The 226,151-nt window shown below is 58.5% G+C and carries 211 protein-coding genes, 4 tRNA genes, 1 other RNA gene, 4 pseudogenes and 4 riboswitches (2 of these 224 only partly in view); of the genes and pseudogenes, 138 read left to right on the plus strand and 82 right to left on the minus strand.

What is annotated here, in order from left to right:
* The 10 genes from RAE19_RS15365 to RAE19_RS15410 all read left to right on the plus strand — a co-directional run.
* Window positions 1-680: the 3' portion of a hypothetical protein gene (locus RAE19_RS15365; RefSeq protein ID WP_313875710.1), read on the plus strand. It extends 148 nt beyond the left edge of the window; 680 of the gene's 828 nt are visible here — the last part of the coding sequence; its start codon lies beyond the left edge, outside the window; the stop codon is at window positions 678-680.
* Between the two features lie 75 nt (window positions 681-755).
* Window positions 756-1,898 (plus strand): N-acetyl sugar amidotransferase, encoded by a 1,143-nt coding sequence (locus RAE19_RS15370; protein WP_313875711.1) that lies wholly within the window; start codon window positions 756-758, stop codon window positions 1,896-1,898.
* The gene (gene hisH / locus RAE19_RS15375) at window positions 1,895-2,512 is read left to right on the plus strand and encodes an imidazole glycerol phosphate synthase subunit HisH (protein WP_313875712.1); all 618 of its coding nucleotides are present in this window, start codon (window positions 1,895-1,897) and stop codon (window positions 2,510-2,512) included. The genes RAE19_RS15370 and hisH overlap by 4 nt, the downstream gene beginning before the upstream one ends.
* A 3-nt stretch (window positions 2,513-2,515) precedes the next feature.
* Window positions 2,516-3,301: an AglZ/HisF2 family acetamidino modification protein gene (locus RAE19_RS15380; RefSeq protein ID WP_313875713.1), complete on the plus strand. Its 786-nt coding sequence runs from the start codon at window positions 2,516-2,518 to the stop codon at window positions 3,299-3,301.
* A 19-nt stretch (window positions 3,302-3,320) separates the two neighbouring features.
* Entirely contained in the window at window positions 3,321-4,349 is a 1,029-nt protein-coding gene (locus tag RAE19_RS15385; RefSeq protein ID WP_313875714.1) for a polysaccharide biosynthesis protein, read from the plus strand.
* Window positions 4,350-4,354: 5 nt separating this feature from the next.
* On the plus strand, window positions 4,355-5,488 hold the full coding sequence (gene wbjC, locus RAE19_RS15390) for a UDP-2-acetamido-2,6-beta-L-arabino-hexul-4-ose reductase (protein ID WP_313875715.1): 1,134 nt from the start codon (window positions 4,355-4,357) through the stop codon (window positions 5,486-5,488).
* Window positions 5,489-5,490: 2 nt separating this feature from the next.
* Window positions 5,491-6,627: a non-hydrolyzing UDP-N-acetylglucosamine 2-epimerase gene (gene wecB / locus RAE19_RS15395; protein ID WP_313875716.1), complete on the plus strand. Its 1,137-nt coding sequence runs from the start codon at window positions 5,491-5,493 to the stop codon at window positions 6,625-6,627.
* Between the two features lie 10 nt (window positions 6,628-6,637).
* Complete coding sequence (locus RAE19_RS15400) at window positions 6,638-7,843, plus strand: glycosyltransferase family 4 protein (protein ID WP_313875717.1); 1,206 nt, start codon at window positions 6,638-6,640, stop codon at window positions 7,841-7,843.
* Window positions 7,843-8,379 carry a WbuC family cupin fold metalloprotein gene (locus RAE19_RS15405; RefSeq protein ID WP_313875718.1) on the plus strand — a complete coding sequence of 179 codons (537 nt, stop codon included), beginning with the start codon at window positions 7,843-7,845 and terminating at the stop codon, window positions 8,377-8,379. Before RAE19_RS15400 ends, RAE19_RS15405 begins: the two co-directional genes overlap by 1 nt.
* 139 nt (window positions 8,380-8,518) lie before the next feature.
* Window positions 8,519-8,806, plus strand: coding sequence for a hypothetical protein (locus RAE19_RS15410; protein ID WP_313875719.1), 288 nt, complete (start codon window positions 8,519-8,521; stop codon window positions 8,804-8,806).
* On the opposite strand, the gene RAE19_RS15415 is transcribed toward RAE19_RS15410, so the two are convergent.
* Window positions 8,772-9,859, minus strand: a protein-coding gene (locus RAE19_RS15415) for an IS3 family transposase (RefSeq protein WP_313873731.1) whose coding sequence is annotated in 2 segments (ribosomal slippage) — window positions 8,772-9,598 and window positions 9,598-9,859 — 1,089 coding nt in all. Because the reading frame shifts where the segments join, the coding sequence is not laid out codon by codon here. The genes RAE19_RS15410 and RAE19_RS15415 overlap by 35 nt on opposite strands.
* A 69-nt stretch (window positions 9,860-9,928) precedes the next feature.
* Between RAE19_RS15415 and RAE19_RS15420 the strand changes: the two genes are divergently transcribed.
* The 6 genes and pseudogenes from RAE19_RS15420 to tnpC (RAE19_RS15445) form a co-directional block, all read left to right on the plus strand.
* Window positions 9,929-10,051 (plus strand): hypothetical protein, encoded by a 123-nt coding sequence (locus RAE19_RS15420; RefSeq protein ID WP_313875720.1) that lies wholly within the window; start codon window positions 9,929-9,931, stop codon window positions 10,049-10,051.
* Complete coding sequence (gene tnpB / locus RAE19_RS15425; RefSeq protein ID WP_313873004.1) at window positions 10,051-10,398, plus strand: IS66 family insertion sequence element accessory protein TnpB; 348 nt, start codon at window positions 10,051-10,053, stop codon at window positions 10,396-10,398. The genes RAE19_RS15420 and tnpB (RAE19_RS15425) overlap by 1 nt, the downstream gene beginning before the upstream one ends.
* 75 nt (window positions 10,399-10,473) lie before the next feature.
* Window positions 10,474-11,337: pseudogene (locus RAE19_RS15430) on the plus strand (IS66 family transposase); the annotation flags it as partial.
* Between the two features lie 97 nt (window positions 11,338-11,434).
* Window positions 11,435-12,508, plus strand: a complete 1,074-nt coding sequence (gene istA, locus RAE19_RS15435) for an IS21 family transposase (RefSeq protein WP_430962508.1) — start codon at window positions 11,435-11,437, stop codon at window positions 12,506-12,508.
* Window positions 12,505-13,332, plus strand: a complete 828-nt coding sequence (gene istB, locus RAE19_RS15440) for an IS21-like element helper ATPase IstB (RefSeq protein WP_313873548.1) — start codon at window positions 12,505-12,507, stop codon at window positions 13,330-13,332. The genes istA and istB overlap by 4 nt, the downstream gene beginning before the upstream one ends.
* Before the next feature lie 108 nt (window positions 13,333-13,440).
* A pseudogene (tnpC, locus tag RAE19_RS15445) lies at window positions 13,441-14,175 on the plus strand (IS66 family transposase); the annotation flags it as partial.
* 463 nt (window positions 14,176-14,638) lie between these two features.
* Here the strand turns inward: tnpC (RAE19_RS15445) and tnpC (RAE19_RS15450) are convergent.
* The 4 genes and pseudogenes from tnpC (RAE19_RS15450) to arfB all read right to left on the minus strand — a co-directional run.
* Window positions 14,639-16,240 carry an IS66 family transposase gene (gene tnpC / locus RAE19_RS15450; RefSeq protein WP_313872998.1) on the minus strand — a complete coding sequence of 534 codons (1,602 nt, stop codon included), beginning with the start codon at window positions 16,238-16,240 and terminating at the stop codon, window positions 14,639-14,641.
* Window positions 16,241-16,309: 69 nt separating this feature from the next.
* The gene (gene tnpB, locus RAE19_RS15455) at window positions 16,310-16,657 is read right to left on the minus strand and encodes an IS66 family insertion sequence element accessory protein TnpB (RefSeq protein WP_313873004.1); all 348 of its coding nucleotides are present in this window, start codon (window positions 16,655-16,657) and stop codon (window positions 16,310-16,312) included.
* Window positions 16,657-16,995 carry a hypothetical protein gene (locus tag RAE19_RS15460; RefSeq protein WP_313873005.1) on the minus strand — a complete coding sequence of 113 codons (339 nt, stop codon included), beginning with the start codon at window positions 16,993-16,995 and terminating at the stop codon, window positions 16,657-16,659. The genes tnpB (RAE19_RS15455) and RAE19_RS15460 overlap by 1 nt, the downstream gene beginning before the upstream one ends.
* A gap of 88 nt (window positions 16,996-17,083) precedes the next feature.
* Window positions 17,084-17,371, minus strand: a pseudogene (gene arfB / locus RAE19_RS15465) (alternative ribosome rescue aminoacyl-tRNA hydrolase ArfB); the annotation flags it as partial.
* Between the two features lie 63 nt (window positions 17,372-17,434).
* Between arfB and RAE19_RS15470 the strand changes: the two are divergent.
* A complete protein-coding gene (locus RAE19_RS15470) occupies window positions 17,435-17,587 on the plus strand; it encodes a hypothetical protein (protein WP_313875721.1) in 153 nt (50 codons plus the stop codon).
* Window positions 17,588-17,608: 21 nt separating this feature from the next.
* Here the strand turns inward: RAE19_RS15470 and RAE19_RS15475 are convergent, their stop codons facing one another.
* The 3 genes from RAE19_RS15475 to RAE19_RS15485 all read right to left on the minus strand — a co-directional run bounded on the left by RAE19_RS15475 (window position 17,609) and on the right by RAE19_RS15485 (window position 20,510).
* The gene (locus RAE19_RS15475; RefSeq protein WP_313875722.1) at window positions 17,609-18,526 is read right to left on the minus strand and encodes a PfkB family carbohydrate kinase; all 918 of its coding nucleotides are present in this window, start codon (window positions 18,524-18,526) and stop codon (window positions 17,609-17,611) included.
* The gene (locus tag RAE19_RS15480) at window positions 18,523-19,467 is read right to left on the minus strand and encodes an ABC transporter permease (protein WP_313875723.1); all 945 of its coding nucleotides are present in this window, start codon (window positions 19,465-19,467) and stop codon (window positions 18,523-18,525) included. The genes RAE19_RS15475 and RAE19_RS15480 overlap by 4 nt, the downstream gene beginning before the upstream one ends.
* An 86-nt stretch (window positions 19,468-19,553) precedes the next feature.
* Window positions 19,554-20,510, minus strand: coding sequence for a sugar ABC transporter substrate-binding protein (locus RAE19_RS15485; RefSeq protein ID WP_313875724.1), 957 nt, complete (start codon window positions 20,508-20,510; stop codon window positions 19,554-19,556).
* Between the two features lie 165 nt (window positions 20,511-20,675).
* On the opposite strand from RAE19_RS15485, the gene RAE19_RS15490 reads away from it, so the two are divergent.
* From RAE19_RS15490 to RAE19_RS15520, 7 genes are all read left to right on the plus strand, one after another.
* Window positions 20,676-21,464 (plus strand): ATP-binding cassette domain-containing protein, encoded by a 789-nt coding sequence (locus tag RAE19_RS15490; RefSeq protein ID WP_313875725.1) that lies wholly within the window; start codon window positions 20,676-20,678, stop codon window positions 21,462-21,464.
* The gene (locus RAE19_RS15495) at window positions 21,458-21,895 is read left to right on the plus strand and encodes an RbsD/FucU family protein (RefSeq protein WP_313875726.1); all 438 of its coding nucleotides are present in this window, start codon (window positions 21,458-21,460) and stop codon (window positions 21,893-21,895) included. The genes RAE19_RS15490 and RAE19_RS15495 overlap by 7 nt, the downstream gene beginning before the upstream one ends.
* 39 nt (window positions 21,896-21,934) lie before the next feature.
* Window positions 21,935-22,612: a transaldolase family protein gene (locus RAE19_RS15500; protein WP_313875727.1), complete on the plus strand. Its 678-nt coding sequence runs from the start codon at window positions 21,935-21,937 to the stop codon at window positions 22,610-22,612.
* A 97-nt stretch (window positions 22,613-22,709) separates the two neighbouring features.
* Window positions 22,710-24,254, plus strand: coding sequence for a cryptochrome/deoxyribodipyrimidine photo-lyase family protein (locus RAE19_RS15505; protein ID WP_313875728.1), 1,545 nt, complete (start codon window positions 22,710-22,712; stop codon window positions 24,252-24,254).
* Between the two features lie 2 nt (window positions 24,255-24,256).
* Window positions 24,257-24,391, plus strand: a complete 135-nt coding sequence (locus RAE19_RS15510) for a DUF2256 domain-containing protein (RefSeq protein ID WP_430962580.1) — start codon at window positions 24,257-24,259, stop codon at window positions 24,389-24,391.
* Between the two features lie 14 nt (window positions 24,392-24,405).
* Window positions 24,406-25,743: a DASH family cryptochrome gene (locus RAE19_RS15515; RefSeq protein WP_313875730.1), complete on the plus strand. Its 1,338-nt coding sequence runs from the start codon at window positions 24,406-24,408 to the stop codon at window positions 25,741-25,743.
* The gene (locus tag RAE19_RS15520; protein WP_313875731.1) at window positions 25,740-27,302 is read left to right on the plus strand and encodes a cryptochrome/photolyase family protein; all 1,563 of its coding nucleotides are present in this window, start codon (window positions 25,740-25,742) and stop codon (window positions 27,300-27,302) included. Before RAE19_RS15515 ends, RAE19_RS15520 begins: the two co-directional genes overlap by 4 nt.
* 14 nt (window positions 27,303-27,316) lie before the next feature.
* Here the strand turns inward: RAE19_RS15520 and RAE19_RS15525 are convergent, their stop codons facing one another.
* Window positions 27,317-27,892 carry a hypothetical protein gene (locus tag RAE19_RS15525; protein ID WP_313875732.1) on the minus strand — a complete coding sequence of 192 codons (576 nt, stop codon included), beginning with the start codon at window positions 27,890-27,892 and terminating at the stop codon, window positions 27,317-27,319.
* Window positions 27,893-28,140: 248 nt separating this feature from the next.
* Window positions 28,141-29,676, minus strand: coding sequence for a DUF3369 domain-containing protein (locus RAE19_RS15530; RefSeq protein ID WP_313875733.1), 1,536 nt, complete (start codon window positions 29,674-29,676; stop codon window positions 28,141-28,143).
* 64 nt (window positions 29,677-29,740) lie between these two features.
* Between RAE19_RS15530 and RAE19_RS15535 the strand changes: the two genes are divergently transcribed.
* From RAE19_RS15535 to ntrC, 7 genes are all read left to right on the plus strand, one after another.
* Complete coding sequence (locus RAE19_RS15535; protein WP_313875734.1) at window positions 29,741-30,490, plus strand: 16S rRNA pseudouridine(516) synthase; 750 nt, start codon at window positions 29,741-29,743, stop codon at window positions 30,488-30,490.
* Between the two features lie 4 nt (window positions 30,491-30,494).
* Complete coding sequence (locus RAE19_RS15540) at window positions 30,495-31,349, plus strand: EI24 domain-containing protein (RefSeq protein ID WP_313875735.1); 855 nt, start codon at window positions 30,495-30,497, stop codon at window positions 31,347-31,349.
* Window positions 31,346-32,152, plus strand: a complete 807-nt coding sequence (locus RAE19_RS15545; RefSeq protein WP_313875736.1) for a competence/damage-inducible protein A — start codon at window positions 31,346-31,348, stop codon at window positions 32,150-32,152. Before RAE19_RS15540 ends, RAE19_RS15545 begins: the two co-directional genes overlap by 4 nt.
* Window positions 32,153-32,377: 225 nt before the next feature.
* Window positions 32,378-33,793, plus strand: coding sequence for a type I glutamate--ammonia ligase (gene glnA, locus RAE19_RS15550; RefSeq protein WP_313875737.1), 1,416 nt, complete (start codon window positions 32,378-32,380; stop codon window positions 33,791-33,793).
* 185 nt (window positions 33,794-33,978) lie between these two features.
* Entirely contained in the window at window positions 33,979-34,482 is a 504-nt protein-coding gene (locus RAE19_RS15555; RefSeq protein WP_313875738.1) for a hypothetical protein, read from the plus strand.
* 78 nt (window positions 34,483-34,560) lie between these two features.
* Window positions 34,561-35,610: a nitrogen regulation protein NR(II) gene (gene glnL / locus RAE19_RS15560; protein WP_313875739.1), complete on the plus strand. Its 1,050-nt coding sequence runs from the start codon at window positions 34,561-34,563 to the stop codon at window positions 35,608-35,610.
* Window positions 35,611-35,642: 32 nt separating this feature from the next.
* A complete protein-coding gene (gene ntrC / locus RAE19_RS15565; protein WP_313875740.1) occupies window positions 35,643-37,190 on the plus strand; it encodes a nitrogen regulation protein NR(I) in 1,548 nt (515 codons plus the stop codon).
* Here ntrC and RAE19_RS15570 read toward each other — a convergent pair.
* The 4 genes from RAE19_RS15570 to RAE19_RS15585 form a co-directional block, all read right to left on the minus strand.
* Window positions 37,156-37,947, minus strand: coding sequence for an exodeoxyribonuclease III (locus RAE19_RS15570; protein ID WP_313875741.1), 792 nt, complete (start codon window positions 37,945-37,947; stop codon window positions 37,156-37,158). The genes ntrC and RAE19_RS15570 overlap by 35 nt on opposite strands.
* Before the next feature lie 159 nt (window positions 37,948-38,106).
* Window positions 38,107-38,421 (minus strand): BON domain-containing protein, encoded by a 315-nt coding sequence (locus RAE19_RS15575; RefSeq protein ID WP_313875742.1) that lies wholly within the window; start codon window positions 38,419-38,421, stop codon window positions 38,107-38,109.
* 49 nt (window positions 38,422-38,470) lie between these two features.
* Window positions 38,471-38,635 (minus strand): DUF1328 domain-containing protein, encoded by a 165-nt coding sequence (locus RAE19_RS15580; protein WP_313875743.1) that lies wholly within the window; start codon window positions 38,633-38,635, stop codon window positions 38,471-38,473.
* Window positions 38,636-38,753: 118 nt separating this feature from the next.
* Window positions 38,754-40,109 (minus strand): CHASE3 domain-containing protein, encoded by a 1,356-nt coding sequence (locus tag RAE19_RS15585; protein WP_313875744.1) that lies wholly within the window; start codon window positions 40,107-40,109, stop codon window positions 38,754-38,756.
* Window positions 40,110-40,165: 56 nt separating this feature from the next.
* On the opposite strand from RAE19_RS15585, the gene RAE19_RS15590 reads away from it, so the two are divergent.
* Window positions 40,166-40,798, plus strand: coding sequence for a response regulator transcription factor (locus tag RAE19_RS15590; RefSeq protein ID WP_313876250.1), 633 nt, complete (start codon window positions 40,166-40,168; stop codon window positions 40,796-40,798).
* A gap of 5 nt (window positions 40,799-40,803) precedes the next feature.
* Here the strand turns inward: RAE19_RS15590 and RAE19_RS15595 are convergent, their stop codons facing one another.
* Window positions 40,804-41,205: a response regulator gene (locus RAE19_RS15595; RefSeq protein WP_313875745.1), complete on the minus strand. Its 402-nt coding sequence runs from the start codon at window positions 41,203-41,205 to the stop codon at window positions 40,804-40,806.
* Window positions 41,206-41,276: 71 nt separating this feature from the next.
* Here RAE19_RS15595 and RAE19_RS15600 point away from each other — a divergent pair.
* Window positions 41,277-42,364, plus strand: a protein-coding gene (locus RAE19_RS15600) for an IS3 family transposase (RefSeq protein ID WP_313873731.1) whose coding sequence is annotated in 2 segments (ribosomal slippage) — window positions 41,277-41,538 and window positions 41,538-42,364 — 1,089 coding nt in all. Because the reading frame shifts where the segments join, the coding sequence is not laid out codon by codon here.
* 217 nt (window positions 42,365-42,581) lie between these two features.
* The gene (locus RAE19_RS15605) at window positions 42,582-42,797 is read left to right on the plus strand and encodes a glycine zipper 2TM domain-containing protein (protein ID WP_313875746.1); all 216 of its coding nucleotides are present in this window, start codon (window positions 42,582-42,584) and stop codon (window positions 42,795-42,797) included.
* Window positions 42,798-42,809: 12 nt separating this feature from the next.
* Here RAE19_RS15605 and RAE19_RS15610 read toward each other — a convergent pair whose 3' ends face one another.
* The 4 genes from RAE19_RS15610 to RAE19_RS15625 form a co-directional block, all read right to left on the minus strand.
* Window positions 42,810-43,298: a dihydrofolate reductase gene (locus RAE19_RS15610; protein ID WP_313875747.1), complete on the minus strand. Its 489-nt coding sequence runs from the start codon at window positions 43,296-43,298 to the stop codon at window positions 42,810-42,812.
* Window positions 43,299-43,427: 129 nt separating this feature from the next.
* Window positions 43,428-46,202: a ParA family protein gene (locus RAE19_RS15615; RefSeq protein WP_313875748.1), complete on the minus strand. Its 2,775-nt coding sequence runs from the start codon at window positions 46,200-46,202 to the stop codon at window positions 43,428-43,430.
* A complete protein-coding gene (locus RAE19_RS15620; RefSeq protein ID WP_313875749.1) occupies window positions 46,199-46,615 on the minus strand; it encodes a hypothetical protein in 417 nt (138 codons plus the stop codon). The genes RAE19_RS15615 and RAE19_RS15620 overlap by 4 nt, the downstream gene beginning before the upstream one ends.
* Window positions 46,616-46,818: 203 nt before the next feature.
* Window positions 46,819-47,667, minus strand: coding sequence for a thymidylate synthase (locus tag RAE19_RS15625; RefSeq protein WP_313875750.1), 849 nt, complete (start codon window positions 47,665-47,667; stop codon window positions 46,819-46,821).
* 164 nt (window positions 47,668-47,831) lie between these two features.
* Here RAE19_RS15625 and RAE19_RS15630 point away from each other — a divergent pair, with 164 nt between their 5' ends.
* Entirely contained in the window at window positions 47,832-49,172 is a 1,341-nt protein-coding gene (locus RAE19_RS15630) for a malic enzyme-like NAD(P)-binding protein (protein WP_430962545.1), read from the plus strand.
* Window positions 49,173-49,187: 15 nt separating this feature from the next.
* Here RAE19_RS15630 and RAE19_RS15635 read toward each other — a convergent pair whose 3' ends face one another.
* The 3 genes from RAE19_RS15635 to RAE19_RS15645 are packed head-to-tail and all read right to left on the minus strand — an operon-like array spanning window position 49,188 to window position 52,195.
* Complete coding sequence (locus RAE19_RS15635; RefSeq protein ID WP_313875751.1) at window positions 49,188-50,345, minus strand: MFS transporter; 1,158 nt, start codon at window positions 50,343-50,345, stop codon at window positions 49,188-49,190.
* 3 nt (window positions 50,346-50,348) lie between these two features.
* Window positions 50,349-51,785: an FAD-binding oxidoreductase gene (locus tag RAE19_RS15640; RefSeq protein WP_313875752.1), complete on the minus strand. Its 1,437-nt coding sequence runs from the start codon at window positions 51,783-51,785 to the stop codon at window positions 50,349-50,351.
* Window positions 51,782-52,195, minus strand: a complete 414-nt coding sequence (locus RAE19_RS15645) for a DUF2069 domain-containing protein (protein ID WP_430962546.1) — start codon at window positions 52,193-52,195, stop codon at window positions 51,782-51,784. The genes RAE19_RS15640 and RAE19_RS15645 overlap by 4 nt, the downstream gene beginning before the upstream one ends.
* A gap of 157 nt (window positions 52,196-52,352) precedes the next feature.
* Here RAE19_RS15645 and RAE19_RS15650 point away from each other — a divergent pair, with 157 nt between their 5' ends.
* The 3 genes from RAE19_RS15650 (at window position 52,353) to RAE19_RS15660 (ending at window position 55,663) form a co-directional block, all read left to right on the plus strand.
* Window positions 52,353-53,147 carry a substrate-binding periplasmic protein gene (locus tag RAE19_RS15650; protein WP_313875754.1) on the plus strand — a complete coding sequence of 265 codons (795 nt, stop codon included), beginning with the start codon at window positions 52,353-52,355 and terminating at the stop codon, window positions 53,145-53,147.
* A 28-nt stretch (window positions 53,148-53,175) separates the two neighbouring features.
* Window positions 53,176-54,402, plus strand: a complete 1,227-nt coding sequence (locus RAE19_RS15655) for a YihY family inner membrane protein (protein ID WP_313875755.1) — start codon at window positions 53,176-53,178, stop codon at window positions 54,400-54,402.
* A 199-nt stretch (window positions 54,403-54,601) separates the two neighbouring features.
* Entirely contained in the window at window positions 54,602-55,663 is a 1,062-nt protein-coding gene (locus tag RAE19_RS15660; protein ID WP_313875756.1) for a DUF4365 domain-containing protein, read from the plus strand.
* A gap of 302 nt (window positions 55,664-55,965) precedes the next feature.
* Here RAE19_RS15660 and RAE19_RS15665 read toward each other — a convergent pair whose 3' ends face one another.
* Both RAE19_RS15665 and RAE19_RS15670 read right to left on the minus strand, forming a co-directional pair.
* The gene (locus RAE19_RS15665; RefSeq protein WP_313875757.1) at window positions 55,966-56,292 is read right to left on the minus strand and encodes a DUF962 domain-containing protein; all 327 of its coding nucleotides are present in this window, start codon (window positions 56,290-56,292) and stop codon (window positions 55,966-55,968) included.
* 75 nt (window positions 56,293-56,367) lie between these two features.
* A complete protein-coding gene (locus tag RAE19_RS15670; protein WP_313875758.1) occupies window positions 56,368-56,736 on the minus strand; it encodes a nuclear transport factor 2 family protein in 369 nt (122 codons plus the stop codon).
* 118 nt (window positions 56,737-56,854) lie between these two features.
* Between RAE19_RS15670 and RAE19_RS15675 the strand changes: the two genes are divergently transcribed.
* Complete coding sequence (locus RAE19_RS15675) at window positions 56,855-57,772, plus strand: LysR substrate-binding domain-containing protein (RefSeq protein ID WP_313875759.1); 918 nt, start codon at window positions 56,855-56,857, stop codon at window positions 57,770-57,772.
* A gap of 78 nt (window positions 57,773-57,850) precedes the next feature.
* Here RAE19_RS15675 and RAE19_RS15680 read toward each other — a convergent pair whose 3' ends face one another.
* A complete protein-coding gene (locus tag RAE19_RS15680; RefSeq protein ID WP_313875760.1) occupies window positions 57,851-58,672 on the minus strand; it encodes an alpha/beta fold hydrolase in 822 nt (273 codons plus the stop codon).
* Window positions 58,672-59,985, minus strand: coding sequence for an O-acetylhomoserine aminocarboxypropyltransferase (locus RAE19_RS15685; RefSeq protein WP_313875761.1), 1,314 nt, complete (start codon window positions 59,983-59,985; stop codon window positions 58,672-58,674). Before RAE19_RS15685 ends, RAE19_RS15680 begins: the two co-directional genes overlap by 1 nt.
* 104 nt (window positions 59,986-60,089) lie before the next feature.
* On the opposite strand from RAE19_RS15685, the gene RAE19_RS15690 reads away from it, so the two are divergent.
* The gene (locus RAE19_RS15690) at window positions 60,090-60,557 is read left to right on the plus strand and encodes a CBS domain-containing protein (protein ID WP_313875762.1); all 468 of its coding nucleotides are present in this window, start codon (window positions 60,090-60,092) and stop codon (window positions 60,555-60,557) included.
* Here the strand turns inward: RAE19_RS15690 and RAE19_RS15695 are convergent.
* A complete protein-coding gene (locus RAE19_RS15695; protein ID WP_313875763.1) occupies window positions 60,554-61,771 on the minus strand; it encodes a polyhydroxyalkanoate depolymerase in 1,218 nt (405 codons plus the stop codon). The two genes, RAE19_RS15690 and RAE19_RS15695, sit on opposite strands and share 4 nt — an antisense overlap.
* A gap of 144 nt (window positions 61,772-61,915) precedes the next feature.
* Here RAE19_RS15695 and RAE19_RS15700 point away from each other — a divergent pair, with 144 nt between their 5' ends.
* Window positions 61,916-62,572, plus strand: a complete 657-nt coding sequence (locus tag RAE19_RS15700) for a glutathione S-transferase (RefSeq protein ID WP_313876251.1) — start codon at window positions 61,916-61,918, stop codon at window positions 62,570-62,572.
* 21 nt (window positions 62,573-62,593) lie between these two features.
* On the opposite strand, the gene RAE19_RS15705 is transcribed toward RAE19_RS15700, so the two are convergent.
* Window positions 62,594-63,016, minus strand: a complete 423-nt coding sequence (locus RAE19_RS15705; protein ID WP_313875764.1) for a cupin domain-containing protein — start codon at window positions 63,014-63,016, stop codon at window positions 62,594-62,596.
* 120 nt (window positions 63,017-63,136) lie between these two features.
* Here RAE19_RS15705 and aroC point away from each other — a divergent pair, with 120 nt between their 5' ends.
* The gene (gene aroC / locus RAE19_RS15710; RefSeq protein ID WP_313875765.1) at window positions 63,137-64,231 is read left to right on the plus strand and encodes a chorismate synthase; all 1,095 of its coding nucleotides are present in this window, start codon (window positions 63,137-63,139) and stop codon (window positions 64,229-64,231) included.
* On the opposite strand, the gene RAE19_RS15715 is transcribed toward aroC, so the two are convergent.
* The 4 genes and pseudogenes from RAE19_RS15715 to RAE19_RS15730 all read right to left on the minus strand — a co-directional run bounded on the left by RAE19_RS15715 (window position 64,228) and on the right by RAE19_RS15730 (window position 69,551).
* The gene (locus RAE19_RS15715; RefSeq protein ID WP_313875766.1) at window positions 64,228-66,702 is read right to left on the minus strand and encodes an EAL domain-containing protein; all 2,475 of its coding nucleotides are present in this window, start codon (window positions 66,700-66,702) and stop codon (window positions 64,228-64,230) included. The two genes, aroC and RAE19_RS15715, sit on opposite strands and share 4 nt — an antisense overlap.
* The gene (locus tag RAE19_RS15720; RefSeq protein ID WP_313875767.1) at window positions 66,702-67,592 is read right to left on the minus strand and encodes a phosphate/phosphite/phosphonate ABC transporter substrate-binding protein; all 891 of its coding nucleotides are present in this window, start codon (window positions 67,590-67,592) and stop codon (window positions 66,702-66,704) included. Before RAE19_RS15720 ends, RAE19_RS15715 begins: the two co-directional genes overlap by 1 nt.
* A 103-nt stretch (window positions 67,593-67,695) precedes the next feature.
* Window positions 67,696-68,777 (minus strand): annotated as a pseudogene (locus RAE19_RS15725) (calcium:proton antiporter).
* Between the two features lie 177 nt (window positions 68,778-68,954).
* Window positions 68,955-69,551 carry an outer membrane beta-barrel protein gene (locus RAE19_RS15730; protein ID WP_313875768.1) on the minus strand — a complete coding sequence of 199 codons (597 nt, stop codon included), beginning with the start codon at window positions 69,549-69,551 and terminating at the stop codon, window positions 68,955-68,957.
* 259 nt (window positions 69,552-69,810) lie between these two features.
* Between RAE19_RS15730 and RAE19_RS15735 the strand changes: the two genes are divergently transcribed.
* Window positions 69,811-70,494, plus strand: coding sequence for a hypothetical protein (locus RAE19_RS15735; protein WP_313875769.1), 684 nt, complete (start codon window positions 69,811-69,813; stop codon window positions 70,492-70,494).
* 9 nt (window positions 70,495-70,503) lie between these two features.
* Here the strand turns inward: RAE19_RS15735 and RAE19_RS15740 are convergent, their stop codons facing one another.
* The 6 genes from RAE19_RS15740 to gcvT form a co-directional block, all read right to left on the minus strand.
* Window positions 70,504-71,064: a hypothetical protein gene (locus tag RAE19_RS15740; protein WP_313875770.1), complete on the minus strand. Its 561-nt coding sequence runs from the start codon at window positions 71,062-71,064 to the stop codon at window positions 70,504-70,506.
* Between the two features lie 62 nt (window positions 71,065-71,126).
* Window positions 71,127-72,515 carry an L-serine ammonia-lyase gene (locus RAE19_RS15745; protein ID WP_313875771.1) on the minus strand — a complete coding sequence of 463 codons (1,389 nt, stop codon included), beginning with the start codon at window positions 72,513-72,515 and terminating at the stop codon, window positions 71,127-71,129.
* A 33-nt stretch (window positions 72,516-72,548) separates the two neighbouring features.
* Window positions 72,549-73,772, minus strand: coding sequence for a D-amino acid dehydrogenase (locus RAE19_RS15750; protein WP_313875772.1), 1,224 nt, complete (start codon window positions 73,770-73,772; stop codon window positions 72,549-72,551).
* A gap of 60 nt (window positions 73,773-73,832) precedes the next feature.
* Window positions 73,833-73,942, minus strand: a riboswitch (glycine riboswitch).
* A riboswitch (glycine riboswitch) is annotated at window positions 73,943-74,039 on the minus strand.
* A gap of 78 nt (window positions 74,040-74,117) precedes the next feature.
* Window positions 74,118-77,018: an aminomethyl-transferring glycine dehydrogenase gene (gene gcvP, locus RAE19_RS15755; RefSeq protein WP_313875773.1), complete on the minus strand. Its 2,901-nt coding sequence runs from the start codon at window positions 77,016-77,018 to the stop codon at window positions 74,118-74,120.
* Between the two features lie 101 nt (window positions 77,019-77,119).
* Complete coding sequence (gene gcvH / locus RAE19_RS15760) at window positions 77,120-77,491, minus strand: glycine cleavage system protein GcvH (RefSeq protein ID WP_313875774.1); 372 nt, start codon at window positions 77,489-77,491, stop codon at window positions 77,120-77,122.
* Between the two features lie 121 nt (window positions 77,492-77,612).
* Entirely contained in the window at window positions 77,613-78,785 is a 1,173-nt protein-coding gene (gene gcvT / locus RAE19_RS15765; protein ID WP_313875775.1) for a glycine cleavage system aminomethyltransferase GcvT, read from the minus strand.
* A gap of 82 nt (window positions 78,786-78,867) precedes the next feature.
* A riboswitch (glycine riboswitch) is annotated at window positions 78,868-79,002 on the minus strand.
* Between the two features lie 19 nt (window positions 79,003-79,021).
* Window positions 79,022-79,122: riboswitch (glycine riboswitch) on the minus strand.
* Between the two features lie 77 nt (window positions 79,123-79,199).
* On the opposite strand from gcvT, the gene RAE19_RS15770 reads away from it, so the two are divergent.
* Window positions 79,200-79,922 carry a 1-acylglycerol-3-phosphate O-acyltransferase gene (locus RAE19_RS15770; RefSeq protein WP_313875776.1) on the plus strand — a complete coding sequence of 241 codons (723 nt, stop codon included), beginning with the start codon at window positions 79,200-79,202 and terminating at the stop codon, window positions 79,920-79,922.
* Window positions 79,923-79,924: 2 nt separating this feature from the next.
* Here RAE19_RS15770 and RAE19_RS15775 read toward each other — a convergent pair whose 3' ends face one another.
* Both RAE19_RS15775 and RAE19_RS15780 read right to left on the minus strand, forming a co-directional pair.
* Window positions 79,925-80,788, minus strand: a complete 864-nt coding sequence (locus tag RAE19_RS15775) for an alpha/beta hydrolase family protein (protein WP_313875777.1) — start codon at window positions 80,786-80,788, stop codon at window positions 79,925-79,927.
* A gap of 62 nt (window positions 80,789-80,850) precedes the next feature.
* Window positions 80,851-82,542 (minus strand): electron transfer flavoprotein-ubiquinone oxidoreductase, encoded by a 1,692-nt coding sequence (locus tag RAE19_RS15780; protein ID WP_313875778.1) that lies wholly within the window; start codon window positions 82,540-82,542, stop codon window positions 80,851-80,853.
* Window positions 82,543-82,679: 137 nt separating this feature from the next.
* Between RAE19_RS15780 and RAE19_RS15785 the strand changes: the two genes are divergently transcribed.
* Both RAE19_RS15785 and RAE19_RS15790 read left to right on the plus strand, forming a co-directional pair.
* The gene (locus RAE19_RS15785) at window positions 82,680-83,462 is read left to right on the plus strand and encodes an SDR family oxidoreductase (protein ID WP_313875779.1); all 783 of its coding nucleotides are present in this window, start codon (window positions 82,680-82,682) and stop codon (window positions 83,460-83,462) included.
* A 60-nt stretch (window positions 83,463-83,522) separates the two neighbouring features.
* Entirely contained in the window at window positions 83,523-84,413 is an 891-nt protein-coding gene (locus tag RAE19_RS15790) for a DMT family transporter (RefSeq protein ID WP_313875780.1), read from the plus strand.
* 48 nt (window positions 84,414-84,461) lie between these two features.
* Here the strand turns inward: RAE19_RS15790 and RAE19_RS15795 are convergent, their stop codons facing one another.
* A complete protein-coding gene (locus RAE19_RS15795) occupies window positions 84,462-85,220 on the minus strand; it encodes a 3-hydroxyacyl-CoA dehydrogenase (RefSeq protein WP_313875781.1) in 759 nt (252 codons plus the stop codon).
* A 148-nt stretch (window positions 85,221-85,368) separates the two neighbouring features.
* Here RAE19_RS15795 and RAE19_RS15800 point away from each other — a divergent pair.
* From RAE19_RS15800 to rimO, 3 genes are all read left to right on the plus strand, one after another.
* Window positions 85,369-85,445 (plus strand) — tRNA-Val (locus RAE19_RS15800).
* A 119-nt stretch (window positions 85,446-85,564) separates the two neighbouring features.
* Window positions 85,565-86,014, plus strand: coding sequence for a polyhydroxyalkanoate synthesis repressor PhaR (gene phaR / locus RAE19_RS15805; protein ID WP_313875782.1), 450 nt, complete (start codon window positions 85,565-85,567; stop codon window positions 86,012-86,014).
* Between the two features lie 45 nt (window positions 86,015-86,059).
* Window positions 86,060-87,463, plus strand: coding sequence for a 30S ribosomal protein S12 methylthiotransferase RimO (rimO, locus tag RAE19_RS15810; RefSeq protein ID WP_313875783.1), 1,404 nt, complete (start codon window positions 86,060-86,062; stop codon window positions 87,461-87,463).
* Window positions 87,464-87,569: 106 nt separating this feature from the next.
* On the opposite strand, the gene RAE19_RS15815 is transcribed toward rimO, so the two are convergent.
* Window positions 87,570-87,654: transfer RNA gene (locus RAE19_RS15815), tRNA-Leu, on the minus strand.
* Window positions 87,655-87,703: 49 nt separating this feature from the next.
* Between RAE19_RS15815 and rnr the strand changes: the two genes are divergently transcribed.
* Window positions 87,704-89,971 carry a ribonuclease R gene (gene rnr, locus RAE19_RS15820; RefSeq protein WP_430962547.1) on the plus strand — a complete coding sequence of 756 codons (2,268 nt, stop codon included), beginning with the start codon at window positions 87,704-87,706 and terminating at the stop codon, window positions 89,969-89,971.
* A 70-nt stretch (window positions 89,972-90,041) separates the two neighbouring features.
* Here rnr and RAE19_RS15825 read toward each other — a convergent pair whose 3' ends face one another.
* The 4 genes from RAE19_RS15825 to RAE19_RS15840 form a co-directional block, all read right to left on the minus strand.
* Window positions 90,042-91,496, minus strand: a complete 1,455-nt coding sequence (locus RAE19_RS15825) for an NAD(P)H-hydrate dehydratase (protein WP_313875784.1) — start codon at window positions 91,494-91,496, stop codon at window positions 90,042-90,044.
* Window positions 91,486-92,373 carry an MBL fold metallo-hydrolase gene (locus RAE19_RS15830; RefSeq protein WP_313875785.1) on the minus strand — a complete coding sequence of 296 codons (888 nt, stop codon included), beginning with the start codon at window positions 92,371-92,373 and terminating at the stop codon, window positions 91,486-91,488. The genes RAE19_RS15825 and RAE19_RS15830 overlap by 11 nt, the downstream gene beginning before the upstream one ends.
* Window positions 92,374-92,385: 12 nt before the next feature.
* Complete coding sequence (locus RAE19_RS15835) at window positions 92,386-93,183, minus strand: HDOD domain-containing protein (RefSeq protein ID WP_313876253.1); 798 nt, start codon at window positions 93,181-93,183, stop codon at window positions 92,386-92,388.
* A gap of 93 nt (window positions 93,184-93,276) precedes the next feature.
* Window positions 93,277-94,530 (minus strand): FAD-dependent oxidoreductase, encoded by a 1,254-nt coding sequence (locus RAE19_RS15840; protein WP_313875786.1) that lies wholly within the window; start codon window positions 94,528-94,530, stop codon window positions 93,277-93,279.
* A gap of 273 nt (window positions 94,531-94,803) precedes the next feature.
* On the opposite strand from RAE19_RS15840, the gene rpsB reads away from it, so the two are divergent.
* From rpsB to RAE19_RS15945, 21 genes are all read left to right on the plus strand, one after another.
* Window positions 94,804-95,556 carry a 30S ribosomal protein S2 gene (gene rpsB, locus RAE19_RS15845; protein WP_313875787.1) on the plus strand — a complete coding sequence of 251 codons (753 nt, stop codon included), beginning with the start codon at window positions 94,804-94,806 and terminating at the stop codon, window positions 95,554-95,556.
* 82 nt (window positions 95,557-95,638) lie between these two features.
* Window positions 95,639-96,562: a translation elongation factor Ts gene (gene tsf, locus RAE19_RS15850; protein WP_313875788.1), complete on the plus strand. Its 924-nt coding sequence runs from the start codon at window positions 95,639-95,641 to the stop codon at window positions 96,560-96,562.
* Window positions 96,563-96,600: 38 nt separating this feature from the next.
* Window positions 96,601-97,323: a UMP kinase gene (gene pyrH, locus RAE19_RS15855; protein WP_313875789.1), complete on the plus strand. Its 723-nt coding sequence runs from the start codon at window positions 96,601-96,603 to the stop codon at window positions 97,321-97,323.
* Between the two features lie 37 nt (window positions 97,324-97,360).
* Window positions 97,361-97,921, plus strand: coding sequence for a ribosome recycling factor (gene frr, locus RAE19_RS15860; RefSeq protein WP_313875790.1), 561 nt, complete (start codon window positions 97,361-97,363; stop codon window positions 97,919-97,921).
* Window positions 97,922-97,931: 10 nt separating this feature from the next.
* Window positions 97,932-98,639: a polyprenyl diphosphate synthase gene (uppS, locus tag RAE19_RS15865; RefSeq protein ID WP_313875791.1), complete on the plus strand. Its 708-nt coding sequence runs from the start codon at window positions 97,932-97,934 to the stop codon at window positions 98,637-98,639.
* A gap of 28 nt (window positions 98,640-98,667) precedes the next feature.
* Complete coding sequence (locus RAE19_RS15870; RefSeq protein WP_313875792.1) at window positions 98,668-99,513, plus strand: phosphatidate cytidylyltransferase; 846 nt, start codon at window positions 98,668-98,670, stop codon at window positions 99,511-99,513.
* A gap of 12 nt (window positions 99,514-99,525) precedes the next feature.
* Window positions 99,526-100,713: a 1-deoxy-D-xylulose-5-phosphate reductoisomerase gene (gene ispC / locus RAE19_RS15875; RefSeq protein WP_313875793.1), complete on the plus strand. Its 1,188-nt coding sequence runs from the start codon at window positions 99,526-99,528 to the stop codon at window positions 100,711-100,713.
* 15 nt (window positions 100,714-100,728) lie between these two features.
* Window positions 100,729-102,087 carry an RIP metalloprotease RseP gene (rseP, locus tag RAE19_RS15880; protein WP_313875794.1) on the plus strand — a complete coding sequence of 453 codons (1,359 nt, stop codon included), beginning with the start codon at window positions 100,729-100,731 and terminating at the stop codon, window positions 102,085-102,087.
* 47 nt (window positions 102,088-102,134) lie between these two features.
* The gene (gene bamA / locus RAE19_RS15885) at window positions 102,135-104,432 is read left to right on the plus strand and encodes an outer membrane protein assembly factor BamA (protein WP_313876254.1); all 2,298 of its coding nucleotides are present in this window, start codon (window positions 102,135-102,137) and stop codon (window positions 104,430-104,432) included.
* Window positions 104,432-104,941 (plus strand): OmpH family outer membrane protein, encoded by a 510-nt coding sequence (locus RAE19_RS15890; protein WP_430962548.1) that lies wholly within the window; start codon window positions 104,432-104,434, stop codon window positions 104,939-104,941. Before bamA ends, RAE19_RS15890 begins: the two co-directional genes overlap by 1 nt.
* A 24-nt stretch (window positions 104,942-104,965) precedes the next feature.
* Window positions 104,966-105,949 carry a UDP-3-O-(3-hydroxymyristoyl)glucosamine N-acyltransferase gene (gene lpxD / locus RAE19_RS15895; RefSeq protein WP_430962549.1) on the plus strand — a complete coding sequence of 328 codons (984 nt, stop codon included), beginning with the start codon at window positions 104,966-104,968 and terminating at the stop codon, window positions 105,947-105,949.
* Complete coding sequence (gene fabZ, locus RAE19_RS15900) at window positions 105,946-106,386, plus strand: 3-hydroxyacyl-ACP dehydratase FabZ (protein ID WP_313875795.1); 441 nt, start codon at window positions 105,946-105,948, stop codon at window positions 106,384-106,386. Before lpxD ends, fabZ begins: the two co-directional genes overlap by 4 nt.
* A 9-nt stretch (window positions 106,387-106,395) precedes the next feature.
* Complete coding sequence (gene lpxA / locus RAE19_RS15905; protein WP_313875796.1) at window positions 106,396-107,190, plus strand: acyl-ACP--UDP-N-acetylglucosamine O-acyltransferase; 795 nt, start codon at window positions 106,396-106,398, stop codon at window positions 107,188-107,190.
* A gap of 22 nt (window positions 107,191-107,212) precedes the next feature.
* Window positions 107,213-108,388: a lipid-A-disaccharide synthase gene (lpxB, locus tag RAE19_RS15910; RefSeq protein ID WP_313875797.1), complete on the plus strand. Its 1,176-nt coding sequence runs from the start codon at window positions 107,213-107,215 to the stop codon at window positions 108,386-108,388.
* A 55-nt stretch (window positions 108,389-108,443) separates the two neighbouring features.
* Window positions 108,444-108,995 carry a ribonuclease HII gene (gene rnhB / locus RAE19_RS15915; RefSeq protein ID WP_313876257.1) on the plus strand — a complete coding sequence of 184 codons (552 nt, stop codon included), beginning with the start codon at window positions 108,444-108,446 and terminating at the stop codon, window positions 108,993-108,995.
* Window positions 108,996-109,001: 6 nt separating this feature from the next.
* The gene (locus RAE19_RS15920; protein WP_313875798.1) at window positions 109,002-109,772 is read left to right on the plus strand and encodes a TrmH family RNA methyltransferase; all 771 of its coding nucleotides are present in this window, start codon (window positions 109,002-109,004) and stop codon (window positions 109,770-109,772) included.
* Between the two features lie 181 nt (window positions 109,773-109,953).
* Complete coding sequence (carA, locus tag RAE19_RS15925) at window positions 109,954-111,123, plus strand: glutamine-hydrolyzing carbamoyl-phosphate synthase small subunit (RefSeq protein ID WP_313875799.1); 1,170 nt, start codon at window positions 109,954-109,956, stop codon at window positions 111,121-111,123.
* A 5-nt stretch (window positions 111,124-111,128) separates the two neighbouring features.
* A complete protein-coding gene (gene leuE, locus RAE19_RS15930; RefSeq protein ID WP_313875800.1) occupies window positions 111,129-111,797 on the plus strand; it encodes a leucine efflux protein LeuE in 669 nt (222 codons plus the stop codon).
* A gap of 51 nt (window positions 111,798-111,848) precedes the next feature.
* Window positions 111,849-115,103, plus strand: a complete 3,255-nt coding sequence (gene carB, locus RAE19_RS15935; RefSeq protein WP_313875801.1) for a carbamoyl-phosphate synthase large subunit — start codon at window positions 111,849-111,851, stop codon at window positions 115,101-115,103.
* Window positions 115,104-115,298: 195 nt separating this feature from the next.
* A complete protein-coding gene (gene greA / locus RAE19_RS15940) occupies window positions 115,299-115,775 on the plus strand; it encodes a transcription elongation factor GreA (protein ID WP_313875802.1) in 477 nt (158 codons plus the stop codon).
* Window positions 115,775-116,215, plus strand: coding sequence for a DUF4149 domain-containing protein (locus RAE19_RS15945; protein ID WP_313875803.1), 441 nt, complete (start codon window positions 115,775-115,777; stop codon window positions 116,213-116,215). The genes greA and RAE19_RS15945 overlap by 1 nt, the downstream gene beginning before the upstream one ends.
* A 45-nt stretch (window positions 116,216-116,260) precedes the next feature.
* Here RAE19_RS15945 and RAE19_RS15950 read toward each other — a convergent pair whose 3' ends face one another.
* Window positions 116,261-116,734: a YhbY family RNA-binding protein gene (locus RAE19_RS15950; protein WP_313875804.1), complete on the minus strand. Its 474-nt coding sequence runs from the start codon at window positions 116,732-116,734 to the stop codon at window positions 116,261-116,263.
* 18 nt (window positions 116,735-116,752) lie between these two features.
* On the opposite strand from RAE19_RS15950, the gene RAE19_RS15955 reads away from it, so the two are divergent.
* The 8 genes from RAE19_RS15955 (at window position 116,753) to RAE19_RS15990 (ending at window position 123,538) form a co-directional block, all read left to right on the plus strand.
* The gene (locus RAE19_RS15955) at window positions 116,753-117,439 is read left to right on the plus strand and encodes an RlmE family RNA methyltransferase (protein WP_313876258.1); all 687 of its coding nucleotides are present in this window, start codon (window positions 116,753-116,755) and stop codon (window positions 117,437-117,439) included.
* A gap of 132 nt (window positions 117,440-117,571) precedes the next feature.
* The gene (gene ftsH, locus RAE19_RS15960; protein ID WP_313875805.1) at window positions 117,572-119,482 is read left to right on the plus strand and encodes an ATP-dependent zinc metalloprotease FtsH; all 1,911 of its coding nucleotides are present in this window, start codon (window positions 117,572-117,574) and stop codon (window positions 119,480-119,482) included.
* A gap of 66 nt (window positions 119,483-119,548) precedes the next feature.
* Complete coding sequence (folP, locus tag RAE19_RS15965) at window positions 119,549-120,454, plus strand: dihydropteroate synthase (RefSeq protein ID WP_313875806.1); 906 nt, start codon at window positions 119,549-119,551, stop codon at window positions 120,452-120,454.
* Between the two features lie 81 nt (window positions 120,455-120,535).
* Window positions 120,536-121,867 carry a phosphoglucosamine mutase gene (gene glmM / locus RAE19_RS15970; protein WP_313875807.1) on the plus strand — a complete coding sequence of 444 codons (1,332 nt, stop codon included), beginning with the start codon at window positions 120,536-120,538 and terminating at the stop codon, window positions 121,865-121,867.
* 4 nt (window positions 121,868-121,871) lie between these two features.
* Window positions 121,872-122,372: a GNAT family N-acetyltransferase gene (locus RAE19_RS15975; protein ID WP_313875808.1), complete on the plus strand. Its 501-nt coding sequence runs from the start codon at window positions 121,872-121,874 to the stop codon at window positions 122,370-122,372.
* A gap of 32 nt (window positions 122,373-122,404) precedes the next feature.
* Entirely contained in the window at window positions 122,405-122,680 is a 276-nt protein-coding gene (locus tag RAE19_RS15980) for a hypothetical protein (RefSeq protein WP_313875809.1), read from the plus strand.
* Between the two features lie 163 nt (window positions 122,681-122,843).
* Window positions 122,844-123,146, plus strand: a complete 303-nt coding sequence (locus RAE19_RS15985) for a hypothetical protein (RefSeq protein WP_313875810.1) — start codon at window positions 122,844-122,846, stop codon at window positions 123,144-123,146.
* A complete protein-coding gene (locus RAE19_RS15990; protein WP_313875811.1) occupies window positions 123,143-123,538 on the plus strand; it encodes a hypothetical protein in 396 nt (131 codons plus the stop codon). The genes RAE19_RS15985 and RAE19_RS15990 overlap by 4 nt, the downstream gene beginning before the upstream one ends.
* A 50-nt stretch (window positions 123,539-123,588) precedes the next feature.
* Here the strand turns inward: RAE19_RS15990 and arsA are convergent, their stop codons facing one another.
* The 6 genes from arsA to RAE19_RS16020 form a co-directional block, all read right to left on the minus strand.
* Window positions 123,589-125,352, minus strand: coding sequence for an arsenical pump-driving ATPase (arsA, locus tag RAE19_RS15995; protein ID WP_313875812.1), 1,764 nt, complete (start codon window positions 125,350-125,352; stop codon window positions 123,589-123,591).
* A 3-nt stretch (window positions 125,353-125,355) separates the two neighbouring features.
* Window positions 125,356-126,090: an arsenical resistance protein ArsH gene (gene arsH, locus RAE19_RS16000; RefSeq protein ID WP_313875813.1), complete on the minus strand. Its 735-nt coding sequence runs from the start codon at window positions 126,088-126,090 to the stop codon at window positions 125,356-125,358.
* Window positions 126,068-126,487: an arsenate reductase (glutaredoxin) gene (gene arsC, locus RAE19_RS16005; protein ID WP_313875814.1), complete on the minus strand. Its 420-nt coding sequence runs from the start codon at window positions 126,485-126,487 to the stop codon at window positions 126,068-126,070. Before arsC ends, arsH begins: the two co-directional genes overlap by 23 nt.
* Window positions 126,484-127,191 (minus strand): MIP/aquaporin family protein, encoded by a 708-nt coding sequence (locus RAE19_RS16010; RefSeq protein ID WP_313875815.1) that lies wholly within the window; start codon window positions 127,189-127,191, stop codon window positions 126,484-126,486. Before RAE19_RS16010 ends, arsC begins: the two co-directional genes overlap by 4 nt.
* A complete protein-coding gene (locus RAE19_RS16015; RefSeq protein ID WP_313875816.1) occupies window positions 127,188-127,688 on the minus strand; it encodes an arsenate reductase ArsC in 501 nt (166 codons plus the stop codon). The genes RAE19_RS16010 and RAE19_RS16015 overlap by 4 nt, the downstream gene beginning before the upstream one ends.
* 107 nt (window positions 127,689-127,795) lie before the next feature.
* Window positions 127,796-128,149: an ArsR/SmtB family transcription factor gene (locus RAE19_RS16020; protein ID WP_313875817.1), complete on the minus strand. Its 354-nt coding sequence runs from the start codon at window positions 128,147-128,149 to the stop codon at window positions 127,796-127,798.
* 220 nt (window positions 128,150-128,369) lie between these two features.
* Here RAE19_RS16020 and RAE19_RS16025 point away from each other — a divergent pair, with 220 nt between their 5' ends.
* Genes RAE19_RS16025 through RAE19_RS16045 form a run of 5 tightly spaced genes read left to right on the plus strand, consistent with a single transcriptional unit; the run spans window position 128,370 to window position 133,702 of the window.
* Window positions 128,370-129,152: a GNAT family N-acetyltransferase gene (locus RAE19_RS16025; RefSeq protein ID WP_313876259.1), complete on the plus strand. Its 783-nt coding sequence runs from the start codon at window positions 128,370-128,372 to the stop codon at window positions 129,150-129,152.
* The gene (locus RAE19_RS16030) at window positions 129,152-130,027 is read left to right on the plus strand and encodes a UDP-2,3-diacylglucosamine diphosphatase (protein ID WP_313876260.1); all 876 of its coding nucleotides are present in this window, start codon (window positions 129,152-129,154) and stop codon (window positions 130,025-130,027) included. Before RAE19_RS16025 ends, RAE19_RS16030 begins: the two co-directional genes overlap by 1 nt.
* Window positions 130,024-131,115 (plus strand): glycosyltransferase family 4 protein, encoded by a 1,092-nt coding sequence (locus tag RAE19_RS16035; RefSeq protein WP_313875818.1) that lies wholly within the window; start codon window positions 130,024-130,026, stop codon window positions 131,113-131,115. Before RAE19_RS16030 ends, RAE19_RS16035 begins: the two co-directional genes overlap by 4 nt.
* A gap of 26 nt (window positions 131,116-131,141) precedes the next feature.
* Window positions 131,142-133,250, plus strand: a complete 2,109-nt coding sequence (gene ppk1, locus RAE19_RS16040) for a polyphosphate kinase 1 (RefSeq protein ID WP_313875819.1) — start codon at window positions 131,142-131,144, stop codon at window positions 133,248-133,250.
* Complete coding sequence (locus RAE19_RS16045) at window positions 133,241-133,702, plus strand: SixA phosphatase family protein (protein ID WP_313875820.1); 462 nt, start codon at window positions 133,241-133,243, stop codon at window positions 133,700-133,702. Before ppk1 ends, RAE19_RS16045 begins: the two co-directional genes overlap by 10 nt.
* A gap of 23 nt (window positions 133,703-133,725) precedes the next feature.
* On the opposite strand, the gene RAE19_RS16050 is transcribed toward RAE19_RS16045, so the two are convergent.
* A complete protein-coding gene (locus RAE19_RS16050) occupies window positions 133,726-134,418 on the minus strand; it encodes a hypothetical protein (RefSeq protein WP_313875821.1) in 693 nt (230 codons plus the stop codon).
* A gap of 128 nt (window positions 134,419-134,546) precedes the next feature.
* Between RAE19_RS16050 and RAE19_RS16055 the strand changes: the two genes are divergently transcribed.
* Window positions 134,547-136,349: a phosphodiesterase gene (locus RAE19_RS16055; protein ID WP_313875822.1), complete on the plus strand. Its 1,803-nt coding sequence runs from the start codon at window positions 134,547-134,549 to the stop codon at window positions 136,347-136,349.
* Here the strand turns inward: RAE19_RS16055 and RAE19_RS16060 are convergent.
* From RAE19_RS16060 to RAE19_RS16070, 3 genes are all read right to left on the minus strand, one after another.
* Window positions 136,346-137,845 (minus strand): Ppx/GppA phosphatase family protein, encoded by a 1,500-nt coding sequence (locus RAE19_RS16060; protein ID WP_313875823.1) that lies wholly within the window; start codon window positions 137,843-137,845, stop codon window positions 136,346-136,348. The two genes, RAE19_RS16055 and RAE19_RS16060, sit on opposite strands and share 4 nt — an antisense overlap.
* Before the next feature lie 69 nt (window positions 137,846-137,914).
* Window positions 137,915-139,063 carry an ABC transporter substrate-binding protein gene (locus RAE19_RS16065; RefSeq protein ID WP_313875824.1) on the minus strand — a complete coding sequence of 383 codons (1,149 nt, stop codon included), beginning with the start codon at window positions 139,061-139,063 and terminating at the stop codon, window positions 137,915-137,917.
* A gap of 88 nt (window positions 139,064-139,151) precedes the next feature.
* The gene (locus RAE19_RS16070) at window positions 139,152-139,652 is read right to left on the minus strand and encodes a fasciclin domain-containing protein (RefSeq protein ID WP_313875825.1); all 501 of its coding nucleotides are present in this window, start codon (window positions 139,650-139,652) and stop codon (window positions 139,152-139,154) included.
* A gap of 189 nt (window positions 139,653-139,841) precedes the next feature.
* Between RAE19_RS16070 and pstS the strand changes: the two genes are divergently transcribed.
* The 7 genes from pstS (at window position 139,842) to phoR (ending at window position 146,418) form a co-directional block, all read left to right on the plus strand.
* Entirely contained in the window at window positions 139,842-140,885 is a 1,044-nt protein-coding gene (gene pstS, locus RAE19_RS16075) for a phosphate ABC transporter substrate-binding protein PstS (RefSeq protein ID WP_430962550.1), read from the plus strand.
* A gap of 102 nt (window positions 140,886-140,987) precedes the next feature.
* Window positions 140,988-141,953: a phosphate ABC transporter permease subunit PstC gene (gene pstC / locus RAE19_RS16080; RefSeq protein ID WP_313876262.1), complete on the plus strand. Its 966-nt coding sequence runs from the start codon at window positions 140,988-140,990 to the stop codon at window positions 141,951-141,953.
* On the plus strand, window positions 141,950-142,810 hold the full coding sequence (pstA, locus tag RAE19_RS16085) for a phosphate ABC transporter permease PstA (RefSeq protein WP_313875826.1): 861 nt from the start codon (window positions 141,950-141,952) through the stop codon (window positions 142,808-142,810). Before pstC ends, pstA begins: the two co-directional genes overlap by 4 nt.
* Window positions 142,811-142,846: 36 nt before the next feature.
* Complete coding sequence (gene pstB / locus RAE19_RS16090; protein ID WP_313875827.1) at window positions 142,847-143,626, plus strand: phosphate ABC transporter ATP-binding protein PstB; 780 nt, start codon at window positions 142,847-142,849, stop codon at window positions 143,624-143,626.
* Window positions 143,627-143,642: 16 nt separating this feature from the next.
* Window positions 143,643-144,344 carry a phosphate signaling complex protein PhoU gene (gene phoU / locus RAE19_RS16095; protein WP_087497078.1) on the plus strand — a complete coding sequence of 234 codons (702 nt, stop codon included), beginning with the start codon at window positions 143,643-143,645 and terminating at the stop codon, window positions 144,342-144,344.
* Window positions 144,341-145,078: a phosphate regulon transcriptional regulator PhoB gene (phoB, locus tag RAE19_RS16100; protein ID WP_313875828.1), complete on the plus strand. Its 738-nt coding sequence runs from the start codon at window positions 144,341-144,343 to the stop codon at window positions 145,076-145,078. The genes phoU and phoB overlap by 4 nt, the downstream gene beginning before the upstream one ends.
* Window positions 145,079-145,095: 17 nt before the next feature.
* Window positions 145,096-146,418: a phosphate regulon sensor histidine kinase PhoR gene (gene phoR, locus RAE19_RS16105; protein ID WP_313875829.1), complete on the plus strand. Its 1,323-nt coding sequence runs from the start codon at window positions 145,096-145,098 to the stop codon at window positions 146,416-146,418.
* A 20-nt stretch (window positions 146,419-146,438) separates the two neighbouring features.
* On the opposite strand, the gene RAE19_RS16110 is transcribed toward phoR, so the two are convergent.
* The 4 genes from RAE19_RS16110 to trxA all read right to left on the minus strand — a co-directional run bounded on the left by RAE19_RS16110 (window position 146,439) and on the right by trxA (window position 150,420).
* Window positions 146,439-148,142: a hypothetical protein gene (locus tag RAE19_RS16110; RefSeq protein ID WP_313875830.1), complete on the minus strand. Its 1,704-nt coding sequence runs from the start codon at window positions 148,140-148,142 to the stop codon at window positions 146,439-146,441.
* A 95-nt stretch (window positions 148,143-148,237) separates the two neighbouring features.
* Window positions 148,238-148,495 (minus strand): type B 50S ribosomal protein L31, encoded by a 258-nt coding sequence (locus RAE19_RS16115; RefSeq protein WP_066705893.1) that lies wholly within the window; start codon window positions 148,493-148,495, stop codon window positions 148,238-148,240.
* Window positions 148,496-148,603: 108 nt separating this feature from the next.
* Complete coding sequence (gene rho / locus RAE19_RS16120; protein WP_313875831.1) at window positions 148,604-149,869, minus strand: transcription termination factor Rho; 1,266 nt, start codon at window positions 149,867-149,869, stop codon at window positions 148,604-148,606.
* A 218-nt stretch (window positions 149,870-150,087) separates the two neighbouring features.
* Window positions 150,088-150,420, minus strand: coding sequence for a thioredoxin TrxA (gene trxA, locus RAE19_RS16125; protein WP_313875832.1), 333 nt, complete (start codon window positions 150,418-150,420; stop codon window positions 150,088-150,090).
* A 157-nt stretch (window positions 150,421-150,577) separates the two neighbouring features.
* Here trxA and RAE19_RS16130 point away from each other — a divergent pair, with 157 nt between their 5' ends.
* The 3 genes from RAE19_RS16130 to RAE19_RS16140 are packed head-to-tail and all read left to right on the plus strand — an operon-like array spanning window position 150,578 to window position 157,817.
* Window positions 150,578-153,142, plus strand: a complete 2,565-nt coding sequence (locus tag RAE19_RS16130) for a PD-(D/E)XK nuclease family protein (RefSeq protein ID WP_313875833.1) — start codon at window positions 150,578-150,580, stop codon at window positions 153,140-153,142.
* A complete protein-coding gene (locus RAE19_RS16135; RefSeq protein WP_313875834.1) occupies window positions 153,139-156,504 on the plus strand; it encodes a UvrD-helicase domain-containing protein in 3,366 nt (1,121 codons plus the stop codon). The genes RAE19_RS16130 and RAE19_RS16135 overlap by 4 nt, the downstream gene beginning before the upstream one ends.
* 5 nt (window positions 156,505-156,509) lie before the next feature.
* Window positions 156,510-157,817, plus strand: coding sequence for a TIGR03862 family flavoprotein (locus tag RAE19_RS16140; protein WP_430962551.1), 1,308 nt, complete (start codon window positions 156,510-156,512; stop codon window positions 157,815-157,817).
* Window positions 157,818-157,897: 80 nt separating this feature from the next.
* Here RAE19_RS16140 and RAE19_RS16145 read toward each other — a convergent pair whose 3' ends face one another.
* Entirely contained in the window at window positions 157,898-159,820 is a 1,923-nt protein-coding gene (locus tag RAE19_RS16145; RefSeq protein ID WP_313875835.1) for a diguanylate cyclase, read from the minus strand.
* A 33-nt stretch (window positions 159,821-159,853) separates the two neighbouring features.
* Window positions 159,854-159,949: signal recognition particle sRNA small type (gene ffs, locus RAE19_RS16150), an RNA gene on the minus strand.
* A 40-nt stretch (window positions 159,950-159,989) separates the two neighbouring features.
* On the opposite strand from ffs, the gene dnaX reads away from it, so the two are divergent.
* Genes dnaX through RAE19_RS16170 form a run of 4 tightly spaced genes read left to right on the plus strand, consistent with a single transcriptional unit; the run spans window position 159,990 to window position 163,468 of the window.
* Window positions 159,990-162,035: a DNA polymerase III subunit gamma/tau gene (dnaX, locus tag RAE19_RS16155; RefSeq protein WP_313875836.1), complete on the plus strand. Its 2,046-nt coding sequence runs from the start codon at window positions 159,990-159,992 to the stop codon at window positions 162,033-162,035.
* A 42-nt stretch (window positions 162,036-162,077) separates the two neighbouring features.
* Entirely contained in the window at window positions 162,078-162,410 is a 333-nt protein-coding gene (locus RAE19_RS16160; RefSeq protein ID WP_313875837.1) for a YbaB/EbfC family nucleoid-associated protein, read from the plus strand.
* 18 nt (window positions 162,411-162,428) lie between these two features.
* Window positions 162,429-163,019: a recombination mediator RecR gene (gene recR / locus RAE19_RS16165; protein WP_313875838.1), complete on the plus strand. Its 591-nt coding sequence runs from the start codon at window positions 162,429-162,431 to the stop codon at window positions 163,017-163,019.
* A gap of 35 nt (window positions 163,020-163,054) precedes the next feature.
* On the plus strand, window positions 163,055-163,468 hold the full coding sequence (locus RAE19_RS16170; RefSeq protein WP_313875839.1) for an MAPEG family protein: 414 nt from the start codon (window positions 163,055-163,057) through the stop codon (window positions 163,466-163,468).
* Window positions 163,469-163,472: 4 nt separating this feature from the next.
* Here RAE19_RS16170 and RAE19_RS16175 read toward each other — a convergent pair whose 3' ends face one another.
* A complete protein-coding gene (locus RAE19_RS16175; RefSeq protein ID WP_313875840.1) occupies window positions 163,473-165,122 on the minus strand; it encodes a transglycosylase SLT domain-containing protein in 1,650 nt (549 codons plus the stop codon).
* Window positions 165,122-165,889 (minus strand): hydroxyacylglutathione hydrolase, encoded by a 768-nt coding sequence (gene gloB / locus RAE19_RS16180; RefSeq protein ID WP_313875841.1) that lies wholly within the window; start codon window positions 165,887-165,889, stop codon window positions 165,122-165,124. The genes RAE19_RS16175 and gloB overlap by 1 nt, the downstream gene beginning before the upstream one ends.
* Between gloB and RAE19_RS16185 the strand changes: the two genes are divergently transcribed.
* On the plus strand, window positions 165,888-166,676 hold the full coding sequence (locus tag RAE19_RS16185; RefSeq protein ID WP_313875842.1) for a class I SAM-dependent methyltransferase: 789 nt from the start codon (window positions 165,888-165,890) through the stop codon (window positions 166,674-166,676). The genes gloB and RAE19_RS16185 overlap by 2 nt on opposite strands.
* Window positions 166,677-166,684: 8 nt before the next feature.
* On the plus strand, window positions 166,685-167,140 hold the full coding sequence (rnhA, locus tag RAE19_RS16190) for a ribonuclease HI (RefSeq protein WP_313876264.1): 456 nt from the start codon (window positions 166,685-166,687) through the stop codon (window positions 167,138-167,140).
* Here the strand turns inward: rnhA and moaA are convergent.
* Complete coding sequence (gene moaA, locus RAE19_RS16195; protein WP_313875843.1) at window positions 167,137-168,231, minus strand: GTP 3',8-cyclase MoaA; 1,095 nt, start codon at window positions 168,229-168,231, stop codon at window positions 167,137-167,139. The genes rnhA and moaA overlap by 4 nt on opposite strands.
* 148 nt (window positions 168,232-168,379) lie before the next feature.
* On the opposite strand from moaA, the gene RAE19_RS16200 reads away from it, so the two are divergent.
* The 3 genes from RAE19_RS16200 to RAE19_RS16210 are packed head-to-tail and all read left to right on the plus strand — an operon-like array spanning window position 168,380 to window position 173,233.
* Window positions 168,380-170,335, plus strand: a complete 1,956-nt coding sequence (locus tag RAE19_RS16200) for a TonB-dependent receptor plug domain-containing protein (RefSeq protein WP_313875844.1) — start codon at window positions 168,380-168,382, stop codon at window positions 170,333-170,335.
* 4 nt (window positions 170,336-170,339) lie between these two features.
* Window positions 170,340-171,278: an ABC transporter substrate-binding protein gene (locus RAE19_RS16205; RefSeq protein ID WP_313875845.1), complete on the plus strand. Its 939-nt coding sequence runs from the start codon at window positions 170,340-170,342 to the stop codon at window positions 171,276-171,278.
* Window positions 171,275-173,233 (plus strand): hybrid sensor histidine kinase/response regulator, encoded by a 1,959-nt coding sequence (locus RAE19_RS16210; RefSeq protein ID WP_313875846.1) that lies wholly within the window; start codon window positions 171,275-171,277, stop codon window positions 173,231-173,233. The genes RAE19_RS16205 and RAE19_RS16210 overlap by 4 nt, the downstream gene beginning before the upstream one ends.
* Here the strand turns inward: RAE19_RS16210 and RAE19_RS16215 are convergent.
* Complete coding sequence (locus tag RAE19_RS16215; RefSeq protein WP_313875847.1) at window positions 173,209-173,847, minus strand: response regulator transcription factor; 639 nt, start codon at window positions 173,845-173,847, stop codon at window positions 173,209-173,211. The genes RAE19_RS16210 and RAE19_RS16215 overlap by 25 nt on opposite strands.
* Before the next feature lie 112 nt (window positions 173,848-173,959).
* Complete coding sequence (locus RAE19_RS16220; RefSeq protein ID WP_313875848.1) at window positions 173,960-176,014, minus strand: sodium-translocating pyrophosphatase; 2,055 nt, start codon at window positions 176,012-176,014, stop codon at window positions 173,960-173,962.
* 229 nt (window positions 176,015-176,243) lie between these two features.
* Here RAE19_RS16220 and ppa point away from each other — a divergent pair, with 229 nt between their 5' ends.
* Window positions 176,244-176,774, plus strand: a complete 531-nt coding sequence (ppa, locus tag RAE19_RS16225) for an inorganic diphosphatase (protein ID WP_313875849.1) — start codon at window positions 176,244-176,246, stop codon at window positions 176,772-176,774.
* A 129-nt stretch (window positions 176,775-176,903) separates the two neighbouring features.
* Here ppa and RAE19_RS16230 read toward each other — a convergent pair whose 3' ends face one another.
* Window positions 176,904-177,458 carry a hypothetical protein gene (locus RAE19_RS16230; protein ID WP_313875850.1) on the minus strand — a complete coding sequence of 185 codons (555 nt, stop codon included), beginning with the start codon at window positions 177,456-177,458 and terminating at the stop codon, window positions 176,904-176,906.
* A gap of 178 nt (window positions 177,459-177,636) precedes the next feature.
* Here RAE19_RS16230 and RAE19_RS16235 point away from each other — a divergent pair, with 178 nt between their 5' ends.
* From RAE19_RS16235 to RAE19_RS16250, 4 genes are all read left to right on the plus strand, one after another.
* Window positions 177,637-179,265 (plus strand): sensor histidine kinase, encoded by a 1,629-nt coding sequence (locus RAE19_RS16235; RefSeq protein WP_313875851.1) that lies wholly within the window; start codon window positions 177,637-177,639, stop codon window positions 179,263-179,265.
* The gene (locus RAE19_RS16240; protein ID WP_313875852.1) at window positions 179,262-179,999 is read left to right on the plus strand and encodes a response regulator transcription factor; all 738 of its coding nucleotides are present in this window, start codon (window positions 179,262-179,264) and stop codon (window positions 179,997-179,999) included. Before RAE19_RS16235 ends, RAE19_RS16240 begins: the two co-directional genes overlap by 4 nt.
* Window positions 180,000-180,186: 187 nt before the next feature.
* Window positions 180,187-180,684 carry a chemotaxis protein CheW gene (locus RAE19_RS16245; protein ID WP_313875853.1) on the plus strand — a complete coding sequence of 166 codons (498 nt, stop codon included), beginning with the start codon at window positions 180,187-180,189 and terminating at the stop codon, window positions 180,682-180,684.
* A gap of 62 nt (window positions 180,685-180,746) precedes the next feature.
* Window positions 180,747-182,846, plus strand: a complete 2,100-nt coding sequence (locus RAE19_RS16250; RefSeq protein WP_313875854.1) for a methyl-accepting chemotaxis protein — start codon at window positions 180,747-180,749, stop codon at window positions 182,844-182,846.
* Here the strand turns inward: RAE19_RS16250 and RAE19_RS16255 are convergent.
* A complete protein-coding gene (locus RAE19_RS16255) occupies window positions 182,843-184,036 on the minus strand; it encodes a GNAT family N-acetyltransferase (protein WP_313875855.1) in 1,194 nt (397 codons plus the stop codon). The two genes, RAE19_RS16250 and RAE19_RS16255, sit on opposite strands and share 4 nt — an antisense overlap.
* Window positions 184,037-184,107: 71 nt before the next feature.
* Between RAE19_RS16255 and RAE19_RS16260 the strand changes: the two genes are divergently transcribed.
* On the plus strand, window positions 184,108-185,784 hold the full coding sequence (locus tag RAE19_RS16260) for an NAD+ synthase (RefSeq protein WP_313875856.1): 1,677 nt from the start codon (window positions 184,108-184,110) through the stop codon (window positions 185,782-185,784).
* A gap of 20 nt (window positions 185,785-185,804) precedes the next feature.
* Complete coding sequence (locus RAE19_RS16265) at window positions 185,805-186,143, plus strand: P-II family nitrogen regulator (protein WP_296508564.1); 339 nt, start codon at window positions 185,805-185,807, stop codon at window positions 186,141-186,143.
* A gap of 4 nt (window positions 186,144-186,147) precedes the next feature.
* On the opposite strand, the gene RAE19_RS16270 is transcribed toward RAE19_RS16265, so the two are convergent.
* The 5 genes from RAE19_RS16270 to RAE19_RS16290 form a co-directional block, all read right to left on the minus strand.
* Window positions 186,148-186,567, minus strand: coding sequence for a diacylglycerol kinase (locus RAE19_RS16270; RefSeq protein ID WP_313875857.1), 420 nt, complete (start codon window positions 186,565-186,567; stop codon window positions 186,148-186,150).
* 18 nt (window positions 186,568-186,585) lie between these two features.
* Window positions 186,586-187,080: an RDD family protein gene (locus tag RAE19_RS16275; protein ID WP_313875858.1), complete on the minus strand. Its 495-nt coding sequence runs from the start codon at window positions 187,078-187,080 to the stop codon at window positions 186,586-186,588.
* A 79-nt stretch (window positions 187,081-187,159) separates the two neighbouring features.
* Entirely contained in the window at window positions 187,160-187,726 is a 567-nt protein-coding gene (locus tag RAE19_RS16280; protein WP_313875859.1) for a DUF3106 domain-containing protein, read from the minus strand.
* Window positions 187,727-187,820: 94 nt separating this feature from the next.
* Window positions 187,821-188,261: a DUF3619 family protein gene (locus RAE19_RS16285; RefSeq protein ID WP_313875860.1), complete on the minus strand. Its 441-nt coding sequence runs from the start codon at window positions 188,259-188,261 to the stop codon at window positions 187,821-187,823.
* Window positions 188,258-188,824, minus strand: a complete 567-nt coding sequence (locus RAE19_RS16290) for an RNA polymerase sigma factor (RefSeq protein WP_313875861.1) — start codon at window positions 188,822-188,824, stop codon at window positions 188,258-188,260. The genes RAE19_RS16285 and RAE19_RS16290 overlap by 4 nt, the downstream gene beginning before the upstream one ends.
* A gap of 292 nt (window positions 188,825-189,116) precedes the next feature.
* On the opposite strand from RAE19_RS16290, the gene RAE19_RS16295 reads away from it, so the two are divergent.
* The 6 genes from RAE19_RS16295 (at window position 189,117) to RAE19_RS16320 (ending at window position 196,434) form a co-directional block, all read left to right on the plus strand.
* Window positions 189,117-190,895, plus strand: coding sequence for an acetolactate synthase 3 catalytic subunit (locus tag RAE19_RS16295; RefSeq protein ID WP_313875862.1), 1,779 nt, complete (start codon window positions 189,117-189,119; stop codon window positions 190,893-190,895).
* Window positions 190,896-191,031: 136 nt separating this feature from the next.
* Window positions 191,032-191,523 (plus strand): acetolactate synthase small subunit, encoded by a 492-nt coding sequence (gene ilvN / locus RAE19_RS16300; RefSeq protein WP_296508555.1) that lies wholly within the window; start codon window positions 191,032-191,034, stop codon window positions 191,521-191,523.
* Between the two features lie 135 nt (window positions 191,524-191,658).
* Window positions 191,659-192,675, plus strand: a complete 1,017-nt coding sequence (gene ilvC / locus RAE19_RS16305) for a ketol-acid reductoisomerase (protein ID WP_313875863.1) — start codon at window positions 191,659-191,661, stop codon at window positions 192,673-192,675.
* 154 nt (window positions 192,676-192,829) lie between these two features.
* Window positions 192,830-193,645: a CDP-diacylglycerol--serine O-phosphatidyltransferase gene (gene pssA / locus RAE19_RS16310; RefSeq protein ID WP_313875864.1), complete on the plus strand. Its 816-nt coding sequence runs from the start codon at window positions 192,830-192,832 to the stop codon at window positions 193,643-193,645.
* Between the two features lie 16 nt (window positions 193,646-193,661).
* Entirely contained in the window at window positions 193,662-195,200 is a 1,539-nt protein-coding gene (locus RAE19_RS16315; protein WP_313875865.1) for a 2-isopropylmalate synthase, read from the plus strand.
* Window positions 195,201-195,333: 133 nt separating this feature from the next.
* Window positions 195,334-196,434: a serine hydrolase gene (locus RAE19_RS16320; RefSeq protein WP_430962552.1), complete on the plus strand. Its 1,101-nt coding sequence runs from the start codon at window positions 195,334-195,336 to the stop codon at window positions 196,432-196,434.
* A gap of 28 nt (window positions 196,435-196,462) precedes the next feature.
* On the opposite strand, the gene RAE19_RS16325 is transcribed toward RAE19_RS16320, so the two are convergent.
* Genes RAE19_RS16325 through aat form a run of 3 tightly spaced genes read right to left on the minus strand, consistent with a single transcriptional unit; the run spans window position 196,463 to window position 198,803 of the window.
* Window positions 196,463-197,248: an IclR family transcriptional regulator gene (locus tag RAE19_RS16325; RefSeq protein ID WP_313875866.1), complete on the minus strand. Its 786-nt coding sequence runs from the start codon at window positions 197,246-197,248 to the stop codon at window positions 196,463-196,465.
* 35 nt (window positions 197,249-197,283) lie between these two features.
* Window positions 197,284-198,042, minus strand: coding sequence for an arginyltransferase (locus RAE19_RS16330; RefSeq protein WP_313875867.1), 759 nt, complete (start codon window positions 198,040-198,042; stop codon window positions 197,284-197,286).
* Between the two features lie 20 nt (window positions 198,043-198,062).
* Window positions 198,063-198,803, minus strand: a complete 741-nt coding sequence (gene aat, locus RAE19_RS16335; protein ID WP_313875868.1) for a leucyl/phenylalanyl-tRNA--protein transferase — start codon at window positions 198,801-198,803, stop codon at window positions 198,063-198,065.
* A 70-nt stretch (window positions 198,804-198,873) separates the two neighbouring features.
* Between aat and RAE19_RS16340 the strand changes: the two genes are divergently transcribed.
* Window positions 198,874-198,950: transfer RNA gene (locus tag RAE19_RS16340), tRNA-Pro, on the plus strand.
* Between the two features lie 54 nt (window positions 198,951-199,004).
* A tRNA-Arg gene (locus tag RAE19_RS16345) sits at window positions 199,005-199,081 on the plus strand.
* 15 nt (window positions 199,082-199,096) lie between these two features.
* On the opposite strand, the gene murI is transcribed toward RAE19_RS16345, so the two are convergent.
* Together murI and RAE19_RS16355 are read right to left on the minus strand one after the other, a co-directional pair.
* Window positions 199,097-199,903 (minus strand): glutamate racemase, encoded by an 807-nt coding sequence (gene murI, locus RAE19_RS16350; RefSeq protein WP_313875869.1) that lies wholly within the window; start codon window positions 199,901-199,903, stop codon window positions 199,097-199,099.
* Window positions 199,904-199,922: 19 nt separating this feature from the next.
* Window positions 199,923-201,476, minus strand: coding sequence for a fumarate hydratase (locus RAE19_RS16355; protein ID WP_313875870.1), 1,554 nt, complete (start codon window positions 201,474-201,476; stop codon window positions 199,923-199,925).
* 168 nt (window positions 201,477-201,644) lie between these two features.
* Here RAE19_RS16355 and acs point away from each other — a divergent pair, with 168 nt between their 5' ends.
* On the plus strand, window positions 201,645-203,642 hold the full coding sequence (gene acs, locus RAE19_RS16360; RefSeq protein ID WP_313875871.1) for an acetate--CoA ligase: 1,998 nt from the start codon (window positions 201,645-201,647) through the stop codon (window positions 203,640-203,642).
* 96 nt (window positions 203,643-203,738) lie between these two features.
* On the opposite strand, the gene RAE19_RS16365 is transcribed toward acs, so the two are convergent.
* Entirely contained in the window at window positions 203,739-204,050 is a 312-nt protein-coding gene (locus tag RAE19_RS16365; protein ID WP_313875872.1) for a c-type cytochrome, read from the minus strand.
* A gap of 101 nt (window positions 204,051-204,151) precedes the next feature.
* Between RAE19_RS16365 and RAE19_RS16370 the strand changes: the two genes are divergently transcribed.
* From RAE19_RS16370 to RAE19_RS16420, 11 genes are all read left to right on the plus strand, one after another.
* On the plus strand, window positions 204,152-204,397 hold the full coding sequence (locus RAE19_RS16370; protein WP_313875873.1) for a TIGR04438 family Trp-rich protein: 246 nt from the start codon (window positions 204,152-204,154) through the stop codon (window positions 204,395-204,397).
* Window positions 204,398-204,458: 61 nt separating this feature from the next.
* Window positions 204,459-206,315: a dihydroxy-acid dehydratase gene (gene ilvD / locus RAE19_RS16375; RefSeq protein ID WP_313875874.1), complete on the plus strand. Its 1,857-nt coding sequence runs from the start codon at window positions 204,459-204,461 to the stop codon at window positions 206,313-206,315.
* A 52-nt stretch (window positions 206,316-206,367) separates the two neighbouring features.
* Window positions 206,368-207,168: a prolipoprotein diacylglyceryl transferase gene (gene lgt, locus RAE19_RS16380; protein WP_313875875.1), complete on the plus strand. Its 801-nt coding sequence runs from the start codon at window positions 206,368-206,370 to the stop codon at window positions 207,166-207,168.
* Window positions 207,169-207,335: 167 nt separating this feature from the next.
* Window positions 207,336-208,004, plus strand: a complete 669-nt coding sequence (locus RAE19_RS16385; RefSeq protein WP_313875876.1) for a GntR family transcriptional regulator — start codon at window positions 207,336-207,338, stop codon at window positions 208,002-208,004.
* Complete coding sequence (locus RAE19_RS16390) at window positions 208,001-209,497, plus strand: malonyl-CoA decarboxylase domain-containing protein (RefSeq protein ID WP_313875877.1); 1,497 nt, start codon at window positions 208,001-208,003, stop codon at window positions 209,495-209,497. The genes RAE19_RS16385 and RAE19_RS16390 overlap by 4 nt, the downstream gene beginning before the upstream one ends.
* Before the next feature lie 42 nt (window positions 209,498-209,539).
* Entirely contained in the window at window positions 209,540-210,565 is a 1,026-nt protein-coding gene (locus RAE19_RS16395) for a Bug family tripartite tricarboxylate transporter substrate binding protein (protein WP_313875878.1), read from the plus strand.
* An 8-nt stretch (window positions 210,566-210,573) separates the two neighbouring features.
* On the plus strand, window positions 210,574-211,386 hold the full coding sequence (locus RAE19_RS16400; RefSeq protein WP_313875879.1) for an enoyl-CoA hydratase/isomerase family protein: 813 nt from the start codon (window positions 210,574-210,576) through the stop codon (window positions 211,384-211,386).
* A gap of 35 nt (window positions 211,387-211,421) precedes the next feature.
* The gene (locus tag RAE19_RS16405) at window positions 211,422-212,966 is read left to right on the plus strand and encodes a malonate--CoA ligase (RefSeq protein ID WP_313875880.1); all 1,545 of its coding nucleotides are present in this window, start codon (window positions 211,422-211,424) and stop codon (window positions 212,964-212,966) included.
* A 108-nt stretch (window positions 212,967-213,074) separates the two neighbouring features.
* Window positions 213,075-214,205, plus strand: a complete 1,131-nt coding sequence (locus RAE19_RS16410; RefSeq protein WP_313875881.1) for an FIST signal transduction protein — start codon at window positions 213,075-213,077, stop codon at window positions 214,203-214,205.
* Complete coding sequence (locus RAE19_RS16415) at window positions 214,202-217,804, plus strand: response regulator (RefSeq protein WP_313875882.1); 3,603 nt, start codon at window positions 214,202-214,204, stop codon at window positions 217,802-217,804. Before RAE19_RS16410 ends, RAE19_RS16415 begins: the two co-directional genes overlap by 4 nt.
* A gap of 15 nt (window positions 217,805-217,819) precedes the next feature.
* Entirely contained in the window at window positions 217,820-218,881 is a 1,062-nt protein-coding gene (locus tag RAE19_RS16420; RefSeq protein ID WP_313875883.1) for an HD domain-containing phosphohydrolase, read from the plus strand.
* Between the two features lie 62 nt (window positions 218,882-218,943).
* On the opposite strand, the gene RAE19_RS16425 is transcribed toward RAE19_RS16420, so the two are convergent.
* Window positions 218,944-219,387 (minus strand): universal stress protein, encoded by a 444-nt coding sequence (locus RAE19_RS16425; RefSeq protein ID WP_313875884.1) that lies wholly within the window; start codon window positions 219,385-219,387, stop codon window positions 218,944-218,946.
* Window positions 219,388-219,493: 106 nt separating this feature from the next.
* On the opposite strand from RAE19_RS16425, the gene RAE19_RS16430 reads away from it, so the two are divergent.
* The 7 genes from RAE19_RS16430 to ccoG all read left to right on the plus strand — a co-directional run.
* On the plus strand, window positions 219,494-221,869 hold the full coding sequence (locus RAE19_RS16430) for a heavy metal translocating P-type ATPase (protein WP_313875885.1): 2,376 nt from the start codon (window positions 219,494-219,496) through the stop codon (window positions 221,867-221,869).
* Window positions 221,869-222,006: a cbb3-type cytochrome oxidase assembly protein CcoS gene (gene ccoS / locus RAE19_RS16435; protein WP_087493533.1), complete on the plus strand. Its 138-nt coding sequence runs from the start codon at window positions 221,869-221,871 to the stop codon at window positions 222,004-222,006. Before RAE19_RS16430 ends, ccoS begins: the two co-directional genes overlap by 1 nt.
* 100 nt (window positions 222,007-222,106) lie before the next feature.
* Window positions 222,107-223,540 carry a cytochrome-c oxidase, cbb3-type subunit I gene (gene ccoN / locus RAE19_RS16440; RefSeq protein WP_313875886.1) on the plus strand — a complete coding sequence of 478 codons (1,434 nt, stop codon included), beginning with the start codon at window positions 222,107-222,109 and terminating at the stop codon, window positions 223,538-223,540.
* A gap of 12 nt (window positions 223,541-223,552) precedes the next feature.
* Window positions 223,553-224,179 (plus strand): cytochrome-c oxidase, cbb3-type subunit II, encoded by a 627-nt coding sequence (gene ccoO, locus RAE19_RS16445; protein ID WP_313875887.1) that lies wholly within the window; start codon window positions 223,553-223,555, stop codon window positions 224,177-224,179.
* 10 nt (window positions 224,180-224,189) lie between these two features.
* On the plus strand, window positions 224,190-224,333 hold the full coding sequence (locus RAE19_RS16450) for a cbb3-type cytochrome oxidase subunit 3 (protein ID WP_313875888.1): 144 nt from the start codon (window positions 224,190-224,192) through the stop codon (window positions 224,331-224,333).
* Window positions 224,334-224,351: 18 nt separating this feature from the next.
* Window positions 224,352-225,263 carry a cytochrome-c oxidase, cbb3-type subunit III gene (gene ccoP, locus RAE19_RS16455; protein WP_313875889.1) on the plus strand — a complete coding sequence of 304 codons (912 nt, stop codon included), beginning with the start codon at window positions 224,352-224,354 and terminating at the stop codon, window positions 225,261-225,263.
* 27 nt (window positions 225,264-225,290) lie between these two features.
* A protein-coding gene (gene ccoG, locus RAE19_RS16460) for a cytochrome c oxidase accessory protein CcoG (RefSeq protein ID WP_430962553.1) crosses the window boundary here: on the plus strand, window positions 225,291-226,151 show its 5' portion. The gene runs 609 nt beyond the window's last position; the window shows 861 of its 1,470 coding nt (coding positions 1-861); it begins with the start codon at window positions 225,291-225,293; the stop codon falls past the right edge of the window.

Here is a 226,151-nt window from a genome sequence, read left to right on the forward strand (position 1 = left end):
CTGACCGGCTGACAGGCAAGTTGGTAACAACAGAGCACTTTGATCGATGGGCCGTACTAGCTGATCGCTCCGTAAGGGAGAAACGTCGAGTTACTAACTGTAATGACCGCTTGGTTCTCGTTCAGCATGGCGCAATGGGTGCATTGAATCCAGAAAAGAACGGCGATATACCATCAATAAATCTACCGACCCGTTTGAATCAGATAGATGAACTTCACGTTTATAACAACGATGAAGCTGCAATCTTTAAATCTTCTGTGCTTGCGGGGAGAAAAGCCACTCGGGTCCTCGATCTCTACTTCTTTAAACCTGTCATTGAACTTGCAGGAGAGAGAGCCTCTAGCAAGATTAATCTCTTGTTCGTCGGACATCCTCTCTGCGAGTCTTTTCAGGCGGAAGTATTTCGACAATTGACGAATAAAGATGTCTTCGAGATTTTCTATAAACCTCACCCTAAGGCTCCGATGTCATCTGCTGTGACTGCCGTCGGATGGACACTAGTTGCAGATGAAAAAACTTTTCCAAGAGTTGATTTATTGATTTCTTATCCCTCTACTCTGGTAGTGGAGTATGAAGGGGCTGGTGTCCCAGCGTCTATTCATCCAATTGATGCTGGGGTTGATGCCCTATCTCCATTTATGGATAAGACAAGATCCTTAATTAAAAAAATTAATGCTTAAATTGGAAAGAAATCTAAGGGTGGATGCATTAGATATGAACACAAATTTATTGGTAAATCAGATGGAAGTGGCGCTATGAATCAAGTATATAAAATATGTAGTCATTGCATCATGGATACGTCGGATCCGAGCATTCATTTCGATGCTAAAGGACAATGTGATTACTGCAACAACTTCAATGCCACCATCAGACCGAACTGGCATATTGATGCTGGAGGTGATCGGCGTCTGGCTCGAATGGTCAGTTCGATACGAGATGCAGGAGCTGGAAAGGACTTCGACTGCATCATTGGCCTAAGTGGCGGGTTGGATAGTTCCTACGTGGCATATGTAGCTAAAGAAAAAATGGGCTTGCGACCTCTCTTGTTTCATGTGGATGCAGGTTGGAATACCGATCAAGCCGTAGGGAACATTGAAAAACTGGTCGATGGCTTGGGACTGGATTTATACACAGACGTTGTGAACTGGGAAGCTGTCAAACGCATGCAAGTGGCTTTTCTAAAAGCGGGCATTCCAGACCAAGACTTAGTACAAGATGCAGCTTTCTTTTCGGGTCTCTACCGGTTTGCGCGTAAGTACAATATAAAGCATATTCTCACAGGTTCTAATTTCTCGACCGAATGCTGCCGTGAGCCTGAGGAGTGGGGGGGCTACCTGGGTATCGACAAGACATTGTTTGGTGACATATGGAAGCAATGTGGCGATGGCAAACCCAATGATGAGTTCCCACTAGTTGACATATTGGTTTACAAAATTTGGTACCAAAAGATATTGGGAATGAAAGTGCATCATCCACTTAACCTGGTGCCTTATGTCAAGAAAGATGCGGAAGATGAGCTAGAGCGCCGATTTGGCTGGCAGCGCTTCAAGCATAAACATCACGAGTCTCGGTTCACTCGCTTTTATGAAGATTATTGGTTGCCGCGCCGCTTTGGTTTTGAAAAGCGCCGGGCTCACTTCTCCAGCCTGATCATGACGGGACAGATAACGCGCGACCAAGCCCTGGATCGCATCTCGCGCCCAGAAATGGACGAACATTTTCTGAAGCAGGAGTTTGAATATGTCGCGCACAAGTTAGGTCTTACGGTAGATGAATTGCAAGCTTTGTTTGTTTTGCCGAAGAAAACATTCCGTGACTACAAAAACAAACGTGATCTGATTGGAATGGGTGCAAATCTGATGCGTAAGCTGGGTCTGGAAAAAAGGTTTTTCCGATGATCTGCATCGTTGATTATGGTGTAGGCAATATACAAGCTTTCTTGAATCTGTTTAAACGGCTTGGCATAGAGGCCAGGAGAGCAAATACACCAGATGCGTTGTCTGACGCAGTTCGCTTAGTGTTGCCTGGTGTGGGCCACTTCGACCATGCAATGCAGCGCCTCAACGACTCGGGCATGCGACCTAAGCTCGAACAGATGGTTATTGGCGCAAAAGTGCCTGTGGTGGGCATTTGTGTGGGTATGCAAATGTTGGCACATGGTTCAGACGAAGGCAACTTGCCTGGACTGAATTGGGTGCCCGGCCGCGTCCGGGCCTTTGCAACACAGCCGAAAAGCGCTGCCTTGCCGATGCCGCATATGGGGTGGAATGAATTGCAGCCGCGGGCTCAGAGCAAACTTTTTACAAAAGGGTTTGAAGAGGCGCCACAGTTTTATTTTTTGCACTCCTACTTCTTTGATGCGGAAGACAAGAACGATGTCGCTGCCACTGCCACTTATGGGTTGGACTTTGATGCTGTAGTGTCGCGTGGTCATATTCACGGCGTGCAGTGTCACCCGGAGAAAAGCCATCATTGGGGTGAGCAACTTCTGAAAAATTTTGTGGAGCTTTGACAGATGTTGCGTCCTCGAATTATTCCCTGTTTGTTGTTGCACCGGGGTGGTCTGGTTAAAACTCAGGGTTTTAAGGACCCTAAATATGTAGGTGATCCAATTAACGCGGTCAGGATCTTCAACGAAAAAGAAGCCGATGAATTGATGGTGTTGGACATCGATGCAACGGTAAATAGAGTTGCACCAGACTTTGCCCTCATTGCCAAGTTGGCTGCTGAATGCCGCATGCCTCTTTGTTATGGCGGTGGAGTGACCACTGCAGAGCAGGCTGCACGCATAGTGGATATGGGTGTGGAAAAGGTGGCCGTAAGTGCCGCTGCCATCGCTAAGCCATATTTACTTACGGAAATGGCAGCTGCTGTCGGGCGACAGTCAGTCGTCGCGGTTTTAGACGTACGCAAGCGGACAGGGCTGTTTGCCAAGGGGTATGAGCTATGTACCCATAATGGCAAAACAGTACACAAGCTCGACCCAGTTGCGTTTTCCAAGCAACTGCAAGATGCCGGTGCGGGCGAAATCGTGCTCAATTCCGTGGATAGAGACGGGCTCATGCAGGGGTATGACCTTGATCTGGCGATGCAGTTCAAACAGGCGCTTAAAGTGCCTGTCACCTTTTTGGGAGGTGCTGGCTCTTTAGAGCATATGGGTGAACTCATTTCAAATTTAGGAGTAGTGGGAGCTTCGGCTGGAAGTCTTTTTGTTTTCAAAGGAAAATACCGCGCGGTTCTGATCAATTACCCGACGCCTGACCAAAAAATTAAGCTGTGCCGCGACGCATTGAAACAATAATTCAATTTAAGGAACTCCTATGTTTAATGACAAGATTCTTCTTATCACGGGTGGTACGGGCTCATTTGGTAACGCAGTGCTTCGCCGGTTTCTTGATTCAGATTTGCGCGAAATTCGTATTTTCAGTCGCGATGAGAAAAAGCAAGACGACATGCGCAAGAAGTACAACAACCCTAAGCTTAAGTTTTATATTGGGGATGTGCGTGATCATCAATCCGTATTAAATGTGGTTCGGGGTGTTGATTTCATCTACCACGCGGCTGCACTCAAGCAAGTTCCATCGTGTGAATTTCATCCGCTTGAGGCAGTAAAGACCAACGTTCTGGGTACTGAAAACGTGCTCGAAGCTGCCATCACCTGCGGTGTCAAGCGAGTGGTGGTGCTCAGCACAGATAAAGCGGTCTACCCCATTAATGCCATGGGCATCAGTAAAGCCATGATGGAAAAGGTGGCGGTGGCCAAGTCCCGTAACAGCAACAGCACGGTGATAAATGTCACTCGTTACGGCAACGTAATGTGCTCACGTGGTTCGGTGATTCCGCTATTTACGCAGCAGATCCGCGCCGGTCAACCCATCACCATCACTGATCCAGAAATGACCCGGTTCATGATGACGCTGGAAGATGCTGTGGACTTGGTGTTGTATGCATTTGAGCACGGGAAGCCAGGCGAAATTTTTGTGCAAAAAGCGCCGGCCGCAACCATTGAAACGCTGGCTTACGCTTTGACCGAGTTGCTGGGCAAGCCTAAGCACGAGGTACGCGTCATCGGCACGCGTCACGGTGAAAAGCTATACGAAGCCTTGTTGAGTCGCGAGGAAATGGTTGCTGCTGAAGATTTAAGCGGTTATTACTGCGTGCCTCCAGATCTGCGCGATCTCAACTACGGCAAATTTGTGGAACAAGGGGAAGTGAGGATCTCTGAAGCTACAGATTACAACTCGCACAACACAACTCGGCTGGACGTCCCCGGCATGCAGGCTTTGTTGATGAAACTGCGCTTCATGCAGGCAACTGTGCGCGGAGAGGTGGTAGAGGCTGAAGAATGAGTAGTATGAGTATCGCGAATTCCCGTGTTTTGGTGACCGGTGCCAATGGCTTCATTGGCAAGAATCTGATTGTCCGTTTGAGTGAACTTACCAATGTGAGTGTGGTCACTTTCACGCGCGGCGATGATGTTGCCGTCTTGCCGGAGCTGGTATCGCGAGTTGATGCTGTAGTGCACTTGGCCGGTGAGAACCGGCCTGCGGATGAGGCAGCATTTGCACAGGTCAACACCGGCCTTACTGCTGAGCTTTGCAAATCCATTAAGAAGGTATTTCAATCAACTGGGCGAAATGTACCTTTGGTTTTGGCATCTTCTACCCAAGCGGAGCGGGATAATCCTTACGGGCGCAGCAAGCTTGCCGCTGAGTCAGAAGTCCATAGGTTGTCACAGGAAACGGGCAATCCTTGCGTGATTTTCCGTCTCCCAGGGGTTTTCGGTAAATGGTGTAAGCCCAACTACAACTCGGTGGTCGGCACTTTTTGCCACAACATCGCGCGAGATTTGCCTATCCAGATCAGTGACCCAACAGCCACATTGCGACTGACGTATGTGGACGATGTTATCAGTGCTCTCTTGGTTGCACTTGAATCCCCGGAAGCAGGATGCGTTCAGGCTCAGGTTGAGCCGGAGTACAGCACCACATTGGGTGAACTGGCGACAAAAATCCGGTCCTTTGGTGATTGCCGCACAACGCTCCTCACGGAACGAGTAGGCAGTGGCTTGGTGCGTGCGTTGTACGCCACATACGTAAGTTACTTGCCTACCGAAAAATTTTCATATGAGGTAACACAGCACGCGGACGCGCGTGGTGTGTTTGTGGAAATGCTCAAAACTCCCGACTGTGGTCAGTTCAGCTATTTCACAGCGCACCCGGGGATTACCCGTGGTGGGCATTACCACCACACCAAAACTGAAAAATTCCTTGTCATTAAGGGTGATGCGCTCTTTCGGTTCCGCCATTTGATAACCAACGAGCTGATTGAACTCCGAACCAATAGCGGCACCGCTCAAGTGGTAGATACGATACCCGGCTGGACGCACGACATCACCAATGTTGGCAACGACGAGCTGGTTGTAATGCTTTGGGCCAATGAAAATTTTGACCGTGAAAAGCCGGACACCATAACCCATAGAGTTTGAACATGAAGAAACTAAAAGTGATGTCGGTCGTGGGTACCCGCCCGGAAATCATCCGTTTGTCGCGCGTGTTCGCGGCCCTAGATATTCATTGTGAACATGTATTGGTACACACGGGTCAGAACTATGATTACGAGTTGAACCAAGTTTTTTTTGATGATTTGGGTGTTCGTAAGCCTGACTATTTCTTGAACAGCGCGGAGGGAAGTACCAGCGCTGCTCACACAATAGGCAACCTCATCACGGCGGTTGATGGGGTTTTGGCGAAAGAAAAGCCTGAGGCAATGTTGGTCCTCGGAGACACAAACAGTTGCTTGTCAGTGATCCCCGCGAAGCGTCGTAAGGTGCCAATTTTCCACATGGAGGCTGGTAACCGTTGTTTTGATCAACGCGTCCCTGAGGAGACGAACCGACGAATTGTCGACCACACTGCCGACATCAACCTCACCTACAGCACTATCGCCCGTGACTACCTGCTCCGTGAAGGCCTTCCACCTGATCAAGTTGTCAAGACCGGAAGCCCCATGTTTGAGGTGCTAAACCATTATTTGCCACAAATCAAAGCCTCAAATGCGCTGACCCGATTAGAACTGCGAGCTGGACAGTACTTCGTCGTTAGCGCTCACCGAGAAGAGAACATCGAGTCAGAGAGGTCGTTCAACAAACTGGTGGGCGTGCTCAATTCTGTTGCAGAGGATCATGGACTGCCTGTGGTTGTGTCTACGCATCCTCGCACTCAAAAGCGGGTGGATGCAACTGGGGCAAAGTTCCATCCGCTTGTGCGGCTGATGAAGCCATTGGGTTTCCATGATTATGTTAATCTCCAAATGCAAGCCAAGGCCGTGTTGTCAGACAGTGGGACAATTAATGAGGAGTCATCTATCCTTAACTTCCCAGCGCTTAACCTGCGCGAGGCGCACGAACGTCCCGAAGGTATGGAAGAAGCTAGCGTGATGATGGTTGGCTTGGAGGTGGAGCGCGTACGCCAAGGACTGGCCATTCTGGACACACAGCAGAGAGGCGCAAACCGAAGCCTCCGCTTGGTGACTGACTACAGCATGCCCAACGTTAGTGACAAGGTGGTGCGCATCATTCATAGCTACACCGACTACGTGAACCGCGTGGTGTGGAAGAACTATTGAGTGCGGGTTGATGCGTATTGCTCTGATTGCGGACACATTTCCGCCACTAAGAACTTCCGGTGCGGTTCAGTTGCGGGACCTGTCCCGTGAATTTGCACGACAGGGCCATTCTTTGTGTGTGCTGCTCCCTTCTCCTGATCAGCGAGAGCCTTGGAAGCTTGAGGAATTCGATGGTGCCCAAGTACTGCGCCTGAAAGCCCCGCGAACCAAAGACATTGCCTACGCACGGCGCACCTTGGCAGAGTTTGCTATGCCGTTCGCCATGCTGCGAAACCTGCGCAAGAGCCCGCTTGCTAAGGAACAATGGGATGGCGTTGTGTGGTACGCCCCATCGATCTTTCATGGTCCCCTAGTTAATGCGCTCAAGAAATCGAGTCGTTGTAAGGGCTACTTGATCATCCGCGACATTTTCCCTGAATGGGCGGTCGACATGGGGTTGATGGGGCGGGGCATGCCCTATCGCTTTTTTGATGCAGTGGCGCGCTACCAGTACTCTGTCGCCGACGTGGTCGGCGTGCAAACGCCTGGCAACCGACGCTATTTCGCCTCTTGGCTGGAGCGGCCGGACCGGCAGTTGGAAGTTCTGCAAAACTGGCTAGACAAACCTGCGCAGTCCCAATGTTCGATTCGAGTGGATGAAACCGCTTTGGCAGGCCGTAAGGTATTCGTCTACGCCGGCAATATGGGTGTTGCCCAGGGCATGGACATCTTGCTAGATTTGGCCGAAAAGATGCGCAGTCGACCAGACGTCGGTTTCTTGTTTGTGGGGCGTGGCAGCGATTCGGCAAGACTCATGGCGACAGCTCAGTTAAGGCAGCTGGACAACGTAGTCTTCTTTGACGAAATAAATCCTGACGAAATTCCTAGTCTTTATGCCCAGTGCGACGTGGGGATTGTGGCCCTTGACCCACGGCATAAATCGCACAACATACCTGGTAAGTTCCTGACTTATATGCAAAGCGGCCTGCCTGTATTGGCCAACATCAACGCTGGCAATGACTTGGCTCAGTTGATCAGAGATGAACGCGTTGGTCAGGTGTGCGAGGCCAATCAGGTGGGTGAGTTGTTATCCCTAGCAGAAAAATTGCTGGATCAAGTTAAGACGGATTCAGGATTGTCGACCCGCTGCACATCTTTGTTTGAACGCGAATTCGCAGTTGAAAATACTGTCAAGCAAATCGTGGAAGCGCTTTCGGTAAATGTCGAGGCACGGTAATGAAAGTCTTTGGCGTCGATTATTTGAACAAGCTGACTGCACAAGCACAAGGAAACCCACGCAAGCGGCAGCATCGCAACATCCATGACAGCTACACAGATCCCTGTCAGCGATTATTCAACGCCATTGAGATGGGCAGCTACATCCGTCCTCATAGGCATGCGACTTATCCGAGACAGGAACTGCTTATTGCTGTTCGTGGGTCGATGGCTTTGGTGACGTTCGATGAGCACGGCAAGGTCGCTGGCGCTGTCCGCTTTGGTTCAGGTACCAAAAGTGAGGATTTGGCCGCTGGTGCTGAAGTACAAGCCAACACGTGGCATACCGTGATTGCCTTAGAGCCTGGCTGCGTTTTACTTGAGGTCAAGGCGGGTCCATTTGACCCTAGCCAGCCTAAGGATCTGGCGCCATGGGCGCCTGATGAAGGTTCAACAGACGCATTGATCTATCTGAACCTGTTGGTTGGTTTGGTTAAGATAAATCCCAATCTGCAGATGTCTGACGTTGGAAGCCCTTTCGACTCCAAGGACAGTTAACTTTTCCCCAGCCGTTCTTGACTGTCAGCACCATCTTCTTGGACAGTTGGTTCGTAACCGGTCACTGTCCGGCGTTCTTGCGAACTGATTGCAGGTACCAAAGAATGCGCCCTGATCAACAAACAGGACGGGGTCGGATATGGAAGAGACGCAGAGCGTGCTCAGGCGTGCAGTGTTGAGTGAACAGACTTGGGCTGAGGTACTGGATCGTTTTGACCGCGCTGGATTGACGATAGATGAATTTTGCAGCCGCGAAGGCATCAGTCGCAGCAGCCTTGCTCGCCGACGCACGCTTAGGAATAAACAGAGGGGAATCGCGTCCCCGCTGCGAACGAACAAGGTAGCCCCCACGGTAATCCCCCCAATTTCCACCGGACCTAAAAGTAGAACGGTTATGCAGCCATGGCCAAGTGCTGCATTGGGGTGAAACCGCCCAGGGCCATATTCGGGCGGTCGTGATTGTAGGACCACATCCACTGCGTGGCGAAGTCCTGAACTTCTTCAATACTGGACCAGTAATACTGGGATAGCCATTCGTATCGAACAGTCCTGTTAAACCGTTCGACATAGGCATTCTGCTGTGGCTTGCCCGGCTGGATATATTCAAACCGGATGCCCCATTCCTCGGCCCAGTTCTGGATGGTGCCACTGATGTTCTCGGGCCCGTTGTCACATCGAATCACTTGCGGCTTGCCACGCCAGGAAATGATCTGCTTCAATGCTCGGATCACCCGCTCCGACGGCAGCGAGAAGTCCACCTCAATGCCCAGCGCCTCACGGTTGAAGTCGTCGATGACATTGAACAAGCGCAGGTTACGGCCGTCCTCCAGCTTGTCGTGCATGAAGTCCATCGACCAGACCTGATTGATGGCCTCTGGCACAGCCAAAGGCTCGGGCTTCTCACGCACCAAGCGCTTCCTAGGCTTGATACGTAGGTTCAACTCCAGCTCACGATAGATGCGGTACACGCGTTTATGGTTCCACCCGAAACTCTTCACATTGCGCAGATACAGGTAGCACAGGCCAAAGCCCCAGTTGCGGTGGTTGTCCGTCAGCCGCATCAACCAATCAGCGATGAGTTCATTCTCAGCGTTTTGCTTGGACTCGTAGCGGTAGCAGGATTCGCTGATTGAGAACACGGAACAGGCGACCCGTATGGCAAGCCCACGCTGCTGCACGACTTCTTTGGCCATCTCGCGCCGGCGAGACGGCCGGCTTACTTTTTTGCGAGGTACTCGTTGGCGATCTCGGCCTTGAGTTTCTCTTCCAGATACATCTTCTTAAGCCGCCGGTTCTCGTCTTCGAGTTCCTTCATGCGGGCCATCATGGATGTGTCCATGCCACCAAACTTGGCACGCCACTTGTAGAACGTGGCGGTGCTGATCCCCAACTCACGACAGATATCAGGAACCGGCAAACCGGCTTCAACACGCTTCAATGCAGCCATGATCTGGCTATCCGTAAATCTCGACTTCTTCACGTAGAACTTCCTTCTTAGAAAATTCTACTTCTCGGTCCTTTGGTTTATCGGGGGGATTACCCCACCACCGTGCCGAAGGCGGCGTTCGTTGATCTGGGCGACCTTGCTGGAGTGCACGGCAGCGGCAATGGAGCCATGGAGTTACGCATCGAACTCGGCTCGGGCATGAGTTTGCATCTGGTACGCCGGTAATGTTCTTTCCCGAGGGCCGCATTCGCGTGTTCCTGTATGGCCAAGCTGCCGATATGCGCCAGTCCTACGACGGCTTGTACGCTCTGGCACGCCAGGGGTTTGAAGTGGATGTGCTGGCCGGACACATGTTTGTTTTCATCAACCGGCGGCAAACACAGATGAAGGTGCTGTACTTTGACCGCAGCGGCTGGTGCCTGTGGTGCAAGCGTTTGGAGAGCGGCAAGTTCTCCCGTAAAGGCGTTCAAGGCGGCAGTGGCGAGATCGACTGCACGGCGCTCAAACTGATGCTCGAAGGCATCGAAGTGCGCCGACGCCACAAACGCTACCAACACCCTGCGCGGAGGTGACGATGTGCCCATTTTCAATCCGGAGAAGCACTCTTTTGCTTTGTCCCTAAAGGCCGCAAGATAAGGCCCATGTCGATGCCCAATACCAGCACTCCCACATTTACCGTCGAAACGGTCATGGGGCTGTCGCCGCAGAGCATCGCGCAGACACTGCAAGCACAGGCCGCCAGCATCAGCGCGCTGGAGCAGCAGCTCGAATGGTTCAAACGCCAACTCTTTGGCAAGAAGAGCGAGCGCTTTGCACCCTTGCCCGATGCGCAGCAAATGCACCTGGGGCAACTCCTGGGCGACCTCCCTGCCACTGATGCGCCCGAAGCCGACTCCGACTCCAACACCATCCCTGCACACCAGCGACGCAAACCCCGCAGCAACTTTGCCGACGAGGGCACGCCCGCATCGTTCTTTGACGAAACCAAGGTGCCCGTGCACACCATCGAGCTGGCCAACCCCGAGACCAAAGACCTCTCGCCCGATCAGTACGAGGTTGTCAGCCAGAAGGTCAGCCACCGCTTGGCACAGCGCCCCGGTGCCTATGTGGTGCTGAAGTATGTGCGCTCTGTCATCAAGCGCCACGACACGCAAACCCTGCACTGTGCGGGCGCGCCAACAGGCATCATTGAGGGCAGCCGCGCTGACGTGAGCTTGCTCGCAGGCGTTGTTGTTGACAAGTTTGCCTGGCACATTCCGCTGTACCGGCAGCACCAGCGCCTGAGCCAAGCGGGCTTCAAACTCAGCCGGGCGTGGCTGACGCAACTGGCGCAAAAGACCATTTCCCTGCTGGAGCCGATTTACGACACGCAGCTCGAGTCGATCCGCAACAGCCGGGTCAAGGCAATGGACGAGACCCCCATCAAGGCCGGGCGCAGTGGGCCCGGCAAGATGAAGGCGGCCTACTTCTGGCCTGTGTACGGCGAACTCGATGAGGTGTGCTTTGCCTATTGTCACGCGCAGTATGAAAATGACACGAGAACGCGGTGAGGAATTGATACACCTCGACTAACGTGCCAAGCCATCCGAACCATGGATGGGACTGGCAATGATTACGAACGAGGAGTACATGGAACTCAAGGTATTAAGGAAACACAGGCTGAGCTTGCGCGAGATATCGGTGCAAACTGGTATGGCAGTCAACACGGTGCGTAAGTATTTGGAGGGTGGTCCGCCGGCCATGAAGAAACTGCCGGCATGTAAGAGCAAGCTCGATCCATTCAAGGACTACCTGGCTGGACGTATTCAGGCGGCCAAGCCTGATTGGATTCCAGCAACGGTGCTGCAGCGTGAGATTGCCGCACAGGGGTATACGGGCTCCGTGCGCATCCTGCAGGAGTACCTCAAGGAGTTGCGTCCACAGGCGCGCCCGGATCCGGTTGTGCGGTTCGAGACCCAGCCCGGTGAGCAAATGCAGATGGACTGGATCGAGTTCCGCAAGGCTGGGCATAAAGACGGCATGTTGGCGGCGTTTGTGGCAACGCTGGGCCACAGCCGGGCGACCTTCGCGGAGTTCGTCACAGACATGAAGCTGGAGACACTACTGGCGTGCCATGTCAGGGCGTTCGAGAGCTTTGGTGGAGTCACCCGTGAAGTGCTGTACGACAACATGAAGACCGTCATCCTCAAGCGTGACGCCTACGGCAAGAACCTGCACCAGTTCCAGGGTGCCTTTGCTGACTTTGCGCACCACCATGGCTTTGTGCCGCGGGTGTGCAAGCCCTATCGGGCCAAGACCAAGGGCAAAGTCGAACGCATGAATGGCTACATCCGGCGCAGCTTCTGGGTGCCATTGGTGGCGAGTATGAAGCAGCAAGGCTTGGTGGTGGACGCGGACACAGCCAATCGGGAAATGCGCACCTGGCTGCGTGACGTTGCCAATGTGCGGATCCACGGAACCACTGGGTGTGTGCCGGCACTGGCTTTGCAAACTGAGCGCGCACATCTGCTGGCCATCCCCAGCGCCTACAGTGGGCGAACAGTGCGTCAATTACAAAAAGTCACCGGTAGCGGCGCAGCAGTCCGGCCAATTCCAGCCGCGGCATGGCGAGGCCTGCAGCATCCTCTGGCGATGTATGACACGCTGGTGCACAACCAAGCCTCAGCAGGAGGACGACCATGAGCCTGCAAATGGAAAGACTGCGTGAACTGTGTGATCAGCTGCGCCTGCTCAACTTACCCGATCAGCTTGCCCACTTGGGGCAAATGGCGGCCAAGAAAGAGCTGGGGTACCTGGAGTTCCTGGAGCAAGCCTTGCGTGGCGAGGCTCTGGCCAGGGTGGAGAGAACGCGCGCCATGCTCACGCGCATAGCGGGCTTCCCCGCCATCAAGACGCTCGATGAGTTTGACTTCCAGTTTGCCAGCGGTGTGCCCAAAACTCTGGTGCAGGAGCTTGGCAGTCTGGCCTTCGTGGAGCGCAGCGAGAACGTGGTCTTGCTGGGCGCCAGTGGGGTGGGCAAAACCCACTTGGCCATCGCCTTGGGCTACAGGGCAACCCAGGCTGGAATCAAGACGCGTTTCATCACGGCGGCAGATCTGCTGATGACACTGAGCACGGCACTACGGCAGAACACCCTGGAAGAGGCTATCAAACGCATCGTGCGTCCCTACCGGCTGTTGATCATTGACGAAGTCGGGTACCTACCCATGAATCGGGAACAGGCGAATCTTCTGTTCCAAGTCATTGCCAAACGCTATGAAGTGGGAAGTCTCATCCTGACCTCCAATCTGCCGTTTGGGCAATGGGACCAGACATTTGCAGACGATGCAACGCTGACAGCGGCGCTACTTGACCGACTGCTCCACCACGCCCATGTGGTCCCGATCTCAGGAGACTCCTATCGCCTGAAAGATAAGCGGCGTGCCGGTGTGATTGCCGCCAGCAGCAATGCCCTACTCAAACGAAAACGCAGTCACCTTGATACACAGGAGGAGCAAGCAGCCTAGAGGCGCCAAGCAAAGACAAAACAACCAATCACCCCACATAACGGTGTATCAAATCCACGCCGCGTTTGCGTTCCACAGTTGTATCAAATCGAGACTGCGTTTGACACCTATTTCGAGTCGCGCCGCCACGAGCACGTACAGCAGGCATTGGGGCTGCCAGGGGCCACAGATGCCGTGTTGCTCACTGACGGCTATGAGGCCTATGCACGTTACGCTGCCAAGACCGGCATTACGCATGCCCAATGCTGGGCGCACTGCAGGCGTGGCTTCTTTGAAGCTCTAGGGGCCGAGCCACAGGCCGCTGGCCAGGCGCTGCAGCAAATTGGCGAGATTTACGCCCAGGAAGAAGCCATTCGTGAACGTGACCTCTACGGGGATGCCAAACGAGAGCACCGTCTAAGCCACAGCAAACCGCTGGTGCAGAACTTCTTTGAATGGGTGGATTTGCAGTTCGAGCGGCAAGGCTTCCTGCCCAGCAATCCGTTGACCAAGGCATTGGCCTATGCACGCGAGCGCCGCGCGCAACTGCAGGTGTTTCTGGGCGATGCGGATGTGGCCATGGATACGAACCATCTGGAACGCGCCTTGCGCGCGATACCAATGGGCAGGCGCAATTGGTTATTCTGCTGGACGGAGGTGGGCGCCAAGCGCGCGGGCATCATGCAGAGCCTGATCGTGACATGCCGTTTACATGACATTGACCCCTACACCTACCTGGTTGATGTCTTGCAACGCGTAGGCCACCACCCCGCCTCCAGAGTTTCAGAACTGACGCCTCGTCAATGGAAGCAGCACTTCGCCGAGAATCCATTGCGTTCACCATTACACGGTTTGGTAACGTAGGCAATAACGCCGGACAGTGACCGGTTACGTTGGTTCGTGCTGCGGTCAATGAAATTCAATGATCCCTTTGCACAGGGACCGCGCTTATCAGCATCTCGTTTGTAAGTTATGCCCTCGGTCAGCGTCATCATCACGGCTCGCTCTTTCAACACCGGTGTTTCACGGAGCACCCAGTCGACAAAATCGGACTCCCTCGGTGTCTATCCACAAGCAGCAGATGCGAGATACTCCGCGGCCCTTCTAGGCCAGGCGGGAGTAGGTCAGATCGGCCTGTGCTCTTTACTAGCAGCTGAAGTCTCTCCCTTACTCTTGTTATTCCAGTCGATTCCCTCGCGACTGCTTTAACCTGCTGTGTATCGACTTCGATTCCAACCGCCGTTCGCGTGAGGCGTAAGTTGGCTTGGTTGCTTTGCGTTGCAATGGTTCAATCGCTGCGTAACCGGTCACTGTCCGGCGTTATTGCCTACGTTACCAAACCGTGTAATGGTGAACGCAATGGATTCTCGGCGAAGTGCTGCTTCCATTGACGAGGCGTCAGTTCTGAAACTCTGGAGGCGGGGTGGTGGCCTACGCGTTGCAAGACATCAACCAGGTAGGTGTAGGGGTCAATGTCATGTAAACGGCATGTCACGATCAGGCTCTGCATGATGCCCGCGCGCTTGGCGCCCACCTCCGTCCAGCAGAATAACCAATTGCGCCTGCCCATTGGTATCGCGCGCAAGGCGCGTTCCAGATGGTTCGTATCCATGGCCACATCCGCATCGCCCAGAAACACCTGCAGTTGCGCGCGGCGCTCGCGTGCATAGGCCAATGCCTTGGTCAACGGATTGCTGGGCAGGAAGCCTTGCCGCTCGAACTGCAAATCCACCCATTCAAAGAAGTTCTGCACCAGCGGTTTGCTGTGGCTTAGACGGTGCTCTCGTTTGGCATCCCCGTAGAGGTCACGTTCACGAATGGCTTCTTCCTGGGCGTAAATCTCGCCAATTTGCTGCAGCGCCTGGCCAGCGGCCTGTGGCTCGGCCCCTAGAGCTTCAAAGAAGCCACGCCTGCAGTGCGCCCAGCATTGGGCATGCGTAATGCCGGTCTTGGCAGCGTAACGTGCATAGGCCTCATAGCCGTCAGTGAGCAACACGGCATCTGTGGCCCCTGGCAGCCCCAATGCCTGCTGTACGTGCTCGTGGCGGCGCGACTCGAAATAGGCAAAGCACACCTCATCGAGTTCGCCGTACACAGGCCAGAAGTAGGCCGCCTTCATCTTGCCGGGCCCACTGCGCCCGGCCTTGATGGGGGTCTCGTCCATTGCCTTGACCCGGCTGTTGCGGATCGACTCGAGCTGCGTGTCGTAAATCGGCTCCAGCAGGGAAATGGTCTTTTGCGCCAGTTGCGTCAGCCACGCCCGGCTGAGTTTGAAGCCCGCTTGGCTCAGGCGCTGGTGCTGCCGGTACAGCGGAATGTGCCAGGCAAACTTGTCAACAACAACGCCTGCGAGCAAGCTCACGTCAGCGCGGCTGCCCTCAATGATGCCTGTTGGCGCGCCCGCACAGTGCAGGGTTTGCGTGTCGTGGCGCTTGATGACAGAGCGCACATACTTCAGCACCACATAGGCACCGGGGCGCTGTGCCAAGCGGTGGCTGACCTTCTGGCTGACAACCTCGTACTGATCGGGCGAGAGGTCTTTGGTCTCGGGGTTGGCCAGCTCGATGGTGTGCACGGGCACCTTGGTTTCGTCAAAGAACGATGCGGGCGTGCCCTCGTCGGCAAAGTTGCTGCGGGGTTTGCGTCGCTGGTGTGCAGGGATGGTGTTGGAGTCGGAGTCGGCTTCGGGCGCATCAGTGGCAGGGAGGTCGCCCAGGAGTTGCCCCAGGTGCATTTGCTGCGCATCGGGCAAGGGTGCAAAGCGCTCGCTCTTCTTGCCAAAGAGTTGGCGTTTGAACCATTCGAGCTGCTGCTCCAGCGCGCTGATGCTGGCGGCCTGTGCTTGCAGTGTCTGCGCGATGCTCTGCGGCGACAGCCCCATGACCGTTTCGACGGTAAATGTGGGAGTGCTGGTATTGGGCATCGACATGGGCCTTATCTTGCGGCCTTTAGGGACAAAGCAAAAGAGTGCTTCTCCGGATTGAAAATGGGCACATCGTCACCTCCGCGCAGGGTGTTGGTAGCGTTTGTGGCGTCGGCGCACTTCGATGCCTTCGAGCATCAGTTTGAGCGCCGTGCAGTCGATCTCGCCACTGCCGCCTTGAACGCCTTTACGGGAGAACTTGCCGCTCTCCAAACGCTTGCACCACAGGCACCAGCCGCTGCGGTCAAAGTACAGCACCTTCATCTGTGTTTGCCGCCGGTTGATGAAAACAAACATGTGTCCGGCCAGCACATCCACTTCAAACCCCTGGCGTGCCAGAGCGTACAAGCCGTCGTAGGACTGGCGCATATCGGCAGCTTGGCCATACAGGAACACGCGAATGCGGCCCTCGGGAAAGAACATTACCGGCGTACCAGATGCAAACTCATGCCCGAGCCGAGTTCGATGCGTAACTCCATGGCTCCATTGCCGCTGCCGTGCACTCCAGCAAGGTCGCCCAGATCAACGAACGCCGCCTTCGGCACGGTGGTGGGGGCTACCTTGTTCGTTCGCAGCGGGGACGCGATTCCCCTCTGTTTATTCCTAAGCGTGCGTCGGCGAGCAAGGCTGCTGCGACTGATGCCTTCGCGGCTGCAAAATTCATCTATCGTCAATCCAGCGCGGTCAAAACGATCCAGTACCTCAGCCCAAGTCTGTTCACTCAACACTGCACGCCTGAGCACGCTCTGCGTCTCTTCCATATCCGACCCCGTCCTGTTTGTTGATCAGGGCGCATTCTTTGGTACCTGCAATCAGTTCGCAAGAACGCCGGACAGTGACCGGTTACATCGCTGCTGCATCGATGATCCCGCGCAAGCGGGCATACGCATCCAGCCGGTTGAGTTCACGGGTCCTGTGTTGCTGTGCTTTGAGGACCAATACGCCGTCACGGCTGATACGGTTATCGGGGCTCGCCAACAGCCGTTCTTTGATAGCTTCAGGCAGAGACGATGCATAAATATCAAATCGCAAATGAATAGCGCTGGATACCTTATTGACATTTTGTCCGCCGGCACCTTGAGCACGGATAGAGATCAACTGTGCTTCTGCGGCAATGTTATCGAAAAGAAATGCCACGAAGTGTGCGTGTGAAGGTTAGACTGCCTCCAACCATACCACTCTCGTACAAGGACTCTCCCCATGGCCAAAGGTCAACAGAAATCAAACAAAGAGTCTAAAAAACCCAAAAAAGACAACGCAGCTACCAAACCCTTGTCGGGGGGAGGGGAGCCTGTGCGCCCAATGGTAACGACTGCAGTGATGCCGCGCGGCAAATTGAAAAACAAGGCCTGATATTCAAGCCTTGGTGGGGTGCTAAAGCAGCGCCTGGGTTTCTGCGTAGGTTGGAGGTTGGCAACCTGCCCGGGCGCAATTGATAGCTGCGGCCTGCATGGCCTCAACCAAGGTCTGCTGCACTCTATGTTGTCCGTTTGCGTTAAGGACCCAATCCCCGAGGCAGTTACCCCAGAACGTGTCTCCGGCGCCCACCGTATCGACCACCCGGGTCAACGGCACATCTGCCTCAGAACATGCGCCATCGACTTCTAGCCAAGCACCGTCGCCGCCGAAAGTGAGAGCGATTCGGCTTGCACCGTGGTCTCGGAACATGGCGGCAATATCTCTGCCTTTGCCACGGCTTGGCGCTTGAACACCCAGCAACTCCAAATCCTCATCGCTGGCCTTGATCCAGTCAGCCAACTTGGCCACTTCCCTGACCGCCTCAACGTAGGCGCCCAAATCGGCTGCAAGCTTGGGGCGTAGGTTCACATCCACGCTGATAGTCCAACCCTCGTCTTTAGCACTCTGCAAGATCGACATGACCTTGGTGTGCTCCGGGGGCACCAGCAGCAATGACCCGGTATGTAGCACCCCTGGTGGATGGGCTTTAAGCATGGTCAGCACGCTGTCGGCTGTGTAATCCCGGTCCGCGATACCTTCGCGGTAAAAGCCGTAACTGGGTTGCCCATCTGTGATCTGCACCACCGCCAAAGAGGTGGGCAAGCGGCTCTCGCCAGCCAGAACCCGTACACCGTCTTTCAGCAATTGCTGGCCCAGTTGCTCTCCGAAGCGGTCGGTAGAGAGCGGGTTTACATAGCCCACAGGTGCTCCGCGCAACGCCGCTGCGCGAGCCATGTTGTAGGGGCTGCCTCCCATGAATGGGCGCAGTGTTCCATCGGGCTGCGAGAGGCAGTCCATCAGCGCTTCGCCGAGTACCCAAATAGATGTGGTCATTTTTTCAAGAGTCGTTGACGACGGATCACATCAATCCAAACAGCCAAAATAACCACCGCGCCGATGGCCATCATCTGCTTGAACTGCGAAATTTCCATCAGGTTCATGCCATTGCGGATCATGGTGATCAGTACGGCACCCAAAAGGCTGCCCCAAATACTTCCACGTCCGCCAAAAAGTGAGGTGCCGCCCAAGATGACAGCCGCAATGGCATCCAACTCAAACATTTGGGCCATCTTGCCGCTGGAGGAGTCCATGCGTGCCATCAGTACCAATGCGCCCAGAGCGCAGCTTAAACCCGACACTACATACACGCCTAACTTGTACCAGCGGATGTTGATACCCACTTGACGTGCACCCATTTCATTGGAGCCCATCGCATACACATAGCGGCCTAGTTTGGTGCTCGACAAAATGAAAGCCATGACGACAAAGAAGACACCGGTGATCCAAATGGGCATCGGAACGCCGAGAAACTGGCCGTAGCCGATAAAGGGCAGGGGGTCAGGCATGCCGGAGTTGTCAAAGCCACCAGTGGATTCGAAAGCAAGACCCCGCCACAGAGTCAAGCCACCCAAAGTCACAATGAAAGAAGGGATGCCCACAAAAGCAACCAGGTAGCCGTTGAACAGTCCAACAGCTGCACCGATGGCAAAAGCGGCTGCGATACAGAGGTAGGGGTCAACGCCCAATTTGACCATCATGTGGCCGGCAACAGCACCTGCTAGCGCAGTCAATGCACCCACTGCCAAGTCGACACCGCCAGTCAAAATCACAAATGTTTGGCCGCCCGCCAGCAGGGCAATTACAGAGGCCTGCACCAGAATGTTGGACAAATTGCCAGTGGTCAGAAAGTAGGGTGATGCTGCACTCAGCAAGGCCCCCAAAACCAAAACGGCCACTAAGGCTCCATACCATTCTTGGCGGGTGATGGACTTCATGAAATCAATTCCTCAAATAAAAAAATGACGACCGCTCTGCAGCGGTCGTCCGGGCCCAGTGGTTACCCCCTGGGCGGTGCAAAAAATTACTTCACTTTCATGAACTGCGCGACGCCAGAGTCTTTGGCGAACTGGTCCACGTTGGAAGGCAGCACCAGGAATGAGCCGGTATCGATGCGGGCGTCTACCTTTTTGCCTTCAGCTGCAGCGATAGCGGTTTCCACGCCGACCTGACCGATCTTGGCCAACATTTGCGCAGCGTTGGCAGACTGCCAGCCTTGCTTCATCATGTCCAGACCGCCGGGGGAGCCGTCAAAACCTGCGATCTTGACGTCGCCGGCCTTCTTGCCTGCAGCCATCAGGGCTGCTTTGGCACCGAGCGCGCCGCCGTCCCAAGCACAGGCAATCACCTTGACGCCGGGGTTGGCGCGCATCGCAGTTTCAACGCCGTTTTGCGCCATAGTTTGATCCCATGTTGTGGAGACCTCTACCACTTTGACGTTCTTCCGCTTGGCATTCAGGCCGTCGAGAAAGCCCTTTTTGCGCTCTTGACCTGTCGATTGACCCAAATCGCCTGTGATGTAGATCACGGTGTCGCCGTCTTTGACCTGCTCTGCAGTCCAGTCACCTTGCACCATCGCGGCCTTGATGTTGTCGGTCGCCACATAGGAAGTGATTTTGGCGCCGGAGATGCCAGTGTCTACCGCCACCACTTTGATGCCGGCCGCCAGTGCTTTATTAATGGCCGGTGCAATGCCTGCGCTGTCCACCGGAGCAATCGCAATCGCATTCACTTTGCGGGTGATCATGTCCTCAACAATGGCCAACTGCTTGGAGAGCTCGCCTTTTTCTGCTGCCAATTCAATGAATTTCACGCCGGCCTTTTGACCAGCTTTCTTAGCGCCACCGTTGATCAAGGTCCAACCTTCGTTGGTATTGCCATTGGTGATGTAGGCAATAGTGGTTTCTGCGGCAGCGGCAGACATCAGGCCGGCGGTGGCCATCGCGATGGCCAAGCGGCCCAGCATGCGTTTGGTGATCATTCGTTATCTCCGTTGTGGTTTGAATTAGCAGCTGTGGTGGATTCCATGGCTTGCTGGAGCCAAATTACAGCAGAGTTTTATTTAATTAAATCTAGTAGTTTTACTAATATGATTCCGTGTCGGGTTCTGGCATGCTTGCACCCAATTTCCTGAAACAAGTCCACCATGACATCCAAACAACCAGTTCTGCAGATTACCAATCTGACCAAGCATTACGGTGGCGTGAAGGCCCTGACCGATGCCAGTTTCCGCCTGCTACCCGGCGAGCACGCCGCGATCGTCGGTGACAACGGTGCTGGCAAAAGCACTTTTGTTCGCTTGATCACCGGCGTAGAGCAGCCCAACTCGGGCGACATCAATCTGGACGGCCAAAGCGTCCACTTCAGCTCTCCCTTGGATGCACGTGACCAGGGTATTGAAACGGTGTACCAGACACTGGCCCTCGCCGAAGACCTTGACGTTCCCGCCAATATCTTCTTGGGCCGTGAAATCACGCGCTTGGCACTCGGGCCCTTGTCGGTTTTGAATCACAAGGCTATGCGGGAACAGTCCGCCTCGATGTTGTCAACAACCGGCGTCAAGATTCAAGACATGTCGGAGAGCCTTCGGGGCATGTCGGGCGGCCAGCGGCAATGTGTCGCTATTGCCCGTGCCGCCGGTTTTGCGAAGAAGCTCATCATTCTTGATGAGCCCACTGCCGCATTGGGGGTCGCGGAGACTGCGCGGGTCGAACAGATCATCAAGGGCCTGAAGCAACAAGGCATACCGCTGATCATCATCAGCCACAATTTGCGCCAGGTGTTCGATTTGGTGGACCGGATATGGGTGTTCCGCCAAGGGCGCATCATCTGCAGCCGCTTGACCAGAGAGACCAATCCGGAAGAAATTGTGGGCCTCATCACAGGCGCCATTGATCCGGCCACACTGCAATCCGCGGAGGCCGTAGCATGCTGAAAGGTCTGGATTCCTTGTTAACCCCCGAGTTGCTGATGCACCTGTCTGCAATGGGGCATGGCGAGTGGGTTGCGGTGGTGGACGCCAATTTCACCGCAGATTTCCTGGGCAAAGGCAAAGCGCTAGTCCGCTTGCCCGGGCATAGTTTGGAGAGGGTGAGCAAAGCCGTTCTCTCGGTGTTCCCCTTGGCCGAAGACGTCGCGTGTCCCGCCGCCTATATGCAGGTTTGCCACAGCCCGGAAGGTCACCAGACCGCTGCACAGGCCTCTGTGGTGGCTTTGTTATCGCACGAAGGGCTGCCCGCCGGTAGGGTGGAAGCCGTAGAGCGGTTTGCGTTTTACGAGAAGATCAAAGGCGCCAGCGTCATCGTCCAAAGCGGCGAAGCCACGGCGTATGGAAATGCCATGTTCTGCAAGGGCGTTATCCTTTGAGTGCGAGCTGGCACCGCCAGCGCTCAGGGGAACAATCGTATGACTAAAATTTTTCTCGACTCCGCGCGCGTAGAGTCATGGGCTCTCCCGGCGGGCTGTCCACCGGTGCAAGGGGTCACTACCAACCCCAGCTTGGTGTTTCAAGCGGGGCTTCCTGTCACTCTCGCTACCTATGTAGGTTTGATTTCAGCTGTCGCAGACCACGGTTTTGCGGAACTGATGGTTCAGTTGCCCTACTGCCAACCGGAGCAAGCAAGAGAATGGCTCAAAGTGCTACAGCCGGCGGCGCAAGCCCGGGGCATTCAATTGACGATCAAGCTGCCCTGCGCACCGGATTGGGAGGCATGTATCGACGCAGTTCGGGCTGAGCAGCAAGACGTGTTGCTCACAGGGCTCTCCAATGCAGTGCAGCTCTTGTGGGCAAAACACAAAGGTGTGCAATATGTGGCGCCCTATGTGGGCCGCCTTGCGAACGATGGCCGCAATGTGTGGGCGCTGATGGAGGCATGCGTAGCAGTGCAAGCCAAGGGCCCGCAGCTTCTGGCGGCGAGTATCAAAACGCCCGAAGTGTTGGGTCAGCTGGTAGCCGTAGGCGCAGCCGCAGTGACTTTACCTCCAGCGAGTCTCGTTGCCTGGAGTACCGACGCACTGACTCAGAGCGCCATAAAGCAGTTTGATCTTGATATCCAATCCAGCATCAAAATCGGACAACACTGATTGCTTTAGTGGGGCATAGCCCCTCAGCCTGCTCAAGCGCGGGCGATTCGCGATACTCGCCACCCAGCTATGTTGCTGGGTCGCAGCATCCGCGTTTATGTCGTACAGCGTAGTTTGGTTCAAAAAAGATCTCCGACTGCATGACCACGCTGCTTTGCAGCAGGCCCTGGCGACTGGCCCGGTCTTATGCGTCTTCTGCGTAGAGCCCCATCTGTGGCGCCAAGCGGATGCCTCAACCCAGCATTACCGGTTTGTGATCGAGTGTTTGCGCGATCTCTGGTCCGAACTTCGATCGGTGGGCCTGAAACTCCATGTGGTGACCGCAGATGCGCCAGATTTTCTGGCGCGACTTTTCGCGGCGTCGCCTTTCATAAGACTTTACTCCCACCAAGAAACAGGCAACGGCGCGAGTTTCCAGCGGGATATCGCCGTCGCTCGTTGGTGCCGCGCAAATGGAGTGGCGTGGCACGAGGTACCACAGTTCGGAGTTCAACGCGGTAGCGCCAACCGCGACGCTTGGAGTCGCCACTGGCATGGCCATATGAGCCTGCCGCAGTCGACTTTGCCCACTGCATCTGCGCACGCCACTGTGCCACTACCGTGGGTAGAGCCACCTCCGCCAGATGCTCTCACCCTGAACTTGCAGCAACCCGATAAGCCCCGTCGTCAAGCGGGCGGCCGTGCCATCGGGCTGCAGGTGCTGCGTAGTTTCATTGCGGACAGGAGCCGGCAATACCGCGGTGGAATCTCTTCGCCGCTCAGGGCTGTGGATGCTTGCTCCCGCTTGTCGCCCTACCTGACTTGGGGTTGCCTCAGTGTGCGCGAGGTGTGGCAAGCGGTGCAGTACCGCCGCGCCAGTGAAGCGCCACCAGCGCCCAAGCACCTTGCGGGGCTGAATGCGTTTGGCAGCCGTCTGCATTGGCATTGCCACTTCATTCAAAAGCTCGAGTCTGAGCCCGGCATCGAGTTTCACAACATGCACCGTGGGTACGACGGGCTGCGCGAGAGTGAACACAAGCCCGAGCATTTTGCGGCGCTTGTCTCCGGGCGCACTGGCTGGCCATTGGTGGATGCCTGTGTTGCGATGCTTCGCGAGACCGGCTGGGTCAATTTCCGGATGCGCGCGATGCTGGTGTCCGTCGCAGCGTATCCGCTGTGGTTGCATTGGCGTCCGGTGGGCGAGTGGTTGGCTACCGAGTTTTTGGACTACGAGCCGGGTATCCACTGGAGCCAAATGCAAATGCAGTCGGGCACCACGGGGATCAACACTGCGCGCATCTACAACCCAATTAAACAAGCACGCGACCAGGATCCTGAAGGCCGTTTCGTCCGTGAGTGGTTGCCGGCGATGCGCAAGGTGCCCGACACCTGGTTGTTTGAGCCCTGGCGGATGCCTGCGGAGATGCAACTGCGTTGCGGGCTCCGTGTGGGCGGTCCGGATGCGGACATTCCGACCCCATTGGTCGACTTGGAGCGCGCTACCCGGTTGGCAAAAATCCGCTTGTTTGCGCTGCGTGCGCAGCCGGAGGTTAAAGCTGCAAAAGCCGCCATTGTTCGACAGCACGGATCGAGGACGTTTGTTCGCAAACGGGCAGGAAAAGCGCCGCCGGTTGCGGTCCCTGCTCAATTGGAGTTGCTATGAAAATGCGAAAGAAAAGTGATCTGCCATCCAAGCAGTGTGCGACCTGTGGCCTGCCGTTTCAATGGAGAAAAAAATGGGAAAAGGTCTGGGCGGAAGTGAAGTACTGCTCTGAGCGCTGCAAGCGCGGCGGGCGGTGAGCACGGTGCAGCATATGACTCCTTCTGTGCCTCTTGTTTATTGGTTTCGCAGCGATTTGCGGCTGCGCGATAACCCTGCATGGGTCCAAGCCTGTGCCTTGAATCAGCAGCTGTTGGCTGTCGTGTTCGAGCCGCACATAGCCTCGACGGAGCAACGTTGGGGTTGCTTGCAACCTGGGGCCCACCGGCTCGCGTGGTGGCACGCCAATGTGCGGGCTTTGCAGCTGGAGCTTGCGCAGCACGGCGTAACGCTGTTGGTGTTGCGGGGCAAGGCTGTCGAGGTTTTACAAACTGTCGCCAACAAGGTCGGGGCAGTGGCCATCCACTGCGAAGAGATTGCCGCGCCCTATGAGCGCGCAGAGGTGCAAGCGTTACAACACGCCGGCTTTGAAGTACACCCCCATTGGGGTAGTACCTTGTTTGAAGAGCAGCAACTCCCTTTTGCCGTGGACGAGTTGCCTGCTGTTTTCAGCCAATTCCGCAATTTGGTGGAGCGTGCCCGCACGCCGGTGCCTGTGCCTGTGCCTTTGGCAGCCCCGCAGCATGTCCATGGTTTCTCCATAGCTTCAGAAACAGCGGCGTCATTTGCGCCATGGGCTGCAAGACCCCCTGCGGAGCAGCTCTGTATGGACGCCCGTTCTGCATTTATTTGGGGCGGGGAGACTGGCTCAGCCGTACGAGCCGGGAATGCGGGTGCGCACGCCTATCTCGATGCGTATTTTTCCTCAGATCGGGTGGCGCAATACAAGGCCACACGCAATGGCTTGATCGGGATGGCGTACTCCAGCAAGTGGTCTCCCTGGCTGGCTGTAGGCGCGGTGTCGGCTCGAGAGATTTGGGAGGCTTTGCGAACCTATGAGCAGCGCCAAGGCGCAAACGACGGCAGCTATTGGCTCTGGTTTGAGTTGCTATGGCGTGAGTATTTCCGGTGGTTGCACAAGCAGTACGGCGACGCGCTGTACCGACGCCGCGGCTTGTCGGAAATAGCCCGGCCGGTGGTCGCTACCAAGCATCAGCGCACTTTTGCGCATTGGACCCAAGGCCGCACCGGCTGCGAACTGGTCGATGCTGGAATGCGGGAATTGGCAGAGAGCGGCTATAGCTCCAACCGGATGCGTCAGATTCTGGCGAGCTATTGGATTTACGACCTTAGCGGAGACTGGCGTGCCGGCGCAGCCTGGTTCGAGGCGAACCTGTTGGACTATGACGTGTACTCCAACCAAGGGAATTGGCTCTACATCGCTGGCTTGGGTACCGACCCTCGAGGCGGGCGCAGGTTCAATGTGGCCAAGCAGACTGCAGACCATGACGCTGACGGGCAGTACCGGAATTTATGGAGTGCCTCGCCATGATGCAAAACACTGAAGTGACACATACCGTCCGGCTGATTTTGGGCGACCAGCTCAACCCCTTGCACAGTTGGTTTTCTGACACCGACCCCCAAACCCTCTATCTGATGATGGAGATGCGCCAAGAGACCGACTATGTGCGCCACCATGCGCAAAAGGTGATTGCTATTTTTGCGGCCATGCGGGCGTTCGCAACTGCATTGCGGGAGCGCGGTCACCGTGTGCACTACCTTCAGATTAATGAGGCCGACAGTCAGTTGCCAATGGTAGAGAGTCTCGATGCCGTAATGGCCCGCACAGGCGCATCTGTGCTCGAGTACCAGGAGCCGGATGAGTGGCGATTAGATGCTCTGCTCAAGGAGCACTTGGCGCAAGCCGAGGCGTCGGGCAGCTATTCCGGGCGCATGGTCGGCAGCGAGCATTTTTATACCGAGCGTCATCAAGCGCAGTCCATGTTCAAGCCAGGCAGCCGTTGGCTGATGGAGACTTTTTATCGGCAAATGCGCAAACGCCATGCGGTCTTGTTGGACGCTAAACGGGAGCCCGAAGGTGGGCAGTGGAACTTTGACAGCGAAAACCGAAAGGCTTGGAAAGGCTTTCCCCCTGAGCCTGAAGACTTCCGGCCAAGGCACGATCACACCTTGCTTTGGGAGCAAATTCAACGAGCGGGGGTGCAAACCTTTGGCACCCCGTCGGCCCAGAGTTTCCGCTGGCCGCTAGACCGCGCAGAAGCGCTGGCGCAGTTAGAAACTTTTGCCACAGATGTGCTCCCGTACTTTGGCGATTTTCAGGATGCACTCAGCGGCAAAGCGCGGCGGCTGTTTCATTCGCTGCTCTCATTCGCGTTGAATACCAAAATGCTGTCACCACAAGAGGTCGTCGAGCGCGCTGCTCGCGCCTGGCAGGGGGGCGGGGTTCCCTTGCCTGCTGCAGAGGGTTTCATACGCCAGATCCTGGGCTGGCGTGAGTATGTCCGGGCGGTGTATTGGGCAGCGATGCCCGGCTATGAAGCGCACAACTTCTTTGACCATCAAGCGGAATTGCCTGACTGGTTCTGGACAGGCAAGACCCATATGGCGTGTGTGTCTTCGGCCATCACCCAATCCTTGGACATGGCGCACGCCCACCATATTCAGCGTTTGATGGTGATTGGTAACTTCGCGTTGCTGGCCGGTCTCAACCCCAATGCATTGCACCAGTGGTACCTGGGCATTTATATCGATGCCTTTGAATGGGTAGAACTACCCAACACGGTAGGCATGAGCCAGTTTGCGGATGGCGGCGGACTGGCCACCAAACCTTATGTGTCTAGTGCGGCGTATCTCGACCGCATGGGCGATCATTGCGCCGGTTGTCGCTACGACAAAAAGCAAAAAACCACGGCTGACGCGTGTCCGTTCAATGCCCTTTACTGGGAGTTCTACGATCGGCACACCCGACTGCTGAGCCATAACCCACGCATCGGGATGGCCTATCGGCAGCTCGAAAAGATGCAACCCGAGGAGAAAGAGGCGCTCTTCGAAAAAGCCCGGAGTCTGCGCGCCAACTTGAATGCGTTGTAGCCCTCAGGCTTGCATCAGAGCTTGTCCATCCGGCTATCAAGCGGCGTGACAAAAGAGTTGAGTTCCCAGCCGGAAGCGAGCCGGCTTTCCGGATGGCTTGCTAGGGGGCTGCTTGCGGTATCAGTCAGGTCCGGGCCCTTGCTCATCCGGCGGCGGTGAACGGCGGCATGCAAATGCTCCCGCATATTCCGGAAGCGGGTGTCGAGGGGCTTGTCTGCCGCCAGCATGGCCGCGTGTTCGCCGAGAAAAGCAGTCCTTATTTGCGTCAGGTGCGGCAGGTTGTCGGGGTCTACCACCCAGTAACGCACATCACATTGCTCCAGCAGCGAGTGTTTCAGTGTTTGATTGCTCAGCGAAAGCCCGGATGCCCCGGGTACATCGACACACCCGATCACTGTTCCATCCGGGCTACACACGGTAAACGTGCAATAAACACCGTTCAACAAGCGGTACCAGTGCGCGGCTTCTGATTGCTCGGACGGAATCGTGAAGCGGGTCACCGGCAGCTTGATCAGCACCTGTTGGTCAAACATGACTTTGGTAAGCCACAACCACACTTTGCGCTCTCTGCTGTTGACGAGGCGGCGCACTTGAAGCGGCCAGACGGACGGGATCCTGCGACGTTGTTTGGCCCGGTAGTTTTGGAGCCCGTAAACGAAGCAAACCCCTAGTAAAAGTCCGCCAAGAAAATGAAGAAACATTGCTGCGCCCTGAATGTGTGGTCTCTGGATGGACCCTTTTTCACAAAGTTTATCGGGCTTTTGCAACGGGCGCTATGGCCCACACAGACCAACGGAGGGTCTGGTCAGACTATTGACCCGCGCTTATTCGCCCGTTTTCAGGGCTGCTGGTAAAGCGCTTTGACGGCTTCCACCTGGTCTTGGAGCCGCTGCACCAATTCCGGATCGAAGTGTTTGCCTTGTTCGTGGAACACATAGTCCAAAGCCTGATGGAGATCCCAGGCCGGTTTGTAGGGGCTGGCAGATACGAGCGAGTCCAACACATCAGCCAGGGCTGCAATCCGGCCCACCAGGCTGATCTCGTTTCCTTTCAAGCCGGCCGGGTAGCCGCTTCCGTCCCACCGCTCGTGGTGTTCTTGGGCGATTTGGGCCCCCATGGCATGCAAGCGCGAGCTCGATCGGGAGAGCAAGGTGTGCCCTAGGGTCGGATGTGTTCGCATCACCGCCCATTCCTCCGCCGAAAGCGGACCGGGCTTGCCCAAAATCTGATCAGGGATACCCGCTTTGCCCACGTCATGCAGTGTCGAGGCGACCCGGATCATCTCGATCTCCGCATCGCTGCAACCACTGGCGCGGGCGAGCAGGGCCGCCAGCTCCCCCACGCGCTCTATGTGGCGGGCGCTCTCTGTGCCCCGGCGCTCAATGGCGCCACCCAAGGTGGCGATCGTGTCCCGTTGGGTGCTTTGGGTTTCTTCCCGCAGCAGCAGGCTGTCGTAAGTGCTGGCTACATTGCGTGAAAAGAGTTCGAGCAGTTCGCGCGCCTGACTAGTGATCGGCTCCGGAAACTCCATGTAAATCAAGCTCTCGCTGCCTGCCTTGGTTCGAAAGTAGCCTGCGTAATAGCGCTCACCATGGCGGCTCACTTTTTCGCCCAGCGACTGCAATATGGCTGTTTTTACGACTTCTGGCAGGTTTTCTACTTCATCTTCCAGCATCAGCTCTGAAAATGCATCTGTTGCTGCGAGTACCTTCAGCTTGCCATGCCCTGCGTTGGCGGTGTAGGCCGACAAGCGACTGGCGCACAAGCCTTCGCCCTGCAGATCCAAAAGGTGGTTTAACTGCGAAAGAACGGCAGATGCGAAGCTGCGCAAATTGTGGGAGTCGCCCACCTCGCTGATGGCTTCTATCGACCGCACCAAGCCCCTTCGTGCATTTTCAAGTCGCATCAAGTCCCGATAAGCCCTTAAACCCGCGTAAAAGACAGTAATCAACTTGCGACGGGTTAGGTCGGTTTTTTCTTTGTAGTCGTTGATGTCGTAATCGCGGATGACCTGTTCTTCGGGGGCCTGGCCGGGTTGACCGGTGCGCAGCACGATGCGCACATTCAGGTTGCCCAAGTCCTCGCGAATGTATTTGGCGAGGTCCAGGCCTGCGTGCTCAGACTCCATCACCACATCCAGCAAGATCAGGGCAATATCGTTGCGCTGGCCCAGCAAGGTGCGGGCTTCGGCGGCGCTGTAGCAATGGGTGAATTCCAGCCGTCGTCCATCCATTTCGAAATCGGACATGACCAGCTTGGTGACCTCGTGAACCGCAGGTTCATCGTCCACCACCAGAACCTGCCAAGGCTTGGCTGTGTGGCTGTGCGTCTGCTCTGCCTCTTGTTCATCGCTGAAAACCAAATCATCTGTCATGACACAGGTCCCGGTTGGAATCGAATCACAGCAGTCTACTGGAAGTGACTGCGATACTACGTCTATGCAGTTACAGGAAATACTCTATACCCAAGGGTTTGGCACCCGCCGTGTGTGTGCTGGTTTGGTCCAACAAGGCTTTGTGCAGGTTTATATGCCGGAACAAGGCCTGGCTCCCGTCACCATTACGCAAGCAGCTATGGAATTTGTAGCGGAAGGGTTGCGCTTCCGGGTGCAGGGCGTCGACTGGCCCTACGCTGAACGCGCCTATTTGATACTCGACAAGCCGGCCGGCACCGAGTGCTCGCAAAAGCCCTCGACCTACCCCAGCATTTACACCTTGCTCCCCAGTCCGCTGCGCTTGCGGCCGCAAAAGGCAGCGGTGCAGGGCGTTCAGGCCGTGGGTCGGCTGGATCAAGACACTACCGGCATGCTTTTATTGACCGACGATGGCAAATTCATTCACCGGATGAGTTCACCCAAGCACCATGTCCCCAAGGTGTATGAAGTGACGGTCAAGCATCCGCTCGATGAAAAGCAGGTCAGCAAGCTTTTGAGTGGTGTGGTGCTGGATGACGACCCCAAGCCCGTCCGAGCTGCCGCTTGCGAAGCGGTTAGTGAATTCCATCTGCGCATGACCCTCACCGAGGGCAAATACCACCAAGTGAAGCGCATGGTGGCCGCTGTCAGCAATCGGGTGGAGGGCTTGCATCGCTCCAGCATCGGCAGCGTGTCGCTGCCTGCGGACTTGCCCCCCGGCGGCTGGCGTTGGCTCAATGCCGACGAAATCGTGGCAGTGCAAACCAAGGTGTGATGCGATGAACGCCGTCCTTGATGCTTTCTGGCGTTCCGTGGCTTATTGCCTGCACCCCAAAGTCATCTTGTGGTCGTTTCTGCCACTGGTCTTGATGGTGGGGGTGACGGCCGGGCTGGGGTATTTTTACCTTGACAGCCTGCTCAGCCAAGTGAACCTGCTGTTGGAGTCGATGGACTGGCTGCAAATGCTGTGGTCGTGGCTCGAATCCATGGGCGCCGGAAAGCTCAAGACCGTGTTGGTTCCGCTGCTGGTGATTCTGGTGCTTACGCCGCTCGTCGTGGTCGCCTGCTTATTGGTGGTGGCCACCTTGATGACCCCCATGCTGGTGCGCCTGGTCGCTCAGCGCCGCTTCCCCTTGCTCGACAAGCAAGGCTCCGGCTCTTTTCTGTTAAGCGCCGGATGGGCACTGGGCTCGACAGTGGCTGCATTGTTCGCCTTGGTGGTGTCGCTGCCACTGTGGTTGATTCCGCCGCTTGTGCTGATCATTCCACCCTTGATTTGGGGTTGGTTAACTTACAGGGTCATGGCTTTTGATGCGTTGTCCGACTTTGCCTCTCGTGCTGAGCGGCAAGAGCTATTCAAACGCTATCGCTGGCCTTTGCTGGCGATGGGCGTATTCGCAGGCTATCTCGGTGCGGCCCCTAGTCTGGTCTGGTCATTCGGGTTTGTCGCGGTCGCTTTGGCCCCTATTTTGGTTCCGGTGTCGATTTGGCTCTACACCCTGCTGTTCGCCTTTTCGTCGCTGTGGTTCACCCATTTCGGTCTGAAGGCCTTGCAATATTTGCGTGCAGAGCAAGCGGCTGCAACCAAGGTGCCAGACATGCCGCTGAATGTGGTTGACGTGGAGATCTTATGAAGTTTGGCGCGATCATCATTGGGGATGAAATTCTTTCCGGCAAACGTGCTGACAAGCACTTGGCCAAAATCATTGAATTGCTGGGTGCCCGTGGCATCCGATTGGCTTACGCGCATTACGTTGGCGATGATCCGCAGCGTATTACAGCGACGCTGCGTGAGGCCTTCGCTTCGGGCGATACCGTCTTTTCCTTCGGTGGCATTGGCGCCACGCCCGACGATCACACCCGGCAATGCGCTGCATTGGCGTCCGGCAAAGCCTTGGTGCTCAGTGACGCCGCACGGGATTTGATCCAAGAGCGCATCTTGGACGTTGCCCGCGAGCAAGGCCTGCCCTATGAGCCCGAGCGCCCAGACAATGTGCACCGCTTGCAGATGGGCATGTTCCCGGAGGGCGCCGCTTTGATACCCAATCCGTACAACAAAATTCCGGGTTTCAGTTATCCCGGCGTTGGGCAAGGGCGGGTCCACTTTGTGCCGGGCTTCCCCGTGATGGCCTGGCCGATGGTGGAGTGGGTTCTCGATAGCCAATGCGCTCAATGGTTTCAGCAGGATGTGTGGCGCGAGCAATCGGTGATTGTCTTTGGTGCCATGGAGTCGATGCTGACCCCGCTCATGGAGCAGCTGGAGCGGAGTCATCCGGTCAAGGTCTTCAGCCTACCGAGCGTGGACCATCCGCAATACGGCCGGCACATCGAATTGGGCGTGAAAGGGGATCCCACTGTGATGGCAGCCGCATATGCCGATTTGCTGGCAGGCCTCAAGGCGCTGGACATGTCATTAGGCCCTGAATTGGTGCGATAGCAAATTGCACCAATAAAGTGCGCTATAGCTTGTTGCACCTTGGTGGTGCATTTTGGTGCGCTCATTGGGCTCTCACCCGTGACTTTCCGTATTTCGTGCTCGAATTGCCCGTTTAACGATGCAAAATAGAGCGGTTTGCCGAAATGCCTTTGGTGCGTGCTTTGGCACAAAAGCTGCATTAACTGCAGCGCAAATCTTTTTACAACCGTGCAACAGGAGTATTTGATGGCCAAGACCGTCGCAGATGTGATGAAGATGGTGAAAGAAAACGAAGTCAAGTTTGTTGACTTCCGTTTCACCGATACCCGTGGTAAGCAGCAGCACACCACCGTGCCTGTCTCGCATTTTGATGAAGACAAGTTCACCTCCGGCCACGCGTTTGACGGCTCTTCTATTGCCGGCTGGAAGGGAATCGAAGCTTCCGACATGTTGTTGATGCCCGATCCAGGTACTGCCAACATTGATCCCTTCTTCGAAGAAACCACTCTGATCATGAACTGCGACGTGGTGGAGCCTGCTGACGGCAAGTCCTACGACCGCGATCCACGTTCCATCGCCAAGCGCGCTGAAGCCTACTTGAAGGCCTCCGGCATGGGCGACACCGCTTACTTCGGCCCTGAGCCAGAATTCTTCATCTTTGACGGCGTACGTTGGTCTACAGAACCCAACAACACCTTCTACGAAATCGAAGAGTACGAAGCGCCCTGGAACACCGGTTCCAAGCTCGAAGGCGGCAACCGCGGCCACCGTCCCACTGTCAAGGGCGGCTACTTCCCAGTGCCCCCAGTGGACAGCACGCAAGACATGCGCGCTGAAATGTCCCTGATCCTTGAATCCTTGGGCATTCCAGTTGAAGTGTTCCACCACGAAGTGGCGGGCGCTGGCCAGAACGAAATCGGCACTAAGTTCTCCACCCTGGTTGAGCGCGCTGACTGGACCATGTTGCAGAAGTACGTGATCCACAACGTGGCCAATGCCTACGGCAAGACCGCGACTTTCATGCCCAAGCCTTACCACGGCGACAACGGTTCCGGCATGCACGTGCACCAGTCCGTGTGGAAAGACGGCAAGAACCTGTTTGCTGGCGACGGCTATGCAGGTCTGTCTGACTTCGCGCTTTACTACATTGGCGGCATCATCAAGCACGCACGTGCCCTGAACGCCATCACCAACCCTGGCACCAACAGCTACAAGCGTCTGGTTCCTCACTTTGAAGCTCCGGTCAAGTTGGCATACTCCGCCAAGAACCGTTCCGCTTCGATCCGCATTCCTTTCGTGGCGAACCCCAAGGGCCGTCGCGTGGAAGCACGTTTCCCCGATCCATTGATGAACCCTTACCTCGGCTTCGCAGCCTTGTTGATGGCAGGTCTGGACGGCGTGGAAAACAAGATCCATCCTGGCGAAGCCGCCACCAAGGACCTCTACCATCTGCCTCCCGAGGAAGATGCAAAGGTACCAACCGTGTGCCACAGCTTGGATCAAGCCTTGGAGCACTTGGACAAGGACCGCGCGTTCTTGACCAAGGGTGGTGTGTTCACTGACTCCATGATCGATGCCTACATCGACCTGAAAATGCAGGAAGTGACCCGCTACCGTATGTCGGTACACCCTGTCGAATACGATATGTACTTCAGCCTGTAATCCCGGCGCTGCAAAGCACTGTGATGAACAAAGAAGGACGGCGCGAGCCGTCCTTTTTTTATGGAACACTTGGACACATATCGCCACCCGAACCTCGGGGATACTCAGGGCCTTTGTCCCGGGGCACTTTTTGACGGATACTGAATCACAGCGCTTACCAAACCGAGCGTAGTTACTGACACAGCATGAAACCCACACTCCTGATTCTTTGCTTGACCGCCGGCACGACGCTAGGAGCCTCGGCGCAGGAGCGTATCTACCGGTGTGGTAATGAGTACACCAACACCGTGACCGAAGCGCAGGCCAAGACCTGCAAGCTTGTCTCGGGCGGCAATGTCACGGTGGTGCAGGGGCAGAAGCCCGCAGCAGCAGCACCAGGGGTGAAGGTGGCATCGGCGCCGCCCGCAAGCAGCGCGCCGCGTATCGATAGCGCGGATCAAAAAGCCAAAGACTCTGATGCCCGTTTGATTCTCGAGACCGAGCTCAAAAAGGCCGAGGCCCGTCAGATCGAGCTGAACAAAGAGTACAACAACGGGGAGCCTGAAAAGCTGGGCCCCGAGACTCGCAATCATCAAAAATACCTGGATCGGGTTTCCGAGCTCAAAGCAGCGCTGTCCCGCAACGAAAGTGACATAGCGGGCATCCGGCGGGAGCTTGGTCGTTTGCCGGGCAGTAGCTCCAAGCAATAAGGTCCGGGCAAGTGCCCGCCTTGCCGGGCGGAGCCATGGATCCGGTTATTTAATTTCCTTTTTCCGCGGACAAGCCTCATGGAGCGATTCCATTCTTTTGACCTGCTAGCGACCTTGGTGGCAGTGGTCACGGCCGACGCGTCTGTGCAGTTCTCCAATGCGGCACTGGAAGATGCCTTGGGCATTTCGCGCCGGACCATCATCGGCTCCAACTTTGCCGACGTATTCACCGAACCTGCACAGCTGCACAGCGCCCTCGAAGGTGCGTTGGACAATGCGTTTGCAGCACTGCGCTACGACGCGTGGCTCAAGCGTGCCGGGCTGGAGTCCATGCCGGTGCACGTCATCGTGACCCGCACGGAGGCATCCAACGACATCATTGTGGAAATGGTGCCCCAAGAGCAGCAAACCCGCCAAGACCGCGAAGAGCGCCTCGCCGAGCAGGCCCAGACCAACAAAGAGCTAATCCGTAACCTCGCCCACGAAATCAAGAACCCTTTGGGTGGCATTCGTGGCGCGGCGCAACTGCTCGAGATGGAGATGGAGTCTCCTGAGCTCACCGAATACACGCAGGTCATCATTCATGAGGCGGATCGCCTGCAGAGCCTGGTAGACCGCCTGCTGGCGCCGCACCGCCGGCCCCACTTGGTGGGCGATGTGAATATTCACGAGGTGTGTGAGCGGGTGCGCTCGCTCATCCTTGCTGAGTTTCCCAAGGGCTTGCGGGTAGTGCGGGACTATGACATCTCCATTCCCGAATTCCGGGGTGACCGCGAGCAGCTCATTCAAACCGTGCTGAACATAGCCCACAACGCTTGCCAGGCGCTGGCAGAGCGCATTGCGGCGGGTGACGGTTGTGTGACATTCAAGACCCGAGTGACACGGCAGATCACCTTTGGCAAACAGCGTTACCGGTTGGCATTGGAATTGCATGTCATTGACAACGGACCTGGCGTGCCAGATTCGATCAGAGACCGCATTTTTTACCCGTTGGTATCGGGCAGGGAAGGTGGTTCCGGACTGGGGCTCACACTGGCGCAAACCTTTGTTCAGCAACATCACGGACTGATTGAAGTGGACAGCGTGCCGGGCCGTACGGACTTCAAAATATTGATTCCGTTACCGTAACAGACCGACAAAAACATAGGGTGCCACACAACATGAAGCCGATTTGGATCGTAGATGATGACCAGTCCATCCGCTTCGTGCTGGAGAAGGCACTGCTGCGTGAGCATTTGCCCACACGCAGCTTTTCCAATCCACGCGATGTACTGACTGCGCTGAGCACCGCAGCAGACGATGAAGGTCCGCAGATTCTGGTGAGCGACATCCGCATGCCCGGAGGCTCCGGCCTCGACCTGCTCGAAAAAGTCAAAGCCAAACACCCCGGCCTGCCCGTCATCATCATGACGGCTTTCTCGGATCTGGACAGCGCGGTCAGCGCCTTTCAAGGCGGCGCTTTTGAATACCTGCCCAAGCCCTTCGACCTGCCCAAAGCGGTGGAGCTGATCCGCCGTGCCGTAGAAGAAAGCCAGCGCGAAGAAGTGGCCGAAGAGCGCATGGCCGAGTCCCCTGAAATGCTAGGGCAGGCGCCCGCCATGCAGGACGTGTTCCGTGCCATTGGCCGCTTGAGCCAGAGTAATGTCACGGTGATGATCACTGGCGAATCCGGCTCCGGCAAAGAGCTGGTGGCCCGTGCGTTGCACAAGCATTCTCCGCGCGCCGATGGCCCGTTTGTGGCTATCAACACCGCTGCGATTCCCAAAGACCTGTTGGAGAGTGAACTCTTCGGCCATGAGCGCGGCGCTTTCACTGGCGCGCAAACCATGCGCCGTGGCCGCTTTGAGCAGGCCGATGGCGGCACGCTGTTTCTGGACGAAATCGGCGACATGCCGTTTGAGCTGCAGACCCGTTTGCTGCGCGTCTTGAGCGACGGTCACTTCTACCGCGTGGGCGGGCACAGTGCCGTTAAATCCAACGTGCGCGTGATTGCGGCCACTCACCAGAACCTGGAGCAGCGCGTCAAAGACGGTGTGTTCCGTGAAGACTTGTTCCACCGCCTGAACGTGATCCGCCTGCGCCTGCCCGCGCTGCGCGAGCGCAAGGAAGACGTGTCCATGCTGACCCGCCACTTTTTGCAGCAAAGCGCCAAGCAACTGGGGGTGGAGCCCAAGCGTATTTCTGATTCCGCATTGGCCTGGCTGGAGGGCTTTGGCTTTCCGGGCAACGTGCGTCAGCTGGAAAACATCTGCCACTGGCTGACCGTGATGGCGCCAGCCCAGGTGATTGAGCGCAAAGACTTGCCGCCCGAGGTCAATCAAGGGCGCGCTGAAGCTGGCGATTCACTGCTGGCCAAGCCGGTGTTTGCCCCCACGCCCGAGGCGCACCTCAAAGAGTTGCCCCTGGATTCGCACGCCTCGGCGTCTTTGTCGCATGAGGGCGGTGAAGACCTGTCGCATGTATTGGCCCGTGCCGCAGCCGCCCAAGGCCCTTTGGAAGGCTGGGAGGCCGAGCTCGAAACCGAAGCGATTGCGCTACTCGGCTCCGGCAAAGCGGATGTGTGGGACACACTCACCCGGCGTTTTGAGTCCCGCTTGATTCTGGCGGCCTTGGCGAACACCAAAGGCCGTCGTATTGAAGCGGCTCAAAAACTGGGTATCGGCCGCAACACGATTACGCGGAAGATCCAGGAGCTGGGGCTGGGATGATCTCGACCACCACCGGCGCGTGATCGCTGGGGCGCTCGTTTTTGCGAGGCGTCTTGTCAATCACGCAGCCGGTCACCCGCGGTTTGAGCGCCTGGCTCACCAGAATGTGGTCAATGCGCATACCCCGGTTACGGCGGAAGCCCGCATCCCGGTAGTCCCACCAACTGAAGCTTTTGGGCGGGTAGGGGAACAACCGGTAGCTGTCGCACAGGCCCAATGCCACCAAAGCGCGTAGGTGGTATCGCTCTTCCTCGGTGCAGTGGATGGTGCCTTCCAGGTTCACCGGGTCCCACACATCGTCCTCGTCAAAAGTGATGTTGTAGTCGCCCATCAGCACCAGGTTCGGGTGCGCGGCCAGCTCGTCTTTCACCCAGCGGCGCAGGGCGGTGAGCCACTCCATCTTGTACTCAAACTTGTCGCTGCCCGGCTCTTGCCCGTTGGGGAAGTAAGCGCCGATCACGCGTATTCCCTCCACCGTGCCGGTGATCACGCGGGACATGTCGTCGTCAAAGCCGGGGATGTTTTTGACTACGGCATCCGCCGGAGTCCGCGTTAGCAGGGCCACGCCGTTATAGGTCTTTTGGCCAAACCATTGCGCGTGGTAGCCGATGGCTTCAAACGCGTCGGCAGGAAATTTGTCGTCAGTCAGCTTGAGCTCTTGCAGGGCAAGCACATCGACCGGGTTGGCGGCCAGCCACTCCAGCACTTGCGGCAGGCGCACGCCCAAAGAGTTGACGTTCCAGGTGGCGAGTTTCATAGGTGATTCAGAAAAAATAGATGCTGCGGTGCAGAGACCCTGGATTTTCTCACCGCTCCCCGCCATTTGCGGGCCTTGCGAGGATGCCCCGAACGCAAAAAAGCCCTGCACTCCGGGAGAAGTGCAGGGCCCCTGTCTGACCGAGTCAGACGACGTAGCTTACGGGCGCACGGTGATCTCGTTCTTCACGGCCTTGACGCCCATGACGCTCCAAGCCAGCGTCGCTGCGGTGGATTTTTCATCCGGGCTTTTGGCAAATCCGGACAGCATTACGGTCCCGTTGAGGGTTTCCACGCTGATGGCGGCGGCGTCCACGATTTTGTTTTCGACAAAGCGGCTCTTGATGCTGGTGGTGATGGCAGTGTCATCAACATAAGCCCCCACCGTGGATTGGCCGCGCTGTACGGCGCAGCCGGTAGCAGTCAAAGCGAGCAGGGCGGCAAAAGCCAAGGCGAAGAGGGTGCGAATGTTCATGGTGAGTTTCCAGTAGTGAAGTGAATGGGAATGGGAAGGGGGGCGCTGTTTATTTCTTCCGGAGGAATCCGAACAGGTAGCTCAGCACCGCGAGCACCAGGAAGACGAAAAACAAAATCTTGCCTATCTCTACGGCGCTGGCGGCAATGCCACCAAAACCGAAAAGCGCCGCGATCAGGGCAATGACAAAAAAAACAACGGCGTAATGCAACATCAGGGTTCCTTCAACAGATGCCCTAGTGTGCGTTTTCGCACACAGTGCGGCCATCAGTCACCTTGCTGTGTGGCCGTGGGTTAAAGGCGCGCCCGCTTGTAGGACGCCTCCGACACCCTCACCCCGCGTCTGTGGAGAGTGGTGGAAACTTGGCCAGAATTTGGGTGCCCTGCCCGGGGCGGGACTGCAGCTGCAAGCTTCCGCCCTCTGCGCCGACACGAAAGCGCATACCCACCAGCCCGTAGGCGGAAGTGGGCTTGGTGCTGGTGTCAAAGCCCACACCATCGTCGCGCACCGAGACCTCCACCTGACCAGCCCGGGTGCAGAGTTCAATCCAAATGGTGCGTGCCTGCGCATATTTGGCGATGTTGGTGATGGCCTCTTGCACAAGCCGGTACACCACCAGTTCTGCGGAGGGCCGCAATGCCACCGGTTCCAGTTGGCAGTGAACGGCTACCCCGGACGGTGCCGCGTACTCGCGCGCCAGAATTTCAAGCGCAGCAACCAAGCCTAGGTTGCTGAGCGAAGAGGGGCGCAGATCTTCAATAATGCGGCGGCCCAGCGCAATACCGGTATTCAGGGTGCCGACCAGATGGGCCAGCAAATCCAGCGCCTCGGGTGCCGCCACCGTGATGCGTGATTTGATGCGAGCCGCATCCAGCTTGGCGGAGGTCAGCAAGGAGCCCAGATCGTCATGCAGGTTGCGTGCAAGGCGTTGGCGCTCGTCCTCGCGTGCGGTTTGCAAGTGCTGGGCTAGTTCGATCAACTCCGCAGTTCGATTGGCAACTTCGACCTCCAGGCGGTCGCGTTCCAGCTGCACCACGCGTTGCAGCTCCATTTGCTGGAGCTTGAGCGCCTGCGACTGGCGCAGGTATAAAAACAAAGCCAACAGGCTCACGAGACTGAGCACCGCAACACCCAACCGGTCCAGCACCAAGGTGCTGATCAGCGCAGAGCGGCTATCGCTGACCGCCCGGGTTTGGTAGGCCAGCAGCTCGGCACTGGTCGCACGAATGGCGTCCATCTTTTCGCGGCCGATATCGGTCATCAAAATCTCGCGCCCGGCTTTGCCTCGGCCTTCGTCAAACAGCTGCAGCGTCAAGGCCAGCTCGGAGAGCTTGGTCTCTGTCAACGTGTGCAAGCGTTGCAGCAGCGCTTGTGACTCCGGATCACTGCCGTAATACGCATCCAACACCTTATAGGCATCTTCGATGCGAAGCAGCGCAGTGGCATAGGGTTCGAGGTACTCTTTGCGTTGGGTGAGCAGGTAGCCGCGCTGGCCTGTTTCGGCATCCAGCATGCTGCGCTCCAGCGTCTGGATTTGGGTGCGCGCCATGCCCATCTCGGTCAATTCTTGCAGTGTGGTGGTAGACCGCCAGTAAGAAGCCTCACTCACAAACAGCACGGCTCCTGCGGCTGCGAGAGCGCAGGCAATGACCAGAGGATGGCGCTGGAGGGCTGTGATTTTTTTCATGGGAAGGACCTGCAGAGAACTGTGGGATCATGGCGCATGACTATCTTTATGCGCCCATGATCAGGATTGCCATTGTTGATGACCACGCGATGGTGCGCGCCGGGCTGCGCCAGTTTTTTGCCGACCAGCCCGACTTTCAGGTCGTGGCCGAGGCGGTGAATGGCCGAGATGCTTTGGACATCGTGCGCCAGGGCGAGGTGGATGTGATGGTGATGGACATTTCCATGCCCGACCACAGCGGCGTCGACGCGCTGGTGGCCATCAAGGCGCGCGCACCTGACCTGCCGGTGTTGATTTTGAGTGGGTTTGCCGAAGTCCATTACGCCACGACCCTGCTGCGCCAAGGGGCCAGTGGGTACCTGAACAAAGATTGCGATCCCGAAGACATCGTCAAAGCCATTCGCACCGTGCACCGTGGACGCAAATACATCACCCCCGGCGTGGCAGAGTTGTTGGCAGACGGGTTAGGCGATGATGCGGACAAGCCTTTGCACACCCAGCTCTCTGAGCGCGAGTTGCAGGTTTTCTTGCGGCTGGCCCGTGGTGAGACGGTGGGGCATATTGCTACCAGCATGTCACTCAGTGTGAAAACCGTCAGCACCTACCGCACCCGGGTGATGGAGAAAATGCGCCTCGAATCGAACAGCGATTTGACCTATTACGGCCTCAAAAACGGCCTGATCCAGTAGCCGTATCAAGCGGCTGGAGCAGGCTGCATGCCGCTTGCTGCCAGCGTTTGGCAGTAGAGAATCAGCGCGTCTATTTCGGTCGATTTATCAAATACTTGCTGTGCCCCCAGTGCCATACAGGTGGCGCGCACGTCAGGGGTGGCGTAGTTGCTCAACACCACCATATGCCGTGGGGGCTTGTTTTGTTGTGCTCCCCGCAGCACGCCGACGCCGGAGCCGCTGCGCAAAAAAATATCCACGATGACCAGCTCCGCCTCGTGCGCAGGGTCCGCCAGCCATTGCAGCGCAGCTTGCTCGTCCGCTGCCATGCCAACGACGGCCACAGGGGTGAGTTCTTGCAGCGTGGCAATCAGGCTTTGCTGAATGACCGGGCTGTCTTCGACGAGATAGGTGGTGAGCACGGTCATATTGTGGGTGGGTAATCCCCCCGATAAACCAAAGGACCGAGAAGTAGAATTTTCTAAGAAGGAAGTTCTACGTGAAGAAGTCGAGATTTACGGATAGCCAGATCATGGCTGCATTGAAGCGTGTTGAAGCCGGTTTGCCGGTTCCTGATATCTGTCGTGAGTTGGGGATCAGCACCGCCACGTTCTACAAGTGGCGTGCCAAGTTTGGTGGCATGGACACATCCATGATGGCCCGCATGAAGGAACTCGAAGACGAGAACCGGCGGCTTAAGAAGATGTATCTGGAAGAGAAACTCAAGGCCGAGATCGCCAACGAGTACCTCGCAAAAAAGTAAGCCGGCCGTCTCGCCGGCGCGAGATGGCCAAAGAAGTCGTGCAGCAGCGTGGGCTTGCCATACGGGTCGCCTGTTCCGTGTTCTCAATCAGCGAATCCTGCTACCGCTACGAGTCCAAGCAAAACGCTGAGAATGAACTCATCGCTGATTGGTTGATGCGGCTGACGGACAACCACCGCAACTGGGGCTTTGGCCTGTGCTACCTGTATCTGCGCAATGTGAAGAGTTTCGGGTGGAACCATAAACGCGTGTACCGCATCTATCGTGAGCTGGAGTTGAACCTACGTATCAAGCCTAGGAAGCGCTTGGTGCGTGAGAAGCCCGAGCCTTTGGCTGTGCCAGAGGCCATCAATCAGGTCTGGTCGATGGACTTCATGCACGACAAGCTGGAGGACGGCCGTAACCTGCGCTTGTTCAATGTCATCGACGACTTCAACCGTGAGGCGCTGGGCATTGAGGTGGACTTCTCGCTGCCGTCGGAGCGGGTGATCCGAGCATTGAAGCAGATCATTTCCTGGCGTGGCAAGCCGCAAGTGATTCGATGTGACAACGGGCCCGAGAACATCAGTGGCACCATCCAGAACTGGGCCGAGGAATGGGGCATCCGGTTTGAATATATCCAGCCGGGCAAGCCACAGCAGAATGCCTATGTCGAACGGTTTAACAGGACTGTTCGATACGAATGGCTATCCCAGTATTACTGGTCCAGTATTGAAGAAGTTCAGGACTTCGCCACGCAGTGGATGTGGTCCTACAATCACGACCGCCCGAATATGGCCCTGGGCGGTTTCACCCCAATGCAGCACTTGGCCATGGCTGCATAACCGTTCTACTTTTAGGTCCGGTGGAAATTGGGGGGATTACCGGTGGTGGGGTTGGGTTGTAGTGTGCCTGCGAACATACGCGTTCGCCATGGGCCATCCACCCGAATGTATGTAGGACTGTACCTACACGCCTTTGCGGCGCTGTCTGCTACCCAGCGCACACAAGCCTGCAGACACTTCGACCATCACATTTTGTTGATCAAAAAAAGGTCGTTCCATGAAAAATACATCCACTTCCCTCCGTAGCACCGCAGTCGTGTTGGCCCTCATGGTTTTGAGCGGCTGCGCCGGTATGACTACCCGTGAGAAGAACACCGCCGTTGGCGCGGTGATTGGTGGCGTCGCAGGCAACGTAATCGGTGGCGGTGTGCTGGGTACCGCAGCAGGTGCAGCCGCAGGTGGCGTGATCGGCCACCAATCCAGCAAGAAATAAGCGCTTGCCCGCTTAGCGGCGGGTGTAGGTCACTAGGCTGAACCCCAGCCCGCTAGCTGCCGTATGGCGCTCGCGGGCGGTTTCCAGCCACGCCTCACCCAAGTGGGGTGCGTAAGCGTCCCCCACAAAGTCTTGCTCAATCTCAGTCACCACTGCGGTGGTGGCCAGTGGCTCGGCCAAGGTATAGAGCTGTGCACCGCCAATCACCCAAACGTCTGCAGATTGCTCACAAATTTGTAGCGCCTCGCGCATGTCAGACGCGCGCTGGGCACCAGTTTCATTCCAATCCGGCTGGCGGGTGACAACGATGTTGGCACGGCCGGGCAGTGGGCGGAACTTCGGGGGCAGCGAGTCCCAGGTCTTGCGCCCCATGATCACCGGGCAGCCCAGCGTGGTCCGCTTGAAGTGGGCCAAGTCCTCGGGCAAATGCCAGGGCAGGGTGCCGTTTGCGCCGATCACGCCGTTGGCAGCACGCGCGTAAATCAAGTGAAGGCGGGGCATGATTGGGAGATTTTTGGTTGGCAATTGATATTCATTGTTCGATTAGTGAGTGTCTGCTTTACATGAGATCAATGGCTTTACGTCACAAAAAATGCTCGACATTTGGTGTCCGCCACTTGTTTTAGCTTCCTAAAGAGGTATCACTCCTATGTTCTTTTTAAGCAGTGCTTGCATGCGTGGACGGCCTGCCGCAGATGTTTCAAATCCGAGTCCATACCTATAGATTTCTGGCAGGAACAATCGCTCATCTCCCAGTTTTCCATCGAGGTCCTCGTAAATCACGCCGATTTCTTGCAACGTGCTTAATGTGCCGGCATCCAGACCAGCTAGGGATGCGCTAAAAGGTACTTTCAAATTACGGATGTTTTTTTCCGTCATCAGCTCTGACCATCTTCTGAGTGAAGCGATCTCCGCTTTAGCTTCGGTCACCTTTTCTTCACTGCAACGAGGTACAGCCTTACGCATGGATTCAGGTGCTAAAACTCGTTTTGGCGCAGTTGGTCCTGTACGTTTCACTTCTTCGTCTGCTGCGAACTTTAAGAAGCGGACTAAATCTCGCGCCTGAACATTTCCCTTTAGGTCGCAGAGCGCTGCATATACCCATCTCGCGGAATGTGCTTCTTTAGACTTCTCGTTACCCAGTTTCTTACCCCACAGTAGCTCCAACTCGAGTTTTAACTCTTCTAGATGCAGGGATTCGGGGGAGCGCGTCGATGAGTGAAGACCTGCTTGACTACTCAGCATGTATGCAAGGCGCAAAAAGCTTTCAGCATTCCAATGCAGTCTAAATGGTTGAAACCGTTGTAACCACTGTCCGGTGTTTTGCCGAATAGTTGACTGCACATAGTCAATTCGCACAAAGACCAAAGCACCTAAATGTGGATTGGCTAGCTCATCAATGCGGTTGGGTAATCTGAGTAACGCCTGTATGGCGTCACCTGCGGGGTATACATCTGCATCACTGAACACGTCTTCGATACCATCAAAAACCAAAACTGTACGTACAGATTTACTAATGAAGGCTTCGTTAACATCTTTCAAACTCCCATGGGGAAACCCAAATTGGGCAGCGATAAGCTCATCCCAAAAATCATCCCAATACTTGGGTGGATCCTGAAGTGCTGCTTCAATATGTTTGCGTAGTTCGTTTCCACTAAGCAAACTTTTTTTGTCGCCTCCAATAGATTCAACTGCTCGGCTTTGTGCTGTCTTGATTTCTCCACTGGGTTTGTCTGTGATGTTGTCTGACCACAGTGCCGGAAAAATGGATGCATCACCTGTATTCGTTGGATCAAAGCCAAGTTTCCCCAAAAAATTTCGCCATGATCCTGCAAGCACTACTTGGCGGAAAGTGAAGGTCTTCCCGGCACCTTTAGCGCCGATCATTAGTACGTTCGGAAGCGCGTGAGCGAAATGTTTTCCTAAGTTAAGCAAGGGCTCCGTTGAGAGAATTGAACTAGCTTGGTTTCCCTCGGCAAATTCAGCAGCCTTGCAGACTTCAAATAGCTGCTCTGCAGACTTCTGGCGAGCTAATACTTCGCTGGTATCAGTTGCAGAGAGTTGTGAGCCTTCGAGTGGATTCTGGGCATACAGGGCGTGCGCCCAATCAGTAGCACTGGAAAAGAGACGTTGAGACTGAGGTAGGTTCTCTATTGCCTCGCGAAGTGAGCCAATTGACATTAATGTGCTCAGAAATTCAGCCTCAAGCCATTGCACTGATGGCGTTAGCGGATCCTCAGTCGGATACGCCGCCCCCAGCGTTTTCAGTGCTTTTTCGTAGAGTCCCGCATCGCGTAATTCTTTTGTCAAGAGACTAAGTACCACCGTAGGGCGCGCTGCATCCTGCCAGTCATCAGGCAACAGCTGATTGTTGGCGTATAGGCGCCGCAGTACCTCCGCCATTCCTAGTACCGACTGAGGTGCCACTGTTGTGACGAAAAAATGATCAATGCGTGGATCGAACAGAATAGGGCTCGCCAACTCACTCAGTCCAGCTCGAAGGTCTATGAAAACAACATCAGCTCCTAGTCGTTTGCCAAGTGCGTGTAAGTGATCGCTAAGCTTCCATGGATTGATCGGATCCCGAGCTAAATGCTCCGGAACTACGGGCATGTCTTGGATTTCGGCTAGGTCTAACGCAGCGGGCAGCACAAACAACTCTCGCTGCAAACTACCTAAACTCAGTGAGGTTTTACGTAACTCTTCCGCAAAGAAATCTAGACTGGCCTCCAGTCCTGCCGGTGGGTAATGCAAAGCTTCGAGAAACTGCACGAAAGACACATTCGGCTGGTTCGCTTCATCAAGCCAAAAACTGACACCCGGAGCCTCCAAGTCAGCGTCAACTACTAAAATTTTCTTGGCACCCGGGCTTTTGTTACCCAAACAGGCTGATACATAGGTCATTAACGCCGTAGTACGTCCCACACCGCCTTTAAACGAGTGAAATGAAACCAAGTCGGGGCCCCCAGTAAACCGAGTCGGTTTTAATGCGGCGCTGCTTAATGTTAGTGGAGTAGCCGATATGGCATCTTCGCCGCTATTTGATTCATCATTTTTATCAACGGCAATATACGTCACATCGCGCCAAAGCGGATAGCTTCTGCCCAATTCCAGTACTTCAGATTCTGCTTCCACATGTAATTCGATAGGGTAGCTTGCGTTCCCAATACGTAGCTGTATGGACTTTGACTCTGGCGAATATGCGCGCCCAAAAATACTCTCTAGCCATAGGTCTATTTTTTGACTTGCTTCTGATGTAAGCCGGATTTCCATTCCTGTGAAAAAGCAATCCACGCTGAGAATGCCAGTGGGCAATCTGGACCATAGTGCTGTGCGTTGTTTTAACAACCGTTCTATATCCAGCCAAGTCAGCAATCGATCGGTCAATGTGTTGTGCTCTTTCATTTGAGTTCTCCTTCGATCCAATCCAATACCTGCTGCATCTGTTGCTCACAATCTTGATCTGCAGGAGATATGGTCCGTCCACCATATCTCCAAGCTTGATGAATTTCACCGAACTGACCTCGCCGCATGGGCTTCTCCAATTGAAAGTCATTTGGTAAAGATAAGTCGCTTCCGACATTTAACTCTTTGAGCAAATCTCGTAAGTTATGACCAGTTCTCTTAATGTCAGCTTCATCGAATAAGTCTCGATTTCTACGTTTGAGCCAGACCGCCTTTAGGCCGCATTCCACTGCGTAAAACATTAGCAGTCGATGAGGGTTTTTGCGCGATTGGTTATTGGCTGGCGTGACTTCAGCCTTCAGTTCGCGCCAAGCGCGGACCAATTCGCGGTTGGTAAAACGTAAGGCGCTCATCTCGCGACGTAAAAAGTATTCAATATGCTGTTTAGAGGCATGTGTAAGGCTAATAAATCGCTGAAATCCAACGGCTTCCTGAACAAAGTGAGCAGGGAAAGATGTTTGTCAGTGGGAGCGAGGCAAATTGAGAGCTTAGGATGGCAAAGATTGTGGGGTTCTTTGAATCAAGTTCAGAGGAGGGCAATACATCAGACCGGCCATCACACCGCAACCGGTGCCTTGATGGCGGGGTGGCACTCGTAGCCCTCGACCTCAAAGTCTTCAAACTGGTAGTCGAAGATGCTCTCAGGCTTGCGCTTGATATGCAGGGTGGGGTAAGCCATCGGCGCGCGGCTCAGCTGCAGTTCCACCTGCTCGCGGTGGTTGCTGTAGATGTGGCAGTCGCCACCCGTCCAGATAAAGTCGCCCACCTCCAGATCGCACTGCTGCGCCACCATGTGCGTGAGCAGGGCGTAGCTGGCAATGTTGAAGGGCACGCCCAAAAATATGTCGGCACTGCGCTGGTACAGCTGGCAGCTGAGGCGGCCTTTTCCGCTTTCAGTTTCGGCCGGCGCCACATAAAACTGGAAGAACGCGTGGCAGGGCATCAGCGCCATTTTGTTGAGCTCGGCCACGTTCCAGGCGCTCACGATGATGCGGCGGCTGTCAGGGTTGCTCTTGAGGGTTTTGATGACGTCGGCAATCTGGTCAATGTGGCCACCATCCGGCGTGGGCCAGCTGCGCCACTGGACGCCGTAGACCGGGCCCAGGTCACCGGTTTCGGGGTTGGCCCATTCGTCCCAGATGGTGACGCCGCGCTCTTTGAGCCAGTTGTTGTTGCTCGACCCGGTCAGAAACCACAGCAGCTCTTGGATGATGCTGCGCAGGTGCACTTTTTTGGTGGTGACCAGGGGAAAGCCTTCGTTCAGGTCAAACCGCATCTGGTGCCCGAACACGCTGGTGGTGCCTGTGCCGGTGCGGTCTGGTTTGAACACACCCGTCGTGTGCACATGGCGCATGAAGTCTTCGTACTGGCTGCGCACAGGGCGCTGGGGAGTAGGGCTGGTCATGGTTGAAATTGTAGGGTGGGCGGGGTATGTCTGCCCTGCATACGGTGAAGACATTTCCGCATGGAATTTGCCCACATTTTGCTGGCCGCGCGCGGGCAACACGCGCAGAATCTGGCGCTCCGCCGCCTTTGGCCTATTTTCACCGCGCTCACCGCGCCGCTTGCATGTCCCTCATCGAAACCCAGATGGCCGCTCCCACCGCAGCGGGCGCCGAGCAACCACCACAAGGCCAGGCTGCTGAAGCTGCCTTTAATCTGCACGAAGCCGCGCTGGCCTACCACCGCGCCCGTGATTCAGACGACATCGGCGGCAAGATCGAGATCCATGTCACCAAGCCCGTGGGCAGCCAGGACGACCTGTCCTTGGCCTACTCGCCCGGTGTGGCCGTGCCCTGCCTCGAGATTGAGCGCGACCCCGAGCTTGCGTACCAATACACCGCCAAAGGCAACCTGGTGGCTGTGATCACCAACGGCACCGCGGTGCTGGGTCTGGGCAACATTGGTGCGCTGGCCGGCAAGCCGGTGATGGAAGGCAAGGCCGTGCTGTTCAAACGCTTTGCCGGCATCGATGCGTTTGACATCGAGATCGACGAGACCGACCCGCAAAAACTCATTAACACCATTGCCAGCCTGCACCCCACGTTTGGCGGCATCAACCTCGAAGACATCAAGGCGCCCGAGTGCTTTGAGATCGAGCGCGCGCTGCGGGCCCGCTTGTCGATCCCTGTGTTTCATGACGACCAACACGGCACCGCCATCGTGGTGGCCGCCGGCTTGATCAATGCGCTGCGCCTGCAAGGCAAAACCCTGGAAGCTGCGACCCTGGTGTGCAACGGCGCGGGTGCCGCTGCCAACGCCTGCCTGGAGTTGCTGGTCAGCCTGGGTGCCAAAAAATCCAACATCGTGGTGTGCGACTCCAAGGGCGTAATTTACGTAGGCCGTGGCGCCAAGGGCGATGACGGCGAAAAAGCCGCTTGGGCCCGCGACACTGCCGCCCGCACCCTAGCCGATGCGCTGCAAGGCGCCGATGTGTTTCTGGGCCTGTCCGGCCCCGGTGTGGTCAGCCAAGACATGGTGCGCAGCATGGCCGCCAAGCCGGTGGTGTTTGCGTTGGCCAACCCTGAGCCTGAAATCCGCCCTGAACTGGTCATGGCTGCCGCGGCAGACGCCATCACCGCCACCGGCCGGTCAGACTACCCCAACCAGGTCAATAACGCACTGTGCTTCCCGTACCTGTTCCGCGCTGCGCTGGACGTGGGCGCGCCGCAAATCAATGAAGACATGAAGAAGGCCGCGGTGTTGGCGCTGGCCGATCTGGCCCGTGAAGACGCTGCCTTCAGCAAAGACAAGCTTCTGCCCACTTTGCTGGACAAGCGCTTGTTGCAAAGCGTGTCCTTGCGGGTGGCTCAAGCCGCAGTGAACAGCGGCAGCGCCCGCCGCCCGTTTGATGCAGTGAGCTACCAAGCCCGCTTGGAGCAACTGGCCCGCAAACTGGCCCGGACCTGATTGCTACAGGCCGGGTCAGGTCATCCGGTCGAGCGCTGCGGCCAGTGCCAGCAGCGCCAGCAGGATGACCACTACTACTGGCATCACCGCGCCCAAGCCGGCCCAGGTAGCTAGCAGCCCGAAACCTGCGGGAATGACCGAGCCACCGGCGTAGGAAAAGGTCATTTGCCGGCCAATGACGGTGCGGGCCACGTCTTCCGGAAAGCGGCGTGCGGTCTCGTGCATGAGCGACGGGAATATCGGCGCACAGCCCAAGCCCATGAGCACCAGCCCGAAGCTGGCCGCGCCGCCAAACACGCCGGGCAGTGCAAACATCAGCGCACCCGCCGCAGCCACCCAAATGCCCAGCCGCACCAGCCGGCGGTTGCCCAGCCGGTTGGCGATCAGCCCCACCGCAAAACGCCCGGCGGTGATAGAGCCGAAATACACCGACACCCAGATGCCGGCCTGCGCCTGCGTAAGGCTACGGTCGGTCACCAGAATACTGGCCGCCCACAGGCCAGTGCCCATCTCGGCCGCTACATAAAACAAAAACAAGGTGGGCGCCAACCAAGTAGCCAGCGGGCGCACGGGTTTGAAAGCCGCCTCGCCATGCGTGTCTTCACTGGCTGGCGGCTTGGCGTGTTCTTTAGCCCAGAGCGCCAGCGTGCCAAACAGTGCCACGGCGAGCGTCAATTGCATCAGCCCGATGCTGCGCACCCCGAGCGCCCAGCCGCCACTGCTGGCGAGTGCCATGCCCATGATCAGTGGGCCGGTGGTAGCCCCCACGCCCCAGAAGCCATGCAGCCAGTTCATGTGGCGGGACGAATAGTGGGCCGCTACAAAGTGGTTCAAGCTGGCATCCACCGCGCCAGCACCCAAGCCCAGCGGCACCGCAAGTGCTACCAGCCAGCCGAAAGAGGGCGCGACCGAAAAGCCTAGCAAGGCCAGTGCTGTCATCAGGCAACTGGTAGCCACCACGGCACCGGTGCCCATGCGCTTGGCAATCGCCCCCGCAAAAAAGCTTGCGGTAGCCGAGCAAATGGTCATGGTGATGGTGATAGCACCCACCGCCGCCAAGGGCTGGCCCATGTCGGTGCGAATGGCAGGCCACGCTACACCCAGAATGCCGTCCGGCAGCCCCAAACTGATGAAGGACACATACACAATGCCCAGAAGAATCAAATGCGCCACAAGCTAGTCAACAGCGAGCACTCGGCCCGGGTTCAACAGGTTGTGGGGGTCCAGCGCGCCCTTGATGGCGCGCATGGCGCCCAAGGCCACGGGTGATTTGTGGTGGGCCAGCTTTTCGCGTTTCAAGCTGCCGATGCCGTGCTCTGCCGAAATCGAGCCGTTGTAGCGGTCCACCACTTCGTAGACCAGCGCATTGATCGGACCTTCCTGATCACGCAAAAACGCTTCGGCATCTGCGCTGTCAGGGGCCTGTACGTTGTAGTGCAGGTTGCCGTCGCCCAAGTGGCCGTAGTTGACCAGCCGCGCGCCGGGAAAGTGTTGTTCCAGCAGTGCATCGGTTTCTGCCACAAAGGCCGGGATGCGTGACACTGCAATCGAGATATCGTGCTTGATGTTCAGGCCCTCTTGGGCCTGGGCCAGCGGAATGCTCTCGCGGATGTGCCACAGCGCGCGGGCCTGGGCAATGTTTTCTGCCACCACGGCGTCGAGCACACAGCCTTGCTCGAGTGCGGCTTCCAGCAGGCGCTCGAACTGCTCACGCGCATGGCTTTCAGACTCGTGATCTGAGTTCTCGAGCACCACGCAGTAAGGACTCATTCCACCAAACGGCACGTTTTGCTGCGGAAAGTGTTTGCGCACCAGGCCCAGCGCAAAGTCGCCCATCACCTCAAAGCCGGTGAGGCCGGCGTTCAGGTGTTTGTGGGCCAGGCCCAGCAACTCCACCGCAGCATCGAGCGAGGGCACGGCCGCAAACGCGGTGAGCTGCGAAGCCGGCATCGGGTACATGCGCAAGGTGGCCGCGGTGATCACGCCCAGCGTGCCTTCGGAGCCAATAAACAGGTGGCGCAGGTCGTAGCCGGTGTTGTCTTTGCGCAGGCCGGTCAAGCCGCTCCAGACTTCGCCTTGCGCAGTCACCACCTCCAGGCCAAGGCACAGTTCGCGGGTGTTGCCGTAGCGCACCACTTGGGTACCGCCGGCATTGGTGGCCAGGTTGCCGCCAATGGTGCAGCTGCCCTCGGCAGCCAAGCTCAGGGGGAATAAAAAGCCTTCTTTCTCGCAGGCCTCTTGCAGGGTTTGCAGCACGCAGCCGGCCTCTACCGTCACGGTCAGGTTGGCCGCGTCGATGGTGCGGATACGGTTCAGGCGCTGCAGGCTCAGCAGCACTTGGGTGCCGCTGGCATCGGGAATCGAGCCCACCACCATGCCGGTGTTGCCGCCCTGCGGCACCAAGCTCACACCGGCTGCCGCGCAGGCTTTGACCACTGCGGCAACTTCTTCAGTCGTGCCCGGGCGCACCACCGCCAAGGCGCGTCCGCGCTCGCGTTTGCGCCAGTCTTGCTCGTAAGCGGTGAGGTCGCCCTCGGTCAGTACATGCGCATCGCCCACGAGGGTGCGCAGGGTGGCGCGCAAGGTATCGCGCAAAGTGTCAGTGGCAGTCATACAGAGGGGGAGGGGGGGTGGGTCGTGTTGTCAGGATTAGGCTGCAAGGCTTTGCCCGCCTTCAGCCGCAAACGGATATGGAAAGTGCAGGCCACAAACAGCACGATGCACAGTGCTACCTCGATCAAGGCCAGCCAATTGCCCGGCGCCTTGTCGCTCCAAGCGCGCACCACGCCTTCGGTGAAATACAGCCACACCATCAGGCTCAGCCACCGGTAGGTGTACATGCGGCTTTTGAGCAAGCCCGCCAGCGGAATACACAGGGGTAGCACCTTCAGCGCCAGCGTGCCGCGGCCGGTAGGGGCCAGCCACAGCTCCCAGACAAGGCCCAGCACGATCAGGCCGATCAGGCTAGCAACAGCAGCCCAGCGGGCAGCAACAACATAGGGGGCAGGGGTAGCAGCAGTCACGGGGCGCACCGATTCGTGTGGAGGCGCGTAGCTTAAGCCAAATGGCGGCGCCGCTTAGCGCAAGTGGGCTTGTTTGCCGTTGGTGGGACGCCCTATTGCCAGAGCTCCTGCACTGGTTTACGGTACGGGCAGCCCGATAGTCGGGCCTAGGGGTTTCATGGGGTTTGCCAAATGCATTTTTTACGCGGTGTTGGCCTGTGGGGGGCTGACCATGGGGGCTGCCGCGCACGCACAGTGCACCCGCATGGTGGTGGCGGCTGACCCGACCTACCCGCCATTGCATTGGTATGACGGCGAAACCCTGCAAGGCGCCAGCATCGAGATTGCCAAGCGGGTACTCACCGATTTAAAAATCGACTTTGAAATCCGCAGCCCGGGCCCTTTCCCACGGGTGATGGCGTTGGCAGAGCGCGGCGAGGTCGACATGGTGGCCACGCTCAAGAAAACCCCTGAGCGCGAAGCCTTTTTGCTGTACCCCAAAACGGTGGTGCTGCAAAACCCAGTCGCGGCTTTTACGATGCGCAACCTGCCGTGGGTCTACCGCGACCGCGCGGATCTGATTGGCCGGCGCGGCGCCATTGCACGCGGCAACGTATTTGGCGGGGGGCTGGATGAATACATCCACGAAAAACTCAGCGTGCAAGAAGTCAGCCGGCCCGAGGCCAGCTTCGGGCTCATGGAGCTCGGGCGCGTGGAGTACTTTATTACCGGCTACTACACCGGCATGGCCCTGCTCTGGAAGCGGGGCGACAACACCGGCTTTGTGGCCGTGGAACCCTTTTTGGTAGATACCCCCAACTACCTGGCCCTGACTCGCAAAGGCAACTGCGCCGACAAGCTCGAGCAGATTGACGCGCGCCTGGCCGTGCTCAAAAAGGCCGGTGTGTTGGATGAGATTTTGCGCGCCAGCATCCAGCGCTGGAAGGCCCGCCCGGTGATGGTGGAGCGATAGCCTGCCAGCCGGTGGCATGATTCGGCCCATGCAAGCCAAACCCCTGTTTACCTCTTGGTTGAAAGACATCGCCAGCATTCCGTGGCGAGACGCGGCCGTCATGCTGCGCGAGCGTTTCCGTGAGGACCGGCTCGGCCTCACCGCCAGCAGCCTGACCTTTACCACCACGATTGCGCTGGTGCCCCTGATCACGGTGGCGCTGGCAGTGTTTACCGCCTTCCCGATGTTTGCCAAGTTTCAGGATGTGCTGCAGCGCTGGCTGATCGAGAGCCTGGTGCCCGACAACATTGCCCGCCAAGTGCTGGGCTACCTGAACCAGTTTGCCGGCAAGGCCAGCCGACTGGGGGTGGCCGGGCTCGCAATATTGCTGGGCACTGCGTTGGCGTTGATATTCACCATCGACCGCACACTCAACAGCATCTGGCGCGTGAAAAAGCCCCGACCGTTTGGCCAGCGTGTGTTGGTCTACTGGGCTGCTGTGACCCTGGGGCCCCTGTTGCTGGGGGCCAGCCTGTCGATTACCTCGTATGCCATCACGGCCTCCAAGGGGGTGGTGGGTGGCTTGCCGGGGGGCATCACGTTTTTGCTCGATAGCCTGCAGTTCGGGCTGGTGGCGGCTGGCACCGCGGCCATGTTTCATTACGTGCCCAACACCTATGTGCGCTGGGGCCATGCGTGGATGGGTGGGCTGTTTGTGTCTGCAGGCATGGAGCTGGCGCGCAAGGGGCTGGCCATGTACCTTGCCAAGGTGCCAACGTATTCGGTGGTGTACGGTGCGTTTGCCACCGTGCCGATTTTGCTGATCTGGATCTATGTGGCCTGGGTCATCGTGCTGCTAGGTGCCGCACTCACGGCCTATTTGCCCAGCCTATTGGCTGGTGTGCCACGCCGCAAGCTGGGTCACGGCTGGCAGTTTCAGCTGGCGCTCGAGGTGCTGCAGATGCTGGACACGGCCAAAGGCGCCGAAGACCGCGGGCTGACCTTGTCGACCCTGCGCCTGGCTCTGCGGGTGGACTCGCAACGCCTAGAGCCGGTGCTGCAAACCCTGCAAGAGCTGGACTGGGTAGGCCAGCTGCAAGAGTCCACCGACCGAGATGGCCAAGCACGCTATGTATTGCTAGCCGATCTGGGCCAAACCGTGCTGGAGCCCCTGATGCAGCGCCTGCTGCTGACGCCCGAGCCGTTTACTGAGAATTTATGGAAATTAGGCCGCTGGCGCACGACCAGTGTGCGTGAGGCGCTACAGAAAGAGTAGCAAAGGGGTTGGTTGTTTGACCGTGTTTGCTGCCAATTACCGCTAGCTGGGCGCCTTTCGAAACTAGAACTCTTGGCCGTTTGGGTCACTTCAGCTATGCAGCGGGAGCTGTCCTCCACGTACCGTATTTGTTCATCGCGGTCTTACGCACTAGCGCCACTGAATACTTCCAAAGTGCAAATCAGGCTACAGTCTCGACATGGCGGACAGAGATTCAAGTCAGAAGACCGGTTCACGGGGGCAGAAGTGGCTCCTTGCCCACGTCGAGGAGCATCCACATTGGTTATCGAGAGAGCTTAGCGAAGACTTTGGCATCGACGCTGAGTTTGAGACAACTGACCCCAGTATTTCCGGCCACATACTGAAGGTCCAAGTTAAATCATCTGAGCAGGTAGAACGGCGGGATGGGGCGATCAAGTTCATCATCGAGCGCAAGTACCTTGAGTATGCAGATGCGTGTCGATATCCGCTCATCTTGGTTCGTGTTGACACCACTTCCAAAGAGGCTTGGTATCTCTGGCTACAAGACTGGTTGCTTGCCCAACGCATGACCGGCAGTCCCTTGCTGACAGAACAAATGTCCTGGACGGTATGGGTGCCAGAGTCCCACACTGTCTCGGCTGGACTTGACTGTGAACTGAAGAAGATTGCTCGCTGGGAGGGAAGCGCGCAACTAGCGCTTAGCTTGCGTGATGCCATGCATGCCGCATTCGCAATCGGGGACAGTCACATGGTGCTTGTTCTCGCCGATGCTTTGGCGTCATGCGCGGATGGTCTTGGACAAGCGGGTCTCAACGCCGTAATCGACGAGGCTATCAAGCTTGGTGATCGCATGCGCATGACCTACGAGGGAAACGTAGTTGCCGATAAGCTATTCACTATGGTCCGCCGACGCGGAGCAGTTATAGATGCTGAGACCATAGATCGACTTGTCTTGCGGGGCGATTCCTACTCTCGTGCAGGCCTCACGTCGCTTGCAATTTTGTACGACGACTATTTTCAGCACATCCGTTCGCTCGGTCTTCCACATCGCTACTCTAGTATGGAACGTCGTCTTGCCTACTACTGTGCCTTTCGCGAGGCACATCCCGAGCACCATTCCGGAGACGTATCAGTGGATCCGTCTGCATTCACGTTCGCTGGACTTCGGTATTGTCAGCCAGACATGTTCTGGGATAAGTACGCAAACCGCGGCCCGTCGGCGTTACTGGACTGTCTGGAGTTAATCGAGACTGTTAGTGACAGGCCAAACGTGGCCTGATTGCTTGCGAGCGCGTACATGTGGAGGACCTCTGTGCTTAGGTAAGCACAGAAGTGATCGTGTAGTCGATAGGGGGCGAGCCGTGCAGTTGTGCAACCGGCTGTTAGTGTGAAGTCGCCGTTCACGACCGTTGGTGTTGAAAGATAGATTTGGACGGTTATGGACTGGGCCGTGAACGTCTAAATTCAGCCTAGAGCTGTCTTGGTAATCAAGAAGAAAACCACCCCTAGCGCTCATAGAATATGCGCAAGTAGCTATAAAAAATATAGCAAATTACTCTCGCGAGTCGAACCAAAGTTAGTTCAGAACATAATCTTCCCAGTCCAGATATCCGCATACATGCGCCAGTCGCCCATCAGGCTGTAGAGCGGGCGCTTGAAGCTGGCGGGTTTGTTTTTCTCAAAGCCAAAGTGGCCTAGCCACGCAAAGCCGTAGCCGCACAGTAGCGCGTAAACAAAATATTGGGGCTTGCCCGTGATGAGCAGCATTACTAGGCAGGCCAGGCTCAGCGTGGAGCCCACAAAGTGCAGGCGGCGGCAAGTGGTGTTGCTGTGCTCGCGCAGGTAAAACGGATAAAACTCGGCAAAGCTCTGAAAACTGCGGGGGTCCACGGATGTATCGGTTGGCATGGGGGCTCCGGTGTCAATGTGGTCCCCATGTTCCCCTGCCCGGGCATGCCGGGCAAGAGGGTGTGCCCTAGGGGTTCAGACGCTGCCGACCCGGTAAAAGTGCTTGGCATAAATCATCCAGCGGCCTTCGTGCTTCATAACGTTCAGGTGGTCTTCCATGATGTTGTTAAAGAGGCGCAGGCGCACTTTCAGCACCGCCATGGTGGGCGACAAAAAGTCCACCAACAACAATTCTTCCTGGCGCGGGAAGTTGCCCTTCGCTGGTGCTTCTCGCCCTTGCACCATGTCGCGGTAAGCGGCGAAGGGGCGGGTGACTTGCACGCCGTCTTGTTGGGAGAACAGTACGCAGTCCTTGTGGAAAACGCGCTCAAAAAGCGCCATATCTTGGGTTTGCAGCACTTCAAAATAGTCGTTCAGGAATGCGCGGATTTCATCGATGGGCATGTAATGCTTTCTGGTTTGTTTGAGGGAAGTAAGCGTCTTGTGGACGTGTTTGCAGTCTAGAAAAACAGGCCCTACCCATGTGCTAACCTTTTTCGTAGCTACAGCGAAATAAATTCACATGACAAGTCGCACACCTCCATTGCCCAGCTTGCGCGCGTTTGCTGCGTTGGTGCGACTGGGCTCGGTCAGTGCGGTGGCAGAAGAGTTGAGCCTGACGCCCGGTGCTGTGTCTCATCAGATCAGGGCACTAGAGAGTTTTTTGGAGGTTGCGTTGGTGGAGCGGACCGGGCGCCGCCTGGTGCTCACCGAGCAGGGGCGCATTTATGGCTATCAGGTGCGCCAGGCGCTGGACGATATTTCAGACGCCACCGAAAACACTCGCCGCCGCAGCCGGCAACGCAAGGGCGAAAAGCTGTTGCGTGTATCGGTGCTGCCATCGTTTGCACATGGTTGGTTGCTCCCCCGACTGCAAGACTTTTGCCGGCTCTACCCCGACATTCGTGTGGTGATACACGGCTCCATGGAGTATGTGGACTTGAATGCTGGCACGGTGGATTGCGCCATCCGCTTTGGACATGGCAATTGGGCTGATGCGCTTATCCAGCCCTTGATGCCAGACTCTTTGTTGCTGGTGGCTTCCCCAGCGCTGCTGGGCAAACGCGAGTCTCATACGCTGGCGCAACTCATGCAGCTGCCACTGTTGCACTCCATAGAAAACTGGGCGGCTTGGGTGTCTTCCATGCCTGACGCTGAGCCGCAGTTTCAGCGGCCACCCACCCGCATGGAGTTCACCGATTCAACGCATTTGCTGGAGGCCGCTAGGCAAGGCTTGGGCGTGGCTTTGACCCGCCGCTCGATTGCCGACAATTTGCTGCAACGTGGCGAGCTGGTGCAGGCGTTTGCCCATGTCTGCCCGCATGCATCTCACTACTACGCGCTTCAGCCCTTGGCGGTGGAGGCCAGTGAGTCGGTTGCGCAATTCTTGGGCTGGTTGCAGGTAGAGTGCGCCCGCTTTGCTCACAGCCTCAAGACCTGAGATTTATAAGAAATAGGCCACTAGCGCAGGTGGGATATGCGCAAGGCGCTACGAAATGTGTAGCGCCTTACTTGTTTATCAGGGCTTGCCCAAAAACTGTCGCAAGGCCGACAGGGTTTCCTCTGGCGCCTCGGTCATCTGGTGGTGGCCTACCGCGATCCGTACGGTCTCTGTGCGCACGCCTGCGGCATTGGCTGCCTGCACCAGCGTCTGCGCGGCTTTGGGCGATGTCATCTGGTCTTGATCGCCCAGTACAAACAGCACCGGGCATTGCACCTGTGCCATGGCCGCTTCGCCCCCTGAGTAGCTGTCGCAAGCCTTGAAGCCGCGGTGGAACACGTTGACCGCCGTGTTACTGGCCAGCACCCGCCGGCCCAGTGCCATGCTGGCGCCATACACCCAGGTGCCCGGGCCCAGCGCTGAGGGCGGTGCAGCCAGCGTGCTGCGCGAAAACACGTTGATCATGGTGAGCGCCTTCATCGGCTCATGGAGTGAAGTCTCCAGCAGGGCAGGGGACACTTTCATCGGGTAGGCCGTGCCCACCATCACCAGGTGGGTGGCGCGTGCGCCGAGTCGGCTGGCGGCCTCCAACGCAATCAGCGAGCCCCAGCTGTGGCCTACCAAAGCGGCTTTTTCGACACCAGCCGCATCCAGCAGGGCCACGATGAAGGCGGCGGCTTGTTCCACGGTTTCCGGCGCCTCGCCGCCGCTGCGGCAGTGGCCGGGCAGGTCTACCGCCAGCACGTTGTAGCCGTGGTGAGCAAGGTAGCGGCTTTGCAAAATCCAGACACTGTGGTCATTGAGCACACCGTGGATGAAGACCACCGTGGGCTTTGCAGCATCGAAGGGTTTGCCTCCGGTGTAGCAGTAGTTGTTGGCGCCGTTGACTTGGATTTCCATCACGCACCTGCCTTTTCTGCGGCTTTGAGCGCGCGTTTGAGGTCGTCAATCAAATCGTCCGGGTCTTCCAGCCCGATGGACAGGCGGATGGTGCCCTGCGTGATGCCACCCGCCGCAAGCGCCTCATCGCCCATGCGGAAGTGGGTGGTGCTGGCCGGGTGGATGACCAAGCTGCGGCAGTCGCCTACATTGGCCAGGTGACTGAACACTTTGAGGGTTTCAATGAACTTTTTACCCTGCTCGCGGTTGCCCTTGAGGTCGAAGCTGAACACCGAGCCTGCGCCTTTGGGCAGCAGCTTTTGGGCCAGTTGGTGGCTGGGATGGCTCTCTAGCAGCGGGTGGCCCACGCGCCTCACAAAGGGCTGGCTGGCCAGGAACTGCACCACCTTTTCGGTATTGCTGATGTGGCGGGCCATGCGCAGGCTCAGGGTCTCTATGCCTTGCAGAATGAGCCAGGCGCTGTGCGGGCTCATGCAAGCGCCGAAGTCGCGCAGGCCTTCGCGCCGGGCGCGCAGCAAAAAGGCGCCCACGGTGCTTTCTTCGCTGAAGTTCATGTTGTGAAAGCCCTCGTAGGGCGCGGCGAGCTCGGCGAATTTGCCGCTCGCGTCGAACGCGCGCGCCCAGTCAAAGCTGCCACCGTCCACCACCACGCCGCCAATCACGGTGCCATGCCCGCTCAAGAATTTGGTGGCCGAGTGGTAGACCAGATCCGCGCCTTGCGCGAAGGGCTGCACCAGCCAGGGTGAGGTGAGGGTGGAGTCCACCAGCAGCGGCACCCCGGCTTCATGCGCGATTTGCGAAATAGTGGGGGTGTCAAGCACATCCAGGCCGGGGTTGCCCACGGTTTCCCCGAAAAACAGGCGGGTGTTGGGCCGCACCGCAGCGCGCCAGGCATCCACATCGCCGGGCTTCACAAAGGTGGTTTCAATGCCGAAGCGGGACAAGGTGTAGTGCAGCAGGTTGTGCGAGCCACCATACAAGGCGCTGGACGACACAATGTGCCCGCCCGCACCCATGAGGGTGGCAATGGCCAAGTGCAGAGCGGCTTGGCCGCTGGCGGTGGTGATGGCGCCTATGCCGCCCTCCAGCGCGGCGACCCGCTGCTCCAGCACCGCGTTGGTGGGGTTGCTGATGCGGCTATACACATGGCCTGCGCGCTCCAGGTTAAAGAGGGACTGCGCATGTTCGCTGGACTCAAACACAAACGAGGTGCTTAGGTGGATGGGTACCGCGCGCGCGCCGGTGGTGGGGTCGGGGGCGGCGCCTGCATGGAGTGCAAGGGTGTCAAAGCCCGGGTCAGCGTAACCAGCCATAGATGTCTCCAGTGATGAAACCTTGATGAAACCGCAATGAAACCCGCGCATTGTGGGCTATATTTGCTATACAAATTCAACCCCAGTGTCACGAGGAAGTCCCCATGAAAGTCAGCGATATCCTGCGCGTAAAAGGCGGAACGCTTTACACGACCACGCCGGAGGACTCTCTGGCCGATGCGGCCCAGCTGATGGCGGAGAAAGACATCGGCTCACTGGTGGTCATCTCGCACGGCCTGGTAGTGGGCATGCTGACCTTCCGCGAAGTGATTCAGGCGGTGGTCAAAAACGGTGGCACCTTCGGCACTACCAGCGTGTACCGCGCGATGGACCCAGGCCCGCTGACCTGCACCTTGGAAACCGAGATGGATGAAGTGCGCCGCATGATGCTGGAGCGCCATGCCCGTTACATGCCGGTGATCGACAACCGCATGTTGCAAGGCGTGATCAGCTTCTACGACGTGGCCCGCGCCGTCGTGGACAGCCAGAACTTCGAAAACAAGATGCTCAAGGCCTACATCCGCGACTGGCCCGAGGGCGAGGCTGAAAAGCCGGAAGCAGAGAACACCTAGCCTTCGCTGGCGTGAATCATCTCCCGCACCCGCGGGTAGATTTGCTGGTTCCACTTGCGACCACTGAACACACCATAGTGCCCCACACCGGTCTGCACATGGTGTGTTTTTTTATAGGGGCGGATGCTGCTGCACAGGTCTTGCGCAGCCACGGTTTGGCCCACTGCACAGATGTCATCCCGTTCTCCTTCTACCGTCATCAAGGCGGTGCGGCGGATGGCCGCCGGGTTGACTAGCCTGCCGCGGAAGGTCAGCTTGCCCAGTGGTAGGTCGTAGGTCTGGAAGACTTTCTCCACGGTCTCGAGGTAGAACTCGGCGGGCAGGTCATTCACTGCCAGGTATTCGTCGTAAAACACGCGGATCACATTGGCCTTTTCCACATCGCCGTTCACCAGGTGCTGGTACAGGTCTTTGAACGACTGCTTGTGCCGCTCGGGGTTCATGCTCATGAAAGCGCTGAGCTGCACAAAGCCCGGGTACACGCGGCGCATATAGCCCTTGTGGGGCAAGGGCACATGGCTGATCAGGTTCTTCTCAAACCACTCGATTGGCTTGCTAACCGCCAACTTGTTTACTTCCGTGGGGTTCACCCGGCAGTCCACCGGGCCGGCCATCAGCGTGAGGCTGCGGGGCTGGGCGGGGTCGTCGTCCTCGGCCATCAGGGCGGTGGCAGCTAGTGCCGCCACGCAGGGTTGGCACACGGCCACAAGGTGAGCACCGGGCCCTATGGTCTGGGTGAAGCGGATCATGTGGTCGATGTAGTCGTCCAGCCCGAAAGGGCCGTGGCGCAGCGAAACATCGCGGGCGTTGTGCCAGTCGGTGATGTAGACATCGTGGTGCTGCAGCAGGGTGCGGGCGGTCTCCCGCAGCAAGGTCGCAAAGTGGCCCGAGAGCGGGGCTACCAGCAGCACTTTGGGCTGGGGTTCCGCCAGAGCCGCGGTTTTGCGGAAGTGCAGCAGGCTGCCGAAGGGCAGGCTCAACACCGTTTCTTCTTCAATCGGGTAGACCTCGTCGTCCACCGTCACCGAGTCAATGCCGTAGTCGGGCCGTGAATGCGTAAGGCGCATGCGGGAGATCACCTCTATGCCGGCGGACATTTTGCGCAGCCAGCTGCCCTCGGTCTGGTTCATCCAGAGCATGGCACTCATGCCCTGGGCCATGAGGCGCAAGGGGGAGCTCAGGTCGGTTTGGTTTTGGTAGGCCTGGTACAGCATGGGAGTCCTGTCTTGGTGCGGCAAAAGCCTGGTGATGTTCTCTAGGCAATTTGCGCGCCAAGACCTCTGATCTAACTATGGCTGCCCAGCTTGGCATAACCCTTGCACGGTATGGGGCACACCGACAACCCCGAAAGCAGCACCATGGCCAAAGCGATTCTTACCATTAGCAGCAAAAACTACGGTGCCTGGGCCCTGCGCGGGTGGCTGATGGCCAAGCTGGCGGGGCTGGATTTCTCGGAAAAAGTGATTTCCCCGGACGACCCGGCCATGCGCGCCGAAATGCTGCTGCTGTCCAGCAGTATGCTGGTGCCGTTTTTGCAGCACGACGGCGTGACAGTGTGGGACACACTGGCCATCGGCGAATACCTGAACGAAATCAAACCCAAAGCCGGCCTGTTGCCTGCCGACATCAAAGCGCGTGCCCATTGCCGCGCTGTCAGCGGCGAAATGCATTCGGGCTTTGCGTCGATGCGTGGTGCATTGCCCATGAACATCAAGGCGCATTTCCCCGACTTCAAGGTCTGGTCCCGAGCGCAGGCCGATATCGACCGAGTGCTGGCCATCTGGAAAGATTGCCTGGAAAACTACGGCGGGCCCTACCTCTTCGGCAAGCAGCCCTGCATTGCCGACGCCATGTATGCGCCGGTGGTGACCCGCTTCATGACCTATGACGTCAAGCTGGACAAGCAGGCCACTGCGTACTGCAAGCTCATGATGGCCTTGCCGGCCATGCAAGAGTGGGTGGAAGCCGCCCGGGCGGAGCCGGACGAGATTGACGAGTTGGACGCCGAGTTCTAAACCCCTGCGCGGAATTGCCGCTTACTTCCACGGGGTTGGCGCAGGGACCTCGCAAACCGGCTCCACATCAATGGACTTGAAGTCCGCTGGCGACACGATTTCCAGGTATTCCATGTCGGGGGAGTAGTCAAACAGGTAGTGGCGGATACCGGGGCGCTGGTGGACCACATCGCCCGCCTGAACCAACGTTTCCTTGTCTTCGTACATGAAGCGGGCCCAGCCTTTGGTCATGATGACGATTTGAAAGTCCGCCTCATGCCGGTGCCAGCCGGTGCCTGTTTCTGGTGCCATATTGGCTTTGACCAGGTGCGCAATCACCTTTCCGTGCGTGGCCTCGGCGATGCCCAGATCCCGGTACAGGAAAAAATCACGCAGGCCCCCGGACACAAATTGCGTGTCTTCAGGTTTGACATGGGAGAACTTGGTTGCAGTGCGGTCTAGCATGGCTCACTCCTGGTTCAAAAAAGCGGTGAAACACTGAAATGGTGCACTGCAGCACGATGCATAAACTGTTCCAGCCTGGTTACCGGGGGCGGTAGTCGCGTCAGGGATAATCGGGGCACTATGAGCGGCAATACCTTCGGACACACATTCACGGTCACCAACTTTGGTGAATCCCACGGCCCGGCCATCGGCTGCATCATCGATGGTTGCCCCCCGGGCATGGAACTGTCGGAGGCTGACATCCAGATCGATCTAGACCGCCGCCGCCCAGGCACCAGCCGCCACGTCACCCAGCGCAATGAGCCGGACGCGGTGCAGATACTCAGTGGTGTGTACCAAGGCAAAACGACGGGTACCCCGATTGCGCTGCTCATTCAGAACACCGACCAGCGCAGCAAGGACTACGGCAACATCCTCGACACCTTTCGCCCCGGCCATGCAGACTACGCTTACTTTCAGAAATACGGCATCCGCGATCCGCGCGGCGGTGGCCGTTCCAGCGCCCGCCTGACGGCGCCCATGGTGGCGGCAGGTGCTGTGGCCAAGAAATGGCTCAAAGAAACATATGGCACCGAATTTCGTGGCTGCATGACCCAAGTGGGTGAGTTGCCTATCGCGTTCGAGTCGTGGGACCACGTGCCCAACAACCCTTTTTTCGCCCCCGTGGCCGATGTGCAGGCCCTTGAGGACTACATGGATGCCCTGCGCAAAGCCGGCGACTCCTGCGGCGCCCGCATCCGCGTCACCGCCAGCAATGTGCCGGTTGGTTTGGGTGAGCCTTTGTTCGACAAGATGGATGCCGACATCGGCTACGCCATGATGGGTATCAACGCCGTCAAAGGCGTGGAAATCGGCGCCGGCTTTGCCAGCATGGCGCAGCGCGGCACGACCCATGGCGATTCATTAACGCCTGAAGGCTTTGCGACCAATAACGCCGGTGGCGTGTTGGGTGGCATCACCACCGGACAGGATTTGGAGGTGAGCATTGCCATCAAGCCCACCAGCTCCATCATCACGCCACGTGCCTCGATTGACTCGCAGGGCAACCCCACCGAGGTAGTAACCAAAGGCCGCCACGACCCCTGCGTCGGCATTCGCGCCACGCCCATTGCCGAGGCCATGTTGGCTTTGGTGGTGATGGACCACGCCCTGCGCCACCGCGCCCAATGTGGCGATGTGGTGCCCACGCTGAAGCCGATTGCCGGCAGCGCTTAGTTCGTAGCCAGCGCGCTGTTGGTGACTGGCTTGATGAAAGAAGCAAGCCGGTCTTCAAACTCCCGGGCCGATACCGGCTTGCTGAACAAATAGCCTTGGTAGGCGTGGCACCCTTGCTGCGCCAGGTAGCGCATTTGTTCGGCAGTTTCCACGCCTTCTGCAATCACATTCAGGCCCAAGCTGTTAGCGAGCGCCACGATCATGTTGACGATGGCGGCGTCGTTGCTGTCGACCAGCACATCGCGCACAAAACTCTGGTCAATCTTCAAAACGTCGAGCGGTAGCCGCTTGAGGTAGGTGAGGGATGAGTAGCCGGTGCCGAAGTCGTCCATCGCAAAGCCGACCCCGTGTTGCTGGAGTTCCTCCATCCGCGCGATGACCTCATCGACATTCGAGATCAACATGCTCTCGGTGATCTCAATCTTCAGGCACCGTGGTGGCACTGCAGAGCGCTCCAGCTCCGCCAGCACCTGATGCACAAAGTCCGGTTCGTGGAATTGCTTGGCACTCACGTTGACCGCAATCGTGAGGTGCGCCAAGTCGGGCACGGTGCTCCATTGCGCGAGCTGCTTGCAGGCGGTGCGCAAAACCCATTGCCCGATCGGAATGATCATGCCGCACTCTTCGGCAATACCGATGAACTCCACCGGTCCGATCAGCCCGCGGGTGGGGTGCTGCCAGCGGATGAGCGCCTCGGCACCGGTCACCCGTGCCACGCCGTTCTGGCTGGAGATCTGCGGTTGCAGATACAGAACAAACTGCTCTTGCTCGAGCGCTTGGCGCAAAGCTGCTTCCAGCTCCGAGCGCAATGTGACTGCCGCCTGGGTTTGGGGGTCAAACATGCGGGCGGTGTTGCGGCCCGCCGCTTTCGCCTGGTACATGGCGAGGTCGGCGCGCTTGAGCGGCTCGTCAATCAGCTCATCCTGGTCGCCAAACAAGGTGATTCCCACGCTGGGTGTGCTTCTGCGCACCGCAGAGCCGAGCTCATAAGGCACATTCAGGGCAGCCATGACCTTTGCCGCAACTTGCTCGGCTTGCCTGGCGGCGTCGGGGCGGTTGTCGCTCAAGCCCTCCAGCATCACCACAAATTCATCGCCGCCGAGGCGGGCGACGGTGTCTGCCCCGCGCACGCACGCTTGCAAGCGCTCTGCCACGAGTTGCAGCAGCCTGTCGCCCTGGTGGTGGCCCAGCGTGTCGTTCAAGGTTTTGAAATCATCCAAATCCACAAACAACAGCGCGCCCAAACGCTGCTGGCTCAGCGCGGTGTGCAGCGCGGTGGTCAGCCGGTCCATCAGCATGCGCCGGTTGGGCAGCATGGTGAGCGCGTCGTAGTACACCAGTGTTTTGATCTCGTTCTCAGCCGCTTTGCGGGAGCTGAAGTCGGAGAGGTTGGCCACATAGTGCGTCAATTGCCCTGATGCGCTCTTGACGGCGGTAATCGTGCTCCAGGCGGGGAAGGTTTCGCCGTTGCTCCGCTTGTCCCACACCTCGCCTTGCCAGCTACCATGGGCTTTGATGGTTTCGTCCACCGTGTCGTAAAAGTCTTGTCGCTGCAGGTTAGAGCCCAGCAAATCGCGGGGTGTTTTGCCGACTGCGTATTCCGGGGTGTAGCCCGTCACCCGCTCAAAGGCCCGGTTGACTTGCAGAATGCGCCACTGGGCATCGCACACAAACATCACATCGTTGGACTCAAAGGCGGTGGCTGCAATCCGCAGGGCATCCTTTGACTGCATCAGCTCGCTTTCGCGCTGCTGCAGGGTATCCAGCATGTTGTTGAACTCACGCGCCAGGCTTGCAGCCTCATCTGTGCCCCGCATGCTCACCCGCTGGCTGGTATCGCCGGTGCGCACTGCCTCAGCGACCCGGCTGATCGCACTCAGGCGGCGGGTGAAATAGCGGCCTGTGACCGACGCAAAAAACACAATCATCAAGGCGCCACTGAACAAATAAATCAGACCGCTTTTCAGCAGCTCTTTGATGCGTGTGTCCAGTTGGGTGCGCCCAATCCCGATTCGCACCCAGCCCAGATGCTCCTTGTCCAGCATGACGGGGCTGGCCAGATCCAGGAGCGAGCTGGCATTTTGAATAATCGTCGTCTCGGCACTGGCGCTTGCCGGAAGATCGGGCATAAATTTGCCGAGAAACGCGGGGTCCGAGTGCGCCAGCACTTGGCCTTGCCGGTCCAGCAAAATCACAAATCGCACATCCGGGTAGCCCGCTGAGTTGGTGGCGATTTCCTGGAGCCCGGCCACATCGCGCGAGGCAACCCAGACACTCGATGACAGCGCAATGCTCTCCGCCAAAGCGATGGCTTGCTCGGTTTGTTGGTTTTTGAGGTCGGCGTGCTGTCTGGCTGCCCACTGCCACACCAGCATGGCCATCATCAGGCTGACGACGATCCCCATACCGGCCATGAGTTGACGCCGCAGACTGCCCAGTAGCAGTGTGCGTAACGAGAAATGGCGGCTCATCAGGGCGTTGGCAGCATCACGGGCCGCACGGTTGTCTCGAACTCTTGCAGGTAATTGCGAACCACTTCGTAGCTCCGATCATCGGCTGCGGCAAACACCGCAGTCTCCAGGGACTGCAAGATCTGTTTGCCTTCCGGGGACTGGTTCAAACCCAACAACAGGGCCTGCACCTCTTTGGCTAGCTTTTCAGGCACACGCGCATGCACCATCACCGAGTTGTTGATCAGGTGCGGTGTTTCCCATATTTGTTGCAGTTGGGCTGCTTCTTCCGGATGGTCTTTTTGAAAGACGCGCCAAGGCGGTGGCCAGGTGGCTGCGGCCGCTGAGGTGCCCATGTAGGTGTTCAAAATCGCAGACTCTTGGGAGCCGACGTATTGGTTCTCTATGTCTTGCATGACACGCAAGCCTTGGCTGTGCAAAAACGCCTGGGGCATGATCGCGGCCGCCAAAGCGGTAGGGGAGGGGTAGCTCACGGCCTTGCCTTTCAGGTCCTCAGGCTTGCGGATGCCCGAGTCTTTGCGAACGATGAAGATCCCTTTGAAGTCCTTGGGGTCGCCCGCCATAGCGATCACCCGGTAACCCGATTGCTGCGCCAGCAGGGTTTGCAAGGGGTTGGGTAGCAAGAAGGCGGGCCCAGCGTTGCGTATCTTTGCCTCATACGCGGCGTAGTCGCGGGACGCCTCTATCTCCATGCGCACCCCGGGGATTCGGGCATTGAGGTAGTTGATCAGAGGGCGATAAATTTCGGTCAGTTTGTGGGGGTTGTACAGGGGGTGCACTGCCAAGCGGTAGACCGGCGCGCTGTCGGCAGGTGGTGTGTCAACGTAGGTTAGGGGGCGCTCGGTATCCGCAGGGGAGCACCCCATTAGCCCGCCCAAAACGGTGAACATAAAGACTAGCCAAACGGAAACCCTGCGCATGAAGACTCCTTGGACCAAGCCCTAATTTAGCATTGCCCTCGCGGAAATGCCTAGAAATCAACAGTTTGGGTCTTCAGGGCACGATGGTGGTGAACAGGTAGGTCGCCAACAGAACCAAGTGCACGGTGCCTTGCAACACCGTGGTTCGGCCGGTGCTCAAGGAGAGGCTGGTCACAAACAGTGACAAAAGTAGCAGCACCACCGACTTCAGATCAAGCCCCAGCGTGAGCGTCCAGCCCGTGGCCAAAGAAACAATCGCAACGGCCGGAATCGTCAGGCCGATGCTCGCCAGCGCCGAGCCCAGCGCCAGGTTCAAACTGGTTTGCAGGCGGTTGGCTTGGGCTGCGCGGTAGGCTGCCAGCCCTTCAGGGAGCAGCACCACCATGGCGATGATGATGCCCACCACTGCCTTGGGCGCACCCGCGTGGGCCACTGCCGCCTCGATGGTGGGCGCCAGGCCTTTGGCAAGCAGCACCACGGCGACCAGGCCCACGATCAGCAACAAACTGCTGGCCGCCGCTATCCGGCCCGAGGGCGGGGGGGCATGGCTGTCAGAGTCCGCTTGGGCCGGCAAAAATAATCGCGGTGGCGCACGGTTTGCACCAGCACAAAAGTGCCATACAGCACGAGCGACACGATCGCCACAAACGCCAATTGGCTGGCCGTGTAGACCGGCCCTGCAATGCTGGTGGTGTAGTTGGGCAAGACCAGCGTGAGCACCGCAATCGCAGCCAGTGTGGTGAGCGATGCACTGACGCCCAGCTGCCCGAAGGTTTGTTCCCGGTGGCGGCTGCCGCCGGCCAACAGGCAAATGCCCACAATGCCATTCAGAATCAACATCACAGCCGCAAACACCGTGTCGCGGGCCAGCGCGGTGGTGGCAGGGCCTCCGGCCAGCATCATGGACACGATGAGTGCCACCTCAATGATGGTGATCGCCAGCGCCAGCACCAGCGTGCCGTAGGGCTCGCCGATCTTGTGGGCGACCACCTCTGCATGGTGCACTGCCGCCAACACCGCACCCACCAAGCCCACGGCCATGAGCCCGATGAAGATGCTGCCCGTCATGCCCGCGGCCTGGCCTGCCAGAAGCGCCCAGGCAGCCAAGGGCCAAGCAATCGTCCAGTAGGGAAGGGCGGGTGTGGAAGTGGGCATGGGCGCAGCGTCGGGTTGGGTCAATAGCGAGGGGGTAGGACCCCTCGAATTTACCTGCTTATCGCGCGCGCCCTGAAAAACTGCAGCTTATCCATTCAGCCGCTCGGGAGTAACGGGTTTCAGCCCGGGCCCCCGGTGGTTGGGGGCCCAGCGTTACCCCATGTTTTGCTGCGTTGGTTAGCGGAACTTGTAGCCGATACCCACGCTGTACACGTTCTCTTGCAGGCTGGCAGTGGTGCCATTGTTGTAGGTCACATCGCGGAATTTGTTCAGGTCGTAACCGGCCTGCACGTACAAATTTTTGTCCAGCATCTTGCGCACGCCGACACCGTAGCCCACGCCTTGCACATCGTGGTTGTTGACGCCGTCGCTGGAAGCCGCGTTCCCGTAAATCGAGGAGACCTTGCCGAACAACTGAATGTCATTGGACAGGGCTACCGTGGGCACGATGTCAATCGAATAGCGGCTGTTGATGTTTGCTGCGGTGCCGTTGGCGTAGCTGCCGAACGCATGGTTGCCGGTGCTGTAGCTGGCGCCCAGGCCGACTGCGAAGGTGGGCGTCAGGGCCCAGTCATAGCGGGCATTGATGCCGGCACTGGTGGTGGCCCCGCCGTCCGAGCTGCCGTCGTTGGCCGTCACGCTGCCGCGAGAGAACTCGGCGTTGGTGCCGATGCTGAAGCCGGACAGGTCCGGGGCAGCCGTGGGGCCTGCGGCAAAGGCAGAGCCCGCTGTCAAAGAGCCGAGAACAAAAGAGGTGATCAACAGTTTTTTCATGGAGAGGTTCCTAAGTGAAGGGACCTTCATGGTGCGCGCCGGCTGTGAAGCGCGTTTGCAGCTTTGGCAAACGTGGGTAAAGCTTTGTAATCTGCTTGCAAGCAGTTGTTTATCACACAGTGCTTCTGCATCAAAAGTGCCTGTATCGCTCATTTCTTGTGCGCATCCAGCTATCTATTTGATAGCAATCTGTGTTTGTACAGCGCAGGGGCACTGTCGCGCTACAGTCGTGCTTTGGTAAAGCTCTCCCCTTGCTCGTATGCAACGCAAACACATTCTGGTTCTGTTGGCCGTCATCCTCGTCGCGCTGGGCGCTGTGCTGTTGCTGCCGCACGGTGAGCTGGTGCAAACGCTGGCGGCCGTGCCCATCTTCGGCGCGCTGTCGGCGGTGGTGGTGGACATCCTGCGCGAGCAGGCCAAGCGTCAGCAGGAGAACCAGCTCGCTGAATCTCAGCAGCGCTTTTCACTCGCGGCGGGCTCGCACATGGCGTCTACCGCCTTTGACAAGCACGTGGCCTTTTGCGAGGAATATGTGGCCGAAGTTTTGTCCGCATTGCGCACTCTGTTTCGCGAAGGTCCCACACAGGAAGCCTTGGACCACTCCGACCGCCTGTTGCAAATCAAACAGAAATACGTGCTCTGGATCACCCGCGATGTGGAGGCCCGGCTGGAACCCTTTGAGCGGGCCCTGCGCCGAATAGGCGCCAACGACCGCGCCGAGCGCTTGTTCCCCGAAGGTGAGGGCAGTGTGCAGCGCATGACAGAAACCTATCGCCAGTTTGCCGAAGTGCTGGGCACCGAGCACATGGGTACCGAGTGGGAAGGCGAACCCATCACCGATGTAGCCGCCGTCAGCCGCGTCGTGGCCCAACTGCGCGACATATTGGGTGTGGAAGAGCTGACCCGCCTGCGCGCCGCCATCGTGCGCAACGCGCTGGCCTGATCTGCGGCCTCAAGGCCAGTCGTTCAACGCGCTGCACGCGCCCACATGCACGATGCCGGCGCGGCTGTCGTTGGGCACAAACACTTGGGTTTGGGCTGTCTTGGGGTAGATGCTGCCATCGGCACACTGCGCGCTTTGGGTGGTGCCTATCACCAGCTGTGTGCCCGGCCGCACCTGGCAGGACACCACTTTGTTCAAAGGGCTCCATTCCGGGCAGATGGCGTTGTCCGCACGGTATTGCTCCTTGGTGCCCGAAGGCGGCTGCAGAGACCACCAGCCGCCCCATCGGGTGTAGGGCTTGTCAGCATCAAACACCCGGTACAGCACCACCGGTGCGGTGACCGCCAGCACTTTGGCTTCGCACACGCCGCCCTTGTCGCTGGGCAGCCGGGCCATGGCCATCAAGGCCGGGTTATCGGAGGCCTGCACTCCTTGTGCAGGTGCCTGCGGGGTGCCGACGCACGCCACGCCGTCCACCCCCACAGACCCGCTGGGTGCGCTGTTTGGCAGGCCTGCGCAGCCCGTCAAAACAGCTGTAATCGTTAAAGCAAAGAACGCACTTTTGAGCATGACCCGACTCCCCTGAAGTAAACAGGAATTGTGCCTTCGCCAAGGCGCTCAGGCGCTACCGATCAGCACTCCACGATGTTCACCGCCAGCCCGCCGCGGGCTGTCTCTTTGTATTTGGTCTTCATGTCCGCGCCGGTTTCGCGCATGGTCTTGATGACCTTGTCCAAGCTCACGAAGTGGCTGCCGTCGCCGCGCAGCGCCATGCGGGCGGCGTTGATGGCTTTGACCGATGCAATGGCGTTGCGCTCGATGCACGGAATCTGTACCAGCCCGCCCACCGGGTCGCAGGTCAGGCCCAAGTGGTGCTCCATGCCGATTTCGGCGGCGTTCTCCACCTGCTCAGGCGTGCCGCCCATCACCGCGCACAGGGCGGCGGCGGCCATGCTGCAGGCCACGCCCACTTCGCCTTGGCAGCCCACCTCGGCCCCGCTGATGGAGGCGTTCTCTTTGTATAGGATGCCGATGGCCGCTGCGGTGAGCAAAAAGTCGATCACACCGGCATCACTCGCGCCCGGCACAAAACGGCTGTAGTAGTGCAGCACCGCGGGGATGATGCCGGCCGCCCCGTTGGTGGGTGCGGTGACTACGCGGCTGCCTGCGGCGTTTTCTTCGTTCACGGCCAGGGCATAGAGGTTGACCCAGTCCAGCACCTGCAGTGGATCGCGCAAGGCCTCCTCAGGTTTGGACACCAGCGCATCACGCAGGGCCTTGGCGCGGCGCTTGACCTTGAAGCCGCCCGGCAGCACGCCCTCGGTCGCACAACCGCGCTTCACGCAGTCTTGCATCACATTCCAGATGCGCAGCAGGCCAGCGTCAATCTCGGCATCGCTGCGCCAGTGCTGCTCGTTGCGGCGCATCACCTGGGCAATGCTTAAGTCCTCGCGGCGTGCCACCTCCAGCAGCATTTCGCCACTGGTGAAGGGCAGGGGCAGCACGGTAGCGTCTGGAGCGATCACCTTTTGGCGACTGCCGTCGGCGGCTACCTCGTCACTCACGATAAAGCCGCCGCCTACGGAGTAGTAGATGCGGTTGGCCAGCTCTTCGCCTGCAGCATCCAGCGCCACCAGACGCATGCCGTTGGCATGGAAGGGTAGGGGCGCGCGCATGAAGAGCAGATCTTCTTTTTCGTTGAAGGCAATTGCGTGCTGCCCCGCCAGCTGGATGCTCTTGTTGCCGCGGATGCTGGCCAGCGTGGGGGCAATCTGCTCCACCTCCACCGTGTCGGGTTCCAGCCCGGAGAGGCCCAGCAGCACCGCTACATCGCTGGCGTGGCCCTTGCCCGTTGCGCCCAGGGAGCCATGCAGCCAGCAGCGCACGGTGGTGGTGCGCGCCAGCAGCCCCTCATGCTGCAGGCGGCCCACAAACAGGCGGGCCGCCCGCATGGGCCCTACCGTGTGCGAGCTGCTGGGACCGATGCCGATTTTGAACAGGTCGAATACGGAGACTGCCATGGTGGTTTCCTAAGGGCGATGAGAAATGGTAGATCAGGCCGGGAGCTGCTGGTGCACATGCCCTGCCAACTGGTGGGCGGTGATGGCGGAGAGCGTCCAGCCCAAGTGGCCGTGGCCGGTGTTGTAGAACACGTTGTTGCGCTTGCCGCGACCCACGCGGGGCATCATGTTCGGCATCATGGGGCGCAGGCCGGCCCAGGGTTCGCAGCGGCGGGTGTTCACACTGGGGAACAGCTGGTTTACCCAGGCAATCAGCGGGCGGATGCGGTCGGCGCGGATGTCGTAGTCAATGCCGTTGTACTCGGCAGTGCCTGCCACGCGGAAACGGTCTGCCCCAAGGCGGCTGGTGACCAGCTTGGTTTCGTCGTCCAACAGGCTGACCCAAGGTGCTGCTTGCTGGCTGGCTTCGTCGTTCAGCGCCACGGTGATCGAATAGCCCTTGACCGGATAAATGTTCAGCCGGTCGCCGAGTTGCGCGGCAATGCCACGGCCGTGCACACCGGCGCAGACCACCACTCCGTCAAACCTGTGGGTCTCAGCTCCGCCCTCGTGTTGCAACTCTAGCGTCGCGACGGTGCCGTCGGTGCTGGCGCTGGCGACCTGGTGGCCATAAAGCGTGGTCACGCCCAGGCGCGCGCAGGCTTGCGACAGGCCGTGGGTGAACTTGTGAATGTCGCCGGTGGAGTCGCTCTCGGTGTAATAGCCACCGTAGTAGGTTCCTTGCAGGGTGGGCTCTATGGCGCGCATTTCCTCCGGCGTGACCGTGCGGCGCTGCAGGCCACCTGCGGCCAGCATGGTGGAGACTTTGCCCGCATGTTCAAAACCCGCCTTGTTGCGGTAGATGTGCAGGATGCCCTTGCGCTGGTGGTCGAAGTCAATGCCCTCTGCCTGAGCCCAGGCAAACAGGTGTTCGCGTGCTGCAATGGCCAGGCGGGTGGTGGCTTCTGTGTTCTCGCGGTACTTGGGGATGGAGGCCACAAACTCGGTCATCCAGCTCAGCTTGTGCCAGGTGGGGGCGGGGTTCATGAGCAAGGGCGCGTCCTTGGTGAACATCCACTTCAGCCCCTTCACGAGGGTGCTGGGGTGGGTCCAGACCTCGGCATTGGAGGCCGAGAGCTGGCCGCCGTTGGCATAGGACGTTTCCATGCCCGCGTAGCGGTTCTTCTCGATCAGGGTGACCTTGTAGCCGGCCTTGGCCAGGGTGTAGGCGCTGGTAACGCCGGTGATGCCGCCGCCAATGATGGCAATGTGTTTCATGAGAGCTCTTTCAGGTGTGTCGCAAACAAGGGAACACGCCTGTGCACACTGTGTGCCAGGCGAGCCCCCTCTGTTTGAGACCTGAGAGATTCACCCGCTGCCTGGTGGGCAGCGGGCTTGCTCCTGCGGTGTGCCGGCGGACAAATGCGCGGCAGCTCTTCAGAGTGCAAACGATCACAGCGGTCCTGGGTGCCTGAGAGTTTCCGGGGTGGTTGCTCCTTCGGCGCTGCTGCCCGGGTGGGCGGCAGGCTCTCCCGCTGCGATGCCGGGGCCAGCCCGGCAAGGGCGGCGGCATGCAATGCACAGCCGCCCTGAAAACCATGGTTAGTGGTGTGAGACCTTCCTTTATGCGCTGGCGTAATCCGCCACAGGCACGCAGCTGCAGAACAGGTTGCGATCGCCATACACGTTGTCCACCCGGCCCACAGTAGGCCAGTACTTGGCCGCCTTCAGGGTAGCTACAGGGAAGGCACCAACCTCACGGCTGTAAGGGCGGTCCCACGCGGCGCCAATCACGCTGGCAGCGGTGTGGGGAGCATGCTTCAAGGGATTGTTGTCCTGTGGCCAGACACCGCCCTCGACTTGCGCAATTTCGCCACGGATGGCGATCATGGCGTCGATGAAGCGGTCCAGCTCGGCCAGCGTTTCGCTCTCGGTGGGCTCTACCATCAAGGTGTTGGGCACGGGGAAGGACAGCGTGGGGGCGTGGAAGCCATAGTCCATCAGGCGCTTGGCCACGTCCTCGGCCATCACACCGCAAGTTTCCTTGAAGTGGCGCAAATCCAGGATGCACTCGTGGGCCACATGACCGTTGCTTGATGCGTACAGCGTGGGGTAATGGTCGGCCAAGCGGGCGCTGATGTAGTTGGCGCTCAGGATGGCGACTTCGGTCGCTTGCTGCAGGCCGTCCGGGCCCATCATGCGGCAGTACATCCAGCTGATGGGCAGCACGGCTGCGTTGCCCAAAGGCGCGGCGCTCACTGCGCCCGTGCCAGGCACACCGCCGGTGGCATGGCCGGGCAGGTAGGGCACCAGGTCTTCCACCACACACACCGGGCCCACGCCGGGGCCGCCACCGCCGTGGGGGATGCAGAAGGTCTTGTGCAGGTTCAGGTGGCTCACGTCGCCACCAAACTCGCCGGGGGCCGCAGTGCCCACCAGCGCGTTCATGTTGGCGCCGTCCACATACACACGGCCACCGTGCTGGTGCACCAGCGCGCACAGCTCTTTGACCGAGGTCTCAAACACGCCGTGGGTGCTGGGGTAGGTGATCATCACCGCGGCCAAATTGGCGCTGTGCTGTTCGCACTTGGCCTGCAGGTCTGCCATGTCCACGTTGCCGTTGTCATCGCACTTGGTCACTACGACTGTCATGCCGACCATCATGGCGCTGGCAGGGTTGGTGCCGTGTGCGCTGCTGGGGATCAGGCAGATGTTGCGGTGGCCCTGGCCACGGGCCTCGTGGTAGGCCTTGATGACCAGCAAGCCGGCGTATTCGCCCTGGCTGCCGGCATTGGGCTGCAGGCTGATGCCCGCGTAGCCGGTGGCGGCGCACAGCCAGGCGCGCAACTGCGCGTCCAGCTCGGCATAGCCCTCGCGCTGGTCAGCGGGTGCGAAGGGGTGGATGTTGGCGAACTCGGGCCAGGTGATGGGAATCATCTCGCTGGTTGCGTTGAGCTTCATGGTGCAGGAGCCCAGCGGGATCATGCTGCGGTCCAGCGCCAAATCCTTGTCGCTCAGCATGCGGATGTAGCGCAGCATGCCGGTCTCGGAGTGGTGGGTGTTGAACACCGGGTGGCTCAAAAATACACTGGTGCGGCGCAGGGCGGCGGGGATCAGCGACTCCGCTCCGCCTTCCAATGCTTCCACGGTGGGCAGGGCCTGGCCGTCGGCGGCAAACAGGCTCCACAACAAAGCAATGTCTGCACGGGTGGTGGTTTCGTCCAGAGAGATGGCGATGTACTCTTCAAAGTAAATTCGCACGTTGGCGCCCATGGATACTGCGCGAGCAGCTATCGATTTAGTAGCAGATCCGGTCTTGATGGTCAGCGTGTCAAACGCCGTGTCGCTGGTGGGCACATGGCCCAAGGCGCGCAGACCCGCCGCCAGGATGGCGGTGAAGGTAGCCACACGCTGGGCGATGCGGGTCAGCCCGGCAGGGCCGTGGTACACGGCGTACATGCTGGCCACCACGGCTGGCAGCACCTGTGCGGTGCAGATGTTGGAGGTGGCTTTCTCGCGGCGGATGTGCTGCTCGCGGGTTTGCAGGGCCAGGCGGTAGGCGGGGTTGCCGTGCGCATCCACACTCACGCCGACCAAACGGCCGGGCATGGAACGCTTGTATTCGTCGCGGCAGGCCATGTAGGCAGCGTGCGGGCCACCGTTGCACAGCGGCATGCCGAAGCGCTGGGTGGTGCCCACCACGATGTCTGCGTCCCACTCACCGGGTGGGGTCAGCAGGGTCAGGGCCAGCAGGTCAGCCGCCACGATTAGAGCGGCTTGCTTGCCATGCACCTTGGCCACGTCTGCGCGCAAGTCGTCGATGCGGCCGCTGGTGGCGGGGTACTGGGCCAGCACAGCGAAGTAGTCGCCCGCGAGTGCCGCGTCCCACTCGGCAGCAGAGTTCGCCAGCTGCACGGTGATACCCAGCGGCTTGGCACGGGTTTGAATCACTTCGATGGTTTGTGGGTGGCAGTCGCCGGCCACCACAAAGGTGTTGCTCTTGCTCTTGACCGAGCGCTTGGCCAGCGTCATCGCCTCAGCGGCGGCTGTGGCTTCGTCGAGCATGGAGGCGTTGGCAATCGGCATGCCGGTCAGGTCGCACACCATGGTCTGGAAGTTCACCAGTGCTTCCATGCGGCCCTGGCTGATTTCGGCCTGGTAGGGCGTGTAGGCGGTGTACCAGGCGGGGTTCTCCAGGATGTTGCGCAGGATCACGCCGGGGGTGTGGGTGCCGTAGTAGCCCTGGCCGATGAAGCTCTTGAGCACCTTGTTCTTGCCTGCAACCGCCTTGAGTTCTGCAAGAGCAGCCGCCTCGGTGATGGCCGCCGGAATCGCCATGGCGCTTTTGCGCGCAATGCTGGCAGGCACGATGCTGGCAATCAGGTCGCTGCGCGACTTTTCGCCGATGACCTGAAGCATCAGCGCTTCATCGTCGGCAAAGATGCCGATGTGGCGGGCCTGGAATTCGCTGGCGTTTTCCAGCTGGGCCAAGGTGGGCGTGGAGGTGGTAGCAGAAGTGGACATGGCGGTGGCGTTCGGTGGTGGGCAGTTCACACAAACGGGTAGCCTGCTGGTTCAGGGCCGGCTCCCGGAGACTTTGCAGGCTGGGCCTGCAAAGCGGGCGTTTAAGCGTTGGCGGAAAACGCGGTGTAGCTGGTTTCGTCCATCAGGCCTTCGAGTTCGGCCGGGTTGGACAGCTTGACCTTGAAGAACCAGCCGGCACCCAGCGGGTCGGTGTTGGCCAGCGATGGGTCGTCGCGCAGGGTTTCGTTGACCTCAAGGATTTCGCCGGTTACGGGCATGTACACGTCAGCAGCCGCCTTCACGGACTCGACCACGCCGGCCACGGCCTTGGCGTCAATGCTGGCGCCCACGGCGGGCAGATCCACAAACACCACGTCGCCCAGCGCATCCTGCGCGTGGTGGGTGATGCCGACGGTGGCGATATCGCCTTCGACCTGGAGCCATTCGTGATCGGCGGTGTATTTGATAGACATAACGTTCTCCTGAAACTAAAGATGAGGGTTTGCGGTAAAGGGTTGAACCACCGGAACTAGAACCTGCCAGACGCCACTGTAGCGGCTGAATCTGCGGTTTCCGGCTCGGTGGTGTCTTGGATCAGCCGCGGTAGTAGTTCGTAGGCACAAAGGGCATGGCGCTCACGACCATGGGCACCGGTTTACCGCGGACGATAGCCACCACCTGGGTGCCAATTTGGGAAAAGCTGGGCTTTACGAAACCCATTGCAATCGGTTTATCAGCAGTGGGTGCAAGTAGGCCGCTGGTGACTTCGCCAACCTTGTTACCTTTGTGATCTTGAAGCTCGGTATGGTCGCGAACCGGGATACGCTCCAGAGCAACTAAACCTACGCGCTTTCGGGTGAGAGGCAAATGCTCCATGTGCAGTTCGGAGCCGCCTATTCCGTTCAACTGCCCAATTACTGTTTCTGCGCCGGGAAAGCCGCCTGCACGTGCGCCACCGGTGCGGCGCACCTTTTGGATGGCCCAGTTCAGGCTCGCTTCGACCGGTGTGGTGCTGGTGTCAATGTCGTTGCCATACAGGCACAGGCCCGCTTCTAGGCGCAGGGAGTTGCGGGCGCCCAGCCCGATGGGCTGCACTTCGGGCTGCGCCAGCAGGGCACGGGCCAGCGCTTCGGCGTGATCGTTGTGGACCGAGATCTCAAAACCGTCTTCACCGGTGTAGCCGCTGCGCGTGAGGAACACGTCGATCTTTTGGTCGCCGGTGTCGACCGTGAAGTCTCCACCGGTCATGAACACCAGCTTTTCCACGCCGGTCGCCAAGCGGGCCAGCGCCGTCACCGCTTGGGGGCCTTGCAGGGCCAGCAGAGCATAGTCGGGCAGGGGGGTGACCTGACAGCGGCTGCCAATCTGGGCTTGGATGTGGGCGATATCCCCCGCCTTGCAGGCACCGTTCACGATAACGAACAGCTCGTCTTGCGCCTTTTTGAAGAACATCAGGTCATCGATGATGGTGCCCTCTTCGGTGAGCAACAGGCCGTAGCGTTGCTTGCCCACGGGCAGGTCGATCACGTCCACCGGCATCAGGCTCTCAAACGCCGCGCAGGCGTCCAGGCCGCTCAGGCGCAGCTGGCCCATGTGGGACACGTCAAACAGGCCGGCGGCTTTGCGGGTGTGGTGGTGTTCGGCCATCAGGCCGGCGGGGTACTGAACCGGCATGGAGTAACCGGCGAACGGCACCATGCGGGCGCCCAGCTCTAGGTGAAGCGCATTGAGCGGCGTGGTCAACAAGGTCGTGTCAGAAGCGGACATGGCGGCGATCCAAACAATCCCGGCGCAAGGCGCCGGAGGGGCAATCCAAACCCGGATGCACGCCCATTGGCGCCCATCCGGTGCTGCCCCCGCTGTCCGCTTTACCTGAGAGATTCGCCGGGCCTGCGTGCACGATGTGATGTGCGCAGACTGCGGGTTGCTCCTTCGGTGGTTTGCAAGCCGCTGTGCGGTGCAAACTCTCTCCAGTGGGGTGTTGCTGGCTATGCATGCATGGCCAGCACTTGTCAGTCCTTTTGCCTGAGCGTTCAGACCGCTGCAATCAGCCGTCCTGCGCCTTCGGCGGCCCCATGAAAGGGCTCTCTCCTGAACGGGGTGGATTCTAAACCAGCCATGGTCATCGGGAAGCGACTTGTTACCATTCGACAGGCATTTGCCACATATCACCTCCTTCGCATGCTCTATCTTTTACGGCTGGTGCTCATCAGCATCCAGTTTTTGTTGGCCTCTGTGGTCAACCTGCTGATCTGTTTTTCGCGGCCTTTCAATCCCGATAATTCGCGGCTCTCCGGATACACGTTTTCAGTCCCGGCGCTGAAGATATTGGGCCTGAAGATGCGGCTGGAGACGGCAGACTTTCAATCACAGCCCAACCCTTTTGTCGTGGTAGCCAACCACCAGTCCAACTGGGACTTGTTTGTATTGGGCTGCTCCGTGCCGCGCCGCACGGTGTCGCTGGGTAAGAAGAGCCTGAAGTGGATTCCCTTTTTCGGCCAGATTTACTGGCTGGCGGGCAACATCCTGATCGACAGGGGCAATGCCGTGAAGGCCAAAGCCGCCATGCTGCACACCACCAGGGTCATGCAGGAGCAAGACACCTCGATCTGGGTATTTGCCGAAGGCACCCGCAACCTCGGCAAGGGTATGCTGCCCTTCAAGAAAGGCGCATTCCAGATGGCCATCAATGCCGGCGTACCCATCGTGCCGCTGTGTTGCAGCAGCTACAAAAGTACCATGCGCCTGAACCGCTGGAACAGCGGCAATATCATCATCAAGACGCTGGAACCCATTCGCACTACCGGCATGACGCTGGATGACATGCCAGCCTTGATGGACCTATGCCGGTCGCGCATGGAGGCTTGTATCGCCGAGCTGGACGCCCGCGCTGCAGTCCTGTGAATTCAGCGGGCGGTCTGGTGTTCGCCAAACCAGGTCAGCACGTCATCCCATAAAGGCTGTGCCTGCCTGCGGAAGTAGCCCATGTGGCCAATGGGCCCCATGCCCAGCTGACCGGGGTGGATGTCTACCTTGCGCACCGTGGTGTTGCTGTAGCCGGCCATAAAGGCATCGCGTGACGCGGGTGGTGCCCAGAGGTCGTCGGTCGCATTGGCCGCGATGATGGGGGTGCGCACCCGCCCGAACAAACCGGTCACATGCGGCATGCCGGGGTCGTCAAAGAAGTAGCGCGGAAACTTGCACCAGCGCTTCCAGTCCCGGTACACGCCTAAAGGCAAGTCCTCGCCCATCTGGAGTTTGCTCCAGGCCAGATAGCCCTTCCAGCGGGTGAGCAGCGGGCCGATGACCTGCCACATCAGCAGCACCTTGAATTGCTCGGCACGTGGCATCCAGCCGTGCCAGCCCGCCCCGGTGGCAAAGGTATAAAACCGCGCGACCTTGTCGTGGTTGGGTAGCAGGCCGAATGCATGGCCACCGAACGAGTGCCCCACCATGAACAGAGGAACGGTGTCATCAGCCATAGCGTCTACCGCAGCTGCAACATCGTGAAAAGCCCAATCCAAGTAGTCCATCTCAAAACCACGTAGCTCGGCGGGTTTGGAGAGACCAATGCCGCGGTAATCCACCGTTAGGGTGATGTAGCCCCGTTGTGCGGCAAAGATTGCAAAGTTTTTGTAAAACAGCTGCGGCACGCCGGTGGCACCCGCGACCACCAAGTGCCCGCGCAGAGGGCCTGTTGCGGGGTAGCGCAGGGCCTGCAAGGCGTAACCGTCTCGGGTGGTGAGGGTCAGGGCTTCTGGTGTGCTCATGGGCTGCCTCGATGTCTAAAAAAACGGGACCCTGAGGTCCCGTTTGTGCTTTCAAGCGTGTCTTACATGCCCGCGTAGTTGGGGCCGCCGCCGCCTTCGGGCGTGACCCAGACGATGTTCTGGGTCGGGTCCTTGATGTCGCAAGTCTTGCAGTGCACACAGTTTTGGGCATTGATCTGCAAGCGGTCGGTGTTGTCTTCGTTCTTCACGTATTCATACACGCCTGCGGGGCAGTAGCGGGCTTCGGGGCCGGCGTACTTGGCGAGGTTGATGCTCACCGGCACCGAGGCGTCCTTGAGTGTCAAGTGGGCGGGTTGCTGCTCTTCGTGGTTGGTGTTGCTGATGAACACGCTGCTCAAGCGATCGAAAGTGAGCTTGCCATCGGGCTTGGGGTAGACGATGGGCTTGCACTCGGCAGCGGGCTTCAGGTAGGCGTGGTCAGGCTTGTCACGGCGCAGGGTCCAGGGGATGTGTCCGCGCAGCACGAATTGCTCGAAACCGTTCATCAGCGTGGCGGTGGTCAGGCCGTACTTGAACCAGTTCTTGAAGTTGCGGTCTTTGTTCAGCTCGGTGTGCAGCCAGCTCTTTTCAAAGGCTTCGGGGTAAGCGCTCAGCTCGTCGTGCTGGCGTCCGCCCACGACGGCGTCATAGGCGGCGTCTGCGGCCAGCATGCCGGTCTTGATGGCGGCGTGGCTGCCCTTGATGCGACCTACGTTCAGATAGCCTGCATTGCAGCCGACCAGGCAGCCACCTGGGAATACCGTTTTGGGCAGGGCATTGATGCCACTGGCGTTGATGGCGCGAGCACCGTAAGACAGCCGTTTGCCGGTGATCTCACCTTTGTCGTTCTCGAAGTAGTAGCGCACGTTCGGGTGTGTCTTCCAGCGCTGGAACTCTTCAAACGGGCTGAGGTAGGGGTTGCTGTAGCCCAAGCCGGTGACAAAGCCCAGAGCCACTTTGTTGCCTTCGAGGTGGTACAGGAAAGCGCCACCGTAGGTGTCAGATTCCATAGGCCAGCCGGCGGTGTGCATTACAAACCCGGGCTTGTGGCGGCTGGGGTCAATTTCCCACAGCTCTTTGATGCCGATGCCGAAGCTCTGCGGGTCACGACCGTCGTCGAGCTTGTACTTGGCGATGACCTGTTTGCCCAAGTGGCCGCGCGCACCTTCCGCAAACACGGTGTATTTGCCCAGCAGCTCCATTCCGAGCTGGAAGCTTTCCATCGGTTCGCCGTCTTTGCCCACACCCATGTTGCCGGTGGCTACACCTTTGACCGAGCCGTCGTCGTTGTAGAGCACTTCAGCGGCGGTGAAGCCAGGGAAAATTTCCACGCCCAAGCTCTCCGCTTGCTCAGCCAACCATTTGGTGACAGCGCCAAGGCTGATGATGTAGTTGCCGTCGTTGTGCGCGAAGGGGGGCAGCACCATGTTGGGCACGCGGAAGCCGGATTTTTCGCTCAGAAAAATGTAGGCGTCGTCGGTCACTGGCTGGTGCAGCGGGGCACCCAGTGCCTTCCAGTCGGGAATCAGTTCGGTCAGCGCTTTGGGGTCCATGATGGCGCCGGACAGGATATGCGCGCCAGGCTCAGAGCCTTTTTCGAGCACGACCACCGATACGTCGGTGCCTTTCTCTGCGGCCAGTTGCTTGAGGCGGATCGCCGTTGCCAAGCCGCCGGGGCCGCCGCCAACGACGACCACGTCGTATTCCATGGATTCACGGGGGCCGAATTGAGCCAGTATTTCCTGGTTTGTCATGGGGTGTCTCGCTTAATAATGGGTGGTCTTCTTGTCAGCGTTCGCGCGCCAGAGCGCACGCGAGCGGCACCAGATTTTATTCGCTGATTTTATAAAAAAGAACGACCGTTCTTTTTTAATTTGTGGAGGCACTCTAAATGGCTTATAGCATCGATCTTTCCGGGCGAATTGCATTCATCACCGGTGCATCTGGCGGGCTGGGGGCGCAGTTTGCCCGCACCTTGTCGGCCGCTGGTGCCGCGGTGGTGCTCGCCAGCCGCCGCATCGACAAACTCAAGGACTTGCGTGCCGAAATCGAGGGGCAGGGCGGCGATGCCCATGTCATAGAACTGGATGTGACAGACCACGACTCCATCAAGTCGGCGGTAGCCCACGCCGAAACCGAGGTGGGCTCCATCGACATCCTGATCAACAACTCGGGAGTGAGCACCACGCAGCGACTGCAGGACGTCAGCCCTGAGGATTACGACTTTATCTTTGATACCAACGTCAAAGGGTCGTTTTTTGTGGCGCAAGAGGTCGGCAAGCGGATGATTGCGCGCGCCAAAGGTGCGGCACCCGGCAGTTACACCGGCGGACGCATCATCAACATCGCCTCGATGGCGGGCCTGCGGGTGTTGCCCCAAATCGGGGCCTATTGCATGAGCAAGGCTGCTGTGATCCAAATGACCAAAGCGCAGGCGCTGGAGTGGGGCAAGTTCGGTATCAACGTCAACGCACTGTGCCCGGGCTATATCGATACCGAGATTAATCACGAACACTGGCATACCGATGCGGGGCAAAAACTGGTGCAGATGCTGCCGCGCAAGCGGATCGGTCGTCCGGCAGATCTGGACGCCATTTTGGTGACCTTGTGCTCTGATCAGAGTCACTTTATCAATGGAGCAGTCATCGCGGCTGACGATGGTTTTGGAATTTGAGCGGCGTTTGACAAGCGGTTTTGGGTTGCCGGTTTTGGTGAATTTTTGCTGAGCGGGGTGATGGCCGGCCTGGCGGCGGGCGCCTTGTGGGGTTTGGTCTTTGTAGCGCCAGCTCTGGCGCCCGGGTTGTTGCCTGTTGATCTCGCAGCGGGCAGGTTTGCGGTTTTCGGGCTGGTTTCGCTCTTGATCGTCGGCGTTGGCTATTTCCGGGGCCGCTCGCGGATGCCAACGTGGCGCCAAGCCGGGGCCGCGGCCTTGCTCAGTGCACTCGGCTTCTCCGGCTATTACTTGTTGTTGGTGTACGCCATCCGTGATGCAGGCGTGGCAGTGCCCACCATGATCATTGGCACGGTTCCGGTGTGGGTGATGTTGCTGGGCAAGCCGGTTGGTTTACGGTGGCGGAGCCTGATTCCGGGTTTGTTGCTGACACTCACTGGCGTGGCTTTGATGATGGCGGCAGACAGCGCAAGCGGCACCGACGCGCGGCCACATGGCTGGGTGTTTTGGCGTGGGGTGTTGTACGGTTTGCTGGCGATGGCGAGCTGGGTCGTTTTCGCGATCCTCAACTCCGCTTGGTTAAAGCGGCATACCGGGGTCCAGCTCGCTGATTGGACCAGTTGGATGGGGGTGAGTTCAGGAGTCGCCGCCGGGGCCCTTTGGGGGCTTATGGGTACCCCGCTGGAGTTGCTTCTGGCTCACACGGATACTGCGCGAGCAGCTATGGTTTGTATAGCAACAGGAGTTGGCTCTGCATGGGTAGCAACCATGCTTTGGAACTTTGCGAGCCGTCGCTTGAGTGCGAGCTTGTGCGGTCAACTCATCGTGTCAGAAACGCTTTTCGCACTCTTTTACGCATTTCTCGTGCACGGTGACTGGCCGCACCCTTTGCAGTGGTGGGCCAGTGGCATTTTCTTGTTGGGTCTGATGGCTTCGGTACGTGCGCATCGCTAAGGTGCGGCGCCCCTTGGACGTCGCACCTGTTTGAGTGATGGGCTGGCTTTACTTCGGAGCGAGTCGGATCGCGCCATCCAAGCGGATCACCTCGCCGTTGAGCATGTCGTTTTCAAAAATATGAACGGCTAATTTGGCGTAATCCTGCGGAGTGCCCAAGCGCGAAGGGAATGGAACACCCGCTGCCAGCGCGTCTTGCACATCTTGGGGCATGCTGAACAACATCGGCGTGCCAAAAATCCCGGGGGCAATGGTCATGTTCCGGATGCCGTTCCGGGCGAGGTCGCGTGCAATGGGCAGTGTCATACCGACCACACCGCCTTTGGATGCGCTGTAGGCTGCTTGACCGATCTGTCCGTCATAGGCGGCCACCGAGGCGGTAGAAATCATGACGCCACGCTCACCGGTTGCTTCAGGTTCGTTCTTGCTCATGGCCTCGGCGGCGAGACGGATCATGTTGAAGCTGCCGATCAAATTGACGGTGATCGTTTTGCTGAAAGATGCCAGCGCATGCGCGCCGTTTTTGCCCACCGTCTTCTCGGCAGGAGCAATGCCCGCGCAGTTCACCAAGCCCATCAGCTTGCCCATGGAGACTGCTTGGGCCACGACGGCTTGTCCATCAGCTTCGTTACTGACATCGCACTTGACGAATGCGCCGCCCAGTTCCCGGGCAATGGCCTCGCCTTTTTCTACCTGCATGTCTGCAATGACGACTTTGCCGCCTTTGGCTGTCAGCATGCGGGCAGTGCCCTCGCCGAGGCCTGATGCGCCGCCGGTCACGATAAAGACTTTTCCTGCGATTTCCATGGAGTGCTCCTTGTAATGGGGATGGATTGACGTTTACGTAAACGTCAATTATGGCGCAGCGGTCTTTTGATCTATTTGAACTTTTTTCGGGCTTTTTCAAAAGAAGCGCATTTTTATGCTGCTATACTTTGGCCTCTCGGATAAATGTAGGCGCATAGCTCAGCTGGTTAGAGCACCACCTTGACATGGTGGGGGTCGTTGGTTCGAGTCCAATTGCGCCTACCAACATTTTCCTATAAGGCTCCATCTAGGGTATTCCTAGGTCGGCGCCAAGCGGTCTCTCTCTAGAATGTGCTGCACTGCAACACTTACTTGGCTCACACACCCGGTGCAGAGCGATCGACATGCAAAAAACTTCCAGTAAAGATTCCAAGGCTTCCCAGCGGGTCATCAAAAAATACCCCAACCGGCGTTTGTACGACACCGACACGTCGACTTACATCACGCTGGCGGAAATCAAGCAGCTGGTGATGGATAGCGAGTCTTTTGCGGTGGTGGATGCGAAATCGGGTGAAGACCTGACGCGAAGCATCTTGCTGCAGATTATTTTGGAAGAAGAGGCCAATGGGTCTCCAATGTTCACCGCGCCCGTGTTGTCCAACATCATCCGCTTTTATGGCCATGCCATGCAGGGCATGATGGGTGGTTACCTTGAAAAAAACATGCAAGCGTTGATGGACATGCAGGCGCCCATGGTGCAGGGCGTAATGGGTAACAACATGTTCCAGCAGATGCAGGAACACATGCAAAAACAAACTGAGCAATTCCTCGGTACCTTCGGCATCAAGCGTTAAGCTGGTTGGCGGGTCTCTGAGGGGCGGGCTCTGGAACTTCACACTATGACTGAAATTTTGAACTCCGTCCCGGCTGCGAATGCCGCCCCCAAGGTAGGTTTTGTGAGTTTGGGTTGCCCCAAGGCGCTGACAGACTCCGAGCTCATCCTGACCCAATTGAGTGCCGAGGGATATCAAACGTCAAAGACCTTCCAGGGCGCTGACTTGGTCATCGTCAATACCTGCGGATTTATCGATGATGCGGTGAAAGAGAGCCTGGACACCATCGGAGAGGCGCTGGCGGAAAACGGGCGCGTCATCGTGACGGGTTGCCTCGGTGCCAAGACCACTGAAGGTGGTGAGAACATGGTGCGCCAGATGCACCCGAAAGTGCTCGCGGTGACCGGTCCCCATGCGACCCAGGAGGTGATGGATGCTGTGCATACCAATCTGCCAAAACCGCACGACCCATTTTTGGATCTGGTTCCGCAATCTTTTGGTGTGGCGGGCATCAAGCTCACACCGCGCCATTACGCGTATTTGAAAATCAGTGAGGGTTGCAATCACCGTTGCACCTTCTGCATCATCCCCAGCATGCGTGGCGACTTGGTGTCCCGTCCGATTGGCGATGTTCTGAACGAAGCGCGTGCCTTGTTTGAGGGTGGCGTGAAAGAGCTGTTGGTCATCAGCCAAGATACATCGGCTTATGGCGTCGACGTCAAGTACCGCACCGGATTTTGGGATGGCAAGCCCGTGAAGACCCGTATGTTGGAGCTGGTGCAGGCGCTTGGTGATATCGCTGAGCCTTATGGCGCCTGGGTCCGGTTGCACTATGTCTACCCCTACCCCAGTGTGGATGAAATTGTGCCTTTGATGGCGACAGGCCGTGTGCTGCCTTACCTGGATGTTCCTTTGCAACATAGCCACCCTGATGTGCTGCGCCGGATGAAGCGGCCTGCCAGTGGTGAAAAAAACCTGGAGCGTTTGCAGCAGTGGCGCGAAGCTTGCCCGGAGTTGGTGGTGCGCAGTACGTTTATTGCAGGCTTCCCTGGTGAGGCTGAAGAAGAGTTTGAGCACCTGCTCGACTTTGTGCGAGAAGCCCAGATTGACCGTGCAGGTTGCTTTGCCTACAGCGCAGTAAATGGCGCAACCGCCAATGACTTGCCCGGAATGTTGCCGGTGGAAGTTCGCGAGGAGCGTCGCGCCCGCTTCATGCAGGTGGCTGAAGAAGTATCTGCAGCTCGTTTGCAGCGCCGTGTCGGCTCTGTGATGCAAGTGCTGGTGGATTCTGCGCCAGCGTTGGGTCGCAAAGGCGGAGTTGGGCGTAGCTACGCGGATGCTCCAGAAATTGACGGCGTGGTGCGTTTGTTGCCACCTGAGAAAATCAGCAAGACGTTGAAAGTGGGTGAGTTCACCAAGGCGCGAATTGTGAGCGCGCAAGGTCACGATTTGGTCGCACTTCCCATCTGATTTTTAGTCACTGACCGATGCATCTAACGGTCAGTGGCACGAATCACACAGGCAAAAAAAAGCCGCTGTTTTCACAGCGGCTTTTCATTAACTACATTACCATTGTTGGTGCCCAGAAGAGGACTCGAACCTCCACGATGTTACTCGCTAGTACCTGAAACTAGTGCGTCTACCAATTCCGCCATCTGGGCATCTCAGGAAAGAGAGAAGTATATCAAACATTTAGGCCAAAACAGCAATTTGCTGGAAGAAGTTGAAGGAATTGTTCAAGGGCATCGGGATGGACATGGTTTTGTGTCCCGCGATGACGGTGCTCCTGATATTTATCTTCCCCCTAACGAAATGCGGGCTGTGCTGCACAAAGACCACGTCAAGGTCCGTATCGTGCGCAGTGATCGCAAAGGTCGCCCCGAGGGGCGTGTTGTTGAAATCACCGAGCGCTCTAATCAACCGATCATTGGCCGCCTGTTGCAGGAAAGCGGTGTTTGGCTGGTTGCGCCGGAAGACAAGCGTTACGGCCAGGATGTGTTGATTCCGAAGGGCGCTACCAGTGTGGCAAAGCCTGGCCAGGTGGTGGTCGTAGAACTGATTGAGCCGCCTGCGCTGTTCGGTCAGCCTGTGGGGCGCATCAAAGAAGTACTGGGTGAAGTGGATGACCCCGGTATGGAAATCGAAATCGCCGTGCGCAAGTACAGCGTGCCGCATGAGTTTTCTGATGCTTGTGTGGCGATGGCGCGGACATTGCCAGACAAGGTGCGTCCGCAAGACAAGCTACAACGTATTGATTTGACAGACATCCCTTTGGTCACCATCGATGGTGAAGATGCTCGGGATTTTGATGATGCGGTGTACTGTGAGCCCGCAACCAAAGGGCGTGGCAAGACGGCGCTCAAAGGTTGGCGTTTGTTGGTGGCAATTGCCGATGTCAGTCACTACGTGGAAACGGGCAACGCCATCGATGTGGATGCGTATGACCGAGCCACCAGCGTGTACTTTCCGCGCCGTGTCATCCCTATGCTGCCGGAAAAACTGTCTAACGGTTTGTGCTCGTTGAACCTGGAAGTTGAACGGCTGTGCATGGTGTGCGATATGTTCGTCACCGAGGACGGCGAGGTCGATGCCTACCAGTTTTACCCCGCAGTCATGTGGAGTCACGCTCGGTTCACTTACACCGAAGTGGCGGCCATTCTTGGCAATACACGGGGGCCCGAAGCTAGCAAGCGCAAAGAGCGTGTGCAGGATCTCTTGAACTTGCATGGTGTTTATCAAGCATTGCTCAAATCCCGCCACAAGCGGGGTGCGGTGGATTTCGAGACGACCGAGACACAGATTGTTTGCGATGAAAACGGTCGGATCGAAAAGATCGTGCCGCGTACTCGCAACACAGCGCATCGATTGATTGAAGAGGCCATGCTCGCAGCGAACGTCTGCAGTGCGGACTTCATTGCCCATAACAAGCACCAGGGCCTGTTCCGAGTGCATGAGGGTCCGACGCCTGAGAAGCAGGAAATATTGCGTAGCTATTTGAAGGCCAGTGGCATTGGCATGACGATCAGTGACAACCCCGCACCGGGCGAGTTTCAGGCGATTGCTGAGGCGACTAAAGACAGACCCGACGCGCAGCAGATTCACTCGATGCTGTTGCGCTCCATGTCACAGGCCATTTACACGCCGATCAATAGCGGACATTTCGGCTTGTCGTTCGATGCTTACACGCACTTCACCAGCCCGATCCGGCGCTACCCGGATTTGTTGGTGCACCGTGTGATCAAGGCCATTCTTGCCAAGACCAAATACCAACTCCCGGCACTGCCTACGCCCGGTGAGGCGCATGCCAAGCTTGCAAGGCGTCTGGAAAAAAATCTGGCTTCGAGGGTGAGCAATCCGGAAACCAAGCCCAAGAAGCTCAATGCGGAAGGTACCGCTTGGCAAGCGGCTGGTCTGCATTGCAGTGCCAATGAGCGTCGGGCGGATGAGGCTAGTCGGGATGTGGAAGCATGGCTCAAATGCAAGTACATGCGCGAGCACTTGGGTGAGGAGTATTCAGGGGTTGTATCCTCGGCGACCACGTTTGGTTTGTTCGTGACGCTCGATGCCATGTACGTAGAGGGCTTGGTTCATATCACCGAGTTGGGCGGGGAGTATTTCCGTTTCGATGAAGCCCGGCAGGAGCTACGCGGAGAGCGGACAGGTATTCGCTATGCGATCGGTACCCGGGTTCGTATCCAAGTGAGTCGTGTGGATTTGGATGGTCGCAAGATCGATTTCCGATTGGTTCAAGACGGTCAGGGTCCTCTCCCCAAGATGCCCGCCGACAAAGGGCATACCCGTGATTCAAAATCGGGGCGCGCTGAATTCGGTGATCGCCCAGATCTGGATCCGCCGCACTCGCCGATCTTCAAGGGCAAAGTCAGGCAGCAACGGTCAGCGGCAAAAGCGACCAAGAGTAGCCGTTCTGCAGACAAAACAGCACCCTCGGTAAAAAAGACAGCGAAGAAACGGCGATAAGAGCTGCAATCAAGACTGCTATAAAAATGGGAGCTGCTAGTCCCTGTTAAATGGGGGCTAGCAGCTTTTTTTATAGGTGTTCGATCAGGCGACTGGCAGTCAAGGTTGTTTGCTGTGGCCATTGGTCTGCCAACAGCCCATGGATATAACAAGATTCTGACGCAGCTTCCCAAGCTGTGCTGCGCTGTGACAAGAGTGTGCCGGTTAGGCCCGCAAGTACATCGCCCGTTCCACCGATGGCGAGACGGCCATTGCCTGTGGGGTTGATGCGTGGCTTTCGACCAGGGGCTGCGATCACACTGCCTGACCCTTTCAGTATGACCGTGCATTGAAACGTTTCCGCCAATCTCTGGGCCGCGTCGAGCCGGTTGGCTTGGATCTGGGTGGTCTTGCACCCAAGCAAGCGCGCGGCTTCCAGCGGGTGAGGCGTTATCACCGTGGTGTCGGCGCGGCGCTGGACAAGTGCCTGTGCAAGGTCTGGTCTGATTGCAATCGCATTCAGTGCGTCAGCATCAATGACCAGGCGCTCTGCAAGCTCTAGCCAGTGGGGTAAATGGTGGCCGATATCGTGCTCACCCCCGCAGCCGGCAACGACCGTAAGGCCTTGGTGTGGCAGCGTGTCGGGGCTGCGCAGCATGATATCGGGCGGAATACCCACGCCTTGTAGTCCTTCGCTGTTCAAGAACGCGAGAAAGACCCGGCCGGCACCCGCGTGCAAGGCGGCGCAAGCCGCCAAAACTGCGGCACCTTGCATGCCCAGTGCCCCGCCCACGATCGCGACATCTCCAAAGCTTCCCTTGTGACTTGCGTGGGGTCTGGGGAGGGGCTTGGGTGTCGGGTTCAAGGTGCACCGGATGTGTTCAGTCGTGCTCTCCGTCCCTAGTTTGTGCAGCCAGATGTCACCGCATACATCCCGACCTTGGTGGGTAAACAATCCCGGTTTCAACCCAACAAGGCTCAAAGTGGCAGACGCTTGCACCACCGGTTCGAACGTAGAACCGGTGTCGGCATCCAGGCCGCTCGGGACGTCAATCGCAAAGGTGGGCTTTGCTGCTTGATTGATGCGTTTGATCCACTCCGCATAAGGTGGCTCAGGGTGGCGTTGAAGTCCGATGCCGAGGAGGGCGTCTATACAAACATCCCAGCTATCTGGCGCCTCGTGGTGCACTGCGATACCTTCAGCGACCAAACGGGTCCAAGCCCTGGACGCATCAGCAGGAGCGCTTTTTGGGCTTTTGACAGCACTTACGTATACGGTTTTGCCCCAGCGATGGAGATGGATGGCAGCTTCAGCGCCATCTCCACCGTTATTGCCGTTGCCACATGCGATCCAAAAAAAATGTGCGTGTGGGGCTTGAGCGAGTACCCAGCGCGCAATCGCTAGTCCGGCTTGCTCCATCAAGCCAGGTTGGCCGATGATCGGCTCGGTAGATGCTTCGATTGCTCGTATGTCAGCGCTGGAGAGCAGCGGTATTTCTGTGGTCGGTTTGGCGCTTTGGTGGCTTGCGATCCACTCAAAACTCATAGGTATCACCTTCGCGAGCCAATCGTATGTCAAGCCCATGTTGGGGTGCGCCGTGTTGGCTCAGTGCTTTTGCGAAGGCGCTTTCCAGCGCATCATCGCTACGAGTGGGTTCGTGATGGGTGCAAAAAAGCACTTGGACTCCAGCCTGCTGGGCGAGTTCAATGCTTGTGGCGAAGGTGCCATGCCCCCAGCCTTTTTTGGCAGGGTATTCCTCTGCGGTGTACGAGGTGTCTGCGATCAGCACATCTACGCCGCGAATGGCTTCGACGATCGCACGGTTCTTCTCGTCCACAAGGCTCTGATAGGCCGTGTAGCCTTCATCTTGAGGGTCGTAGATGTTGTAGGGGGGTTCGTGGTCACCGGTAAAAAAGACCGATTTACCGTTGCAATCGATCCGATAGCCGAAATCCACTACCGGGTGATTGAGAAGACAAGGCGTTACCGTCGCGCTGCCGACTTGTACCGGCTCCCCCGGGGACAGGGTCACGTATTCAATCCGCCCTTTCATTTCCTCCTCACGGACAGGAAAATAGCTGTATTGCAGCTGAACGGACATCACTTGCTCAATGCCTTTGCCCGATACGGGGTCAAAGCCGCCGTGAAGGCGCAGTGTATTCCCGGGGATGAAATTCGGGATAAAAAAGGGCAGCCCCTGGATGTGATCCCAGTGTGAGTGGGTAATCAGCACGTTGGCCGTAATCGGCATCTTGGCGAGCAATGTTTGCGACAAGGGGAAGATACCGGTGCCAGCATCCAGAATGATCAGCTCATTGTTGTCGGTGCGAATTTCAATGCAGGTGGTATTCCCGCCGTAGCGCACTGTGTGAGGCCCCGGCGAGGCAATGCTTCCCCGCACGCCCCAAAACCTGACTTTCATACGCGAGTCCCCTTACAACGTTGCGAACACTTGCGCCTCTTCGAAGATCACCCTCGGGTCGCCTAATGACGCTATGACTTCATCCAGTGTTCCCCCCAGTCGCTTTTGCAGCGCTGTGGGAAGTTCATCGATACGGTGATTTCCTGCAAATCCAAAGGCCAAGTGTTTGCTGATTTGGTTGGCGGCAAATACACAAGCAATCATGTCGGTGTCTTTGAAGTCGTGGGGCGACAAATGCCTGATTGTTTCAACCAGTGCGGGGGCGAAGCGCCATTTCTCTGCCAGCATGGCGCCTACGATGGAATGGTCTGCCCCGATCATGGCTTGCAACGCGGTATGCAATGAAGAACCATCATTTGCACTTCGCTCCAAGGCGAGTTTGAATTCTTCGGGCATAAATTGCGCAAAAACGACTTTCCCAAAATCGTGCAGCAGGCCGGCGATAAAGCAATCCATCGGATCAGCGTCCTGAACCCTATTGGCGAGTTTCTTTGCGAGACCTGCCGTCGCAAGTGAATGGAGCAGGTAAGCCTGCGCATCAAACCCTGCCTTGTTTTCTTGTGGAAGCATTCCGATGGCCGCAATGCTCAGGGCAAGGTTCTTGATAGTGTTGAAGCCCAAATAGACGACCGCATGCCCGATGGAGGTCACTTGACGAGGCAGGCTGTAGTACACCGAGTTCACGACCTTCAGGACTTTGACGGTAACAACCGGGTCTTTGTCGATGACATCAACCAGATCCTTCGGTGTGCTGTCCACGTTGCGGGTGAGCACCAGGATTTTTTCTACGCTTTTGGGGAATGCGGGCATTTTGTCCACAGCCGCGGTGAGCTTTTGCGTAAGTTCCGGGCTCATGCGTTTCCCCTATGGTGTCTGTCTTGTTTAGAGAATGGAAGCAATCAATTACCGGTTGAACCTCAGCGGGTGAAGGAAATCGCCCGAAAGGCTGGCTGGACGCCCCTCTATCTGTTCGCATAGTAATCGAGCGGAGCCGCTTGCCATTCCCCAGCCATTGGCACCGTGCCCCAGGTTGATCCAGAGTCCCGGTGCACCTGCGTTCCCTACCAAGGGGAGACCGTCTGGTGTGTATCCACAACTTCCGCGCCACACCTGACTGCCACCCGCATAGTTTGCGGCTCCGGGGAAGTATTGGTCCAGCGCGTTAAAAAGTCGTGCAATCACCCGTTTGTCATGGTCGCCCGCGCTACCCCGATTGAGTTCCGCACCACCGCAAACGCGCAAGCGTTTGCCGAGTCTGCTGATGGTGATTCCAGTCTTGTGGTCCTGTACCGCACTTTTCGGAGCGTTCAGTGGTTCTCGAATGCCAACGCTCAGGGCGTAGGCGCTAAGTTCTGCAACGGCGCTGAGAGCAGGTGTTTTGAGCGTGATCTTGTTTCGCGCAGTGGACGTGCACAACACCACATGATCGAACACATGCTGCTCACAGCTTGCAAGCCGGAGCATGGGCTGGGCTCCTGCGACTACTTCCGTGACCTCGCTTTGGAACGCGAGTTTGCCACCAGCTTGGGTGAATTGCTGCTTGATGGCTAAGACAAATTGCCGACAGTTCATGACACGGTCTGTGGGCAAGCGGATAGCTTTGCGGATGTGGCCGTGGTTCTGTAGCGAAGGCTCGGCAACCTCAAGTTCAGATGCCTCTAGCACTTGGAACGGCATCTCCAGCGCTTTCATGCTGTTCAAAACTCTGTGGAATGTGTTGAGCTCTTCGTCATTGCGCAGAAGAATCAATTGCCCGTCACTTTGTTCCAGCTCCAGCATGCTGTCTTTGATAGTGGCGTCGTTGATTTCGATGCTGCTTTGAATCAATTGTTGAGCGAACCGGATGCGACTTGTAACCGTCTCTTCGGCCCCATGGCTGGAGGACTGCCACAACCAGCGCAAGTCCGGTAATGAACCCTTGCGGAGCCGCGTGAGCTTTCGGGTAAGCTGGCTAAACCTGCTCAAGTGGTTCCCTGAAACTCCTACGCCTGAAAAAGGAAGTGCGTACGCCGGGCTGCAAATGCCTCCGTTTGCAAAGGTGCTGCCTTCACCCGCGGCTCCGTTTTTGTCAAAAACGGTAACTTCATGTCCCCGATTGCAGAGCTCCTGCGCTGCTGCGAGGCCAACCACACCTGCTCCCACTACCGCAATTTTCATTTCAGCTTTCGACTTGTGAATCTCTTGTCCAGATCCTGTATTTTTTCATAGCTTTAATGAATTTTCCGCTGCAGATGCTGCCAAATTACGATCGTTCTTGCCGCTGTTCGCACAGGGCGCGCAGGCTATTCATGGGTGCTGCATGCTATACTCGACTGGCTTAGGGGGTAAGTGCCCGCTAAGTAATCACAAATCGCCCCCCAAAGGTGTTGTGCCAGCGAGTAGCTGCGCAATCAGCGGGGCGGATTTCAGACCCAACCTTCGGAGTTAAATATGGCAGTAACAATGCGCGAAATGTTGGAAGCAGGCGTCCACTTTGGTCACCAAACCCGCTTCTGGAACCCCAAGATGGCACCGTTCATCTTCGGTCACCGTAACAAGATTCACATCATCAACCTGGAAAAATCTTTGCCGATGTTCCAGGAGGCAGCGAAGTTCGTTCGCCAATTGTCCGCAAAGCGTGGCACCATTTTGATGGTTGGCACAAAGCGTCAAGCCCGTGAAATCGTCTCTGCCGAAGCTCAGCGCGCTGGCGTTCCCTTTGTGGATCAGCGTTGGTTGGGCGGCATGTTGACGAACTTCAAAACCGTCAAGACTTCCATCAAGCGCCTGAAGGACATGAAAGTCCAGCAAGAAGCCGGTTTGGACAGCATGAGCAAAAAAGAGCAGTTGATGTTTGCTCGTGAGCTGGAAAAATTGGAAAAAGACATTGGCGGTATTCAAGAAATGAATACCTTGCCAGATGCGATTTTTGTGATCGACGTTGGTTACCACAAGATTGCTATCGCTGAAGCTCGCAAGTTGGGCATTCCTTTGATCGGCGTTGTGGATTCCAACCACTCCCCCGAAGGCATCGACTACGTGATTCCCGGTAACGACGACTCTTCGAAGGCGGTTACTTTGTACGCCCGCGGAATCGCTGACGCGATTCTGGAAGGCCGCGCAAATGCCGTGGACGACGTGGTCAAGGCCGTTGCCGCTGAAGGCAATGATGAGTTCGTTGAAGTGAGCGAAGCTTCCGCTTAAGCCCTTCTGCACCCGGAAAAGGGGGCTTTGTTGCCCCTTTTTTTTAGCCTTTATTTAAACTGTTTAGATTCGGAGAATACAAATGGCAGCAATTACAGCGAGCATGGTGGCAGAACTGCGCGGCAAGACCGATGCTCCAATGATGGAATGCAAAAAAGCACTGACTGAAGCCGAAGGCGATATGGCCAAGGCGGAAGAGATTTTGCGCGTCAAGTTGGGTAGCAAGGCTGGTAAAGCCGCTGCCCGTGTGACAGCTGAAGGCGTTGTTGCCTCCAGCATTGCCAATGGCGTTGGCGCGTTGATCGAAGTGAACTGCGAAACTGACTTTGTGACCAAGAACGACAGCTTCTTGGCATTGGCTGCAGCCGCAGCGTCACTCGTTGCCCAGTACAACCCGGTTGACGTGGCTGCATTGAGCGCTTTGGCTTACGAGCAAGACGGCTTTGGTCCCACACTCGAAGACGTCCGCAAAGGCTTGATCGGCAAGATCGGCGAAAACATGACCTTCCGTCGTTTCAAGCGATTCGACGGCTCTGCCAAGCTGGCCTCCTACCTGCACGGCACCCGTATCGGTGTCGTTGTCGAGTTCGATGGCGACGAATCAGCAGCGAAAGATGTGGCGATGCACGTAGCTGCCATGAAGCCCGTGTCCTTGTCTGCAGACCAAGTTCCTGCTGAGCTGGTGGAGCGTGAGCGTTCCGTGGCAGCTGCGAAGGCTGCAGAAGATGCTGCGGTCGCAACCGCAGCAGGCAAGCCTGTTCAATCTGCAGAAATCGTGGCCAAGCGCATCGAGGGCGGTGTTCAGAAGTACCTGAAAGAGGTCTCTTTGTTCAATCAGCCTTTTGTCAAAAACGACAAGCAAACTGTGGAGCAGATGTTGAAGTCCATCAATACAACCGTGAAGGGTTTCACGCTGTACGTAGTGGGCGAGGGCATTGAAAAGAAGGTCGATGACTTTGCTGCAGAAGTAGCAGCGCAAGTTGCGGCCGCCAAGCAGTCCGCTTAATTCCACAACACGAATCGTCCACCGAACGGGAGTCATCTATGAGTCAATCCAAACCTGCTTACAAGAGAATTTTGCTTAAGCTGTCAGGCGAGGCCTTGATGGGTGACGACCAGTTCGGTATCAATCGCGACACTATCGTCCGCATGGTGGATGAGATTGCAGAAGTTACGCGCTTAGGTGTTGAAGTGGCCGTTGTGATTGGCGGGGGTAATATTTTCCGTGGGGTGGCTGGTGGTTCGGTCGGCATGGACCGCGCTACAGCCGACTACATGGGGATGCTTGCTACAGTGATGAATGCACTGGCTTTGGGAGACACCATGAACAAAGCGGGTTTGACGGCTCGCGTGATGTCTGCGATCGGTATCGAGCAAGTTGTTGAGCCTTACGTTCGTCCAAAGGCGCTGCAATATCTCGAAGAGGGTAAGGTCGTCATTTTTGCTGCCGGTACTGGTAATCCCTTCTTCACAACCGATACAGCAGCTGCGTTGCGCGGCGCGGAGATCGGCGCTGAAATGGTCTTGAAGGCGACGAAAGTGGATGGTGTTTACACCGCGGATCCGAAAAAGGATCCGGCTGCAACGCGCTATTCCAAAATCACCTTCAACGACGCGATGACCCAAAATCTGGGGATCATGGATGCGGCTGCGTTTGCCCTGTGCCGTGATCAAAAACTGCCAATTAAAGTCTTTTCAATCTTCAAACATGGCGCGCTCAAACGTGTTGTGATGGGCGAAGACGAAGGCACCTTGGTGCACGTTTGAGCATTGGGTTGTAGATAGATACTGAGCGAGGAAAAAAATGTCCGTTGCTGAAATCAAGAAAACGCTGGATACCAAGATGGAGCAGTCCATCGCAGCTTTGAAAAACAACTTGACGAAAATTCGCACCGGCCGTGCGAATCCTGCGTTGTTGGATACGGTCCATGTGGACTACTACGGTTCCATGGTGCCCCTGAGCCAGGTTGCCAACTTGTCTCTCATCGATGCGCGGACTATCAGCGTGCAGCCTTGGGAAAAGAACATGGCCCAGAAGATCGAGAAGGCGATTCGTGACAGCGATCTCGGTTTGAATCCTTCCAGCTTGGGCGAGTTAATTCGCGTTCCATTGCCGGCGATGACAGAAGAGCGACGTAAGGAGCTCACCAAAGTCGTCCGCGGAGAAGGTGAGGCGAGCAAAGTCGCCATTCGCAATTTGCGCCGTGACGCCAACGAAGCGGTGAAAAAGCTAGTTAAAGACAAACTCGCTTCCGAAGATGATCAAAAGCGTTGTGAAGCTGATGTCCAAAAAGTGACAGACAAGCACATCACGGAAGTTGACCGTTTGGTAGCGTCCAAAGAGCAAGATTTAATGGCCGTTTAAGGCCTTGCAGATGTCATCATCCGGAAATCCATCTGGACTCCATGTCGCCATCGTGATGGATGGTAACGGCAGGTGGGCATCGAAGCGTTTTTTGCCGCGTTTAGCAGGTCACAAGCAAGGGGTAGAGGCGTTGAAGCGCATAGTCCGGGCTTGTCCATCACGAGGCATCGCGGCACTGACGGTGTTTGCGTTTTCCTCAGAGAACTGGAGTCGACCCGCTGATGAGGTTTCCGGCTTGATGGACATTCTCGTCGGTGCGCTCACCCGCGAGGTCGCTCAGCTGAGTGCAGAGGGCGTTCGAATCCGTTTTGTTGGAAGTCGCGCTGGTCTATCTGAGAAGGTTCAGCACGGCTTGAGCCAAGCGGAATTGGACACCTCAGGCAACACCTCACTGGACCTCAACATTTGCTTCAACTACGGCGGGCGATGGGATATCGTGCAAGCGGCGAATGCCTTGGTTGCCCGTGGTGCCGCAATTACGGAGCAAACTCTTGGCGAGGCCATGGCATTGGCTCCGTCAACTGACCCGGACCTGCTTATTCGGACCGGCGGTGAATTTAGGATTAGTAATTTCTTGTTGTGGCAGTCCGCCTACTCCGAGCTCATCTTCAGCCCGAAACTATGGCCTGATTATGCGGAATCGGATTTGGATGCCGCGCTGGAGGAGTTTGCCTCCAGAGAGCGCCGGTTCGGCAAAACCTCGGCTCAGATTGCGTAGTCTCTAAGCCTCTCTTACCAGGGTACCTATGTTACGCCTACGCATTTTTACGGCAGTAGCGTTACTTGCTGTGCTTCTTCCTGCGGTTTTTTATCCTCATCCCGCAGCGTTCGCTGTGGTCGCAGGTGTCCTGATGGCCTGTGGTGCATGGGAATGGTTTCGGCTGAATCAATCTTCTGATTCGGGGGCTCTTGCAGCGGGCTTCGCCTGTGCTGCGGTTTGTATCCTATTCTGGTTCTTTCCATTGCCGGCAAAGGCTATGAGCGTGATTTGGTCGTTCTCGGCGCTTGCATGGGTGGTCGGTGGCGGCATTTTGTTGAAGGCGGGTGTTCCTGCGTGGTCCTTGATTCCATCGGCATTGCGTCAGCTGTTGGGTTTCGTGCTTTTGTGTTTTGCATGGCTGGCTGTGGTCAATGCAAGGGCTCTTGGCATCAACTTCTTGTTTTCTGCAATGGCTCTCGTTTGGGTCGCTGACATTGCTGCGTACTTCGCGGGCCGTAGATTCGGTGGACGTTTCTTTTCTGATAAGTTGGCACCAGGCATCAGTCCCGGGAAAACGCGCGAGGGTGCTATCGGTGGCTTGATAGGCGTGGTGCTCCTGGCCTTTGGCTGGTGTATGGCTGACCAGCATTTCTTGATGGACTCCAACAGCATCTTCTCGTTATTGGCCGAGCTTCATTGGCTATTCATGCTGCTGGGAGCCATTTTCCTGGGGTTGATGAGTATCTGTGGTGACTTGTTGGAGTCGCTGGTCAAGCGCTCTGCGGGTGCAAAAGACAGCAGTCAGCTGTTGCCTGGCCACGGAGGAGTTCTGGACAGAATCGACGCACTTCTGCCTGTTATTCCACTTGCCATGCTTTTGCAGGCGTTTTAGTTCGGGGCTTCCATGCAACAGGTTTCAGTTTTGGGGTCGACCGGTTCGATTGGTGTCAACACATTGGATGTTTTGCGCAGACACACTGACAGGTTTCAGGTTTTTGCGTTAACAGCATCCACGCGCGTGGACCAGATGGTGGAGCAGTGTCTGGAATTCCGGCCACGCTACGCTGTGATGGTGGATTCCTTGAGTGCCACTACTTTGCAGTCACGCTTAAGGGCTGAGGGCATGAGCACGGAGGTGCTATCAGGCGCCCATGCTTTGAGTGAAGTTGCATCTCACCCAGACGTTCACATAGTCATGGCCGCCATTGTGGGGGCGGCAGGGCTGGAGTCTTGTATTGCTGCTGCGCTTGCTGGTAAGCGGCTGTTACTCGCGAACAAAGAGGCCTTGGTGGTAGGCGGTAACGTCTTTATGTCAGCGGTGGAGCGAGGTGGCGCCACATTACTACCGATTGATAGCGAACACTCCGCGATTTTCCAGTCCTTGCCGGCTGACAAAAGCCTCTGGAAAGCGTCGGTGGACAAACTCATCTTGACAGCGTCAGGTGGTCCTTTCAGGACATGGCCAACCTCTCAGATCGCAGCTGCAACTCCTGAGCAGGCCTGCGCGCACCCCAATTGGGTCATGGGGCGCAAAATTTCGGTGGACTCCGCCACCATGATGAATAAAGCCTTGGAGGTGATCGAGGCTAAGTATTTGTTCAATGTCTCGCCTCGGCAAATTGATGTCTTGATTCATCCTCAGAGCGTGATCCATTCCATGGTTCAGTATGTGGACCACTCCGTGGTTGCCCAGTTGGGCACTCCGGATATGCGAGGGCCGATAGCCTACGGTTTGTCATGGCCTGAGCGCGTGGAGTCGGGAGCGGCGCCCTTGGACTTTTCGACCATGTCGTCGTGGACGTTCGAATCGATCCGTGATGAACAGCATCAAAGCCGTTTTCCCGGACTTTTCTTGGCCTGGGAAACTTTAGAGGGGCAAAGTGGCTCAACAGCTGTACTGAATGCTGCCAATGAAGTCGCCGTTGCAGCATTTTTGAACCGTGAGATACGCTTTGATCAGATTTACACGGTAAATCGTGCAACCCTTAACGCTTTGTCCTATACATCACCTCACGATTTGGCTGCACTTTTGGCGCTTGATGCTGAAGCGCGCGCGGTGGCTACCCAGCACTGCCGGGCACTCTCGACCTGAAATAAGAGGAAATCCATGCAAACCATAGTCGCCTTCCTTGTTGCGATAGGTCTATTGGTTGCTGTGCACGAGTGGGGGCACTACATCGTTGCGCGAGCCTGTGGGGTCAAGGTTTTGCGGTTTTCAATCGGCTTTGGCCCTAGGCTCTGGAGCAGGGTGAGTTCTCGGAGCGGTACAGAATTCGCTTTGAGTCTGATTCCTTTGGGCGGATACGTAAAAATGCTCGACGAGCGCGAAGCAGAAGTGGACCCAGCGGATCGCCATCAAGCATTCAACACCCAGTCCCTCAGCAGGCGAAGCGCCATCGTGGCTGCAGGCCCGTTGGTTAATCTGGTCTTCGCGGTATTTCTGTACTCCCTGCTGAATTGGCAAGCGACTCTGGCAGCTGCGCCTGTCTTGCCAGTCCCGGTCACTGGTTCTCAAGCGGAAATGGGGGGCTGGACTGGCGGGGAGCTCGTATTACGCGTTGGGACCTCACCGGATGCACTGGAACCAGTTCAAACTTTTGATGAATTTCGCTGGCGACTGACATCGGCGGCACTGGGGCAATCGACGCTTTTTGTTGAAACCGTACCAGGTCAAGAAAAAACGTCTGGCTCACCGGTTGTCCGGCCGCTCAGTTTTGAGCAAACATCGACTAACGCAGCAGATGCGTCTATGTTTCAGAGAATTGGTTGGGTATCTCCTTTTTCCAAGCCGGTGTTGGGGGATGTAGCGCCTGATTCGCGCGCAGCTTTGGCGGGTTTGCAGCCCAATGATTTGGTCATATCGGTCAACGGAAGTCCGATTGCTGATGCATCTACATTGCGTACGATGATTCGTTCCTCCCCTGAAAAGACGATGGAGTGGGTCGTCATCCGAGGCTCTGACCGCTTGCGTCTGTCCGTTACTCCTGCGCTTGATCGCTCAGGCGGGCAAACCATCGGGAGGGTAGGGGCCTTTGTGGGCTCGATACCTGAAATGGTGGAGGTTCAGTACGGGTTCTTCGAGGGTATGTGGCGCGCCGTCAAAAAAACCGGCGATATCGCATGGATGTCGCTTACGACCATGGGGCAAATGCTGACGGGGAAGGTATCGCTGACCAACCTGAACGGCCCCTTGGCAATTGCGAACTATGCAGGTAAGTCAGCTGCACTGGGTTTTGTCTCTTTTGTAGGCTTTCTCGCTTTGGTGAGCATCAGCTTGGGGGTGCTGAACCTTCTACCTCTGCCTGTCTTGGATGGCGGGCACCTGATGTATTATCTTTGGGAAGGCGTCACCGGTCGTCCGGTGCCTGAAAAGTGGTGGGAACGACTGCAACGACTCGGAATTGCGTTGTTGTTAGTGATGATGTCGGTTGCCTTGTACAACGACATCCAACATATCTTGGGTTAGGCCACCTTCGTGGCAACCTAGACCCTCGGAGATTCAAATTGAAATTTATGAAATCAAGCAGCCGCAAGGTCCGTTTTGCGACCGTGGGTGGCCTTTTGGCGTTCCTGATCCAAAATGCTTGGGCCGTCGACCCATTTCCGGTGAAAGACATCCGTGTCGAAGGCTTGCAGCGTGTCGAGGCAGGTACCGTTTTTGCGTCTATCCCGGTCCGAGTGGGGGACACCTACACTGATGAAAAGGCAGCGGCGTCCATCCGGGCGTTGTTCGCCTTGGGTTTGTTTAAGGACGTGCGCATCGAGAGCAACAATGGTGTAGTCGTTGTGATTGTCGAAGAGCGTCCCAACGTGGCGGACGTCGATTTCTCTGGAAATCGGGAGTTCGACAAGGATGTACTCAAACGCGCCTTGCGTGATATCGGGCTGGCCGATGGCCGGCCCTTTGACAAAGCACTTGTCGACCGCGCTGAGCAGGAGCTGAAACGGCAGTACATCAGCAAGAGTATGTATGCCGTAGAAATTGTCACCACAGTCACGCCGATTGAGCGCAATCGGGTCAACGTGAGCTTTGCTGTCACTGAAGGTGAAGTTGCCAAAATCAGCGAGATTTCGTTCGTTGGCAATAAATCGTTTTCGTCGAGCACGCTGCGTGGTCTGTTCGATTCAGACACGGGGAATTGGCTAAGTTGGTATACCAAATCCAACCGGTACACGCGCACCAAATTAAACGCGGATGTAGAGACACTCCGTTCATATTACTTGGCGCGTGGTTTTTTGGAGTTCAAGGTGGACTCTACCCAAGTGGCCATTTCCCCGGACAAAAAAGATATTGTGATCACGCTCAGCATGACCGAAGGAGAGCAGTTCGCGGTATCCAACATCAAGCTGGCTGGCAATTTTTTGGGTAAGGAAGCTGAATTTCAGTCCTTGGTAACCATCAAGGCGGGTGAGCCTTACAACGCGACAGACGTGGCTCAGACAACAAAGGCATTTACAGATTATTTCGCCAATTTTGGCTATGCCTTCGCTCGTGCTGAGGCGCGCACAGAAATCGATCGCACCACCAATCGCGTGGAAATCACCCTTGTAGGCGAGCCATCACGCCGTGTATACGTTCGGCGTATCAATGTTGCGGGTAACGACCGCACTCGCGACGAAGTGATTCGCCGCGAATTCCGTCAGCTTGAAGCCGCTTGGTATGACGGTGAAAAAATTCGCTTGTCCCGAAACCGCGTTGATCGTTTGGGCTACTTCACCAATGTGGGCATCGACACCCAAGAGGTAGCAGGCGCTCCCGATCAGGTAGATCTCACCATTACTGTGGTTGAGAAGCCCACAGGAAGCATCAGCTTGGGGGCAGGTGTTTCTAGCGCTGACGGCTTGGGGCTCTCGTTTGGATTCAAACAAGAAAATGCTTTCGGATCTGGTAATTCGCTTGGTATTGAAGTCAATACGAGTAAGTCCAATCGCACTCTGGTGCTCAGCACTTCTGATCCCTACTTTACAGATGACGGCGTGTCGCGAACCTTTGATCTGTATCAGCGGACCTCACGCCCCTACGACAACACGTCAACCTACGCGATTGAGACAACGGGTATCGGTGTCCGTTTTGGGGTTCCGTTCAACGATTCAGACACCGTGTTTTTCGGGCTGGGTGCGGACAAGACTCGAATTATCCCCGGGACACTTCTACCAACGGTCTATCAAGACTATGCCAACGAGTTTGGTTACAGCGCAACTGCAGTGCCTTTGACAATTGGTTGGTCGCGGGACACCCGAGACAGTGCATTGGTGCCCAGTACAGGCCAAGTAATTCGCACCAATGGTGAGTGGAGTGTTGGCGGTGATATGCGATATGTTCGCGGAACGGTTCAATTCCAGCAGTTTTTACCTGTCTCCCGTAGAGTCACCGCAGCATTCAATAGTGAGTTGTCCATCGGTGCTGCGACAGGTTCCGGTTCGTATCCCGTGTTTAAAAACTACTATTTGGGCGGACTCGGCTCAGTCCGTGGATTCGAGCAGGGAAGTCTCACGACAGCAGCTCAACGAGCTGCTTCGTTGACTGCAACAGGCGGTGCGAAGAAAGTAGTGTTCAACGCAGAACTTTTGTCACCATTGCCCGGTGGCGGGAACGATCGGACCTTGCGGGGTTTTACGTTCGTGGATGCAGGTGGAATCTACGCTCCCAACGAAGCGATTCAACTTTCTGAAATGCGTGCCTCTTACGGTATAGGGATCAGTTGGATTTCGCCGGTTGGCCCTTTGCGCTTGGCATTATCTCGACCATTATCCAAATTTGACGCAGATAAAATGCAGTCCATTCAATTTCAAATTGGAACCACTTTTTAATGAAAACAGCACAAATCAAATGGGCGTTGGTGACTGCGATGGCTTTGACGGCCACCAGCGGTTTTGCCCAAGAGTCCAAGGTCGGTTACATCAATACACAACGTATTACGACAGAGTCTGCGCCAGCGAAGGCCGCACAGGCGAAGTTGGAGGCGGAGTTTTCCAAGCGCCAGAAAGATCTCGCGGACGTTCAGCAGTCGCTGAAGTCTATGAGCGACAAGTTCGAGCGTGACGCGCCCGCTATGTCCGAGGCTCAGCGGACCACACGCCAGAAAGAGTTTGCTGAGCAAAATCGCGACTTCCAGCGCAAGCAGCGTGAATTCCAAGAAGACTTGAATGGCCGTCGCAATGAAGAGTTGCAACAAGTCTTGGACAAGGCGAATAAGGCAGTGAAACAAGTTGCTACGGACGAGAAGTACGACATCGTGATCCAAGAAGTGGTCTACAGCAGCCCGCGTCATGACATCACCGAGAAGGTACTGAAAATCCTCAACCAAAGCGCCAAATAAACTTTGTTGCAAGCGTTATCTCATGTGAGTTCCCATTCGCTTTCCTCCTTGGTATTGAACCTTGGTGGAGAGCTTATCGGTCCAGGCGATGTCATGATTTCAGGCCTTGCGCCTCTGGAATCAGCCACGGCGCAAGACATCAGCTTTCTCAGTAATCCGAAATACCAGCAACAGCTGTCTCTGAGTCGGGCAGGCTGCGTGATCGTGAGCCCGGCCATGGCGGCAGACGGCGCTCGTCGCGGCCCCTGCATCGTCACGCCCAATCCTTATCTGTATTTCGCGCGATTGACGCAGCTTTGGCGGCAGCTAACAGCGCGCCCCATCGGTAACGAGCCCCTGGTTCACCCCAGCGCAGTGGTGCACCCAGAGGCCCATATCGCGGCAACAGCCCGCATCGGCCCTTTGTGCGTCATCGAGGCGGGTGCTCGTGTTGGCGAACACACAATACTGAAGTCACGCGTCACGGTGGGCGAGGATTGCCAGATTGGTGATCGTTGTATCGTGCATTCGGGCGTGGTTATCGGTGCTGATGGTTTTGGCTTTGCTCCTGATGGTGCTCGCTGGGAAAAAATTGAGCAGTTGGGCGCCGTCAGAATTGGCAATGATGTCGAGATCGGTGCCAACACCTGCATCGACCGTGGTGCCTTGCAAGACACGGTGATTGAGGATGGGGTCAAGCTGGACAACCTGATTCAGATTGGCCACAACGTCCGCATCGGCGCACACACGGCTATGGCGGGTTGCGTTGGCGTTGCCGGATCTGCCACTATCGGCTCGGGCTGCACGGTGGGTGGGGGGGCGATCATCCTCGGCCATCTGTCTTTGGCCCCAGGCGTGCATGTTTCGGCAGCCACTGTAGTGAGCAAGTCGATACACAAGCCGGGCCAGTACACGGGGATATTCCCGCTGGACGAAAACGCCAATTGGGAGCGCAATGCGGCTTCATTGAAGCAATTGCACAGCCTGCGCGATCGAATTAAAACCTTGGAAAAAGAGAAGAAGCCATGATGGATATCCATAAAATTTTGAAGCAATTGCCGCACCGCTACCCATTTTTGTTGGTAGATCGCGTGCTCGAGTTGGACAAAGGCAAAACCATCAAGGCGCTGAAGAACGTCACGATCAACGAGCCGTTTTTTGAGGGGCATTTCCCTCACCGCCCCGTGATGCCGGGTGTGTTGATGTTGGAAGCACTGGCCCAAGCGGCCGCCTTGCTGGCTTTCGATGCGCTGGATACTTCTCCTAACGACCAGATGGTCTACTACTTCGCAGGGATCGACGGCGCACGCTTCAAGCGCCCGGTGGAGCCGGGCGACCAGCTCACGCTCAACGTGGAAATGCTGCGTATGAAAGCCGGAATCTTTAAATTCAAAGCCAGTGCCATGGTCGGGGATGAGTTGGCCTGCGAGGCCGAGTTGACCTGCGCCATGCGCGCCATCAGCTAAGGGCCTGACGTGTCAAACGTACATCCCACCGCCATCGTTTCGCCCGGTGCTGAGCTCGACAGCTCGGTCACCGTTGGTCCATACACTGTGATCGGCCCACATGTGCGCATTGGTGCTGGCACGACGGTCGGTCCGCATTGCGTGATCGAGGGGCACACCACGATCGGTCAAGACAACCGGATCTTTCAATTCAACTCTTTGGGCGCGATCCCGCAAGACAAGAAATATGCGGGTGAGCCTTGCGAACTGGTGATTGGTGACCGCAACACGATCCGCGAGTTCTGCACCTTCAATATCGGTTCGCCGGGCGATGCCGGTGTGACCCGCGTGGGCAATGACAACTGGATCATGGCTTATGTGCACCTTGCACACGACTGTGTAGTGGGCAATCACGTCATCTTCGCCAACAACTCCCAGTTGGCAGGTCATGTGCACGTGGAGGATTGGGTCATTCTCGGTGGGTTTACCGTGGTCCACCAGTTCGTGCGTTTGGGCGCGCACAGCATGAGCGCTATGTGCTCGTTGTTGTTTGCCGATTTGCCGCCGTTCGTTATGTGCCAAGGGCAACCGGCCGCTGCGCGGTCGATGAACTTTGAAGGTTTGCGCCGCCGGGGGTGGACCCCGGAGCGTATCTCGGGCATCAAAGCGATCCACAAAGCGCTCTACCGCGATGACCTCACGCTGGAGCAAGCCAAGGAACGCATTGCGCTCATGGCCGCAGAACGCCCTGAAACAGCTCCGGACGTCGCCATGATGAACACCTTCCTCGCTGGTGTGTCCGCTCAGCGCGGTATCGTGCGCTGAGCGCGTTTTTTGCTGGATGGCCATGGCGAGGAGTACTTCCCCCGGTTCAGAGCCATCCCTTGCGCTCGTTGCGGGCGAGGCTTCCGGCGATCTGCTGGCGGGCTTGCTGCTTGCCGGCATGCGTGCGCGCTGGCCTGGCGCCACGTCGGGCGGAATCGGCGGCCCGCAGATGGCCAAGCAAGGCTTCGACGCCTGGTGGCCGCACCACAAGTTGGCGGTACACGGATTCAGCTGGGAGTTGCTGCGGCGCTACCGCGAGATCGTGGGGATTCGTGCAGCCTTGGGTGATCGATTGCTGGCGGACAAGCCGGATGTATTCATCGGTGTCGATGCCCCCGATTTCAACCTGGCCCTCGAAGCCCGGCTCAAACAGCACGGTGTCAAAACGGTGCATTTCGTTTGTCCCTCGATCTGGGCCTGGCGGCCGGAGCGGGTGGAAAAGCTCCGCCAGAGCACAGACCATGTGCTGTGCATCTTTCCTTTCGAGCCTGCACTGTTGGCGTCGCACGGCATAGCGTCTACCTATGTGGGGCACCCGCTGGCGAACGTCATTCCTATGGAGCCTGACAAAGCCGCCGCACGACACGCTTTGGGCTTGCAGCCGGAAGATGAGGTGGTGGCTATCTTGCCGGGTAGCCGCCAATCCGAGATCCGACACCTCGCCTTGCGATTCTTTAAGGCTGCAGCCCTCATGCTGAATGCGCGAGCTGCTATTAAATTTATAGTGCCTGCCGTGCCCGGCTTGTTGCCCGAAATCACCGCTATTGCAGAGCGCAGCGGAATCGGCAGCCGCTTGCAGTTGTTGACTGGTCAGAGCCACACGGCCTTGGCTGCATGCGACGTCACCTTGATTGCCAGTGGTACCGCTACCCTGGAGGCCGCTCTGTTCAAGCGGCCCATGGTGATCGGCTACCACATGTCCTGGTTGTCGTGGCAAATCATGCGGCGCAAACGCCTGCAGCCGTGGGTAGGCCTGCCCAACATTTTGTGCCGGGATTTCGTGGTGCCAGAGCTCCTGCAAGACGACGCAACCCCGGCTGCATTGGCTCAGGCCACGCTCCAGTGGCTGGACGCGGCGCGCAGCGAGCCTGCCAAAATCGCGGCCCTTCAATCCACTTTCCGCACGCTGCACACTGATTTGCGGCGTGACACCGCCACTCTTGCGACCGATGCCATCGAAAAAGTCCTCCAAAGCTAAAGCTGCTGTGCCCGGCGTGCAGCAAGTGGCCTTCAGTTGGGACCTGCCCGGGCTCATGGCTGGTGTGGATGAGGCCGGCCGTGGTCCGCTGGCTGGGCCTGTGGTCGCCGCGGCGGTCATTCTGGATGACTTGCGTCCGATCGCCGGGTTGAATGACTCCAAAAAACTGACCGCAGCGCGTCGCGAAAAGCTGTTTGACGAAATCCGCGCCAAGGCGCTGTGCTGCTCGATTGCACAGGCCTCCGTCGAGGAGATTGATGAAATCAATATCCTCCAAGCCACCTTGCTGGCCATGCGCCGTGCGGTGGAGGGCTTGCGCTTGAAGCCTGCCAAAGTGCTGGTCGACGGCAATCGCTTGCCGGTCCTTGACGTGTTGGCTGAGGCAATCGTCAAGGGGGATGCAACCGTGCCTGCGATTTCAGCCGCCTCCATCCTCGCCAAGGTGACCCGTGACCGCTGGTGCGCTGAGCTGGACGCTCAGTATCCCCAGTACGGTTTCGCCGCCCACAAAGGCTACGGGACTGCGGTGCATCTTGCCGCCCTTGAGGCCCATGGTGCGTGTCCCGCGCACCGTAAAACTTTTGCGCCGGTCACCCGGGTGCTGTAAATCGCTATGACCGAACCTGTATTCATCAGCTCCCGTGAGAACGCACTTCTTAAAGAATTGCGCAAACTCAGCACCGACAACACCGCCTATCGCAAAGCCGGGCGATTCTGGATCGAGGGAGACCACCTGTGCGGAGCCGCCTTGACCCGTGGTGTGCAGCCTGCAGTGTTGGTGGCTTCTGAGTCATTTTGGCCTCTAGCGCCCGTCGAATATGCGCGAGCAGCTATCAAAATCGTAGTGATTCCGGATGGGTTGTTCCGCGAGATCAGTGGCTTGGAGTCGCCAGCCCGTGTTGGCTTTGTGGTCGATTTGCCGGCCGCTGCCGCCATAGACCCCGATGCTGCCACCGTGATCCTCGACCGGGTGCAAGACGCGGGGAATGTCGGCTCTATCTTGCGGAGCGCGGGCGCATTCGGCTTTCGCCAAGTGTTGGCGCTCAAAGGGGCGGCCGCTTTATGGAGCCCCAAAGTTTTGCGCGCTGGCATGGGTGCGCATTTCGGACTCCAATTGCACGAAGGCTTGGAACTGGCAGACCTGGATGCCCTGCGTGTGCCGTTGGTGGTGACCAGTTCACACCAAGGGGATTTGGTGCAGCGCCTTGATTTGCCGCATCCCTGCGCCTGGGCCATGGGGCATGAAGGGCAGGGCGTTTCGGAGGCCCTGATGGCGCGCGCCACCGTCTTTGCCCGCATTGGCCAGCCGGGGGGCGAGGAGTCTCTCAATGTGGCCGCAGCAGCAGCCATTTGCCTGCATGCCAGCAGTTTGAAGCTTGCCTGAAACTGAATTCGGGTTTGCCCTCGGTTATAATCAGAGGCTTTCCAGAAAACAGCCGTCCCAAGCGCAACTCTGCACATTCCCTCGTAAAAAGCATCCGCAAGGACTCACCTCCTGCGCGGCACCCGCCAAGAGCCTGTCTTGAGCGCGTTTGGGCGTACCCGTAAAACATTCGGAGAAACCAGTGCTTTTGTCTCTCAAGGGAACTACCCCACCCGCCATCCTGGCGCTCGCAGACGGCACGGTCTATATTGGCAATTCCATTGGGGCCGCAGGCTCCACGGTCGGCGAGGTTGTGTTCAACACCTCCATGACCGGCTATCAGGAAATCCTCACGGATCCTAGCTACTGCCAGCAGATCGTCACCCTCACTTACCCCCACATCGGCAACTACGGTGTCAACCCCGAAGACGTGGAGTCCCACAAAGTCTTTGCTGCCGGTTTGATCATCAAAGACCTGCCCTTGGTAGCAAGCAATTTCCGTAAAACCCAAACGCTGACCGAGTACTTGGTAGCTGAGGGCACGGTGGCGATTGCCAATATCGATACCCGTCAGTTGACCCGCCAGCTGCGCACCCAAGGTGCGCAAAACGGCTGCATCTTGGCACTGGCAGCCGGCGAGTCGGTCACCAAAGAGGCGATCGAAAGAGCCGTCGCTGCGGCCAAAGGTGCGCCCAGCATGGCTGGCCTGGATTTGGCCAAAGTGGTCTCCAGCCAAGAGAGCTATGGCTGGACCGAAGCCGAGTGGACGCTGGGCCAAGGCTATGGCCAGCAAACCGCTCCCAAGTTCCATGTGGTGGCCTACGACTTTGGCGTCAAGAAAAACATCCTGCGCATGTTGGCCCAGCGGGGTTGCAAGGTCACGGTCGTGCCGGCGCAAACGCCAGCAGCCGATGTGCTCAAGCTCAACCCCAACGGTATTTTCCTGTCCAACGGCCCCGGTGACCCGGAGCCTTGCGATTACGCCATTGCAGCAGCCAAAGAGTTGATCGAAACCGGCACACCGACCTTCGGTATTTGCCTAGGCCACCAGATCATGGCGCTGGCCTCGGGTGCCAAGACCTTCAAGATGAAGTTCGGTCACCACGGTGCCAACCATCCGGTCAAAGACCTCGACAGCGGGCAAGTCTCTATCACCAGTCAAAACCACGGTTTTGCGGTGGATGAAAAAACCTTGCCTGCCAACCTGCGTGCCACGCACGTCAGTTTGTTTGACGGAACCTTGCAAGGCCTAGAGCGCACCGATAAACCAGCGTTTTGCTTCCAAGGGCACCCTGAAGCCTCTCCAGGTCCGCACGATATCGGGTACCTGTTTGACCGCTTCATTCGCGAGATGGAAAAGAAAGCAGCCTAAGCACCATGAGCTTCTACGGCGTGACTGACCTCTGGACCTATGTGGTGGGCGCTTTGGGCATCATTTTGTTGCCCGGGCCTAACTCATTGTTCGTCTTGTCAGTCGCGACCGTGCGGGGCGTCAAAGCCGGCTACCAGGGCGCCATGGGCGTATTTGTGGGTGACACCATATTGCTGTTGCTCACGGCGCTTGGCGCTGCTGGTTTGTTGCGTACTTATCCCGCGCTGTTCATGGTGGTGAAATACGCCGGTGCCGCGTATCTCACCTGGGTCGGGGTGAACCTGGTGATCGCCGCAATCCGCAAGTGGCGCAGCCACCAGCCGATGCAAGCGGCCGCAGATGGTGCTGTGGCAGAGGCCGCGGCCCATTTGCAGCAGCCTTTCAAGCGCGCGCTGGTTATCAGCCTGCTGAATCCCAAGGCGATTCTTTTTCTGCTGTCGTTTTTTGTGCAGTTCATTGACCCCGCCTACGAAACGCCTGCAGTGCCTTTCTTGATTTTGAGCGCCATCATTATGGTGTTCAGTGCTGTGTATCTTTCTGCCCTGATTTTTGCAGGTGCCCGACTGGCCCAGGGTTTCAGCCGCCGCAAGCGTCTGAGTGCCACCCTGTCCAGTGCCGTGGGCGGCCTGTTCGTCTGGTTCGGTGCCAAGCTGGCGACAGCCAGCCTGAACTGAATCCGATTGATTTGATTAAAAACTAAAAAGCCCTAAAGCTAAGAGTCCACCATGCCAAAACGTACCGACATTAAAAGCATTCTCATCATCGGCGCCGGCCCCATCATCATCGGGCAGGCCTGTGAGTTCGACTACTCCGGCGTGCAAGCGTGCAAAGCTTTGCGTGAAGAGGGCTACAAAGTCATTCTGATCAACAGCAACCCCGCGACGATCATGACCGACCCTGCCACCGCCGATGTGACCTACATCGAGCCCATCACATGGCAAACGGTCGAAAAAATCATCGCCAAGGAAAAGCCTGACGCGATTCTGCCCACCATGGGTGGCCAGACTGCGCTGAACTGCGCGCTGGACCTGTGGCACCACGGCGTGTTGGACAAGTACAAGGTCGAGCTGATCGGTGCAACGCCCGAGGCCATCGACAAGGCGGAAGACCGCTTGAAGTTCAAGGACGCCATGACCAAGATCGGTCTGGGCTCCGCGCGCTCCGGTATCGCCCACAGCATGGACGAGGCGTGGGCGGTGCAAAAGACGCTGGGCTTCCCCACCGTTATTCGCCCCAGCTTCACTTTGGGCGGTACTGGCGGCGGTATCGCCTACAACTCCGAGGAGTTCGAAACCATTTGCAAGCGCGGCTTGGAAGCCTCGCCCACCAATGAGCTGCTGATCGAAGAATCGCTTTTGGGCTGGAAAGAGTACGAGATGGAAGTGGTGCGCGACAAGGCGGACAACTGCATCATCGTGTGCTCGATCGAAAACTTGGACCCCATGGGCGTGCATACCGGTGATTCCATCACTGTGGCGCCTGCACAGACCTTGACCGATAAGGAATACCAGATTCTGCGGAACGCCTCTTTGGCGGTGCTGCGTGAAATCGGTGTGGACACTGGCGGCTCTAACGTGCAGTTCTCCATCAACCCGGTCGACGGCCGCATGGTGGTGATCGAGATGAACCCGCGCGTGTCTCGCTCTTCCGCTTTGGCTTCCAAAGCCACAGGCTTCCCGATTGCCAAGGTCGCAGCCAAGCTGGCCGTGGGCTTCACCCTCGACGAGTTGCGCAACGACATCACCGGTGGTGCTACCCCCGCGTCCTTCGAGCCCTCCATCGATTACGTGGTCACCAAGATTCCGCGTTTCGCGTTTGAAAAATTCCCTGCAGCCGACAGCCGCCTGACCACCCAAATGAAGTCGGTGGGCGAGGTGATGGCCATGGGCCGTACTTTCCAAGAGTCCTTCCAGAAAGCCCTGCGCGGCCTGGAAGTGGGCGTGGACGGCATGAACGAAAAAACCCAGGACCGCGAAGTGCTGGAAAAAGAGCTGGGCGAGCCCGGCCCCGAGCGCATCTGGTACGTGGGTGACGCTTTCGCCCAGGGTATGAGCGTGGACGAGGTGTTTGCGCTGACCAAGATCGACCCCTGGTTCTTGGTGCAGATCGAACAGATCGTGAAGCTCGAGCTCGAGATCGAGCGCCTGCCTCAGCCCGCTAGCGGCTCTGCGCTGGACAAGATCGATGCGCCTACGCTGCGCGCATTGAAGCAAAAAGGTTTCTCGGACCGCCGCCTGGCACGCCAGTTCAAGACCACCGACAAGGCCGTGCGTGAGAAGCGACGTGCTTTGGGTGTGCGCCCGGTCTACAAGCGCGTGGACACTTGCGCCGCCGAATTTGCGACCAACACGGCTTACATGTATTCCACCTACGAGGCTGATGGCTCCGAGTGCGAAGCTGCGCCTACCGATAAGAAAAAGATCATGGTGCTGGGCGGTGGCCCCAACCGTATCGGCCAGGGTATTGAATTCGACTACTGCTGCGTACACGCCGCCTTGGCCATGCGCGAAGACGGCTACGAGACCATCATGGTCAACTGCAACCCCGAAACCGTGTCCACCGACTACGACACCTCTGACCGCCTGTACTTCGAACCCTTGACGCTTGAAGACGTGCTGGAAATCGTGGACAAAGAAAAGCCGGTCGGCGTGATCGTGCAGTACGGTGGCCAGACGCCCCTGAAGTTGGCGCTCGACCTCGAGGCCAACGGCGTGCCCATCATTGGCACCACGCCTGACATGATTGATGCGGCGGAAGACCGTGAGCGCTTCCAGAAACTGTTGCACGCCCTGAACCTGCGTCAGCCGCCGAACGCGACCGCCCGCACAGAGCCCGAAGCGCTGGAAAAGGCCGCTGCCTTGGGTTACCCCCTCGTAGTGCGCCCCAGCTATGTGTTGGGTGGCCGTGCGATGGAAATCGTGCACGAGCAGCGCGACCTGGAGCGCTACATGCGCGAGGCCGTCAAGGTCAGCAACGACAGTCCTGTGCTGCTGGACCGCTTCTTGAACGATGCGATCGAGTGCGATGTGGACTGCATCCGCGATAACACCGGTGCGACATTCATTGGTGGTGTGATGGAGCACATTGAGCAAGCCGGCGTGCACAGCGGTGACTCTGCTTGCTCGCTGCCACCTTTCAGTCTGCATGCGGACACGGTCGCCGAAATCAAGCGTCAAACCAAGGCCATGGCGGGTGCTTTGAATGTAGTCGGATTGATGAATGTGCAGTTTGCCATCCAAAACGTGGACGGCAAAGACGTGATCTACGTGCTGGAAGTGAACCCCCGTGCCAGCCGGACCGTGCCGTTTGTTTCCAAGGCGACTGGCATTCAGTTGGCCAAGGTTGCCGCGCGTTGCATGGCAGGCCAGTCCTTGGCAAGCCAAGGCATCAGCAAGGAAGTGACCCCGCCTTACTTCAGCGTCAAAGAAGCGGTGTTCCCCTTCGTGAAGTTCCCCGGTGTGGACACCATCCTCGGACCTGAGATGAAGTCTACGGGTGAAGTCATGGGCGTGGGCAAGACCTTTGGCGAAGCTTTTGTGAAGAGTCAACTCGGCGCAGGCGCCAAGCTCCCACGCGGCGGCAAGGCGTTTATCTCGGTAAAGCAAGCGGACAAGCCCCGTGCGGTGGAAGTCGCACGCAAGCTGGTCGGCCTGGGCTTTGAAGTGGTGGCTACCAAGGGCACTGCCGCGGCTATCAACGCAGCGGGTGTGGCCTGCGGCGTGGTGAACAAGGTCACCGAAGGTCGCCCGCACATTGTGGACACCATCAAAAACGAAGAGATTTCGATGGTGGTGAACACCGTGGAAGAGCGCCGCAATGCAATTGCAGACTCCCGCCTGATCCGCACCTCCGCATTGCTGGCCCGTGTTACCACGTACACCACGATTGCCGGTGCAGAAGCAGCCGTCGAAGGCATGAAGTACCTCGACAGCCTGGGTGTGATTTCTGTGCAGGAGATGCACGCAGAACTCCTGGCTTGAAGCGCTTGTTTGAGCGCCGGGCCGCCCCAAGCTAAAACGCGGCCCCCATCGTTGGGGGGCAGCGACCCGCTTAGCGGCGGAGCGTGGGGGGCCAATAACTTGGCATAATCGTGCCAACCGCAAAGGACAGTGCCGCGCGCAAGCGCCGCACTGTCCTTGTACTTTGAGGCTCTGTAAAACCTAGCTAGAGACACCATGGCAACCTATCCCATTACCAAGCGCGGCGCTGAAATGCTCAAAGCCGAACTGCACAAGCTGAAAACCGTAGAGCGTCCTTCGGTGATCCAAGCCATCGCTGAGGCCCGTGCTCAAGGCGATTTGAGCGAGAACGCCGACTACGACGCTGCCAAAGAGCGCCAGGGCTTTATTGAAGGTCGTATCCAGGAAGTGGAGGGCAAGCTGTCCGCCGCGCAGGTGATTGACCCCGCATCGATCCAGGCGGATGGTCGTGTCGTTTTCGGTGCGACCGTGAAGTTGGAAGATGAAGAAAGTGGCCAGCAGGTCAAGTACCAGATCGTCGGTGAAGACGAAGCAGACCTCAAACAAGGCTTGATCAACATCAGCAGCCCTATTGCCCGTGCCTTGATCGGCAAAGAGGTGGGTGACACCGCTGTGGTACTCGCCCCTGGTGGTGAGCGTGCCTACGAGGTCGTGGCCGTCGACTACATCTGATGCGGCAACTCCCTGTCTGGTTGTCGGCTGCGTGGGCCATGAGCCTGAGCATGTTGGGCTTGCTGGTCGTGCCCATGCTATTTGTGCACTTGCCCACTCCCGCCATGGCCGGGCAAATGGCAGCCAAGTTGTTCAGCGCCCAGACATGGATCTCCGTGGCCTGTGGTGCGATGTTGCTGATTGCATTTCGGTCAAATCGGCGCCTGGTGCCCGTGGAGTTTGCTCAGGCTGCTACGCTTTTTGTAGTGGGCGGCGCTCTCTTGGCACTCATGGTCGAACTGGCCATTGCCCCGCGCATCGTCGCGCGGGAGAACCTTGCCCTGTGGCACCGCTTGGGTACCGGCCTGTTTGTGGTCCAGTGGATTTGCGCCTTGGTAGTCTTGCGCCAAATGGTCTCTGCACTGTCGAGCAGCAGCGATACACCGGACGCGCAGACATAAAAAAACCGGAGCTTGAGGCTCCGGTTGTCAGTTTTTCTTTCGGTATCAGGTCTGGCTGCGTTTTTTGACGCTGGTCTTTGGCTTCGGCTTGGCGCGCTTGATATTGCCGCCGGGCGTGAGGCGCTGGTTGCCCAGAACGCGCAAGGTTTTCACTTCGGGGCGGGTGCCGGGACGGCCGAACTTCAACACCTTGAAGTCGCGGGGGCCGGGCATGCGGTCTTCGTCAACGGCTTTTTCCTTGGCGGCCTTGGGGCGCCAGAGCACCAGCAATTTGCCGATGTGCTGGATGGGTGCAGCATTTAGCTCATCCGCCAGGGCTTTGAACATCTCGTCGCGGGCTACGCGGTCGTCCGAGAACACGCGGACTTTGATCAGTCCGTGGGCATTCAGGGCGGCGTCGATTTCTTTTTTTACGTTGGCAGTCAGGCCATCGCCACCGACCATAACAACAGGGTCAAGGTGGTGGGCTTCAGCGCGGTGATCTTTGCGCTGAGCGGGTGTCAATTGGATTTGAGGCATGTGGGTATTATCAACGCAATGAAAACGCAGAGCAAAAGTAACAAGCCCGATAACAAGGCCGGCAACAAAAAGGTCAATAAAGCGTGGTTACACGACCATATTAACGACCCCTATGTGAAATTGGCCAACAAAGAGGGCTACCGCGCGCGCGCTGCCTACAAGCTCAAAGAGATTGATGAAACCCTGCACTTGGTCAAACCGGGGCAGTTGGTGGTGGATTTGGGGTGCACCCCCGGTGCCTGGAGCCAGTACCTACGGCGGCGCATGTCCCCTCAGGGGGCGGCGGCAGGGGCCCTGAACGGCACCTTGATCGGCCTGGACCTGCTGCCCATGGAGCCGATTGAAGGGGTGACCTTTATTCAAGGCGATTTCCGGGAGGCCGAAACTTTGACGCAACTGGAGGCCGCGCTGGGCGGGCACAAGGCGGATCTGGTGGTCTCGGACATGGCGCCCAACCTGTCGGGCATTTCATCTGCAGACGCAGCCCGCATTGAGTACCTCGTTGAACTGGCCATCGAATTTGCCCAAAACCACATGAAACCCCAAGGCGCACTCGTCGCCAAAGTGTTCCATGGCGGGAGCTACAACGCCGTGGTGCAAAAGTTCAAGGAGGCCTTTGTCACTGTGAAGCCCTTGAAACCCAAAGCATCAAGGGACCGGTCTTCTGAAACCTTCCTGATTGGGATGGGCCTGAAGGGCTTTTGAGACTTAGTTGATCAAACCCATGCTATTTCTATGGATGTCCGCAAGCAAAAAAGTATGCGACATCCTTGAAAGGCCTAAAATGGTTGCCATGTATGCGGGGCAAGGGCCCTCGCGTCCTGAATGGAGCTTCGCTTGAATAATCAGTGGTTTTCTAAAGTTGCAGTTTGGTTGGTGATCGCCTTGGTGCTGTTCACCGTGTTCAAGCAATTTGATTCGCGCGCCTCTGCGTCTGGCATGGTCGGCTATTCCGACTTCCTGGAGCAGGTCCGCAACAACCAGATCAAAAGCGCCATCATCCAAGAGGGGCAGGGCGGTACAGAAATTCTGGCCATCACCTCTGATGACCGCAAAGTCCGCACGACAGCGACTTATCTCGATCGCGGCCTAGTTGGCGATCTGATCGCCAACAACGTCAAATTCGATGTCAAGCCCCGCGAAGAAGGCTCCTTGCTCATGACTTTGCTGGTCAGCTGGGGCCCTATGTTGCTGTTGATCGGCGTGTGGGTGTACTTCATGCGCCAAATGCAGGGCGGCGGCAAGGGCGGAGCGTTCAGCTTCGGCAAGAGCAAAGCCCGTTTGCTCGACGAGAACACCAACACCGTGACCTTTGCCGATGTGGCGGGTTGTGATGAAGCCAAAGAAGAAGTGAAGGAAGTGGTTGACTTCTTGAAGGACCCCAGCAAGTTTCAAAAGCTCGGTGGCCGTATTCCCCGTGGTTTGCTGCTGGTGGGCCCTCCCGGTACCGGTAAAACGCTGTTAGCCAAGTCGATTGCCGGCGAAGCCAAGGTGCCGTTCTTCAGTATCTCCGGTTCTGACTTTGTCGAAATGTTTGTGGGCGTGGGTGCATCTCGGGTGCGCGACATGTTCGAAAACGCCAAAAAGAACGCGCCATGCATCATCTTTATTGATGAAATTGACGCCGTCGGCCGCCAACGTGGTGCCGGCTTGGGCGGTGGCAATGACGAGCGCGAGCAAACTCTGAACCAGATGCTGGTGGAGATGGACGGCTTTGAGACCAATGTCGGCGTGATCGTGGTGGCCGCTACCAACCGCCCTGACATTCTGGACGCCGCTTTGCTGCGCCCCGGCCGTTTCGACCGTCAGGTCTACGTGACACTGCCCGATATCCGTGGCCGTGAACAGATCCTGAACGTGCACATGCGTAAAGTGCCCTTGGGCCAGGACGTGAGTGCCAGCGTGATCGCCCGTGGCACTCCCGGCATGAGTGGTGCCGATCTGGCAAACCTGTGCAACGAAGCAGCCCTGATGGCAGCTCGCCGCAATGCGCGCTTGGTCGACATGCAGGACTTCGAGAAGGCCAAGGACAAGATCATCATGGGGCCTGAGCGCAAGTCCATGGTCATGCCCGAGGAAGAGCGCAAGAACACGGCCTACCACGAAGCCGGCCACGCACTGATCGGCAAAATGCTGCCCAAGTGCGATCCGGTGCACAAAGTGACCATCATTCCCCGTGGCCGTGCTTTGGGTGTGACCATGAGCCTGCCTTCACAAGACCGCTACTCGTATGACAGCGAGTTCATGCTGAATCAAATTAGCATGCTGTTCGGTGGCCGTATCGCAGAAGAAGTGTTCATGAATCAAATGACCACCGGCGCGTCGAACGACTTTGAGCGCGCTACCTCGATCGCCCGTGACATGGTGACCCGCTACGGTATGACCGACGCCCTGGGCCCTATGGTGTATGCCGAGAACGAAGGCGAAGTCTTCTTGGGTCGCAGCGTAACCAAGACCACCAGCATGAGCGAGCAAACCATGCAAAAGGTGGACTCTGAGGTGCGCCGCATCATCGACCAGCAATACACCCTGGCACGCAAGCTGATTGAAGACAACCAAGACAAGATGCATGCGATGGCCAAGGCCTTGCTGGAGTGGGAAACCATCGACAGCGACCAGCTGGACGACATCATGGCCGGCCGCGAGCCCCGTCCACCGAAGGACTGGACCCCTCGCACGCCGCCCAACAGCGGCGGTGGCGGTGGTGCGGCAGCAGTTGCTGCAGAACCAGCGCCAAACGCGGCGTAACTAAATCGCGTTTGTGTGAAAAACAGGGCCCTCGGGCCCTGTTTTCATTGGGGATAATGGTGTTCTATGCATTGGCAGACCTCCCGCTTTTCGATTGACCTCAGCCGTCCCCGTGTCATGGGGATTGTCAACGTCACTCCGGATTCGTTTTCGGATGGTGGTCAGCATGCCACCAGCTCTGCAGCCATGGCGCACTGCGAAGCGTTGCTCCGGGAAGGGGCGGATATTCTCGATATCGGCGGCGAGTCCACCCGCCCGGGCGCGCCACCGGTGAGCTTGGAGGAAGAGCTTGCCCGGGTATTGCCGGTCATCCGCCATGCAGTGACTTTGGGTGTGCCGGTGTCGGTGGATACCTACAAGCCAGCGGTGATGCAGGCAGCGTTGGACTTGGGTGCAGACATCATCAACGATGTGTGGGCTTTGCGTTGGCGTGGCGACACGAGCGGCAAGACCGGACAAGACGTGGTGGTGGCTCACCCGAACTGCGGGGTGTGCCTGATGCACATGCACCGTGATCCGCAGACCATGCAGTCGGCGCCGATGGTGGGTGATGTCGTTCCCCAGGTGCTCTCATTTTTGCAGCAGCTCGCGCATGATTTAAAAGGGCTGGGAGTCGATTCGACGCGGATTTGTCTCGACCCGGGCATAGGCTTCGGCAAGACAGTAGCCCAGAATTTTTCACTGCTCGCACGCCAGGCGGAGGCCGTGCCACAGGGCTATGCGGTGTTGGCGGGTTGGTCGCGCAAATCGTCCCTCGTAGCAGTGACCCAAACTGCTTCGCCGCACGGGGCGGGGCTCGGTATCGAACAGCGCCTTGCACCTAGCGTGACGGCGGCGGTGCTGGCAGTCCAAAACGGCGCGCATGTGGTGCGGGTGCATGATGTGCGCGAGACCATCAGCGGACTCCGGGTGCTGGCTGCCATGCAGGCAGAGCAGGTTCCTCAGGCGCCAGCCCGGGACCTCGGCAGCTAGTCCGTTCATTTTTCACTGGCATTCCTCACTGGGGTTTGCCGGTGGCTGATTCATCAAATACAAAACCAACAGAAAGAACCTATGGGAAGAAGATATTTCGGCACTGACGGCATTCGCGGCACAGTGGGTCAAGCGCCCATTACCCCCGACTTCGTGTTGCGCCTCGCGCATGCAGTGGGCCATGTGCTAAAAGAAACCGAGGCGCGCCCCACGGTGCTCATCGGCAAGGACACCCGGATTTCCGGCTACATGCTGGAAAGTGCCCTGGAAAGTGGCTTTAACTCAGCAGGGGTCGACGTGGTGCTGCTGGGCCCGCTGCCCACCCCGGGGGTGGCCTACCTGACCCGCGCCCAGCGCGCGTCCTTGGGAGTTGTTATCAGCGCCAGCCACAACCCGTTTGCAGACAACGGCATCAAGTTCTTCAACGCCAAAGGCAGCAAGTTGCCCGACGCTTGGGAGCTTGCTGTTGAGGCGGAACTCGAGAAACCCCCGGTGTGGGTGGACTCCGCCAGTCTGGGCAAAACCCGCCGCTTGGAAGACGCTGCCGGCCGCTACATCGAGTTTTGCAAAAGCACCTTTGCCAACGACCTGACCCTGAAGGGCATGAAGCTCGTGGTCGATGCCGCACACGGCGCGGCATATCACATTGCACCCAAGGTGTTTCACGAGTTGGGCGCTGAAGTCATTGCGATCGGCTGCACGCCCGATGGCCTGAACATCAACAAAGGTGTGGGCGCCACCCACCCCGAAGCGCTGGTGAAGGCGGTCCAAGAGCACAAGGCCGACTTCGGCATCGCGCTGGACGGCGACGCTGACCGCCTGCAACTGGTGGATGCCGATGGCCGCCTCTACAACGGGGACGAGCTGCTGTACCTGATGGCCGATGACCGCTTGGGCCGTGACGAGCATGTGCCCGGCGTGGTCGGTACCCTGATGACCAACATGGCGGTGGAAGTCGCCCTCAAGTCCCGCGGCGTGCAGTTTGTGCGTGCCAAGGTGGGCGACCGTTACGTGCTCGAAGAGCTGGAAAAGCACAAGTGGATCTTGGGCGGTGAAGGCTCGGGACACCTGCTGGCGCTGGACAAGCACACCACCGGCGATGGCTTGGTGTCTGCCCTGCAGGTACTGCAAGCCTGTGTCCGCAGCGGCAAAACCATGGCCGAGCTGTTGGCCGGCGTCACGCTGTTTCCGCAGACCCTGATCAATGTGCGTTTGACGCCTGGCCAGGATTGGAAGAGCAACACCCGCATGGCCGATGAAACCAAGGCCGCCGAAGCTGCACTGGGCGACAGCGGCCGCGTGCTCATCCGCGCCAGCGGCACTGAGCCTTTGGTGCGCGTGATGGTGGAAGCCCGCGATGCCACCATGGCGCAAAGCTGCGCGCAGCGCATTGCCGACACTTTGAAAGTCTGAGGCGATGAGCACAGCCCTTCGAGTGACGCAGGCGGACTACGCCAACCCGGTGCATGCGGCCGCCTTGGTCATGCTGCTGGACGCCTATGCCAGCGACCCCATGGGCGGTGGCGAGCCCTTGAGCGACTTTGCCAAAGCGCACTTGGTGTCCTCGCTGGCCGCGCGCCCGCAGGCCTACAGCGTGCTGGCGTTTGCCTCTGCAGACGACTCGGTCCCCGTGGGTTTGGTGAATTGCATCGAAGGTTTTTCCACCTTCAAGTGCAAACCGCTGGTCAATGTGCACGATGTGGCGGTGCTGGCGGGTTACCGCGGCCAGCGCATCGGTGAACAGATGTTGGCCTTGGCCGAGACCATCGCTCGCGAGCGCGGCGCCTGCAAGCTCACGCTGGAAGTGCTGTCGGGCAACACCGGCGCCGAAAAGTTGTATCGCCGCGTGGGTTTTGCCTACTACGAACTGGACCCCGCCATGGGGCAGGCCGGCTTCATGCAAAAGTGGCTGGACTGAGCAGCCAAGCGCTGAATTGACGAGGGCTCCCCATGTTCAAAATCTACTGGACCGACACCGAAGGTCAATCCCACGGTGCAGAAACCGCAGACCTGGTGCACGCCCTGCAAATCACCAAAGAAAAGCGGGATGCCGGCTACACCTTTGTGACCATGGCCAGCGAGAACCCGCAGAACGTGGGCAAGCAGGGCGTGGACGCCGTGGTGGACGGCAAAACCCCGGACGGCCAGGACTACGACTGGTCCAAAGCCGGTCGCGCGGGCAAGCCTCGCAGGGGTGACAAGGTCATCACGAACAAAGACCACTGACGGAGTATCAAACTTGCGGGCTGAGCGTGTCACGATTCATGAGGTCGTTCGAGTCACCAAAGACGCATTTCGTTTTAGTCGTTGGACGTACATTTCTTTCAAGCTGTCAGATGGACGTTTGCACAACTGGGTAGTGCCAGGGTGGCAAGAGGTGTATTCCGGTATGACGGTCATCGCCTTCCTCGAACGGCCCCTGAAAGCACAAGGGTCCAACACAGTTCTTGGTTGGCGGGACTCTCGCGACGGGACACTGGTTTTTTCACCGGTACGAATCGCTGACTATGTGAGTCTTGCTTTTGCTTTTTTCGCCTCTTTGGTTTTCTATCGCCTCTACTTGGACTATCCAAATAATTCCAGCCTGTCTTCACCGTGGCTCGCCATTGCATTTGGTGCCATGGGTGTTTGGGCATGTCACACCATCGTGCGCAAGCTTCAAGTCATTTCGCACTTGAGGCGACTCGAATGAGTTTTATGAACCTGCTGTTTGCCCTTTACACCCTCGCCAGCCTCACGCACTTCGCGCACAACGCGGAATACATCGCCTTCTATCCCGGCTTGCCGGTGTGGATGACGCGGGAGTCGGTGTACCTGGCCTGGTTGGCAGTAGCTGCGGTGGGTGGCCTGTCCTTGATTGCCAGCCGGCTGGGCTGGTCTCGGTGGGCAGCTGTTCTATTGGTTGCCTATGGCTTGCTGGGCGTAGACGGCCTGCTGCACTACACCCTGGGCCTTTGCTCGGAGCACACGCTGGCAACTAACCTCACGATCTGGGCGGAAGTGCTGCTCGGGGTGACACTGGCTTGTGCGGCAGCGCTGCGTTTGAAGCGGCTGGGTTTCCGCAAGGTGGCTGCCAATTTTTGAGTAAGAACTCCCTCTAGCGCTCGTGGAATATGCGCGAGCAGCTACTCTTTTTATAGCGTAGTCAAGGACCCCAGCGCAGCAAGGCCCACCGGCCGCTCAGCCATCCAGGGCACGACATAGCTGTGCTGTGACAGACCGTGGGCAATCCGGGCCATCTGTTTTACTTCCCCGGCCAGTCGTGCTGCCAACAGCGGATCGCGTGTGCCTGCTGCGGCCATGCTTTTGTTGATGACCCACGCATAGGGCTCAATCTTGGCGCGGCGCAGGTCGTCCTGCAGTGCGGCCACTTGCGACACGGGCGTGATTTCGGGCAGCGTGACCAGCACGATCTTGGTGTGGTCGGGGTCTTGCAGGCGCATCAGCGGAGTGACCAAGCGGCCGGGGTTGGCGTCGCCGTACTCACGCAGCATCTGGCGGTGATAAGCGCCGGTGGCGTCCATCAGCAGCAGGCTGTGGCCGGTGGGCGCAGTGTCCAGTACCACGAAGGCACTGCGCGCCTCACTCACGATACGCGAGAACGCATGGAACACGGCCACCTCTTCCGTGCAGGGCGACTGCAAATCTTCGCGCAGCAGGGCAATGCCCTCAGCATCCAAGCCCGGGGACTTGGCCGCCATCACTTTGGCGATGTACTTTTCAGTCTCGGCCTTGGGGTCTATGCGGTCCACCTTCAGACCGGGCAGGCTGCCATCCACCGTCACTTGCAGATGGTCGGCGGGGTCGGTGGTGCTCAGGTGCACCGAGTGACCACGTTGCACCAAGCCCGCAGCGATGGCAGCCGCGATGGTGGTTTTTCCCACGCCGCCCTTGCCCATGACCATGATCAGCCCGCGGCCCTGGGTAGCTAGTGCGTCGGTCAGTGCGGAGAGGGTATGGGTAGGGTGGATGCCAGCATGCGCCACTGCGGGTTGCACCTGAGCTACTGGTTCTTTGGTAGACAGCAGTGCGCGAAGAGCAGACAGGCCCACGGTGTCAAACGCCCGCAGGGCAATGCGGTCTTGCGGCAAGGCCTGCAAGTGCACGGGCATGGCGGCCAGGGCTTGGGCGCCCAGTGCTTCAAAAGCAGTAGCGACCGCATCGCCCGCCACACTGGCATAGAACACGCCGTTGATAGCCAGTCGCTGGTTGTGCAGCCCCAAGTCTTGTAGCTCCAGCGAGGTGCGCGCGGCTTCCGCAATGGCGCCTACATCCGGCCGCGTGACCAGCACCACGGTGGTCTGCACCGGGTCGCTCAGGGTCTGCAGGGCTTGGGCAAAGCGAGCCTCTTGCATCTTCAGGCCCGAGTGCGGCCCGAGGCAGGACGCGCCGCGATCGTTATCCGCCAGAAAGCCGGTCCATGCTTTGGGCAGGCTCAAGAGGCGCAGGGTGTGACCAGTGGGCGCGGTGTCAAACACCACGTGGTCATAGCCCGCCGCATCCCCGCTGAGTAGGTTGGCGAATTCGTCAAACGCGGCAATCTCGGTGGTGCAGGCACCGGACAACTGCTCTTGCACCTGGCTGCGCTCGGCCTCGGTACTGGCCGGGTCCATCTGCGCCAGCACCCGCGCGCGGTAGCTTTGGGCCGCGTTGTCGGGGTCGATGTTGAGCACCGATAAGCCTTTCACACCGGGCACAGCCACCGGCGTGTTGGCCAGCGTGATCCCCAGCATCTCGTCCAGGTTGCTGGCAGCATCGGTGCTCACCAGCAGCACCTTTTTGCCGCTGTCGGCAAGTGCGATGGCACAAGCGGTGGACAGCGAGGTTTTACCCACGCCGCCTTTGCCGGTGAAGAATAGGTGGCGGGTGGGATGCTGCAGGAGTTCGAGTGGGTTCATGGTTTACAGGCTACGCTGATTCACCCGCTTCATCAGTTGCTCAGCGCTCTCTTTGCGTTCTGAGTAGCGGTCCACCAGGTAGTTGGAAGCATCGCGGGTGAGCAGGGTGAACTTCATCAGCTCTTCCATCACATCGACCACGCGGTCAAAGTAGGCAGAGGGCTTCATGCGGTCGTCGTCGCCGAATTCCATGAAGGCCTTGGCGACCGAGCTTTGGTTGGGGATGGTGACCATGCGCATCCAGCGGCCGAGCACACGCATCTGGTTGACCGCGTTAAAGCTTTGCGAGCCGCCGCTCACCTGCATCACCGCTAGCGTTTTGCCCTGGGTGGGACGCACCGCGCCGCTGTTGAGCGGTATCCAGTCGATCTGCGCTTTCATGATGCCGGTCATGGCGCCGTGCCGCTCGGGCGATGTCCAGACCATGCCCTCGCTCCACTGTGTCAACTCGCGCAGCTCTTGCACCTTGGGGTGGGTGTCGGGTGCGTCGTCGGGCAGGGGCAGGCCGCTGGGGTTGAAGATGCGGGTCTCGGCGCCCATGGCCTGCAGCAGGCGGGCCGCTTCTTCAGTCAGGAGCCGGCTGAAGGACCGGGGCCGCAGCGAGCCGTAGAGCAGCGCAATGCGCGGCGCATGGGTGGAGGGTGCCGGGCGCAGCGCGGCGGCATCCGGCAGTCGGAAGTGCGCGGCCTCCAGCTGGGGCAGGGTGTTCAGCAAATCAGACACGTTGGCCCTTGTCATTTACCACCGCTTCGCCGTCTTCTTTGGTGAAGGCGGCTTGCTGCGCGTTGGGCAGGATGTCCAGCACCAGCTCGGAGGGGCGGCACAGGCGGGTGCCCAGGGGCGTTTCCACCACGGGGCGGTTGATAAGGATGGGGTGGGCCAACATGAAGTCCAGCAGCTCGTCGTCGGTCCACTTTTCATTAGCAAGATCCAGCTCGGCAAAGGGCGTGCCTTTTTCGCGCAGCAGCTCACGGGGGCCGGTGCCCATAGCGGCCAGCAACTCTTGCAGGCGGGCTTTGGTGGGCGGGGTTTTCAGGTACTCAACGACCGTGGGCTCCACGCCGCTGTTGCGGATTATGGCCAGTGTATTGCGCGAGGTGCCGCAGGCGGGGTTGTGAAAAATGGTGATGGTCATACAGAGGTCTTTTTGGGGGAAAGTGCTTGGGCCAAGCCTACGCCCAGCGCAGCGCCTACGGTTTGCGCCAGCACAAAGCCGAGCGCACTGGCCGGGGCGATGCCGGCAAAAGTGTCGCTAAACATGCGGCCCATGACGGCCGCCGGGTTGGCAAACGAGGTGCTGGCGGTGAACCAGTAGGCTGCGCCGATGTAGCAGGCCACCAGCGCGGGCGCTTTGCCCTCGGGTGCGCGCAGGATGGTGAACAGCAGCCCGCCGGTGGCCACGGCTTCTGCCACCCACTGGCCCCAGCCGGTGAACTGGCCGGCAGCGTCCCAGCCGCCGCGCAGGTGTTGGCTGAAATGCAGCAGGGGCAACTCAAACATGGCGTTGGCAAGCGCGGCCCCTGCTACGGCGCCGGAGAGTTGGGCTGCTATAAAAAGCGTAGCTGCTTGCGCAGCATTTGTCTGGGCTAGCTGCCCTTTTGACCACATCACCAGGGTAACCAGCGGGTTGAAGTGCGCGCCGCTGATGGGGCCCAGGCTTTCGATCAGCACGTAAAGCGCGAACACGGTGGCCAGGGTGTTGGCCAAGAGTGCCACGCCGTCGTTACCACCGCTGATGCGCTGGGCCATGATGCCGGAGCCTATGACGGCGCAGAGCAGGGCGGCGGTGCCTGCGAACTCTGCAAGCAGTTGCTTGGGCAGTGGAGTCGGTTCGCTCATGCTGCTGCCAACTCCTTGGCCGTGCGCTGGAGCACCATGGCATCGAGCTTCTCTTCCGGCAGGTTGACCAGCAGGTCCAGGCGGCGGCGGATGGCGTGCAGGGTGTGTTTGAAGGCTTCGGCCTTCTGTTCGTCGCTGCCATCCCCGGCAGAGGGGTCGGCATAGCCCCAGTGGGCGGTGGCGGGTTTGCCGGGCCAGAAGGGGCAGACTTCGCCGGCGGCGTTGTCGCACACGGTGATGATCAAATCCATATGCGGTGCGTCGGGCAGGGCGAATTCGTCCCAGCTTTTGCTGCGCAGGCCCTCGGTGCTGATACCGGCATTGCGCAGGGTTTGCAGGCCGATGGGGTTGGGTTGCTGGTTCTCGCGCGGGCTGCTGCCCGCCGAGAAACCTTGAAAGCGGCCGCCACCGATGTGGGTGAGCGTAGCCTCAGCCAGGATGCTGCGGGCGGAGTTGTGGGTACACAAAAAGAGCACATTGATGGGTTTGGCAGACATGGTGGGTTCCTTGGTGAGTAGAAAGTGATGTGAAGTTTTTGCTATGAATTTAGTAGCTACTTGCGCAATATCTATTGGCGCTAGAGGTCGATTTGGTGCCGATTCTGCTAGCAGGTGGTGCAAGCACCGGCTGTGGTGCTCACTTCGCAGCTAGTGCCTTGGCAGCAGTGCTCAGTCAGGTAGGCCAGCACCCCGTTCATCCGGGCGAAGTTGGCGCGGTAGATCAGGTTGCGGCCGCGCTGTTCGCTGTCAATCAGGCCGGAGTGGGCCAGCTCTTTGAGGTGAAACGACAGGCCGCTGGGTGTGGAGCCGAGTTGCTCAGCCAGCACGCCGGGCGTCAAGCCGTCTTGCCCGGCAACCACCAATGCTTTGAAGATGCGCAAGCGCTGGGCTTGGGCGAGGGCGGTCAAGGCCTTCAGGGTCAGGGCTTCGTCGGCAGTAGTTTCGGTGGCTTGGTTCATATTTCAATATTACTTGAAATATTGAACTAAAAGCCGTGGCGGGTGGCATGTCACGAAAACTTCATGCAACTGCCACGGTCGGGTCACGGCGGTTTTCCACACTTCAGGCTCATTGAAACCGCACTCACAGAAGGGGAGAACAATGACACACCTCGCTGCCGCCCAGACGACACCCACCCTCGCTTCCCCCACCATTCAGGCCCCTGCCATTGCGGCAGTGATGTCGCCTGTCGCCCCGCTGGTCATCCGCAGCGCTGCGCCGCAAGAGCGCTCGGCCTCCGGCATTGAAGTGCAGTGGGCGCGCCACCAGGATGAAGTGCGCGCGGCCCAACGCCTGCGGTTTGATGTGTTTGCCGGTGAAATGGGCGCCCGCTTGAACACCCCATTGCCCGGCCACGATGTCGATTTGTTTGACAACTACTGCGAGCATTTGCTGGTGCGCGACCAGGCCACCGGCCAGGTGATTGGCACCTACCGGGTGCTCACGCCGACCCAGGCCAAGCGCGTGGGCAGCTTTTATAGCGACACCGAGTTCGATTTGACCCGCCTGCGCTCTTTGCGTGAGCGCATGGTCGAGCTGGGGCGCAGCTGTGTGCACCCGGATCACCGCCATGGCGGCGTGATCATGGCGCTGTGGGGCGCTTTGGCTGAGTTCATGGTGCGCAACCAGCTCGACACCATGATCGGCTGCGCCAGCATCCCGATGCTGCACAACGGTGTGGTCAGTGGTGATGTGGCGGCCAGCATCTGGCGCCAAGTGCAGGCCACGCACCTGGCACCGATTGACTTCCATGTGCGCCCGCGCCTGCCACTGCCGATCGACCAGCTCGACAGCACCCTCGATGTGGAGCCACCGGCGCTCATCAAGGGCTACCTGCGCTTGGGCGCCAAAGTGCTGGGCGCTCCCGCCTGGGACCCGGATTTCAACACCGCCGATCTGCCGATGCTCATGCGCATTGCCGACCTGCCGGCCCGTTACCGCAAGCACTTTCTGGGGGCATGATGCGCAGCACCTTCGACGCCATGGGAGCCAACATCCACGGATTGGTGACAGGCGCCGAAGGCCCTGACACCGATGACGATGTAGGCCACCGCCGTTACCGCGCGGTGTTTGTGTCCGACATCCATCTCGGCACCGCGGGTTGCCAGGCCAAGCCGCTGCTGGACTTTTTGAAGCACCATCCCAGCGACCACCTGTACCTAGTGGGCGACATCATCGACGGCTGGCAACTTCGCCGCCGCTGGTTCTGGCCGCAAGCCCACAACGACGTGGTGCAGAAGCTGCTGCGCCGCGCCCGCAAAGGCTGCCGTGTGGTGTTTATCCCCGGCAACCATGACGAGTTTGCCCGTGCCTTTGTCGGGCAGCAGTTCGGTGGCATTGAGGTGCACGACGACACGGTGCACACCACCGCCGACGGCCGCAGGCTGTGGGTCACCCATGGCGACTACTTTGACGCCGTGATCCAGCGCGCCAAGTGGCTGGCCTACACCGGCGACTACGCCTACGAATTCACCCTACGGATGAACCGCCACTTGAACAACTTCCGCGCCCGGCTGGGGCTGCCTTACTGGTCGCTCTCGGCCTACCTCAAACACAAGGTCAAGATGGCGCTGAATTACGTGACCGACTTTGAAAAAGCGGTCGCCCAAGAGGCCCGCAACCGCGGCCACGACGGAGTGGTGTGCGGCCATATCCACCGCGCCGAAATGCGCACCATCGACGGCACCCTGTATTGCAACGATGGCGATTGGGTGGAGAGCCGCACCGCCCTGGTCGAGCACCTCGATGGCCACCTGGAGCTGGTGCACTGGGGAACCCAGCCTGCACAACCAGCAGCCGCCTTGCTGCCCGCCTCTTTGCAGGAAACCCACGCATGAAACTGGTACTGGTGACCGATGCGTGGCTGCCGCAGGTCAATGGCGTGGTCACGACGCTTGTTGAATTGGTGCGCGAACTCGAGGCACTGGGCCACGCCGTGCAAGTGATTCACCCCGGCCTGTTTCGCACCCGCCCGTGCCCCGGCTATGCGGGGATCGACATTGCGGTGCGTCCGGGCAAAACCCTGGTGGCTTTGCTGGATGCCTCGGGCGCGGATGCAATTCATTTGGCGACCGAGGGGCCCTTGGGCTGGGCTGCGCGCAGTTACTGCCGCAAGCACCAGCTGGCGTTCACCACCGCGTATCACACGCGTTTCCCCGAGATATTGAAGGCGGCCTTGCATATCCCGCTGTGGATCGGCTACGCGCTGTTCAGGCACTTTCACAAACCTTCGTCCGGGGTAATGGTGCCGACTTCGAGCATGCTGCGCCTGCTGCATGGCAAGGGTTTTGGCCGCCTGCGCAGCTGGACCCACGGGGTCGACACCCGTTTGTTTCAGTACGCTGAGACGCCGCAGCCTTACCCGGCGTGGGGTGCCTTGGCGCGGCCGGTATCGCTATTTGTGGGGCGGGCGTCTTACGAGAAAAACATCGAGGCTTTTTTGAAGCTGGATGTCCCCGGTACCAAAGTTGTCTGCGGCGTCGGGCCGCTAGAAAAAGACTTGCGCGAGCGCTACCCCACGGTCCGTTGGCTGGGGGTGTTGCCGCGGGCCGAGTTGGCGCAGGTGTATGCCGCCGCGGATGTCTTTGTAATGCCGAGTCAGCACGAGACCTTTGGCCTGGTCATGCTCGAATCCATGGCCTCTGGGACCCCGGTGGCGGCCTATCCGGTAGAGGGCCCGACCGAGGTGATTGGCGTGCCGGCCGAGGGCGGTGTGACCGATTCTGACCTGCACAAAGCGTGGTACCGTGCACTCAGTGTGCCGCGCCACGAGGCCCGCCAACGCGCCATGCAATTCAGCTGGTCCTATGCCAGTTTGATGTTCGCAGGCCACTTGGTGCCAGCCCGCCCGGGCGCGTCGTTCCAGACCGTGCGTACCGTGGAGCAGAATGTCATAAATGCGTCATCTGCGCAGTCAAGAATCTGACATCGATACGTCATCATTGAGACTTTATGTGGACATCTTTTCAGGATCGAGCCTCCCTGGCTGACCCTCGCCTGCTGGACCGGGATCTCAGCCTGTTGGCATTCAATGAGCGGGTGTTGGACTGGGCGGTGCGCGAAGACGTGCCGCTCTTGGAGCGCTTGCGTTTTCTGTGCATTGTGTCCAGCAACCTCGACGAATTTTTTGAGGTGCGGGCTGAGCCGCATTTGAGCGCTGCACAGGCCAAAGACAGCAAGGGCCAGTACTCGGTGGCCAGCTTCGAGCGCCTGGCCCTCGCCCTGCACAAGTTGGTGGAGCGGCAGTACACGCTGTACAACGAGCAACTGATGCCGGCGTTTGAAGCCTTGGGTATCCACATCTTGTCGCACGGGGAGCGCAACGCCGCACAACGGGCCTGGGTACAGCAGTACTTTGAAAAAGAAGTGCGCCCTCTGTTGATTCCGGTGGGGTTGGATCCGTCTCACCCGTTCCCGCAGGTGGCCAACAAATCGCTCAACTTTATTGTGCGACTCAAGGGCAAAGATGCCTTCGGCCGCGAGAACGATATCGCCATCGTGAAGGTGCCCCGGGTGCTGCCGAGGCTGATACGCCTCCCGGACAAACTGGCCGGCGGCAAGGCCTTGTTTGTGTCCTTGTCCAGCGTGATCCGCGCGCACTTGGCTGAGCTGTTTAGTGGCCGTGAGGTGTGGCAGTTTTCGCAGTTCCGCGTCACACGGCACTCGGATCTGGCGGTCGATGAAGACGACGTGCAGAACCTGCGCATGGCCTTGCGCCAAGGGCTGGAGCACCGGCATTACGGGCAGGCGGTCCGCCTCGAAGTGTCTGCGGGCTGCTCGGAGTATTTGTCAGAGTTTTTGCTCAAGCAGTTCGGGCTGCCCGCGCGGTCTTTGTACCGGGTGCATGGCCCGGTCAATCTCGTGCGCTTGACGCAGCTGATTGATTTGGTGAACCGGCCGGACCTGTGCTTTGTGCCCTATGTGCCGAACTTTCCGGTGCAGATGCACCCCGGCCGTTCGGTGTTTGAGCAGCTGCAAGAGCGCGACATCCTGATCCACCAGCCCTATGAGAGTTTTGACGGCGTCTTGTCCTTTTTGCGGCAGGCGGTGCACGACCCCAAGGTACTCGCTATCAAACAGACGATCTATCGCACCGGTGCCGACTCCGAGTTGATGGAGTTGCTGCGCGAGGCGGTGCGCAGGGGCAAAGAGGTCACCGTGGTGGTGGAGCTCAAGGCCCGCTTTGACGAAGAGGCCAACATCAACTGGGCGGAGATGCTCGAGTCCATCGGCGCGCAAGTGGTGTACGGGGTGGTGGGCCTCAAGACCCACGCCAAGATGATGCTGATCACCCGGCGCGAGGGCAAGTCGCTCAAGCGCTATGGGCATCTTTCTACCGGCAACTACAACCCGCGCACAGCCAAGCTCTACACCGACATCAGCCACCTGACGGCGGATGCCGGCATCACGGCGGAAATGGACCAGGTGTTTGTGCACTTGGCCAGCCAGAGCAAGCTGCCGCGCATGCGCCATTTGTGGATGGCTCCGTTCCATTTGCATCGCAATTTGATTGCCAAAATCGATGCGCTGGGCCGCGCCGCAGAGGCGGGCAAAGACACCCGTATCGTGGCCAAAATGAACTCCCTGACCGACGAGGCTTTGGTCCGCAGCCTGATTGCTGCGGGGCAGCAGGGCGTCAAGATCGATTTGATCGTGCGCGGAGCCTGTGTGCTGCCCGCGCAAGTGCCGGGGTACACCGACAACATCCGCGTGCGCTCGGTGATCGGGCGCTTGCTCGAGCATTCGCGGGTGTTTTACTTCCGTCTGGAAGAGGCCGACGAGCTGTACCTCTCCAGCGCAGACTGGATGAACCGCAACATGGTCCGGCGCGTGGAGCTGGCTTGGCCGGTTACCGATGCCGGCTTGCGCCAGCGCCTGGTGGACGAGTGCCTGGTGGCCTATCTGCACGACGGTATCGATGCCTGGGACATGGGCGCAGACGGCGCGTATGCGCATGTCGCCCCCAAAGAGCATCAGGTCGCCCATGGGGCCCAACGGGCCCTGATGGAGCGCTACGGCCGCTTTGAAAAACGCTACGGGAGAACCAAGCCATGGACTTGATTTTGTGGCGGCACGCAGAGGCCATTGACGTAGAGATGGTGGGCGACGACATGTTGCGCTCACTTACCGGTAAAGGGGAGAAGCAAGCCGCTCGCATGGCTGCTTGGCTGGACCGGCAGTTGCCCGAAGGGGCCAAGATTTGGGCGAGTCCAGCATTGCGCACTGAGCAAACCGCCAAGGCCCTGCAACGTAAATTCAAAACCCATGCGGCATTGGCCCCGCTGAGCGGGGTGGATGATTTGTTGGGGCTGGTGCAGTGGCCGAATGCCAAAGGCTGCATGGTTGTCGTTGGCCACCAACCGACGTTGGGGCAAACCATTTCCAAGCTGCTGGGCTTGAGCGAGAGCGAGTGCGCCGTGAAGAAGGGCGCACTCTGGTGGCTACGCTACCGCGAACGCGATGGCATCGGGCAAACCGTGGTGGTCACGGTACAGTCGCCCGAGGTGTTGTAGAGCCTCCGCGAGGAGGCCCAACATCAGGCCTTCTTGCCTTTGGCAGGGCGGCCTGTTTTCAGGCTGGGTACTGCAGCCAGAGCGGCCTTGAGCGCGGCATCGGTGAATGCGGCAATCGCCTTCATGCCGGCGCGGACCAATTCGGTCTTTTTCACTGGCAAACCCATTTTGGCGGCGCGCACCTTCAAGGCGGCGAGCACATCGTATTCATTTTTGGGGATGGTGAAGCTGTCGCGCACCATCTTTGGCTTCTTCGCTTTCTCGACCTTGGCTGCGACCGGCTTGGTCACCGTTTTTGCAGCAGGCTTGGCGATGGTCTTGGCTGCGGGCTTGGCGGCTGGCTTCGCTGCGGCTTTCACTGCAGGTTTGGTGGCTGCGCTTTTGGCTTTTTCTGCGGGCTTCGCTGCGGCTTTCGGTGCTACTTTGGCTACAGGCTTGGCGGCTGGTTTGGCAGCTGGTTTTGTTTCAGCCTTTTTGGCAGGTTTTGCGGCCTTGGCAGCGGGGCTTGGCTTTTCGCTGGTGGCCACAGGTGCCGGTGCTGCAGGTTTGGCCACGGACTTCGCGGCTACCTTGCTCTTGGCTTGTGGCACGGCTTTGGCGGCAGGCTTGCTTGCAGCGGTTTTGGTCGCTGTGGCTGCGCTCGGCGCGGGCGTTGTGGTAGCAGGGGCGGCAGCTACCACGGTGGTTTCAGGGGTGGGGGTCGCGGTATTGGACATAAAAATTTCTCCTTTTTGTTAAACGGTATATATAGTTTATACCGTTTTTATTCTTGTAGATTTGTGTCATCCAGATGTCACGTTGGCTGGGCAAACTGGCGTCCCTTTTTGTCGTTTGGAAGCTCGCCATGTCATCAATTCCTTTGAGATTGGTTCAGGGCAGTGTGCCTAAAAGTAGCGGGCCAAGACCCCTCGAGGCGGTATTGCAGAACAAGTCGCTGTACCCGGTTTTTCAACCCATCGTCAAACTCGACGATGGGTCGGTGTACGCCCATGAAGCCTTGATACGCGGCCCGCAAGGCACCGCGCTTCACACCCCGGATGCCTTGCTGCGCGCCGCAGACGAGGAGGGCCTGGGCTACGCGTTCGAAACAGCCTGTGTCAGAGCCACCCTGCGCTCGTGGGGGCGCATGCAAACGGCGGGTCGCTTGTTTGTGAACGTCAGCGCGGAAGCCCTGATTACCGCTTACGAGGGACGCGGCCAGCAGGGGCTGCTGGACTGGATCCAGGACTTCCATGTCACGCCCCGTATGCTGGTGCTCGAGATCACCGAGCACGAGCGGGTCGACAACATGGACCGTCTCGCAGAGGTGGTGCAAGAGGTCCGCGCCGCTGGTTTAGCTTTGGCATTGGATGATTTCGGGGATGGCCGCTCCAGCTTGCGGCTCTGGTCGCAGATCAAGCCCGAGGTGGTGAAGATCGACAAGTACTTCACCCGCAATATCAGCGCCCACGGTGACAAGCTCAAAACCATTCAGGCCCTGCAACACATTGCCACCATCTTTGGTACCGCCCTGGTAGCTGAGGGGATAGAAACGGCAGAGGACCTGCGGGTGTTGCGCGATGTGGGCATCGAGTACGGCCAAGGCTATTTTCTCGGCCGGCCGGATGCTGTGCCCCTGCAGTGGCTGCCGGCACTGCCCAAGCAGGTGTTGCAAGAGCGCCAGGTGGCAGTGTTTCCGGAGCTGGGTCGCTTGTCGCAAGGCGGGCATTTGCGCAGCCTGTCGCTGGTGCGCGCACCCACGGTGAGCCCCGAAACCCACAATGACACGCTGGCCCGTATTTTTCTGGACAACAGCACCTTGCACGCGGTCGCGGTGGTGGAAGGGGAGCGCCCGGTGGGCATCATCAACCGCGCGCACTTCATGAATGAATACAGCAAGCTCTATTACCGTGAGGTGTGGGGTCGCAAGCCTTGTGTGGTGCATGCCAACATGGAGCCCCGCCTGATTGAGCGTGAACACAGCGTGGACGAGTTGGTTGGCATTCTGACCTCGCAGGATCAGCGCTACCTGAGTGACGGATTCATTGCTACAGACAATGGCCGCTATGTGGGGATCGGCACCGGCGACCAGCTGGTCCGGTCGGTCACCGAGACTCGGATCGAGGCAGCCCGCCACGCCAACCCCCTGACGTTTTTACCGGGCAACATCCCCATTACCCAGCACATCGAGCGCCTGTTGAAAAAGCAGGCGTGCTTTGTGGCGTGTTATGCCGATCTGAACCATTTCAAGCCTTATAACGACTATTACGGGTACTGGCGGGGCGACGAGATGATCCGTCTTCTGGCGCGCATTGCCATGGAGCAGTGCGATGCCCAGCGCGACTTTTTGGGCCATGTGGGCGGTGACGACTTCATTTTGCTGTTCCAAAGCGAAGACTGGCGCGCTCGCTGTGAGCGCTTGGTCGCCGAGTTTGGAGAGCGTGCCCGCGCCTTGTTTGATGAAAACGCGCGTCAGGCGGGGGGCATTGAAGCCGAAGACAGGCACGGCGTGCGCCGCTTTTTCCCATGCACCACCTTGTCGATCGGTGCGGTGGTGGTCGATGGCCATCAGTTCACCCGTGCGGAAGATGTGGCGAACTTGGCGGCCATGGCCAAGCATGATGCCAAGTTGTCTCCCACCGGGTTACACGAAACGGTGCTGGCTTAAATCCCGCTGATATGCAGGGTCCAGGGGGCCTTTTGCCACGCCAGCTCTTCTTCCCGCAAAAGGTGCGCACTTTGAGGGTAAGCGACCGCCCAGCTGGTGCGGCAGGCCAGATGCAGGCGGTGTGTGCCTTGCGGGCCGGTGGTGAGCGCCATGCCTTTCAGGTCGGGGTCCCGCCGCGCATGGCACAAAATCACTGCCAGGCGCAGGCAAATCAGTTGCAACACCAGGTCGTCTTGGCTTAGCACCGATTCCAGCTTGCGCAATTTGCCCCGGTGCCCCAGCACCAGCAAGCTCAGGCGGTGCATTTCTGAAAGCGAGAAGCCTGCAGCGTCTGCGTTGTCCAAAATGTAGGCGCCGTGCTTGTGGTAGTCGCTGTGGGCAATATGGCTGCCAATTTCATGGAGCTCAGCCGCCCAACCCAGCTTGCGCATCAAGCGGTCGGGGTCTGTGGTTTCATAGGTGCCCAGTACTTGTTTGAGCAGGTGTGTTGCCACTTTGCTGACCCGCGCGCTTTGCACCAAGTCCACGGAAAACTTGGTGGCCAGCCGCTGCACGCTCTTAGTGCGCAAGTCGCCATAGTCGCGGGCACCGCCGGTAAGGTCGCAAATCAGGCCGTGGCGCAGGCCGCCGCTGGCTTGTTGCATTTCGGTAATGCCCAGCAGGCTGAAAATCGCCCGCATCACGCTCAGGCCGCCGCCGATGATGGCGCGGCGGTCTTCCCGCATGCCGGGCATGCGGACACGGTCCGCGCTTTGGGCGGCAATCAGGCGTTCGAGCAACCAGTCCAGACCCTCTTGTGTCAATACACCCTCGGGCCAGCCGGCCGCAACCAGCACATCGCCGATAGCGCTGACGGTGCCCGCAGAGCCGTAGGCCGTGTCCCAGAGGTCGGGGTGATAGGCATCAAACGCCTCATCGAGGACCGCTTTGGCCGCGACCTCTGCAATCTCGAACGCCTTGGCGGTGAATTGGCCGTCCGGGAAATACCGTTTGGACCAGGCAATGCTGCCGACCCGGTACGACTCCATGGTGCCGGGCGTCAGGCCTTGCCCCAAAATCAGCTCGGTCGAGCGGCCGCCCACATCGATCACCAAGCGGCGCTCTGTGGTCACCGGCAGCATGTGCGCAACGCCTTGGTAGATCAGCCGGGCCTCTTCACGGCCGGAAATGACGTCGATCGGAAAGCCCAGTACTGCGTTGGCCTTCTCTAAAAACACATCGCGGTTGCGGGCCTCGCGCAGGGTTTGGGTGGCGACTGCCTTGACCTCATGCGGCTTGAAGCCGGCCAGGCGCTCGCCGAAGCGGGCCAGGCATTCCCAACCCGCCTGCATGGCAGCCGGTGTGAGGTTGCGGTCTTCGTCGAGGCCGCCGCCTTGGCGCACGGTCTCTTTGAGGTACTCGGTGCGTTGAAATTCGCCGTGGTCTACCCGCCCGATTTCGAGCCTGAAGCTGTTGGACCCTAAGTCCACGGCAGCCAGGCGGTTTCCATTTGTCATGTGTGTGTCAGGTGAGAAGTTGTTCGGCTTAGTGCGCATGGTACCCCCGCGGCAATCAGGGGCTTCGGCTTACCCCACTATTTTGCCGTCTGCGCCGAGCATGCTTTGGGTTACGAGCACGCTGGTGCGTTTGCGTGTGTCGGGGTTCAGGCGCAGCCCTGCGAGATCGACGGCGTTTCGTTTGCTGAAGGCCAGCATGGCGCTGTTACGGGTGATGTTGCCTTCCATGCCCTGCAGCACCTCCGCGCAGTAGCGTGCGGAAATGAAGCCTGCCAGGCTCTGGGCAGTAGGCGGCTCGTCATACAGCCTCCCCATGACCTCGCGGTAAGCCCGCACCAGCGGGAGGTTGCTGTTCACAGGCGGCACACTTTGCGTGGAGATGACCGGGCTGAAGCGCGAAATGCCAAGCTGCTGCAGGGCCACCACATTGACATCAGACATGGCGACCAGGTAGCGCTGGGCGGCCTGCTTTTCGATACCCTGGGCAAATTGCGCCAACTCGGGCGTGCCACCCAAAAAAATCAGAATCCGCGGGCTCTGGGCGTTCAGGGTGCCGGCAAGCTTGTCGAGCGAGGTGCTGGGCGAATAGGTGTGCAACTTGAGCTGCAGCTCGGCCGCTGCCCGGTCCATGTCTTCGCGGTACAGCGCCATCTCGACGGGGCTGGCGTACACCGCTCCGACATGCTGCACGCCCATGACGGCGAGAGACTTGATGGCATAGGCGACTTGTTCTTGGCGGGTCGCAAAAATGCCAAAGGTGTTGTCGCTGCCATCGCCCGGGTTGTGTAGCCAGGGGGCGACATGGGGGAGCTCGGGTATTTCGCGCCGCAGGATGGCGGCCAGCTGACCGGCTGTTTTGTCGCCCACGGTGCCCACTGCTGCGACACATTCGGGCATGGCCTTGAGGGCGTCTGCGACCCCGCGCAGCGCCTTCGGGCTGCCATCCACCTCGAGGACCAGATGCCGCACCGGCTTGCCCCGCAGGCCGCCGCGGGCATTGAGGTCTTGCCACGCCGCACGCGAGCCCACCAAAAAATCTTTGGACACGTCGATTTGTGAGGCCGACATATCCGCGATCTGTACTACGGTGGCTCCTGCCGCCGCTACGCCCGCTTTGCCTGTCTGGGAAAACGCAGGCGTGGCACTTAAGGCGAGGCCACCCCATGCGAGTTGGCGAAGGGTGGTCCGGCGGGTTTGGCACAACGACGTGAAAGTCATGGTATTTTTTGTAATGCTATAAAAATAATAGCTGTTAGCGCACTATTTATGTGCGCTAGCAGCCGATTTGATTGAATTCGTGGGGTGCTTACTTCGCCGGGGCAGGTGGCAGCAGGACGGTGTCCACCACATGCACGACGCCGTTGGTCGCGGAGATGTCTGCGGTGGTGACAGTGGCTGTTTCCACGATCACAAAGGTACCGGCCTTGGCGAGGGCCAGGTTGGATCCCTGCACGCTCTTGACGTTGCTGTTTTTAACGTCGGCGGCCATCAGTTTCCCGGGGACTACATGGTAGGTGAGCACCGCCTTGAGCTTGTCAGGGCTGGCGGCCAGCTCATCGAGGGTTTTGGCGGGAACTGCCTTGAAAGCCTCGTTGCTGGGCGCGAATACGGTGAAAGGGCCTGCGGACTTCAGGGTCTCGGTCAAACCTGCCTTGGTGACCAGGCTGTTCAGGGTGCTGAGCTCGGGTGTGCGGGCAATGGTGTCGGCCACATTGCTGGGTTGGGACACGGTGGCGCAGCCGCTCAAAGCCGCTACGAGCGCAGCTGCGACCAACAGAGAACGGCGGGGGTGTGCAAAAGCAGACATGGTGAGCTCCTAGGTTGAAAGCGGCAGAGCGTAAGAATTTTTTATGACGAAAATATGACAAATTTGTGCAAAATACCGCGTCAGTTCGTGCCGCCAGCGCTTCTTGCATTGGCGTCACAAACTTGTCACAAAAGGTTCTTAAAGTTCAACCTGTCTGAGTTTTCCCAAACCTGCTTTTAAAGGCTTCCCATGACAATGACTTTCCACCGAATCGCTCTGGCAGTCGCTGCCGGCACCCTGCTGACCACCGCTGGCTTTGCTGGCGCCCAAGAAATCACCGGTGCCGGTGCGTCGTTTCCTGCGCCTCTTTATTCCAAGTGGGCTTCGGACTACAACAAAGCTACCGGCGTGAAAGTGAACTACCAGTCCATCGGCTCCGGTGGTGGTATCAAGCAAATCGACTCCAAGACTGTGGATTTCGGCGCTTCTGACGCTCCATTGACCGACGAAGTCTTGAAGTCCAAAGGCCAAATGCAATTCCCCACCGTGTTGGGTGGCGTGGTGCCTGTGATCAACGTGAAGGGTATTGAGCCTGGCCAGTTGAAGCTGACTGGTCAAGTGTTGGGTGACATTTACTTGGGCAAGGTTTCCAAGTGGAACGACCCAGCGATCAAGTCGCTGAACCCCAGTCTGAACCTGCCTGATGCGCCGATCGCCCAAGTGCGCCGCGCAGACGGTTCCGGCACTACCTTCATTTTCACTAACTACCTGAGCAAGGTAAATGCCGAGTGGAAATCCAAAGTGGGTGAAGGTACAGCCGTGAACTGGCCCGTGGGTGCCGGTGGCAAGGGTAACGAAGGCGTTGCTGCATTTGTGGCCCGCTTGCCCAACTCCATGGGTTATGTCGAGTACTCGTACGTCAAGCAAAACAAGCTGAACTACGCCATCATGCAAAACTCTGCAGGCAACTTTGTGAAGCCTGATGACGAAACATTCAAGGCTGCAGCCGCAGGCGCTGACTGGGCTAAGAGCTTTTACCAAATCTTGACGAACCAGCCCGGCAAAGATTCATGGCCCATCAGCGGCGCGACTTTCATCTTGATGCACCTCAAGCAAGACAAGCCTGCCAATGCAGCCGAAACCCTGAAGTTCTTCAACTGGGCTTACACCAACGGCGCTAAAGCAGCTGCTGACCTGGACTATGTGCCCATGCCTGCACCCGTGATCGCCGCTATCCAGAAATCCTGGGGCGAGATCAAGGACGGCGCTGGCAAGCCCATCGCGTTCAAGTAAGCCCTTGTTGAATCGATCTTGACGGAGGAAATCCCCATGTCATCTACACTCGTTCGTGGGGATTCCCCGAGTCAAACGATTGTTCAACCGCCTTCCCGTGCCATGACCACACCACCACCGATAAAGAGAGCCCGCTCAGGGCCGATGGCAGACCGTTTATTTGGCTATGCAGCCAAAGCGTCTGCGCTCATCACCCTGATTTTGCTCGTAGCTATCCTCGTCACCCTCACCATGAGCGCGTGGCCGGCCATCAGCAAATATGGCTTGTCTTTTCTGACCAGTACCACTTGGGATCCTGTGCAGGAAGACTTCGGTGGTCTGGTCATGATCTACGGCACCTTGGCGACCTCGTTGATTGCGCTCTTGATTGCAGTGCCTGTCAGTTTTGGTATCGCCCTGTTTTTGACAGAGTTGTCGCCCGCTTGGCTCAAGCGCCCTCTGGGTACCGCCATTGAGTTGCTGGCTGCTGTGCCATCGATCGTGTACGGCATGTGGGGCCTGCTGGTGTTTGGCCCGGTGCTCGCAACGTATGTGCAGCAACCAATTCAGGCGATGACTGCAGGCGTGCCCTATGTGGGCGCTTTTTTCTCGGGCCCACCGGTCGGTATCGGCATTCTGTCGGCCGGCATCATCTTGGCCATCATGATCATTCCGTTCATCGCATCAGTGATGCGTGACGTGTTTGAAGTAACCCCGCCCATGCTCAAAGAGTCTGCGTACGGCTTGGGCGCAACGACCTGGGAAGTTGTCTCCAAGGTAGTGTTGCCTTACACCAAGACCGGTGTTATCGGCGGCATCATGCTGGGTCTGGGGCGTGCGATTGGTGAAACCATGGCGGTCACTTTTGTGATCGGTAACTTCAACCAGTTGGATTCACTCAGCCTGTTCCAGGCTGCAAACAGTATTACCTCTGCACTCGCCAACGAGTTTGCGGAAGCCGGCGAGGGGCTCCACCAGGCTGCCCTGATGTACCTCGGCTTGGTGCTGTTCTTCATCACCTTTGTAATTCTGTCTTTGTCTAAAGTTCTTTTGGCGCAGTTGCGCAAATCGGAAGGTGCCAAGTCATGAGTGCCACACTCGCCCAAACCCGCTCCGCACGTTTCGCCCAGCGTAAGCGCGTCAACGTGCTGGTCACTGGCCTGGCGCTGGCCGCCATGGCGTTCGGACTATTCTGGTTGTTCTGGATTTTGTGGGAAACCGTCCGCTTGGGTCTTGGTGGCTTGTCGATTGCCACGCTGACCCAGATGACGCCTCCACCCAATGAAGCCGGTGGCCTGGCCAACGCGATTTACGGCTCGTTTTTGATGGTGTTTCTCGCCACCTGCTTGGGTACGCCCATCGGTGTGATGGCTGGTATTTACCTTGTCGAGTTCGACAACAAGAGCTGGCTGGCAGCCACCGTGCGGTTTGTGAACGACATTCTGTTGTCTGCACCTTCCATCGTGGTCGGTTTGTTTGTCTACGCAGTGGTGGTATCGCGGTTCAAATCCTTCTCCGGGTACGCTGGCATTTTGGCGCTGTCCCTGATCGTGATTCCGGTGGTGATCCGCACCACGGAGAACATGCTGCAGCTGGTGCCTGCCGGTTTGCGTGAAGCGGCCTACGCATTGGGTGCCCCGAAGTGGAAAGTGATCTTGAGCATCACCCTTAAGGCGGCCCGTGCCGGTGTGATTACCGGTGTGTTGTTGGCTGTTGCCCGTATTGCTGGTGAGACTGCGCCGCTGCTGTTTACTGCTCTGAGCAATCAGTTCTGGACATCGTCGCTGAGCGAACCCATGGCCAGCTTGCCGGTCACGATCTTCAAATTTGCCATGAGCCCGTATGAGAACTGGCAGCAACTTGCCTGGGCAGGGGTCTTCTTGATCACCCTGACTGTGCTCGGATTGAACATTCTGGCGCGGGTACTGACCCGTTCCAAGGCCTGATGCGCGCAGCGCACTGACGTTTAAAGGATTACTTGTATGTTGAACACACCTAGCGCCCCGACCAAGTCCAAGATCTCCGTCAAGGACCTGAACTTCTACTACGGCAAGTTCCACGCCCTCAAAGGCATCAACATGGAAATCCCCGAGAAGCGCGTCACCGCCTTCATCGGCCCCTCCGGTTGCGGCAAGTCCACTCTGTTGCGTATCTTCAACCGCATGTTCGAGTTGTATCCCGAGCAGCGCGCTGAAGGCCAAATCCTGTTGGACGGCCAGAACCTGCTGACCAGCAAAGAAGACGTGGCTTTGTTGCGTGCCAAGGTCGGTATGGTGTTCCAGAAGCCAACACCGTTCCCGATGTCGATTTACGACAACATTGCCTTCGGTGTGAAGTTGTTCGAAAAGCTCAGCGCCACCGATATGGAAGAGCGCGTCGAGTGGGCGCTGCGCAAATCAGCCTTGTGGACTGAGGTGAAAGACAAGTTGCACCAGAGCGGCTCCAGCCTGTCGGGCGGCCAACAGCAGCGTTTGTGTATCGCACGCGGTATCGCGATCAAGCCTGAAGTCTTGCTGCTCGATGAGCCTTGCTCGGCGCTCGACCCGATCTCGACTGCGAAAGTGGAAGAGTTGATCGTCGAACTCAAGAACGATTACACCGTGCTGATCGTGACCCACAACATGCAGCAAGCCGCTCGATGCAGCGACTACACCGCTTACATGTACTTGGGCGATCTGGTGGAGTTTGGCCCGACAGAGCAGATGTTCTTCAAGCCGACACGCAAAGAAACAGAAGACTACATCACCGGCCGTTTCGGCTAAGCAAGGAGAGGACGATATGCCCGATAAACATCTTTCTACGCAGTTCGACAGTGAACTGACTTCGGTTTCCTCGCAGGTGATGGAGCTTGGTGGCTTGGTGGAGTCACAAATCCGCCAGGCGATTTACGCCTTGTCCCAGTTCAGCGTGGAAGTGGCCGATGAGGTGACTGCTCGCGAGGCTCGCGTCAATGCGATGGAGTTGGAGATTGACCGCGACTTGTCCAGCATCATTGCGCGTCGCCAGCCGACGGCCCGTGATTTGCGCTTGCTGATCGCTATTTCCAAAACGACCGCCAACCTGGAGCGCGTAGGGGATGAGGCAGAAAAAATCGCCCGTATGGTGCGCTCGATTATTCACAGTGGAGCACCGCGTTCCTTGCCATCGTTGGAGTTGCGGGTGGCGGCCGACTTGGCCTCCGGCCTGCTCAACAAGGCGTTGGACGCATTCGCGCGCTTGGATGTGAACGCAGCGGTCTCGATTCTCAAAGAAGACGACTTGATCGATGCGGAGTTTGACGGTTTCGTCCGCAAGCTGGTGACCTACATGATGGAAGATCCCCGCATGATTTCGCCAAGCCTTGACTTGCTGTTCCTGGCCAAAGCCATTGAGCGCATCGGTGACCACTCCAAAAACATTGCAGAGTTCATCATCTATGTGGTGAAGGGCGAGGATGTGCGCCACTCCACGATGGAGAAAATTGAGTCGGTTGTGAAATGAAAAATATGCCCGCCGTGCTGGTGGTCGAGGACGAGTCGGCCATCGCTGAATTGATCGCCGTCAACCTGCGACATAACGGGTTCCGCCCGCGATGGGCGATGGACAGTGACTCTGCTCAGCGCGAGATTGATGACGGAGTCCCCGATCTCATTTTGCTGGACTGGATGTTGCCTGGTGAGAGTGGCCTGGTATTGGCCAAACGCTGGCGCGCGGATCCCCGGACCAAAGAAGTGCCCATCATCATGCTGACCGCGCGTGGCGATGAGGCAGACCGGGTTGCCGGTCTGGATGCGGGTGCTGACGATTACATTGCCAAGCCATTTTCAACCAAAGAGTTGTTGGCGCGGGTGCGTGCGGTCTTGCGTCGTCGCACTCCCGAGAGTACGGGCGAAGCGCTGACTATTGCTGGTTTGACCCTGGATTCGTCGACCCATCGTGTGTCTTTTGAAGGCGCTGCGCTCAAACTCGGACCCACAGAGTTCAAGCTGTTGCATTACCTGATGGGGCATGCCGAGCGGGTGCATAGCCGTGCCCAATTGTTGGACAACGTGTGGGGCGATCACGTCTATATTGAAGAGCGGACCGTAGACGTTCATGTGAAGCGTCTCCGGGAAGCCTTGTCACATGCTGGCGTAATGGTGGAAACCGTGCGGGGTGCTGGTTATCGCTTAACTGCCAAGCCTGCAATGCCGATTGTTTCTTCACAACCCTCAGCTGATCGCGCCAGCGCCTGAGGCGTCACAGTTTCTGCATGTTTCTTCGTTTCGTTTCTTTCCTGTTGTTGCAGGGGCTGGGTGGTATTGCCGGCTATTTTTTAGTCCAACGGTTCGAGCCGCTCTGGGGTGCTTTGGCTGGGGCGCTCGCAGGTGGTTTCCTGTGGATGCTCCTGGACTCAGCACGCGGTTTTCGCCTGATGCGGTGGTTACAGGCCGGTGAGTCGACCGAACTGCATTTGGGTTTTGGCTTTTGGGGCGAAGTCGCGGACCGTACGCGCCGGCAAATGCGCTCGCGGGAGCGCCGCGTCGCTGAAGGCGACACCAAGCTCCAAGACTTTTTGGCCGCGTTGCAGGCTTCTCCCAACGGGGTGGTGTTGCTAGATGCTGCCGGTCGTATCGAGTGGTTCAACCAGATGGCTGGCCAACACTTCGGTTTTGATGCGCGCCGTGACATGCTGCAGCACTTCGGCAATCTGGTGCGGGACCCGGGCTTTGCTAGTTATTACGCGGGTCAAGAATTCAGCCATGGGCTTGTGATGCCCGGGCGGGAAAACACAGGATCCAAGCCTGTTCAGCTCTCTGTGCACTTACACCCCTACGGCGAAGGTCGCAATCTGCTGCTGTCACGCGACATCACCGCCTTGGAGCAGGCGGAGGCCATGCGCCGAGATTTTGTGGCGAACGTATCGCACGAGATTCGCACCCCTTTGACCGTCTTGGCGGGTTTTGTTGAAACGCTGCAGACGCTGCCCTTGGACGAGACTGAGCAGGGGAAGTACCTCGGTTTGATGTCTCAGCAGGCCACGCGCATGCAGAGTCTGGTGGACGATTTGCTCACACTGTCGCGCTTGGAAGGAAGCCCCGCACCTTCGGGTGCTGATCTGGTCGACATGGTGCAGCTCTTGCAGCAATGCAAGCAGGAAGCCCACAACTTGTCGGTGCTACTGTGGGGCAGAGCCCAGGATATTCAGTTCACGGTTGCGGATGCAGTGGCCGTGACAGGTTCTGCCACCGAAATTCACAGTGCAGTGTTCAACTTGATCGGCAATGCGATCCGGTACACCCCCGCAGACAAATCCATCGTGGTGCAATGGCACAAAACTGGCGACGGGGAAGCAGAGCTATCAGTGCAGGACACCGGCCCCGGCATTGCGCCTGAACATCTGCCCCGCCTGACCGAACGTTTCTACCGGGTGGACCGGAGCCGTTCACGCGACACGGGCGGCACGGGGCTGGGCTTGGCCATCGTGAAGCACGTGGCCCAGCGGCATGGCGCAGAGCTCTTGATTGAAAGCGTGCCGGGCCGTGGTTCTACATTCCGATTGCGTTTCAAGGCGGCCCGTTTACGCATGCACTGAGTGGGCCGCACCCATCGGTTTTATTGCCGTTTCAGAATCCAGAACATCTCGGAGCCCGCTACCGGGTGCTGTACCAAGGTGTGAGCCCCCCAAATAGTGCGATCAACGCCCGCGGGCATTTCTGAGTTTCGGGCGGGTTCGGTCAACATCCATTTACATGCTTTGGTGGTGTTGATCGGCTGGAGATCGATGCCGCCATACCAACCCAAGGCGGCGGTTTGCGCTGGGTCCAGATTCAAAACGATGGCACATTGCCCGGTTTGAATCGTGGCCCGCGTCTGTTTCACCATCGTCTTGGCACTTTGCGCATAGTCAAGCAAAGGCATCCAGAGGGTCATCAGCAACAGCCAGCACAGGGAGGCGCCGCTTGCTGGCAGGACGAGACTTTTCCAGATGGCAGCGCGGTGCCTACCGGCGCGCCACCGCACCAGCCAACCCCAGGCCAAGGTGGCCAACACGGCAAATGCAAAGGGCAAGATCTGGAATTCGGCTTCATAGCCTGGCGCCAAACGAGCCACGTTGGCTGCCGGTTGTGGCGGAGTGCCTGTTTGCATGGCGATCCACACGACCCAGATCACAATACCGCAGCCGGTAAAGAACAAGAGGGTGAACCAGTCAATCAGGGCGGCGACTTGGCGTCGCAGGGTGGGCAAAGCGAATGCTGCCATTGCCGCAAAGGCCGGCAGTGCCAACAGCAGCGTACGGTCGGGTGCGCCCGAGAGCAACATGGTGCCTACGCTGGTCACAATAAACCAAGCCGGCAAGGACAAATGGCGGCTGATGTTCAGGTTGAAAAGGTGCTTGCGCCAGCGCCATGCGCTGTAGAGCGCCAAAGGCCATGCGGGCCAGGTAAACCAAAGCAGCAGCTGGATATGGCCGTTCCAGTAGTCCCAAGTCAGGGTGGGCCACTCGACTTTCCACACCCACAAGCCCAAAATTTTTGCGATCCAAGCGACTGCAAGAGCCATCACCAGCAACAGGGCTGCGTCCAGGGTCTGATGGCGGAGCGGGTTGCCTTCATCATTCGCAGAACGACGGTCCACACCGTGGATGCAAGCGCCGCCAACTCCGAACATCAGGGCCAGTGCTGGTGCTCCGCTCAAGCTCATGCCGAGCATCCCCAATCCTGCGCAGACCAAGGGTGCGACCCGATGGTAGGGCAATGCACTCAGTGCATAAAACAGGAGCGCACTGAATCCCAACTGGGCCAATGCGGGGGTGGTCTCGTGACTGAGTTGCGCGAGCCCCAGCGAAGCCATGAAGGCGAGCAAGCCGCCGTCCGCCATGGCGCGGGCATAGTCGGTGGGGTGGGCCTCGCCGCCAAAGGCGAAGGCTACCGGTTGAGCCGCAGGAGTGCGGGCTAGGTAATAGCTGCCGTACCAGGTGCTGACAAAGGCCAGTGTCAGCAAAAGGATAAAAGGAATACGGACCCAGAAGTCTGCGTTGACGCCCGGCGGTGCGAGTTGCAATGCCCATGCGCCCAGCCAATAGGGCAGCAGCGAGGGGAAGTCAGGGGCAACTCCCAACATCGTGGGATACCACCAGGAGGCTTCACCACGGCTCAGTGCGGCCATAAAGCCCAGTGCACTGAGATCCGCGCTTCGCCATGCGTCCCGACCGATGAAGCCCGCTGCAATAAACGCAAGACAAAGCAGCAGCAACGCGAGGCGGGGAAGGCGCCTGACAGAGGTTTGCGCCACGATAGCAGGTGTCGGATGGTTCACGCGGATCTTGAGAGGTTGAGAACAGTGATCAAAAAAAAGCAGCCCGGATGTCCGTGCTGCTTTTATACCAACCCAGGCCAAAGCCTGAACGGCGATTACTTCGCTGCGGTTTTGCCGAAACGGTTGCGGAACTTTTCCACGCGTCCGCCCATGTTGTCCACCGACTTTTGCGTGCCGGTGTAGAAAGGGTGGGATTCGCTGGTGGTATCCAACTTGAAGAGTGGCAGCTCGCGGCCGTCTTCCATCTTGATCATTTCCTTGGTGTTTGCGCAAGAACGTGTCACGAACTTGAAACCGTTGGACATGTCCTGGAAGCAAACTTCGCGGTAGTTGGGGTGAATGCCTTCTTTCATACTCTTCTCCATCAGTTGCGCTAGCCGCGCCGGTCCTTGCGCAAACCCTGCGCAATATAAAAACTCGGCGTACTTGTCGCGAAAACCCTAAATTATAGCCTATCGACTTCAGCCGCCCCGACGCATCATGTCGAAGAACTCGCTGTTGTTCTTGGTGGCCCGCATTTGTTTGAGCACCATCTCCATGGATTCGATTTCATCCATGTTGTAGAGGAACTGGCGCAGGATGCGGGTCTTTTGCAGAATTTCCGGTTGCAGCAGCAACTCTTCACGGCGGGTACCGCTGCGGTTGAGTTGGATAGACGGGAAAATCCGCTTTTCGTAGAGGCGACGGTCCAGGTGCACTTCGCTGTTGCCTGTGCCTTTGAACTCTTCAAAAATCACTTCGTCCATGCGGCTGCCAGTATCGATCAGCGCAGTGGCAATGATGGTGAGCGAGCCACCTTCTTCTACGTTACGGGCTGCACCGAGGAAGCGCTTGGGGCGCTGCAAAGCGTTGGCATCGACACCGCCGGTCAACACTTTGCCGGAGGAGGGCACCACGTTGTTGTAGGCGCGGGCCAGCCGGGTGATGGAGTCCAGCAGGATGACCACATCCTTTTTCAATTCCACCAAGCGTTTGGCGCGTTCGATCACCATTTCGGCCACGTGTACGTGGCGTGCAGCTGGTTCGTCGAACGTAGAGGCAATCACCTCGCCCTTCACGGTGCGCTGCATCTCGGTCACTTCTTCGGGACGCTCATCTACCAGCAAGACCATCATGTGGCTGTCAGGGTAGTTGGCAGAAATGGCGTGGGCGATGTGCTGCATCATCACGGTCTTACCGCTCTTGGGCGGTGCTACCAGCAAGGCGCGCTGGCCTTTGCCGATAGGCGCAATGATGTCGATCACGCGGCCGGTGATGTTTTCGTCGGTCTTGAGGCCATCCTGCTCGAGGCGCATCTGCACCTTGGGGAACAAAGGCGTCAAGTTCTCGAACATGACCTTGTGCTTGTTGCCTTCAGGGGGGCCGCCATTGACTTTGTCCAGCTTGTTCAGTGCAAAGTAGCGCTCGCCGTCTTTCGGGGTGCGCACTTCGCCTTCAATCATGTCACCTGTGTGCAGGTTGAAACGACGTACCTGGCTGGGGCTGATGTAGATGTCGTCGGTGCTGGCTGTGTAGCTGGTGTCCGGGCTGCGCAGGAAGCCGAAGCCATCCGGGAGAATTTCCAAAACACCGTCGGCAATGATTTGCTCGCCGGCACGCGCCCGCTTCTTGATGATCGCGAACATCAACTCCTGCTTGCGCATGCGGCCCGTGTTTTCGATCTCAAGTTCTTCAGCTTGCTTGAGCACTTCAGACACGTGCAGTGCTTTAAGTTCGTTTAAATGCATGGAGTGGGTCCCGTCAGGGCGTTAACCGGAAATCGGCAAAAAACCAGAGTGGTCTAAAAATTCAGGGGAGTGGGGATTGAGGCAAGACCGTGAGCTTGGCCTCGGTGTCCTGAGCCTGATCTGGCTGACCGCCTTCAATCTGGCGGGTGGACACAATGATTATGACAGGAAATTGCAACCGCACTGCAGCGGCGCGGTTGCAATGGTTTATGGGCGGATCAGGCCAATTGCTGGTCGATGAAGGCAATGAGCTGCGCCTTGCTCAACGCACCGACCTTGGTGGCCGCCAATTGACCATCCTTGAACAACATAAGGGTAGGAATGCCGCGGATGCCGAATTTGGCAGGAATGTCGCGGTTTTCGTCCACATTCATCTTGGCGATCTGGAGCTTGCCTTCGTAGGCGGCAGACACCTCATCGAGAATCGGGGCGATCATTTTGCAGGGGCCGCACCACTCTGCCCAGTAGTCCACCAGAATGGGTTGTGCAGATTGCAGAACGTCGGCTTCGAAAGTCGCGTCTGTGACGTGTTTGATGAGTTCGCTAGCCATGGTGATTCCTTTGGAAGAGTGCTAATGCAGCTAAAGTTGCGGCATTGTGACAGAAACCAAGCCCCCCCATGATGCCCCGCCGGCTATCGAATCCATAGCCAAAAACGATGTAGCCCGTGGGCTGCGGGCTTTTTCTTATCCGCCGACCCATCCGGCTATGGCACTGTGGTGCGCGCCTGAGACGGGCTTGTTGGACCGTCTCGCCATCTGGATGCAGGCCTGCAGCGCCCACCCCGGCCGCACGCTGGTGTTGCTGCCTTATGCCCAGCTCTTGCCGCTCGCGCGGCGCTTGTGGTCTGACCGTTATCCCCAAGGCTTTGCGCCCCGGTTTGAGACCACATCGAACTGGCTGGCCTCTTTGGGCGTGGCAGAGCTGCAAGCCACCGATATCAGCCACGACATGGCGCTCGACAGCCTGACTGCCCAGCAGCTCTTGGCCCATAGCGGCATGGCCGACCGCGCATCTTTGGCGGGCTTGCTGGCCCAGACCGCCCAGCAGCTGGCCCCCTGGGCGGCGGCTGCGGGCCCGCAAGGTCGATCGGCCTGGGCCGCCAGTGCCCGAAGCGCGGTCGGGATCGGTATGGAGTCCCAGGCCGTGGCCTGGGAGGCACAGGTCATGCGGGTGGCCGTTGAGTGGGCCGCCGTGTCGGCTTACAACACCGATGGGCTGTTTGCCCCGGACGTCTTGGAGCCATGGGACGCGGTGGCTTGGGTCCAAGGCATTTCAGCCGACCCTTTGGCGGCCGCCTTGCAGGCACATTGGGGCGACAAAGCGCAGCTTTTCCGGCTAGACGAAACGATCCACGACGAAGCGGCTCAAGGTAGCGCGATACCGCAGGCCAATAGCCTGTGGCAGCTGCATGCCTGTGCCGATGCAGAAGACGAGGCCCAGCGCGCAGCGGCGTGTGCAGTGGCTCACGTGCTAGCCGATCGCTACCCCGTTGCCCTGGTGTCGTCTGACCGGGCCTTGACCCGCCGCATGCGCGCCATGCTGGAGGCGGCCGGCATTGCCATGCGCGATGAAAATGGTTGGAAGCTCTCCACCAGCCTGGCCGGTGCCGGGCTGATGGCCTTGTTGCGCGCAGCGGCCTGGAATGCCAGCACGGACGAGGTGCTGAACGCTTTCAAGCTCGCCCCCGCCTTTGCCCCAGAGATGCCGGCGCTGGAGCAGGTGCTGCGCCGCGCCCAGATCCGCGACTGGCGGCACGCGGTGAGCTGCCCGCCGGTGCAAAAAGTACCTGCATTGCAAGGCTTGTGCAGCCGTATCGAAGCGGTGCGCAGCACCTTGTCGGGCAATCGCCCGCTGCCGGCCTGGCTGGCCGCACTGCAGGCAGCGCTCCACGCCACCGACGCGTGGAATGCGCTGCAAGCCGATGAAGCCGGCACCGTCATGCTGGCCGCCCTGCGCTTGCTACCTGCGGAGCCGCAGGCGTGGGCCGATTATTTGGATGCCGCCTTGTGGGCGGGCACCCGTTTGGATGCCAGCGACTTCACGGCCTGGGTGAATCAGGTTCTGGAGTCGCAAAGTTTTCAGCCGGCATACCCGTACGAAGAACAGGTGGTCATTCTCCCCATGAGCCAGATGCTGGCGCGCCCGTTCGCCGCGGTAGTGTTGGCCGGCTGCGACGAGGTGCGCTTGAACCCTTCTCCCGAGCCGCCCGGGGTTTGGACACCTGCACAGCGCGAGGCTTTTGGCTTACCCTCCCGCGCAGTGCTGGAAGCCCGGCTGCGCGCCGCATGGTGGCAGGCTTTGCGGGCGCCGGTGTGCGATGTGCTTTGGCGCACCAGTGACGATGCCGGCGAGCACATGGCACCCAGCGCGCTGGTGCAGTGCCTGTCCTGGGCAGGCGAGGGGGCTGCCCGTACTGCCAGCGACCCTCGGCTCGACCAGCGGATCGCCTTGGCGCCCTTGTTGCCCCCGCAACCCCAAGGGCAAGCCCTGCCTTTGAAGCAACTGTCTGCCAGCGCCTATGAAGACATGCGCACCTGCCCTTACCGGTTTTTCGCCTTGCGCCAATTGGGTTTGAGTTCGGTTGATGAGTTGGAGGCCGAGGTCGACAAGCGCGACTTTGGCGTCTGGCTGCACGCGGTGTTGGCGGCCTTCCACGCCGAATTGCAGGCCGCGCCCACCAGCGATGCAGCGCAGCGCAGTGCACTGTTGCAGTCGGCCGCGGATGCGGTAACTGCGTCGATGGACCTCCCGGACGGCGAGTTCTTGCCCTTTGCGGCCGCTTGGCCTGCCGTGCGCGATGGCTACCTCGTCTGGTTGCGCAAGCACGAGGGCCAAGGCTGGGCGTTTGCAAGTGGTGAGACCTCGCACACCCAGGCCGTGGGGCCGGTCACCCTGGCGGGGCGTATCGACCGCACCGATACCGGGCCGGAGGGCGCTATTTGCGTGCTGGACTACAAAACCGAACCCTTGGGCAAAACCAGAGAGCGGGTGAAAAACCCGATGGAGGACACGCAAATCGCCTTCTACGCCGCCCTGTTGCCGCACGATACGGTGCATGCGGCCTACATCAATATCGGCGAGCGCGAGGGTACGCAGCCCCAAGTGCAGACCCATATTGTGGAAGCGCGCGATGCCTTGATCGAAGGCATTGCCCACGACATGCAGCGGGTGGCCGAGGGCTATGCGCTCCCCGCCTTGGGCGATGGCCCAGCCTGCGACTATTGCCAGGCACGGGGCCTGTGCCGCAAAGATTTTTGGAGTCCCTTATGACGGCGCGGATGGATGCAGCCTACGAAATCAACGGCTGCCACGTCGACCGGGCTGACTTTTATGCGGTGGCCTGCGACCCCCGTCGCAGCGTGGCAGTCGAGGCCTGTGCCGGTGCCGGCAAGACCTGGATGCTGGTGTCGCGCATGGTGCGTGCATTGTTGGATGGGGCTGCCCCCCACGAGATTCTGGCGATTACCTTTACCAAAAAAGCGGCCGGTGAAATGCGGGAGCGCTTGCAGGAGTGGCTGCGCGACTTCGCGCAGGCGGACGACGCCACCTTGCGCCGCGAGCTGCAGCTGCGCGGCGTCCGCACCGAGATCACCGAGGCCCAGCTCCAGACACTGCGTGGGCTGCACGCTGCCCTGCTGACCACCGGCCGGCCGGTGCAGGTGCGCACCTTCCACAGCTGGTTCGCCGCCTTGTTGCGCAGCGCCCCTCTGGGCTTGCTGCACCAGCTCGGCTTGCCCACCAGCTACGAGCTGCTGGAGAACGATGCCAAAGCTATTGCCCAGGTGTGGCGCCGGTTTCACACCCGGATTGCGCAAGACCAGCCAGCGCGCGCCGACTACCTCGAGGCGGTTGCCGTCTACGGCAGGCACGGCACCCTGAAGGCCCTGGAGGCCGCCATCCACAAGCGCACCGAGTTTGCCTTGGCAGATGCGCAGGGCGTGGTCGATGCGTCGGTGGTGCATTTCACAGTGCAGTTCCCGGCCATGGCTGCGTGGGCGCACCCCGATGACCGGCTCCAGAGCGAGCCGGTGCAGGCCCTGCTCTGGGCCAGTGCCAAAGCCTTGGGCGGGAGTACGCTCAAAACCTGTGTGGAAGCCGGTGCAGTGCTGGAGCAGGCGCTCAGCGCTGCAGATACCGTGGGCATCTACAAGGCCCTGTTTACCGAGAGCGGGAGCCCACGAAAGCTCAGTGAAAAAGTCGTGGGCATCGCAACCGTGCGGGAGGCCCAGGCCCTGCTGGCCGACACCCGGGCTGCGCTGGAGCAGCATCTGGCCTGGCTGCACCAGCAGCGCATGGCCCGCCTCAGCCGCGGACTGCTGCAAGACTATGCGGCGCTCAAGCGCGAGCGCGGCTGGATCGATATGGCCGACCTCGAGCAAACCGCATTGCGCTTGCTATCGGATGAGACTGTGTCCGGTTGGGTGCAGGAGCGGCTCGATGCGCGCATCAAACACCTGCTGATTGACGAGTTTCAAGACACCAACCCCCTGCAGTGGCAGGCCCTGTTTGCCTGGCTTGAAGGCTACGGCGGCAACGGTGCCAAGCCCGGGGTGTTTGTGGTGGGGGACCCCAAGCAAAGCATTTATCGCTTCCGGCGTGCCGAGCCGCAGGTGTTTGAAGCGGCCAAAAACTTTGTGCGCGACGGCTTGCAAGGCGATGTGCTCAGCTGTGATCACACCCGCCGCAATGCGCAGGCCATCATCCAGCTGGTCAACACCGCCATGCTGGGGGCGCAGGCGGCGGGCGAGTTCAGTGACTACCGGGCCCACACCTCCGAATCAGCAGACACCGGTGCGGTGCTCAAGCTGCCGCGCATTGGGCGGGCCGCTAAAACAGCAGAGGGCGAGGAGGATGCGTCCAGCGAATGGCGAGACAGCCTCAGCACCCCGCGCCACGAGGCAGAAGACACCATCAAAACCCTGGAGTGCCGGCAGGCCGCGGCCTGGTTGGCCGGGCAGCTGGTCACTCAAGGCGGGCCTTGGCGGCCGCAAGACATCATGGTGCTGGCGCGCCGCCGCGAGCGCTTGGGGCTGATGCAGCAAGAGCTGGCCGCCTTGGGCATTCCTGCCCAGCAGCCGGAAAAAAATGAACTCGGCGACATGCCCGAGGTGCAAGACCTCGTGGCGCTGCTGGATGTGTTGGTATCCCCCGCCCATGACCTGTCTTTGGCGCGGGTGCTCAAGTCCCCGGTTTTCGGAGCGACCGATGCTGATCTGGTAACTCTGGCCGTGGCGCACCGCCGCGCCCGCAGCGAAGCCCGCGCCACGGACCCCGAGGCGGCGGTGCCTGCGTGGCTAGCCGTGCTGTGCCAGCCACTTTCGCCTTGGCCCGCAGACAGTGTGCTTGCCGCCGCAGCCGTGCAGTTGCAACGGTGGCAAAACCGCGTGCTCACCCAGCCGGTGCACGATGCGCTGAGTGCCATCTATGAAGAAGGCGCCGTACTGGCCCGCTACGCGGCTGCCAGCCCGCCGGTGTTGCGCGAGAGTGTGTTGGCCAATGTGCGGGCGCTGCTCAACGCGGCTCTGCAAGTCGATGGCGGGCGCTACACCACCGCCTACAGCTTGGTGCGCGCCTTGCGGCAAGAGGGTAATAAAGCGCCGGTGCGTGCAGACGCCGCTGCAGTGCGCTTGCTCACCATTCATGGCGCCAAAGGGCTGGAGGCCCCACTGGTGCTGATGCTCGACACCGATGCCGAAAGCGCCCGCCCTGAGAGCATGGGCATCCTGGTCGACTGGCCCGGTGAAGACGCCTACCCGCGCAAGCTGGTGTTCATGGCCAGCGAGTCGCGCCCGCCTGCGTGCGCAGCCGCGACGCTGGCCATCGAGCAAGCGGCCCGGCAGCGCGAAGAACTCAATGCACTGTACGTGGCGCTGACCCGTACCCGCCAAACCCTGGTGCTTTCCAGTGTGGAGCCCCACCGTGAGCGCGAAGGCAGTTGGTGGAAGCGCCTCGAGGCCTTGTCCACGGCCTGCACCCTGCCCGAGCCGGGTGTGGCCGCTGCGCTGCCAGGCGAAACAGTGGGGCAGGGCGCGGAGCCCAAGGAGGTCTTGCTGAAAGTGATTCCGTCGCTTGGTTTGCAGCGAAATGTGCCTGTATCGCCCGCTCATAGTGCGCGACCAGCTATACATTTGGTAGCAAAACCTGCGGCGGACGCGACAGACTCTCTCGAATCCCGGGTCGGCCAGGCCATGCACAGGCTGCTGGAATGGGTGCCGCTGCAAGAAGGTCCCCAGCGTTCGGAGTCGCGGTGGTCTGCTGCGCAACGCGCCCAGGTCGCACGCGCCTTTGGTTTGGGGCCGGATGATGTGGCCCGTGCCGAGCGCATGGCGCAAGGCATACTCGCAGGCGAAGCAGCTTGGGCGTGGCAACGGCCGTCGGTGGTATGGCATGCCAACGAAGTGGCGCTGGCCCACGCGGGGCGCACCTTGCGGCTGGACCGCCTGGTGCAACACCGGGCGACCCAGGCGTGGTGGGTGCTGGACTTCAAGTCCACCGCCACGCCGCAAGACCAGCCCGATCTGTGCGACCAGCTGCGCGAGTACCGCACCGCACTGCAGCTGATCCAGCCGGGCAGCCAGGTGCACATTGCCTTTTTGACGCCGCAAGGCCGACTCATTGAACTTTTTGATTGACTACTTTGACTGAACTGAATTCTTCCGCTGCTCCTGTTACTGCTCTGCCTCCCTTGACGGTGGACGTGGCCATCATCGGCGGTGGGCCCGGCCTGATGGCTGCGCAGGTGCTGTGCGATGCCGGCGTTGCCGCCCATGTGTTTGACGCTATGCCCTCGGTGGGCCGAAAGTTCCTGCTGGCGGGCAAGGGGGGGCTGAACCTGACCCACTCCGAGGGGGCCGATACCTTTGCCGGACGCTATGGAGCGCGCCGCAGCGCCATTGAATCTTTGCTGGCCGGGCTGGATGCCACCGGCTTGCGCGCCTGGGCCGAGTCGCTGGGGGTGGAAACATTTGTGGGCAGCTCCGGCCGGGTGTTTCCGGTGGATATGAAAGCAGCGCCCCTGCTGCGGGCCTGGTTGCACCGGCTGCGTCACCCGGCAGAAGGCCACGGGGTGCAGTTCCATATGCGCCACCGCTGGACCGGTTGGACCGATGCAGCAGCAGGCGAGGCCACCTCTGCGCTGGTGTTCGAGACGCCGTCTGGGTCGCGCTTGGTGCACGCCCGTGCTGTGGTGCTGGCCTTGGGCGGCGGCAGCTGGGCGCGGCTGGGTTCCAACGGTGCTTGGGTGCCCTTGTTGGTCGCCAAGGGTGTGGCGGTTGCGCCTTTACTGCCCGCCAACTGCGGCTTTGATGTGCAAGGCGGTTGGACCTCGTTTTTCAGCGACAAGTTTGCCGGCCAGCCGTTCAAGTCAGTGGCCATCTCGGTCAGCCATGCGAACGGTGTCGCGTTTCAGCGCAAGGGCGAGTTTGTGGCCACTGCCACCGGCGTGGAAGGCAGCTTGATCTACGCCGCCTCGGCCTTGCTCCGCGACGAGATATTGCGCACCGGCAGTGCCACGATCCATCTCGATTTGTTGCCCGACATGTCTGCCGAAAAGGTGTTGGCTGAGGTGCGCCACCCGCGTGGCACCCGCTCCCTGAGCAGCCACCTGAAGAGCCGTTTGCACCTGGAAGGCATCAAGGCCGCCATGCTGTACGAGCGCCTGGGCAAAGAGGCGGTCAACGATCCTGTGCAACTGGCGGCTGCTATCAAAGCGCTGCCCATTAACCTGCAGGCAGCACGCCCGATTGACGAGGCCATCAGCACCGCCGGTGGCGTGTTGTTTGAGGTGCTGACACCGCAGCTGATGCTGGAGCAACTCCCCGGCGTGTTCTGCGCCGGCGAAATGCTGGACTGGGAAGCCCCAACCGGCGGCTATCTGTTGCAAGCCTGTTTTGCCAGTGGCAAGGCGGCGGGGCAGGGCGTGGTGGACTACCTGCGTTCAGCATAAAAAGTGCCGCTAGCCTACGATTTACCTGCGCTGGTAGCTCCTGATTTGATAGCAATTAGGGCCGTGTCTGTGGCCCGGGGTCAGACCGTGTCAGTGGCCTCGGTCTTGCGCAGCCGGGGAGATGCGGCCCGCACACAGTTGCGGCCGCTGTGCTTGGCCTCGTAGAGCGCACGGTCCGCATCGCCCACGAATTGCGAGGGCGTGAACAGCATGTCGGGGATTGCACTGGCGACGCCGAAGCTGGCGGTGAAGCGCAGGGTGCGGCCTTCAAAAGGTACCTCCAGTGCCGCAATATCCGACCTGAATTCTTCGGCCAGCTCCAGCGCGTCGCCCAGGGTGCTGTTGATCAGTAGCACCACAAATTCCTCGCCGCCGTAGCGGGCCAGCAAATCGCCTGCGCGCTGCACTTGTTGCCGCATGAGCTGCGCCAGCGCCTGCAAACAGGCATCGCCCGCCGGGTGGCCATAGGTGTCGTTGATGGCTTTGAAGTGGTCGATGTCCAGCAGTACCAGAGCCAGTGGTTGCTTCAAGCGGCTGGCGCGCTTGTGCTCGGTGACCAGAGACTGGTCGAAAAACGCCCGGTTGCCGACCTGGGTCAGGCTGTCTGTCATGGAGAGGCGCTGCAATTGCTCGTTGGCCAGGCGCAGCTGGTCGAGAGTGAGGTTCAGCTCGGTGGTGCGCTCGCGCACCCGCTCTTCCAGCGCACGGTTCGCGTCAGCGGTGGCGTCGAGCAAGGCCTGCTGCGAGGCGCGGGCTTTTTTGGCGTGCGCGAGAGCCGCGCTTTGGGCATCGATGCGCAGGCCGCGGTCAGTGTTGATCCGGTCTGCCAGGGTGAGTGACAGCAGCAGCACCAGCATCAAGATACCGATTTGCGAGGCGTTGTCGACGAGAAAGTTGCTCGGCAGCCAGCCGAATTTGCTGATGGTCAGCACGCTGACCCCTACAAAAACTGCGGTCCACGACAGGCAATAAAAGCGGGCAAACCGCGCGCCCAGCCACCAGCGCCAATAGCCGATCGAGAGTGCGGCGACGGACACCACCAAGATGAAACCCGACGTGACCCGGATCAACCAGCTGTAGGGCAGAACGAAGGCGCTCAATATCAGGCCTGCACTGGTCCACGCCATGCCCATCATGACCCGATGGGCAGTTGGGGAAAAGCGCTCCAGCTTCAAAAAGCTCACGGCAAACAGGCTGGCCGACAAGCAAGCACTCGCAATGGCGACCGGAACCGCCACACTGTTCCAGCGAATCGCTTCGGGCCATACATAGGCAAATGCATAGCCATTGAGCGTGCCCCAAAACACCAGGTAGCTGGTGACAAAGAAGATGTAGTGCAGGTAGCTCCTGTCCCGGGTGGAAAGATACACAAACAAGTTGTAAACAATCATCACCACCAACATGCCGAACACGGCGCCCGACATCAGGTGGCCGCGGGCAGATGCTTCATAGAATGCCGCCGGCTGCCACAGGCGCAACGGGGCTTCTACCGTGCCACTGGAAGCGATCCGTAGCACCACGAGGTTGCGCCCGGGCTCCAAGTTCAGCGGCATCACAAAGTTCTGGTGCTGAATCGCCCGTTGCGCATAAGGCTGCTCATCGCCCAGCGCATAGCGGTTGACCATGCGGCCCTCCAGCAGGTGAAACAACCGCACGTCATCCAAGAAGGGGCGTGGCAGTTCCAGAACGCGGGCCATGGGCATGGCCGTCTGGTTGTCCAGTACCAAGCGGAACCAGTACGCATGGTTGGTAAAGCCGAAGTTCGGGATGGTGCGGGCCACCGGCATCCAAGGCTGGCCCTCTGCCATGGCTTGCTCGAGTTGGAGCTGGCGGCCGTCATCCAGCAAATAGGCTACGTTCGCGCCGATGTCCACGGAGGTCGGGCTGTCGGCAGTGAGGGGAATAACGGGGAGCGTGGCAGAAACGCCGGCAGGTTGGGCACCTGCAGACCCGCTCAGTACAACACAAAGGGCAAGGGCCCATCGCAGGAAACCCAAAACCATGGTGGCGTGGCCGACTGAGATTAAGAAAGGGTAGTTGACGAGCCTGACCCCGGCACTGGTTCCACAGTTAGGGCTGCTTGGTTCCCCACCTGACCCGGTTGGCCGCTTCACCATGCGGGAAGGCCCGTCAACCGCTATTGTAACCCTGCCAAGACCTTAGAATCCCCTCATGTCTTATCTCGTGCTCGCCCGCAAGTACCGCCCCCGCAATTTCACAGAAATGGTAGGGCAGGACCACGTGGTGCAGGCCTTGACTAATGCGCTGACGACGCAGCGTCTGCATCACGCGTATTTGTTTACCGGCACGCGTGGTGTGGGCAAAACTACCGTTTCCCGCATTCTGGCCAAATCCTTGAATTGCCAAGGTGCAGACGGGCAGGGCGGTATCACCGCGACCCCGTGTGGCGTGTGCCACGCATGTAGCGATATCGATAGCGGCCGCTTTGTGGATTACACCGAGCTCGACGCGGCTTCCAATCGTGGCGTCGATGAAGTGCAGGCCTTGCTGGAGCAAGCGGTTTACAAGCCGGTCCAAGGGCGCTTCAAGGTCTTCATGATCGACGAAGTGCACATGCTCACCAACACCGCGTTCAACGCTATGTTGAAAACGCTTGAAGAGCCGCCTGAATATCTCAAGTTCGTGTTGGCCACCACCGACCCGCAAAAAGTGCCGGTGACCGTGCTGTCGCGCTGTCTGCAGTTCAACCTGCGCCCCATGGCGCCGGAAACCATCCGCGAGCACTTGACCAAAGTGCTGGATGTCGAGCAAGTGCACTCCGAAACCCAGGCCCTGCGCTTGTTGGCCCGCGCGGCGCGCGGCTCGATGCGTGATGCTCTGAGTCTCACCGACCAAGCGATTGCATTCGGCTCCGGGCAGTTGCAAGAGGCTGCGGTGCGCCAGATGTTGGGCAGCGTGGACCGCTCATACGTCTTCCGCCTGATTGAGGCGCTGGCGGCCGGTGACGGTAAAACTGTGGTCGACACCTGCGAAACCTTGCGGATGAATGGATTGAGCGCTGCCTCTACCTTGGAGGAAATGTCCTCAGTGCTGCAGCGGATGGCGGTGGCACAAGCCACCGGGCATTCCGGTTTGGACGACAGCGACCCGGAAGCTGCAGAGACTGCCCGCCTGGCACAGGCGATGCCGGCAGACGAGACACAGTTGCTCTACAGCATGTGCCTGCACGGCCGTGCAGATCTGGGCTTGGCCCCCGATGAATACGCAGCGCTGACGATGATCTTGCTTCGTTTGTTGGCCTTCAAGCCCGCGGCTGAAAAAAAAACTCTAGCGATTCCTGAGCGCCCGGCGGCGCCAGTGCCTGCAGCCGCAGCTGCAGTGGCACCCGTAGTTTCTTCGGTACCTTTAGCCTCGGCAGTACCGGTGCCTGCGGCGTCCCCGGCGGCTGAGTTGCCGCCTGGCAGACCTGCAACTCCGCCTCCACGCAAGGTGGTTGTCCAGCCTTGGGAGGATGCGCCGGTACCGGTTCATTCGCCTGCATTGGCGCCTGCGGGGGCGGCTCCTGCCTCTGCAGCTCCTGCAGCAACGCCTTCAGTGATTCCCCCGGGGCAGGTGCTCGCGGTGCGTGACAGCAGCCCTGTATCTGCGACAGCCGATTCCTCGGATAACGAAGAGATCGTGGACATAGACCCCGCAGAGGACGATGCCTATGAGGCGCCGTGGGTCGATGATGTCGACGAAGATTATGAGCAAAATGCGCCTCTAGCCCCGTTGAATAGTGCGCCGGTAGCTACAAAAATTGTAGCGATACCCGTGCAGGAAATTCAGGAAAGCTCGCTGGATGAGCCGCCGGCCACGGTCGGCTTTGAGCCCACCGAAGAAGGTGATTTCTGGCATCAAACAGTGCAGCACTTGATTGCGACGGAGGCGATCACCGCGATGGTGCGGGTCCTGGCTTTGCAGTCGCAACTGATAGCGCGTGACACCGACCAGTGGCACCTCCGGCTCGAGCGGGAGTCTCTCAACCAAGCCAGCACCCGGGAGCGTTTGACGCAGGCCTTGCACACCGCTGGCTATCCGGTGCAACTTGCGATCGAGGTCGGCCGCGTCGTGGATAGCCCTGCGCGGCGCAACGCGGTGGCCACAGCGGAAAAGCAGCACGCCGCGGAGCAGATAATCCTGCAGGAACCATTTGTACAGGCCATGATGCGCGACTTCGGCGCCAAGATTGTCCCCGGCTCTATCAAGCCGCTGTAAGCGGCCGCCCTATTTTTAATCCCATTCTTTTTAAGGAAAACCATGTTCAACAAAGGACAACTCGCGGGCCTGATGAAACAAGCCCAGACCATGCAAGACAACATGAAAAAGGCCCAGGACGAGTTGGGCAATATTGAAGTTACCGGCGAGTCCGGCGCTGGGCTGGTCAAGGTCACCATGACTTGCAAGCATGACGTGAAGCGCATTGCGATTGACCCCAGCCTGCTGGCGGACGACAAAGACATGCTCGAAGATTTGGTGGCTGCCGCCTTCAATGCCGCAGTGCGCAAGGCGGAAGAAACGTCCGCTGAAAAAATGGGCAAGATCACAGCTAGCATGCCCGGTTTGCCCGGCGGCATGAAGTTCCCGTTCTGATCACCGGCGCCGCACCGCATGTCTGACTTGAACGCCCTTGACACCTTGATCCAGGCTCTGCGTGGCTTGCCGGGCGTGGGCGTGAAGTCAGCGCAGCGCATGGCTTTCCACCTGCTGCAGCACGACCGGCCTGCCGCGCAGTTTCTCTCCAGGGCCTTGAAAGAGGCAGCTGACGCGGTGCACCACTGCGAGCGGTGCCATACCTTCACGCAAGATGCTGTATGCGCCACCTGTCTCGACGATCGCCGCGACCGCACGCAGCTCTGTGTGGTGGAAACGCCCGCGGACCAAAGTGCGATGGAGCGCACCGGCGCCTACAAAGGGCTGTACTTTGTGTTGATGGGCAAGCTCAGCCCCCTGGATGGCGTAGGGCCCAACGACTTGGGCTTTAAAAAGCTCTTTGACCGTGCTTGCGATGGCTTGGTACAAGAGGTGATCCTGGCGACCAACTTCACCGCAGAGGGGGAGGCCACCGCCTATGTGATCGCCGAGGGGCTCAAGGCTCGCGGCTTGCGCCCGACTCGGCTGGCACGCGGTGTACCGGTGGGTAGTGAGCTGGAATATGTGGACCTGGGCACCATCGCCCACGCGCTGGTAGACCGACGCTAGCGCATTTTTAAATTCATTTGAAAGACAGTTTGTTCATGCAATTCGCCCACTTCACCGTCGCTTATTGGTGTGTTCTGATTGCGGCGCTTTTGCCCATCGTATGTGCCGGAATTGCCAAGTCCGGCCGGATCGGAGTAGCCCGCAGCAAAGGCGGCTACGACAACGTGAATCCCCGCGAGTGGTTGGCGCGCCAGACCGATTGGCGGGCCCGTGCCAACGGTGCCCAGGCCAACAGCTTCGAAGCGCTGCCCTTTTTTATTGGCGCGGTCATCATTGCCCACCAACTCGGCGCCCCGCAAGCCCGGTTGGACGTGCTGGCATTTCTGTTCATTGTCCTGCGCTTGCTCTACATCATGATGTATGTCGCAGGCATGGGCAACTTGCGCTCAGCGGTGTGGTTTGCCGCCTTGGCAGTGAACGTCGGTATCTTGCTGGTCGGCTACCGCTAAGCGCTTATCCCTGCTTTTTGCTCGGGGCCTTCGTGGCCCCTTTTTTTGCGGGTGCACTAGGCTTGGCGGCTTTCTGGCCGCTGCTTGCTTTTGATTTCGCTGCAGCGGGCTTTGCCGCCTTCGAGGTTGCTGGCGCTGCTTTGGCACTTTTAGCCTGTGGCGGCAGCATCAACACAACAGACTGGCCCGGCTTGAAGCGGGCACTGGCAGATACCTTGTTCCACTCCGCGACTTGCGCGGGATTGGTTTTGTACCGGCGGGCAATGGTGGCCACCGTATCGTTTTTGCCGGCTTTGACGGTGACCCGCCTCAGGACGATCTCGGGGGCAACAGAAAGTTGGCTGTTGTCTGCCACTTTGATGGGCACGTCTGGCATCTGGTGACTGCGCGGTACCAACAGGGTGGAGCCCGCCCTGACGACCATTCGGGGCGGGATGTTGTTCATGCTGCGCAGGTCGGACTCGCTCATGCCTACTTTTTTCGCAACCTCTGCGGGGCGCATGGTGCTGGGTACTACCCAGGCTGTCCAGCTGGCAAGGCGCCCGCTGTAGCTTTCCAGGTTCGATTGGAAAACCTCTGCATTGTCCCAAGGCAAAAGAATTTGCGGGGTGCCGGCTGCCAAGATGACAGGGCGATTCAGCGACGGGTTCAAGGCTTTGAAATCGTCCACGCTGACCTCGGCAAGCTTGGCTGCGAGCGCAACGTCGATGTCGCGCCGGATCGTTACGCTTTGAAAATAGGGGTGGTTTTCAATCAGGGGCAGCTTGGAATTGAATTGGGCCGGGTTCGACACAATGTTCTTGACCGCTTGGAGTTTGGGCACGTAAAAGCGGGTTTCCATGGGCATGTTGAGGTCGGGGTAACCCGTTGGCAAGCCCGCGCGCTGATTTTTTGCAATCGCCCGCGACACGCTACCTTCGCCCCAGTTGTAGGCGGCGAGCGCCAAATGCCAGTCGCCGAACATGCGGTGGAGCTTTTGCAGGTAGTCCAACGCAGCACGCGTGGAGGCGAGTACGTCGCGCCGGTCATCCCGGAAGCTGTTTTGCTTCAGTTCGAAATACTTGCCGGTGGCAGGCATGAACTGCCACATACCAGCCGCCTTGGCGCTGGACACGGCTTGGGGGTTGAAGGCACTTTCAATAAACGGCAGCAGGGCCAGCTCCGTTGGCATGTTGCGGACTTCCAGCTCCTCCACGATGTGGAACAGGTATTTTTTGGAGCGCTCTGTCATCCGGAAGATGTAGTCAGGACGCCGCGAATACCAGACCTCCCGGTCTTGCACCAGTTCGCTTTGGAGGTCATTCATGCCGTAGCCGCGGCGGATACGCTCCCATAGGTCTACCGGAGGGGCAACGGCGGCCACGCTCCGGGAGCTTCTTCCAAGCTCCATCGAGGTCAGCGGAACCGTCTCGCCCGGCCGAGCGGTGCTGGTAGCCGGCGGCGCTTTGATGGGGGCGCCAGGGCGTGCAATTTCTCGGCTCGGACGCAGGATCAAACTGTTTGGATCGTTAGGAGTAGCTTGCGCAGCGCTACTTGCGGCGGGAGATGGAGCCGGTGAGTGCAGCCCGTCTTGTGGCATCGGGCTGTTGAGTGTGCCAGCACATCCTGATAGGAGGGCGACGACACCCACGGCAAATAGGTGAAAACGGATCATTAAAAATTGTTTTTCCATTGGCGCAGAGTGGCGAAAACGCCCTCTGCGGAGACTCCTTGGGCGTCATGCCGGATGACTTCGTGCATGACGCTGTCCAAGTGAGTGCGTAAAAAAGGGTTGATCAGCCGCTCGCGGGAAATGGTGCTCGGGAGTGTGGGCTGACCGGCGTTGCGCAATTGCTGGCAATGGGTTTGGTACTCTGCGATCGCCTCGTTGTCAGGTTCGACAACCCTGGCAAAGCGCAAGTTACTCAAAGTGTATTCATGGGTGCAGCAAACCCGTGTCTCGGGGGGTAAGTCTGCCAGGCGTCTTAAAGACTCCAGCATTTGTGCGGGCGTTCCTTCGAACAAGCGGCCGCAACCTGCGCTGAATAAAGTATCGCCACAAAACAGCAAAGGAACTTCGCCTGAAGGACTGGCGAAAAAAGCGATATGTCCGCTGGTGTGTCCGGGCACGTCCATCACTGTGAAATCCATCCCGAGGGCGGATACTTGATCACCGTCACTCAGGCGCTCTATCGGCTCCGGCATTTTTTCATGCGCTGGCCCGTAGACGCGGGCTCCGGTGGCTTCGCGCAAAACATTCACGCCGCCGGTATGGTCCGCATGGTGATGGGTGACTAGAATGCAGCGCAACGTCAGGGAGTTGCGTTGCAGGGCATCCAGCACGGGTTGCGCGTCCCCCGGGTCTACCACCAGTGCGTCATGCCCGTTGTGCAACATCCAGATGTAGTTGTCAGTGAAAGCGGGTAGTGGTAGCAAGGTCATGAGCGATCAAATTATAGGTTTGCAGGAATGGTTCAAGTCTCCGGCGGGCAGCTATCTGCTGGAATGGGAGCAGGCGCAACTGGATGAGGCGGTTGCAGACCTTTTTGGCTACCATGCTTTGCAGTTGGGCGTGCCGGAGCTTCAGGCATTGCAGCTCAATCGTATGCCGCATCGATGGCTTGCCACCGCAGGGCCGGATCCCCGATATGGGGTCGTCGCGTTTCACTCCGACTTTACCGCCCTGCCTTTCCCCGCCAACAGCCTTGATCTTGTGATTCTGCCCCATGCCTTGGAGTTCAGTCCGGATCCGCACGCCACACTGCGCGAGGTGGAGCGCGTCTTGGTTCCGGAGGGAAAAGTGGTGATTTGCGGCTTGAATCCTGTGAGTCTGTGGGGCTTGCGCCAACGGCGAAGCCGCTGGTACCTACGGGCGGGCTGGGGTCAGGTTTTTTTGCCCGAGTGGGGTGACTTGATTGGATACTGGCGTTTACGGGATTGGTTGCGCTTGTTGAGTTTTGAGGTGGAGGTCGGCCGATTTGGTTGCTACCGCCCTGCGGTGGAGTCTGCGGATTGGCTGCGGAGATTCGCCTGGATGGACCGCGTCGGGCCGAGGTCATGGCCGATTTTTGGCGCCGCGTATTTCGTGGTGGCGACCAAGCGCGTGCGCGGCATGCGGCTGTTAGGAGCGAATTGGAAGTTGTCGACCAAGCGCAGCGCCGCCGCAGTGCCGGTGGCACAGCAATCGCATGCCTCGGTGAATGAGAGAAATGGGAAGGAAACCGTGTGACAGATTTGATGGCGAAAGTAGTGATTTACACCGATGGTGCCTGCAAGGGCAATCCGGGGCCCGGGGGCTGGGGCGTGCTGCTCCGGTCTGCCGACGGCGCTGAAAAGGAGCTGTCAGGCGGCGAGCTGGGTACGACCAATAACCGCATGGAAATGATGGCAGTGATCGAGGCATTGACCGCATTGAAGCGACCCTGCGACGTGACCTTGCATATTGACAGTCAATATGTTTTGAAAGGCATCACGGAGTGGCTGCAAGGCTGGAAGGTCAAAGGCTGGAAAACAGCCTCCAAGCAACCCGTGAAAAATGTGGATTTGTGGCAGCGCCTGGACACCTTGGTGAGTACTGCGGGCCACAAAATTGATTGGCGCTGGGTCAAAGGGCACGCCGGAGATCCGGGTAACGAACGTGCCGATGGACTGGCCAACCGTGGCGTGGAGCAAGCGCTGCGCCAGCGGAGCTAGCCTCCGATATAGCTCATCTCGACGCGGCGGGTGGCCGTACCGGCCCCTATGGGCTCGGCCCCCCGTTGTGCGGAGTACTGGTCTTTTCGCGCGCCCCACACGCGGGCAATGGCGTCTTGTAGCTGCTGGTCATTCGCTCCAGAGCGCAAGAGTGACCGCAAATCATGGCCTTGGCTGGCAAAAAGACAGAGGTAGAGTTGCCCTTCGGTAGACAGGCGCGCCCGGTTGCAGTCCCCGCAGAACGCTTGCGTTACGCTGCTGATAAAGCCCACCTCACCAGCTGTGGTGTCGTGCCGCCCGGCGGAATCTGTGTAGCCCCAACGCTGCGCGGTTTCGCCCGACTGTGTGCTCTCCAGAGCGATGAGGGGCATTTCCGCCTGAATTCGCTTTAGCACTTCGTTGCTCGGCACTACCTGGTCCATTTGCCAACCATTGGTTGCACCGACATCCATGTATTCGATGAAGCGGAGGGCGACACCTGTGCCCTTGAAGTGCCGTGCCATGGGCAGGATCTCTTGTTCATTGGTGCCGCGTTTGACCACCATGTTCACTTTGATGGGGCCGAGGCCTGCTTTTTGCGCCGCTTCAATGCCCAAGAGGACATCCCGGACCGGGAATGCCACATCGTTCATCGCTTGGAAGACGTTGTCATTCAGACCATCCAGGCTCACGGTGACTCTTCGCAGGCCCGCACGCTGGAGCGAAGCGGCTTTCTTTGCAAGCACAGAGCCATTGGTGGTGAGGGTGATGTCCAGGGGCAGGCCTGATGGAGTGGGTATGGCCGCCAGTTGTTCGATCAGCGCTTCGAGATTTTTACGCAAGAGTGGCTCGCCGCCCGTCAGGCGTATTTTTTGAACTCCCAGCGCCACGAACTGTCGGGCCACTCGTGTGATTTCCTCAAAACTCAGCAGATCTTGATGGGGGAGGTAAGGGTAATCTTTGTGAAATACTTCCTTCGGCATGCAATAGCTGCATCTGAAGTTGCAGCGGTCAGTGACGCTTATTCTCAGGTCCCTCAAGGGTCGCCCGAGGGTATCCACGGTCGGTGCTGCAGTCGCCGCCCGGGATGTGCCCACGGGTTGCGATGGCATGGGGAGCCCGAGGGTTCGTTTGTCAATCAGAGGGAAAACGCGTTGGGTAGAGCTTGCCATGCGGTTTGTAGGAATGTTCGTCAAAGTCGCCGTAATCAGGGCAAAATCTGCTGCAGAAAGAATAGCAACCGTTGTTGGATCGAACACCATGAAGCCATCTATCACCGTAATGTTACTGACATTGGTATCTCCTTGGGTTGCTGCAGAGCAAACCGGGCCCGTGGCGGTGTCCGAACGTGATTTCATGAGTGATATTCCGGTCGTTTTATCGGTCTCTCGCCTCGCACAGCCGGTGGACGAAGCGCCCGGCGCGGTGACTATCTTGGACCGCCACTTCATCCGTATTTCGGGTGCGCGCGACATTACGGATTTGCTGCGCCTCGTTCCCGGTTTCCAGACGACCACATCGTTTGAAACGGATGCGCCCATGGCCAGCTACCACGGTCGCAATGACGACTGGGCCAACCGGATTCAGGTATTGGTCGACGGCCGTTCGGTGTATTCGGGTCACCTGCAAGGCTCGGCCGGTCTGGGCTTACAGGCATTGGCCATGGACGATATCGAGCGGATTGAGATACTGCGGGGTTCTAATTCGGCCGCTTACGGTGCGCGCGCGTTTTTAGGCGTGATCAACATTATTTCCCGCGATGTTCGCGAAACCGCAGGTTCCCGGGCGAGGCTGAGTGCCGGGGATGGCGGTGTGGCAGACGCATTTGTTAGCACTGGTTGGGGCGATTCAGACCATGCCTATCGGGTGTCCGCGGACACGCGGGGTGACATGGGCTTGCGTTCGGCCTACGGGGTCAACCGAGTTTCACGGGTGAATGTCACTGGTGCGCTGGCCCTCGAAAGCGGTTTGGAGTTGGAGTTACGAGCAGGCAGTGCGGGGATAGATGCCGGACGCGGAAATGCGGATTCACCTGGCAACGCAGAGCGCAGTCGATTTATCGGGGCGCAATTTGTGCAAGCTGATTGGCACAAAATTTTGACACCCGAGCAGGATTTGAAAGTTTCGCTCTCCCATACCGAAAACACCCACAGGGATGTTTTTCCTTATCTCAGCAACAACGCGGGCACCAATTACTTCGGGATTCCGGTGGACTTTAGTGGCTACGAAGTAAACCAAGCGGTCTCCCTTCAACACACCACCGTATTGAATCCCCAATGGAGATCGGTGTGGGGGGCTGAGCTCCGCAAAGAAGTTTTGACATCCCCGTCGACCTTTGATGGTAGGGGTAGCGTCTCTACAGACTTCCAACGCCTGTTTGGGAACTTGGAGTGGAAGCCCTTGCCTGCCTGGATACTCAATAGCGGGGTCATGTTGGAGCAAAGCGAACTCGGCGGGAAAACCGTGTCTCCGCGCTTGATGCTGAACTGGCATGTATCTCAAGGGCATACCTTGAGGGCTGGCGTGTCCACTGCATTCCGGCCCCCCAGTGCTTTCGAGAAATATGCTGCCGTTCGGTACTATGACCAGAGCGGGAAAAACCCGATCACTACCGTGTTGAGCAGCGGCAATGTGGGGCCTGAGAAAATTGAGAGTCGTGAACTCGGATACAACCTGGCACTGCCTGCGCGCGGTTTGTCTGGAGACGTGAGGATTTTTGATGAGCGGATTACCGACGGTATAGAGCGGCCAAGGCGGATAGATCAACCGAGTGACTTCGTAAGTCCCAACGACCATCTGAATATCCAAAACTATCGCATCCAAGGGTTGGAGCACCAGCTTCAATGGAAGCCATCGGCCCCCTCCCTCCTGATGGTGACTCAGACCTGGACCCATATTTCCGGGGTAGAGCAGCTGCGGGTCCTTAAGGGTGCCGCACGGTACGCCATGTCACTGATTGGTAGTTATGCCCTGAATAGCGGCTACATGGTCTCACTGATGCATGCCCAGTCAGAGGATATCGCGCTGATGTCCTCTAACGATGGGGTCTACAACATCGTCCGTACCGATGCGCGTATTGCGAAATCCTTTCGCTTGTCCGGCCGCAAGGCCGAACTTTCGTTGGTGATCCAAAACCTAGATCAGCCGGTTCGTGACGGCGATAGAAAGTTCTTTTTCGATCGTCGCGCGTTCGTAACCTTGAAAGCCGAGCTCTGAACAAATGGGTTTGCGCGCTATTCACTTCATCGTTGGCTGGGTTCTTTCGATCAGTGTGTTCGCGCAGGTGCAAGCGGCTGATTTGGTCATCGTCAGCAGTGAAAAGACGGCAGGCCACGTAGAAACTGCCCAAACTATTGCGCTTGAATTTACGCGCGCTTACCCTGAGCGCGCCCAGCCGTCGATTTCGTACCTTAGCGATAGCCGCCTGCAAGAAGCTGAGCTCCTTCAAGGTGCGCGTGTCGTCATGACGTTGGGCAGTGATGCATTGGCCAGCGTTTTGGCGCTCGATGTGCGGATTCCGGTGGTTGCCTCGCTGATTCCGCGCGCTGGCATGGAGCGTATCTTGCGGGAGGCACCCTCCAAATCGCAAGCCTCTGTCAGCGCGGTGTACCTGGATCAGCCTTTCAGTCGTCAAGTCGAGTTGATGCGTCTTGCGCTCCCCAATACAAGAAGGGTGGGCGTTCTCTTCGGTTCGGAGTCCAGTCAACAGAGCCCGACACTACAGTCGGCTCTGCAATCAAAGGGCATGGAGTTGGTCAGTGGCTATATTGGTGGCTCAGGGACCCTGTTTTCCGCTTTGAAGGCGGTTTTGGACGATACCGATGTGCTGTTGGCAGTTCCTGACTCCAAGGTTTACAACGGATCCACTATTTCTAATGTGCTACTGGCGACCTATAGGGCTCGTGTGCCGGTCATCGCCTTTTCACCGGCCTATGTGCGGGCTGGGGCACTCATGTCTTTGCACAGCACGCCGCGGCAAATTGGTATTCAAGCTTTTGCAATTGCTAAAACACATTTGACGGGTAACACGGGGATTTCGCTGCAATACCCGACGGATTTCACCGTTGTATTGAATGAGCAAGTCGCCCGTTCGCTGGACCTGGTGCTGGACGAGCGCTCCTTGACAGAGCGGCTCAAGCGTTCGGAGCGTCGCCCATGAGATTCCGGGGGATTCGCTTTCGCATGTTGCTGGCGGCCATTACGCCGGTGTTTTTGGTAGTGCTGGCCTTGATGGCCGTTTTCTGGACGACCCGTGTTTCTGATCTGGATTCGGCGCACACCACGCGTGCGCGATTGATCGTTCAGCAACTGGCGCGGGCCAGTGAGTATGGTTTGTTCTCCGGGAATGCTGCGAGTCTGCAAGCCATCGCGAACGGTCTGAAAACCGAGCCGGATGTCCGCTCGATTGCTATTTTCAATGGCAACGGGCAGGTTTTGGCGAAGGCAGGTGAAACCCGTTATGCAGAGCTGCCCGAGGCTATGGGGGCTAATTACATTGCGCGCCAGAAGCGGCTCGGGGTCGATGTGTTCTGGGAGCGGGTGTGGCCGAGCAATGTCGCGTTGGATGACTTTTATTCCGGGCCGACGCAAGGGTTGAACAGCAACGTTTTGGGATACGTGGTGCTGGAGGTGTCACGGGATCGACTGGATCAAAGCGGCCAAGAGACTTTGCTGGTCGCACTCGGTATCGGGCTGGTGGGGCTGATGCTGGGCGGCTGGTTGGCCTCCCGACTTGGGGAGGGGGTGATCGGACCCGTGATGCGTGTGTCGCGCGCGATTGAGCGCATCGGCGAGGGTGATTTGAATCCGAGCTCTGAGGCTCTGCCTTCAGACCCTTTGTTCGATTTGCAGACCCGTCTCAATCAAATGGCCCAGCGTTTGGCTTGGGGGCGCGAGGAGTTGGAATACCGGGTGGAGGTCGCGACCCGCGAGTTGCGCCTCAAGAAAGAAGAAGCGGAAAGCGCCACCCTGGCTAAATCGCGCTTTTTGGCCGCAGCAAGCCACGACCTGCGCCAACCCACGCACGCATTGGGTATGTTTGTCGCCCGCTTGGGGCAGTTGCCCTTGGATGTATCTGCCCGCCAAGTCGTGGACAGCCTAGAAGCGTCGGTGTCTTCCATGCAGGATTTGTTGGATGGGTTGCTGGATGTCTCCCGCTTGGACGCAGGGGCTGTTCAGGTGCACCGTACCGATGCGCCTTTGGACAAGCTTTTTCAGGCAGTGCACAAGGCTTTGATTCCTTTGGCCAGCAGCAAAGGGCTGCGCTTGCGCATCCGGCCCACGCAGGAGTGGTTTCTCAGTGACCCCGTTCTTTTGCAGCGTGTGGTGATGAACCTCGCCAACAATGCGGTGCGTTACACCGAGCAAGGTACTGTGTTGGTGGCATGCCGTGTGATCGATGGCGGTAGCAATTTGCGGATCGATGTAGCAGACAGCGGTATCGGTATTTCGCCTGAGCACCAGCAAGAAATCTTCCGGGAGTTTTACCAAGTCGGAAATAGCGGCCGCGACCGTACACAGGGCTTGGGCCTCGGCCTCAATATTGTGGAGCGTACCGTCAAGCTACTGGGCCATAGCATCAGCCTGCGCTCTGATTTGGGCTGCGGTACCCGGTTCTCTATTGTGTTGCCTAGGGCTTTGCCGCAAGAGTTCTCAGCTCCCGCGCCACTGACGCTTTCTGCCCAAGGCGGTGAGCTCGAGGGGATGCGGATCCTGATAGTTGAGGACGATGGCTTCGCACTGGAGGCGCTGCAGAGCTTGCTGCAATCCTGGGGCTGCGTGGTCAATGCGGCTGCCAACGTTCAGCAGGCATTGGATTTTGTAAACGCCTACCCGGCGCCTGACTTGGTGTTGTCGGATTTCCGCTTGGGCGAAGATCGCAACGGGATGGACGTTATCGATATGGTCCGCGCACATTCGCGCAGGCCGATTGCCGCTTGCCTCATGAGTGGCGATACCGACGCCAATTTGTTGCATGCAGCCAAAGCCCGTAACTTGACTCTATTGCACAAGCCCGTGCGGCCGGCCAAGCTTCGCAGCTTGATGCGTCGTTTGGCGATTAGCAATGCCTCGGACGCCGAGGCCAGCACTCAAGAGCTGGTGGCAGGGCGGTAGCCGCTACGAGCCGCTGCAACGACAGCTTGCGTCCGGTTTTGCACATCAAAATAGCGCAAGATGGCCGCCACGTGGGTTTTGACGGTTTCGTCGGACACGTTCAAGCTTGTTCCGATTTCTTTGTTGGAGCGGCCATCCAATAGCTCGCGCAACACCAGCTCTTGACGTTGCGTCAGGGGCGGCTTGTTGTTGAGGTCTTCCTGCAGCCCCGCCGCTGGAGGTGCGTCCAATTCTCGTGGGGAGTACACATCGCCATTCAGTACCAAGCGGACGGCGTGGAGCAACTCGTCGCTCAAAGTGGATTTGGTCACGAAGCCGGAAGCACCGTTTTGTAGTACTTGCCGCATGATTTGTGTATTCGCGGAGCCGGACAGCATCACGATCGGGAGCTCCGGGTGGCGCTTTCCAAAGATGTCGAGTGCAGCCAAGCCTGTCATGTCGGGCAGGTGATAGTCCAGCAGAACCAGGTCCAAGTCGGCATGTTCCGCAGACAACTCGAAACCGCGAGCGCAAGTACCCGCTTGGAGCACCACGGCGTCCTCGTCCAGTCCCTTCAGAACCTGATGCAGTCCTTCACGCACCAGGGCGTGGTCGTCGATCACAAGAATTTTCACTTCAGTCTCTTCGTCGATGCTTAAATTGCTTCCCTTTACATATTAGCGCAAGGTGGGCATCTGCCTGTCTCTTGAAGAACAGTTTTGCGCAGAGCAACACAGGTATCCAATATCAACCGCCGTGTATTTTCATCATCAAAGGGACGATCAGTAAAGCGACGATATTGATGATCTTGATCAGCGGGTTAATGGCAGGACCAGCGGTGTCTTTGTAGGGGTCGCCGACGGTGTCTCCGGTAACGGCAGCCTTGTGCGTTTCGGAGCCCTTGCCTCCGTGATGCCCGTCTTCGATGTATTTTTTGGCGTTATCCCAGGCGCCACCGCCGGTGCACATGGAAATGGCCACGAACAAGCCGGTCACGATGGTTCCCATCAGCAAGCCGCCCAAGGCTTCGGGCCCCAAAGCCAAGCCAACCACAATGGGCACGACCACCGGTAAGAGAGACGGGATCATCATCTCTTTGATAGCGGCGGTGGTGAGCATGTCGACGGCCGTGTCGTATTCGGGTTTGCCGCTGCCGTCCATGATGCCCTTGATTTCTTTGAACTGCCGGCGAACCTCGACCACCACCGAGCCTGCCGCCCGCCCGACCGCCTCCATGGCCATAGCGCCGAAAAGGTAGGGGATAAGGCCACCGATAAACAGCCCGATTATCACCATGGGATTGCTCAGGTCAAAGCTGATGTGTTTGCCATAGGCATCCAGCTTATGGGTGTAGTCGGCAAACAGCACCAGTGCGGCCAAGCCTGCAGAGCCGATGGCGTACCCCTTGGTGACCGCTTTGGTCGTGTTGCCGACAGCGTCCAGCGGGTCTGTCACATCGCGCACGCTGGCGGGTAGCTCCGCCATTTCAGCAATACCGCCTGCGTTGTCGGTGATAGGGCCGTAGGCATCCAAGGCCACCACAATGCCGGCCATGCTGAGCATGGAAGTGGCAGCGATGGCAACGCCATACAACCCCGCCAGTGAATAAGCGGTGTAGATCGCGATACACACAAACACCACCGGCCAAGCTGTAGAGCGCATGGACACGCCCAAGCCCGCAATGATGTTGGTGCCATGGCCGGTCGTAGAGGCCTGTGCAATGTGCTGCACCGGCGCATATTGTGTGCCGGTGTAGTACTCGGTGATCCAGACCAGCGCTGCGGTCAATACCAAGCCGACCGCACAGGCGCCAAAGAGTTTGCTGGCAGCACCGGTGCCGCCCAAGGCGTTGTCTGCAATCATCGATTGGGTCACAAAATAAAACGCAATCAGCGACAACGTGCCGGCAACCGCCAAGCCCTTGTAGAGGGCAGGCATCACGTTTTTCATGCCCGGCGACGCTTTGACAAAGAAGCAGCCGATGATGGAAGCCACAATGGACACTGCCCCCAAAGCAAGTGGGTATAAAACAGCGTTCGCGCCCGCACTGCTTGCGAGGAGTGCTCCTAAAACCATAGTGGCGATCAGCGTGACCGCATAGGTCTCAAACAGGTCGGCGGCCATACCTGCACAGTCACCGACGTTGTCTCCCACATTGTCAGCAATCACGGCGGGGTTGCGCGGGTCGTCTTCCGGGATGCCAGCTTCCACCTTGCCTACGAGGTCGGCGCCGACGTCAGCGCCCTTGGTGAAAATTCCGCCACCAAGGCGCGCAAAAATGGAAATCAGCGACGAGCCGAATGCGAAGCCGATCAGAGGATTGAGCTTGGCCGCAGTCACTGCACCATCCGGCACCAAAAACCAATAAAAACCGGTCACCCCCAGCAGCCCCAGGCCCACCACCAGCATGCCGGTGATGGCGCCACCCCGGAAGGCCACTTCCAAAGCCGGGCCTATGCCACGGGTGGCTGCCTGTGCAGTGCGCACATTGGCCCGCACGGACACATTCATCCCGATAAAGCCACACGCTCCCGAGAGCACGGCACCCAACACAAAGCCGATCGCCGAAAGACTGTCCAGAAAAACACCGATGAGGATGGCCAGCGCGACGCCAACCCACGTGATGGTCTTGTATTGGCGTGCAAGGTAAGCGGCCGCGCCGGTTTGAATAGCGGCTGCAATCTCTTGCATGCGCGCATTCCCCGGGTCTTGAGAAAGAATCCAGTGTCGCGCCCAGATCCCGTAAATCACGGCAATCAGGCCAGAACCAAACGCCAGTACCAGTGCAGTGTTGCCTGTCATGTAGAGCACTCCTTGATGGCTGAGTCGCAAAGGTGGGAGCAACGCCAGGGTTGTCCCCGCTGCGTTGCTTCCTCATTGCGCCTGGACGGCAGGTCAAGGGGCGTTGATTGGCCAACGCAGTCAATGTAGCGCGCTTTGGGGCCGATGGGGCAAAAACGAAAGTGCCAAGTCAGTAAAATCCGTGTTAATCCACCCGTTTCCTGTTTCAACTCAAACAAAGAGAGATTGCATGTCCTTAGACAACGTGACCCCCGGTAATAAAGTCCCTGATTCGTTCAACGTGATCATCGAGATCTCGATGAACGGCGACCCGATCAAATACGAAGTGGATAAGGCCTCCGGCTGCATCTTTGTGGATCGTTTCATGAACACCGCGATGCATTACCCCACCAACTACGGCTATGTGCCCAAGACCATCGCCGGTGACGGTGACCCGGTCGATGTGTTGGTGATCACCCCGGTTCCCTTGCCTCCAGGCGTCGTGGTGCCTTGCCGCGCTATCGGCATCTTGAAGATGGAAGACGAAGGCGGCATGGACGGCAAGGTGTTGGCCGTGCCCACCGACAAGATCCTGCCCCTGTACTCCCGCTGGCAATCGCTGGAAGATTTGAATCCGATGCGCCTGAAGGCGATCGAGCACTTCTTTGAGCACTACAAAGACTTGGACGCCGGCAAATGGGTCAAGGTGCAAGGTTGGGGCGGCAAGGACGAGGCCCACAAAGAAATTCTGGACGGCATTGCCGCATACAACCAGCAATAAGCCTGTTCACCCCCGCGTAAACTGCATGGGGTGCTACTAAAAAAATAGCGCCCCACAGAGTGATCTGTGGGGCGCTATTTTTATGGCGTTGACCTGCACACGCGGCGCAGGGTGTCAATTACCAGGCGCTCAGCTGCCGCTGTATTCCAGCGAAGAGTGGTGCAGCGTGATGCGCAGTTTGCCTGCGTCGTCTCTCACGTAGCCCCAGGTCTTGTCCACGGTTGTGACTTTGCCGTCTTTACCGGTGAAGCTCACCTTGCCCATGCTGGTTGCGCTGTTGCCAGTGATGAAAATGCCGGCATTGGAGATTTCACACTGGGTCCAGCCTTTGAGGGCAAAGCCGTTGTCTTTGGGGTATGCAGCGTCCCCGCCAACAAAATAGGCCAATGCGCCAGCCCGGGTTGTGCGGAAGGTTTGCGGATTGACCGTCAAGGTGGGTTTGAACAGCACGGCGCCCATTTGGTAGCCGTAGGCGGAGTCGATCACTTTTTCAGCCAGCGCTTTGGCGGCGGGTTGGCCGCTGGTGGCGTGTGTCTTGCTGATGTCGACCAAGGCCTTGCACCACGCCTGCTGTGCGGCATGTACTTCGGTGGGACTGATGGTCTGGTTCACGATGGCGATTTGTGCCTGGGCTGTGCCGGCCAACATCAGGGCGCTGATACCTGTCAAAAGCATGGTTTTCATTAAGCAACTCCGGTTATGTTCAGAAAGTGGTGCATGTTGCAGCGCCTTACGCTGCCACGGAGTGATTGGAGCCCTACCACTTGAAACCGGTCTGACGGTCAGATGAGCAATCGCTGACGCTCAGATGAACGCCAGATGAACACCACCTCACATCCGCGCCATCGCTGACAATTCCGTCATGTTCCGGCGCCGTCTTACTCTTGTTCTCTCTCTTTTTGCGTCCATCGTGGTGTTTGCCGCGCTGTTGGCGGCGGCTTCGCTGGCCGTGAGCGAGCGGCAAGTGCTGCGCGGCCGTGTGGCTAGTGATATCGCCACGGGGTTTATTCAGTTGTCGGCGCAGAAGCAGCGCCTGCGGACCTGGGTCGCCCAAGTGCAGCTGGGTGTCAAGGTGGACGACGGTGCCCGCGCCGAGCTGCAATCCGCCATGCAAGGGACATTGCAGCGCTTGAAAGTTCTCACCGTGCAGGCGATGGAGCTCGACAGCGGCAGCTTTGCAGTAGACGAATACCGGCGCCGATCAGCCGCCTTGGCCACGCTGGAAGAAAGCATTGCAGAGCTCGGTCGCACAGCCGCCAAGGCCCAGGCGCAAGTCACTGGCCGTGGGTTGCTATTGGGCCAGGACAGCCTCTTGTTGGCCCGGGTTTTTGACATGGCAGACGATGGGGAGATGCGCATGTTGATTGCCGAAAACATCGCCCGGGAGGGGGCTGCAGTGCAACGCGAGCGTGCCGCGGCTGACACCACCCTGGCGTGGGTGCGCTGGTTGTGGCTGGGCGCTGCGGCGGTGCTCGCGGGGGCCACACTGATCGCTGCGGTCTACTTTGGCCGTGCATTGCGCTACCCCTTGCTGCAGCTCAATGAGGGGGCGCAAGCCCTCCAGAGTGGAAAGCTTTCCCACCGCATACCACTGGTGGGGCACGACGAATTTGCCAGCGTGGCTCAAAGTGTGAATGCCCTGGCCGCTGAGCTGGAGCAGCATCGCGAGCGTGAGTCGGTACAACGCCAGCGACTCGAAGACTTGGTCGCAGCCCGCACAGCTGAATTGGCCGACGCGTTGGCGTCCTTGCGCAAGGTAGATAGCCAGCGGCGCCGGCTATTTGCTGATATCAGCCACGAGCTGCGCACGCCCACCACCGTGATCCGCGGGGAGGCGGAGATTACCTTGCGCGGTATTGATAAGCCTGCCAGCGAATACCGCGAAGCCTTGGGCCGGATCGTCAGCACTGCCCGACAGCTGGGGGCGGTGATCGACGATTTGCTGGCCATGGCGCGCAGCGATATGGACGGCTTATCCCTAGTGCGCGAAGCCGTGGATATGGATGAACTGGCGGCTGACGCATTGGCGCAGGTGAGCGCAACAGCCACCCGGTTGGGCCTTCGGCTGGGCCCGCCACCGGCTTCGACCGGGCAGCACATCGTGTCCGGTGACTCGCTGCGCCTGCGTCAGCTTTTGGGTGTCTTGCTGGACAACGCTACGCGTTACTCACGCCCCGGCGGGCAGGTCACCCTGATGGTGGAGTCTGAAGCTGACAGCGCAGGCCACACCAGTGCGGTGCAGGTGGTAGTGTCGGACGACGGGATTGGTATCCCGCCCGACGAGTTAGGGCGGGTGTTTGAGCGCCGCTTTCGCGGGACCGCTGCGCGCCAGCATTCGCCGGATGGAAGTGGACTGGGCTTGTCGATTGCCCGGGCTTTGGCCGATGCCCACGGAGGCCAATTGCAGTTGCACAGCACCAAAGCGGGGACCCGGGCGGTGTTGCGTTTGCCGTTGGCCTCGCAAGCGTTGATTGGTGGGTCTTTGGTATGAATATTTTTGTGATTGAAGACGATCCCCGGATCGCAGATTTTTTGAGCCGTGGCTTGCGTGCTGAAGGGCACAGGGTCGAGGTCGCATCGACGGGCCCCGAGGGATTGGAGCTGGCGCGCCGTGTCGCACGCGAGCGGAACGTTCACGGTCCTTCTTGTGTATTGGTTTTGGATTTGATGCTGCCCGGCATGAGCGGCCTCGAGATCTGCCAGACCTTGCGGGCAGAGGGTGTGGCACTACCGATCCTGATGTTGTCGGCGCTGGGGGCTGTGGAAGACCGGGTGGCCGGCCTGCGATTGGGCGCGGATGACTATCTGGCCAAACCCTTTGATTTCGATGAATTGTTGGCCCGCTTGGAGTCCCTGTCACGGCGGGGGCGGGAAGTGGTGCCGGTGGCAAGTGCTCGGCTGGTAGTGGGGGACTTGGTGTTTGACCGGGAGCGGATGCAAGCTAGCCGGAGCGGGCAGATCCTCGCGCTCACTGCACGCGAACTGGCCCTCTTAGAGCTGATGATGAGTGCACCGGGCCGCCTCTTTAGCCGCGAACGCATTCTCTCGAATGTGTGGGGGGCCAGCGAGGATCCGCTAACCAATGTGGTGGACGTCTACATTCGCCGTTTGCGCAGCAAAATTGACGACGGCCATGCAGACCCGATGATTCACACCGTTCGCGGTCTGGGGTACCGATTGGAGTCGCCAGCCGTTAGTCCCACGGGGCAAAGGTCTGCTGGCTGACAGCGTACCTTCCACGCAGGACGCTGCCACAGATGACGCGATTCACACGGCTTCTTTTGCTTTAGGCGCTAGGGCAACGGTCGATATGGATACGAACGTGATGCGTCAAGCTTTCCAAGATTTTGTCTCCGGTGTATCATAAAACAAAATATTTGTTAAAAAACATTTAAATTAAATTTGGGGCTTTATGGATGCGACGCTCACTCACACCCTGACGCAGGGAGCCGGCCCGGTTTTATCGGGCGAGTATTTGACCCTGCGCTTGGGCACCGAGGAATATGCGATCGATATCGGGCAAGTGCAGGAGATTCGCTCCTATGAAATGCCGACCAAGATGGTCCATTCCCCGAGCTTCGTGAAGGGCGTGATAAACCTCAGGGGTGTCATCGTGCCCATCGTCGACTTGCGTTTGAAGCTGCAACTCCCAACAGTGGCCTATAACGACGCCACGGTGGTGGTGATTTTGAATATCCTGGGCAGCACCATGGGCGCCGTGGTGGACGGTGTGTCTGACGTGGTGAACCTAGAGCGAGAGTCGGTGAAGCCCGCGCCGCAATTTGACGGGGCCATGGAGGCACCATTCATTGTCGGGCTGGTGACTTTGCACGAACGTATGCTGATCGTGATGAACATAGAGACACTCATGGGCCACAGCGGCCTCGCGGTATTGCCAAAAATGGTGTGAATTGGCGCGCAGTGCGTTAAATTGCGGCTCAGCAAGCTGCTTAAACAAGAATGGAGTAAGCGATGTCCTTTGTGTTTTTGAACTCATTGCGCGGGAAGATTGTGGCCTTGGTAGGGCTCCTGGTGTTTCTGGGCTTGGCGGCACTCTCGATCACCAATGTCCAAACCGCACGCTCCCACGCATTGCGCACCTTGGATAGCCAAACCGGAGCACTCGCCAAGGCCCACGCCTCTGAGATCGCCGAATGGGTTGCAGGGCGTCACCAGATCGTCAAATCTTTCGGTTTTGCGGTGAATGAGCCGGATCCGCTCAAGTATCTGGTGCAGGCCAAGGTGGCGGGGGGGGTGGACTCTGCTTACATCGGCTTTCCTGACAAGCGCACGGCATTCTCAGAGCAGCAAAATCTCCCGCCGGACTACGACCCTACCGCTCGCCCCTGGTACCAATTGGCGGCCGCAGCGCAAGGGCCTGCCCTGACGCCGCCTTATGTGGATGCGGGGTCCAAGAAACTGGTGATTACTTTCTCCGCCGCGGTGCGGGAGGGTGGGGCCATCAAAGGCGTGACGTCGGTCGACGTCTTCATGGATGCCGTGGTTCGCAATGTGGCATCCATCCGCCCAACGCCAGGGACTTACGGATTCATCGCGGACAAATCCGGAAAAATCATGGTGCATGAGGACACCGCCAAAGTTCTCAAGCCGGTGACTGACATTGCGCCTGACCTCGGTGGTGGCGCGTTGGAGGCCTTGAGCAAATCGGGATCTGTCCGTGACACGACGATTGCCAGCGAGCGCCGTCTGGCGTTTGCGACACCGATCGCTGGTACCGACTGGATGCTGGTGATCGCCTTGAATCGCGACGAGGCGCTGAGTGGCATTTCTGCGATGGTGTGGTCGTCGATTGTGGGTGGAATCGTGATTGCCGTGATTGCGGTGGTGCTCATCAGTGGCGTGTTGACCCGCTTGTTGGGGGGCCTGGTGTTGCTGAAAGATGCCATGCAAGACATTGGCTCCGGTCAAGGAGACCTCACCCGCCGTATCGAGGCGGGCGGTTCGGATGAGCTCGCGGTCATTGCCACTGGCTTCAACCAATTCGTCGAAAAAACGCAGGGCGTTTTGCAACAGGTGCGCTCCAGCGCCGATGCGGTGGCGACCGCCAGCTCGGAAATTGCGCAGGGGAATCATGACCTGAGCGCCCGTACCGAGAGCCAAGCCAGTGCTCTCGAAGAAACTGCGGCCTCGATGGAGGAGCTTGGCTCCACCGTCAAACAAAACGCAGACTCCGCCCGCCAGGCTAACCAACTGGCGATGAACGCCTCTACCGTGGCCATTCAAGGCGGTGAGGTCGTGGGCCAAGTCGTGGAAACCATGAAGGGCATCAACGAGGCCAGCCGCAAGATTGCCGACATCATCAGCGTCATTGACGGAATTGCATTTCAAACCAACATCCTGGCCCTTAATGCCGCGGTAGAAGCCGCCCGTGCCGGCGAGCAAGGCAGAGGCTTCGCCGTAGTAGCCTCGGAAGTGCGCTCCTTGGCGGGGCGCTCTGCGGAAGCCGCCAAAGAGATCAAAACACTCATCAACGCCAGCGTCGAGCGTGTAGAGCAGGGCAGCACTTTGGTCGACAAGGCTGGTGAAACCATGACCGAAGTGGTCAGCAGCATCCGCCGGGTGACCGACATCATGGGTGAAATCAGCGCGGCCAGTAACGAGCAAAGCGCCGGGGTGAACCAGGTCGGTGAAGCGGTTACCCAAATGGACCAGGCCACGCAGCAAAACGCAGCCTTGGTGGAGCAGATGGCAGCCGCCGCCAGCAGCCTCAAGAGCCAGGCTAACGACCTGGTGCAAGTGGTGGCGGTCTTTAAGCTGGGCAATGAAGGCCACACCGGTGGCTACAGCGGAGCAAGCCATGTGGCAGCGCCAGCCAAGCCGGCTGCAGTGCGCAGCAACCCCCCGCAGCAAAATAATTTTGCCGGGCCGGAGCGGCGCGCCGTCACACACACCGCTCAGAAGGCATCTCCCGCCAAGCCAGCGGCCGCACAAGCCGCCAAGCGGCCTCCTGCCAAGGCGCCACCCGTATTGGTAGCGCATGCGCCGACCCCACCCAAAACCAGCAGCAAGGTCACCCCTGCTGGCGGGGATGATGATTGGGAAACCTTTTAAGGCGACTGCTTGAGGGGGCTGCGGTGCTCGAGGTGCTCTAGGTACTGGGCAATGCCGTCTCCCTCGCGCTCCAAAAAGCGCTGCACGGCATCCGCAAAAGCCGGGTGTTGCAACCAGTGGGCACTGCTGGTCCGGGTGGGGAGCAGGGCGCGGGCCATTTTGTGTTCGCCTTGTGCGCCACCTTCAAACCGCCGGTAGCCGTTGGCAATACACCATGCGAGCGGTTGGTAGTAGCAAGCCTCAAAGTGGAGGCAATCCACCTGCTCCAAGGCACCCCAATAGCGTCCGTAGGCCACACGGTTTTGGGGCTCAAATGTGCCATCAGCGCTCATGTATGTTGCACCAATTGCTATCAAACTGCTAGCAATTGGCTGCCCGTCTCGCTCAGCCACAAACAAGAGCCAATGCTCCGGCATCCGCGTAGCCATGCGCTGAAAGAAGTCTGGCGTCAGGTAGGGTGGGTTACCGTGTTCCCTGTAAGTATTGGCATAACAGCGGTAGAAAAAAGCCCAATCCTCAGGGCTGATCTCAGCGCCACGGCTGTGCCTGAAGTGCACGCCCGCTTCTGCCACCTTGCGGCGTTCTTGTTTGATTTTTTTGCGCTTTTCCTGGTTCAGGCTGGCCAAAAAATCGTCAAAGTCGGCATAGCCCTCCGCACGGTTGTGCCAGTGGAATTGCACGGTGTGCCGCTGCATCCAGTGGGCGGAGTCTGTGGCTTGCAGATCAGCCTCGGCACCGAACAACATGTGCGCAGACGAAATATGCTGGTCTGCGCACCAGCGCTGCACCGCTTGGGTCAGGGCAGCTCTAGCGTCCGCGTCCTTGGCAAGCAATCGGCTGCCCGGCACCGGGGTGAAAGGCACCGCAATCACTGCTTTGGGGTAGTAGGGAAGGCCATGCTGTTCATAGGCACTGGCCCACGCCCAGTCGAACACGTATTCCCCGTAGGAGTGGTCTTTGAGGTAGGCCACGCAGGCGCCTGCCAGCTCCGCGCCTTGGTACAAGGTGAAGAAATGGGGGCGCCAGCCGGTGGCAGATGTTGCGCTGCCACTGTCATGCAAGGCTGCCAGGTAGGCATGCCGCATAAATGGCGTCGGGTGGCTTTGGCTGAATAGCAGGGCGTCCCATGCGGACGCGTTGACCGCAGAGGGCGCTTCTGACACCCGGATGACATAATCAGCGTTACCCATTTAGCGCTCCGCGCGGCAGCCGCAAAGGGTCTGCAATGCAGGCCTGGCTGTGAACTTCCTTCTGCTGGTTCATGACTCTCAAACTGTGCGTTGCGCAACTCAATTTCATCGTCGGTGACCTGAACGGTAATGTCATAAAAATCGTCGATGCGGCCAACCGGGCTTATGCGGACGGCGCGCGCTTGCTATTAACGCCAGAGCTTTCCATCTGCGGTTACGCCGCGGAAGATCTGTTTTTGCGCCCCGCATTTATGCAGGCCTGTGATGATGCCGTGAAATCGGTCGCGCAGCAGCTTGCCGGGTTAAAAGGGATGGCGGTGGTGGTGGGGCATCCAACGGGGGGTGATAGCCGCACACGTTCTGTTGCCGTGCAAAGCCGCTTCAATGCAGCTTCGGTGCTGTGCGAGGGGCAGGTCGTTGCCACCTACGCCAAGCGCGAATTACCCAATTACCAAGTGTTCGATGAGCGCCGCTACTTCACGCCGGGTCAGGGTGTGTGTGTGTTTGAAGCGGGCGAGGGCGAAGGCCGCGTCAAAGTAGGGCTGCTGATTTGCGAGGATGCGTGGTTTGAAGAACCCGCCCGCCTGGCCCAAGAGGCGGGCGCTGAGTTGCTGGCGGTGATCAACGCATCTCCGTTCCATGTGGGCAAGGGTTACGAGCGCGAGGCCCGCATGGGCGAGCGTTGCAGGGCTACCGGTTTGCCCCTGGTCTACGCACACTTGGTGGGTGGGCAGGACGAGGTGGTTTTTGAAGGCCACTCCTTCGCCTTAAATGCAGACGGCTCCGTCACTGGCCGGGCGCCGAGTTTTCAAGAGAATGTCTTTCCGGTTACCGTAGATAGATCGGGTAGTGCTATTCATTTAAGAGCGCCCATCGAGCCTGAGCGCTCTGCGGAGGCTGATTTGTGGGACGCCTTGGTGTTAGGCGTGCGCGATTACATTGGCAAAAATGGTTTCCCCGGCGCTTTGCTGGGCCTGTCGGGTGGCATTGACTCGGCCCTGGTCTTGGCGATCGCTGTCGATGCGCTCGGGGCCGACAGGGTCCGCACGGTCATGATGCCTTCTCCGTACACCGCGGACATCAGCTGGATCGATGCCCGGGACATGGCGGCCCGCATGGGCGTGCGGTACGACGAAATTTCCATCGTGCCGGAGTTCGAGGCTTTCAAGGCTTCATTGGCTTCAAAGTTTGCGGGGCGTGCAGAAGACACGACCGAAGAGAACATCCAGGCACGCATCCGTGGGACTTTGCTGATGGCCTTGTCCAACAAATTCGGCAGTATTGTGCTGACGACTGGAAACAAGTCCGAAATGGCAACCGGCTATTGCACCTTGTACGGAGACATGGCGGGTGGTTTCGCAGTCATCAAAGACCTGGCCAAAACCACGGTGTTCAAGCTCGCCTGGTGGCGTAATGCCCATGACCCTTACGACACCGGTCTGGCCCCGATTCCAGAGCGCATCATCACCCGTCCTCCTAGTGCCGAGCTGCGGCCTGACCAGAAAGACCAGGACAGTCTGCCACCCTATGAGGTGCTGGATGGCATTCTGGAGCGCTACATGGAAAATGACGAGAGCATCGAGGCGATCATCGCCGCTGGCTACCGTGTGGAAGATGTAGAGCGGGTGACTCGACTCATCAAAATCAATGAATACAAGCGCCGCCAAGCACCTGTAGGAATCCGCGTGACGCACCGCAGCTTCGGCAAAGATTGGCGTTATCCTATTACCAACCGTTTTCGGGCCTGATTTTTTAACTGGACAAGCAGATGAAACAAATTACCGCAGTCGTCAAACCTTTCAAACTAGAAGAGGTCCGTGAAGCTCTGGCTGAATGCGGCGTGACGGGTTTGACAGTGACGGAAGTCAAAGGCTTTGGTCGCCAAAAAGGTCACACCGAGCTGTACCGTGGCGCTGAGTATGTTGTCGACTTTCTGCCCAAGATGAAGGTGGAAGTGGTGGTGAAAACCGAAGATGTGGATCGCTGTGTAGACGCCATCGTGAAAGCCGCGCATACCGGCAAGATCGGCGACGGAAAGATCTTCGTCACAAGTGTAGAGCGTGTGGTGCGTATTCGTACTGGCGAACAGGACGAGTCCGCCGTCTAAGCTTTCAGCTCAGGTGAGGCGCAAAGCGCGCCCATAGAGCCGCACCCCATATCGCAGCGCACAGTAACAAACTTAGTAGCACTGCAGCGCTGCCGATATCCTTGGCCCGTTTGGACAGCGAATGCCATTCGGGGCCGACGCGGTCGACAACAGATTCGACCGCCGTATTGAGCAACTCCACGACCATCACTGCGACGACGCTGGCCGCCAAAACGGCGCACTCAACCCAAGTTTGCCCGATGAAAAAAGAGGCTGGCAAGAGTACCAATGCCAAGATGCACTCTTGCCTGAAAGCTGTCTCGTTCCACCCCGCCTGCAATCCGGCCCATGAGTAGCGGGTAGCGTGGAGCACACGGCTTAAACCCCGGCGCAGCTTCTGAGGATTTACCGCAGGATCAACAGGGGGCAGGGATGGGGCTGGCATAGATGGATGTTTTTGTATTCAGCGGCTCATGGGCGCGGAATGGACCAGGCGAGTGCCCGCTAGTACATCGTGCCAAAACTGGTTTTGGGGGTGAAAGCGACTCAAAATCGCCCAGACGGCGATCCAGCCTGTGCAGATCACCGTGATCTCTGGGCCAGACAGTTGAAATGGATACACCGCTGCTAACGGTGGCAAAAACCAGACCCAGCTCAATACGTAGCGCCCCAATGCCCGCAGCTGGGTGATTTTTTGACCATCGACACCCACCACGCGGATGTTCCAGGTTTTCATCGCGAGCGTTTGGCCATGCGCCCAAAACCAAACAAAGTAAATACCCAGCACAAGGAACAAAAAGCCCTGAAGGGCATGGCGGTTGTCCAGTGCATACCGCGTCTGGCTCAGAGTACCAAAAATGTAACCCGCCAAAAACACCACGCCGAACAACAAGATACCCTCATAAATCCAGCATGCCATGCGTCGCCAGAGTCCTGGGGTTATCGCACCATTGATCATCCCGAGCCCGTTCTGTTGTCAAAGAAGCTGCGATTGTAGGCAGGCGCAAGCACCAAAGAGCGGCAGGTGGATCAACCCGCTAGTTTGCGCTGCTTGTTTTGGAAGCTGGGGCGAGGGGCAGGAGTGTGTTGCGATCAACGGGCTGCTGAGCAGCCAGTCGTTCCCGGTGGGTTTCCGGTGAATTCCTGGTCACGGGTACAGGCGTTAACTTCTGGGGCGGAGGCGCTTTGGCGGCTACCGCTGCACCTGCTGGTTTGGCAGCCCCTTTGCGCGCTAGAGCGTCCTTTTCCTCTTGGCTCAGTGCTTGGTAGGCCTCCCAGTTGGACAGCCGGTCCGCTGCAGGTGTCTTCTTTGTCTCAGCGAAATTTAACCGTGCTTGCTGCCGTTCCTTCGGCTTCAGTGCAGCCCATTCGGCCATCCGGCTGTGCAGTGTCTCTTTGTCTGCCGCGGACATGGCAGAAAAATTTTGCGACAAAGCGATCCACTTCCTGCGGTGTCCGTCGGCCAAGGTGTCCCAGCTCTCTTTCAGAGGAGCTAGTGCAATTTTTTGTCCCGCACCCAAGGCCGTCCAGTTCAAATTGGTCGAGGCGGGAACACTCGGCAGCACTGATCCGGTCTGACCATGGGCCGGAGCGCTGATACCCAAGCAAGTTGCTCCTAGGCATGCAGTGATCAAGCCCACAGGTATGAGGTTGAGGTTGCTGGAGAAGTGCTTCATAAAGAGTCGGGTGCTCTCTGACTTATTTTTCTTGGTTCGTACGTAAAAATTGTGCAAAACCAGGGTCAGTATAGGCCGCCGGTGGCAAAGGATCTGTCAGCAGTTGAATGTCCACATCGGCGATTTCCTGGGCGCTGAACTCGTCCTGCAAGGTGTCTATGACCAACATACCGGCGATCAAGGCGAGCAAAGGCAACCAAGAACCCAGCTGCATCCAAAGATTTTTGAATCCGGATCCCATCTGCATGCCGGCTTGCCCGGCAGACGCCAATACCGCTTGGCTGGCTGATACTGGTTCGAGAGCAATTTTGCGTTTCGCTACCGCTTGAACACGGGCCGCTTTGAGCCGCTCGGTAATGTCGTGAGGCAGGTCTTGTGCTCCCTCATGGAGGCGCGAAGCAATTGCACGGGCCACGGCTTTCTCAATATCAGCACCGGAACGGTGCGCTACAGTTTTTTTCATAGCCGGATTCCCTTTCCTCTTAACGCATTGCCCAAGGCTTGCACCGCTCGGGAACAGTGTGTTTTTACGCTGCCTTGTGAACAGCCCATCGCAGTCGCAGTTTCCGCGACATCCATATCCTCCCAATAACGCATCAGGAAGGCTTCCCGTTGACGGGGCGGCAGTCGTAAAACCTCTTCTTCAATAGATCTTAGGGTTTGTGCCCGTTCTGTCTGGGTCTCTGTGCTCTCTGACTGTTCGCCGCCTTGGTCGGTGACCAGAGATTCGAGTAGATTGAAATCTTCGTCTTCAGTTCCTGATTCGAAGTCACTGAGCGTCGAAAACAACGCGCTATAAGTCTTTTGCCGGCGAAACCAGTCGAGGGTGCTGTTGGACAGAATACGTTGAAACAGCATAGGCAGCTCTTCCACGGGCTTGTGTCCGTAGTGTTCAGCCAGTTTCATCATGCTGTCTTGAACAATGTCCAGGGCGGACTCATCGTTGCGGACATGGTATGCCGCACGTTTGAAGGCCCGTTTTTCAACACTCTTCAAAAAGTCGGAAAGTTCTTTTTCGGTTGCCAATTGACAAGGCCATCGCTGGCAAAAAAAGGGGGCGCACCGTGCACTTGGAGTGTGCATTCGGCGGCATCTACGTCGCAGATTATTGCACTTCAATCTTGTCTGCTCGTTGCCTTCTCAGGGATGGAGTGCCGACAATGCCATAATAGGGGCGCAATTAAAAGGCAAACGGGTCCTGGTCCGGCGCAACATTCAATGCGCTCATGGCTTTGATCTTAAGTCCCGACGCGACTCCACAAGTGTTTGCGAAGGGGCACCCAAGGTTTTTCGTCAGAGAAATTCACAAAGGTTCATCATGGAAATTTCTAAAGCCGAAATCGCTTCGGCAGCATCCGCATCCAAATCCGCCGCTGTTCCCGAGTTGAGGGGCGCGGAAGTCCTCGTCAAAGCGCTCCAAGCCGAAAACGTCAAGTACATCTGGGGCTACCCCGGTGGTGCAGTTCTGCACATTTACGACGCCTTCTACAAGCAAGACACCATTCAGCACGTTCTGGTACGTCACGAGCAAGCAGCTGTGCATGCTGCCGACGGCTATGCCCGTGCGACCGGTGATGTTGGCGTGGCGCTGGTGACATCCGGTCCGGGTCTGACCAATGCAGTGACCGGTATTGCCACCGCTTACATGGACAGCATTCCCATGGTGATTATTTCTGGTCAAGTGCCTACGCACGCAATCGGACTGGACGCCTTCCAAGAGTGCGACACCGTCGGTATCACGCGTCCCATTGTTAAGCACAACTTCTTGGTGAAAGACGCCAAGGACATGGCGGACGTGATGAAGAAGGCTTTCCACATCGCGCGCAGTGGCCGTCCCGGCCCTGTGGTGGTGGACATTCCGAAGGATGTGTCCTTCAAGAAAGTGCCATATCACGGCTACCCCGAGAGCGTGGAAATGCGCTCTTACAACCCGGTGCGCAAGGGCCACGGCGGTCAAATCCGCAAGGCCTTGCAACTGTTGTTGGCGGCTAAGCGTCCTTACATCTACACAGGTGGCGGCGTGTTGCTGAGTAACGCTTCCAGCGAACTCCGCACGCTGGTGGATATGCTGGGTTACCCCTGCACCAACACCCTGATGGGCTTGGGTGCGTATCCTGCGAGCGACCGCAAGTTCCTCGGCATGCTGGGCATGCACGGTACCGTCGAAGCCAACAACGCCATGCAGAACTGCGATGTACTCTTGGCGGTTGGCGCCCGTTTTGATGACCGCGTGATCGGGAATCCCAAGCACTTCGCCCAGAATGAGCGCAAGATCATTCATATTGACATTGATCCATCCAGCATTTCCAAGCGGGTGAAGGTCGATATCCCGATCGTGGGCGATGTGAAGGACGTGCTCAACGAAATGATCGCGATGATCCGTGAGGGTTCGACCAAGCCTGACGCGAATGCATTGGGCGCGTGGTGGGACACGATTGAAGGCTGGCGCAAGCGTGATTGCATGAAGTACAACCCCGGCAACGGCGATGTGATCAAGCCGCAATATGTCGTGGAAACTCTTTGGAATATGACCAAAGACGCCGACACTTACATCACGTCCGATGTGGGGCAACACCAGATGTGGGCTGCGCAGTACTACAAGTTTGACGAGCCCCGTCGCTGGATCAACTCAGGTGGTCTGGGAACCATGGGCGTGGGCATTCCCTATGCCATGGGTATCAAACTGGCCAAGCCGCAAAGCGAGGTGTTCTGCATTACCGGCGAAGGCTCGGTACAAATGAACATCCAGGAGCTTTCCACCTGCCTGCAGTACAACACGCCTATCAAGATCTGCTCCTTGAACAACCGTTTCCTCGGGATGGTGCGTCAGTGGCAGGAAGTGGAGTATGAGGGGCGCTACAGCCACAGTTACATGGACGCACTGCCGAACTTTGTGAAGTTGGCGGAAGCCTACGGTCACGTCGGTATGTTGATTGAGCGTCCCCAGGATGTGGAGCCCGCACTGCGCGAGGCCCGCAAACTCAAAGACCGGACGGTGTTCATGGACTTCCGCACGGACCCGACTGAAAACGTGTTCCCTATGGTCCAAGCCGGCAAGGGCATCACAGAGATGCTGCTCGGCTCGGAGGACCTTTAAGCGGATTAGCGTCAAATAGTGCTCTAGCGCACACCCTGTGTGCGCGAGCTGCTATCATTTTTGAAGAATCTATTGTCTGCCGAGCTGTGCGGTTACCGCCGTGCGGGGAGGGCAGCGAAAAGAGGAATCGGTATTTATGAAACACATCATTGCAGTTTTGCTGGAGAACGAGCCCGGCGCCTTGTCGCGTGTCGTGGGCTTGTTCTCGGCCCGCGGATACAACATCGAATCCCTGACCGTGGCACCCACGGAAGATCCGAGCTTGTCGCGCATGACGATCCAGACTCATGGTTCAGACGACGTGATCGAACAAATTACCAAGCACTTGAACCGCCTGATTGAAGTGGTAAAGGTGGTGGACCTGACGGAAGGCGCCTACATCGAGCGTGAGCTCATGATGGTGAAGGTTCGTGCGGTAGGAAAGGAGCGGGAAGAGATGAAGCGTATGGCTGACATCTTCCGTGGCCGCATCATCGATGTGACTGAAAAGAGTTACACCATCGAGCTTACAGGCGATCAATCCAAGAATGATGCGTTCCTGGAAGCTATTGAGCGCACCGCCATTCTGGAAACGGTGCGAACCGGCTCTAGCGGCATCGGTCGCGGCGAGCGCATTCTGCGGGTTTGATGAAGGTTTTCCTGTGTGCGCTTCGGCTGGCTCAACACACAGGGATTGTTTGGCGACAGTGTTAACCGTTCGCCCCGAGCTTAGGTAGTTTTTGCAACAGGGCGCTTTTCGCCAATATTTATTTCGGAGAGAAAAATGAAAGTTTTTTACGACAAGGATTGTGACCTGAGCCTGATCAAGGGCAAGACAGTTGCCATCATCGGTTACGGCAGCCAAGGCCACGCACACGCGCAAAACTTGAACGACAGTGGCGTGAAGGTCGTCGTCGGTCTGCGCAAGGGCGGAGCCTCCTGGGACAAAGTCGGCAAAGCCGGCTTGACAGTGCTGGAAGTGAACGATGCGGTCAAGGCCGCGGACGTTGTCATGATCTTGTTGCCCGACGAGCAAATCGCCGAGGTGTACAACAACAACGTAGCGCCCAACATCAAGCAAGGCGCTTCTTTGGCCTTTGCCCACGGTTTCAACGTGCACTACAACCAAGTCGTGCCCCGAGCAGATCTGGACGTCTGGATGGTGGCTCCCAAGGCTCCCGGCCACACTGTGCGCAACACTTACACCCAAGGTGGTGGCGTGCCTCACCTGGTTGCTGTGCACCAGGACAAGTCCGGCAAAGCCCGTGACCTGGCTCTGAGCTACGCGATGGCCAACGGTGGCGGCAAGGCCGGCATCATTGAGACCAACTTCAAGGAAGAAACTGAAACCGACTTGTTCGGTGAGCAGGCTGTCTTGTGCGGTGGCGCTGTCGAGCTGATCAAGATGGGTTACGAGACTCTGGTGGAAGCCGGCTACGCGCCTGAAATGGCGTACTTCGAGTGCTTGCACGAGCTGAAGCTGATCGTAGACCTGATTTACGAAGGCGGCATTGCCAACATGAACTACTCCATCTCTAACAATGCGGAGTTCGGCGAGTACGTGACAGGCCCTGAAGTCATCAACGAAGAATCCCGTAAGGCCATGCGCAACGCATTGAAGCGCATCCAGAACGGTGACTACGCCAAGATGTTCATCCAGGAAGGCCGTTTGAACTACCCAAGCATGACCGCACGCCGCCGCAACACAGCTGATCACTCAATCGAAGTGGTGGGTGCACAACTGCGCGCCATGATGCCTTGGATTGCCAAGAACAAGCTGGTTGACCAGACCCGCAACTAAGCCGCTATGGCTTAACGCAAAAGGCCACTTCGGTGGCCTTTTGCTTTGGGGGTTCTTCTATGGATGGATCGCGCACTGGCTTACACTGCGTGCCTGACTTTGTTCCGGTTGTTTTGGAACGTATTGGGCCTCAAAGGCCCTCCCTGGAGATGGCATGCATGATGGAATAGAAACCCAAGGTTCGACCGGTAATGGTGGCGGTATTAAAAACCGGCGCAAAGGCATCTATGTGCTTCCGAACCTGTTTACTTTGGCCGCCTTGTTCGGTGGCTTTTACGCCATTGTCATGGCGATGAATGGGCGCTTTGATCTTGCTGCTGCTGGTATTTTTTGCGCGATGGTGCTCGACAGTCTGGACGGCCGGGTTGCCCGGATGACCAACACCCAAAGCGCTTTTGGTGAGCAAATGGATTCGCTCTCCGACATGGTGTCTTTCGGCGCTGCACCTGCGTTGATTTCCTATGAGTGGGCGTTGCGGGGGCTGGGGCGTTGGGGCTGGTTTGCTGCCTTTGTTTATTGCGCTTGCGCGGCACTCCGTCTGGCCCGCTTCAATGTCAACACGACGGTCGTGGACAAGCGCTACTTTCAGGGCCTGCCGTCTCCAGCAGCTGCAGCGTTGGTAGCGGGTTTTATCTGGGTTGCTACAGACCAAGGTATATCTGGCCCATCGGTGGCTTGGCCGGTATTCGCATTAGCCTTGTATGCGGGTCTGACCATGGTGACCAATGTTCCGTTTTACAGCTTCAAAGACGTGCAAATGAAACGAAGTGTTCCATTTGTCGTCATTGTTCTGATCGCTCTAGGCATTGCGGTGATCAATATCCACCCGCCGATTGTGATGTTCGGCGTGTTCGTGGTGTATGGATTTAGCGGGTACGTGGTGTATCTGGTGCGTCGCGCTCGTGGTGTACGAACCAGCGTGATCAGCACGTCGACCGACGAGCCTGAAGAGCGCGGCTTGCATCGATAAACAGAGGGGAATTTCCATGTCTGACAAACTGATTATTTTTGACACCACTTTGCGCGATGGCGAACAGTCGCCCGGCGCCTCGATGACCCGTGATGAGAAGCTGCGTATTGCCCGCCAGCTGGAACGCTTGCGGGTGGACGTGATCGAGGCCGGTTTTGCTGCAAGTTCAAATGGCGATTTCGAGGCAGTGCAGCTGATTGCCAACTCGATCAAGGATTCCACCGTGTGCTCGCTGTCGCGTGCAAACGACCGTGATATTGCCCGAGCTGCCGAGGCGCTCAAAGGCGCCAACAGCGCGCGCATCCACACCTTTATTGCGACCTCTGCACTGCACATGGAGAAAAAGCTCCGTATGTCGCCAGAGCAAGTGCTGGAACAGGCCAAACAGTCCGTGCGCTTTGCTCGCAACCTGGTCGCTGATATCGAGTTCAGCCCGGAAGACGGTTACCGTAGCGACCCTGATTTTTTGTGCCGCGTTCTCGAAGCTGTGATTGCTGAAGGGGCTACCACCATCAACGTGCCCGATACGGTCGGTTATGCGGTGCCTGAGCTGTATGGCAACTTCATCAAATCATTGCGCGAACGCATTCCGAACTCCGACAAAGCGATCTGGTCAGTGCACTGCCACAACGACTTGGGTATGGCGGTCGCCAACTCCTTGGCTGGGGTGAAGATTGGAGGAGCTCGTCAGGTGGAATGCACCGTGAATGGCTTGGGTGAGCGGGCCGGAAATTGCAGTCTGGAAGAGATTGTGATGGCCGTGAAGACCCGTAAAGACTATTTCGGACTGGAGCTGGGCATTGATGCAACGCACATCCTCGCAGCAAGTCGCATGGTGAGTCAGACCACCGGTTTTGTTGTACAGCCCAATAAAGCGGTGGTCGGTGCCAACGCGTTTGCCCATGCCTCTGGCATTCACCAAGACGGCGTTTTGAAGGCCCGTGATACCTATGAAATTATGCGCGCGGAAGATGTGGGCTGGACGGCCAACAAAATCGTGCTGGGCAAGCTGAGCGGCCGCAATGCTTTCAAACAACGTCTGCAGGAGTTAGGAGTCCAACTCGGCAGCGAGACTGAGATCAACGCAGCGTTTTCCCGCTTCAAGGAACTTGCCGATCGTAAAAGCGAAATTTTTGACGAAGACATCTTGGCGCTGGTTGGCGATGAGAGTGTGTCGTCTGAGATCGAGCAATATGGTTTCGTTTCATTGTCTCAGCACAGTGAAACAGGGGAGCGGCCCCAAGCCACGATTGTGTTTACCTCTGGCGGCAAAGAGATGAAGGGTGCTTCTGATGGCAATGGACCCGTCGATGCGTCGCTGAGAGCGATCGAGTCTCTGGTGCAAAGCGGGGCTGAGATGGTCTTGTACTCGGTGAACGCGATCAGCGGGTCGACGGAAAGTCAAGGCGAAGTGACAGTACGACTGCAAAACAGCGGTCGTGTGGTCAACGGAGTCGGGTCTGATCCGGACATCGTGGTGGCGTCGGCGAAAGCTTACTTGAGTGCTTTGAATAAGCTGCAAAGCAAGTCAGACCGTGTTGCGGCACAGGGGTGAGCGAGTTAAGTTGAAAATAGTTGAGGTTCAGCGCGCAAGTATTTGATCTATTTGAAGTTTTTTGATTAAACTGGCGGGGAACACTATGAAAAGCGTCTGCAAATGAATTGCAGGCGTTTTTTTCAAAGGAACTATGTTGAAACGCATCATTATTCAACTCAGCGCCGCAGGTCTTATGGCTTCCGTGCTGCTACTTCCTTTCTCAGCACTTGCCACTACGCAGAGCAAGAAGGCTACTGCCAAAACTTCACAAGTGAAGGCTTCGCAAAGCAAAAAGGTGGCAGTTAAGGCGGTACGCAAACAAAAGGCGGTTTCCGCTACCAAGCGGGTCTCAACCAAAAAGCCGGTAGCCAAAAATATCAAAAAGGCCGTAGTCGCCGTCGCTCCGAAACCTTCTTACGGGCAGCTCGCAGGCTTGCATGGCAAGCAAGACGCCTTGGACTTGAAGTCGAGCGTCGCCTTCGTGGTGGACCAGGACACCAAGGAGGTGCTTTTCAGCAAAAACGAGAATGCAGTGCTTCCGATCGCGTCGATCACCAAATTGATGACCGGAGTGCTTATCAGCGAAGCACGGCTTCCGATGGAAGAATCCATTGAAATTACCCAAGCTGATGTGGATACCGAAAAAGGCAGCTCCTCACGTTTGCGCGTAGGTACCGAGTTGTCTCGCGGTGAGCTACTTCACCTTGCCTTGATGGCGAGTGAAAACCGAGCTGCGCATGCACTGGGCAGGACGTACCCTGGTGGCTTGCAGCATTTTGTCAGCTTGATGAACCGCAAAGCCAAGCTATTGGGCATGGCAGACACGCAGTATGTGGAGCCCACTGGCCTGAGTAGCCGCAATCAGTCCAGCGCCAAGGATTTGGCTACGCTGGTGAGTTATGCCTACAGCGATCAAACTTTGCGTGAACTGTCCACCTCAACCGGCTATCAAGTTGAAGTGGGTAACCGTACCTTGCAGTACAACAATACCAATCGCTTGGTGAAAAACCCTGCGTGGGAAATCGGGCTGCAGAAGACGGGCTACATCGCTGAAGCAGGGCAGTGTTTGGTGATGCAAGCAAAAATATCAGGCCGAAAACTCATCATGGTTTTTCTGGACTCTGCGGGTAAGCTGACGCGAATTGCTGACGCGGAACGTGTGCGCAAGTGGGTGGAAACAGGGCACCCAGTCGCTACGAAAGGCTCACCGCTCGCCCTCAAGGGATTTGACAGTCGTATTGCGACAAACTGATAACAAAAAAGCCTGCTCTTGCAGGCTTTTATCTTTGGGGGGATCTAAACCCCAGTGTCTCAGAGATGTGTCGCGCGGTCTCTTTGAGTTTGGGTAGCCAGTCGTCTTCCAAGCGACCAGAAGGCGCAGAAATGGACAGGCCCGCTATCAGCTTGCCTTGATCGTCGTAAATACCTGCAGCCATACAACGGACGCCGAGTTCAAGTTCTTCATTGTCACTTGCCTGGCCATACTGACGGACCTTGGAGAGCTCGCGCTCCAACACATCCAAGTCGGTGATGCTGTTTTTGGTGTGGCCTTGCAACCCTGTTCTGGTGGCATAAGAACGAATGCGCAGGGGATCATCAGCGGCCAAGAACAATTTGCCCACTGAGGTGAGGTGTAGTGGTGCGCGTCCGCCAATCGCCCTGACAACCTGCATGCCGCTACGTTCACTGTAGGCACGCTCGACATAGATGATTTCATCGCCCTGGCGCATGCTCAGGTTAACGGGCTGCTGAATTAGCTTGTGCAGCTCGCGCATAGGGCCCAGCGCCGCGTCACGGACGTTTAGGCGGGCCTTCACAAGATTACCCAGCTCCAACAGGCGCATCCCGAGGCGGTAGCTGCCTGATTGGGGGCGATCGACAAACCGCCCGGACACCAAGTCATTCAAGATCCGGTGCGTTGTAGAGGGATGCAGACCAGCGCGTTCACTGATCTCTTTCAGCGGGATCGCCTCTTCTCTGGAAGCGAGAACGTCAATCAGCGTGAACATGCGCTCCAGCACTTGAACTGCGGGGGCGGATTGGGGGTCGTGTTCTTTTTTAGTCATGGTGCTTCGTGGCCGATGTTAACCCGTCAAAGCCCCTACACCTGTGGGTTCAATAGCCCTGTTGCATTCCAGTTGCCATTAACCAAAATTTCATGCGGTTTGAAGTTGGCCTTGTATTGCATCTTCGGGCTGCTCTCAATCCAGTAGCCCAAGTAAACATAAGGCAGCCCAAGCTGTTTGGCCTGCTCAATCTGCCAGAGCACATTGAAGGTTCCATAGCTGGCACCTTCATCGGGAGCAAAAAATGTGTACACCGCGGATAGGCCGTTGTCGAGGACATCCAAAATGGACACCATTTTGAGTGCACCCAAACTTTGCTCGCTATCTGTCGCTTCTCGAAACTCAACCAGGCGGGAGTTCACGCGACTCTGCAGCAAAAACTGAATGTACTGATCGATGCTGTCCTCATCCATACCGCCTCCGGCATGTCTGGCGAGTTGGTAGCGCAGATAGAGGTCGTAGTGTTCTCTCGAAAAGCCGAGGTTCAGTACGCGGGCCTGCAAGTTGGCGTGCTGTCTTGCCGCTCTCTTCTGGCTCTTATTGGCTTGGAATTGTTCCACCGGAATGCGTAGCGGGGTGCAGGCCTGGCACCCATCACAGTAAGGGCGGTAGGTGAACATGCCGCTGCGCCGGAAGCCCTTCTCAACGAGGCTGGAGTAGGTCGCCGTGTCAATGATGTGACTTGGCGTGGCGACTTGGGATCGGGCTTGTCGGTCCGAGAGGTAACTGCAGTCGTACGGCGCGGTGGCATAAAACTGCAGTGTTTGGATGGGGAGATCCGTCAGATCGGTCATGGCAGAGTTTCGCAAGCTGACTACAAGTGATTCCAGTATAGGTGGTCAAAGCGCCAATCGATGGGAGGCTTGGGTATGGCGGAGTCGAGGCACTGTTGAAACGTTCTTTTGTCGATCGGCCGTGCGCCCATGAAGGCCAGATGTGAGGTGACCTGCTGGCAATCAATCCATGCGACCTTGTGGTGGCGGGCAATTGCCACTAGTGCGGCCAAAGCCAGTTTGGATGCGTCGGTTCGCCTTGCAAACATCGATTCGCCAAACACGGCGTGACCAATGCAGACGCAGTACAAGCCGCCAACCAATTCACCATCTTGCCAAGTCTCAATGCTGTGCGCGTGCCCTGCATGGTGCAAGCGGAGATATGCCGCCCGGATTTCCGGCAGTATCCATGTGCCGTTTTGTCCATCGCGAGGGGTCAAAGAGCAGGCTTCAATGACTTTTTCGAAAGAGCTGTCCACCCGGATTTCAGAACCCGGGGTGTCCCGGAAACGCCGGATGGTTTTCTTGAGTGACCTGTGGAGCCGGAACTCATCCACCCACAACGTCATCCGTGGGTTTGTGCTCCACCAAAGTGTGGGTTGGCCTTCGCTGTACCAGGGAAAGATGCCATTAGAGTAGGCGCGGAGCAATGTCGCGGGCTCCAGATCGCCGCCGGCTGCGAGCAAGCCTGGGGCCGGCGAGTCCTCTCCCCAAGCCGCAGAGGTACTCGGAAATGATTCGCCGGGTTCCAACCATGGCAACAGGGGTGACGATGTAGGCATGGAAGGTAGGTGCAAAAAAACGATGACGAAGCTGGAAACAGCGGTTTTATCAGGTTAGAATACCAGTTGTCGGGGTGTAGCGCAGCCTGGTAGCGCATCTGCTTTGGGAGCAGAGGGTCGCGAGTTCGAATCCCGCCGCCCCGACCACTTTTTAAAAATCAAAGGCTCTGAAGTTTTAACGCTTTGGGGCCTTTGTTCTTTGTGCCCGTAGCTCAGTCGGATAGAGCAACAGCCTTCTAAGCTGTGGGTCGGGGGTTCGATCCCCTCCGGGCACGCCAAGTCGCTCTCTTTCCCTAAATCCTCAATTCATGTGCGGTATCTGAGATCCCAAGCCAGTGCTCAGCCGCACGGGCTAATGTTTGTGGATCGCCAGTGCTGTGGAAGTCAATCCGGCCTGCATCGGGGGATTCTTGGGTCTGCAGAAGATCGGCTTCCGCTAGCAGTCGTCGTGTCTGGCGAGCGACCGGTGCGCCGCCTTCCAGATAGCGCACTCTGTCTCCGGTTCCCATGCGCAGCGAAGACTCGGCAAATGGGTAGTGTGTGCAGCCCAATACCAAGGTGTCCATCTCGCCAGTTTGAGTGCCAAAAGTGCCCATAGCCCTCGTAAATGTTGCGCAGGATGCTCCTGTTTTTGTAGCGTCTAATTGTTCAATGGCCAGTGCAAGTCCGGGGCAGGGTTGAAGAACAAATCGTGCTTGGCTTTGCAGGCTGGCCAGCAAACGTTGGAACTTCTCACTCTTCAGGGTGCTTGGTGTCGCCATCACCCCGATCACGCCTGTTTGGCTCGCTGCCACGGCAGGTTTGAGTGCCGGCTCAATACCGATGATGGGCAAGCCAGGGTGCTCTGCCCGGAGCACATGGATGGCTGCCGCGGTTGCAGTGTTGCATGCTACGACCAGTGCTTTGATCTGGTGCTGACTTTGCAGCCAGCGGCTGATTGTGCCGGACCGATGGATCAGGTAATCGTCATCCCGCTCACCATAGGGCGCATGGCCACTGTCGGCGACATAGACAAACCTCTCGAGCGGCAACTCGGTCCTGAGCGCCCGCAGGACGCTCAGGCCACCCAGGCCGCTGTCAAACACCCCGATGGGGTGCATGCTTTCGATCGGCAATGGCTTAACGCGAAGTGACAGGAATGGACTTGAACTCGCCGGTAGCGATCTTCTTTTTCCACTCTTCAGGGCCTGTGATGTGAGCACTGGTGCCACCAGCGTCCACCGCCACAGTGACAGGCATGTCAACGACGTCGAACTCGTAAATCGCTTCCATGCCCATGTCTTCAAAACCGACCACTTTGGCAGTCTTGATGGCTTTGGATACCAGGTAGGCCGCACCGCCCACCGCCATCAGGTAGGCGCTCTGGTGCTTCTTGATGGCTTCGATGGCGACGGGGCCGCGCTCTGCCTTGCCGATCATGGCAATCAGTCCGGTTTGCGCCAGCATCATCTCGGTGAATCCATCCATGCGGGTAGCGGTTGTCGGGCCGGCGGGGCCCACGGCTTCATCGCGAACCGGGTCAACGGGTCCGACGTAATAAATCACCCGGTTAGCAAAATCCACGGGCAGCTTTTCGCCCTTGGCCAGCATGCCCTGGATGCGTTTGTGCGCGGCATCACGGCCGGTGAGCATCTTGCCGTTCAACAACAAAGTTTGGCCTGGTTTCCAGCTGGCGACTTCTTCCTTCGTCAGGGTATTGAGGTCCACTTTTTTGCTGGTCTCGTAGTCAGGTGTCCAGTTGACGTTGGGCCAGAGGTCCAAGCTTGGTGGATCCAGATACACGGGGCCGCTGCCGTCCAACACAAAATGGGCGTGGCGGGTGGCGGCGCAGTTCGGGATCATAGCGACCGGTTTGCTGGCCGCGTGCGTCGGATACATCTTGATTTTGACGTCCAACACGGTGGTCAAACCGCCCAGGCCCTGTGCGCCAATGCCCAGCGCATTGACCTTCTCCATCAGCTCCAAGCGCATTTTTTCCACATTGCTGAGTTCAGCGCCGGTTGCGGCTTTGGTCTGCAGCTCATACATGTCCAAATCGTCCATCAGGCTCTCTTTTGCCATCAGGACGGCCTTTTCAGCGGTGCCGCCGATGCCGATGCCCAGCATGCCGGGCGGACACCAGCCAGCGCCCATGGTGGGAACGGTCTTCAAGACCCAGTCCACCACCGAGTCGCCGGGGTTCAGCATGACCATTTTGCTTTTGTTCTCGGAACCGCCGCCTTTGGCTGCCACGGTCACTTCGACCGTATTGCCGGGCACGATTTCCGTGAAGATCACGGCCGGGGTGTTGTCTTTGGTGTTCTTGCGCAAAAACTCAGGGTCCGCAACCACCGAGGCGCGCAGGGTGTTGTCGGGGTGGTTGTAGCCTTGGCGCACACCTTCGTTGATGGCGTCGTCCAAGCTCCCAGTGAAGCCTTCCCAGCGCACATCCATGCCGACTTTGAGGAACACGTTCACGATGCCGGTGTCTTGGCAAATGGGGCGGTGGCCGGTCGCGCTCATTTTGCTGTTCGTCAGGATTTGGGCAATCGCGTCTTTGGCGGCCGGGCTCTGCTCGCGCTCGTAGGCGCGGGCCAGGTGGGCGATGTAGTCGGCGGGGTGGTAGTAGCTGATGTACTGCAGCGCGGCAGACACGGATTCGATCAGGTCAGCCTGGCGGATAGAGGTGGTCATGGTCGGTCTTTTCAGAGATTGGATAGCAGTGAAGGGCAAACCCGCTGAGTTTATCGAATCACACCTGCACCAGCCTGACGGCGGGCCTTGACCGATATCAGTCAGTGATTTGTAAGTGCATGGGATAACCATGCGCGCAGTTTTCAAAAAATCCGAGGAGACAAACCTGTGAGCGCATCATCTTCTGCTATCGAGTCCATGTTGGTTGAAAACCGGGTGTTCCCACCCAGTGAAGCCACGGTCAAAGCGGCCCGCATCTCCGGCATGGAGGGCTACAACGCCCTTTGCGCCGAAGCCGAGAAAGATTTCGAAGGTTTCTGGGCCCGCTTGGCCAAGGAAAACGTGGTGTGGAACAAGCCTTTCACCCGCACTTTGGATGAGTCCAACGCACCGTTTTACAAATGGTTTGATGACGGCGAGTTGAATGCGTCCGCGAACTGCCTGGACAAGCACATCGGCACCCCCACCGAAAACAAAGTAGCGGTCATTTTTGAGGCCGATGACGGTACTGTCACCAAAACCACCTACAAAGAGCTGCTGGCACGGGTCAGCCAGTTTGCCAACGCACTCAAGGCAGACGGCATCCAAAAGGGCGACCGTGTGTTGGTGTACATGCCTATGACACTGGAAGGCGTGATTGCAATGCAGGCCTGCGCCCGTATCGGCGCAACCCACAGCGTGGTGTTCGGCGGCTTCTCGGCCAAGGCCTTGCAAGAGCGCATCATTGACGCAGGCGCGGTGGCGGTGATCACCAGCAACTACCAGATGCGCGGCGGCAAAGAGTTGCCCTTGAAGTCCATTGTGGACGAGGGCATTGCCATGGGTGGCTGCGAGTCCATCAAGAATGTGTACGTGTACCAGCGCACCAAAACGGCCTGCAACATGGTGGCAGGGCGCGACAAAACGTTTGATGTAGCACTTGCCGGCAAAAGCACCGACTGTGCACCGGTACCCGTGGGCGCTGAGCACCCCTTGTTCATCCTCTACACCTCGGGTTCTACCGGCAAGCCCAAGGGCGTGCAGCATTCCACAGGTGGCTATTTGCTGTGGGCCAAGCTCACCATGGATTGGACCTTTGACTTGAAGCCTGAGGATGTGTTCTGGTGCACGGCTGATATCGGCTGGATCACGGGCCACACCTATGTGGCCTACGGCCCCTTGGCTGCTGGCGCTACCCAGATCATTTTTGAGGGTGTGCCCACTTTCCCGAACGCCGGCCGCTTCTGGCAAATGATCGAGCGCCACAAGTGCACCATCTTCTACACGGCGCCGACTGCGATCCGTTCGCTGATCAAGGCGGCTGAGAGCGATGCCTCTGTGCACCCCGACCGCTCCGACTTGTCAAGCCTGCGCATCCTCGGTTCGGTGGGTGAGCCCATCAACCCCGAAGCTTGGATGTGGTACTACAAAAACGTCGGCCACGAGAAATGCCCCATCGTGGACACCTTCTGGCAAACCGAAACCGGTGGCCACATGATGACCCCGCTGCCCGGCGCCACACCGTTGGTGCCCGGTAGCTGCACACTGCCCCTGCCTGGAATCATGGCCGCCATCGTGGATGAAGTTGGCAATGACATTGCCAATGGAACCGGTGGTATCTTGGTCGTCAAGCGCCCGTGGCCCTCCATGATCCGCACCATCTGGAATGACCCCGAGCGCTTCAAAAAGGCCTATTTCCCCGAGGAAATGGGTGGCAAGCTGTACCTTGCCGGTGACGGTGCGGTGCGCAGTGCAGACCGTGGCTATTTCCGTATCACTGGCCGCATTGATGACGTGCTCAACGTGTCCGGCCACCGCATGGGAACCATGGAAATTGAGTCCGCGCTCGTGTCCAAGTCCGATCTGGTCGCAGAAGCTGCGGTGGTCGGCCGGCCCGATGATTTGACGGGCGAGGCGATTTGCGCTTTTGTGGTGCTTAAGCGGGCCCGCCCCAGCGGCGACGAAGCCAAAGCGATTGCCAAAGAACTGCGCGACTGGGTTGCCAAAGAAATCGGACCTATCGCCAAGCCCAAGGACATCCGCTTTGGTGAAAACCTGCCCAAGACCCGTTCCGGCAAGATCATGCGCCGCTTGCTGCGCTCCTTGGCCAAGGGAGAGTCCATTACCCAGGACACCAGCACCCTGGAGAATCCAGCCATCTTGGACCAACTGGGACAGGCTTACTAAGTCAGCCTAGTTTCTCGATACGGTGGGAGCCTGTGGCGCCTGCCCATAAAAAAAGCCGCTGGGTCTCAGCGGCTTTTTTCGTTGTGAGTGACCAGCTTAGTTCAGCGAGAGAACCCAAGCCGCCAATTTCTTGGCCTCGGCCTCACTGACCTGCGAATTCGCTGGCATGTAAGCGGTGCCCCAGGCGCCGCTACCACCTTTCATGATCTTGGTGGCAAGCCGGTCTGCGGCGGTCTTGTCCCCCTTGTACTTGGTGGCCACGTCTTTGAACGCAGGGCCGAGCACTTTTTTGTCCATCATGTGGCAGGTCATGCAGTTTTTGGACTTGGCCAAGCCCTGATCCGCCCAAGCGAGGGGGCTGAGCAACACCACGGAGAGCACCCAACTACGCGATAGAAAATGATTCATCTGAAGCCTCTGTTGTTTCGCTAACATCTCTACAACGGGATTGTAGTAACGCAGGTTGACCCCCCCAACAGAAACAGGGGCAACACATTGGAGCAAATACTATGTATTTTCTGGGTTTGGGTTTGATTCTGCTGGCCATGAAATACCTGCTGATCGAGCCGGTAGCCGCGTGGGCTTGGTGGCAGGTTCTGGTGCCCTTTGCACTGGCAATTGCCTGGTGGGCGTGGGCGGACAGTTCCGGTTACACCAAACGCAAGGCCATGGACAAGGAAAATGCCCGCAAACAGGCCCGCATAGACCGCCAGCGGGAAGCCATGGGGCTGCAGGGGTCTAAAAAACGTCGTTGAGGGGCTGGAGGATAATCTCTGGCGCCCCCAATTCTGTTCAACCGAATATCTATTTCACACCATGCCAGCTTACCGTTCCAAGACCTCCACTGCCGGCCGCAACATGGCCGGTGCACGCTCTTTGTGGCGCGCGACCGGCATGAAGGATGCTGACTTCAGCAAGCCCATCATCGCCGTAGTGAATTCGTTCACCCAGTTCGTGCCGGGCCACGTGCACCTCAAAGACTTGGGTCAATTGGTCGCGCGCGAGATCGAGGCTGCGGGCGGTGTTGCCAAAGAATTCAATACGATTGCCGTGGACGACGGTATCGCCATGGGCCATGACGGCATGTTGTATTCGCTGCCTAGTCGCGACATCATTGCGGACAGCGTGGAGTACATGGTTAACGCGCACTGCGCCGATGCCATGGTGTGTATCTCCAACTGCGACAAGATCACTCCCGGCATGTTGATGGCCGCCATGCGCCTGAACATTCCGGTGGTGTTTGTGTCCGGCGGCCCGATGGAGGCCGGCAAGGTCAAGTTGCTCAACCCCACGACCCAGAAAATAGAATTCCGAAAGCTCGACTTGGTCGATGCCATGGTCATGGCCGCAGACAACAAGGTCAGTGATGCGGATGTTGCAGAAGTCGAGCGCTCTGCCTGCCCCACTTGCGGCTCTTGCTCAGGCATGTTCACCGCCAACTCCATGAACTGCCTGACCGAAGCTTTGGGCTTGTCTTTGCCCGGTAACGGTACCGTGCTGGCGACCCACGCCGACCGCGAGCAATTGTTTAAGCGCGCGGGTCACCTGGTGGTGGAGCTCTGCAAGCGTTACTACGAAGAAGAGGACAGCAGCATCCTGCCGCGTTCTATGGGCTTCAAGGCCTTCGAGAACGCGATGGCGCTGGACATTGCCATGGGTGGCTCCACCAACACCATCTTGCACATTCTGGCCATTGCCCAGGAAGCCGAAATCGACTTCACCATGGCCGATATCGATCGCATGTCCAAGATCGTGCCGCAGCTGTGCAAAGTGGCTCCGAACACGGACAAGTACCACATTGAAGACGTGCACCGCGCAGGCGGCATCATGGGCATTCTGGGTGAGCTGGACCGCGCAGGCCGTTTGCACACCGACTTGGCCACTGTGCACAGCAAAACCATGAAGGACGCGCTCGACCAGTGGGATATTGCCCGCAACCCGTCGGACGCGGTCAAGACCTTTTACAAGGCTGGCCCCGGAGGCATTCCCACCCAGGTGGCGTTCAGCCAGGCCGCCCGTTGGCCGAGCCTCGACACCGACCGCGCTGCAGGCTGCATCCGCTCTGTGGAGCACGCCTTCAGCAAAGAAGGCGGTTTGGCGGTGTTGGTTGGCAATATTGCGCTCAACGGTTGTGTCGTCAAAACCGCGGGTGTGGATGACAGCTTGCTGGTGTTTGAAGGCCCTGCCCACGTGGTGGAGTCGCAAGACGAAGCGGTCGCCAATATTTTGGCCGACAAGGTGGTGGCGGGTGACGTCGTCATCGTGCGCTACGAAGGCCCCAAGGGCGGTCCCGGTATGCAGGAGATGCTGTACCCCACCAGCTATATCAAGTCCAAAGGCCTGGGCAAGGCCTGTGCGCTGTTGACCGATGGCCGCTTCTCCGGCGGTACCTCAGGTCTGTCCATCGGCCACGCTTCGCCTGAAGCGGCTGCGGGTGGTGCTATCGGCCTGGTTCGCAATGGCGACCGCATCCGCATCGACATCCCCAATCGCTCGATCAACGTGCTGGTGTCGGATGAAGAGTTGGCAGCCCGCCGCGTGGAGCAGGACAAGCTGGGCTGGAAGCCTGCCCAACCACGCCCCCGCAAGGTGACTGCTGCTCTCAAGGCCTACGCCAAGCTGGTCATGTCTGCGGACAAGGGCGCGGTGCGCGACCTCTCTTTGCTCGATTAAGCAGCCCACACGCCGGGGCAGACGGCTGCGCCGGTGTGCTTATTAGGTTCTCATGCTGATTCATCCTCAAATTGACCCGATTGCGCTGCAATTGGGCCCGGTCGCTGTGCATTGGTACGGCCTGACCTACCTCGTCGCTTTCGGGCTGTTCCTGTTTTTGGGCGCGCGCAGGTTGCGTCAGCCTGCATTCGCGGCAGGGCAGGGTGCCTGGTCGTTCAAGGACATTGAGGACATTTTGTTCCTCGGTGTCATGGGCGTGGTGCTCGGTGGGCGCATAGGCTACTGCCTGTTCTACAAGCCGGGCTACTACGCCAGTCATCCGCTGGAAGTCTTGTACGTCTGGCAAGGCGGCATGAGTTTCCATGGTGGCATGCTTGGTGTGATCGGCTCCATGTTGTGGTTTGCCCATTCACGCAAAAAGTCGTTCTGGCAAGTCGCAGATCTGGTGGCTCCCTGTGTACCCACCGGGCTGGCCTCGGGGCGGGTCGGCAACTTCATTAACGGTGAGTTGTGGGGGCGGGTGGCGGACCCCTCGTTGCCATGGGGAATGGTGTTCCGCGATGGGGGGCCGCTGCCGCGCCATCCATCGCAGATTTATCAGTTCCTGCTGGAGGGGCTGCTGCTCTTCGTGTTGCTCTGGTGGTATGCCAGCAAGCCGCGCAAGCAAGGGCAGGTGGCGGCGGCGTTTTTGTTAGGCTATGGCATGTTCCGTTTCATTGCCGAGTTCTTTCGCGAGCCGGATGCCCACCTCGGTTTGCTAAGCCTGGGCATGAGCATGGGGCAGTGGCTCTGTGTGCCGATGATTCTGGGTGGCGCAGCTTTGTGGCTTTGGGCAGATCGCCGCAAAGCCTGATCTCACGGTCTACTGACTAAATCACCCCACCAAGGCACTCCACTTAAGCACCCCACGGGTAAGTACCGGGGGTGCTTTTTTGTTTTGCGCTCTATGATTTTCCGTAATTACCGGTAATTACGGAAAATCACCGACATTGGAAATGTTCCTCAGGAGTGTGTCTAGCGATGCGTGCTGTTCCCAATTCCTTGCATGACGACGTAGCCGACCGGCTGCGGCATCGCATTTTTGAAGGGGCATTGCCGGCGGGCGCTTATGTGGATGAGGTTGCACTCTGCACCGAATGGTCCATCTCACGCACGCCCTTGCGGGAGGCGCTCAAGGTGCTGGCTGCCGAAGGGCTGATCCGCCACGAGCCGCGGCGCGGAAGTTTTGTCAGCGAGGTCACCGAGCGGGACCTGGACGATATTTTTCCGGTCATTGCCTTGCTGGAAGGCCGCTGCGCCTTCGAGGCGGCGCGCAAGGCCACAGCGGCAGACTTGGCAGCCCTCGAGGCACTGCACCTGAATTTGCAGGCGCATGCTGCGGCAGGGCGCATCCCCGACTACTACGCTACCAACTACACGATCCACGAGGCCATCATCACCCTTGCGGACAACCGGTGGCTGGCCCAGTCGATCGCGGATCTTCGAAAAATTCTCAAGCTCGCGCGCTTGCAGCAGTTGCGTGCTCCCGGGCGCTTGGAGCAAAGCCTTAGTGAGCACCTTGCTGTGTTTGCCGCCATCCGCGCAGGGGACGCAGAGGCCGCCGATGCAGCCATGCGCAACCACTTGCTGCGCCAGCGTGAAGCTTTGCGGGAATTGGCCCATTACGGAAAGAGCAGGTTATTGGCATGACACAAGATTCCTGGATCAACCGCAACGTCGTGCGGCTACTGCCGCGGGGTTTTAAGCAAAATGTGCCTTCCACGCCCGTATCTAGTGCGCAAGATGCTCCTGATTTGATAGTGGTGAAGGCGGCATCCGGCGTTTTCAAAGGGCGTCCGCAGGTGCGCAGTACCCGTGAGCGTTTGCAGGGAACGCTGCGCCAAAGTAACGAGGCCCTGTCGCCCAGGGTGCTGCGTCGCATTTTGCAAGAGCTCCAGGCGGTGATTGATGGACGGGTGAGTGAGGTTGAAGGCGGGCGGCGGGCAGCGGCCCTGATGGCCTGGTATGCCGGCGCCACCCCGCCACGCCGCCTCGATATGTGGCTGCTGATGAGTGAAATGTTTGTGGCGGACCCGGTGAAAGCCCAAGCGGCGCAGGCACAGTTTGCTGCGGCGCTCGGCACCCCTGATGAAGCCGCCGCCGAAGTTCACTACCGCCGGGCCACGGTGTCGCCACGCCGGCGCTTGCTGCAGCGCTTCAGCGCCGATGCGGCCGGCATTCGCTTTCTGGTGAATCTGCGAGCGGAAATGCAGAGCGCATTGAAGTCCGACAAGCGGCTGCAGGCGCTGGATGTGGAGATGGAGTACATGTTCTCCACTTGGTTCGATGTGGGCTTTCTGGAGCTACGCCGCATCAGCTGGGACTCTCCGGCCTCCCTTGTCGAGAAACTTATCAAATACGAGGCGGTGCACGACATCAAGAGTTGGGCCGATGTGAAAAACCGGCTCGACTCTGACCGCCGGTGCTACGGCTTCTTTCATCCCCGCCTGCCCGATGAGCCGCTGATTTTTGTGGAAGTGGCTTTGGTGGATGCGCTGGCGGACTGCATCACCCCACTGCTGGACGAGTCTGCGGATGCGGTGGATTTGAATGCCGCTACCACGGCGATTTTTTACTCCATCAGCAACACGCAGGATGGCCTGCGGGGTGTCAGCTTTGGTGACTCGCTCATCAAGCGGGTGGTGGAGACACTGAAAACCGAGTTTCCGCGCCTCAAGACCTTTGCCACGCTGTCGCCGATTCCTGGCTTCAGAAGCTGGCTGCAAAAAAACGCGGCTGCGCAGTTGGAGCGGCTTGACGCCTCTGCGCGCGAAGAGCTGGGCCGCGCGGTAGGCTTTGAGCCGGTCACCGCGGCCCATTTTCTTGCGGCCTGCGAGACCCCTTTGGCGCTGAAGCCGACGTCGGCAGTGCGCTCCATGCTCATGCGCTGTGCCGCCCAGTACCTCGGCCGCGAAACGCTGCACGACAAGCCCCTGGACCCGGTCGCCCGCTTCCATTTGGGCAACGGTGCACGGGTGGAGCGCCTCAATTGGGCCGGTGACCCTTCGGGCAAGGGCCTGAAGCAGTCCTACGGGCTGATGGTCAATTACCTCTACGACCTGCAGCGGCTCGACAAATACCGGGAAGGCCTGGCCCATGGCCGGATTCCGGTGGCTAGTGCAGTGAGTACCTTGTATTTTTAGTCAGCGACAGTGTGTAACCCCAACAATAAGCAGGAGACAGACATGGCACATGAACAAGACTTTTCCACCCCCGACCAGGCTTGCGGCACCAGTCGCCGCCGTATTTTGGGCGCCGGCTCGGCCCTGGCGGCTGCATGGGCGCTGGCCCCTGCTGGCGCGCTGGCGCAGTCCAAGTGGCCGGCCAAGCCGGTGACGCTGGTGGTGCCGTTTCCGGCTGGTGGCGGCACCGATGCTTTTGCCCGCCCGATGTCGGCCCAGTTCGCCAAGCTCACAGGCACCCAGCTGGTGATTGACAACCGCGGCGGCGCCGGTGGCACTCTGGGGGCAGGTATCGCAGCCAAGGCTGCGCCCGATGGCTACACCTTGTTCATGGGTGCGGTGCACCACGCGATTGCCCCCAGCATGTACCCCAAGCTGGACTACGACATTGAAAAAGACTTCATCCCCTTGGCCTTGGTCGCCAACGTGCCGCAAGTGCTGGTGGTGAACCCCAAAAACGTGCAAGGCGACTTCAAGGCATTTCTGGCCCAGGTCAAGGCCAACCCGGGCAAACTCAACTACGGCTCCGCAGGTGGCGGCACCTCGCACCACTTGGCTGGTGAGCTGTTCAAACAGCAGACCGGCACCTTCATCACCCATATTCCTTACCGCGGGGCCGGCCCTGCGCTGCAAGACCTGATGGCGGGCAGTGTGGACATGATGTTCGATGGCCTGGGTTCTTCCGCTGCGCACATCAAAGGCGGGCGTATCAAGGCCCTCATGGTGTCCGGCAGCAAGCGCAGCCCGGCGTTTCCCGATGTGCCCTGTGCGGCCGAGTTGGGGCTGCCCAACTACACCGTGACCACCTGGTACGGGCTGTGGGCTCCCAAAGGCACACCGGCTGACATTCAGGCACGTGTGGTGGAAGAGGTGAACCGCATCTCCATGGCGGACGACATCAAAATCAGCTGGGCCAACAACGGCGCGGAGTTCGGCAAACTCACATCGGCGCAGTTCGGCAGCTTTGTGAGTGCCGAGGTCAAGCGCTGGGCCACGGTGGTCAAGGCCTCGGGCGCCAAACTCGACTAAGGAGCACCATGGCAGGCGGGATTGCAATCGAGCGGGATGCCTACCGAACATCCGGTGTATGGGCCCTGACCCTCACCCACACCGGCAAATTCAACGCCATGTCCCGCAGTATGTGGGCGGAGTTGAAAGCAGTGTTCGAGGCGGTGCAGGCCGACACGCGCGTGCGCTGTGTGCTGCTGCGTGGCGACCAGGGCCACTTCTGTGCCGGCGGTGATATTGCCGAGTACCCCGGCTTCCGTTTCGATGCCGCCCAACTCGAGCACTTCCATGAGCGGGAGGTGTGGGGCGGTTTGCAGGCCGTGCTTGATTGCGACGTTCCCATCATCGCCCTGATCGAGGGCAACTGCATGGGGGCGGGCATGGAGATCGCCAGCTGTTGCGATCTGCGGCTGGCAGCCGACACCGCCCGCTTCGGCGCCCCGATTGCCCGCTTGGGATTTCCGATGGCGCCGCGCGAGGCCGCACTGGTGGGGCGGGTGGCCGGAGCCACCGTCGCCCGTGCCATGCTGCTGGCCGCCGAGGTGTTTGATGCCCCGGCCATGCTCGGGCATGGTTTTCTCACCCGCGTCTGCACGGCAGCAGAGCTGGGCAGTGCGGGCCAGGAGTTGGCCGTGCGCATCGCGGGGCTGGCCCCACAAGCAGCCCGCTTGAATAAGCAAACACTTCGTACGCTAAATGAGCCTGTAGCGCCCGCAGAATATGCGCATATAGCTCCTGATTTGATAGCAAATGAGCTGCGGGATCCCTACGCCTATGCTGACTCTGCAGAGCACCGCGAGGGCATCACGGCCTTTCTCGACAAGCGCAAGCCGGTGTTTTGACCGGCTCCTCTTTTCCCTTAGATTTCACGCACCCTATGAGCAATAACAAAACCCTTGCGGCATCTGACGCGAATCTGTTCACCGCATTGCGCGCAGCTTTCCCGGCCGACATGACCCGCACTGCGGTAGAGACCGATAGCGGTTTACACTACTCCTGGCGCGACCTCGACGAGGCCACTGCCATGGTGGCCAACCTGTTCGGCTTTCTAGACTTGGCACCCGGCAGCCGGGTGGCGGTACAGGTGGACAAGTCGGTAGAGGCCCTGGTCTTGTATCTCGCGACGTTGCGTGCCGGGCTGGTGTACCTGCCGCTGAACACCGCCTACCAAAGCGCGGAAATGGAATATTTCTTGGGCGATGCCAAACCCGCGGTGCTGGTGTGCGCCGGCCGCAATTTCGGCTGGCTCAGCAAGATGGCTTTTCTGGCCGGCACCCGGCATGTGTTTTCGCTCAATGACGATCGCACCGGAACGCTTCTGGAGCGCGCTTCGCACTACCCGCGCACCCATACACCGGTGTCGCGCGCCCCGGACGATCTGGCCGCCATCATCTACACCAGTGGCACCACCGGCCGCAGCAAGGGCGCAATGCTGAGCCATGGCAACCTGCTCAGCAATGCGCAGGTGCTGCAGCAACACTGGGACTGGAAGGCCGGCGACGTGCTGATCCATGCGCTCCCGATATTCCATGTGCATGGATTGTTCGTGGCCATCCACGGTGCGCTCATCAACGGCAGCACCATGCTCTGGTGCGCCAAGTTCGAGCCTGCTACTACCTTGCGGCTCATGGCGCGGGCGACTGTGTTCATGGGCGTGCCCACCCTGTATGTGCGCTTGCTGGCCGAGGCAGGGCTGGACGCCCAGTCCACCCGCCACATGCGCCTGTTTATCTCGGGCTCTGCACCCATGCTGGTCGACACGCACCGCCAATGGCAGGCGCGCACCGGGCACACGATTCTGGAGCGCTACGGCATGTCAGAGACCGTGATGCTGACCTCTAACCCGTGCAAAGCCGCAGACGGTGAGCGGATGGTGGGCACCGTGGGCCGGCCCTTGCCCGGCGTGCAGTTGCGGGTGCGGGATGAGGCAGGGCAGCCTATGCCCACCGGAGAGACCGGCGGCATCGAGGTCAAGGGCGCCAACGTGTTTCAGGGTTACTGGCAAATGCCTGAGAAAACGGCCCAGGAGTTCACTGCAGACGGCTTCTTCAAAACCGGCGACGTGGGCTTTGTGGATGCCAAGGGCTATGTCACCATCGTCGGGCGGAGCAAAGACTTGATCATCAGTGGGGGCTACAACGTCTACCCGGCCGAGATCGAGGGCTACATCAACAACCTGCCCGGCGTAGAGGAGAGCGCAGTTGTGGGCGTGCCGGATGCCGATTTCGGCGAAGTGGGCGTGGCCGTGGTGGTGCCGCTCAAAGGGCACACCCTGGACGGCCCTGCCATGGTCACCACGCTCAAAGGCATGCTGGCCAACTTCAAGGTGCCCAAGCGCTGTGTGATCGTGGATGCGCTCCCGCGCAACGCCATGGGCAAAGTCCAAAAGAATCTTTTGCGTGAGCAGTACAAAAAATCATAAAATACGAAAAAAATGTTTTTAGTAGTTTTTGTGTGATTTTGAGTAAAGCTCTGTAGGCTGGCGTATCATCCGACCTGGCTTCAGATGAACCTCCAAGGGAGCGCCGGTATGGATGTTTTTCAAACCACGACGCAAGGCGGAATTCCTGACCCCTCCGGTCTGAATGCCTTGGCCGCCTTTGAGCCCACATGGGTGCTGGCTTTCGGGCCTGAGCCACTTTTGAGGCAGGCCCACGCCGCCTTGCTCCAGGCGGTGCCGGGTGCTGTGCTGATGGGTTGCAGCACCGCTGGCGAAATTTCCTCGGGTGGGGTGGGCGACGATTCCTTGACTCTCTCCGCCGTGCGCTGGGCGAATGTGCGCACCCTGCAGTCGTCCACCGAACTTCGCGACATGGACGACTCGTTGGATGCAGGCATCCGCCTGGCAGGCGGCCTTCCGCGCGCCGGGCTGCGGGCGGTGGTGGTGCTGGCCCAAGGCGTCAAGATGAATGGCACTGCGCTGATCGAGGGCATGACACGGGTGCTGGGCGACCAAGTGCCGCTCGTGGGCGGCATGGCCGGCGACGGTGGGGCATTTCAGCAAACAGTGGTGATGGACAACCAAGGCGTGAGCGACAACCGGCTGGTCTGTGCGGGCCTTTACGGCGACGGTTTGTCGGTTTCGCATGGGGTCTATGGTGGTTGGAGTGCCTTTGGGCCCACTAGGCGCGTCACCCGCGCTGACCGCAATGTGCTGTATTCGCTGGATGATGAGCCGGCCTTGAGCACCTACAAACGGTACTTGGGCGAATACGCCAAAGACCTGCCGGCTTCCGGCCTCTTGTTCCCTTTTTCTGTGGTGGCTGCGGACCAGGCGGCGGACGGCTTGTTGCGTACCATCTTGAGTGTGGATGAATCGGCTGGCAGTATCACGTTGGCGGGCGAGGTCGAGGAAGGGAGTTACGTGCGCATGATGCAGGCTGGCACGGACGCGCTGGTTCAAGGGGCAGAGCAGGCGGCGCAAAGCCTGGCCGTGGCCCAAGGCCCCGGGCTCGCGTTGATGGTGAGCTGCGTCGGTCGCAAAGTCGTAATGGGAGGCCGGGTCGAGGAAGAGATCGAGGCGGTTGCCTCGGTACTGGGTGATGAGGCCACACTGGCCGGCTTTTATTCGTATGGCGAAATCAGCCCGGCGCACCATGGGGCAGCCTGTTTGTTGCACAACCAAACCATGACGATCACCTATTTCTCGGAAGCGGCATGACTGAGGCATCTCGCCCCCTGCAACACAAATTATTGGCGCGCCAGGTCAAGCGCTACTTCGGGTTGGACGGCGATGCTTGGCCCGCTGTCCAGCAGGAGCTCGAGGCGCTGGCGGGCGCAGGGGGCGTGTCCCCCGCGGTTGCGAAGGTTCTGAGTGGCTTGGGGCCGCTCATGAGTCGGGTAGAGGATGCCTACCGGCAAAACGACCGGGACCTGGCCCTCAAGGCCCTGAGCCTGGAGCTCAGCTCCCAAGACCTGACCGCCAGCAATACCCGCCTGCGCAACGAGCTGGAAAGCCGCACCCGGGCGATGGACTCTTTACGGGCCACCGCCACCGAGCTGATGCTGCAGCTAGATCCGCATCACCCGCCTTTGAAGGGCGACTCGCTTGAAGATTTGTCCGAGCTGATGGGGACACTGGTGCGCCAAAAGGAGGAGAGTCAAAAAGACCTCCAATTCGCACTCACCGACCTTGCCAACCAGAAATTCGCACTCGACCAACACGCCATCGTCAGCACTACCAACGCGGCGGGCGACATTTTGTATGCCAACGACCGCTTCTGCCAGATCAGCGGTTACACCCGGGCGGAGTTGATCGGTCAGAACCACCGCATGATCAACTCAGGGACGCAAGATCAGGTGTATTTCACCAACTTGTGGGGTGTCATTTCCGCTGGACGGGTCTGGCGGGGCGAGATTTGCAACCGCGCCAAAGACGGGCATTTGTACTGGGTCGATGCGACGATTGTTCCGCTCAAAGATGAGTCCGGCACCCCGACCATGTATATCGCGATCCGCACCGATATATCGGCGCGCAAACGCATGGAGGTGAATATCAAGGCCGCTGAAGCCCGGCTGCGCCACATCACCAACACCTTGCCCGGTGTGGTGTTCCGTGTGCACGTCAACGACAAGGGCATGCACTACACCTTTGTGAATGACAAGGTGATGGAGGTGCGTGGCTTCAGCGTGGATGAACTGCTGGCAGACCCCCATGTGGCGACGCGCCAGGTCTTGGCCGAGGACTGGCCCGCGGTGCGCGATGGCATTCACCAAGCAGCCGAGGAGCGGCAGCCGTGGCAGGGCGAATACCGCATTTGCATGCCGGACAAGTCGATACGCTGGATCCGCACAGAAATCAGCCCGGAACCCGATGACGACCCCAACGGCGACCGCGTATTCACCGGCATCTGGCAGGACGTGACGCGCGCCAAAGAGGCCGATGAGCGGCTCAAAGAGGTGACTCGGCAAATCCCGGTAGCGGTGTTTCAGTACTACGTCACCAAAGGTGGTTTGTTCCGGATTCCGTTCATCAGCCAGGCGGCCGAAAGCATGACGGGCGTTCGCCCCGAGACCATGGCGGAGGACTCCAACATCTTCTTGCAGTCAGTGCATCCGGATGACCGGGACGAGGTGGCCCAGTCGCTGATTGCGGCGTCCCGTTCCGGCGCACCCTGGGGCATGGAATTCCGCATGATGAACATCGAGACCATGGAGATCACCTGGGTGCGCGGGGAGTCGCAGCCCCAGTACAAGCCCAATGGCCACATTGTCTGGAACGGCTTTTTGACTGATATCACCCAGGCCCGTCACATCTCGCAGGAGCTGCAAAAAGCCAAGGACGCTGCGGAGGCGGCCAACCGCGCGAAATCAGACTTCCTGGCCAACATGAGCCATGAAATACGCACCCCGATGAACGGGGTGATCGGCATGACGGAACTGCTGCTCGACACCACGCTGGACGCCGAGCAACAGGAGTACCTGAATATCGTGAAGTCCTCGTCCGAGGCCTTGCTCCGGGTGATCAACGATATTCTGGATTTCTCCAAAATCGAAGCGGGCAAGATGGACATTGAGGCCATCCCGTTCAACCTCGAGCGCACCATTGCCGACACCCTGAAAGCGGTCGCATTGCGCGCCCACGACAAGGGCTTGGAGGTTGTGTGGGATGTGGCCCCCGATGTTCCCCGGGCATTGGTCGGAGACCCGGGCCGCTTGCGGCAGGTGCTGGTCAATATTCTCGGGAATGCCATCAAATTCACAGCCAAAGGTGAGGTTGTGCTGCGGGTGCGTCAGTCGAAAACGCCGGAAGGCCAGCCTTTGCTCCATCTGGCGGTGAGCGACACCGGTATCGGTATTCCGGCGCACAAGCTGAGTAGCGTGTTTGATGCCTTCTCGCAGGAAGACAGCTCCACTACCCGCAAATACGGCGGTACCGGCCTCGGGCTCACCATCTGCGCCCGCTTGGTGGAGGGTATGGGCGGTGCGATCTGGGTGGAAAGCACGCCGGGAGTAGGCAGTACCTTTCATTTCACCGTGGCGCTGGTCCCTGATTTGGCCGCCCCGCTCGAGCCGACCGCCGCGATACGTTTGGATGGCTTGCACCTGCTGGTGGTCGACGACAACCAGGTCAACCGTGAAGTCTTGTGCGGTCTATTGGCCTCGTTTGGCGCCCGCACTTCCCAAGCCGAATCGGGCAGTGCCGCTCTTGCTTGGTTGCAGTCCCAGGACGCTCCAACTGGCACCGCCGCATGCGACTTGATTCTGCTCGATGCCCAAATGCCGGAATTGGATGGTTTTGCGACGGCTGCACGCATCAGAGCGCTGGCGCATTGCCAGGAGCTGCCCATGGTGCTGCTGTCCTCGGCGGGGCTGAAAGGCGATGGACAGCGTTCGCGCGAAGCGGGTATTGCGGGGTATCTTTCCAAGCCGATCGCCCGTGATGACTTGCTGCAACTGCTGTCAGATGTGTTGAAGCTGCACAAGGTGCGGCCGGAGGTGTTGGTCACCCGCCACTCGATCCGCGACACCCATCCGATGCTGGACATTTTGTTGGTGGAAGACCATGCCATTAACCAAAAACTGGCGGTGACTTTGCTGGAGCGCTGGGGGCACCGGGTCGATGTTGCGGACAACGGCCAGATTGCCTTGCAGATGTTGCCTCAGCGTCATTACGACCTGGTGTTGATGGACATGATGATGCCGGTGATGGACGGCCTGGAGGCCACCCGGCGCATCCGTGCGGGTGAGCGCGGGCGGCGGATTCCCATCATCGCCATGACCGCGAACGCCATGGAGTCTGATCGCAATTTATGCCTTGCAGCAGGTATGGACGACTACGTCTCCAAGCCGATACGCTCTGAGGAGCTCCAGCAAAAGATCACCGAGTTGACCTTCCCGGCCTCTGCGAAGACCGATCCCGCGGCTCTGCGCCCTGAGGCTGAGGCTGAGGTGGCCGCTTTAGCCCCACAAGCGACCCGTTTCGACTATGCCACTGCACTGACACAGGCTGACCAGGAGATGGTGGAGATCGTGGCCGATGTGTTTTGCGAGCAGTGGGAGCAAGACAAGGCCCGCCTGGAAGCCGACCTTGCCGCAGGTGATTTTCACGGCATGTTGCACGCCGCCCATGCCCTGAAGGCGACTTTGTCATTGTTTGAAGCGCAACCGGCCAGTGCGCTGGCCCAGCGTCTGGAGAGCATGGCCGCTTTCCGGGATACCGCAGCTGTCTCGGCGCTGATTCCCTCCCTGGTGCGCGAAGTCGAGTCTCTGGTGCAAGCCCTTCGCCAGCGTGCCGGCAGCTACGGACAGAATATTTAAGGCCATACTGTGACCATGCAGGACGTACTCATCATCGACGACACGGAAATCAACCTGATTCTTTTCAGTGCGTTGATCAAAAAGCTAGACAACTGCCGCAGCCACAACTTCGAGAGCCCCCTGCAGGCACTGGATTGGGCAGCAACCAAGCAGCCTGATTTGGTGATCGTGGATTACATGATGCCGGGCATGGACGGTTTGGAGTTCATCCAGCGCTTCCGGGCGCTGGAGGGCTGCGAGGAAGTGCCTATCCTCATGATTACCGCCAATGACCAAAAACAAGTGCGGTATCGCGCCCTGGACTCCGGCGCCAATGACTTTTTGGCCAAGCCGGTCGATAAGGTGGAGTTTCTGGCGCGCGCCAAGAACATGTTGAGTTTGAGCGCTGCGCGCCGCAAGCTCGCTGATCGCGCGGAGTGGCTGGACGCTGAGGTCAAAAAAGCCACCGCAGTGATTGTGCAACGCGAGCAAGAGACCGTATTTCGGCTGTGCAAGGCTGCGGAATACCGCGACCCCGAGACAGGAGCACACATTCTGCGAATGGCGCACTATTCCCGCTTGATTGCGAAATACCTGGGTTTGCCGGAGGCGGATCAGGATTTGATTTTGCAGGCCGCACCGATGCATGACATAGGCAAGGTAGGCATTACCGACAATATTCTCCTCAAGCCCGGGCGGCTGACGGGTCCCGAGTTCGAGATCATGAAGCAGCACGCCGAATTCGGATATGAGTTGCTGCACGGCAGTACCTCCAAGGTCCTGCAGGCGGGTGCTGAGATTGCACGCGGCCACCACGAAAAATTCGACGGGAGCGGCTACCCCCATGGCAAGAAAGGGGAGGAAATACCGCTGTTCAGCCGCATCGTGGCGGTTGCTGATGTTTTTGATGCCTTGACCTCCGAGCGTCCGTACAAAAAAGCGTGGACGCTGGAGCAAGCTGTTGATTTTTTAAATGCCGGGGCTGGTACCCATTTCGATCCGGCGTGTGTTCAAGCCTTCTTGAATGGATTCGATGAAATCCTCGAGATCCGGGACCGTTACCAGGAAGAGGAAGAGGCAGCTGGCCCGCAGATGTAGCTATACATTTGATAGCTACTCGCCCAATTATTCAATGGGCTGCAGCCTCTTTTATCTAAAAATTACTTCAAAACCAGCACCGGCACGGTGGCGTGGGTCAGCACATGCTGCGTCTCGCTCCCCAAGAGCAGCCGCTTGATGCCCTTGCGCCCGTGAGAGGCCATCACGACCAAGTCGCAGCCTTGTTTTTTGATGGTGCTGAGAATCGCGTCTGACACCACATCCGAGCGCACCACGACCGCCTTGGTTTTGATGCCGGCATCCTCTGCCGTTTTTTTGACGGCGTTCACCACCTTCTGAGCGGCATCGCTCCAGGTTTTTTCGACCTGTTTCACATCTTCGCCCACCAGGGCCATCCCGCCTTCAAAGTAGGACTGGGGGTAGCGCTGCACGACTTTGAGTGCGACCAGCTCCGCGCCGGTGAGTCCGGCCAGTTTGATCGCTGTAGCTATTGCTTTTTGAGAGAGCTTGCTGCCGTCGGTGGTGACCAGAATGCGTTGGTACATAGAGTTGCTCCTGTAGGTTCGTAGGCCTTCAGATTACGCCGCCCATTGCGGTCTGTCTTGATGTGTATCAAGGTTTATTGCGGACAGGGATCGCAGAATTCCGGCCATGCCTTCCACGCCTATTCCATTGCCTGTCGCATCCCCTTGGGAGGCGGATACCCTGAGCGTGGTGGACCATGCGGCCGAATGGAGTGCCTTCAGCCGCGAGGACCCTGCAGCCCCCGGTCACTGGGAATCCAACCTGGTGATAGAGGGCATGCACTGCGCAGCATGTGCCTTGACCATTGAAGATGCCTTGCTCAAGGTGCCGGGTGTGGAGTCGGCGCGGGTGAGTGCAGCAAACCGCCGCGCCCGCGTGCGCTGGGCGCAGGACAGGGTAGTGCCCTCCCAGTGGATGCAGGCCCTTCAGAGTGCGGGTTACCGCGCCGTCCCGGCCAACGATGTGTTTGCCGCCGAGCGCCGCAAGGCGGAGTCCCGCAAAGCCTTGTGGCAATGGCTGGTTGCCGGCCTTTGCATGATGCAGGTGATGATGTACGCGTGGCCGGCCTATCAGGCCCGCCCGGGGGATCTTGCTCTGGAGTACGAGCAGCTGTTGCGCTGGGCCTCTTGGGTTCTGTCTTTGCCAGTGGTGCTGTTTTCGTGCGGGCCCTTCTTTCGCAAGGCTTGGTCGGATGTACGCCACTTGCGGATCAGCATGGACCTGCCGGTAGCACTCGGCATGCTGATCACCTTTGCTGCCAGCACCGCGGGCACCTTTGATCCAGCAGGCATGTTCGGTCGGGAGGTGTATTTCGACTCGCTGACCATGTTTGTGTTCTTTCTTCTGACCGGGCGTTGGCTGGAGGCCCGCTTGCGCGACCGCACCGCAGGAGCGCTGGATGCATTGATGAACCGCATGCCTGACAGTGTGCTGCGACAAACCCCGGACGGCGGATGGGAGCGGGTGGCGGTGCGCCGTCTGCTGGTGGGTGACCTGATGCAGATCCGTGCTGGAGAGGCCTTTGCCGCAGATGGGGTGATCGTGCAGGGCCGCACCTGTGTGGACGAGTCTTTGCTGACGGGTGAATCCGAGGCTCTGGCCCGCAGCGTGGGCCAGTCGGTGATTGCGGGCAGCCACAACCTCGAGGGCACGGTGCAGGTGAGGGTGGTCGCATTGGGCGAGGCCACTCGCTTTGCCCAGATTCTGGCCTTGATGGAGGGCGCCTCGCTCTCCAAGCCGGGTGTCGCATTGCTGGTCGATCGTTGGGCCAGCCCTTTCTTGATCGGCGTGCTGCTGGCGGCTGGGGCTGCAGCGGTGTGGTGGTGGCCACAGAATCCGGCCCATGCGGTCATGGTGGCGGTGTCGGTTTTGATCGTGACCTGCCCGTGCGCTTTGTCCCTCGCCACCCCGGCGGCCATGCTGGCTGCCGCAGGCAACCTCGCGCGGCAGGGTTTGCTGGTGCGCAGCCTGCCCTCGCTGGAGAGCTTGGCTGCTGTTGATACGGTGGTGTTTGACAAAACCGGCACCCTCACGCGTGATGCCATGACATGTAAGGCGGTACACACCCGCCCCGGCGTGTCGCGCGAAGCCGCGTTGGCCTGCGCAGCCGGGCTGGCAGCGCATTCGCTGCATCCACTTTCCCGGGCAATTGAGCAACTTGCTGTGCAAGAAGGGGTGACTCCGGTGGCGGTGCAAGCGCCCCAGGAAATAGCCGGGCAGGGCGTGCAAGCCCATGCGCTGCCGCTCGCGGGATCGGCAGAGGGCTCCGCCGGCATCTCTGAAGGCCGTATGCGCCTGGGGTCGGCCACTTTCTGCGGTGCTGCAGCGGACGCGCCCGACGCCACTGCCCCAACCGGACCTGTCGTCCACCTGCAGGATGCGCAGGGGTGGTTAGCCAGTTTCTACTGGCAAGAAGAGTTGCGCAGTGATGCCCTGGGTGTCATTGCTGCCTTGCAAGCGCAGGGGGTGGAGGTGCATTTGCTCTCGGGCGACCGCGTTGCCGCTGCACGAGCCATGGGGCAACGTCTTGGCATCACGCACGTAGCGGGCGGCTGCTCGCCGGCGGACAAGTTGGACTATGCGCACCAGTTGCAAGGCCGCGGCCACGTGGTGGCCATGGTGGGCGATGGACTGAATGACGGCCCGGTGTTGGCGGGGGCCCATGTGTCTTTTGCATTCGGGCGGGCGGTGTCGATCACGCAGTCCCGTGCCGATTTTGTGGCACTCGGTGACCAGTTGCACAACGTGTACACCGCGCTGATGCTGGCCCGCAAAACACTCCGGGTGGTGCGGCAAAACCTGTGGTGGGCGCTTGCCTACAACGTGGCGTGCATACCGTTGGCGATCGCCGGCTATTTGCCTGCATGGCTGGCCGGTCTGGGTATGGCGGCCAGCTCTTTGCTGGTCGTGCTCAACGCCTTGCGCTTGTCATCCGGCAGCAGCCTGCAGACCTCGGGCAGCGGTGTGCTACCTGCGGTCAATTTTTCAACCCGGGGGGCGTGATGGACATTCTGTATCTATTGGTACCGCTGTCGGTGGTGCTGGTGTTTTTCATTCTGGCCGGGCTCTGGTGGGCCATAGACAGGGGGCAGTTTGAAGACATCGAGTCTGAAGGGGAGCGCATTTTGCGCGAACCCTGAAAAAGGTTCCCCGCTTTTTCTCTGCCGGTTGATGTGGGTCAACTCGCTCGAGTAAAGCCCGACAGACACTCGCTGTGAAGCAATCCAAGAAGAGGTAAATATGGCATTTCCAAATCAGCAGGCGACGGCGTACAACGATACCGTTGTGCGCCAGTTCGCCATCATGACGGTGGTCTGGGGAGTGGTCGGCATGTTGGTGGGCGTGATCATTGCCGCCCAACTCGCCTGGCCCGAACTCAACTTCGGTATCCCCTGGCTCAGCTACGGGCGGCTGCGCCCCCTGCACACCAACGCGGTGATTTTTGCGTTCGGCGGTTGCGGCTTGTTCGCCTCGGCCTACTACGTCGTGCAGCGCACCTGTCACGTGCGCATCTTCAGTGACAAGCTGGCAGCATTCACCTTCTGGGGCTGGCAGTTGGTCATCTTGGCGGCTGCACTTTCATTGCCCATGGGGTACACCTCCGGCAAGGAATACGCCGAACTGGAGTGGCCTATTGACATTCTGATCACCCTGGTCTGGGTGTCGTTTGCCGTGGTGTTTTTCGGCACCGTGGGTACCCGCAAGGTCAAGCACATTTATGTGGCCAACTGGTTCTTTGGCGCCTTCATCATTGCGGTAGCCATCCTGCACTTGGTGAACAGTGCTGCGATTCCTGCAGGCTTGATGAAGAGCTACTCGGCTTACGCCGGTGTGCAAGATGCGATGGTGCAATGGTGGTACGGCCACAATGCGGTGGGCTTCTTTTTGACGGCCGGCTTCCTGGGCATGATGTACTACTTCATCCCCAAGCAGGCGGAGCGGCCTGTCTACAGCTACCGCCTGTCGATCGTCCACTTCTGGGCGCTGATCTTCACCTACATGTGGGCGGGCCCACACCACCTGCACTACACGGCGCTGCCTGACTGGACGCAGTCGGTAGGCATGGTGTTCTCGCTGATTCTCTTGGCGCCCAGCTGGGGCGGCATGATCAACGGCATCATGACCCTATCGGGTGCTTGGCACAAGCTGCGCGACGATCCCATCCTGCGTTTCCTGATCGTGTCCCTGTCCTTCTACGGCATGTCCACCTTCGAGGGCCCAATGATGTCCATCAAGACAGTCAACGCCCTGAGCCACTACACCGATTGGACCGTGGGCCACGTGCACTCCGGCGCTTTGGGTTGGGTGGGTCTGGTGACCATGGGTTCGATGTACTACCTGATTCCCCGCCTGTTTGGCCGCAAAGAGATGTACAGCGTCAAAGCGATTGAGCTGCACTTCTGGACTGCCACGATCGGCATCGTGATCTATATCGCGGCGATGTGGATTGCCGGTGTGATGCAAGGCCTGATGTGGCGCGCCATCAACCCTGACGGCACTTTGACCTACACCTTCGTTGAGTCGGTGAAGGCGACCTATCCCTTCTATGTGCTGCGTTTGTTGGGTGGACTGCTGTACCTGGGCGGCATGTTGATCATGCTGTGGAACACCCTGATGACTGTTACTGCCGGACGCGCCAACACGGTGGCGATCCCCGCGGCAGCCCACGCTTAAAAGGAAATTTGTATGGCAAACGAAAAAAGTGCATCCCGTCTGTCGCACGAGAAGATCGAGACCAGCAACTTTCTGATGATCGTGTTGATCCTGCTGGTCTTGCTTGCAGGCGGCATGGTGGAAATTGTTCCGCTGTTCTTTCAAAAGTCGACCACGGAGCCGATCAAGGGTATCCAGCCCTACACCGCACTGCAGCTGGCCGGGCGTGATGTGTATATCCGCGAAGGTTGCTACAACTGCCACTCGCAGATGATCCGCCCCTTCCGGGCCGAGACTTTGCGCTACGGCCACTACTCGGTAGCGGGGGAGTCGGTGTACGACCACCCCTTCCAGTGGGGTAGCAAGCGTACTGGCCCGGACTTGGCTCGTGTGGGCGGCAAGTACAGCGATGAGTGGCATCGCATCCACTTGGTGAACCCGCGTGATGTGGTGCCTGAGTCCAACATGCCGGCCTACCCCTGGTTGGAGAAAAACCTGGTGGACGCGGAAAGCCTGCCATCGCACCTGCGCGCACTGCGCAAGGTGGGCGTGCCCTACACCGACGAGCAGATCGCCAAGGCGTCTGAAGAGGTCAAGGGCAAAACTGAACTCGAAGCCACGATCGCGTATTTGCAGGTCTTGGGCCTGGCGCTGAAATAAGGGGAATCACATGGATATGGATGTCAACACCCTGCGCTCCGTCACCACGGTTATCAGCTTCGTGGTCTTTATCGCGATTGTCCGTTGGGCCTGGTCGAAAAGCCGTGCCCACGACTTTCAGGACGCCGCCAATCTGCCGTTTGAGCAGGACTGAGCCTCGTAAGGAATCAAAATGAGTGACTTCACAAGCAACTTCTGGTCGGTCTATGTGACCGCCGTAACGGTCATCGGCATTGCAGCCTGCCTGTTCCTCTTGTGGTTCAGTGGCAAAGCCAAAGCCATGACCGCCCACGACAACACCACCGGCCACGTGTGGGACGGTGACCTTCGCGAGATGAACAACCCTCTGCCACGCTGGTGGGTCGGGCTGTTCGTTATTACGATCATTTTTTCTGCGGTTTACCTCGCGTTCTACCCGGGTCTGGGCGCTTCAGCCGGCAAACTTGGCTGGACCTCTAGCGGTCAGTTCCAAGCGGAAATTGCCAAGGGGGAGGCCGACATTGCGCCGATTTATGCGCGCTTTGACGCCATGTCGGCTGAGGACATCGCCAAAGACCCGCAAGCCCATGCGATTGGCGAGCGTTTGTTCATGAACAACTGCTCTCAGTGCCATGGCTCCGATGCCCGGGGTTCCAAAGGTTTTCCCAACCTGACCGATGCCGATTGGCTGCATGGTGGCTCGCCCGAGAAAATCATGGAGACGCTGAACCAGGGCCGTGTCGGCCAGATGCCTCCCATGGCGGCGGCAGTGGGTTCGGGTGATGACGTGAAAAACCTGGCCAACTACGTGTTGAGTTTGTCAGGCAGTCCGCACGATTCGGTGCGGGCCAACTTGGGCAAGTCCAAGTTCGCAGCTTGCGCGGCCTGTCACGGCTCCGACGGAAAAGGCAACCCTGCGTTGGGTGCGCCCAACCTGACCGATGACATCTGGCTCCATGGCTATGGCGAGAGCGCCATCATCAACATCGTGAACAACGGCAAGGTCAACCAAATGCCTGCACAGGTGCAGAAGCTCTCACCCGCGCAAATCAAGGTGTTGTCGTCCTATGTATGGGGCTTCTCCAACACCGGTGTGGCCAAGTAACGCTGGCTGAACCCTGAAGGATATTCCTTGAACGCACCTGCCTCTACTGCCGAGAAGAAGATCATCCCGATCGTCGCGTCACCGGACAAGGGGTCTATTGCCCCGCCACCTGGTGCCGACGAGGAGACGATTGCCCTGTACGAAGCGCATCAAAAAATCTACCCGCGCAGCGTATCGGGCTACTTCTCGAAGTGGCGGTGGGCGCTGGTGTTTCTGACCCAGCTGGTGTTTTATGGATTGCCGTGGTTGGAGTGGGGGCAGCGCCAGGCGGTGCTGTTCGATCTCGGGGCACGGCGGTTCTATATCTTCAACCTCGTGTTGTATCCGCAGGACTTTGTGTACCTCACCGGCATTCTGGTGATTTCTGCACTCTCCTTGTTTTTGTTTACGGCGGTGGCCGGGCGCTTGTGGTGCGGCTACGCCTGCCCGCAAACGGTTTACACCGAAATCTTTCTCTGGCTGGAGAAGCTGGCCGAGGGGGACCGGTCTGCCCGCATGCGGCGTGACGCGGGCCCTTGGACACTCGACAAAGTCTGGCGCAAAGCCGCCAAGCAATGCATGTGGATTGCTGTTGGCTTATGGACAGGCTTTACCTTCGTGGGCTACTTCACGCCCATCCACAGCCTGGGCATGGAGCTCTTCGCCTTGTCCATGGGCCCTTGGGAAACCTTCTGGGTACTGTTTTACAGTTTTGCCACCTATGGCAATGCCGGCTACATGCGTGAGCAGGTCTGCAAATACATGTGCCCGTATGCGCGCTTTCAGAGTGCCATGTTTGACAAAGACACCCTGATCGTGACCTATGACGAATTGCGCGGAGAACCCCGTGGCGGGCGCTCCAAGAAAGCCGATCTCTCCACCCTCAAGCTGGGCGCGTGTATCGACTGC

It is taken from the genome of Rhodoferax potami (assembly GCF_032193805.1).
In the GTDB taxonomy this organism is placed as follows: Bacteria; Pseudomonadota; Gammaproteobacteria; order Burkholderiales; family Burkholderiaceae_C; genus Allorhodoferax; species Allorhodoferax potami_A.

Bases quoted from the DNA above. Each gene is read 5' to 3' on its own strand.
- istA (WP_430962508.1), top strand. From the start codon at position 11,435: ATGATTACGAACGAGGAGTACATGGAACTCAAGGTATTAAGGAAACAC.
- RAE19_RS16330 (WP_313875867.1), bottom strand. From the start codon at position 198,042: ATGACCGATCTGACGGATCTCCCCATCCAAACACTGCAGTTTTATGCC.
- RAE19_RS16415 (WP_313875882.1), top strand. From the start codon at position 214,202: ATGACTGAGGCATCTCGCCCCCTGCAACACAAATTATTGGCGCGCCAG.
- ppk1 (WP_313875819.1), top strand. From the start codon at position 131,142: ATGTGGACATCTTTTCAGGATCGAGCCTCCCTGGCTGACCCTCGCCTG.
- RAE19_RS15480 (WP_313875723.1), bottom strand. From the start codon at position 19,467: ATGAAGTCCATCACCCGCCAAGAATGGTATGGAGCCTTAGTGGCCGTT.
- RAE19_RS16060 (WP_313875823.1), bottom strand. From the start codon at position 137,845: ATGACAAATGGAAACCGCCTGGCTGCCGTGGACTTAGGGTCCAACAGC.
- ccoP (WP_313875889.1), top strand. From the start codon at position 224,352: ATGAGTGACTTCACAAGCAACTTCTGGTCGGTCTATGTGACCGCCGTA.
- rnhA (WP_313876264.1), top strand. From the start codon at position 166,685: ATGGCGAAAGTAGTGATTTACACCGATGGTGCCTGCAAGGGCAATCCG.
- RAE19_RS15675 (WP_313875759.1), top strand. From the start codon at position 56,855: ATGACAAGTCGCACACCTCCATTGCCCAGCTTGCGCGCGTTTGCTGCG.
- ilvD (WP_313875874.1), top strand. From the start codon at position 204,459: ATGCCAGCTTACCGTTCCAAGACCTCCACTGCCGGCCGCAACATGGCC.
- RAE19_RS15545 (WP_313875736.1), top strand. From the start codon at position 31,346: ATGAAGTTTGGCGCGATCATCATTGGGGATGAAATTCTTTCCGGCAAA.
- RAE19_RS15495 (WP_313875726.1), top strand. From the start codon at position 21,458: ATGCTGAAAGGTCTGGATTCCTTGTTAACCCCCGAGTTGCTGATGCAC.
- wecB (WP_313875716.1), top strand. From the start codon at position 5,491: ATGAAGAAACTAAAAGTGATGTCGGTCGTGGGTACCCGCCCGGAAATC.
- RAE19_RS15630 (WP_430962545.1), top strand. From the start codon at position 47,832: ATGTCCCTCATCGAAACCCAGATGGCCGCTCCCACCGCAGCGGGCGCC.
- RAE19_RS16410 (WP_313875881.1), top strand. From the start codon at position 213,075: ATGGATGTTTTTCAAACCACGACGCAAGGCGGAATTCCTGACCCCTCC.
- RAE19_RS16320 (WP_430962552.1), top strand. From the start codon at position 195,334: ATGTTGAAACGCATCATTATTCAACTCAGCGCCGCAGGTCTTATGGCT.
- folP (WP_313875806.1), top strand. From the start codon at position 119,549: ATGCATTGGCAGACCTCCCGCTTTTCGATTGACCTCAGCCGTCCCCGT.
- RAE19_RS15835 (WP_313876253.1), bottom strand. From the start codon at position 93,183: ATGCCCGCATTCCCCAAAAGCGTAGAAAAAATCCTGGTGCTCACCCGC.
- rseP (WP_313875794.1), top strand. From the start codon at position 100,729: ATGCAAACCATAGTCGCCTTCCTTGTTGCGATAGGTCTATTGGTTGCT.
- RAE19_RS15370 (WP_313875711.1), top strand. From the start codon at position 756: ATGAATCAAGTATATAAAATATGTAGTCATTGCATCATGGATACGTCG.
- wbjC (WP_313875715.1), top strand. From the start codon at position 4,355: ATGAGTATCGCGAATTCCCGTGTTTTGGTGACCGGTGCCAATGGCTTC.
- RAE19_RS15470 (WP_313875721.1), top strand. From the start codon at position 17,435: ATGGCCAAAGGTCAACAGAAATCAAACAAAGAGTCTAAAAAACCCAAA.
- RAE19_RS15830 (WP_313875785.1), bottom strand. From the start codon at position 92,373: ATGAAAGTCAGGTTTTGGGGCGTGCGGGGAAGCATTGCCTCGCCGGGG.
- RAE19_RS15540 (WP_313875735.1), top strand. From the start codon at position 30,495: ATGAACGCCGTCCTTGATGCTTTCTGGCGTTCCGTGGCTTATTGCCTG.
- RAE19_RS15825 (WP_313875784.1), bottom strand. From the start codon at position 91,496: ATGAGTTTTGAGTGGATCGCAAGCCACCAAAGCGCCAAACCGACCACA.
- rpsB (WP_313875787.1), top strand. From the start codon at position 94,804: ATGGCAGTAACAATGCGCGAAATGTTGGAAGCAGGCGTCCACTTTGGT.
- RAE19_RS16400 (WP_313875879.1), top strand. From the start codon at position 210,574: ATGGCAGGCGGGATTGCAATCGAGCGGGATGCCTACCGAACATCCGGT.
- moaA (WP_313875843.1), bottom strand. From the start codon at position 168,231: ATGCCATCGCAACCCGTGGGCACATCCCGGGCGGCGACTGCAGCACCG.
- ilvC (WP_313875863.1), top strand. From the start codon at position 191,659: ATGAAAGTTTTTTACGACAAGGATTGTGACCTGAGCCTGATCAAGGGC.
- RAE19_RS15535 (WP_313875734.1), top strand. From the start codon at position 29,741: ATGCAGTTACAGGAAATACTCTATACCCAAGGGTTTGGCACCCGCCGT.
- RAE19_RS16315 (WP_313875865.1), top strand. From the start codon at position 193,662: ATGTCTGACAAACTGATTATTTTTGACACCACTTTGCGCGATGGCGAA.
- RAE19_RS15840 (WP_313875786.1), bottom strand. From the start codon at position 94,530: ATGAAAATTGCGGTAGTGGGAGCAGGTGTGGTTGGCCTCGCAGCAGCG.
- RAE19_RS15695 (WP_313875763.1), bottom strand. From the start codon at position 61,771: ATGCTGTACCAGGCCTACCAAAACCAAACCGACCTGAGCTCCCCCTTG.
- RAE19_RS15795 (WP_313875781.1), bottom strand. From the start codon at position 85,220: ATGGAAATCGCAGGAAAAGTCTTTATCGTGACCGGCGGCGCATCAGGC.
- RAE19_RS15685 (WP_313875761.1), bottom strand. From the start codon at position 59,985: ATGGCTGGTTACGCTGACCCGGGCTTTGACACCCTTGCACTCCATGCA.
- RAE19_RS16045 (WP_313875820.1), top strand. From the start codon at position 133,241: ATGGACTTGATTTTGTGGCGGCACGCAGAGGCCATTGACGTAGAGATG.
- RAE19_RS16210 (WP_313875846.1), top strand. From the start codon at position 171,275: ATGAGATTCCGGGGGATTCGCTTTCGCATGTTGCTGGCGGCCATTACG.
- RAE19_RS16325 (WP_313875866.1), bottom strand. From the start codon at position 197,248: ATGACTAAAAAAGAACACGACCCCCAATCCGCCCCCGCAGTTCAAGTG.
- RAE19_RS16200 (WP_313875844.1), top strand. From the start codon at position 168,380: ATGAAGCCATCTATCACCGTAATGTTACTGACATTGGTATCTCCTTGG.
- tnpB (WP_313873004.1), bottom strand. From the start codon at position 16,657: ATGTTCTTTCCCGAGGGCCGCATTCGCGTGTTCCTGTATGGCCAAGCT.
- recR (WP_313875838.1), top strand. From the start codon at position 162,429: ATGTCTGACTTGAACGCCCTTGACACCTTGATCCAGGCTCTGCGTGGC.
- RAE19_RS15555 (WP_313875738.1), top strand. From the start codon at position 33,979: ATGAAACCCACACTCCTGATTCTTTGCTTGACCGCCGGCACGACGCTA.
- RAE19_RS15720 (WP_313875767.1), bottom strand. From the start codon at position 67,592: ATGTTCACCGTTTTGGGCGGGCTAATGGGGTGCTCCCCTGCGGATACC.
- RAE19_RS15890 (WP_430962548.1), top strand. From the start codon at position 104,432: ATGAAAACAGCACAAATCAAATGGGCGTTGGTGACTGCGATGGCTTTG.
- ccoS (WP_087493533.1), top strand. From the start codon at position 221,869: ATGGACATTCTGTATCTATTGGTACCGCTGTCGGTGGTGCTGGTGTTT.
- RAE19_RS15655 (WP_313875755.1), top strand. From the start codon at position 53,176: ATGCAAGCCAAACCCCTGTTTACCTCTTGGTTGAAAGACATCGCCAGC.
- RAE19_RS15650 (WP_313875754.1), top strand. From the start codon at position 52,353: ATGGGGTTTGCCAAATGCATTTTTTACGCGGTGTTGGCCTGTGGGGGG.
- RAE19_RS16365 (WP_313875872.1), bottom strand. From the start codon at position 204,050: ATGAATCATTTTCTATCGCGTAGTTGGGTGCTCTCCGTGGTGTTGCTC.
- pssA (WP_313875864.1), top strand. From the start codon at position 192,830: ATGCATGATGGAATAGAAACCCAAGGTTCGACCGGTAATGGTGGCGGT.
- tnpC (WP_313872998.1), bottom strand. From the start codon at position 16,240: ATGTCGATGCCCAATACCAGCACTCCCACATTTACCGTCGAAACGGTC.
- frr (WP_313875790.1), top strand. From the start codon at position 97,361: ATGTCCGTTGCTGAAATCAAGAAAACGCTGGATACCAAGATGGAGCAG.
- RAE19_RS15690 (WP_313875762.1), top strand. From the start codon at position 60,090: ATGAAAGTCAGCGATATCCTGCGCGTAAAAGGCGGAACGCTTTACACG.
- RAE19_RS16295 (WP_313875862.1), top strand. From the start codon at position 189,117: ATGGAAATTTCTAAAGCCGAAATCGCTTCGGCAGCATCCGCATCCAAA.
- ilvN (WP_296508555.1), top strand. From the start codon at position 191,032: ATGAAACACATCATTGCAGTTTTGCTGGAGAACGAGCCCGGCGCCTTG.
- RAE19_RS16025 (WP_313876259.1), top strand. From the start codon at position 128,370: ATGTCGCCTGTCGCCCCGCTGGTCATCCGCAGCGCTGCGCCGCAAGAG.
- RAE19_RS15400 (WP_313875717.1), top strand. From the start codon at position 6,638: ATGCGTATTGCTCTGATTGCGGACACATTTCCGCCACTAAGAACTTCC.
- dnaX (WP_313875836.1), top strand. From the start codon at position 159,990: ATGTCTTATCTCGTGCTCGCCCGCAAGTACCGCCCCCGCAATTTCACA.
- RAE19_RS16055 (WP_313875822.1), top strand. From the start codon at position 134,547: ATGTCATCAATTCCTTTGAGATTGGTTCAGGGCAGTGTGCCTAAAAGT.
- RAE19_RS15410 (WP_313875719.1), top strand. From the start codon at position 8,519: ATGGAAGAGACGCAGAGCGTGCTCAGGCGTGCAGTGTTGAGTGAACAG.
- RAE19_RS16355 (WP_313875870.1), bottom strand. From the start codon at position 201,476: ATGACCACCTCTATCCGCCAGGCTGACCTGATCGAATCCGTGTCTGCC.
- RAE19_RS16235 (WP_313875851.1), top strand. From the start codon at position 177,637: ATGTTCCGGCGCCGTCTTACTCTTGTTCTCTCTCTTTTTGCGTCCATC.
- RAE19_RS15680 (WP_313875760.1), bottom strand. From the start codon at position 58,672: ATGGAAATCCAAGTCAACGGCGCCAACAACTACTGCTACACCGGAGGC.
- tsf (WP_313875788.1), top strand. From the start codon at position 95,639: ATGGCAGCAATTACAGCGAGCATGGTGGCAGAACTGCGCGGCAAGACC.
- RAE19_RS16115 (WP_066705893.1), bottom strand. From the start codon at position 148,495: ATGAAAGAAGGCATTCACCCCAACTACCGCGAAGTTTGCTTCCAGGAC.
- glmM (WP_313875807.1), top strand. From the start codon at position 120,536: ATGGGAAGAAGATATTTCGGCACTGACGGCATTCGCGGCACAGTGGGT.
- RAE19_RS15500 (WP_313875727.1), top strand. From the start codon at position 21,935: ATGACTAAAATTTTTCTCGACTCCGCGCGCGTAGAGTCATGGGCTCTC.
- RAE19_RS15385 (WP_313875714.1), top strand. From the start codon at position 3,321: ATGTTTAATGACAAGATTCTTCTTATCACGGGTGGTACGGGCTCATTT.
- RAE19_RS15405 (WP_313875718.1), top strand. From the start codon at position 7,843: ATGAAAGTCTTTGGCGTCGATTATTTGAACAAGCTGACTGCACAAGCA.
- RAE19_RS15990 (WP_313875811.1), top strand. From the start codon at position 123,143: ATGAGTTTTATGAACCTGCTGTTTGCCCTTTACACCCTCGCCAGCCTC.
- ccoO (WP_313875887.1), top strand. From the start codon at position 223,553: ATGGCAAACGAAAAAAGTGCATCCCGTCTGTCGCACGAGAAGATCGAG.
- uppS (WP_313875791.1), top strand. From the start codon at position 97,932: ATGTCATCATCCGGAAATCCATCTGGACTCCATGTCGCCATCGTGATG.
- aat (WP_313875868.1), bottom strand. From the start codon at position 198,803: ATGCCTACATCGTCACCCCTGTTGCCATGGTTGGAACCCGGCGAATCA.
- RAE19_RS16205 (WP_313875845.1), top strand. From the start codon at position 170,340: ATGGGTTTGCGCGCTATTCACTTCATCGTTGGCTGGGTTCTTTCGATC.
- pstA (WP_313875826.1), top strand. From the start codon at position 141,950: ATGAGTGCCACACTCGCCCAAACCCGCTCCGCACGTTTCGCCCAGCGT.
- gcvP (WP_313875773.1), bottom strand. From the start codon at position 77,018: ATGTCCACTTCTGCTACCACCTCCACGCCCACCTTGGCCCAGCTGGAA.
- RAE19_RS15950 (WP_313875804.1), bottom strand. From the start codon at position 116,734: ATGCCTCAAATCCAATTGACACCCGCTCAGCGCAAAGATCACCGCGCT.
- RAE19_RS16275 (WP_313875858.1), bottom strand. From the start codon at position 187,080: ATGATCAATGGTGCGATAACCCCAGGACTCTGGCGACGCATGGCATGC.
- RAE19_RS15595 (WP_313875745.1), bottom strand. From the start codon at position 41,205: ATGACCGTGCTCACCACCTATCTCGTCGAAGACAGCCCGGTCATTCAG.
- pstS (WP_430962550.1), top strand. From the start codon at position 139,842: ATGACAATGACTTTCCACCGAATCGCTCTGGCAGTCGCTGCCGGCACC.
- leuE (WP_313875800.1), top strand. From the start codon at position 111,129: ATGAGCTTCTACGGCGTGACTGACCTCTGGACCTATGTGGTGGGCGCT.
- arsC (WP_313875814.1), bottom strand. From the start codon at position 126,487: ATGACCATCACCATTTTTCACAACCCCGCCTGCGGCACCTCGCGCAAT.
- glnA (WP_313875737.1), top strand. From the start codon at position 32,378: ATGGCCAAGACCGTCGCAGATGTGATGAAGATGGTGAAAGAAAACGAA.
- RAE19_RS16220 (WP_313875848.1), bottom strand. From the start codon at position 176,014: ATGACAGGCAACACTGCACTGGTACTGGCGTTTGGTTCTGGCCTGATT.
- ppa (WP_313875849.1), top strand. From the start codon at position 176,244: ATGTCCTTAGACAACGTGACCCCCGGTAATAAAGTCCCTGATTCGTTC.
- ispC (WP_313875793.1), top strand. From the start codon at position 99,526: ATGCAACAGGTTTCAGTTTTGGGGTCGACCGGTTCGATTGGTGTCAAC.
- RAE19_RS15460 (WP_313873005.1), bottom strand. From the start codon at position 16,995: ATGGAAGAGACGCAGAGCGTGCTCAGGCGTGCAGTGTTGAGTGAACAG.
- RAE19_RS15670 (WP_313875758.1), bottom strand. From the start codon at position 56,736: ATGCCCATCGATGAAATCCGCGCATTCCTGAACGACTATTTTGAAGTG.
- RAE19_RS15715 (WP_313875766.1), bottom strand. From the start codon at position 66,702: ATGAGCCGCCATTTCTCGTTACGCACACTGCTACTGGGCAGTCTGCGG.
- RAE19_RS15665 (WP_313875757.1), bottom strand. From the start codon at position 56,292: ATGCCAACCGATACATCCGTGGACCCCCGCAGTTTTCAGAGCTTTGCC.
- RAE19_RS15570 (WP_313875741.1), bottom strand. From the start codon at position 37,947: ATGAAACTCGCCACCTGGAACGTCAACTCTTTGGGCGTGCGCCTGCCG.
- RAE19_RS16450 (WP_313875888.1), top strand. From the start codon at position 224,190: ATGGATATGGATGTCAACACCCTGCGCTCCGTCACCACGGTTATCAGC.
- RAE19_RS15660 (WP_313875756.1), top strand. From the start codon at position 54,602: ATGGCGGACAGAGATTCAAGTCAGAAGACCGGTTCACGGGGGCAGAAG.
- RAE19_RS15975 (WP_313875808.1), top strand. From the start codon at position 121,872: ATGAGCACAGCCCTTCGAGTGACGCAGGCGGACTACGCCAACCCGGTG.
- RAE19_RS15730 (WP_313875768.1), bottom strand. From the start codon at position 69,551: ATGAAAAAACTGTTGATCACCTCTTTTGTTCTCGGCTCTTTGACAGCG.
- RAE19_RS15750 (WP_313875772.1), bottom strand. From the start codon at position 73,772: ATGAAACACATTGCCATCATTGGCGGCGGCATCACCGGCGTTACCAGC.
- RAE19_RS15620 (WP_313875749.1), bottom strand. From the start codon at position 46,615: ATGAGCGCCTTACGTTTTACCAACCGCGAATTGGTCCGCGCTTGGCGC.
- RAE19_RS16065 (WP_313875824.1), bottom strand. From the start codon at position 139,063: ATGACTTTCACGTCGTTGTGCCAAACCCGCCGGACCACCCTTCGCCAA.
- tnpB (WP_313873004.1), top strand. From the start codon at position 10,051: ATGTTCTTTCCCGAGGGCCGCATTCGCGTGTTCCTGTATGGCCAAGCT.
- gcvH (WP_313875774.1), bottom strand. From the start codon at position 77,491: ATGTCTATCAAATACACCGCCGATCACGAATGGCTCCAGGTCGAAGGC.
- RAE19_RS15580 (WP_313875743.1), bottom strand. From the start codon at position 38,635: ATGTTGCATTACGCCGTTGTTTTTTTTGTCATTGCCCTGATCGCGGCG.
- RAE19_RS16245 (WP_313875853.1), top strand. From the start codon at position 180,187: ATGGATGCGACGCTCACTCACACCCTGACGCAGGGAGCCGGCCCGGTT.
- RAE19_RS16260 (WP_313875856.1), top strand. From the start codon at position 184,108: ATGACTCTCAAACTGTGCGTTGCGCAACTCAATTTCATCGTCGGTGAC.
- RAE19_RS15985 (WP_313875810.1), top strand. From the start codon at position 122,844: ATGACGGTCATCGCCTTCCTCGAACGGCCCCTGAAAGCACAAGGGTCC.
- RAE19_RS15610 (WP_313875747.1), bottom strand. From the start codon at position 43,298: ATGCCCCGCCTTCACTTGATTTACGCGCGTGCTGCCAACGGCGTGATC.
- RAE19_RS16175 (WP_313875840.1), bottom strand. From the start codon at position 165,122: ATGATCCGTTTTCACCTATTTGCCGTGGGTGTCGTCGCCCTCCTATCA.
- phoR (WP_313875829.1), top strand. From the start codon at position 145,096: ATGTTTCTTCGTTTCGTTTCTTTCCTGTTGTTGCAGGGGCTGGGTGGT.
- RAE19_RS16050 (WP_313875821.1), bottom strand. From the start codon at position 134,418: ATGTCCAATACCGCGACCCCCACCCCTGAAACCACCGTGGTAGCTGCC.
- RAE19_RS16070 (WP_313875825.1), bottom strand. From the start codon at position 139,652: ATGTCTGCTTTTGCACACCCCCGCCGTTCTCTGTTGGTCGCAGCTGCG.
- RAE19_RS15510 (WP_430962580.1), top strand. From the start codon at position 24,257: ATGCGAAAGAAAAGTGATCTGCCATCCAAGCAGTGTGCGACCTGTGGC.
- RAE19_RS15740 (WP_313875770.1), bottom strand. From the start codon at position 71,064: ATGCTCAAAAGTGCGTTCTTTGCTTTAACGATTACAGCTGTTTTGACG.
- rimO (WP_313875783.1), top strand. From the start codon at position 86,060: ATGACTGAAATTTTGAACTCCGTCCCGGCTGCGAATGCCGCCCCCAAG.
- RAE19_RS16145 (WP_313875835.1), bottom strand. From the start codon at position 159,820: ATGGTTTTGGGTTTCCTGCGATGGGCCCTTGCCCTTTGTGTTGTACTG.
- phaR (WP_313875782.1), top strand. From the start codon at position 85,565: ATGCAAAAAACTTCCAGTAAAGATTCCAAGGCTTCCCAGCGGGTCATC.
- RAE19_RS15520 (WP_313875731.1), top strand. From the start codon at position 25,740: ATGATGCAAAACACTGAAGTGACACATACCGTCCGGCTGATTTTGGGC.
- arsH (WP_313875813.1), bottom strand. From the start codon at position 126,090: ATGACAAGGGCCAACGTGTCTGATTTGCTGAACACCCTGCCCCAGCTG.
- RAE19_RS15785 (WP_313875779.1), top strand. From the start codon at position 82,680: ATGGCTTATAGCATCGATCTTTCCGGGCGAATTGCATTCATCACCGGT.
- fabZ (WP_313875795.1), top strand. From the start codon at position 105,946: ATGATGGATATCCATAAAATTTTGAAGCAATTGCCGCACCGCTACCCA.
- RAE19_RS15770 (WP_313875776.1), top strand. From the start codon at position 79,200: ATGCTCTATCTTTTACGGCTGGTGCTCATCAGCATCCAGTTTTTGTTG.
- RAE19_RS16390 (WP_313875877.1), top strand. From the start codon at position 208,001: ATGACACAAGATTCCTGGATCAACCGCAACGTCGTGCGGCTACTGCCG.
- arsA (WP_313875812.1), bottom strand. From the start codon at position 125,352: ATGAACCCACTCGAACTCCTGCAGCATCCCACCCGCCACCTATTCTTC.
- RAE19_RS15780 (WP_313875778.1), bottom strand. From the start codon at position 82,542: ATGACAAACCAGGAAATACTGGCTCAATTCGGCCCCCGTGAATCCATG.
- RAE19_RS15615 (WP_313875748.1), bottom strand. From the start codon at position 46,202: ATGAAAGAGCACAACACATTGACCGATCGATTGCTGACTTGGCTGGAT.
- RAE19_RS16430 (WP_313875885.1), top strand. From the start codon at position 219,494: ATGCCTTCCACGCCTATTCCATTGCCTGTCGCATCCCCTTGGGAGGCG.
- RAE19_RS15515 (WP_313875730.1), top strand. From the start codon at position 24,406: ATGACTCCTTCTGTGCCTCTTGTTTATTGGTTTCGCAGCGATTTGCGG.
- RAE19_RS15705 (WP_313875764.1), bottom strand. From the start codon at position 63,016: ATGCTAGACCGCACTGCAACCAAGTTCTCCCATGTCAAACCTGAAGAC.
- RAE19_RS16185 (WP_313875842.1), top strand. From the start codon at position 165,888: ATGAGCGATCAAATTATAGGTTTGCAGGAATGGTTCAAGTCTCCGGCG.
- RAE19_RS15490 (WP_313875725.1), top strand. From the start codon at position 20,676: ATGACATCCAAACAACCAGTTCTGCAGATTACCAATCTGACCAAGCAT.
- RAE19_RS15955 (WP_313876258.1), top strand. From the start codon at position 116,753: ATGAAAACGCAGAGCAAAAGTAACAAGCCCGATAACAAGGCCGGCAAC.
- RAE19_RS16385 (WP_313875876.1), top strand. From the start codon at position 207,336: ATGCGTGCTGTTCCCAATTCCTTGCATGACGACGTAGCCGACCGGCTG.
- gloB (WP_313875841.1), bottom strand. From the start codon at position 165,889: ATGACCTTGCTACCACTACCCGCTTTCACTGACAACTACATCTGGATG.
- RAE19_RS16265 (WP_296508564.1), top strand. From the start codon at position 185,805: ATGAAACAAATTACCGCAGTCGTCAAACCTTTCAAACTAGAAGAGGTC.
- RAE19_RS16285 (WP_313875860.1), bottom strand. From the start codon at position 188,261: ATGAAAAAAACTGTAGCGCACCGTTCCGGTGCTGATATTGAGAAAGCC.
- RAE19_RS15625 (WP_313875750.1), bottom strand. From the start codon at position 47,667: ATGACCAGCCCTACTCCCCAGCGCCCTGTGCGCAGCCAGTACGAAGAC.
- RAE19_RS16020 (WP_313875817.1), bottom strand. From the start codon at position 128,149: ATGAACCAAGCCACCGAAACTACTGCCGACGAAGCCCTGACCCTGAAG.
- pstC (WP_313876262.1), top strand. From the start codon at position 140,988: ATGACCACACCACCACCGATAAAGAGAGCCCGCTCAGGGCCGATGGCA.
- bamA (WP_313876254.1), top strand. From the start codon at position 102,135: ATGAAATCAAGCAGCCGCAAGGTCCGTTTTGCGACCGTGGGTGGCCTT.
- RAE19_RS15870 (WP_313875792.1), top strand. From the start codon at position 98,668: ATGTTACGCCTACGCATTTTTACGGCAGTAGCGTTACTTGCTGTGCTT.
- RAE19_RS15980 (WP_313875809.1), top strand. From the start codon at position 122,405: ATGTTCAAAATCTACTGGACCGACACCGAAGGTCAATCCCACGGTGCA.
- pstB (WP_313875827.1), top strand. From the start codon at position 142,847: ATGTTGAACACACCTAGCGCCCCGACCAAGTCCAAGATCTCCGTCAAG.
- lpxB (WP_313875797.1), top strand. From the start codon at position 107,213: ATGGCGAGGAGTACTTCCCCCGGTTCAGAGCCATCCCTTGCGCTCGTT.
- RAE19_RS15745 (WP_313875771.1), bottom strand. From the start codon at position 72,515: ATGGCAGTCTCCGTATTCGACCTGTTCAAAATCGGCATCGGTCCCAGC.
- RAE19_RS16135 (WP_313875834.1), top strand. From the start codon at position 153,139: ATGACGGCGCGGATGGATGCAGCCTACGAAATCAACGGCTGCCACGTC.
- RAE19_RS16395 (WP_313875878.1), top strand. From the start codon at position 209,540: ATGGCACATGAACAAGACTTTTCCACCCCCGACCAGGCTTGCGGCACC.
- istB (WP_313873548.1), top strand. From the start codon at position 12,505: ATGAGCCTGCAAATGGAAAGACTGCGTGAACTGTGTGATCAGCTGCGC.
- gcvT (WP_313875775.1), bottom strand. From the start codon at position 78,785: ATGTCCGCTTCTGACACGACCTTGTTGACCACGCCGCTCAATGCGCTT.
- ccoN (WP_313875886.1), top strand. From the start codon at position 222,107: ATGGCATTTCCAAATCAGCAGGCGACGGCGTACAACGATACCGTTGTG.
- RAE19_RS16405 (WP_313875880.1), top strand. From the start codon at position 211,422: ATGAGCAATAACAAAACCCTTGCGGCATCTGACGCGAATCTGTTCACC.
- hisH (WP_313875712.1), top strand. From the start codon at position 1,895: ATGATCTGCATCGTTGATTATGGTGTAGGCAATATACAAGCTTTCTTG.
- murI (WP_313875869.1), bottom strand. From the start codon at position 199,903: ATGCACCCCATCGGGGTGTTTGACAGCGGCCTGGGTGGCCTGAGCGTC.
- RAE19_RS15700 (WP_313876251.1), top strand. From the start codon at position 61,916: ATGGCCAAAGCGATTCTTACCATTAGCAGCAAAAACTACGGTGCCTGG.
- lgt (WP_313875875.1), top strand. From the start codon at position 206,368: ATGCTGATTCATCCTCAAATTGACCCGATTGCGCTGCAATTGGGCCCG.
- RAE19_RS15585 (WP_313875744.1), bottom strand. From the start codon at position 40,109: ATGAAAAAAATCACAGCCCTCCAGCGCCATCCTCTGGTCATTGCCTGC.
- RAE19_RS15380 (WP_313875713.1), top strand. From the start codon at position 2,516: ATGTTGCGTCCTCGAATTATTCCCTGTTTGTTGTTGCACCGGGGTGGT.
- RAE19_RS16240 (WP_313875852.1), top strand. From the start codon at position 179,262: ATGAATATTTTTGTGATTGAAGACGATCCCCGGATCGCAGATTTTTTG.
- RAE19_RS16370 (WP_313875873.1), top strand. From the start codon at position 204,152: ATGTATTTTCTGGGTTTGGGTTTGATTCTGCTGGCCATGAAATACCTG.
- phoB (WP_313875828.1), top strand. From the start codon at position 144,341: ATGAAAAATATGCCCGCCGTGCTGGTGGTCGAGGACGAGTCGGCCATC.
- RAE19_RS16250 (WP_313875854.1), top strand. From the start codon at position 180,747: ATGTCCTTTGTGTTTTTGAACTCATTGCGCGGGAAGATTGTGGCCTTG.
- RAE19_RS15505 (WP_313875728.1), top strand. From the start codon at position 22,710: ATGTCGTACAGCGTAGTTTGGTTCAAAAAAGATCTCCGACTGCATGAC.
- RAE19_RS15605 (WP_313875746.1), top strand. From the start codon at position 42,582: ATGAAAAATACATCCACTTCCCTCCGTAGCACCGCAGTCGTGTTGGCC.
- RAE19_RS15640 (WP_313875752.1), bottom strand. From the start codon at position 51,785: ATGACTGCCACTGACACTTTGCGCGATACCTTGCGCGCCACCCTGCGC.
- RAE19_RS15945 (WP_313875803.1), top strand. From the start codon at position 115,775: ATGCGGCAACTCCCTGTCTGGTTGTCGGCTGCGTGGGCCATGAGCCTG.
- RAE19_RS16010 (WP_313875815.1), bottom strand. From the start codon at position 127,191: ATGAGCGAACCGACTCCACTGCCCAAGCAACTGCTTGCAGAGTTCGCA.
- RAE19_RS16230 (WP_313875850.1), bottom strand. From the start codon at position 177,458: ATGAAAACCATGCTTTTGACAGGTATCAGCGCCCTGATGTTGGCCGGC.
- rnhB (WP_313876257.1), top strand. From the start codon at position 108,444: ATGGCTGGTGTGGATGAGGCCGGCCGTGGTCCGCTGGCTGGGCCTGTG.
- RAE19_RS16030 (WP_313876260.1), top strand. From the start codon at position 129,152: ATGCGCAGCACCTTCGACGCCATGGGAGCCAACATCCACGGATTGGTG.
- ntrC (WP_313875740.1), top strand. From the start codon at position 35,643: ATGAAGCCGATTTGGATCGTAGATGATGACCAGTCCATCCGCTTCGTG.
- aroC (WP_313875765.1), top strand. From the start codon at position 63,137: ATGAGCGGCAATACCTTCGGACACACATTCACGGTCACCAACTTTGGT.
- carB (WP_313875801.1), top strand. From the start codon at position 111,849: ATGCCAAAACGTACCGACATTAAAAGCATTCTCATCATCGGCGCCGGC.
- RAE19_RS16160 (WP_313875837.1), top strand. From the start codon at position 162,078: ATGTTCAACAAAGGACAACTCGCGGGCCTGATGAAACAAGCCCAGACC.
- RAE19_RS16170 (WP_313875839.1), top strand. From the start codon at position 163,055: ATGCAATTCGCCCACTTCACCGTCGCTTATTGGTGTGTTCTGATTGCG.
- RAE19_RS16130 (WP_313875833.1), top strand. From the start codon at position 150,578: ATGGCACTGTGGTGCGCGCCTGAGACGGGCTTGTTGGACCGTCTCGCC.
- RAE19_RS16420 (WP_313875883.1), top strand. From the start codon at position 217,820: ATGCAGGACGTACTCATCATCGACGACACGGAAATCAACCTGATTCTT.
- RAE19_RS16270 (WP_313875857.1), bottom strand. From the start codon at position 186,567: ATGCCAGCCCCATCCCTGCCCCCTGTTGATCCTGCGGTAAATCCTCAG.
- phoU (WP_087497078.1), top strand. From the start codon at position 143,643: ATGCCCGATAAACATCTTTCTACGCAGTTCGACAGTGAACTGACTTCG.
- RAE19_RS15485 (WP_313875724.1), bottom strand. From the start codon at position 20,510: ATGATCACCAAACGCATGCTGGGCCGCTTGGCCATCGCGATGGCCACC.
- greA (WP_313875802.1), top strand. From the start codon at position 115,299: ATGGCAACCTATCCCATTACCAAGCGCGGCGCTGAAATGCTCAAAGCC.
- RAE19_RS15590 (WP_313876250.1), top strand. From the start codon at position 40,166: ATGATCAGGATTGCCATTGTTGATGACCACGCGATGGTGCGCGCCGGG.
- RAE19_RS16015 (WP_313875816.1), bottom strand. From the start codon at position 127,688: ATGTCTGCCAAACCCATCAATGTGCTCTTTTTGTGTACCCACAACTCC.
- RAE19_RS15790 (WP_313875780.1), top strand. From the start codon at position 83,523: ATGGCCGGCCTGGCGGCGGGCGCCTTGTGGGGTTTGGTCTTTGTAGCG.
- RAE19_RS16035 (WP_313875818.1), top strand. From the start codon at position 130,024: ATGAAACTGGTACTGGTGACCGATGCGTGGCTGCCGCAGGTCAATGGC.
- RAE19_RS15575 (WP_313875742.1), bottom strand. From the start codon at position 38,421: ATGAACATTCGCACCCTCTTCGCCTTGGCTTTTGCCGCCCTGCTCGCT.
- RAE19_RS16255 (WP_313875855.1), bottom strand. From the start codon at position 184,036: ATGGGTAACGCTGATTATGTCATCCGGGTGTCAGAAGCGCCCTCTGCG.
- trxA (WP_313875832.1), bottom strand. From the start codon at position 150,420: ATGGCTAGCGAACTCATCAAACACGTCACAGACGCGACTTTCGAAGCC.
- RAE19_RS15530 (WP_313875733.1), bottom strand. From the start codon at position 29,676: ATGACAGATGATTTGGTTTTCAGCGATGAACAAGAGGCAGAGCAGACG.
- RAE19_RS16425 (WP_313875884.1), bottom strand. From the start codon at position 219,387: ATGTACCAACGCATTCTGGTCACCACCGACGGCAGCAAGCTCTCTCAA.
- rho (WP_313875831.1), bottom strand. From the start codon at position 149,869: ATGCATTTAAACGAACTTAAAGCACTGCACGTGTCTGAAGTGCTCAAG.
- RAE19_RS15920 (WP_313875798.1), top strand. From the start codon at position 109,002: ATGACCGAACCTGTATTCATCAGCTCCCGTGAGAACGCACTTCTTAAA.
- RAE19_RS15775 (WP_313875777.1), bottom strand. From the start codon at position 80,788: ATGAGCACACCAGAAGCCCTGACCCTCACCACCCGAGACGGTTACGCC.
- pyrH (WP_313875789.1), top strand. From the start codon at position 96,601: ATGAGTCAATCCAAACCTGCTTACAAGAGAATTTTGCTTAAGCTGTCA.
- glnL (WP_313875739.1), top strand. From the start codon at position 34,561: ATGGAGCGATTCCATTCTTTTGACCTGCTAGCGACCTTGGTGGCAGTG.
- RAE19_RS15735 (WP_313875769.1), top strand. From the start codon at position 69,811: ATGCAACGCAAACACATTCTGGTTCTGTTGGCCGTCATCCTCGTCGCG.
- RAE19_RS15475 (WP_313875722.1), bottom strand. From the start codon at position 18,526: ATGACCACATCTATTTGGGTACTCGGCGAAGCGCTGATGGACTGCCTC.